Source organism: Streptomyces sp. NPDC093261 (assembly GCF_044753645.1).
Lineage (GTDB): Bacteria > Actinomycetota > Actinomycetes > Streptomycetales > Streptomycetaceae > Streptomyces.
The window spans coordinates 1,143,951-1,363,619 of the sequence record NZ_JBIVNO010000001.1 but is presented as its reverse complement, the minus strand read 5'-3'; the positions used below and the strand labels follow the sequence as shown (position 1 = coordinate 1,363,619).

Sequence of the window (219,669 nt, the reverse complement as noted above, 5' to 3'; positions counted from 1 at the left end):
CGGGGTGTGGGCCTGCGGTGCTCCGGGCCGTGGGGCCTGCGGTGCTCCGGCCGTGGGCCTGCGGTGCTCCGGGGTGTGGGCCTGCGGTGCTCCGGGCCGTGGGGCCTGCGGTGCTCCGGCCGTGGGGCCTCCGACCCTCCGGGCCGGATTACAGCAGGGAGGGCACCTCCGTGGCCGACACCGAGCGGGCCGCCCGCTCCAGCGCGCTGGCGAGCAGTGCCAAGTCCGTGGGCCCGTTGCCGAGTTCGCGGACCGGGCGGCGGGCGGGCGGGTCGCCCATGCGGTGCCACTCCAGGGGGACGACCGTGGGGCGCAGGGTCGCCGTGCGGGGGATGCGCCCGGTGATCCGGCCCCCCTGGAAGGGCGTCACTTTGCCGTCCGCACCCGTCAACCGGCCACGCCCCGGCGCCGGTTCATCGGGTCCGGGCGTCACCGCGTCCAGGGCCACCCGCGGCGAGGTCAAGCGCATCGGCTCCCACTCCGCCGTCCGCCCGCCGGGGCCCGCGGCCGCGACGAGATGCACCCCGAGCCGCTCCCCGTCCCGGGCCACCGCCTCCAGGGCCCGTACGACCGAACCGGCCGCCGGGCGGCCCGGTGCGCCCAGCGCGGGGCACAGCAGCGCGTCAAGGTCGTCCACCAGCACGGCGAGACGGACCAGCGGCGGCCCGGGCTCCGGCCGCTGCCGTGTCGCCGCCGGCCGCAGGCGCAGGGTCGTGCTCGGCGGGGAGTCGAGGTCGCCCGAGGCCGAACTCCCCGTGCGCTGCGGGCCGATTCGCTGCGACACCTGCCGCTGGGTGTGCCACTCGGCGAAGTCGAGCCGCCCCAGCAGCTCGGCCCGCCGCTTCAGCTCGGCGCTCAGCGACTGCGCGAACTCGCGCATGCGGACCGGGTCGTTGGCCGTCAGGTGGGTGGTGACATGCGGCAGGTCCGTGCCGACCCGCAGGCTCTCGCCGTCGGTGGCGCCGTTCGGCCCGCAGCCGCCACCCTCGACGAGCACGATCCCCAGCCGGTCCGGACGCTCGGCCGCCGCGAGCGACGCGGCGATCGAGCGCAGCAGTTCCGTACGCCCGCTGCCGGGCGGCCCCGTCACCAGCATGTGCGGTCCGTCGGCGGTGAGATCCACCGTCACCGGACCGCGCGGCCCCGCGCCGAGCACCGCCCAGGCGCGCCCGCCCGGTGACCTCGTGTCGTCCGCCGCGTCGGCCCAGCGCGCCATCAGGGACGCAGGGGTGGCCCGCGCCAGGCCCAACTCGTCCAGCAGCCGCGCCGCCTGGGGCAAGGGCGCCGACACACGCGGGTACCGGTCCCCGCCGCCGTCCGTGCGCAGCGGGGCGAGCGCCCGCGCGAACCGCTCCGCCCACGCCGGGGACACCGCGTCCACGGAGCCGACCGTTCCGTGCCCGACGGGGACACGGGGCGCCCGCGAGGAGTCCGCGCCCCCTCCCGGAGCGACCCGCAGCAGCCGCAGTGCCGTCGCCACGTCGCCGCACAGCAGCGCGACGGCCCCGCACTCCCGGAACGCGGGCGAGGCCGCGCACGCCGCCTCGTAGGTCTCCGTCACCGGGGAGGCGGGTGAGGCGGACGGCGCCTCGGCCAGGCACAGGACATGGATGCCGGCCCGCGCCCCGTCCTGCGCCAGCCGGGCCACGGCCTCGCGCACATCGGCGCCGCCCGGGTCGCCGTCGACGACCACCACCGTGTACGGCCCGGGGAAGGCGTCGCCCTGCTCGCTCTCGTCCCGGGCCCAGGAGGGGCGACGGAGGGCACCGCGCACCCCGGCGGCCGGGTCCTCGGGATGTCCGGGGCGGTCGCCTGGGGGAGTGCGGTACGCGCCCGTCGCGACGGGGGCGCCGGTTGTGACGGGGCCCCTCATGCCGTCGTGGTCGGTCAGGTGGTCGTCGAGGCGGCGCAGCAGTTCGTCGGTGCGGGCCTGGGCCTGCTCGCGGTCGTACGCCAGCAGCAGCCGGCAGTCCTGACCGTGGGCCGGGCGCAGATGCGGCAGCCAGCCGAGCCAGGCCCAGTCGGCGGTGCGTTCCTCCAGCGGGCGGGAACGGTCGGCGCTGATCAGGACCAGCTCCAGCGTGTCGGGGGAGTGCAGCCCGGCGAGCTGCGCCACCACCGCGCGCGCCAGCCCCGCGAGCCGCGCCCGGGGCCCGGCCAGGCCGAGCGCGCCCACCTCGCGCAGCCCGGCGGTCACCGGCACCGCGGGCAGCAGCCCCCCGCCGTCCGGCGCCGCCCGGTCGGCCGTGCCCAGCCGCACGGTGAGCGTCTCCGGGTGGCCGGGTCCGCGCTCCCACAGACGGGGCCCGGGGCCGAGCGCGCTCAGCAGCAGCGTCGCGAGGTCCGGCCACTTCTCGGGGGCCGGGGCGGCGAAGGACGGGGGCGCCGATGTGGTCTCGGCCTCGTCGAAGCCCTCTCGCGCGGTGCCGGCCTGTTCGCCACGGCTCCCGGCCAGACGCCGCGCCCACGCGGTGAGCCCGCGCCTGCGCGCTCCCGGCGGCATGTCCATGCCCTGCTGCCCGATCCCCGGGGCTCCGCCCCGCCCGGCCACGGTGGGCGCCGTCGGGACGCCTTCCGGGAGCGGGAGAGGCGAGGCCTGGAGCCGGGGGGAGGGCGGCTCCACCGGGGCGTGTTCCTGTGCCCCTGGGGCGGCCCCGCCGGAGGCGCCCCACTCGGTGACGCCGAAGCCGTGATGGGTGTCTGCGGAGGCGACGCCGCGTCCGTCCCGGCCCTGGATTCCTGTGGTGCCGTCCCGGCCGGGAATCCCCGTGGAGCCGTCCCGGCCTGCGATACCCATGGCGCCGGAGTCCGCGTCCGCGGCGCTCCCGTCGCGCGCGTGCGGCACGGTCGCCGGGCGCGGGGATTCCGCCGGGTCCGGGGCCTCCTCGCCGAGGACCCGCACCTGGCCTTCGCCGTCCGGCGCCGTCCGCATGCGCCGCGCCGCGCCGGGTGGGGCCAGCCGCAGGGCCGATTCACCGAGGCGCAGCAGCGCCCCGGGGGCCAGCCGCACCGGACGGTCGGTCAGCTGCCTGCCGTCGAGCACTGTGCCGTTCGTGGACCCCAGGTCGGCGACCGAGACACGGCCGTCGGCGGCGACCGTGACCGCGCAGTGCAGCCGGGAGACGTCGGGGTCGTCCAGTGGGACGTCCGCGTCGGCGGAGCGGCCGATGCGGACCACGCCGCCGTGCAGCAGATGGACGCCGCCCGCGTCCGGGCCCGCCACCACATGGAGCTGGGCCGCGTCCTCGTCGGGCTCGGGGCCCGGCTCGGCGGGCGCGCCCAGGGTCAGCACCGCCCCGTCCAGCAGCGGCGGCTCGCCCAGTGTGCAGCGCTGTGGGTCCAGCCGCTCGGGGCCCGCGTAGAGCACCAGTGAGCCCGCCCCGGGCTCCCGGCCGCGCTCGGGCGCGGAGGCGCCCCCGGCCGCGCCGACCGCCGAGGCCAGGCCCGACGCCACCGCGGCCAGTGCCGTACCGGCGGGTGCGGTGACCAGCACGTCGCAGCTCGCGGCGCGCCCCCGGGACTCCGGGGGCGGGCCCAGCGGGTCTACGACGGTCAGCCGGATCTGCATCGCCGTCAGCGGTCCCTTCTGCGCGGGCGCCCGCGGACGGGGAGGAGCCGCGCCGCGGTCCCCCACCGCGAACTCCCCCCACCGCACACGAGCACAGCGGCCAGTACGGAATGCATCCTCGCACCTGCCACCGACAACATGCCCGCCGCCCAACACCAAGTGATCTTGATTGGTCGGCTCTGCCCGCAAAAGTGCCTGACCAGTGTGCGGCCGGTGTCCGCTTGAGATCGGTCACGTCCGGCTGCGGCAACCAACGGACCAAGGGGAGCGTCTTTTCTTCGAACATGCACGAGAAGCGGAACGTAAGACGGACTGGACGACAGGGAGTGCCGCCGACCGCGGCACTACAGTGGATCGGAACACGCTCGGCACGCCGGGAGCGGTGACCGGAGCCGGCGACCGGACCAGGCAAGCAATCAGCAGGGAGCGCATGACGTGCGGCCGGTAGGCAGCAAGTACCTGCTCGAGGAGCCGCTCGGACGCGGCGCCACGGGCACCGTCTGGCGAGCCCGCATGGGGGTACCCCCTGCTCCGGAGCTCGTCGCAGGAGCTTGGGGGAGGCAGACCGGGGGCGCCGAGGCGGCCGTGCCCGGCCGGCCCGGTGAGACCGTCGCGATCAAGGTCCTCAAGGAGGAGCTCGCGAGCGACCCGGACATCGTGATGCGGTTTCTGCGGGAGCGCTCCGTCCTGCTCCGGCTGACCCACCCGAACATCGTCCGGGTGCGCGACCTGGTCGTCGAGGGCGATCTGCTGGCGCTGGTCATGGACCTCGTCGACGGCCCCGACCTGCACCGCTACCTCCGCGAGAACGGCCCCTTCACGCCGGTCGCCGCGGCCCTGCTGACCGCGCAGATCGCCGACGCGCTGGCCGTGAGCCACGCCGACGGCGTCGTCCACCGCGACCTGAAGCCCGCGAACGTGCTGCTGAAGCAGCACGACGGCCAGATGCACCCGATGCTGACCGACTTCGGCATCGCCCGCCTGGCCGACTCGCCCGGCCTCACGCGCACCCACGAATTCGTGGGCACGCCCGCGTACGTCGCCCCCGAGTCGGCCGAGGGCCGCCCGCAGACCTCCGCTGTCGACATCTACGGCGCCGGCATCCTGCTGTACGAGCTGGTCACGGGCCGTCCGCCGTTCGCCGGCGGGACCGCCCTGGAGGTCCTCCACCAGCATCTGAGCGCCGAACCGCGCCGCCCCTCCACGGTGCCCGACCCGCTGTGGACGGTGATAGAGCGCTGTCTGCGCAAGAACCCGGATGAACGGCCGAGCGCCGAGAACCTGGCGCGGGCGCTGCGGGTGGTCGCCGAGGGCGTCGGCGTGCACGCCAACGCCGCCCAGATCGCCGCCGCGGAGGGCGTGGCCGCGCTGCTCGCGCCGGACCCGTCCCCGGCGCCCGTGCCCGGCTCCGCCGACCCCACGCAGGTGCTGCCGCAGGGCACGGCCGGCGCGTACGACCCGAACGCGGCGACCACTTTCCTGCCGCACACCCCAGGCGCCGCGGACCCCACGGCCGTCCTGCCGCGCGGCGGAGCCGCCGATCCGACGGCCGTGATGCCGCCGGTGCCGCAGCACGGGCCCGGCGGGGAGGGGCCCCAGGAGCCGCACCCCTGGCAGAGCCAGCTGCGCGCGGCCCGCGACCGCAACGAGCAGACGCAGGTCCAGGCCTACCTCGACCCGGGTGAGGACCCGCTGCGCCGCCGTCCGCAGCGCCAGGTGGCGCGCCCCCAGCAGCCCCAGCGGCAGCAGTCGGCCCCGCCGGGATACGGCTATCAGCAGCCCCAGCAGTACGCACCCCAGCGGCAGCAGTACGCCCCCGCGCCCCAGCAGCAGCCGCAGCGCTACGCACCGGCGCCGCAGCAGCAGCCCCAGCGGCCGGAGCCGCGTCCGGCGCGCGAGCCGCGCCCGCCGCGTCAGCGCAGCGCCAACCCGATGAGGATCCCGGGGCTCGGCTGCCTGAAGGGATGCCTGTTCATCATCGTCATCCTGTTCGTCGCCGGATGGCTGGTGTGGGAGTTCAGCCCGTTGCAGCACTGGATCGGCACGACGAAGTCGTACTGGCAGCTCCTGAGCGGCTGGTTCGACAAGGTGACCGGGTGGATCGGCGACCTGAACTCCAAGTAGGCGACCTGAACCGCAAGTAGGCGACCTGAACCGCAAGTAGGCGATCCGAACCGGGAGTAGGCGATCCGAACCGGGAGTAGGCGATCCGAACCGGGAGTAGGCGACCCGAACCGGGAGTAGGCGACCCGAACCGGGAGTAGGCGATCCGAACCGCGAGTAGGTGACCCGAGCGCCGAAGAGCGGCCTGTGGGCCCACGTGCCGTGGGACTGGGTATTTGTCGACATCTGAGGGGTGATTTCCGCCTCGGCGGTGAAGGTTGCCCCTCCGGACGCGTAGTTTTGTCGATCGGGGCCGGGCAGGCGCGGCGTCAGCCGCCTGTGCCGTGCCGCGGCCCCGCAACGGCGCAGCGTCGGCAACAGGCGTCCCCAGTAGGAGCAGTCTTGGCACGGAAGATCGGCAGCCGGTACACCGCGAACCAGATCCTGGGACGGGGGAGCGCCGGCACGGTGTGGCTGGGCGAGGGGCCGGACGGTCCCGTCGCCATCAAGCTTCTGCGGGAGGACCTCGCGGCCGACCAGGAGCTCGTGGGCCGCTTCGTCCAGGAGCGCACCGCGCTGCTGGGGCTGGACCACCCGAACGTGGTGTCGGTACGGGACCTGGTGGTCGACGGCACCGATCTGGCGCTGGTCATGGACCTGGTCCGGGGCACCGACCTGCGCACCCGGCTGGAGCGGGAGCGCCGCCTCGCGCCCGAGGCGGCGGTGGCGATCGCGGCGGACGTGGCGGACGGGCTGGCGGCGGCGCACGCGGCGGGCATCGTGCACCGGGACGTCAAGCCGGAGAACGTGCTGCTGGACATGCAGGGGCCGCTCGGCCCCGGCGGCGCGCACCCGGCGCTGCTGACCGATTTCGGCGTGGCCAAGCTGATCGACTCGCCCCGCCGGACCAAGGCGACCAAGATCATCGGAACCCCGGACTATCTGGCACCGGAGATCGTCGAGGGGCTGCCGCCGCGCGCGGCGGTCGACATCTACGCGCTCGCCACGGTCCTGTACGAGCTGCTGGCGGGCTTCACACCGTTCGGCGGCGGCCACCCGGGGGCGGTGCTCCGCCGCCATGTCACCGAGACCGTGGTCCCGCTCCCGGGCATTCCCGAGGAGCTGTGGCAGCTGATCGTCCAGTGTCTGGCCAAGGCCCCCGCGTCCCGGCTGCGGGCTTCGGAGCTGGCGTCGCGGCTGCGGGAGCAGTTGCCGATGCTGGCGGGGATGCCGCCCCTGGACGTCGACGAGCCGGACACCGAGCCGGCGGAGGAGCCGGCCGAGGCGGCCGGGCCCGGGGAGCCCGCGGCGGCGCGGGTGCGGCGCGGGGCGGTGCCGCTGGTGCCGGGGGCGAAGCCCGACTCCAACCGTGACACCCACACATCGATGCGGGTGCCGGGCCCGGACGAGCTGGCGGGCGGCGCCCGCGGCACGGCCCGTGCGCCCCGGGCGGCGGGAGCCCCCCGCCCCGGCTCGGCCCGCCACCGCGCCCAGGCCCGCCGGCGCCGGATCGTGCTGGGCGTGGCGACGGCGGCACTGCTGGCGGCGGTCGGAGTCGGCACCTGGCTGGCCACCTCCGGAGACGACGGCGCGGGCCCCTCGGACACCAAGAACTCGGCCCCGGCATCCCCCTGAGCAAGGCCCGGTCACGATGGGCCACTCCCGGGTGACTTCGCGTCCCGCCCTGTGGCACGGCGGGGCCTCCCGGGAGCAGGCCGCCCGGGGTCGGGGCCTCACCGCGGGCTGTCCCCGTGAACCGGTGGTCACTCGGCACTGGCTTGTCGGCGGAGCCGTTACGCTGGATGCGTGGCAGTCGTCGATGTATCCGAAGAGCTCAAGTCCCTCTCCTCGACCATGGAGTCGATCGAGGCCGTTCTGGACCTCGCCAGGATGAGGGCAGACATCGCCGTGCTCGAGGAGCAGGCGGCCGAGCCGTCCCTCTGGGACAACCCGGACGAGGCGCAGAAGATCACCAGCAAGCTCTCCCACCTCCAGGCCGAGGTGCGGAAGGCCGAGGCCCTGCGCGGCCGCATCGACGACCTCGGGGTGCTCTTCGAGCTCGCCGAGGCCGAGGCCGACGCGGACGCCCGGGCCGAGGCCGAGGCCGAGCTCGCGGAGGTCAGGAAGGCGCTGGACGAGATGGAGGTCCGGACGCTCCTGAGCGGCGAGTACGACGCCCGGGAGGCGCTCGTCAACATCCGTGCCGAGGCCGGCGGCGTCGACGCGGCGGACTTCGCCGAGCGGCTCCAGCGGATGTACCTGCGCTGGGCGGAGCGGCACGGGTACAAGACGGAGATCTACGAGACGTCGTACGCGGAAGAGGCGGGGATCAAGTCCACGACCCTCGCCGTCCAGGCGCCGTACGCCTACGGCACCCTCTCCGTCGAGCAGGGCACCCACCGGCTGGTCCGGATCTCGCCCTTCGACAACCAGGGGCGTCGGCAGACCTCCTTCGCCGGGGTCGAGGTCCTTCCCGTCGTCGAGCAGTCCGACCACGTCGAGATCGACGAGTCCGACCTCCGGGTCGACGTGTTCCGCTCCTCCGGTCCCGGCGGCCAGGGCGTCAACACGACCGACTCCGCGGTGCGCATCACGCACCTGCCCACCGGCATCGTGGTCACCTGCCAGAACGAGCGCTCCCAGATCCAGAACCGCGCCTCCGCGATGAACGTCCTTCAGGCCAAGCTCCTCGAGCGACGTCGGCAGGAGGAGCAGGCCAAGATGGACGCCCTCAAGGGCGACGGCGGCAACTCCTGGGGAAACCAGATGCGTTCGTACGTCCTGCACCCGTACCAGATGGTCAAGGACCTGCGGACCAACTACGAGATGGGCAACCCCGAGGCCGTGTTCAACGGTGAGATCGACGGGTTCATCGAGGCCGGTATTCGCTGGCGCAAGCAGCAGGAGAAGTAACACCGGCACCGCGCGGTGACATCGCCGCCGGAAACAGTGTTTTGTCGACAAGGCAACTGCCCCAGATCGCGGGGCAGTTGCCTTTTCTGTCGCTCGATGTCTGGGTTTTGCGTCACACTTACAGCTCGACCTCTCTCGCAAAAGGCGCCTTACTGGACATCGCGTGCGCAACGACCTTGACGTTGCTTTGAAAAATCGGAAGGGTGAAGCGTGGCACGCGTAACTATGGGGCGCATGTGAACCGGGGGGCTTGAGCACAGTCGTCCCCGACGCCGTGGCCCCCGTGCGCTGCTCCATTGACGATCAGCTACTGGGGGTAGCAGCGAGATGACCAAGAAGACGCGGATCCGCCTGGCGCGGATAGCCGCAGGCGCCGTGATCGCCGCGGGTGCGTCGCTGACCGCTGCGGGTGCCGCCTCGGCATCCGGCGGCTTCGGCGTGAACGTCGGCGTCTCCGTCGACGACCCGACGCCCACCGACACCGGGATCCCGACGGACCCGGGGACGCCGACCGACCCCGGCACCCCGACCGACCCCGGGACGCCGACGGACCCGGGGACGCCGACCGACCCCGGCACCCCGACCGACCCGGGGACGCCGACGGACGACCCGACCCAGCCCACCGACAACCCGACCGAGCCGACGGACGACCCGACCGGCGGCACGGGCGGCCACGGCCACGGCGGCGGCAACGGCGGCGGCAACGACACCAACCCGGACGGCGGCAACAACCCGGTCCAGCAGGGCAAGGGTTCCTCGGGCCTGACCGACACCGGCGCGGACACCGCGAAGTCCGACACCTCCGCCCAGGGCGGCGGCAAGCAGCTGGCGGAGACGGGTGCGGGGCAGACCGCGTTCCTGCTGATCGGCGCCGCCACGATGATCGCCGGAGGCATCGGCTTCCGTGTGCTGCCGCGCCTGATGGAGGGCCGCGGCCAGGCCGCCGCCTGACGCACGCCGTGACGCGCCGTGACGCGCCATGACGGGACCGGGGACCCGGTCGTCGGGCATCCGATCCGCGGATGCCCGATTCGCGGGCTCCCGGCTCCTGAGGTGCCCGCCCGCCTCCCTCCGGCAGCGTGAGCACGGTGAGAACGGCGAGAAACACGTGAGAAGGGCCCGGGACGTCATCCGTCCCGGGCCCTTCTCCGTACGTCCGTCGCCTCCCGGACCGCCGTGACGCCTGTCCGGCGCACCCCGCGCGCCTCACGCCTTCGCCTCACGCCTTCCGGTCCGCCGTGCGGCCCCCCGGGCCGCCGTGCGCCTTACGCCGTCTGGTGCGCCAGCAGCGCCACGGCCGCGATCAGCACGGCCAGGAGCGCGATCAGTGCCGCCGGATTCAGTCCTGACCAGGGGCTTTCCTGCTGGAGCCGCTCACGGCTCGCACGGCAGACGGGGCAGCGGCCCTCACTCACGGGCGCCGCGCAGTTCGCGCACACCAATCGGTCGTACGTCATGCGCCTCGCCCTCCTTGTGCCGCTTCCACGTACACAACGTCTCCGGGAACGCAACCGTTCCCCACTCCACTGTGCCAGGTTCCGCGAGTCGCTGCGCGGGCTCGGCCGGCCAAGCACCCGGCGGCAGGGACGGCCGGGCACTCAGCGACGGGGACAAAACGCGCAACTCCCGTACAACCCCTCCCGGCGCCTGCGCTTGCGTACCCGGTTCGCGTATGGTCACGCTCACCTACCCCAACGGCCCGTGGTGCATCCGTGATCCGATTCGACAACGTCTCCAAGGTCTACCCCAAGCAGAACCGCCCTGCCCTCCGGGATGTCTCCCTGGAGGTGGAGAAGGGCGAGTTCGTCTTCCTCGTGGGGTCCTCCGGCTCCGGAAAGTCCACCTTCCTGCGGCTGATCCTCCGCGAGGAGCGGTGCAGCACCGGACAGGTGCACGTCCTGGGCAAGGACCTCGCTCGCCTCTCCAACTGGAAGGTGCCGCAGATGCGCCGCCAGCTGGGGACGGTGTTCCAGGACTTCCGCCTTCTGCCGAACAAGACGGTCGCCGAGAACGTGGCCTTCGCGCAGGAGGTCATCGGCAAGTCACGCGGCGAGATCCGCAAGTCCGTGCCCCAGGTGCTCGACCTCGTCGGGCTCGGCGGCAAGGAGGACCGGATGCCCGGCGAGCTGTCCGGTGGTGAGCAGCAGCGCGTCGCCATCGCGCGGGCCTTCGTCAACCGGCCCAAGCTGCTGATCGCCGACGAGCCCACCGGCAACCTCGACCCGCAGACCTCCGTCGGCATCATGAAGCTGCTCGACCGGATCAACCGGACGGGCACGACCGTGGTGATGGCGACCCACGACCAGAACATCGTGGACCAGATGCGCAAGCGCGTCATCGAGCTGGAGAAGGGCCGCCTCGTCCGCGACCAGGCGCGCGGCGTCTACGGCTACCAGCACTGAGTTCCACGGAAAGGCTTGAGCAGACGCCATGCGCGCCCAGTTCGTTCTGTCGGAGATCGGTGTCGGTCTCCGCCGCAATCTGACGATGACCTTCGCGGTGATCGTCTCGGTGGCCCTCTCCCTGGCCCTCTTCGGCGGCTCGCTCCTGATGAGCGACCAGGTCAACCAGATGAAGGGCTACTGGTACGACAAGGTCAACGTCTCGATCTTCCTGTGCAACAAGAGTGACGCGGAGTCCGACCCCAACTGCGCCAAGGGCGCGGTCACCGAGGAGCAGAAGAAGCAGATCCTCGGCGATCTCGGCAAGATGACGTCCGTCGTCCAGAAGGTGACCTACGAGTCCCAGGACGAGGCCTACAAGCACTACAAGGAGCAGTTCGGCGACTCCCCGCTGGCCAGCTCGCTGACCCCGGATCAGATGCAGGAGTCGTACCGCATCAAGCTGAAGAACCCGGAGCAGTACCAGGTCATCGCGAGCGCCTTCAACGGCCGCGACGGCGTGCAGTCGGTGCAGGACCAGAAGGGCATCCTCGACAACCTCTTCGGCCTGCTGAACGGCATGAACTGGGCCGCCCGCGCGGTGATGGCGATGATGCTGATCGTCGCGCTGATGCTGATCGTCAACACGGTGCGCGTCTCCGCGTTCAGCCGTCGTCGTGAGACCGGCATCATGCGCCTGGTCGGCGCCTCCGGTTTCTACATCCAGGCCCCGTTCATCATGGAGGCCGCGGTCGCCGGACTCATCGGCGGCACGCTGGCGTGCGGGTTCCTCTTCATCGCGCGCTACTTCATCATCGACCACGGCCTGGACCTGTCCCACAAGCTGAACCTCATCAACTTCATCGGCTGGGACGCCGTCCTGACGAAGCTCCCCCTGATACTCGCGACGAGCCTTCTGATGCCGGCGCTGGCGGCGTTCTTCGCGTTGCGCAAGTACCTGAAGGTGTGACGCACGCCAACAGGGCCGTACGGGCAACCGTCCGTGCGGCCCTGTGCGTTGTCCTAGACTCACCCGCATGTCCGCCCGTGACCTGTTCTGTCAGCCCCGCCGCGCGCGCCACGGGGCGGCTCTGACGTTGGTCTTCGCGAGCGTGCTCGTGGCCGGCGCCGCGACGGGCTGGTTCGGCGAGACCGTCCGGAGGACCCCCGACGCCGGGGCCGCGACCCCCGCGGGGCACAGTGAGGCCGTCACCGAGGCGGCCGAGCGGGCCATGGCCGACGGCAAATCGCCCATGGAGGCGGCCGAGCGCGCCGTCAGCCGCAGCGGCGACCGCTGGAGCGCCGTCTACTCCCAGGGCGAGTACCAGGAGTTCCAGGAGGCCCTCGACGGCCGGTACACCGGCGTCGGACTGTCGGCCCGGCGCGAGCGCGACGGCCGGATCGAGGTGACCCAGGTGCAGCCCGGCTCGCCCGCGGCCGCCGCCGGGATCCGCGGCGGCGACCGGCTGCGCAGCGTCGACGGGAAGGACGTCGACGGCAGGCCCGTCACCGAGGTCGTCTCCTTACTCCGCGGCGACTCCGACGGCGCGGCCGCCGGCACCCGGGTCAGGCTCGGCCTGGAGCGCGGCACGCACCTTTGGAGCGAGGAACTGCGCCGGGCCCGGCTGTCCACGGACTCGGTGACCGTGCGCCGGCTGGCCGGCGGCGTCACCCTGATCAGGATCGCGGCCTTCACCAAGGGCTCCGGCGACCTCGTACGGGACGCCGTCGACCACGCCCCCGGGCGCGGCGGGATCGTCCTCGACCTGCGCGGCAACTCCGGCGGCCTGGTCACCGAGGCCGTCACCGCCGCCTCCGCCTTCCTCGACGGCGGGCTCGTGGCGACGTACGACGTCGACGGCGCCCAGCGCGCCCTGCACGCCGACCCGGGCGGAGACACCTCCAGACCCCTGGTCGCGCTCGTCGACGGTGGCACGATGAGCGCGGCCGAGCTGCTCACCGGTGCCCTCCAGGACCGCGGCCGGGCGGTCGTCGTGGGCACCCGCACCTTCGGCAAGGGCTCGATCCAGATGCCGAGCCGCCTGCCCGACGGCTCGGTGGCGGAGCTGACCGTCGGGCACTACCGCACCCCCTCCGGCCACGGCGTCGACGGCCGGGGCATCACCCCCGACCTGGAGGCCGGGGACGAGGTGCTCGAGCGGGCCGAGACGGTGCTCAGCGGCCTGGGCGACGCTTCGTAGCGACGCGTCACACGCCCGGTGACCGACGCATCGCACTTCCGGAGCCCGACCCCGCTGTACTCTCCGTAATCGGGTTCCCCCGGAACCCCCCTGTAGTGCGAAAATGGACGGCACTATGGCAAAGGAAAAAGGGCGCAAGCTGATCGCGCAGAACAAGAAGGCGCGGCACGACTACCACATCCTCGACACGTACGAGGCCGGTCTCGTGCTGACCGGGACCGAGGTCAAGTCGCTGCGCCAGGGGCGGGCCTCGCTGGTCGACGGCTTTGTGCAACTGGACGCACACGAGGCGTGGCTGCACAACGTGCACGTACCGGAGTACAGCCAGGGCACCTGGACCAACCACAGCGCGCGCCGCAAGCGGAAGCTGCTGCTGCACCGCGTCGAGATCGACAAACTGGAGTCCAAGTCCCAGGAGACGGGTCACACGATCGTGCCCCTTGCCCTGTACTTCAAGGACGGCCGGGCCAAGGTCGAGATCGCGCTGGCGAAGGGCAAGAAGGAGTACGACAAGCGGCAGACGCTCCGCGAGAAGCAGGACCGCCGCGAGGCCGACCGGGCGGTGGCGGCGGCACGGCGCCGGGAGCGGGCCTGAGCCGCCCCGGCGGGAATGATCCGGCGCCCGGCACCGTTGAACCGGGTACCACGACGGGATGACCGCCGGGAATACGCTGGCATCGAGGTGCGTTGGTCACGTACGATGCTGCCTGCACCGCTTGCCGGTGTGAGCATTGAAAAATCAACATGGGGATGATCGGTTTCGACAGCGGCTGTCGAAGCAGGGGAAGCGTGTCGAGGAAGCGGCCATGATCTCGTAAACCACAGGCCGAAAACAATAATCGCCAACACCAAGCGCGATTCCTTCGCCCTCGCTGCCTAAGTAGCGACTTGCGAAGTGTCAGCCCGGGGCTGTTCCCGACCCGGATCCTGGCATCAGCTAGGGAACTAAACCTTGATCCCGGTCACGGGGTGAAGAGGGAAACCAAACAGTGACTGAGCCCGTCGGAGACTTGTCCGCGTGATCTCCGGGGCCGAGAAAAGCGAAGCGGACTGCACACGGAGAAGCCCTGATTCCGCACCGTTGGACGCGGGTTCGATTCCCGCCATCTCCACTTACCCCATGTGGGCAAGGCCCTGTCGCTTTCGAGCGGCGGGGCCTTTGTCGTGCGCGGAGGCGGCCGATTGGGCGCGCAGGCGGCCGACGGGCCAGGCCGGTGAGGGTGACCGGAGCACGGCGGCCCTGTGCTGCACGCCACCATCGGCGTGCCCATTATGGTGCGAAGCTCCATATCGGCGGTCGGCGAGCGGGCCTACCGTCCCTCCGCATGACACACACCAGAGCCGCAGCCCGAAGCCGTATCGCCGTCCTCGCGACACTTCTCGTAGCCCTCCTCGCCGCCTTCCTCGCGCCGGGCCGAGCCGCTGCCGCCTCTCTCCAGGAGGTGACCGGTTTCGGCACCAACCCCGGGGCCCTGCGCATGTTCCGCTATGTCCCGGCCGGGCTCCCCGCCGGGCGCCCCGTGGTCGTCGCGTTGCACGGGTGCACCCAGGACGCCGCCGGGTACGGCACCGGCAGCGGATGGACCCAGCTCGCCGATCGCTGGGGCTTCTCCGTCGTGCTGCCGCAGCAGCAGAGTGCCAACAACCTCTCCGACTGCTTCGACTGGTTCCAGAGCGGTGACATCGAGCGCGGCCAGGGCGAGGCCGCCAGCATCGCCCAGATGGTCGACCGCCAGCTCGCCGACGTGTCGGGTGACCCGGCGCGGGTTTACGTCACCGGGCTGTCGGCCGGGGGCGGGATGACCGCCGTGATGATGGCCGCCTATCCCGAGAAGTTCGCGGCCGGCGGGATAGCGGCCGGGCTACCCTACGGCTGCGCGCAGGCCGCCGGATCGCCGTACGTCTGTATGTACGTCGGCGCCACCCAGACCCCGAAGCAGTGGGGCGACCGGGTGCGGGCGGCCCGGCCCGGGTACGGCGGGCCCTGGCCCACGCTCACCGTCTTCCAGGGCACGGCCGACTACACCGTCAAGCCCGTCAACATGACCGACCTGATGAAGCAGTGGACCGATGTGCACGGGGCGGACCAGACCGCCGACGTCAGCGACACCGTCGCCGGGTATCCCCACCAGGTCTTCAAGGACGCGGGCGGGAACCCCGTCGTGGAGACGTACTCCATCACCGGCATGGGACACGGTCAGCCCGTGGACCCGGGCAGCGGCACCGAGCAGTGCGGGACGGCCGGCGCCTATCTCCTCGACGTGAACCTGTGCGCCGCGTACCGGCTCGGCCGGGCCTGGGGGCTCGGATAAGCCGGTCCGCCGGTAGGGGGACTACTTACTTGTCGCTACGGCGCAGCAGCCCTCAACTCGAACCAGACCGTCTTGCCGACGCCGCAGGGGCGAGGTTCGGCGCCCCACGTGTCCCCCAGTGCCGCCACGAGGGCCAGGCCCCGGCCCGACTCGTCGTCCGGCGAGGCCTGCCGGGGCGTCGGCAGCGTGTCGTTCGCGTCCGTCACGGAGACGCGGAGGCGGCCGGCCTCCAGAACGCAACGGACCCACATCTCACGGCCCGGGGAGACCCTGGCGTGGCGGTAGGCGTTCGTCATCAGCTCGCTGAGCAGGAGGACCGCCGTTGTCGTCACCTCGTCGGGGACCTTCCAGGACGTGGCCTGTTCGCGGAGGAGAGTGCGGGCCCGGCCCACGCTGCGGGCGTGGCGGGGGAGGCGCCACTCGATGTCCTTGGGGAGCGCGGAGGGCGAGGGGCGGGAAGCGGGGCCTGCGGGAGGCGTCGGCATGCGTGCTGGGTTCCTTGCGTGTGATTCTCCGTCGTTTGCCGTGATCAGGCTGGTGGCTGCCGCCTAGCCTCGGGAGTGGCGGAACGGGTACGCGGCGTGGCTGTACCCGGCGGGGCAGCGGGAGGCGGTGGGTGCGCGTGGCTTCGGGGGAGTCCCAGCAGGCGCAGCAGAACTGGCGGTACTGCGGTGGGCAGGTCAAGCTGTGGCGGGAGGAGGCGGGGGTCAGCCGCCAGGCACTGGCCGACGAGGCCGGCTACGACTACGAGTACGTCAAGTCGATGGAGTGCGGGAGGCGACGCCCGACGCTGAGGCTGTTACAGGTCGCGGATCAGATGTGCGGGGCGCGGGGCAAGTTGACGGCGGCGCACGAGTTCTTGAAGCCGGAGCCGTTTCCGCAGCGTACGCAGCAGTACGTGCTGGTGGAGGCCGAGGCGATCACCGTGCAGTGGTACGAGCCGTTGCTGATCCCCGGCCTGTTGCAGACTCCGGAATACGCACGAGCGCTGATCAGCAGCAACTGTCCTCCCCTCGACGAGGAGACGGTGGAGGAGCGGGTGGCCGCGCGACTGAAGCGGCAGGAGAAGCTGACGAACAAGCCTCCGACGCACTTCAGCTTCGTGGTCCATGAGGCGTCGCTGCGCTCGGTGGTCGGCAGCCAGGACGTGATGCACAGGCAGTGCGATCACCTGTTGGAGATGGGGAGGCAGCGACACCTGTCGATCCAGGTGCTTCCCTTCGTAACTGCTCCCACGGCGGCGCTCAGTGGCCCAATGGTGCTTGTGGAGACCGCCGATCACGAGCGGTACGCCTTCGTGGACGGGCAGTCGACTGGGGCCCTGTACTCCGACGGCGACAAGCTGAGTACGTTGACGCAGCGCTATGGCATGATCCGGATGCAGGCGCTTAGCGTTGAGGAGTCGGCCCGGTTCATCAGGAAGGTGGCGGGGGAGCTGTGAGCGACGAACTGTCATGGTTCAAGTCCAGCTATAGCGACTCCGAGGGGAGCGCCTGCCTCGAAGTCGCCCACGCCGCACACGAGTCCAGCCACGGCACCAACCGCACCGTCCACGTCCGCGACTCGAAGCTCGGCGCTCGAAGCCCCCGCTTCGCCGTCCCCGCGGACGCCTGGACCGCGTTCCTCGCGTACGCCGGCCTCGGCGCTTGATCTCCCGACTCAACCCGCCCATCTGCCCTCCCTCCCCGCTGCGAGTGTGTCACTGGGGAGCGCGTGCGCCGGTGGACATGCGTGCAGTACGGCTGTGGCCGACGGCGATCAGCAGGGCGAGGAAAGCCGCGACGGCGGGCACGGTGAAGCCGTTCGTCGGTGACAGGTGCTCCGCCGCCCAGCCCCCCGTGGCGGAGCCGCAGGCCACGCCGCCCAGCAGGGCCGTCACCGCGAGAGTCATGCCCTCGTTCAGGCGGCCCTTCGGTGTGCGGCGTTGGACCAGGGTCATCGCCGTGACCATCGTGGGCGCGGTGGCCATGCCCGCGAGGAGCAGGGCGGGGGCCAGCGAGGCGAGGGAGCCGGTGGTGCGCGCCGCGAGCAGGGGGAGCGTCATCAGGGCCGTCATGGCGGCCAGGCACCACACATAGCGGCGCCCGACCGGCCCGGCCGGCTTCAGCACGCCGTAGAGCAGACCGGCCGCGCACGATCCGGCGGCCTGGAGCGCGAGGACCGGGCCCGCGAGGGCCTTGTGGCCGTGCGCGTCCGCGAACGCGATGGTCACCACCTCCATCGAGCCGAACACCGCCCCCGTGGCGAGCAGGCCGAGCAGCAGCGGGGGCATGCCGGGCGCGCGGAACGGGGCCGTCGCACGGACGCCCCGGCTCGGCGGCGGTTCCGTGGCGCGCTGTGCCGTGAACATCAGCATGCCCATGAGCAGCACGACGCCGCCGATCAGAGTCCCGGCCTCCGGGAAGAGCCGGGTGCAGAGGAAGACGGCGAGTACCGGGCCGAGCATGAAGCACAGCTCGTCCGCGGCCTGTTCGAAGGAGTTCGCTGTGTGCAGGGCGTCCGGGTCGTCGCGGAGGAGATGGGCCCAGCGGGCGCGGGACAGGCCGCCGATGTTGGGGGTCGTGGCGGTGGTGGCGTAGGCGGCGCACAGGGTCCAGTCGGGGGCGTCGTAGTGCACGCAGAGCGACAGGGCCAGACCGCCGAGCAGGGCGACTGCTGTCGCGGGCACCGCGATCCGCGCCTGGCCGTGGCGGTCGATCAGCCGTGCGACCCAGGGGCCGGCCACGGCCGTCGCCGCCAGGCCGGTTGCGGTGACGGCACCGGCGAGGGCGTACGAGCCCCGGGCACCCGCGATCATGATGACCGCGCTCACGCTGAACATGCCGATGGGAAGACGGGCGACAAGGTTCCCGATCGTGAAGGCGCGAGCGCCTGGCACAGTGAACAGACGGCCATAGGGGTTGCGGGACCGGGAGGCGGGGGCGGGCGACGGTTGCGGCATGCAATAACCGTCGCCCGGCCCCTGACCTGCGGTCCAACACTTACTCCGTGGTCATTGACGCACCCGGGTTGTAGGTTCTGCGGATGCCCGCCGCCACCGTCGACCCCCGTCTGCTGCGCGCCTTCCTCGCCGTCGCCGAGGAACTGCACTTCACCCGCGCCGCGATGCGTCTGTACGTCGCCCAGCAGGCACTCAGCCGCGACATCCGCCGGCTGGAACGGGAGCTGGGCGCCGAGCTGTTCGTCCGCACCACCCGTCAGGTTTCCCTGACACCGGACGGCGCGCGCCTGCTGCCGTACGCCCGCCGGGTACTGGAGGCGCACGGCGCGCTGCTGGCCGCGTTCGGGCGGGACGGCGAGCCCGACCGGCCGCTCCTGGTGGACGTCAACAGCCCGGGGCTGATCGGCTGCCGTGTTCTCGACCGAGCGCGTGAACTCCTCCCGGACGCCGAACTGATGGCGCGCTACGAGAGCGGTCTGACCGGGGCCGCCGCGGAGATCCTCGCCGGGCGGCTCGACGCGTCGTTCGGGCGGTTCGCCGGGCTGGACCCGGCGGTCCGGGCGCGGCTCGCACAGCAGCCGGTGCGCTACGAGCGGATGGCGATCATCCTCCCCGAGGGCCACCGCCTGGCGCCTTGGACCGAGGTGCCGCTGTCCGCCCTGGCCGGCGAGACCGTGTACGCGGGCGCCGGGAACCCCCGTACACCGGAGTGGACCGATCTTGCCCGACGCCTGTTCGAGAACCGGGACATCGACATCGCACCGCCCGCGCCGCTGGCCGTCGGAACGGAGGAGTTCCAGCGGATCATGGCGAAGAAGGGGCACCCGATCCTGGCGGTGACGGACTTCCCGCCCATGCCGCGCACGGTCCTGCGACCGCTGGTCGGCCCGGTGCCGCTGTCCCCCGTGTCGCTGGTGTGGCGCAAGGGCGCGGTCCACCCCGGGATCGACGCGCTGCGACGGGCGGCGGCCGAGACCGGTGCCGCCGAGGGGTGGCTGCGGCGGCCCCCCGGGGCATGGATCCCCGCCGTCGACGCGGAGGTCATGGAGACCCGTCCGGGGCGGGCCGCGCGGGAGACCGCCCCGGGCTCGCCGGCGGCCGGCCGGGACGGCCGGCGCTGAGGGCGCGCGGCAGGCCCACCGCGCCCCTCACCGCGCCCCTCACCGCCCCGTGAGAGCAACGTTCCCTCGCGGTCACCCGCGGGCACAGCGCGGAAACGCGTTCTTCCTACCTTCGGGACTCCGGACACCCGGGCACCGCAGAACCGTGGAGGCGTCATGACAGCCCCGAGCACAGCCCCCGCACCGAGCGGGAAAGGCCGCTGGATCGAGCACTGGGATCCGGAGGACGAGACCTTCTGGCAGACCACCGGGCAGCGGGTGGCCCGCCGCAACCTCGCCTTCTCCGTCCTCTCCGAGCACATCGGGTTCTCGGTCTGGACCCTGTGGTCCGTGCTCGTCCTGTTCATGGGTCCGGTGTACGGGCTCACCCCCGCCGACAAGTTCCTGCTCACCTCGGTGGTCACCCTCGTCGGGGCGGTCGTCCGTGTGCCCTACACCTTCGCGGTCGCCGTCTTCGGCGGGCGGAACTGGACGATCATCTCCGCCTGCCTGCTGCTCGTCCCGACGATCGCCGCCTTCGTGGTCATGGAGCCCGGCACATCCTTCTCCACCTTCCTGTGGGTCGGACTGCTCGCCGGTGTCGGCGGCGGCAACTTCGCCTCCTCCATGACCAACATCAACGCCTTCTTCCCGCTGCGGAGGAAGGGATGGGCCCTCGGGATCAACGCCGGCGGCGGCAACATCGGCGTGCCCGTCATCCAGCTCGCGGCCCTCGCCGTCATCGGGGCGAACGGCGGGCCGCGTGTGCTGCTCGCCCTCTACATCCCGCTCATCGTGGTCGCCGCCGTCCTCGCCGCCCTCTTCATGGACAACCTCGCGTCCGTCAGGAACGACACCGGTGCCGCGAGGGATGCCGCCAGGGACGCCCACACCTGGATCATGTCCTTCCTCTACGTCGGCACCTTCGGCTCCTTCATCGGCTACAGCTTCGCCTTCGGGCAGGTGCTCCAGAACCAGTTCGGGCGGACCCCGCTCCAGGCGGCGTACCTCACCTTCATCGGCCCGCTCCTCGGCTCCCTCGTCCGTCCCGTCGGCGGGTGGCTGGCCGACCGCTACGGCGGGGCGCGGATCACCCTGGGGAACTTCGTCGCCATGGCCGGCGCGACCGCGGTGCTGGTCGTCGCCGGCACGCAGAAGTCGCTGCCGCTGTTCGTGACCGCGTTCGTGGTGCTGTTCGTGCTCAGCGGGCTCGGCAACGGATCGACGTACAAGATGATCCCGGGGATCTTCCAGGCCAAGGCCGTCGCGAAGGGGCTGAGGGGCGAGGAGGCCGCTGCGTACGGGCGGCGGCTGTCCGGGGCCGCCATGGGGCTGATCGGCGCGGTGGGCGCGCTCGGCGGCGTCGGCATCAACCTCGCCTTCCGGCAGTCCTTCCTCTCCTACGGCTCCGGCACGGGCGCCTTCGTCGCCTTCCTCGCCTTCTACGCCGTGGCCTTCGTGGTCACCTGGGCCGTATACCTTCGTCGCGCGGCGGGCGCGGCCGAGGCCACGGCCGCCGCGTCGGAGGCGGAGCGCCGGCTCGGCTATGCGGAAGTGTGACGTAACGCCCGCGACATCAAGCGGAACCGAGCCTGTCATGCGCCGTTGACAGGCTCGATCGGCACACAGGTACGGCGCGTACGACCGGTATGCCGACTCGAGTGCGGGACGAGAGCGATGTACGACGAACAGCAGCGACCAGAGCACGGACCGCTCGCGGGATTCACCGTGGGCGTGACGGCCGCGCGGCGGGCCGACGAGCTGGGCGCCCTGCTCCAGCGGCGCGGCGCGGCCGTGCTGTACGGGCCCGCCCTGCGCATCGTGCCGCTCTCCGACGACGGTGAACTGCTCGCCACGACCAAGGAGTTGATCGACAAGCCGCCGGACGTCGTGGTCGCCACCACCGCGATCGGCTTTCGCGGCTGGATCGAGGCCGCCGACGGCTGGGGACTCGGCGAGGACCTGGTCACCCGGCTGCGCGGGGTGCGGCTGCTCGCGCGCGGGCCCAAGGTGAAGGGCGCGATCAGGGCGGCCGGGCTGACCGAGGAGTGGTCGCCCACCTCCGAGTCCATGGCCGAGGTGCTCGACCGGCTCCTGGCGGAGGGTGTCGACGGCCGGCGGGTCGTCGTCCAGCTGCACGGCGAGCCGCTGCCCGGCTTCGTGGAGGCGCTGCGCGTCGGGGGCGCCGAGGTCGTCGGGGTGCCCGTGTACCGGTGGATGCCGCCGGAGGACAGCGCGCCCCTGGACCGGCTGCTGGACGCGGCCGTCGCCCGCGGGCTGGACGCGCTCACCTTCACCAGCGCGCCCGCCGCGGCGTCCGTGATCTCCCGCGCCGAGGAGCGGGGACTGCTGCCCGGACTGCTGGCCGCGCTTCACCACGATGTGCTGCCCGCCTGTGTCGGACCCGTCACCGGCCTGCCGCTCCAGGCCCACGGCGTGGACACGGTCCAGCCCGAGCGCTTCCGGCTCGGCCCGCTCGCGCAGTTGGTGTGCCGGGAACTGCCCGCCCGGGCCCGGACGTTGCCCGTCGCCGGCCACCAGATGGAGATCCGCGGCCACGCCGTGATCGTGGACGGCACGCTGCGGCCCGTACCCCCCGCCGGGATGTCCCTGCTGCGCGCGCTGTCCCGGCGTCCCGGCTGGGTGGTCACCCGGGCCGAACTGCTGCGGGCCCTGCCGGGCTCCGGACGCGACGAGCACGCGGTGGAGACGGCGATGGCCCGTCTGCGCACGGCCCTTGGCTCCCCCAAACTGATCCAGACGGTGGTCAAACGCGGCTACCGCCTGGCACTCGACCCGGCGGCGGAATCCAAGTACGCCGAGTGGTGAGCGCGTCCGAGGAAGGAGCGCGGTAAGGCCGACCGCTCACCCGGGCCTGAGCCGCCTCGACGCCGGCGCCTTCTCGGGGGAGGTGCGGGCGGGCACTGTAGAGGGTACGAACTCGGGTACGAACTCGGGTGTGAACCATGGCCGCTCCCGCGTGGCGCGCACCCTGGCGGACCTCGGCGGCCGTCGCTCGCGGCGGCAACTCCAAGGCGGTGACAGGCACATGGCATCGGACACGGCCACGGCCTCGTACGAGCTGCGGTTCGACTCCGGGCGGGTCTGCCTGGACCTGCTGACGACGACGCATCCCGAGGAACGGCTCGACTCCGTGGAGCGGTTGCGGGCCTGGATCACCGGCGCCGGGCTGGTGCCCGCGGGCACCCCGCTCGCGGGGGTGGACGCGGGGTGGCTGAGGGCCTTCCGGGAACTGCGGCTGCACCTCGAGGCGTTGGTGCGCGGGGAGCTCGACGGGCAGCCCGCCGAAGGGGCGTTGGCGCGGGTGAACGCGGTGGCCCGGCAGTCGCCGCCCGTGCCGTGCGCGGTCCGCGCCGAGGGCGGGGTGCTGGTGCGGCGACTGCGCGCGCTGCCGGGCCTGGAGGAGCTGCTGGCCGTGGTGGCCCGGGAGGCGATCGAGCTGCTGACGGACCCGGGCACCCGGGCGAGCCTGCGGCAGTGCGAGGGCGACAACTGTCCCATCGTCTATCTGGACACCTCCCGTGGCCGCCGCCGCCGCTGGTGCTCCAGCGAGGTCTGCGGCAACCGGGAACGGGTGGCCCGCCACCGCCGCCGGGCCGCTCTCGCGCGGGCGTAGCGGGCGGAGTGGCACGGCCGGGGAGCGCGATGCCGAAAGCGGGCCTCCGGGCCGAAAAAGGGGGATTCGCAGAACTCACGGAAAACGGGCGACTCACCGCAAAAGCAGACTGAAAGCAAACGTTGAATCGGCCGACTTCGACAATTCCTCCATCAAAGTCAAGCCAAAATTTCACACAGCGGGCCGGCCTCGTCCGGGAGTGAAGTCTACGACCGCTGTGACCTGGGTCTCTCCGGTGTGGCAACCGTATGTCCCGTTGAGGGAGAAATGAGTGCCCACAAACGGACCCGCTCACACCACGTCCGAGAAAATTCCGCTGTCACTTTGAACACGGAGGCCTCCGTCTGCGTACCCGGATACGAGCGACCGACTGGGGGAACCCCCGGACACCGGAGGTAGGCGTGCGCAAGGATTCCGCCGTGGCTGATGAACGAAGGCCAAGGGCCCGACATCGCATGACCTCGTCCTCGGCGTCTTCTTCGACCGAGCCCGACGAGGAGTTGATGCGTGCCCTGTACAGGGAACACGCGGGACCCCTGCTCGCCTATGTGCTGCGCCTGGTCGCGGGCGACCGGCAGCGCGCCGAGGACGTCGTGCAGGAGACACTCATCCGTGCCTGGAAGAACGCCGGCCAGCTCAATCGAGCGACCGGTTCGGTACGCCCCTGGCTGGTGACGGTCGCTCGGCGCATCGTCATCGACGGCCACCGCAGCCGGCAGGCCCGGCCGCAGGAGGTCGACCCGTCGCCGCTGGAGGTCATCCCCGCGGAGGACGAGATCGACAAGGCGTTGTGGCTGATGACACTGTCGGACGCGCTGGACGACCTGACCCCTGCACACAGGGAGGTCCTGGTCGAAACGTACTTCAAAGGGCGTACGGTCAACGAGGCGGCCGAAACGCTCGGCATCCCCAGCGGAACGGTGCGCTCAAGGGTGTTCTACGCCCTGCGGTCCATGAAGCTGGCACTGGAGGAGCGGGGGGTGACGGCATGAGCAACCTGTACGGGGGGTTCGGCACTGGCGGCCCCGGGGCCGTGAGAGGTCCCCAGGGTGCACAGGGACAGGGCGACATCCACGAGACCGTCGGCGCCTACGCCCTCGGCATCCTGGACGACGCCGAGGCGACGGCCTTCGAAGCCCACCTCGCCACCTGCGACTGGTGCGCCCAGCAACTGGACGAGCTCGCGGGCATGGAGCCGATACTGGCCGCGCTCGCGGACCTGCCCGGCAGCCAGGGCAGCCCGGCCATCGGCGAGTCCCTGTCCGCGAAGCCCAGTCCACGGCTGGTGGAACGGCTCGTCGACGAGGTGGCCGAGCGGCGCGCCCAGAAGCGCCGCCGCGGTCTCTACCTCGTGGCGGCCGCGGCCGCGCTGATCATCGGCGGCCCGCTCACCGTGATGGCGGTGAACGGCGGAAGCAGCGGCACCCCCCAGGACCCGATGGCCATGGGCCCCGCCCAGCAGGCCTTCCAGGTCATGAAGGACAAGCACGCCGCGACCGACCCGGGCACCAAGGTCAACGCCGTGGTCGCCCTGGAGCCCAGGGACTGGGGCACCCACGCCGTGCTCCAGCTGAAGAACGTCAAGGGGCCGCTCAAGTGCTCCCTGATCGCGGTCGGCAAGAACGGCGAGCGCGAGACGGTCACCTCCTGGTCCGTCCCGGAGCGGGGCTACGGCATCGCGAACGCCAAGACCGAGGAGGCGATGAAGCCGCTGTACGTGCACGGCGGTGCCGCCTTCACGCCGAACCAGATCGACCACTTCGAGGTGATGACGTTCGACGGAAAACGGCTGGTGGAGGTGAACGCGTAGGCGTTCGCGCACCTGCCTGAGCATCTCCCGCGGCGTACCGACGAGCACGCCGCGGGCCGACGTGCGCAGGGGCCTGTCGTGGGACTCCCGCCCGCAGGGCGGCGGGAGTCACACGACCCGGCCTGGGTGGGTCCGTCGCAGGTCCGTAGCCTCTTCGGGCCCCTTTCGCGTACGGTGGACGGCTGCCCAGCACGTCAGAAGGGGGCCCGGTGGCCGCTCAGGTTCAACAGGAAACGGCGCTCGGTCCGGTCGGCAAGTCCGCGCACGACTCGCTCCGCGACCGGGAGATCAGTGCCGAACAGGAACACCTGGACCGGGTGTACCGGCGCCTCGAGGAGAAGATCCACGAGGCGGAGTTCCTGATGAACGACGCCGCCAAGCGCGGCCAGGTCGGCACGCCCGGGGCGCTCGCCGAGCGGGACGCGCAGGTGTTCCGGGCGGGCATCCACCTCAACCGGCTCAACAACGAGTTCGAGGACTTCCTCTTCGGCCGGATCGACCTGCTGCTCGGCAAGGACGGCAAGAAGGGACCGGACGGCGCGTACACGGCGGTCGAGCCCGCCGAGGGCGCGGTGCGCCCCGACAACACCGCCGACATCGCCGAGACCCTGCACATCGGCCGCATCGGCGTCCTCGACGAGGAGTACGCGCCCCTGGTCATCGACTGGCGGGCACCGGCCGCCGCCCCCTTCTACCGGTCCACCCCGGTCGACCCCGGGCGGGTCGTCCGCCGCCGGGTCATCCGCTCCAAGGGCCGCCGGGTGCTCGGCGTCGAGGACGACCTGATGCGCCCCGAGCTCAAGGCGACCCTCGACGGCCACGAGCTGCCGGTGATCGGCGACGGCGCCCTGATGGCGGCACTCGGCCGGGCCCGTACCCACACCATGCGGGACATCGTGGCGTCCATCCAGGCCGAGCAGGACCTGGTCATCCGTGCCCCCGCCGCCTCCGTGACCTACGTCGAGGGCGGCCCCGGCACCGGCAAGACGGCCGTCGCCCTGCACCGGGCCGCCTACCTGCTCTACCAGGACCGGCGCAGATACGCGGGCGGCATCCTGATCGTTTCGCCCACCCCGCTGCTGGTCGCGTACACCGAGGGCGTGCTGCCCTCGCTCGGCGAGGAGGGCCAGGTCGCCATCCGCGCCATCGGCTCCCTCGTCGACGGCGTGGAGGCCACGCTGTACGACTCCCCGTCCGTGGCCCGCGCCAAGGGTTCGTACCGCATGCTCAAGGTGCTCAGGAAGGCCGCGCGCGGCGCCCTGGAACGGAACGGCGCCCCGACCCGGCTGCGCGTCGTCGCCTTCGGCCGCCGCCTCGAACTGGAGGCCGAGGAGCTGGAGCGCATCCGGCGCAACGCCCTGGGCGGCACCGCCCCGGTGAACCTGCTGCGGCCGCGTGCCCGCAAGCTGCTGCTGGACGCCCTGTGGGCACAGTCCGGCGCCGCGTCCCGGCACGCCGACCCGGAGCTGGCGGCCGAGCTGCGCTCCTCCTTCGACGACGACGTCTCCTGCGAGGACTCCTTCCTGGAGTTCCTGGCCGCCTGGTGGCCCGAGCTGACCCCGCGGGCCGTGCTGGACGCGATGGCCGACGAGAGGCGGCTGGGGCGCTGGGCCCGGCGCATCCTCAACCCCGGCGAGGTACGCAGGGTCGCGCGCTCTCTGAGGCGGGACGGTCTGTCCGTGCACGATGTGGCGATGCTGGATGAGCTCGAGGCCGTACTCGGCCTGCCGGCCCGCCCGAGGAAGAAGCGCGAGCTGGACCCGCTCGACCAGCTGACCGGGCTCGAGGAGCTGATGCCCGTACGCGAGGAGTCCCAGCGTGAGCGCGCCGAGCGGCTCGCCCGGGAGCGGACCGAGTACGCGCATGTGATCGTCGACGAGGCGCAGGACCTCACACCGATGCAGTGGCGGATGGTCGGGCGGCGCGGCCGGCACGCCACCTGGACCGTGGTCGGCGACCCGGCCCAGTCCTCCTGGTCCGACCCGGACGAGGCGGCCGAGGCCCGGGACGAGACCCTCGGCACCCGGCCCCGCCGCCGCTTCACGCTCACGGTCAACTACCGCAACCCCGCGGAGATCGCCGAGCTGGCGTCCAAGGTGCTCGCGCTGGCGATGCCGGGCTCGACGGCGCCGTCGGCGGTCCGCTCCACGGGTGTCGAGCCGCGCTTCGCGGTCGTCCGCGACTCCCTGGCGCAGACCGTCCGCGCGGAGGCGGAGCGCCTGCTCGGCCTCGTCGACGGCACGGTGGGCGTGGTCGTCGCCATGAACCGGCGCCAGGAGGCGGCCCGCTGGCTGGACGGGCTCGGCGACCGGGTGGTGGCGCTGGGCAGCCTGGAGGCCAAGGGTCTGGAGTACGACGCGACCATCGTCGTCTCCCCCGCGGAGATCGCCGACGAGAGCCCCGCGGGCCTGCGGGTGCTGTACGTGGCGCTGACCCGGGCGACCCAGCAGCTGACGGTGGTTTCGGGCGAACGGGACGAGCCGAACGCGGTCGGGGTGCCGGATCTGCTCCGCGACTGAGGCGTGCTGGGGCCGCGCTTGAGCCCGTCCGGGAGCGCGGCCCACCCGTACGGAAGATGAACTCTCGGCACGGGAATGGCCTTGCGGGATCCGTTTGTTAGCCTTGGTGTGGCACCGGCCCGATCCAAGCCCCCGGGCCCAACCTTAGTCGCTTCGAGCGACCACTTGCCGCGAGGCGAGCATGGCGGGTCGGTGTCACTGAACGCAGGGGAGGCCCACGTCACCACGTGACGTGGGCCTCTTTCCGCGCCCGCCCCCTTCTCGTATCGTGTCTCGTATCGTGGAAACTGCTTTCCGGAGTCGCGCCACTTCGTGGGAACAAAACGTTCGCAATCCATGGCGACTACCACGTACTCGGGGGTAGGTGCGACGATCGGACGGCACATCTCAGCGACACGGTGAAAGCAGAGGAAGTCGGCCATGGCAACGGCGCCCAGCGTCTCCTACTCGATGACGATCCGGCTGGAGGTGCCCGCGAGCGGAACGGCAGTCTCGCAGCTCACCACCGCCGTGGAGTCCTCCGGAGGCTCGGTCACCGGCCTCGACGTCACCGCGTCCGGCCACGAGAAGCTCCGTATCGACGTGACCATCGCGGCCACCTCGACCTCGCACGCCGAGGAGATCGTCGGGAAGCTGCGCGGCATCGAGGGCGTGACCCTGGGCAAGGTCTCCGACCGTACGTTCCTCATGCACCTCGGCGGCAAGATCGAGATGGCGTCGAAGCACCCCATCCGCAACCGTGACGACCTCTCCATGATCTACACCCCGGGCGTGGCCCGCGTGTGCATGGCGATCGCGGAGAACCCCGAGGACGCCCGCCGTCTCACCATCAAGCGCAACTCCGTTGCGGTCGTGACGGACGGATCGGCCGTCCTGGGCCTCGGCAACATCGGCCCCAAGGCCGCGCTGCCCGTCATGGAGGGCAAGGCGGCCCTCTTCAAGCGGTTCGCCGGCATCGACGCCTGGCCGATCTGCCTCGACACCCAGGACACCGACGCGATCGTGGAGATCGTCAAGGCGATCGCCCCCGGCTTCGCCGGCATCAACCTGGAGGACATCTCGGCGCCCCGTTGCTTCGAGATCGAGGCCCGGTTGCGCGAGGCCCTCGACATCCCCGTCTTCCACGACGACCAGCACGGCACCGCGATCGTCGTGCTCGCCGCGCTGACCAACGCACTTCGCGTGGTGGGCAAGGCAATCGAGCAGGTGCGTGTCGTGATGTCGGGCGCCGGCGCGGCCGGCACGGCCATCCTCAAGCTGCTGCTCGCGGCGGGTGTGAAGAGCGCCGTCGTCGCCGACATCCACGGCGTTGTGCACGCCGGCCGCGAGGACCTGGTGAGCGCCGCCCCGGACTCCCCGCTGCGCTGGATCGCCGACAACACCAACCACGAGGGCCTGACCGGCACCCTCAAGGAGGCCGTCCGCGGCGCCGACGTCTTCATCGGCGTCTCCGCGCCGAACGTCCTCGACGGCGAGGACGTGGCGGCCATGGCCGAGGGCGCGATCGTGTTCGCGCTCGCGAACCCCGACCCCGAGGTCGACCCCGCAATCGCCCGTCAGACGGCGGCAGTTGTGGCCACCGGCCGCTCCGACTTCCCCAATCAGATCAACAACGTCCTGGTGTTCCCCGGCGTCTTCCGCGGCCTGCTGGACGCGCAGTCCCGCACGGTCAGCACGGACATGATGCTGGCCGCCGCGACCGCCCTCGCGGACGTGGTCACCGAGGACGAGCTCAACCCGAACTACATCGTTCCGAGCGTGTTCAACGACAAGGTCGCGGGCGCCGTCGCCGGAGCAGTGCGGGACGCCGTCAAGGCGGCGGGGGAGTCGGCGACCGCGTAGGCGCACCCGTCGACGCTCCGAGCGCCGGATGTGGTCGCCACGGCCGGTCGACCGCGTCCGGCGGTGCGGCGGCTGTGACCATCGCCACGGTGTCCCCGTCCGGCGCGTCGTTGAAGCCGCCGATCCCGGCCGCCCTCTAGGGTTGCGGCCAGGCTCAGGCCCCCCGAGACCCTGCGAAGCGTTGCCGGGAGTGGACCGAACGTCACCACGGTGAGACGGTGGCGCTTTTCGTGTGACTCCCAAGGGTGTTCTCACGACTCCCACGGGTGCCGGATTGGCTTTCCCGCCGCAGGTGGGGGCAGGATGCGTCTTCGGGCGCGAGGGTCTGACGAAGGACCCGGGTCCGGGGACTCACCGAGGACCCTGGCAGCATCGACTTCGCTGTGCCCATCATGCGGCTCCGCCGCGTGGCACGCCTCAACGGCAAGAAGAACACGGGAGTAACAACATGAACCGCAGTGAGCTGGTGGCCGCGCTGGCCGACCGCGCCGAGGTGACCCGCAAGGACGCCGACGCCGTGCTGGCCGCGTTCGCCGAGACCGTCGGCGAGGTCGTTGCCAAGGGCGACGAGAAGGTCACCATCCCTGGCTTCCTGACCTTCGAGCGCACCCACCGTGCCGCTCGCACCGCGCGCAACCCGCAGACCGGCGACCCCATCCAGATCCCGGCCGGCTACAGCGTGAAGGTCTCGGCGGGCTCCAAGCTCAAGGAAGCCGCGAAGGGCAAGTGATCTTGCCGTCGTACGCCACGGGACGGCGTACGAGGCCGTGCCTGAAGGGGACGGCATCCTCGGCCCGGTAACGCCTCCAGGGACGGCGTACGGGCCCGGAAAGGCCCAAGGGGCGGTCACCCGATGCGGGTGACCGCCCCTCGCGCGTGTGCGGGTGCGTATGCGGGGCCCGGCGTCCAGGACCGCGGACACGCGGCCGGGAACCGCCCGGCCGCGGGCCTCCGGTCCCCCGGAGGCCCGTACGGGAGGGCCTCAGGCGAGGGCCTTGCCCGGGAGTTCGACCTTCGCGCCCAACTCGATGAGCTTCTCCATGAAGTTCTCGTAGCCTCGGTTGATCAGGTCGATGCCGTGGACCCGGGAGGTGCCCTGGGCCGCCAGGGCCGCGATCAGGTACGAGAAGCCGCCGCGCAGGTCGGGGATGACCAGGTCGGCGCCCTGGAGCCGGGTCGGGCCGGAAACCACCGCGGAGTGCAGGAAGTTGCGCTGTCCGAAGCGGCAGTCGGAGCTGCCGAGGCACTCGCGGTAGAGCTGGATGTGCGCGCCCATCTGGTTGAGCGCGGAGGTGAAGCCGAGCCGGGACTCGTAGACCGTCTCGTGGATGATCGACAGGCCCGTGGCCTGTGTCAGCGCGACCACCAGCGGCTGCTGCCAGTCCGTCTGGAAGCCCGGGTGCACGTCCGTCTCCAGCGCGATGGACTTCAGCTGGCCGCCCGGGTGCCAGAAGCGGATGCCCTCGTCGTCGATCTCGAAGGCGCCGCCCACCTTCCGGTAGGTGTTCAGGAACGTCATCATCGAGCGCTGCTGGGCGCCGCGGACGTAGATGTCGCCCTCGGTCGCCAGCGCCGCCGACGCCCACGACGCGGCCTCCAGGCGGTCCGGGAGGGCGCGGTGCGCGTAGCCGCCGAGCTTGTCCACACCGGTGATGCGGATCGTGCGGTCGGTGTCCATCGCGATGATCGCGCCCATCTTCTGCAGCACGCAGATGAGGTCCTCGATCTCCGGCTCGACGGCCGCGTTGGACAGCTCGGTGACACCCTCGGCGAGCACCGCGGTCAGCAGCACTTGCTCGGTGGCGCCGACGGAGGGGTACGGCAGCCGGATCTTGGTGCCGCGCAGCCCCTTGGGCGCCTCCAGGTACTGGCCGTCCGCGCGCTTCTCGATGACCGCGCCGAACTGCCGCAGCACGTCGAAGTGGAAGTCGATGGGCCGGCCGCCGATGTCGCAGCCGCCGAGGCCCGGGATGAACGCGTGGCCGAGACGGTGCAGCAGCGGGCCGCAGAAGAGGATCGGGATGCGCGACGAGCCCGCGTGGGCATCGATGTCAGCGACGTTCGCGCTCTCGACGTGCGTCGGGTCGAGCACCAGCTCAGCCGGTTCCTCGCCCGGACGGACCGTCACGCCGTGCAGTTGCAGCAGCCCGCGCACCACACGCACATCGCGGATGTCGGGGACATTGCGCAGCCTGCTCGGCGCACTGCCCAGAAGAGCGGCGACCATGGCCTTCGGTACGAGGTTCTTCGCACCGCGGACACGGATTTCGCCCTCCAGCGGGGTGCCGCCGTGGACAAGGAGGACATCGTCGTTGACGGTCATGGATCTCGCGTTCCGTGGAGTGGGGCAGGGGCCGAAGACGTAAGAGTAATGGCCGTCCACCCCCCTTCAGTAAGCCCGAGTACCTCCTGGCAAGGTCATAGCTTTGCCACAACACGAGCCGTGCGTGGGCGGACGCACGCGGTGACCGCCCGGCGTGCGCCGGTGCCGCATCCGTGAGCCCGGTGCGGCATTCACCCGCGTACCCGGATTGCCTCCCCATCCCGGGGCAAGATGCGGGATCATGTCTGGCATGACCGAGGTGTCCTCGCTCACAGGGCGGCTGCTCGTGGCCACGCCCGCCCTGGCGGACCCGAACTTCGACCGCGCTGTGGTGCTCCTCCTCGACCACGACGAGGAGGGCTCGCTCGGTGTGGTCCTCAACCGCCCCACACCCGTGGACGTGGGCGACATCCTGGAGGGCTGGGCGGATCTGGCGGGGGAGCCCGGGGTCGTCTTCCAGGGCGGACCGGTGTCGCTGGACTCGGCGCTCGGCGTCGCCGTCATCCCGGGCGGCGCCTCCGGGGAGCGGGCCCCGCTGGGCTGGCGGCGGGTGCACGGGGCGATCGGCCTGGTCGACCTGGAGGCCCCGCCCGAACTGCTCGCCAAGGCACTGGGCTCGCTGCGGATCTTCGCCGGGTACGCGGGCTGGGGGCCGGGCCAGCTGGAGGACGAGCTGGTCGAAGGGGCCTGGTACGTCGTCGAGTCGGAGCCCGGCGATGTGTCGTCCCCGGCGCCGGAGCGGCTGTGGCGGGAGGTGCTGCGGCGTCAGCGCAGCGAGCTGGCGATGGTGGCCACCTATCCGGACGACCCTACGCTCAACTGATGCGTGCGGGCTTCAGTACCCTTGCCGTATGAGCACTCTCGAGCCCGAGCGCGGTACCGGTACGGGGACCCTCGTAGAGCCGACGCCGCAGGTGTCGCACGGCGACGGTGACCACGAGCGCTTCGCCCACTACGTCCAGAAGGACAAGATCATGGCGAGCGCCCTCGACGGCACGCCCGTCGTGGCGCTGTGCGGCAAGGTGTGGGTACCGGGCCGCGACCCCAAGAAGTACCCGGTCTGCCCCATGTGCAAGGAGATCTACGAGTCCATGGGCAGCGGCGGCGACGAGGGCAAGGGCGGCGACAAGAAGTAGCCGGCCGGCTCCTCGTTCGACGACGACCGAAGGGCCCCCGGGACGCGTGACGGCGCGTTCCGGGGATCTTCGTTTCCGTGTCCCTTTCCGTGTCCCTTTCCGCGTCCCTTCGCATGTCCCGTCCCGTGTCCATCCTCCTGTCCGCACGCGGGACCGCGCCCGGTACAGGCGTGGGCGGGCGCCGGTCTACGGGTCGGCGTCCAGCGCTCTGCTCGCTTCATCCGTGAACCGGTTGACCGAGTGAGAGAACTCCGCCGCCTTCACGGTGTGGCGCTCGATGTGCCCGGCGAGAGCCTCAGGGGCCGATCCACGCGCGAGACTCCAGGTCGCCAGGTTGTTGTCGACCACGTGCAACGCGCCGAGCACAGCGTCCGCAGCCGCCGCCACTTCTTTCGGGCCTTCCAGGGACAAACGGGCACATGAGGCCCGAATCGCGTGGATCAATTCGTCGAGCCGGCCCAGCAGTCTCTCCACATCGGTTTCCGCGTCCCCCCGGACGAGGGCGCGGGACGCCCGCCGTGCGACCTCACGTGCCTCAGTGATCGGAACGAGCGTCGCCGCGTAGGCGTCGCGGCGTACCTCGCGTCGCCAACGTGCGTGGTCGGTGCGGGCCTGGTCGCGTGACTGCCGTCGTGTGTGCCGGCCGGTGAGCACCGCAGTCGTGGTGGCGCCGACGACTCCGACGAAGGCTCCGAGCACGGCGGCAAGTCCTTGGTCCACGCGAAGGATTATCGCCGTCCTGCCGTCCTGCCGTCCTGCCGTCCTGCCGTCCTGCTGTCTTGCCGTCCCGCTGTCGGTCGTCCCGCTTCCGTTCACGCTGCCTCGTCGATCAGGCTTTCCTCACCCGGACGGTGTGGATGCCCGGGGTTCCGTGAAGGCCGCAAGGACGGGAAGGGCTGGACGCGATGGGCTTCGAGGATCTGATCCCGGCACCCCGCAAGGGCTGGTGGGTCCCCCCGCGGGGGCCGTTCGTGCTCGACGAGGAGACGGTGCTGTGCGCGGAGCCCGGCACCGAGCGCGTCGCACACTGGATGCGCGACGTCCTGGGCGCGGCCACCGGGCTGCCCTTCCGGGAGGGAAGCGCGGGCAACGGCATCGTGCTGCGCATCGACCCGGGGATGGAGCCCGAGGCGTACCGCATCGTCATCGACGGGTACGCCGTCCGTCTCGACGGCGGCAGCGCGGCCGGTGTCTTCTGGGGGGCGCAGACCTTCCGCCAGTTGCTGGGGCCTGAGGCCTTCCGGCGGGCGCCGGTCGACCCGGACCGCCGCGAGTGGGACGTGCCCGGCGTGGTCGTCGAGGACGCGCCCCGCTTCCCCTGGCGCGGCCTCCTGCTCGACGTGGCCCGGCACTTCACGCCCAAGGACGGCGTTCTGCGCCGGCTGGACCTGATGGCCGCCCACAAGCTGAACGTCCTGCATCTGCACCTCACCGACGACCAGGGCTGGCGGCTGGAGATCAGGCGCCACCCGAGACTCACGGAGGTGGGCTCCTGGCGGTCCCGGACGCGACGCGGTCACCGTGCCTCCCCACTGTGGGAGGAGAAGCCGCACGGCGGTTTCTACACGCAGGAGGACATCCGCGAGATCGTCGCGTACGCGGCCGCGCGGCATATAACCGTCGTCCCCGAGATCGACATCCCCGGACACAGCCAGGCGGCCATCGCCGCGTATCCCGAACTCGGCAACACGGACGTCGTCGACACGGCCTCCCTCTCGGTCTGGGACGACTGGGGTATCTCGGCCAACGTACTCGCCCCCACCGACACCACCCTGCGGTTCTACGAAGGAGTGTTCGAGGAGGTTCTGGAACTCTTCCCCTCGACGTTCGTTCACATCGGCGGCGACGAGTGCCCCAAGGACCAGTGGCGGCGCTCCCCGGCAGCTCAGGCGCGCATCAAGGAACTCGGGCTCGCCGACGAGGACGGACTCCAGGCGTGGTTCATCCGGCACTTCGACACCTGGCTGACCGCCCGGGGCCGCCGGCTCATCGGCTGGGACGAGATCCTGGAGGGCGGCCTGGCGGACGGTGCCGCCGTGTCCTCCTGGCGCGGATACGCCGGCGGTGTCACCGCCGCGCGGGCCGGCCACGATGTCGTGATGTGCCCGGAGCAGCAGGTGTATCTCGACCACCGTCAGGACGGCGGCGCGGACGAGCCGGTGCCCATCGGATATGTGCGCACCCTGGAGGATGTCTACCGCTTCGAGCCGGTCCCGCCGCAGCTCACCGGGGAGCATGCGCGCCATGTGCTCGGCACCCAGGCCAACGTCTGGACCGAGGTGATGGAGGATCAGGCCCGGGTGGACTACCAGACGTTCCCGAGGCTCGCGGCCTTCGCCGAGGTCGCCTGGAGTGCTCTGCCCGCACCCATGGAACGCGACTTCGGGGACTTCGGGCGGCGGATGGCCGTCCACTACCGCCGCCTCGACGCCCTGGGGGTCGCCTATCGGCCGCCCACGGGGCCCCAGCCGTGGCAGCGGCGCCCCGGGGTGCTCGGACGCCCGATCGAGGGTGCGCCCCCGAACGTGTGAGGCCACCGCGGAGGGGCAGCGAAGGGCCGGGCGCCCTGGAAACGTGACCTCGCGTGGGAGAAGTCGCACCAGGGCCGCCGTGGAGCGGCAATCGACACTCATCGGGGATGTCATGGCAAAACGGGCCATCTCCCTGGTGAGGGGGCGAATGCCTCCTAGCGGACCCCCGCGTCGGGGGCGGGGAAAGATGTGCCAGAGTTGCCACGTCCGGCCTGTCAGCACGTACCGTACGGCAACACAGGTGGGACCAGGTGGGGCAGCGGGAAGGGGCAGCCGGTTTGACCACGCACGCACCGCAGGCGGCACAGGCCGTGACGCTGCCCGCCTCGCTGGACGAGGCCGTGGCGGCCCTTGCCGCCATGCCGGCCGCCGTCCCCGTGGCGGGTGGCACCGATCTGATGAGCGCGGTGAACTCCGGGCAGCTGCGGCCCGCCGCGCTGGTCGGTCTGGGCCGGATCAGCGAGATCCGCGGCTGGCAGTACCAGGACGGCCACGCGCTGCTCGGCGCCGGCCTCACCCACGCGCGCATGGGCCGCCCCGACTTCGCGGCCCTCATCCCCGCCCTCGCGGCGGCCTCGCGCGCCGCCGGACCACCGCACATCCGCAACGCGGGCACCCTGGGCGGCAACATCGCCTCCGCCTCCCCCACGGGGGACGCGCTCCCGGTGCTGGCCGCCCTGGAGGCCACGCTGATCATCGCGGGCCCGGGCGGAGTCCGCCGCGAGATCCCGGTCTCGCACCTGCTCGCCGGTGTGGAGCCGCTGCGCGCGGGTGAACTCATCGGCTACGTGCGCGTACCGCTGCTGCACGCCCCCCAGGTCTTCCTGAAGGCGACCGGGCGCACCGGCCCCGGGCGGGCCGTCGCGTCCGTGGCGCTCGTCCTCGACCCGGCACGGCGCGGTGTGCGCTGCGCCGTCGGCGCCATAGCGCCCGTGCCGCTGCGCCCCCTGGAGGCCGAGCACTGGGTCGCCCAGCTCATCGACTGGGACAACAACCGCGCGATCGTCCCGGAGGCGCTCGCCGCCTTCGGGGAGTACGTCGCCGCGGCCTGCATCCCCGACCCCGCCCCGGCGGAGGACGGCACCGTGCAGCAGCTTCCGCCCGCCGTACTGCATCTGCGGCGCACCGTCGCCGCGTTGGCCCGACGAGCACTGGGGAGGGCACTTTCGTGACCGACGACCGGCACCCGGAGGAGACCCCGCAGGGGGGCACCCAGGGTTCCTGGGAGCGACTGCCGCAGGGGGACTACGACGACGGGGCCACCGCCTTCGTCCACCTTCCCGAGGGAGGGATCGACGCCCTCCTCGCCGCTCACAGCCCGCTGGCCGCGCCGGGCCACGGTTATGTGCCGCCGACCTTCGACCCGGCCGCCGGCGAGGGCGCCGGCCCGGCGGCCGCGGGCGCCTGGGCCGCGCCCGCGCAGGGCGCCCACTGGCCCGACCCGAACCAGGCCCCCCAGGGGGGCGCGGGAGACCGGTTCCAGGAGGGCGCGGGAGACCGGTTCACGCACCATCCGGGAGCCACCGGGCAGTGGAACTTCGAGGAGGCCGCGGCCGCCCAGGAGCGGCCCGCGCCCGGACACGACGTCACCGGTGAGTGGTCGATCCCGGTGGCCGGCGGCGATCTGCCGGACGAGTCGGGCGAGTTCAGCACGTCGGCCCTCGTCGAGCAGTGGGGCGGCACCCCGCCCCCGACGCTGCCGGGCGGCGCGCCCGCGCCCTGGGCGACGGGGACGGCCGGGCCCGCCTGGCCCGGCGCGACGCAGCAGGGCTCCGGCGAGCCGGCCGCGCAGGCGCCCGGCGAGACCCCTGGAGAGCCGTCCGGCGGGCCGTACGAGGACACGGGGCCCGGCGGTGCCCCCGGGGCACCCGAGGCCGCCCAGGAGCCGTCAGCGCCCGCCGGCGAGCCCGCCGCCGCTCAGGCCCACGCCTCGGACGCCACGACGGCAGCCCCGGACGCCGTACCGGCAGAGGATCCCGCCGCGGCCGTGGCCGGACCGGCCCCCGACGCCGAGGCCGGGGAACAGGACCCCGAACCTCCGCCGCCCCCGCACGACGAGCACCCCCTCGCCTCGTACGTCCTGCGGGTGAACGGCTCCGACCGGCCCGTCACCGACGCGTGGATCGGGGAGTCGCTGCTGTACGTGCTGCGCGAGCGGCTCGGTCTCGCCGGCGCCAAGGACGGCTGCTCGCAGGGCGAGTGCGGCGCCTGCAACGTCCAGGTCGACGGACGGCTCGTCGCCTCCTGCCTGGTGCCCGCCGTCACCGCCGCGGGCAGCGAGGTCCGTACGGTCGAGGGCCTCGCCGCCGACGGACAGCCCTCGGACGTGCAGCGGGCGCTCGCCCGGTGCGGGGCCGTGCAGTGCGGCTTCTGCATCCCGGGCATGGCGATGACCGTGCACGACCTGCTGGAGGGCAACCCCGCGCCGACCGAACTGGAGGCCCGCCAGGCCCTGTGCGGCAATCTGTGCCGCTGCTCCGGCTACCGGGGCGTCCTGGAGGCTGTCAAGGAGGTCGTCGCGGAACGCCGGGCGCACGCCGAGGCCGATCCGGCACCGGACGCGGACGAGCCCCGCATCCCGCACCAGGCGGGTCCCGGAGCGGGCGGAGTCCACCCCTCCGCGTTCGACGGCGGGGGCCTGCACGACCACCCGTACGGCCAGGACGGAGGCCAGGCGTGAGCAACGAAGCCGCCACCGCGACCACCGCGGCGGCCGTACCCGCCGCCGAGCCGCTGCCGCACGGCCTGGGCGCCTCCCTGCCGTCGGCCGACGCCGGTGCCAAGACCGAGGGCACCTTCCCGTACGCCGCCGACCTCTGGGCCGAGGGCCTGCTGTGGGCCGCCGTGCTGCGCTCGCCGCACCCGCACGCGCGCATCCTGTCCATCGACGTGAGCCACGCGCGCGAGATGCCGGGTGTGCGGGCTGTCGTCACCCACGAGGACGTGCCCGGCAGCGCGTTCCACGGCCGGGGCACCGCCGACCGCCCCGTGTTCGCCTCCGAGGTCGTGCGCCACCACGGGGAGCCCATCGCGGCCGTGGCCGCCGACCACCCCGACACCGCGCGCATGGCCGCCGCGGCGGTCATCGTCGAGTACGAGGTGCTCGACCCGGTGACCGACCCGGAACAGGCCTTCGAGGCGGAGCCGCTGCACCCCGAGGGCAACCTCATCCGGCACATCCCGCTGCGCCACGGCGACCCGGAGGCGGTGGGCGAGATCGTCGTCGAGGGCCTGTACCGCATCGGCCGCCAGGACCCCGCCCCGATCGGCGCGGAGGCCGGTCTCGCCGTGCCCCGGCCCGACGGCGGGGTCGAGCTGTACATCGCCTCCACCGACCCGCACGCCGACCGGGACCGGGCCGCTGCGGTCTACGGCCTGGAGCCCGAGCGGGTCAAGGTCGTCGTCACCGGGGTGCCCGGCGCCACCGGCGACCGCGAGGACCAGAGCTTCCAGCTCCCGCTCGGCCTGCTTGCCCTGAGAACCGGCTGCCCGGTGAAGCTGACCGCGACGCGCGAAGAGTCGTTCCTGGGCCACGCCCACCGCCATCCCACCCTTCTGCGCTACCGCCACCACGCGGATGCCGACGGCAGGCTGGTGAAGGTCGAGGCGCAGATCCTGCTGGACGCGGGCGCCTACGCGGACACCTCCTCGGAGGCGCTGGCCGCCGCCGTGTCCTTCGCCTGCGGCCCCTACGTCGTCCCGAACGCCTTCATCGAGGGCTGGGCCGTGCGCACCAACAACCCGCCGTCGGGCCATGTGCGGGGCGAGGGCGCGATGCAGGTGTGCGCGGCCTACGAGGCCCAGATGGACAAGCTCGCCAAGAAGCTCGGCGCCGACCCGGCGGAGCTGCGGTTGCGCAATGTCATGGCGACGGGCGACGTCCTGCCGACGGGCCAGACCGTGACCTGCCCGGCGCCGGTGGCCGAACTGCTGGAGGCCGTACGGGACCACCCGCTGCCGCCGCTCCCCAAGGACACCCCCGAGGAGGACTGGCTGCTGCCGGGCGGCCCCGAGGGCGCGGGCGAACCCGGCGCGGTGCGCCGCGGTGTCGGCTACGGCCTCGGCATGGTGCACATGCTCGGAGCGGAGGGCGCCGACGAGGTGTCCACGGCGACGGTGAAGGTCCACGACGGCGTCGCGACGGTGCTGTGCTCGGCCGTCGAGACCGGTCAGGGCTTCACGACGCTGGCCCGGCAGATCGTCCAGGAGACCCTGGGCATCGACGAGGTCCATGTGGCCCCGGTCGACACGGACCAGCCGCCGGCCGGAGCGGGCTGCCGCGGCCGCCACACCTGGGTGTCGGGCGGAGCGGTGGAACGTGCCGCCAAGATGGTCCGCACCCAGGTGCTGCAACCCCTGGCGCACAAGTTCGGCATGTCCACCGAACTGCTCCAGATCACCGACGGCAAGATCACCTCGTACGACGGTGTGCTGTCGACCACGGTCACCGAGGCGATGGACGGCAAGGAGCTGTGGGCCACGGCGCAGTGCCGCCCGCACCCGACGGAGCCGCTGGACGAGACGGGCCAGGGTGACGCCTTCGTGGGGCTCGCGTTCTGCGCGATCCGCGCCGTGGTGGACGTGGACATCGAGATCGGCTCGGTACGGGTGGTGGAACTGGCGCTCGCCCAGGACGTGGGCCGGGTGCTGAACCCGGCGCAGCTCGCCGCGCGCGTGGAGGCCGGCGTCACCCAGGGCGTCGGCATCGCGCTCACCGAGAACCTGCGTACGGCCCGCGGCCTGATCCGCCACCCCGACCTGACGGGCTACTCCCTTCCCACGGCCCTGGACGCCCCCGACATCCGGATCGTCAAGCTGGTCGAGGAACGCGACGTGGTCGCGCCCTTCGGCGCCAAGGCCGTCAGCGCGGTGCCCGTGGTGACGTCCCCGGCCGCGATCGCCGCCGCGGTGCGCGCGGCGACCGGCCGCCCGGTCAACCGTCTGCCGATACGGCCGCAGGCGGCGGTGGTGACGACGCCTCAGTGAACCGCGGCGGTCGCCGCCGGGCCCGGCGGTGCGTCGCCTGACGTCCCCCTGCGTTCCGGGCGTTGTCAGTGGGGCGGCGTAGGGTTTTCGCCGTGGGGGGAAGCCGCCCGGCGGGAGCATGAGTCCTGCTCGCGGACGCCCTGGGGACGACGCACGCGGGGGAAGCAATGGGCACGACCGACGCCGGTGGCGTGATCACGCTGACCGAGGCGGACCTGGATCCGTATGTGACGCACACGGGGACGCGTCACCTGCCGACCGGAGCCGGACTGCCGTGCGACAGCGGCCGGTTCGGGTTCGGGGCACCGCGCGGGCGGCCCGTGCCGCGCCGGGTCGCCGACCTGGTCGACGACGCGGAGAAGCCGGCCGCGGAGCTGCGCGACCAGCTCGTCACAGGGGCGCTGCGCACCCTGGACCGCGATCTGGAGTGCCTGCTGCTGGACGGCGCCACGGGCCGGGTCTCCACGACGGGTGTCCTGCCGGCCCGCCTCGGCCTGACGGATCTCTCGTCGCTCACCCCCTCCCTGGAGGCGCTGTTGCGGTTCGCGGCGACGATGGGCGAACTCGCCGCGTTCCGGGGCCGGTTGGCACCGCGGGAACACGACGCGAAGGCGGTGGCGGACGCGGCCGGGCGGCTCGCGTCGGTGTTCGCCGAGGCCACCGGGGAGGAGCGCGCCCTCTACCGGCGGATGGCCGCGCTGATCCGCCCCCTGTCCCGGATCGCGCGCCCCGGCACGGGACTTCGGCTGGACCTTCCCCGGCGTCTCCTCGACGAGGAGTTCGGCTTCTCGTCGATCGTGCGCTTCGAGGACATCGACTTCCCCGGCGTGCTCACGCACGAGCCGACGCGCCGCTTCCTGAGCGAGACGGGCCTGCCGGAGCACGGCTACTGGTACGAGCTGGACACGGACGTTCCCCTGCCGGCCCTGGCCGAGTACTGCGCGGAGGAGGGCATCCCCGTGGATCAACTCCCCGAGGAGGCGGGCCGCCTGATACGCCTCGGCTCTCCGCTCGGGGGCACGAGCCTGGTCGTCGACGGCGCCACCGGCGCGGTGCTGTGCTGGAGCGAGCCCGAGGTGACCCTGCGCCCGCTGAACGCGGACGTCTCCACGCTGGCGTTCACGGTCTGGCTGGTGCACCGCGAGAAGGCGCTCGACGAGGAGCACGACCTGACCGACGCGTACGGGCAACGGGCCGCGGCGATGGCCGAGACGCTCGCCTGCGACCCGACCCCGCGCATCCCCGAGGACGACGGCCGGCGCTCATGGCCGGAGTCCTTCGAGGACCAGGCGGGCGGCGGCCCGTACGCGTAGCCGGCCCCGGAGGCGCTCACGGGAGCCTCCCGACCGGGGACGGATCGTAGTCACCCGGACGGACCAGAAGGGGGCGGCATCCCCCGGAGGAGGAAGCCGCCCCTTTGTCCGTCAGGCCAGGACACTCGAGACCGCGGCGGGAATCGAACCCGCGTAACTCGCTTTGCAGGCGAGTCCCTGAACCACTCGGGCACGCGGTCGGGGTCACGTGCGGAACGGGTTGTGTGCGTTCCGGAGCGATAGAGGGACCGTAGGGTTCGGGGGCCGGTGGGCTCAAGGGGGACGCGGGGGCCGCAACGGGACTGCCATACACCGTCATACGCCGTTCATGAACCGGGCCCGAGCCCTAGGACCAAGGTCCCAGGCGATCACCGGCTCCGGACAGGGGTCAATCCGCTCCAAGCCCCTTACTCTGACCGCATGGCAGCCCTGGAACCCCGCGACACCGATGTCGCACCTACCGTCCCGCCGGTCGACCGCGTCGGTGTGCTGAGCCGGCCGTACCGGGCGCTCAGTATCGGCATCGTCTCGGTCATCGTGCTCATCGCCTTCGAGGCGACGGCCGTCAGCACCGCGATGCCGGTCGCGGCACGGGAGCTGGACGGGCTGTCCCTGTACGCCTTCGCGTTCTCCGGGTACTTCACCACCAGCCTGTTCGGCATGGTGCTCGCGGGCCAGTGGTCGGACCGCAGCGGCCCCCTCGCCTCGCTGACCTGCGGTATCGCCGCGTTCGCCACCGGGTTGCTGCTGTCCGGCACGGCCGGGGCGATGTGGCTGTTCATCGTGGGCAGGGCGGTGCAGGGGCTCGGCGGCGGCCTGGTCATCGTCGCTCTGTACGTGGTGGTCGGCCGCGCCTATCCCGAGCGCCTGCGACCGGCGATCATGGCCGCGTTCGCGGCGGGCTGGGTGGTCCCCTCGGTGGTCGGCCCGCTGGCCGCGGGCACGGTGACCGAACAGCTCGGCTGGCGCTGGGTGTTCATCGGCATCCCGGTGCTGGTGGTCTTCCCGCTGGCCCTCGCGCTGCCGCAGATACGCCGCCGGGCCGGCGGCCCCGCCGAGGAGGCCGTCGTCGCCCCCTTCGACGCCCGCCGTATCCGGCTCGCACTCGGTATCTCGCTCGGCGCCGGGCTCCTCCAGTACGCCGCCCAGGACCTGCGCTGGGTCTCGCTCGTCCCCGGCGTCGTGGGTGCCGCGCTGCTCGTCCCGGCGGTCCTCCGGCTGCTCCCCCGCGGCACCTACCGGGCGGCACGCGGACTGCCGTCCGTGGTACTGCTGAGGGGACTGGCGGCGGGTGCCTTCGTCTCGGCGGAGAGCTTCGTGCCGCTCATGCTGGTCACCCAGCGGGGGCTGTCGCCGACGCTGGCCGGGCTCTCCCTCGCGGCGGGCGGCGGAAGCTGGGCACTCGGGTCGTACCTCCAGTCGAGACCGCGCCTCGAACCGTACCGGGACCGGCTGATGACCCTCGGCATGATCGTGGTCGCTGCCTCGATCGCGACGGCGCCGAGTGTGCTGGTGCACGCCGTGCCGGTGTGGATCGTCGCCGTCGCCTGGGGCTTCGGCTGCTTCGGCATGGGCCTTGTGATCTCCTCGACCAGCGTCCTGCTGCTGAAGCTGTCGCCCCCCGAGGAGGCGGGCGCCAACTCGGCCGCCCTCCAGATCTCCGACGGTCTGTCCAACGTCGTCCTGCTCGCGGCGGGCGGTGCCGCGTTCGCCGCGCTCGGCGGAGGCACGGTCGCCCCCACGGCCGCCGAGTCGGCCGTGGGCGGCTCCCACCCGGCCGCCTTCGCCGCCGTGTTCCTGCCGATGGCGGTGGTCGCCCTGGTGGGGGCGTGGGTGACGACCCGGCTGCACGAGCGGTGACCCTCGGGGGCCGTACTCCGTGATCTGTGACCCCTGTCGCACCCTGGCCCTGTGCGGTGCCGTCGGCCCATGGGGCGGGTGAGCGCACCGGTAGGGTGGCCCGGTTGTCATACGTAGCCGAGCCGCCCAGACCCCCACTGAACCGGAGACCGTGACTACCTCCCGCCCGACAGCCGCCACCACCCTCGACGGCGAGCCCTCCAGGTCCGCCACCGCTCCCGTCGGCAGTTCCTCCCACCACCTCTCTCCCGCCTTCCCCGGCCGCGCCCCCTGGGGCACGGCCAGCAAGCTGCGTGCCTGGCAGCAGGGGGCGATGGAGAAGTACGTCCGGGAGCAGCCGCGTGACTTCCTCGCCGTCGCCACGCCGGGCGCCGGCAAGACGACCTTCGCGCTGACGCTCGCGTCCTGGCTGCTGCACCACCATGTCGTGCAGCAGGTGACCGTGGTCGCGCCGACCGAGCACCTGAAGAAGCAGTGGGCGGAGGCGGCCGCGCGGATCGGGATCAAGCTCGACCCCGAGTACAGCGCGGGACCGCTCGGCCGGGAGTACCACGGAGTGGCCGTCACCTACGCGGGCGTCGGCGTACGGCCCATGCTGCACCGCAATCGCGTCGAGCAGCGCAAGACGCTCGTCATCCTCGACGAGATCCACCATGCCGGCGACTCCAAGTCCTGGGGCGAGGCGTGTCTGGAGGCGTTCGAGCCCGCGACCCGCCGGCTCGCCCTCACCGGTACACCGTTCCGGTCCGACACCAACCCCATCCCGTTCGTGACGTACGAGGAGGGCAACGACGGCATCCGGCGGTCCGCCGCCGACTACACCTACGGATACGGGTCCGCGCTCGCCGACGGGGTCGTGCGGCCGGTCATCTTCCTCTCCTACAGCGGCAATATGCGCTGGCGCACCAAGGCGGGCGACGAGATCGCCGCCCGGCTCGGCGAGCCCATGACCAAGGACGCGGTCAGCCAGGCCTGGCGCACCGCCCTCGATCCGCGCGGCGACTGGATGCCGAGCGTGCTGCGCGCCGCCGACCAGCGGCTCACCGAGGTCCGCAAGGCCATCCCGGACGCGGGGGCCCTCGTCATCGCCTCCGACCAGGAGTCGGCCCGCGCCTACGCGAAGCTCATCCGCGACATCACCGGGCACAAGGCGACCCTTGTGCTGTCCGATGACGCGGGCGCCTCCGACCGCATCGACGAGTTCAGCGGCAACGACGACCGCTGGATGGTCGCCGTCCGTATGGTGTCCGAGGGTGTCGACGTGCCGCGGCTCGCCGTCGGGGTGTACGCCACCACCATCTCCACCCCGCTCTTCTTCGCCCAGGCCGTCGGCCGTTTCGTACGGTCCCGGCGCCGCGGCGAGACCGCCTCCGTCTTCCTCCCCACGGTCCCCGACCTGCTCACCTTCGCCAATGAGATGGAGCGGGAACGCGACCACGTCCTGGACAAGCCGAAGAAGGACGGCGAGGAGGACCCGTACGCCGAGTCCGAGAAGGAGATGGAGGAGGCCAACCGGGAGCAGGACGAGGACACCGGCGAACAGGACATGCTGCCGTTCGAGGCGCTGGAGTCCGACGCGGTCTTCGACCGGGTCATGTACAACGGTGCCGAGTTCGGCATGCAGGCCCACCCGGGCAGCGAGGAGGAGCAGGACTACCTCGGGATCCCGGGCCTCCTGGAACCGGAGCAGGTGCAGCTGCTGCTGCAGAAGCGGCAGGCACGGCAGATCGCGCACAGCCGCAAGAAGCCGGACGCGGACGCCGATCTGCTCGAACTGCCCGCCGAGCGGCGCCCGGTGGTCACCCACAAGGAGCTGCTGGAACTGCGCAAGCAGCTCAACACGATGGTCGGCGCGTACGCCCACCAGAGCGGCAAACCGCACGGCGTGATCCACACCGAGCTGCGCCGGGTGTGCGGCGGCCCGCCGAGCGCCGAGTGCACCGCGGGCCAGTTGCGGCAGCGGATCGCCAAGGTTCAGGAGTGGGCCACGCGGATGCGGTAGCCGGCGCGGCGCCGGGTGCGGGGGCCGGCCGCTGGTTGCCGGCGCTCGTCCCGCCCTTCGCGTACGTCCCGCCGTGGGCCGATGACGTCCGTGGCCGTGCACGTCCCGCCATAGGACGTGCACGTCCGCAGGCCGCGCACGTCCTGACGGAAGCCGATCACATCCCGCCGCGAGCCGCGCATATATCGCCGTAAAAGGAACCGATGCGTACCGGCCATCGACCGGATTCTGGACGGAGCCTTCCGCTCAGCGAACCGTATCGCTACTGTCCCGCTACGCACACGCCCCGTGGCAGCGCCGCCGCGGAGCGCAGCCGTGAAGCGACTGAGCTCGGGAGCCGCCCGGGCCGCCGGCCGATCGGCGGCCTCTGAAGCGCGTCGCCGACGGGACTCGGTGACGCATCCGCCGCGAGGGGCCGCCGTCCTCACCACTAAGGAGTGGGCGTCGTGACCGCGGAGACCTCCCAGACGCTTGACCGGGGCCTCAGAGTCCTCAAGCTGCTCGCCGACACGGACCACGGACTGACGGTCACCGAGCTGGCCACCCGACTGGGCGTCAACCGGACCGTGGTGTACCGGTTGCTGGCCACGCTGGAGCAGCACTCCCTGGTCCGCCGCGATCTGGGGGGCCGCGCCCGGGTGGGGCTCGGGGTGCTGCGCCTCGGCCGCCAGGTGCACCCCCTGGTGCGGGAGGCCGCGCTGCCCGCACTGCGGGCGCTCGCCGAGGACATCGGCGCGACCGCGCACCTCACCCTGGTCGACGGCGCGGAGGCGCTGGCCGTCGCGGTGGTCGAGCCGTCGTGGACCGACTACCACGTGGCGTACCGGCCCGGTTTCCGTCATCCGCTCGACCGGGGAGCCGCCGGCCGCGCCATACTCGCCGCCCGCCGGCAGCCGGTCCCCGAGCCCGGCTACACGCTGACGCACGGGGAGCTGGAGACGGGTGCGAGTGGGGCGGCGGCGCCGTTGCTCGGGGTGAACGGGGTCGAGGGCAGCGTGGGAGTCGTCATGCTGTCGGACTCGGTGCCGGAGCGGGTGGGGCCGCGCGTGGTGGACGCGGCGCGGGAGGTGGCGGAGGCGCTGCGCTGACGGGCCCCCGGATCAGCCCCCCAGCACTCTCAACTGGAGCCACAGCACCAGCCGTTCGTCCGGATCGTGCACATCGACACCGAGCTGCCGCCCAACCTGCCGGAGGCGGTAGCGGCAGGTGTTGGGGTGCACCCCCAGCCGCTCGGCAGCGCCCGCCATATCGCACCCGGCCTCGAACCACGCCAGCAGGGTCTGCGCATGGGCGGTGCCGTGCGTCGCGTCGTGGTCCAGGACCGCTCGCCACGCTCCCGCGCTCAACTCCCTGCTGTCCCGCATCACTTCGGCCAGCCGCAGCAGGGTGATCCGGGGTCGCACCTCGGTCACGCACGCCACGGGCAGCTCCGGTCCGAGCACACGCAGCACGAGGTCCGCGTCCGCGCGGGAGGTCGGCGCGCCGACGAGCGAGGTCACCACCTCGCCGAGCCCGGCCCGTATCGGCACCCGCAGCGCCTGTCCGGCCCGCCGCACGATGTCCTCGGCCAGATGCCGGTGCCGCTGTCCGCGTTCGCCGGACGCGGGCAACAGCGCGTACACCACTCCGTCGACGAGCACACACGCGTGCCGCCCGTAGCGGGCCTCACAGTGCAGGCGTACGAGGTCCAGCAGCCGGAGCGCGGTCTGTTCGCCGTCCGGCGCGGAGGCCGCGGAGTCCGGTACGAACGCGGCCACCCGTACCGCGTCGAGACCGAGCCGGTGCCCGGCCGCGGCCGGGTCGGTGGTGCCGTCGAGGAGCCGGCGCAGCAGATCGCCGTCCTGGTGCCGGGCCAGATCCCGCGCGGCGCGCGCCCGCAGCAGAAGCAGCGCCGCCGTGGACGCGCCCCGCGCCAGCGCCTCCTCGGCGTCGGGCGCGAGCCGGCCGTCGTCCACCACCCAGAGCGAGCCGAGGGTCTCGCCCCCGGCGCGGACGGCGACGGCGAGCCGGGGCAGCGCGCCCGCGAGCGCCGGCAGCCGAACCGGGCCCGGCGTGGCGAAGACCGTCCGGTACTGCTCGGTGTTCTCCGGGCTCCCCGGTACCCGGAGCCCGAGGATGCCCTGGCGGCGGTCCTCGTCCGTGGCCTGTCCCGGCACTGTGGAGTAGGCGAGGATCCGCTGCCCCGGATCCTCGATCGTCGTGGCTCCGCCGACCGCCGCGGCCACCGCGTCGGCCAGCGCGAACAACTCCCCGCGGGTGTCGCCGCCGGCCGCCGGGCGGGCCCCGATCGCCGACGCGAGCAGTAGGTGCACCTGGTGCCAGGCCGTGTCCTGATCGACGGAGAGCAGGGCGATCCCCGCCGCCTCGGCCTCGGCGACCGGCCCGTCCGCGCCGCGTACGACGACACCGGTCATCCCCGCCGCCGCGGCGGCCCGGGCCAGCGGCCCCGCGTCCGCGCCCGGGACGCCCACCGCGAGCAGCAGGGCGCCGGGCGCCTGGGGGAGCGGGGCATGGGCGTCGTAGAGCAGCGCCTCGGTGACCGGCGCCGACAGCCCGGCGGGGGCGGTGCGCAGCCGCACGGAGGGTTCGCCCACCACATCCAGGAGGTCGCCGAGGGTAGCGACGCCCAAGGCGCCACCTCCTTCGTCCGTCGGCCGTCCCGTGTTGGCCGATCCCCTCACGAACGTACGCACTCTTTGGCGTCCCGTACAACGCGAGGGCGCGTCACGGGCTCCGAGACTCGATCCATGACAGCAGAGACGGACCTGACGGACCTGACCACGGCCCGGGAACAGGCGGCCCGGCTCGCGGAGGAGTCCGCCCGTGCGGCGGGTGTCCACCTCCGTACCGTTGAGGGCGTGGCCCCGCTCGCCGCCGTGGCCGACTACTTCAGCGACGTCTGGCGCACGCCCCGCAGCTCTCCGCCGCTGCCGGCCGAGGTGCTGCACAGCGTGGTGCACGCGGGCGGGGCCGTGCACGCCGCGTACACCGTCGCCGGTGCCCGGCTCGCCGGGGCCTGCGCCGCGGTCTTCGGGCCGCCGGCCGGGGCGGACGCGTACTCCCTCCTGGCGGCGGCCGACGCGGGCCTCGGCCCTGTGGTGAAGCAGGCGCAGCGCGCCTGGCTGCTGGAGCGCGGCGCCCGCACCCTGCGCTGGACCTTCGACCCGCTGGTCGCCCGCAACGCCCGCTTCAACCTGGTGAAACTGGGCGCGACCGGCACGGAGTACCTGGTCGACTTCTACGGTCCGATGGCCGACGGGGTGAACGACGGCGACGAGAGCGACCGGCTCACGGTGACCTGGGACCTGGTGTCCCCCCGCCGGCCGCCCGCGCCTGCCGCCGTCCCCCCTGCTCTCGACTCCGCCCGTGCAGCGGGGAGTGACCTGGCCCCCGACGGAGGCCCGCTCGCCCGCCGCTCCCCCGACGACCGGACCCTGTGGTGCCGCGTCCCCCACGACGTGGTCGCCCTGCGCGTCACCGACCCCGCGCTCGCGCTGCGCTGGCGCCACGCCGTCCGCGAGGTGTTCACCAAAGCCTTCGCCGAGGGGTTCACGGCCACGGGCATGTCCCGGGACGGCTGGTACACGCTCGCCCGAAAGGAGGGGTCCCCGGCATGAGACTGGAACGCGCCGAGATCGTCCATGTGGCGATCCCGCTCGTCACCCCGTTCCGCACCTCCTTCGGGACCATGACCACGAAGGACACCTTCCTGCTCCATGTCGTCACCGACGCCGCCGAGGGGTGGTCGGAGTTCGCGGCCGATCCCGAACCGCGGTACTGCTCCGAGTTCGTGGCCGGCGCGGAGATCGTCCTGCGGGAGTTCCTGCTGCCGCGCGCCGCCGGGCTGCGGCGCCTCACCACGGCCGCCCTCACCCCGGCCATGGCGGGGATCAAGGGGCACGAGCTGGCGAAGGCGGCCCTGGAGACGGCGGTCCTGGACGCGGAGCTGCGCGCGTACGGCATGCCGCTCGCGATCTATCTGGGCGCGGTACGGGACCGGGTGCCGGCCGGGGTGTCGGTCGGCATCAAGGACTCGGTACCCGCGCTGCTGGACGACGTCGAGCGGTATCTGGCCGAGGGATATGTGCGGATCAAGCTGAAGATCGAACCGGGCTGGGACGTGGAGCCCGTACGGGCCGTACGGGAGCGCTTCGGGGAGACGCTGCCCCTCCAGGTCGACGCGAACACGGCGTACACCCTTGCCGACGCCGAACACCTCCGGAGGCTGGACGAGTTCGGGCTGCTGCTGATCGAGGAGCCGCTGGAGGAGAACAACCTCCACGCCCACGCCCTGCTCCAGCGGCGGATCACCACACCCGTCTGCCTGGACGAGTCCCTGCACAGCGCCCGCGACACCGCCTCCGCGATCGCCCTGGACGCCTGCCGGGTCGTGAACGTGAAGCCCGCGCGGGTCGGCGGCTACCTGGAGGCCCGCCGTGTGCACGATGTGGCGCGGGCGCACGGGGTGCCGGTGTGGTGCGGCGGCATGCTGGAGACAGGCATCGGGCGCGCACCCAATGTGGCCCTGGCCGCCCTGCCCGGTTTCACCCTCCCCGGCGACACCTCGGCGTCGGCCCGCTATTTCGCCGAGGACATCACCGAACCGTTCGTGCTCCTGGACGGCCATCTGCCGGTGCCCACCGCACCCGGGATCGGCGTCGCACCCCTCCCGGAGGCCCTACGGCGCTTCACCACGGCCCGGAGGGACCTCTACCGCATCTGACGTGTGCTGGTCCGCGCGTGACCGGCGCCCGGTGCGCTTGCGGCGGGTGTTCGCTCGGGCGTGTGTGCCTGGTCCGCCCGCCGTCGGGCGTGTGTGTGTCTGGTCCGCCCGCCGTCGGGCGTGTGTGTGCCTGGTCCGCCCGCCGTCGGGCGTGTGTGTGTCTGGTCCGCCCGCCGTCGGGCGTGGTCTGTGCCTGGTCCGCCTGTCGTCGGGCGTGGTCCGCGCCCCGTCCGACCGGCACGGTGGCCGGAACCCGTCCTCGCGTTAGATTGATCCCGTGCTCTCTCGCCTCTCCCGCCCCAAGGCCGTCGCCCTCTGCGCCCTGCCCGTCGTGGCCCTGCTCGCGACGGCGGCGTTCGCGCCGCTGCCGTTCTCCGTGGCGCAGCCCGGGATGACGGCGAACGTCCTCGGCGAGAACAAGGGCGCCCCCGTGATCACGATCAGCGGGGCGCCCATGCGCAGGACGACCGGCCAGTTGCGGATGACGACGATCGAGGCCACCGGCCCTGACGCGGATGTCTCGCTCGGCGATGTGATCGACGGGTGGTTCCGCACGGACCGCGCGGTGCTGCCGCGCGACGCGGTGTACCCGAGCGGCAACACCGTCAAGGAGATCGAGCGGCACAACGCTGAGCAGATGCGGCAGTCCCAGGACGCGGCCAGCCGGGCGGCGCTGAGATACCTGCACGTCAGCGACAAGGACGTCAAGGTCACGCTGAGGCTCGCGGACGTCGGCGGCCCCAGCGCGGGCCTGTTGTTCAGCCTCGGGATCGTCGACAAGCTGGAGGGGGACGGCGCCGGCGGCGACCTCACGGGCGGCCGCACGATCGCCGGCACGGGCACGATCGACGACACCGGCACCGTGGGCGCGGTCGGCGGGGTCGGCCTCAAGGTGCAGGCCGCCCGCCGCGACGGCGCCACAGTCTTCCTGGTCCCGAAGGAGGAGTGCCCCGACGCGCGGGCGGAGCTGCCGAAGGGCCTGCGCCTGGTCCCGGTGACCACCCTGAACGGGGCGGTCGAGGCACTGGTGGCCCTGGAGAAGGGCAAGGGCTCGGTACCGGGCTGCTAGTGCCCGTGTGGTGGCGGTGGCTGTCCACGGGTTGCGTGCGACTTCTCCACAGGTTCCGTCGGTGAGTTCCGGGATCGGTCGCGGAGCCATGCTCTTTGTGTGTCCCGTGGTGCTCCCGGGGCTCTTCAGGACGGCCCCGTTCCGCTATGTTGTTACCGCTCCGTAGTTCACGTCTCAACGAGGTATACGGCCCCGTTCGTGGCATGTGCATGCCCGAAAGGCCCGGGACGCCGCTCGCGCCCCTTTCGCGCCCCCGCTCACCGAAAGCCCCCCACTCCGTGACCGTCTCCCTTTACGAGGTCCGACCGGCCGGTCGGCATGCGGCAGTGCCCACGGGCAGTCTGTTCCGGCGGGTCTACGCACCGCGCGCCTGCGACGCGCTCGCCTACTCCATGGCGACCTACGCCATGCCGCTCGTGGTGCTGGCGACCACCGGTTCCGCGTCCCTTACCGGCCTGGCGTTCGCGCTGGAGTGGATCCCCCGGGTGGCCGCGTTCAGCTTCGCCGGCCGCCTGGTGGACCGGAGCGGCGCGGCCATCGTGTGCTTCCTCGCCTGCCTCGTACGGGCCCTGCTGGTGGCGGGCGCCGGTGCCGTACTGATCCTGCTGCCCCGGGGAACGGCCGAGACCGTGGCCGTCATGGCGCTGGCCGCCGTGACCGGTGCCCTGACCCAGTTCAGCTTCATCGCCAACGAGGCGGTCGGCGCCATCGTCAGCCGCCGGAGCGAAGGGCAGTCGCACCAGGTGCAGTCGGTGCTGATCGGCATCGACCAGACGGCCACCCTCGTCGGCCCGGCCCTGGGCGGCGTTCTGCTGCTGACCGGACCGACCCGCATGCTCGCCTGCCTGAGCGTGCTGTCCTTCCTGTCGGCGGGGCTCGCCCTCCAGACCCCGCCCACGCCCCTGCGCGCCGGGCGGGGCGAGGGACAGGGAACGGGCGGAGGCATGCGGGAAGGGTGGGAGACCCTGCGCTCCCTGCCCTCCCTGCGGCGGCTCGTGGTCGGACTGGCCTGTTCCAATCTCGTGCTCGGCCTGCTGCAGTCGGCGAGCCCCGTCCTCGTGGAGGGCCGCTTCGGCCGGTCCCCGGCCGCCGTCGGCACGCTCTGGTCGGTCGCCGCGGCCGCCACCCTGGTCGTGGTCACCCTCTGCCGGTTCGCGCTCAACCGGGCGGGCCTGTGGGGGGTCGGCGTCATCAGCGCGACGGTCGCGTCCGCCGCCTGCCTCGCCGTGCCCTGGGCCTCTTCCTACGCCGGCTACACGGCCCTCGTGGCCCTCTTCATGGCCGCCGACGGAGGGCTGACCGTCGTGCTGCGGACCTTGCGCTCGCTGAGCATCCCGCCCGCGGTCTTCGGCACGACCCTGTCCCTGACCATCCTGATTCTGCTGCTGCCGTTCCCCGTGGCGGGCGTCGTGCTCGCCGTCACCCCGCCGCGGTATCTGACCGACGTCATGGGCACGTGCGCCGTGGTGCAGGGGCTGACCCTGCTCGTCACCTTCGTACGGCTGCGCCACGACCGTGTGCTCCGCGCCACGGCGGACCCGGCCTCCCAAGAGGCCTGACCCGTCGCCGAGAGGCCTGACCCGGGTCCTCGCGCGGTCCGGCTCCGCCTACGCCCTCTCCCGGTCCTGCGCCGCCTGCTCCACCAGGGGGATGATCCGCAGCGGGACCGGGTTCTCCATGACGATCGCGGTCGAGGCGCGGACGATGCCCTCGAAGCCGACCACCCGGTCGATCACCCGCTGGAGGTCGGCGTTCGAGCGGGCCACCAGCCGGCACAGCATGTCACCGCTGCCGGTGGTGGTGTGCAGTTCCAGGACCTCGGGCACCGTCGCCAGATGGGCGCGCACATCCGGGCCCTGGCCCTGGCGGATCTGGAGCGTCGCGAACGCCGTGACGGGGTAGCCGAGCGCGGCCGGATCCACCTCGGGCCCGAAGCCGCGGATCACCCCCTGGGACTGAAGCCGGTCCAGGCGCGCCTGGACCGTGCCGCGGGCGACCCCGAGCCGCCGGGACATCTCCAGCACCCCGATACGCGGCTCGCGCGCCAGCAACACGATGAGCCGGGCGTCCAGATGATCGATCGCCACACCGCACTCCCCGATGGTCATCCTGTACAGAACGCCCGGCGATCCGGGCCTTCCGCTGGGCAGAATGCCCAGCCGATACGCAAACTATTGCGCACCTTGCGGAGAGGGGTGAGGCTGCCGACATGACGCAGACCACACACCACACCCCGGACACCGCGCGTGAGGCAGACCCCTTCCCGGTCAAGGGAATGGACGCGGTCGTCTTCGCCGTGGGCAACGCCAAGCAGGCCGCGCACTACTACTCGACCGCCTTCGGGATGCGGCTCGTGGCCTACTCCGGACCGGAGACGGGCAGCCGCGAGACCGCCTCGTACGTTCTGGAGAACGGCTCCGCCCGTTTCGTCCTCACCTCGGTCGTCAAGCCCGCCACCGACTGGGGCCGCTTCCTCGCCGGGCATGTGGCCGAGCACGGCGACGGTGTGGTCGACCTCGCCATCGAGGTCCCGGACGCCCGCGCGGCCTACGCGTACGCGATCGAGCACGGCGCCCACTCGGTCGCCGAGCCGTACGAGGTGAAGGACGAGCACGGCACGGTCGTCCTGGCCGCGATCGCCACCTACGGCGAGACCCGCCACACGCTGGTCGAGCGCACCGGCTACGACGGCCCCTACCTCCCCGGTTACGTCGCCGCCGACCCGATCGTCGAGCCGCCCGCGCACCGCACCTTCCAGGCGATCGACCACTGCGTCGGCAACGTCGAACTCGGTCACATGAACGAGTGGGTGGAGTTCTACAACAAGGTCATGGGCTTCACGAACATGAAGGAGTTCGTGGGCGACGACATCGCGACCGAGTACAGCGCGCTGATGTCGAAGGTCGTGGCCGACGGGACGCTCAAGGTCAAGTTCCCGATCAACGAGCCCGCGATCGCCAAGAAGAAGTCCCAGATCGACGAGTACCTGGAGTTCTACGGCGGCCCCGGCGTCCAGCACATCGCGCTCAACACCAACGACATCGTGCGCACGGTCCGCACGATGCGCGCGGCCGGTGTGCAGTTCCTCGACACCCCGGACTCGTACTACGACACCCTCGGCGAGTGGGTCGGTGACACGCGGGTCCCCATCGAGACCCTGCGCGAGCTGAAGATCCTCGCCGACCGTGACGAGGACGGCTATCTGCTCCAGATCTTCACCAAGCCGGTCCAGGACCGCCCGACGGTGTTCTTCGAGATCATCGAGCGGCACGGCTCCATGGGCTTCGGCAAGGGCAACTTCAAGGCGCTGTTCGAGGCGATCGAGCGCGAGCAGGCCAAGCGCGGAAACCTCTGACAGCCGCGCGCGGCACGCTCGGCGGCGCACCGCGCCGGGCCCCGTCCACCGGCCGGGACCCTGACACCCGGGCCTCCGGGACCCTGACACCCGGGCCTCCGGGACCCTGACATCGGGGTCCCGGAGGGGTCAGCGCATCCGTGACGGCTTCCCCTCCGGCCCGACCTGCGCCGACGGCTCGCCGCATACGCCGCCTGCTCCACCGGCCCGGTCGTCAGCGCCGTCGCGTCCGCCGGCGAGGCCGCCGGGTCCTCGCGCAGGCCCTGGTCCCACTACACCCGCGCGGCCACGGCCATCGCCGCGGGCCCCCGGTTCAGCCTGAGCAGCCCGTCCAGCGCCCGGCGCGCGGCCTGGTGGTCGCCCATCCCCTCGTAGGCCTCGATCAGCGGGGGATACGGCGTCCAGGTGCCCGGCGCCGAGCGCACGGCCCGCTCGCCCCACCGCCTGGCCGCCCGGTTGGTCCCCGCGCGCGTTCGCCGGCGCGGCCAGCCCGCACAGCGCCTCGGTGTTGCGCCGTCCGCGCACCTTCAGCGAGGTCCGCAGCGCCTTCTCCGCCCTCGGGAAGCTGCGGGCGTCGGCCGTCCGCGTGCCCTGGTCCACGTACGCGGCCCCGAGCAGCGCCCACGCCCGTGCGTCGCGCGGACGGGTGCGCAGACAGGCCCGCCGGTCGGCGACGAGCGCCGTCAGTTCGGGCAGCGTGGCCGGCACCCCGGCCCCCGCCGCGGCCCGGGCCACCGTGCCCGGCGCGGGCACCGCCCGCTCCTGCCCGGACAGCGGCACCGCCGGCGCGCCGCAGAGAACGGCACTGCTCACGACCGAGCCGAGCAGCACCCGCCGGAGCGCGGGGAAGCGCCGGGACCGGCCCGCGTCCCGCTGGGCGATCTCCATGCCGCACACCATGCGCCTGTACGAGGATCACACCTCGACAGCCGAGCTCCGCGCCGAGCGGTTTCACACCGATGGGCCCACCTCCCTTGAGGCGCCTGGCGTCCGGCGTCCGGCACCGGCGCCCGTCGGCGTCCGGCACCGGCGCCCGGCGCCCGCCGCCCGTCCCGGCGGGTGGGAGGCCCCGCGCACGGGGTTCCCCCCGCCGCGCCCGAGTGCGACGCTGTGATCATGAGCCGTATCGAAGCCCCGCGCGACGAAGTCACCGGCAACCTCCTCGACCGCCTCCGAGCGGCCCTGCCCGCCGAGGCCGTCCTGGCCGACCCCGATGTCACGGCCTCCTACGGACACGACATGGCGAGCTTCTGCGCGGCCGGCACCCCGGCCGTGGTCGTACTGCCGCGCACCGTCGAGCAGGTCCAGCACATCATGCGGATCGCCACCGAACTGCGGATCCCGGTCGTCCCGCAGGGCGCCCGCACCGGCCTGTCGGGCGGCGCCAATGCCTCCGACGGCTGCATCGCGCTCTCGCTCACGAAGATGGACCGGATCCTGGAGATCAATCCGGTCGACCGCATCGCCGTCGTCGAGCCCGGCGTCATCAACGCCACGCTCTCCCGCGCGGTGGACGAGCACGGCCTCTTCTACCCGCCGGATCCCTCCAGTTGGGAGATGTGCACGATCGGCGGCAACATCGGCACGGCCTCCGGCGGCCTGTGCTGCGTCAAGTACGGGGTCACGGCCGAGTACGTCCTCGGCCTCGACGTCGTCCTCGCCGACGGGCGCCTGCTGTCCACCGGCCGCCGGACCGCCAAGGGGGTCGCCGGATACGACCTCACCCGGCTCTTCGTCGGCTCCGAGGGCTCGCTCGGCGTCGTGGTCCGCGCGGTCCTCGCCCTGAAGCCGAAGCCGCCGCAGCAACTGGTGCTGGCCGCCGAGTTCGCGTCCGCGGCCGACGCCTGCGACGCCGTCTGCCGGATCATGACGGGAGGGCATGTGCCGTCCCTGCTCGAACTGATGGACCGTACGACCGTCAAGGCCGTCAACGACCTCGCGCACATGGGCCTGCCGGAGACCACCGAGGCGCTGCTGCTCGCCGCCTTCGACACCCCCGACCCGGCCGCCGACCTCGCCGCGGTCGGCGCGCTGTGCGAGGCCGCGGGCGCGACCCAGGTCGTCCCGGCCGACGACGCGGCCGAGTCCGAACTCCTCCTCAAGGCCCGCCGGTTGTCGCTCACCGCGCTGGAGGCGGTCAAGGGCACGACGATGATCGACGATGTGTGCGTGCCGCGTTCCCGGCTCGGCGACATGCTCGAAGGGGTCGAGCGGATCGCCGGGAAGTACGGGCTCACCATCGGGGTGTGCGCGCACGCGGGAGACGGCAACACGCACCCGACCGTCTGCTTCGACGCACAGGACCCCGACGAGTCGCGGCGCGCCCGGGAGTCCTTCGAGGAGATCATGCAACTCGGCCTGGAACTCGGCGGAACGATCACCGGTGAGCACGGTGTGGGCGTGCTGAAGAAGGAGTGGCTGGCACGCGAGATCGGCCCGGTGGGCGTGGAGACGCACCAGGCGATCAAGCAGGTCTTCGACCCTCTGGGCATCCTGAACCCCGGCAAGGTCTTCTGAGGGGCGCCCGCGGGAGGAACGCGCGTTTGGGAGAACTTTCTTTCGGTATGGGGTCCGGGTATGTGAAGGGCGTGCGCGCTATCGCCCGGAAAGGGGTGGGTACGGGCGGAGGGGCCCTGCTCGCTGCCCGCTTCTGATAGATGTGTATGCCCACACAGAGCTGTGGAAGCCCACCCAGCCCCCCGAGCAGATACGGGACGACGGACATGAGCGCCCCCACCCCGGCACCCGGTGACGACAGGCCCCGCGAAGGGTACTACCCGGATCCGTCCATTCCCGGATACGTCCGGTACTGGAACGGGGTCGCGTGGGTGCCCGGCACAAGTCGGCCGGCCCCCGCCGACGGCAGTCCGCCGACCCCGCCCGGTGCGGCCCCCGCGGAGCCCTCCGTGGAGGAGACGGGCCCGCACTTCTTCGACGAGGACCCGGTCGGCGAGCCCGGACCGGCGAGCCCGGCCGGGGACCCACAGGACGGCCGCTCCGAGCCCGCCCCGGCCTGGGGCGCCGACCGCTCCCGGCAGTCCGGGTTCGGCGGCGACCAGGACCGCCGCGTGTCATGGGGCGCGGCCGGGGCCGCCGACCCGCGGCTGCCGCACGCGGGCGCGCCCGACGGCAGGGCGGTCCGTATGGACGGCACCGCCACCATCCCGCCCGCCGCGACCGGCTCCGCGCCGGGCGCCGCCCCGGCCGCGGGCTCCGAGGACGCCCCCTCCGAGAGCACCATGACGTTCCGTGCGCTCTCCCCGCGCACGGGGGAGCAGGGCGGTAGCGCGGGGGCGACCGGTTCCGCCGCGGGCCGGTCCGCCGCGCGTACGCCGGACGCCCAGGCCGCGGCCCGCCAGGCGCTCGGCCTGGACCCGGAGGCGCCGAAGGCCACCCCGTCGCGGACCGCCCCGGCCTCCCGGGCACAGGCGCCCCAGGTGCCCGCGGCGGGCGCGCCCGGCCGCCAGCCGGGCGGCTCGCTCTCCCAGCAGCCGGCGGCGAGCCTCCAGCAGCAACAGGCGGCGAGCCCGCCGCAGCAGCCCATGGGCCCCGCCACGCCCCCGGCCACGGGACCCGCCACGCCCCCGGCCACGGGACCCGCCACGCCCATGACCACGGGCCCCGGCGGCGGCCAGCCCTCTTGGGCGCAGCAGGTGCACCAGCTCGCGAGCGCGGACACCGGCGGAGACCGGCCGCCCGCCCCGTGGAAGCCGCCGGTGGAGGACCCGTTCCTGGCGGCCGCCCGGGCACAGGCGGCGGCCCGGCCCGCCGGCGTCGGCAGGCGGCTGGCCGCCCGGCTGCTGGACACCCTGGTCCTGGCGGCGGTCACGGGCGCGGCCGCGGTACCGCTGGCCGGCAAGGCGATCGACCACATCAACGGCAAGATCGACGCGGCCCGGCTGTCCGGGCGGACCGTCACGGTCTGGCTGCTCGACGGCACGACCTCGGTCTATCTCGCCATCGTGCTCGCCGTGCTGCTCGGCTTCGGCGTGCTCTACGAGGTGCTGCCCACCGCCCGGTGGGGCCGCACGCTCGGCAAGAAGGTGTGCGGACTTCAGGTGCGGGACATCGAGGGCCATGAGCCGCCGGCCTTCGGTCCGGCCCTGCGCCGCTGGCTGGTCTACAGCGTTCCGGGCCTGCTGGGCGTCGGGGTCGTCGGCGTTCTGTGGTGTCTGTTCGACCGTCCCTGGCACCAGTGCTGGCACGACAAGGCGGCGCACACGTTCGTGGCGGGCTGACACGGACGGACCTGTACGGATGCGGAGCGGCGGGGTTCGCGGTCGACTCGGGCCATGAGCACCGAACCGCCGCCCCCCGGCCCCGGGGAGTCTCCGGAGGACGACCCGTTCAGGAAGAAGCAGCCTCCGTCGTCCGAGGGCGGCGGCCCGGGCCCGCACTGGGGCCCGGAGCACGGCGGCGGTCCCCCGTACGGCGGAGAGCCCCCGTCCGGCGGCAGTCCCCCGCCCGGCGGAGAGCCCCCGTACGGCGGCGGCCCCTACGGCACACCCCCGCCCCCCGGAGGCGGTCCCTACGGTGCGGGAGGCCCGTACGGCGGCGAAGGACCCTATGGCGCCGGAGGACCCGGGGGACCGTATGGCGGCGGGGGACCGTATGGTCCCGGAGGCCCCTACGGCGGCACGGACCCCCTTGCCGGAATGCCTCCGCTGGCCGACAGCGGCAAACGCGTGCTCGCCCGGATCATCGACATGATCATCGTGGGGATCGTCGTCTGGCTGCTGTCCTGGCTGACCCACACCGCCGAGTACAACGTGGAGGCGAGCAGGGCCGAGTACGGCAAGTCCGTCGGCCAGTCCGTGATCGCAGCCGTGCTCTACGTCGCGTACGACACCGTCATGATCTACCGGTCGGGCCAGACGCTCGGCAAGAGGCTGCTGAACCTGCGGGTGGCCAACCTGGAGGACGGCTCCAACCCTTCCGTGCAGGCCTCGCTGATCCGCGCGGCCGTGCTGTGGCTGCCGTTCGCGTTCTGCTGTGCCTGCATCTGGACCGCGATCTGCGGCGGCTGGAGCTTCTTCGACCGGCCCTACAAGCAGGGGCTGCACGACAAGGCGGCCAGGACCGTGGAGGTCAGCACGGTCTGACCGGTTCCGGGGGACGAGCGCGACGGCGGCGGCGTACGTATGAACCGGCGGGCCCGTGGTGCGGGGCCGCCGGTTCAGGCCGCTCGACGAGAGGGTGCGTCATGCTGCGCAGGGTGCCCGCGGTGCGCGGGGCGCGACGCCGGGTTCAGGACTTCGCCGGCTCGTGTGCGGACTCGGCGGCCGCGGCGGAGCCGACCGACGCCGTGGGGCGTCGGACCGGAGCGGACTGCCGGTCGGCGGAGCGGCCGGCGGCCGACGCGGACCTCGGCAGGGGGACCGTCACGGCGACGAGGAGTCCGAGGGCGAGGGCCGCGAGGGCGATCACGGTGATCCCCAGGCCCGAACTCGTCTGGGACAGCAACAGCATGGCGAGGGTCGAGAAGATCACGGTGCAGGAACCGTAGGCGAGCTGTGCGGTGTTCGGACGAGGCATGGCCATTCCTCGGGGGTGGAGGCCTCCCCCCGTGCCTCTCGCGATGGGGGAGGATGCGGACAACTGGGAACAACTGCGGACGACTGTGGAGCACTTGGGGCGTAGCCAGGAATCGTGGGGTGACAACGGTGTCGACAGGGCAATCCGTCGCCGTTCCGACGTTCCGCCTGCCGACTCTATTCGGCTGCATGCCCGAGGGGAACGGCCGGTAAGCGTGACCTAACCCACGGTGCCGATGCATGGGGGGCGCACGGAGTCATCCAGTCCGCCAACTGGACGGTCGCGCGCGCCGGTTGACGGATGACTATGCCGTCTGCAAGCCGTGCGCATGTCGTCCGTGCGCCGTCCGTATGGCGTTCGTATGCCGACCGCCTCGTTCTCCACCCTCCCGGTGACCGCCGCGGCCCAGGGGGGCGCCAAAGGCCCGCGGCGCACGTCGAGCGGCATCACCAGCAGCCGGTCGAGAGCGGGGAGCACAACCTGTGTGAAGGTGCCGGACACCCACATGAAGATCAGGCCGCTGCGGCAGACCGAGAACGGCAGCGTACTGACGGTGGCGGTGCGCCCGTCCCGGTGACGGTCTCGGGATGATCTTCTCCGGAGTGGAACCGCTCACAGGCTGACGTACGTTTCCGCAGGTCAGCTCATGATCGGCCGCGACCCCCTGGCGGGTCGCGGCCGATCGTGTTTAGGTGCGTCCTGTGGCTCTCTTATTGACATCAGGTCTCACGGGGGTGTGACAAGGCATGGCCGCAGGAGGTTTCTGCAAGCTGCCGAGCGGCAGCGTGGTGGTGGCGCTGAACCTGCCCAGCCCGGGGTTGGCGGGCGGCTTCGTCCGCGTGCTCGTGCTCGCCCAGAACCGCGCCCGGGCGCTGACGCGCCTGCGCAATCTGGGACTGCGGGCGGTGTATCTGCGCGGCAACGCGGCCCCGCCGACGCCCGACGAGATCACGGCGGTCCTGCACCACCCCGACGGCCTGATATGGCGCACGGCCCCGAAGAGCGCCGGCCAGGAGCTGTCGCAGGAGCTGTGGCACCCCATCCGGGCCCTGCTGCGGCAGACGGCGCAGGCGTGAGCCGCGGCTACACCACGGGCTTGCCGGACAGCTCCACCCCCGCCTCCCGGAGCTCCTCGAGCGCCCGCTCGGTGGTCTCCTCGGACACCCCGGCGGTCAGGTCCAGCAGCACCTGGGTGCGGAAGCCGTGCCGCACGGCGTCCAGGGCGGTGGCGCGCACACAGTGGTCCGTGGCGATGCCCACCACGTCCACCTCGTCGATCTCCCGGGCCCGCAGCCAGTCCGCCAGCGACTGCCCGTTCTCGTCGACCCCCTCGAACCCGCTGTATGCCGCCGCGTACGCGCCCTTGTCGAAGACGGCGTCGATCGCGCCGGAGGCGACCACCGGGGCGAAGTTGGGGTGGAAGCCGACGCCCTCGGTGCCGGCCACACAGTGCGCGGGCCAGGAGTGCACATAGTCGGGGTTGTCGGCGAAGTGCCCGCCCGGGGCGATGTGGTGGTCCCGGGTGGCGACCACATGGCGGTACCCGGCGGGGGCCTGGCCGATCAGCTCGGTGATCGCGGCGGCCACATCGGCCCCTCCGGCCACCGCGAGGCTGCCGCCTTCACAGAAGTCGTTCTGCACGTCTACGACGATCAAGGCGCGGCGCATGGTCGGTGTCCTTCGGGTCGGCGGCGGTTCGACAGCGGAGGCGCCAAGGGCCCGGCCGTCTGTACGAACTACCGAGCCTAGAGACTTCGCGGGGCGGACGGGAGGGGGCACGAGAGGGTCCGTCGGGTGCGTGGGGGCGCTGCCTCTGCATTCCCCCCGGCCGCCTGATCATGCGCCCGGGGGCCGGGCGGCCCCGGCCACACCGCGCCCTTACCCCCGGGTTCCCCGTGACGCGTCAACCCGGCGTGTCACACGTACGTCATCCGTGGCCCTGACGCAGTGTTCGGACTCCCCCCCGGGCGGGGCCTCACACGTACTCGGTCGGCAGCACCGGCTCCCCGCGCGAGAGCTGGGTCGCCGACAGCGGCAGACGGGCGCGCGCGGCGATATGCCGGTCGCGTACGACGTCCAGCGGCTCCCGGGCGACGACCTGGCCGCCCTTGACCAGCTCGACCAGCAGCTGCCGGTCGACGAGTTCCTCCGGCACCGGCCCGGTGCCGACGACCTCGGCCTCCGCCACTCCGTGCTCGTCGAGCCGCCGCGCCGCCCACTTGCGCCCGCCTATGGACGTCTTGCCGCCGGTCGACTTCTTCGCGACCGGCACCAGCGGCGCCTTCGGGTCGGCCGACTCCGCCCGCGCGACCAGTTTGTAGACCATCGAGCAGGTGGGGTGCCCGGAGCCCGTCACCACCTGGGTGCCGACGCCGTACGCGTCCACGGGGGCCGCCCGCAGCGAGGCGATCGCGTACTCGTCCAGGTCGGAGGTCACGATGATCTTCGTCTTGGTCGCGCCCAGCTTGTCGAGCTGCTGCCGGACCCGGTGCGCGACCAGCAGCAGATCGCCGGAGTCGATACGGACGGCGCCCAGCTCGGGCCCGGCGACCTCCACGGCCACCCGCACGGCCTCGGCGACGTCGTAGGTGTCCACCAGCAGGGTGGTGTCCCGGCCCAGCGACTGCACCTGGGCCTCGAAGGCGTCCCGCTCCCGGTCGTGCAGCAGTGTGAAGGCGTGCGCGGACGTCCCGACCGTCGGGATCCCGTACCGGAAGCCGGCCGCCAGGTCGGAGGTGGTGGTGAAGCCGCCGACGTAGGCGGCCCGCGCTGCGGCCACGGCGGCCAGCTCATGGGTGCGGCGGGCGCCCATCTCGATCAGCGGCCGCCCGTCGGCGGCGGAGGACATACGGGAGGCGGCGGCCGCCACGGCGGAGTCGTGGTTGAGGATGGAGAGGATCACCGTCTCCAGGAGCACGCACTCGGCGAAGGAACCCTCGACCCGCAAGATCGGCGAGCCCGGGAAGTACACCTCGCCCTCCGGGTAGCCCCAGATGTCCCCGCCGAAGCGGTACGCGGCGAGCCACCGGAGCGTCTCCTCGTCGACGATCCCGCGCTCGCGCAGGAATCCGAGGACACCCGCGTCGAAGCGGAAGTTCTCGACCGCGTCCAGGACACGGCCGGTACCGGCCACCACGCCATAGCGGCGGCCCTCGGGCAGCCGCCGGGTGAAGACCTCGAAGACGGAGCGCCGCTCGGCCGTACCCGCCGCGAGGGCGGCCTGCAGCATCGTCAGTTCGTAGTGGTCGGTGAAGAGCGCCGTCGACGGTACGTCCACCGGCAGTCCGAGATCCGCTACGCCCACCAGGCTCTCCTCGTACGTCACTGTGTCGGCACCCCCAGTGTGTGCCGGGGGCTCGGGGATTGTCCCCAGGTCTCCGACAACACGACGGCTGATCGTACTCCCATTTCGTCAGTCTGACGATTTGCGTGGACGGCGCGGGTGTCCGTTTGTGCGAGGCCGCCCTTGAGATGGCAGCATGGGCCGTGTGACGGCTCCCGCACCTCTTGAGATCGAAAAGACCGAGTCGGCGGAGGAACAGTTCGCCGTCCCGGAACCGGACGTCCCCTGGGTGACGATCGTCCACAACGACCCGGTCAACCTCATGAGCTATGTGACCTACGTCTTCCAGTCGTACTTCGGCTACTCCAAGGACAAGGCCACCAAGCTCATGCTCGACGTCCACCACAAGGGCCGGGCGGTGGTCTCCAGCGGGACGCGTGAGGAGATGGAGCGCGACGTCCAGGCCATGCACGGCTACGGTCTGTGGGCCACCCTTCAGCAGGACCGCAAGTAGCCCGAGCCGCAGACCCGTCAAGCAGCGAAAAGACCCCATGCCAGGACACTTCGAACCGCTCCCCGGCGGCGGCGCGGCCGTCGCGCTCGACGATGTCGAGATCTCCATCATCCGGTCGCTGTCCGTGCAGCTACTGGAGCTCATCGGGCCGGGCCCGGCGGAGGACGCCCCCGACGACCCGCTCGCCGAACTGTTCGCGGAGGGCCCGAGCGAACCGCCCTCCGACCCGGTGCTGCGCCGGCTGTTCCCGGACGCCTACGGCGGCCCCGGCGGCGAGCCCGTCTCGCCCGAGGAGGCCGACGAGCGGCGGGCGCACTCCGCCGAGTTCCGCCGCTTCACCGAGAACGACCTGCGCGCGCGCAAGCGCGAGAACGCCCTCGCGGTGATCCGCTCACTGGACGGCCTGACCTCGGTGAGCGGGGAGGGCGGGGTCCTGAAGCTGACGCGCGGTGACTCCGAGCAGTGGCTCGGCGCCCTCAACGACCTGCGCCTGGCGATCGGTTCCCGGCTGGAGATCGTCGACGAGGAAGACACCGACCACCTCTACGAACTGCCGGACGACGACCCGCGCAAGCCGATGGTGATGGCCTATCTGTGGCTCGGCGGCCTCCAGGAAACCCTGGTCACGACCCTTATGTCCTGAGGCGCGGACTTCGTTCCGCGCCCGGCCGTCGTTCGGTGTTCGCTCAGAGGACGCTCAGATCCGGATAACGATCCCGTTACCGTTGCGGCCATATTTGCCCACTTCGGCGGCCATTTGTCCACTTCTTCCAGTGTGGTGCGTCACACGTCACATCGCCGATCAATGTTGCGGCCGTGATAAATCTTCACGACCGCCCGGGGGACACCACCCATGTCCGCCCGGGTGCGCCACCGAGCCGGCGGATCGCCGGCCAGGCACAGCTCCATCACATCCGGGGGGATCGGAACCCGATCCGAAGCCAAGGGACTGGCTCGGATCGGCGTGGAGAAAGGCGCACCAACATGACCTCATCGCAGGTCGACAAGCAGTACGACGGCAGTGAGGCCGTGGGCGGCGATGCCCCCGAGGAGGGGTACGAGCGTGGGCTCGGCAGCCGTCAGGTCCAGATGATCGCGATCGGCGGCGCCATCGGCGTCGGTCTCTTCCTGGGTGCCGGGGCGAACATCGCCAAGGCCGGGCCCAGCCTCATCCTCATGTACGCCCTCGCGGGCGTCATCATCTTCTTCATCATGCGGGCGCTCGGCGAACTGCTCCTCTACCGCCCGGTCTCGGGCTCCTTCGCGGAGTACTCCCGTGAGTTCCTCGGCCCGTTCTTCGGCTACTTCACCGGCTGGACGTACTGGCTGATGTGGGTGGTGACCGGCATGGCCGAGCTGACGGCCGCCGCGATCTACGTCAACTACTGGTTCCCGTCGATCCCCCGATGGGTGACGGCACTGGTCTTCCTGGTCGTCCTGTTCGTCGCCAACCTGATCTCGGTGAAGCTGTTCGGCGAGATCGAGTTCTGGTTCTCGATGGTCAAGGTCACCGCCCTGGTCGGCATGATCGTGATCGGTCTCGGCGTGCTGACCTTCGGCTTCAGCGCGGCCGGGGACACCGCGTCCGTCTCCAACCTCTGGCAGTTCGACGGCTTCTTCCCCAAGGGCGTCGGCTCCTCCCTGATGACCCTCCAGGGCGTGATGTTCGCCTACCTCGCCGTCGAGCTGGTCGGTGTGACGGCGGGTGAGTCCGAGAACCCGGAGAAGACCCTCCCGAAGGCGATCAACACCCTGCCCTGGCGTATCGCGCTCTTCTACGTCGGTGCCCTCACCGTGATCCTGTGCGTGGTGAAGTGGACCGAGTTCGCGGCGGGCGTCAGCCCCTTCGTGAAGGCCTTCGCGGTCATCGGCATCCCGGCCGGCGCCGGCATCGTCAACTTCGTGGTGCTCACCGCGGCCCTGTCGTCCTGCAACTCCGGCATGTACTCCACGGGCCGCATGCTGCGCACCCTCGCGGACAACGGCGAGGCCCCCAAGGCCTTCAGCAGGCTGTCCGCGTCCAAGACCCCGGCGCTCGGCATCACGGTCTCCGTCGCCTTCATGGGCATCGGCGTGATCCTGAACTACATCGTCCCGGAGAAGGCCTTCGGCTACGTCACCTCGGTGGCGACCGCGGCCGGCATCTGGACCTGGCTGATGATCCTGATCAGCCACGTCCTGTACCGCCGCGCGGTCGACGCGGGCCGGCTGCCCGCCTCCTCCTTCCCGGCGCCGGGCGGCGCGGTGTGCAGCTGGATCGCGATCGCGTTCCTGCTCTTCGTCACCTGCCTGATCGCCTACGACCACGACTCCCGCACCTGCCTGTATGTGATGGCGGGCTGGGCGATCGCCCTCGGGATCGGCTGGGCCGTGCTGAAGACCCGCAACCCCGAGGTCACCCAGCGCCGCGAGCCGCAGCCGGAGAAGGTCGGCTGAGCCTCGTAGCCCACCATGTGGGCCGTTCCGTACCACCTCTCGGTACGGAACGGCCCTTCTCTTATCCTGGCCGTCATGCTGACCATCACCCAGGCCCTGTACGACCGGATCGTCGCCCACGCCCGTGAGGACCACCCCGACGAGGCATGCGGCGTGGTCGCGGGCCCGGTGGGCTCCGGCCGCCCCGAGCGCTTCATCCCGATGCTGAACGCGGCCCGGTCGCCCACGTTCTACGAGTTCGACTCCGGTGATCTGCTCAAGCTGTACCGGGAGATGGACGACCGAGACGAGGAGCCGGTGGTCATCTACCACTCCCACACCGCGACCGAGGCCTACCCCTCCCGCACGGACATCGGCTACGCCAACGAGCCGGGCGCCCACTACGTCCTGGTCTCCACCGCCGACACCGACGGCGCGGGCCCCTTCCAGTTCCGCTCGTTCCGGATCGTGGAGGGCGAGGTGACGGAGGAGGAGGTCACCGTGGTGGAGAGCTACTGATCCCGTGATGCGGGCAGAATTCATCCACCATGCGAGATCACACTCCGGACGGCGGGGCGGGAATCGATACGATGACCCCATGGTTTTCCACGACGTGAGCAAGAAGACGCCGGGCACGCTGCTCGTGGCGCGGCTGCACGTCGACCTGTGCAGGCTGAACAGCGCCATCTGTTGACTCCGCCCTGCCGCCGTACGGCCGTGAGCCGATGGGGGCACCCCCCGCGCCGGCGCAGCCGAGGGCGTGGGGAGCCGCACCCGGCGTAGCCCTCGGTCTTCGCGCTGCCGCGCCCACCGACCTCACTTCTCCCGACAGGAGCCCCAAGCCATGGCCATCGAGGTCCGCATCCCCACCATCCTTCGCCAGTACACCGACGGCCAGAAGGCCGTCGCGGGCAACGGGGAGACCCTCGCCGAGCTGTTCGCCGACCTCGAGACCCGTCACACGGGCATCCAGGCCCGTATCGTCGACGAGGCCGCCGGCGGAGAGCTGCGGCGCTTCGTGAACGTCTATCTGAACGACGAGGACGTCCGCTTCCTGGACGGCATCAACACCAAGGTCGCCGACGGTGACAATGTGACGATCCTGCCGGCGGTCGCCGGTGGCATGGCCTGACGGTCGCTGATCACCGATGCGCTACGACTCCCCGCTGGCTGCGGTGGGCAACACCCCCCTGGTGTGCCTGCCGCGGCTGTCGCCGTCCCGCGACGTCCGTATCTGGGCCAAGCTGGAGGACCGCAACCCGACCGGCTCGGTCAAGGACCGGCCGGCGCTGCACATGATCGAGCAGGCGGAGAAGGACGGCCGGCTCACTCCCGGCTGCACGATCCTGGAGCCCACCTCGGGCAACACGGGCATCTCCCTGGCCATGGCGGCCAAGCTCAAGGGCTACCGCATGGTGTGCGTGATGCCGCAGAACACCTCGCAGGAGCGCCGGGACCTGCTGGGCATGTGGGGCGCCGAGATCATCTCCAGCCCGGCCGCCGGCGGGTCCAACACCGCGGTGCGCGTCGCCAAGGAGCTGGCGGCCGAGCACCCGGACTGGGTGATGCTCTACCAGTACGGCAACCCGGACAACGCGGGCGCGCACTACGCGACCACCGGCCCCGAGATCCTCGCCGACCTGCCCTCCCTCACCCACTTCGTGGCCGGCCTCGGCACGACGGGCACGCTGATGGGCGTGGGCCGCTATCTGCGCGAGCACAAGCCGGATGTGAGGATCGTCGCGGCGGAGCCCCGCTATGACGACCTGGTGTACGGGCTGCGCAACCTCGACGAGGGCTTCGTACCGGAGCTGTACGACGCGTCCGTGCTGACCACCCGCTTCTCGGTCGGCTCGGCGGACGCGGTGACCCGCACCCGTGAACTCCTGCAGCAGGAGGGCATCTTCGCGGGCATCTCCACGGGGGCCGCCCTGCACGCCGCCATCGGCGTCGGGAAGAAGGCCGTCAAGGCGGGCGAGAGCGCCGACATCGTCTTCGTCGTGGCCGACGGCGGCTGGAAGTACCTCTCGACAGGCGTCTACACGGCGGCTACCACGGAAGAGGCGATCGAGAGGCTCCAGGGACAGCTCTGGGCCTAGAGCACCTGTCGCCGAACTCGCTCGTCGCCCGGAGGGCGGCCCTGGGGTGAGGGTGCGTGCGTGGCGTCGCGGGGTGGGCGGGAGTGTGACGACAGGTCCCAGGGCGTCGCGGGGCGGGCGGCACTTTGGGCGGGCGGGACTTTGGCCGGGGCGAGACTTTGGGCGGGCGGGACGTTGGCCGGGGCGGGACTTTCGCAACCCGCCCCCGCCCCCTCTCCGTAGGAGCCGCCCCCTCATCAATGGGCCCCGCGAGGGGCCCGGGCCCGCCCTCATTGCGCCGACCCCTCCTATGAGGGCGAGCCAAGCGCTGCTCATGGAGCGGCAAAGATCACGCTGAGGTTCAGCGGGGCCGAGGACTCCTCCCTCCAGGCCAGTTTCGTCGTCGACGACACCGCGTTGACGACCGGCTGACCCCTGCAACGCACCTCGATGCGACGGGCCCCGGCCGCTCCTGCGGCCGGGGCCCGGTGGCCGTGGGGCCGGGGCCCGGTGGCCGTGGGGCCGGGGCCCGGTGGCCGTGGGGCCGGGTGGCGGTTGCGCGGGGATGCTGGTGCGCTGGAGACAAGACCCTGACGTGCCGCAGGCAGGGATCCCGACGCGCCGGAGGCAGTGCCGGAGACAGGGATCCCGATGCGCCGGAGAAACGTCACAGCAGCGCAAGGGCCAGAACACAGGGCACGGGCTTGAGGAAAGGCGGCCGCCCCATGCGCCGTAGGACCCCGCACGGGATCATCACCACCACCCTCGCCGCCGCCGCGGCGCTGCTCCTCGCGGGCTGCGGCGGCCAGGGCTCAGGGGCGGCAGGCGCCGGGGGATCCCCGTCGCGGCCCACGGCCACGCCCTCGGGCCCGCCGTCGGCCTCCCCGTCCGCGTCGCCCTCCGCAGCACCTTCGGGATCCGCGCCGGTTTCGCCGTCCCCCACGGCGACCGGCCGGGGCTGCGCGCCCGAGGTCCGGATCACCGCCGCCGACCGGGGCCATGCCGTCTGCCTGACCACGGGCGGGCACCTCCGCCTCACCCTGGACGGCACCAAGGACCGACCCTGGAGCCCCGTCACCGCCACGGGCGGCGCCCTGAAGGCCACCAACGCGGGCATCGGCAGCGCACCCGGCACCACCATCGCCGCCTTCGAGGCCGTCTCACCCGGCACGGCACAGCTCACCGCGACCCGCCCCCTGTGCACCAGGCGCCCCGGTCAGGCATCGTGCCTGGGCATCGAGCGGTGGACGGTCACGGTCACGGTGGCGACGCCATGAAACCGCCCGCCCCGCACCGCCGACTCACCCCGCCAGGTAGCGCACCTGGTCCCACAGCGCGGGGTCCACCACCCCGACCCGCCGCCGGAAGTCCCACAGCGGCACGTCCCGCAGCTCGTCCGTCTCCAGGAAGCTCGGCCGGCCCTGGGCATCGGCCACGGTGCCCGGCGGCAGCGGGATCACACCGGCGCGCTCGTCGTGGAACCTGCTGGTGATCCCCGCCACCGTCGCGCTCTCCCCGTGCACCGTCAGCACCAGACACGGCCGCTCCCGGCCGGCGGCCCGGCCCTGGGAGGGCACCTTCGCCCACCAGATCTCGGCCGGGCGCGGATGCACCCTGGTGCGTCCCGCCGGACGCGTGGCCGCACGGCGGCGGCGCCCCCCGCGCCCCCACCCGTCCACCAGCGTCGCGACCAGCGCGAGCAGCACCACCGCCGCCAGCGCGAGCCACCAGGACGTGTCCATACGGACGACGGTACCGGCGCGTCTCCGGGGATGCCCGCCCTCCCCAACTCCCGTGCGCCCTCTCATAAGCCTCATGCGCCCCCGTTCCAGCCGAACCGGTGACACCGCAGGTGAGTTCCCCCACAACGGCCCCTGGCGGAGGAGCGACCCGACCTTCCGCGCCTTACGCTCGACGGACCGCACGACCCCCGTCACCGCACCCGTCCCTGCCTTCTGCACTTATCGCCACGCGGAGGTTCCAGCTCTATGAAGCTCACCGTCGTCGGCTGCTCGGGGTCGTTCCCGTCCGCGGAATCGGCCTGCTCGAGCTACCTCGTCGAGGCCGACGGCTTCCGGCTGCTCCTCGACATGGGCAACGGCGCCCTTGGCGAGTTGCAGCGCCACTGCGGTCTCTACGACCTCGACGCCATCTTCCTCAGTCACCTGCACGCCGACCACTGCATCGACATGCTCGGGTACTTCGTCGCGCGCTACTACCGTCACGACGGCGGCCGCGCGGAACCGGTCCCGGTCTACGGCCCCGAAGGCACCGAGCAGCGCCTGACCACCGCCTACGCCGACACCCCCTCGGCCTCCTCGATGAGCGAGGTCTTCGACTTCCACACGGTCAAGCCGGGCACGTTCGAGATCGGCCCCTTCACCGTCCACACGGAACGTATGCGCCACCCCGTGGAGGCGTACGCGATCCGCCTCGAGCACGGCGGCAGGTCTCTCACCTACTCCGGGGACACGGGCGTGAGCGACGCCCTGGACTCCCTCGCCCGCGACACGGACCTCTTTCTGTGCGAGGCCGCGTTCACCTACGGCAAGGAGGACATCCCGGACCTCCACCTCAACGGCCGCGAGGCGGGCGAGTCGGCCGCCCGCGCCGGCGCCCACCGCCTGGTCCTCACCCACATCCCGCCGTGGACCGACCCCGAGAGCAACCTGGCGGACGCCCGGGCGGTCTACTCGGGCCCGGTGGAGCTGGCGGCGCCGCGGGTGTCGTACGAGGTCTAGCCCGCCGTCAGGGAACCCGCCCCCCGGAACGCCCGAAGGCCCCGGAACCCAAGCACGATCGGCGGATACTAGGGATCGTGCAACACATGATCGGTTGTGTCAGACGGCGAGCAGTTTATGCAGACGCTCGGTTGGGGTTTCCCAGCCGAGCGTTTTGCGTGGGCGGCCGTTGAGCTGGGCGGCGACGGCGTCGAGGTGTTCGCGGCTGTGGACGGACAGGTCGGTGCCCTTCGGGAAGTACTGCCGCAGCAGGCCGTTGGTGTTTTCGTTGGAGCCGCGCTGCCAGGGGCTTGCCGGGTCGCAGAAGTAGACCGGACGTCCGTGGCGACGGTGAAGCTGCGATGGGCGGCCATTTCAGAGCCCTGGTCCCAGGTCAGGGAGCGCTTGAGGTGCGGTGGCAGCCTGTGCGCGGCTTCCGTCAGGGCGTCTGGGACACTGGCCGCGGTGGGGTCGGTGGGCAGGTGGAGGAGCATCACGTAGCGGGTGCTGCGTTCGACGAGGGTGCCGATCGCCGAGCCGCTGTTCTTGCCGATGATGAGGTCGCCTTCCCAGTGGCCGGGCACGGCCCGGTCGTCCGCTTCGGCCGGGCGGTCGCTGATCATGACCATGGGGTCGCTGAAGCGCGGCTGGCGGCAGTTGGCCTGGCGGTGGGGCTTGCGGCGGGCGCGTCCGGTGCGCAGAGCGCCGGCCAGCTCCGGCGCAGGGCTCCGCGTCCTTGCACGTAGAGGGCCTGGTAGACGGTTTCGTGGACCACGTGCATCTCCGGCCGGTCGGGGAACTGTCTGCGCAGAGCGTGACAGATCTGTTCCGGGCTCCACCGCTCGTCCAGTCCTGCCTGGACGGCGGCCTGCAGCTCGGGGTTCTGGCTGATTTTCCGGGGCTTGGGGCGGGGACGGCGGTCGTCCGCCCGGGCCTGGGCGGCGAAGGGGCGGTACTGGCCGTTGACGGGGTGCCGGTTGCGGCGGATCTCCCGGCTGACGGTGGAGGGACTGCGGCCCAGTTCGGTAGCGATCGCGCGGATTGTCGCCTTCTCCAGGAGCCGGTCGGCGATGCAGATCCGGTCGGCTTCGCTTAGGTACCGGGACGCTCCAGAAGGCGGCACCACCGGTCTGGCCGGTGGTGCCGCCTTCTGTCGGCTGGAAGGGTTCCGGCCGTTACGCCATCGCTTTCCCGTGCGGAGGTTGATGCCGACGGCCTTGGCGGCCTCCGCGTAACTCACGCCTTGCTGCACGAGCCGGAAGTACTCCTCCCGCTCACGGGTCAGCTTCCTGCGGCCCCGAGCCACCGTCCGGAACTTGCGGATCTCGAACACCGCACCCCTTGAGCTGGGGTGTTGCGACGATCGCCAGAACTCAAGGATCAGGTTCCGGGGCCTTCGTCTCGCTCACATCGTGCTCACGCCTTGGTGAGGTCCTCGACCTCCTCCTCGGGCTCGCGGCCCGGGGTGGGGAGGTTGAACCTGGTGATCGCGAAGCGGAAGACGAAGTAGTAGATCGCCGCGAACACCAGGCCGATCGGGATGATCAGCCAGGGCTTGGTGGCCAGGTTCCAGTTGAGCAGGTAGTCGATGGCGCCTGCGGAGAAGGTGAAGCCCGCATGGACTCCGAGCGCCCAGGTGACGGCCATGGACAGGGCGGTGAGGACCGCGTGGATCGCGTACAGCACCGGGGCGATGAACATGAACGAGAACTCGATCGGCTCGGTCACACCGGTCACGAAGGAGGTCAGCGCCAGAGAGATCATCATGCCCAGCACGGCCTTGCGGCGCTCGGGGCGCGCGGCGTGCGCGATGGCGAGCGCGGCGGCAGGCAGGCCGAACATCATGATCGGGAAGAAGCCCGACATGAACTGTCCGGCGGTCGGGTCACCGGCGAAGAACCGGTTGAGGTCACCGTGGACGACCTGGCCCGCCGCGTTCTTGAAGTCACCGATCTGGAACCAGGAGACGGTGTTCACGAACTGGTGCATGCCCACGGGGATCAGCGCACGGTTGATCAGACCGAACAGACCCGCGCCAAGAGCGCCGAGACCGGTGATCCACTCGCCGAAGTTGGAGATGCCCTTGCCGATCGGCTCCCAGACGAGGCCGAAGAAGACGCCGGCGAGCGTGCCGACGAACGCCATGATGATCGGGACCAGGCGCCGGCCGTTGAAGAAGCCGAGCCAGTCGACCAGCTTGGTCCGGTGGAAGCGCTGCCACAGCACCGCCGCCAGCAGACCCATCAGGATGCCGCCGAGAACGCCCGGGTTGTTGTAAGTGGCGGCTATGTCCGCGCCGGGCTGGACCTTGGCCTCGGTGACCGGGAAGGCCTTGAGCACATTGCTGTAGACCAGGAAGCCGACCAGGCCGGCCAGAGCCGTGGAGCCGTCGGCCTTCTTGGCGAAGCCGATCGCCACACCGATGCAGAACAGCATCGGCAGGTTGTCGAAGATCGCCCCACCGGCTGTGGCGAACACCGCCGTGACCTTGTCGGGCAGGTTCAGCTTGTCGTGGACGTCCTGCTGGCCGAGTCGCAAGAGGATGCCCGCCGCCGGCAGCACGGCGATCGGGAGCTGAAGACTGCGGCCGATCTTCTGCAGGCCCTGGAACAGACCGGATCCCCGCTTCTTTGCGGGGGCCGCCGTCGTTGCGGTGGCGGTGCTCATAGATCCTCCATGTGGTCGGGTGCTGTCGGGGACTGGAAGGGGGATGAAACAGCACCCGCGTGGTCTACACCACTGGTGTAGACCTGTTGTAGCACGGTCAAGGCGGGATAAGGAACCCATGAATTCTCTGGCCGCACGCATAACGGGGGCAATGCCCATAGGGGGAGAAATGCGACACATCCGGAGATGGCCGCCGTTCGCATGGAAACCGCGCTTGGCGACCGCCGCCCCAGTGGTGTAGACCAGCTTTTCGGACGGCCGCACTGTCGTGAACGCGCCCTTGGCCGCCGACGACATGGCCGCTCGCGAAGTTGGGCCAACTGTGGGTTACTGCGACAAAGCGGTTCGGATCAGGGAGAGAAGACATGGCCAGCAAGGCTGAGAAGATCGTTGCCGGGCTCGGCGGCATCGACAACATCGAAGAGGTCGAGGGCTGCATCACCCGCCTCCGCACCGAGGTCAACGACCCCTCGCTGGTCGACGAGGCCGCCCTCAAGGCCGCCGGCGCCCACGGCGTCGTCAAGATGGGCAGCGCCATCCAGGTCGTCATCGGCACCGACGCCGACCCGATCGCCGCGGAGATCGAAGACATGATGTGAGCCGCCCGGGACCGAAACAGGTCCGGCACTCACCCGGAAGGGGCCCATTCCACCGCGGGAGGGGCCCCTTCCCCGTCTGCGGATAGGCTCGGACCCATGTCTCGAATCGACGGCCGCACCCCCGACCAACTCCGCCCCATCACCATCGAGCGCGGCTGGAGCAAGCATGCCGAGGGCTCCGTCCTCGTCTCCTTCGGCGACACGAAGGTCCTCTGCACCGCCTCCCTCACCGAGGGCGTGCCGCGCTGGCGCAAGGGCAGCGGCGAGGGCTGGGTCACCGCCGAGTACGCCATGCTCCCCCGCTCCACCAACACCCGGGGCGACCGCGAGTCCGTCAAGGGCAAGATCGGCGGTCGCACGCACGAGATCAGCCGCCTCATCGGCCGCTCCCTGCGCGCCGTCGTCGACTACAAGGCGCTCGGCGAGAACACCATCGTCCTCGACTGCGACGTCCTCCAGGCGGACGGCGGCACCCGCACCGCCGCCATCACCGGCGCCTATGTGGCCCTGGCCGACGCCGTCGCCTTCGCCCGGCGCAAGAAGCTGGTCAAGGCCGGCCGGCAGCCGCTGACCGGCACCGTCTCCGCCGTCTCCGTGGGCATCGTGGGCGGCGTCCCCCTCCTCGACCTCTGCTACGAGGAGGACGTCAAGGCCGAGACCGACATGAACATCGTCTGCACCGGCGACGGCCGCTTCGTCGAGGTCCAGGGCACGGCCGAGGCGACGCCGTTCGACCGCGAGGAACTCAACGCCCTGCTCGACCTCGCCGCCGCGGGCTGCGGCCGGCTCACGGCGATCCAGCGCGAGGCCCTCGAGGCAACCGAGTAGCGCCGTCCGGCGTTTTCAGGGGTAGCCGCACAGCCGGCGCGGCGCGGCACGGGGAGAACCCGCGCCCCGCCGCGCCGGCCCCCTACGCCCGGCCCGGCGTCGGACGCGCCGGGCCGGCCGGTGCCTCCACGGGAGAGCGCGGCACCGTCAACGGGGAGGAACCGCTCCATGGCCGCGCGCCACCACCGTCGCCGCACCGCCACCGCCGCGTTCGCCGCCGTCGCCGTACTCTCCGCCGTGGGCGCGAGCGCCGGGTGCGACGCCGTCGGCAAGGCGATCGACTGTGTGCAGACCGCCGACGCGATAGCCGACAGCGTCACCGACCTCCAGCAGGCCGTCGAGAACGCGGCGAACGACCCGAGCCAAGCGGACGCCTCCCTGAACTCCATCGAGAACGACCTCGACAGGATCGGCGACAAGACGGACGACGTCGACGTCAACAAGGCGGTCGACGGCCTGCGCAAGGCCGTCGCCAACGTCCGCGGCGCCCTCAGGAACGGCGACACGACCCCGGACGTCGGCCCGGTCACGGACGCGGCCGGCGAGCTGACGAAGGTCTGCACCTCGTCCTGAGAAGCCGGGGGCATGTCCAAGAGGCGCCGCCGTCCCACGGATACTGGACGACATGACCCGCCTGATCCTCGCCACCCGCAACGCCGGAAAGATCACCGAACTCAGGGCGATCCTCGCCGAAGCGGGCCTCCCGCACGACCTCGTCGGCGCGGACGCCTACCCCGACATCCCCGACGTCAAGGAAACGGGCGTCACCTTCGCCGAGAACGCCCTTCTCAAGGCCCACGCCCTGGCCCAGGCCACGGGCCTGCCGGCCGTGGCCGACGACTCCGGCCTCTGCGTGGACGTCCTCGGCGGCGCCCCCGGCATCTTCTCGGCCCGCTGGGCGGGCCGGCACGGCGACGACAAGGCGAACCTGGAGCTGCTCCTGGCCCAGCTCGCCGACATCGACGCCCCCCACCGGGCCGCCCACTTCGCCTGCGCGGCCGCCCTGGCCCTGCCGGACGGGACCGAACGCGTGGTCGAGGGCCAGCTCAGAGGCACGCTCCGGCACGCCCCGTCCGGCACTAACGGCTTCGGCTACGACCCGATCCTCCAGCCCGAGGGCGAGAGGCGCACCTGCGCGGAACTGACCCCGGCCGAGAAGAACGCGATCAGCCACCGCGGCAAGGCGTTCCGGGCCCTGGTGCCGGTGGTGGGGGAGCTGCTGGGCTGAGTGCGGGCATCGCATGACGGAAGGCCCGGCCGGAGCGTCCGGACCGGGCCTTCGTCCTGTCGCTGTGCGGTCGGTGGGACTCGAACCCACACGGGATTTCTCCCACGGGCACCTAAAACCCGCGCGTATCGCCTATTTCGCCACGACCGCCACAAAACGGACATTTCATCTTCCTGTGCCGCTTCGTGTCGTTCAGTGTACGGGGGAGTCCGGACGCCTCGCGGCGCGCCCGCGTTTCCGGCGGCACCATGTTGCCGTCAGTGCATGGCAGTTCGGGCACAGGTACCTCAGGTTCTCGATGCGGTTGTCCAGCCAGTCACCGTTGATGTGGTCGATCTGGAGGGTGATGGGCTGCCCCAGCCACTGTCCGTGGTTTCCGCATGACACGCACCGGTAGGGGACGCCCGCCTCCTGGAGGGCCACGTGCAACCGGGTGCGGTTGGGGCGTGCGGAGCCGGCGGGGAGGACCGTCAGCACCGGCTCCGGTGCGGGCGAGCGCCGGCCCGTCTGCGAGGCGGCCCAGGGGCGCCGTACGAAGTGGCTTGTGTCCAAGCCGAGTTGGGTGGCCCTGCGGCGGACGCGCCGGTGGTTCGTGTGGTTCACCTCGAGCTCGAGTACGCGCATGACGTCGGCGTAGCTCGTGGCCCCGGCCACGGCCGAGCGCAGCGCGTCCTCGGGGATCGCCAGGCGGGAATGGCGGAAGTGGGAGGTGTCGACGTTCCACTCCCGGAACATCCGCCCCAGTGCGGCACGCGACCGGCTGTCGTCGGGGACTTCGAGGATCCTCGCCGCCCCGCGCACACTCCGGGCGGAGGCGGCCGCGCTCCGCAGCTCGTCCTCGGTGAACGGGAGGTCCAGGTGGGGGCGGTCGATGCCGGGGAAGTGGCTGATGTCGATACCGGCCGCCGTGATACGGCGCCGGATGTGCGCGAGGGTGCCGGTCGCGGGCGTGGCACCGAGTTTCAGCGCGACCTCCCGTAACGTCGTGGACGATGCTGCCGCCGCGGCGATCGCGGCGTCGGGGTATCTGCGCCAGGGGCTGCGCCGCTTGAAATGGCCGGTGTCGATCCCGTGGGCGGCGACCCGTTGCTGGAGAACGCGCCGCTGTCCGCCGCTCGGTTTGAGGCCCAGGTGGCGCATGAGGTCGTTCCAGGTATGACAGCGGGCCACGGCCGCCGCCAGCGTGTCTCGGTCATACGGCCCCGTGGCCGTCATGTTCCCTCCGTATCCGGCCGCGCGTTCGCCGCCTCGTACGGAGTAACGAACCGTTTATCGGACAGTCACGCCCTGTGTGCGCAACGGCCCGTACCGGAATCGCCGGTACGGGCCGCTCCGCTCCAGCGGAGGGCGAGGTCCCTAGACCCCCAGATCCTTGATGACCTTCGCCACGTGCCCCGTCGCCTTCACGTTGTACAGGGCGCGCTCGACCTTGCCCTCCTCGTCCACGATCACCGTGGAGCGGATGACGCCGACGACCGTCTTGCCGTACAGCTTCTTCTCGCCGAACGCGCCGTAGGCCTCCAGGACCTTCTTGTCCGGGTCGGCGAGCAGGGTGACCTTCAGGTCCTCCTTCTCGCGGAACTTCGCGAGCTTCTCCGGCTTGTCGGGCGAGATGCCGATGACGTCGTAGCCGGCGCCCGCCAGCAGTTCGAGGTTGTCCGTGAAGTCGCACGCCTGCTTGGTGCAGCCGGGGGTGAGCGCGGCGGGGTAGAAGTACACGATGACCTTGCGGCCCTTGTGGCCGGCCAGGGAGACCTCGTTGCCGTCGGCGTCCGGGAGGGTGAAGGCGGGTGCGGTGTCGCCGGGCTGGAGTCGCTCGCTCATCGTCGTTACCTCACAAGCAGGGGGCGGTTACCCGACGAGCCTAATCCGCCTCCGGCCACTCCCGAGGGGTGCCGATGGGTACGTTCGGCGAGGAGCTGACAGACTGTCGACCACAGATACAGGAATTGCACGGAACACGTCGCAAACGACCACGGAGGAAGCGCGGTGGCGGACACGTCGAGCACACCGGACACCAGAACTCCGGCAGAGATCGAGGCGGACATCAAGCGCCGCCGCGAAACGCTGGCCGAGACGCTCGACGAGATCGGCGTCCGGGTGCACCCGAAGACGATCGTCGGGGACGCCAAGGCCAAGGTCGTCTCCCATATCGACAACACGCTCGGGCGGGCCTACGTGAGCGCGAACCGGGTCGTCGGCGAGGTGAAGGGGCAGCTTGTCACGGAGGAGGGCGCGCCGCGCCTGGAGCGCATCGTGCCCGTGGCTCTGGTCGTGGTCGGGGTCGTGGGCCTGCTCGCCCTCGGTGCCCGGCGGCGCAAGGGCTGACCCGGCCGCGCACGAAGCCGTCGGAGACAGGTAGGTTCGGGGCGTGAGCGAGAAGACCCACCACGACAAATTGCCCATCCGGATGCTGCACGACCGCGTGCTGGTGCGGCAGGACGCCGCCGAGGGCGAGCGCCGCTCGGGCGGCGGCATCCTGATCCCCGCGACCGCGGCCGTCGGCCGGCGCCTCGCCTGGGCCGAGGTCGTCGCGGTCGGGCAGAACGTACGGACCGTGGAGCCCGGCGACCGGGTTCTGTTCGACCCGGAGGACCGGGCCGAGGTCGAGGTGCGCGGCACCGCGTATGTGCTGATGCGTGAACGCGATCTGCACGCCGTGGCCGCGGACCGCTTCGAGGGGTCGGAGGACTCCACGGGGCTGTACCTGTAGGCCCCTGGCCTGGCGGCCCCCCGGCCCGCGCGAGCGGCGGGCGAAAGGGGCTGGTGACCCTTGTCATCAGCCCCTTTCGCCTGTTCTTCGCTACGGTGGGCGGACCCGCGAGGGACCCGACGAGACGCGCCGTACCGGGATCGCAAAGACGACGCACCCCCTGTTGATCACCGGAACACGAGGTGCCCCCATGGCGTGGGTCCTGCTCGTCCTCGCCGGCCTGCTCGAGGTCGTCTGGTCGGTCGGTATGAAGTACACCGACGGATTCACCCGCCTCTGGCCGAGCCTGGCCACCGGCGCGGGCATCGTCGCCAGCATGCTGCTGCTGTCGTACGCCGCCAGGTCCCTGCCCATCGGTACGGCGTACGGCGTCTGGGTGGGCATCGGCGCGGCCGGCGCGGCGGTCCTGGGCATGACCGTGCTCGGCGAGCCCGCGACCGCCGCGAGGATCTTTTTCGTGGTGCTGCTGCTGGTGGCCGTGGTGGGGCTGAAGGTGACCTCGGGTCGCTGACCCCACCCGTCGGCGGCGACGACCGCCCGGCTGCCCCGCTCAGAACCCCATGCCGCCCGTTGTGCCGCCCGGCCCGGAGGCTCCGCCGTCGCCGGTCGTCCCGCCGGCCCCGGTCGTGCCCCCGTCGCCGGTCGTACCGCCCGTGCCCGTGGTGCCGCCGGTGCCGGTCGTCCCGCCGTCCCCGGTGGCGCCGGTGTCCGTGGTGCCGCCCGTGCCGGTGGTGCCACCGGTGTCCGTGGTGCCGCCGGTCCCGCTGGGGCCGCCGGGACCGGTCGGGCCGCCGGGGCCGGTGCCGCCGCCAGTCTGCCCCCGGGTCTGGCCCTGGTTTTGCCCCTGGTCGCTCTGGCCGCCCGTCGTGCCGCCGTTGCCCTGGTCGCCGGTGGTGCCGGAGGGCTGGTCCGTGGGGCCCGTGGAGGGTTCCAGGGTCTGGTCGGCGCCGGCCTGGAGCCGGAGGTCGAAGTCGTTGGCCGGCTTGCCCTTCAGCGCCTCCTTGGTGAACTGGGCCCAGATCTGCGCGGGCGCGCCGCCGCCGTTGATGCGAGGCAGGCCCATGGCGCCGTACAGGGGCTTGTGGGCGGCCGTGACCGGGTCCTGGCCCATCACGGAGACCACTGTGGCGAGGTCGGGGGTGTAGCCCGCGAACCAGGCCGCCGTGTCCTCCTCCGCGGTGCCGGTCTTGCCGGCGGCGGGGCGGCCCGCGGCGAGGGCGTTGGTCGCCGTGCCGTTCTGGACGACGCTCTGCAGGACCGAGGTCGTGGTGTCGGCGGCCTCGCGGCTGACGGCCTGGCCGGTCTTGCGTTCGGGCAGCGGGACCACGTCCTGACCGTCCTTGGTGATCTTGTCGATCAGGGTGTACGCGCCGTGCTCGCCGTGGTTGGCGAGCGTCGCGTACGCCTCCGCCATGTCCAGGACGCTGGCGGTGGCCGTGCCGAGCGCGATGGACGGGTAGGGGTTCAGGTCCTTGGTGCCGGAGGGGATGCCGAGGTCGACCGCGGTCTGCCTGACCTTCGCCGGGCCGACGTCCACGGCCATCTGCGCGTACACCGAGTTGACCGACTTGTCGGTGGCGCTGCGCACGGTGATGTCGCCGTAGGAGTGGCTGTCCTCGTTCTCGGGGGCGTACACGCCGCCGGTCCAGCCCTGGACGGGGCGCTGGTTGGTCCCGTCGTAGACGGTGTTGGGCGTGATGGGGCGGCCGTCCTGGGTGCGGGAGCCGTTCTCCACGGCGGAGGTGAAGACGAACGGCTTGAAGGTGGAGCCGACCTGGAAGTCGCCGCGTGTGGCGTTGTTCGTGTACTGCTTCACGTAGTCGATGCCGCCGTACATGGCGAGGACCTTGCCGGTGTGCGGGTCGACGGCGGCGCCGCCCGCGCGGACGTAGGTGTCGACCTTGCGGTTCTTCGTGTCCAGCTTGGACATGAGCTGGTCGTCGACCGCGCTGACGAAGGCGTCCTGCTTGCTCTTCTGCAGGGTGGTGGTGATGCGGTAGCCGCCGGCGGCGAGCTGGTCCGAGTCGACGATCTTGTTCTCGAGCAGATAGTCCCTGATCGCGTCGAGGAGGTAGCCGCGCTGGCCGGACAGGCCGGTGGAGGCGGTGGCCTCCTTCGGCATGGGGAACTTCATGCCGGCGCGCTGGGAGCCGCTGAGCCAGCCCTTCTTGACCATGCCGTCGAGGACGTAGTTCCAGCGGGCCTCGGCCGCGCCCTTGTTCTCCGGGTGCGCGACGACGTCGTACTCGCTGGGCGCGTTGAGCAGCGCGGCGAGGTAGGCGCCCCTGGCCGGGTCGAGGGCCACGGCGTCGACGCCGTAGTAGGCCCGGGCGGCGGCCTGGATGCCGTAGGCGTTGCGGCCGAAGAAGCTGGTGTTGAGGTAGCCCTCGAGGATGTCGTTCTTGCTCTTCTCGCGGTCCAGCTTGATCGAGATGAAGAACTCCTTCACCTTGCGGGTGATGGTCTGTTCCTGGCCCAGGTAGTAGTTCTTGACGTACTGCTGGGTGATCGTGGAGCCGGACTGCTTGCCCTTGCCGGTGGCGGTGTTCCAGCCGGCGCGGACCATCGCCTTGGGGTCGACGGCGGACTCGCTGTAGAAGTCGCGGTCCTCGGCGGCGAGCACGGCGTGCTGGGCGTCCTTGGAGATCTGTGCGAGGCCGACGTTCTCACGGTTGACCTTGCCGTCGCGGGCGATCTCGGTGCCGTCCGCGTACAGGTAGACGTTGCTCTGCTTGGTCGCCAGCGCGTTGGCCGGTGGGATCCTGACCATGGAGTAGCCGAGGGCGAACAGGCCGAGGAGCAGCAGGATCCCGACCACGCAGGTGCCGAGCACCATCCGCCAGGTGGGCAGCAGCCGGCGCCATCCGGTGCGCCCGGGCCGCTTCGGCCTGTCGCCGGACCCGGGCTGCGGACCCGTGGCCGCGGGCCGCGGGTCCAAGGCCGCGGGCCGTGGCGGCTGTGTGGTCGCCACGCCCTTGCTGCTCTGCTGCGGCTGCGGCTCGTCGCTCATTGTGGTGCCGGACTCCCGTTTCGCGTCGTACGTTCCCGTACGCCCTCATACGCCATGTGCGCCCCCTGATGAAGACTGTCGCACCAACTGTTCCGTTCCCGGTACGCCGGAGCTGCCGCAGCGGAAAAACGTGTGGTACGCCACTCCCTCCGCGCGCTAGGCTCCTGCGCTTCGCTCCGGCACGCGTCGAAGGAGGTTCTGCCGTGGGGACAGGGCGGCTGTACGCCGCTGTCGCCGCCGGTGGTTTCCGGCGGTACGCGACCTACCGGACCGCGACCGCGGCGGGGGTGTTCACCAACACAGTCTTCGGATTGATCTTGGCATACACCTACCTTGCCCTGTGGCACGAACGGCCCCATCTCGGGGGGTACGACGAGGCGCAGGCGTTGACGTATGTATGGGTCGGGCAGGCGCTGCTGATGACCGTCTCGGTGATGGGCGGCGGCTTCGAGGACGAGCTGATCGAACGCATCCGCACCGGCGACGTCGCGATCGATCTGTACCGGCCCGCCGACCTCCAGCTGTGGTGGCTGGCCGGGGACCTGGGCCGGGCTTCGTTCCATCTGCTGGCACGGGGCGTGCTGCCGATGGCTGCCGGCGCGCTCCTCTTCCCGCTGGCCCTGCCCTCCCGCCCGCTGGTCTGGGTGGCCTTTCTGGTCGCCGTCCTGCTGGGCGCGGTGGTCAGCTTCGCGATCCGCTTCCTGGTCGCGCTGAGTGCGTTCTGGCTGATGGACGGGGCGGGTGTGGCGCAGATCTCCTGGATCACGGCCCTGTTCTGCTCGGGGATGATGCTGCCGCTGAACGTCTTCCCGGGCGCGCTCGGCGAGATCGTGCGCGCCCTGCCGTGGGCGTCGCTGATCCAGGCGCCGACGGACGTCCTGCTGGGCACGGCGGACCCGGCGGCCGTCTACGTCCGCCAGCTCGCCTGGGCCGTGGTGCTGCTGACGGCCGGGCGGATGCTCCAGTCCGCGGCGACGCGCCGGGTGGTGGTGCAGGGTGGCTGAGGAGACGGACGAGGGGACGTACGAGGGGACGTACGAGAGGGCGCGCGGGGGGACGTACGAGGTGACGTACGAGAGGGCGCGCGGGGGGACGTACGAGGGGACGTACGGGGACATGCGCGGGCAGACGTACGAGGGCGTGGACGCGGGGGTGAAGGTGGGAGCGGACGTCGCCGTGGGCGCGTACGCCGACGGGGCCGGTGGAGGCCGGGGTCCCCGGCCCCTCCGGCGGGGCGGGGAGACGTACGGCCGGGTGCGCGAGGGACTGCGCGCCTACCGGCTGATCACCGCGATGTGGATCCGCTCCACGATGGCCTACCGGGCCTCGTTCGTGATGACCACGCTTGCCAACCTCGTGGCGACCGCGCTGGACTTCGTCGCGATCCTGCTGATGTTCTCGCGGGTCGACGTCCTCGGCGGGTACCGGCTGCCCGAAGTCGCCTTCCTGTACGGCCTGTCGGCGACCGCGTTCGGGCTCGCGGACCTCGCGATCGGCTCCATGGACCGGCTGGGGCGGCGGGTGCGCGACGGCACGCTGGACACCCTGCTGGTGCGTCCCGCGCCCGTGCTGGCGCAGGTCGCCGCGGACCGCTTCGGGCTGCGCCGGCTCGGCCGGGTCACCCAGGGGGCGGGCGTCCTCGGGTACGCGCTCACCGCGCTCGACGTCGACTGGACCCCGCTCAAGGTGGCGATGATCCCGCTCATGCTGCTCAGCGGCGGCCTGATCTTCGGCGCGCTGTTCGTGGCGGGCGCGGCCTTCCAGTTCGTCGCGCAGGACGCCGCCGAGGTGCAGAACTCCTTCACCTACGGCGGCCAGACGCTGTTGCAGTACCCGCCCGGCGTCTTCGCGAAGGAACTGGTGCGCGGGGTGACCTTCGTGCTGCCGCTCGCCTTCGTCAACTGGCTGCCCGCGCTGTACGTCCTGGGGCGGCCCTATCCGCTCGACCTGCCCGCCTGGGTCGCCTTCGCCCCGCCCCTGGTGGCGGCGGGCTGCTGCGCGGCGGCGGGACTGGCCTGGCGCGCGGGACTGCGTTCGTACCGGAGTACGGGGAGCTGAGGAACTCATGGACGGTGGCCTGACGGAGGGCGGCGGCTTGGCGCGGGACGGCGGCTTCATCGAACTGGACCGCGTGGAGAAGGTCTTCCAGGTGCGCAAGCGGACCGGTTTCCTCAGCAGCGAGCGACGGCAGGTACGGGCCGTCGACGGGCTCTCCTTCACGGTGGGGCGCGGCGAGATGGTCGGCTACATCGGGCCGAACGGCGCCGGGAAGTCCACCACCATCAAGATGCTGACCGGGATCCTCACTCCGAGCGCCGGCCGGCTGCGGGTCGCCGGGATCGACCCCGCCCGTGAACGGCTGCGGCTCGCCCGGCGCATCGGGGTGGTGTTCGGGCAGCGGACGACCCTGTGGTGGGACCTGCCGCTGATCGACTCCTACCGGCTGATGCACCGGATGTACCGCATCCCGGACGCGCGGTACCGCGAGAGGCTGGACCGGCTCGTCGGACTACTGGATCTGGAGAGCCTGTTGGACGTTCCGGTGCGGCAGCTCTCACTGGGGCAGCGGATGCGCGGGGACATCGCGGCGGCGCTGCTGCACGACCCGGAGGTGCTCTATCTCGACGAGCCGACGATCGGCCTCGACGTGGTCTCCAAGGCCAAGGTCCGCGCGTTCCTGCGGGAGTTGAACGCCGAGCGCGGCACAACGGTGCTGCTGACCACGCACGACCTCCAGGACATCGAGCGGCTCTGTTCGCGGGTCATGGTCATCGACCATGGGCGCCTGGTGTACGACGGTGCGCCGGCCGCCCTGCACGAGGTGGGCGACAGCGAGCGCACCCTCGTGGTCGACCTGGAGCGGGAACTGCCGCCGATCGAGGCGCCGCCCGCACGCGTGGTGCGCGTCGAGGGGCCGCGGCAGTGGCTCGCCTTCCCCGCGTCCCGGTCGGCTGCCCCGCTGGTGGCGTGGATCGCGGCGGAGTATCCGCTGGTGGACCTGTCGGTGCGGGAGCCGGACATCGAGGAGGTCATCGCGCGGATGTATGCCGAGAGGACTTCGGCGTAGTCCGGCGTGCGGGGACCTCGTAGGCTGAGGCCCATGACCGACGCTGTGTCTTCCGGGGGACGTGACGATCAGCGGCTGACGCCGCGGGTTTCCGGGGCCCCCGCACCGGATCTCCGTGCTTCCGACGCCGACCGTGAACGGGTCGCCGAGGTCCTGCGGGACGCCCTGGCGGAGGGCCGTCTCGACATGGGGGAGTTCGAGGAGCGGCTGGAGGCGACCTACCGGGCGCGGACGTACCGCGAACTGGAGCCGATCACTCGCGACCTGCCGGCCGCGGGCGTCGTCGCCCCGCCGGTGTCCCTGGTCAAGGAGCCCGTAGTGAGCGGGAGTTGGCGGGATCGGGTCGTCGGCGGCGAGGGGTCGTCCTCGTGGGCGGTCGCCGTCATGTCCGGGTTCCAGCGCAAGGGGCGCTGGACGGTGCCCCGGCGGTTCAACTGCTTCGCCTTCTGGGGCGGCGGCGAGATCGATCTGCGCGAGGCGAACTTCGCGGACCGCGAGGTGGAGATCAACTGCGTGGCGATCATGGGCGGGATGAATGTGATCGTGCCGCCGGGTGTCGAGGTGGTCGTCCGCGGTATCGGGATCATGGGCGGCTTCGACCACCGTGAGGAGGGCGCGCCCGGCGATCCCGGCGCGCCGCGCGTGATCGTCACCGGGTTCGCCTTCTGGGGCGGGGTCGGTGTCGAACGCAAGCTGACCCGGGCCGAGCGGCAGCGGCTGAGGGAGGAGCGGCGTCGGGAGAAGCTGGACCGCAAGGCCGCGCGCAAGGAGCTGAACGTCTCCCGTCACGGGGGCCCGAAGGGTCTGGAGGGGCTGCTCGACGCTCGTGAGGCCCTGGAGGAGCACCTCGACCTGCTGCGCGAGCACCGCGAGGAGCGCCGCGAGCGGCACGAGGAGCGCCGGGAGATGAACCGGGAGCGGCGGGAGACGTACCGCGAGCGCCGGGAGGCCCGCCGCGAGGAACGCGACCGCGGCCGTTACCGGGACTACTGAGCGGGGCCCTGGCCCACGGGGGAGGGCCGGGCCGGCCGCCGTCACAGCCGCGCCGGTGCCGCGCCCTTCAGCGAGGTCAGGTCGAAGACCTCCGCCATCCTGGCGAAGCCCCGGTCGCTGGGGTGGAGATGGTCGCCGGAGTCGTAGTCGGGGCGCAGCCGGCGCGGGTCGTACGGGTCGCGCAGCGCCTCGTCGAAGTCGACGACCGCGTCGTACACCGTGCCCGACCGGATCCGCGCGTTGACGGCCTGCCGCACGCGCTCGCGGTCGGCGCGGTAGCCGCGGTGGCCCTCGAACGGCATCAGGGTCGCCCCGACGACCTTCAGCCCGTGTGCGTGCGCCCGGCGGACCAGGGTGCGCAGGCCCGCCGTAATCCGGTCGGGGTCGGCCCGGCCGGGATCGCGCAGGATGTCGTTGACGCCGAGGTCGACGACGACGGCCCTCACGTTCGTACGGGCCAGGACATCGCGGTCGAAGCGGCCGAGGGCGCTCGGGTTGTCGGCGGACCGGCCCGGGCCGCCGTCGGCCAGGACCCGGTTGTCGCTGATCCCCTGGTTGACCACGCTGTAGCGGGGCACGTCGTCGGATCCGGCCGCGCGGCGCAGCCGCTCGGCGAGGACGTCCGTCCAGCGGCGGTCGGCGCCCTCGGTGGAGGTGATGCCGTCGGTGATCGAGTCGCCGAGTGCGACCACGGTCCCGGCCGCCTCCTCGCTGAGCACGTCGAGCGCGGCCAGATAGCGCCAGGACGGGCTCTGCCCGGTGTACGCGGTGCCGCTCGTGTCCTCCGTGCGGTCGCCCCGTGCGGCGTACGAGATCTGGCGGGCGTGCCGATGGTGGGTGACCGGGCCCGACGGGGTGGGGGAGTACGTGGTCACGAGCACGTCCGAGTCGTGCGGGACGGCGATGGGCACGGCGTCGCCGACCGCCTGCCGGCCGGCGGGTATGACGACCGAGACGGCGCCGCCGAAGGTGAGCCGGCGCATGGTGCCGGCCACGGCCGCCGGGCCGCCCGTCCAGGCGAGGGCGATCGAGGCGTGGGTGACGGCCAGCGGCTGCCGTCCGTAGAGATTGGACAGCGTGATACGGGCACTCGTACCGCCGACGTCGGTGTGCACGACGTTGCGTACGGAACGTCCCGCCATCCCGTCCGTCACGGTGCCGGGTTCGGCGCCGGAGGGCGAGGCCGACCAGGTGCTCACCCAGGCGCCGACGGAGGCGGGGGCGGCGGGGCCCGGCGGGGCCGGACGGCCGGTGGCGAGGGTGCCGCGGCTGTCGCCGGCATCGGCCGCGGCGCCGATGTATATGGCGGCGGACAGGGCCACGATCACGGTGACGATGGCGGACAGCAGGGCATAACCGTGACGCCTGGTCATGCGGCGCGTGTCTCCTCGGGCGACGGGAGCCCGAGGCTCCGATGTTGATCACCTCATGATGCGTCACGAGGCGGGAGGGGGGGCGGAGGGGCCCTGACCGATCCCCGAGGGGAAACCCTGACGAGACCCTGAAAGGCCCCCGAGACTTCTCCAAGCGGACAGACGCCGGGAACTCTCGTTCCGTTCCAGGAGTCGGTCAGGAAGGGACAATGTGTAACGGAGGACACGATCGGGTGGAGCGGATGGAACGCACGAAACCGGATGGATCGGCGAGCTCCGGGCGGTCCGCGGGCGCCGGACCGTCCGCCGACGCGGGACCGGCCGTCGGCAGGGACGCCGCGAGGGGCGCCGCGGCCGCCGCGGGCCCGGCCGCCGTCCCGAGCCGGGCGATGACCGCCTTCAGCGCCGCCGACGAGGACAAGCGCCGGGGCGTGCGCCGGATGAAGAGCACGGCGACCGGCATGCTGCTGCTCGTGGCGCTCGTGTACACGCTCGCCACCTGGGCGCGGCACTCCGGCGCGGGCCCCTGGGCCGCATATGTGGCGGCGGCCGCCGAGGCGGGCATGGTCGGCGCGCTCGCCGACTGGTTCGCGGTCACCGCGCTCTTCCGGCACCCGCTCGGCCTGCCCATCCCGCACACGGCGATCATCCCGAGCAAGAAGGACCAGCTCGGTGTCTCGCTGGGCGAGTTCGTCGGGGAGAACTTCCTCTCCCAGGAGGTCGTACGGCAGCGGCTACGCGCCGTCGGCATCAGCAGCCGCCTGGGCGCCTGGCTCGCCCGCCCGGAGAACGCCGACCGGGTGACGGCCGAGCTGGCGACGGCTCTGCGCGGAGCCCTGACCGTCCTGCGCGACTCCGATGTCCAGGCGGTGGTCGGCGAGGCCATCACCCGCCGTGCCGATGCCCAGGAGATCGCGCCCGGCCTCGGCAAGATGCTGGAGCGGGTGGTCGCGGACGGCGGCCACAGACGGTTCGTCGACCTGATATGCGTCCGCGCCCACGACTGGCTCGTGCTGCACGACGACCAGGTCATGTCCGCCGTCCAGGGCGGCGCCCCGGGCTGGACCCCCCGGTTCGTGGACAAGAAGGTCGGCGAGCGCGTCTACAAGGAGCTGCTGCGGTTCGTCACCGAGACACGCGACTCGCCCACGCACCCGGCGCGCGGCGCCCTCGACCGGTTCCTCGCCGACTTCGCCACCGATCTTCAGTCCGACACCGATACCCGTGCGCGCGTGGAGCGGCTCAAGGGCGAGGTGCTGGGCCGCGGTGAGGTCCAGGATCTGATCGCCTCCGCCTGGACCGCGGTCCGCTCCATGATCGTCTCTGCCGCGCAGGACGAGCGGAGCGAGTTGCGGGTACGGGTGCGGGCGTCCCTGCTGTCGCTGGGCGGCCGCATGGCGAACGACCCGAGCACCCAGACCAAGGTCGACCGCTGGGTGGAGGGCGCGGCGGTGCATGTCGTGACGACGTACCGCAAGGAGATCACCTCGCTCATCACGGACACGGTCGCAAGCTGGGACGCCGGGCACACCACGCGGAAGATCGAGGCGCATATCGGCCGGGACCTGCAGTTCATCCGGATCAACGGCACGGTGGTGGGCTCGCTCGCGGGACTGCTGATCTACACGGTGTCGCGGGTGCTCGGGGGGTGAGCCGAGGGGCGGTGTCGCGGGTGCTCGGGGGGTGAGCCGAGGGGCGGTGTCGCGGGTGCTCGGGGGGTGAGCCGTGGGCCGGTGCCGCGCGGGCCCCGGGCGTAAGGCGCTGGTGAGCGGGCACTCGGGCCTCGTGCGGCGTCAGCCGGCGTCACAAGGAGGCAACCATGTCCGTCACCGCGCCACAGCCCGGCACGGTCACCACCGCGATTCCCGCCCGACTCGATCGCCTGCCCTGGTCGCGCTGGCACTGGACGATCGTCATAGGACTCGGCACGGTATGGATCCTCGACGGCCTGGAGGTCACGGTCGTCGGCAATATCGCCAGCCGGCTGTCGGAGCCCGGCAGCGGACTGGCGATCAGCTCCGGCCAGGTCACCGGCATGGCGGCGGCGCTGTATGTGGCGGGCGCCTGTTCCGGCGCCCTCTTCTGGGGCCGCCTCACCGACCGCTACGGCCGCAAGAAGCTGTTCATGATCACCCTCGCGGTCTATCTCGGCGCCACCGCCCTGACCGCGGTCTCCTTCCAGCCCTGGTGGTTCTTTCTCTTCCGCTTCCTCACCGGTTTCGGCATCGGCGGTGAGTACGCGGCCATCAACTCCGCGATCGACGAACTGATCCCGGCGTACTACCGCGGCCGCGTCGACCTCATCATCAACGGCAGCTTCTGGGTGGGCGCGGTCGGCGGCTCCCTGCTGTCGATCCTCGCGCTGAACACCGGCATCCTGGCGAAGGACGTGGGCTGGCGGCTGACCTTCGCCCTGGGCGTCGTTCTCGGCCTGGTCATCCTCCTGGTGCGGCGGCACGTGCCCGAGAGTCCCCGCTGGCTGCTGATCCACGGCAGGGAGCAGGAGGCGGAACAAGTCGTGTCCGCCATCGAACGGAAGGTCGAGGCGGAGAAGGGCGAACCGCTGCCCCGGCCCGCCGGCGAGATCACCATCCACCAGCGCAGGAGCATCGGCTTCCTCGACATCGCCCGCACGGTCCTCTCCCAGTACCGCAAGCGCGCCGCCCTCGGCTTCTCCCTGTTCATCGGCCAGGCGTTCCTCTACAACGCCATCACCTTCGGCTTCGGCGCGATCCTCACCAAGTTCTTCCACGTCCCGGCCGATCACACCGGCTACTACTTCGCCGTCATCGCGGTCGGCAACTTCTTCGGCCCGCTGCTGCTCGGCAAGCTCTTCGACACGGTCGGCCGCCGGGTGATGATCTCCTCGACGTATCTGCTGTCCGGGCTGCTGCTGTTCGGCACCGCCTGGCTCTTCGGCCGGGGCTCGCTGACCGCGGGCACACTGACGGCCTGCTGGTGCGTGGTGCTGTTCTTCGCCTCGGCGGGCGCCTCCAGCGCCTATCTGACGGTCTCCGAGGTGTTCCCGATGGAGACGCGGGCCATGTCCATCGCCTTCTTCTACGCCATCGGAACCGCGGCCGGCGGCATCAGCGGCCCCCTGCTGTTCGCGGACCTCACCAGCACCGGCAGGGTCGGCGACACGGTCCTCGCCTTTCAGATCGGCGCGGCCCTGATGTGCGCGGCGGGCCTGGTCGCGGCCCTGCTCGCGGTCCGCGCGGAACGCCGCTCGCTGGAGGACATCGCCTTGCCGCTGACGGCGGTGACACAGGGAGCGGCGAGCGCGAAGGCCACACCGTAGACGCCGCCCTCGCGCCTTCGCGCCTCGCGCCTTCGCGCCTCGCGCCTTCGCGCCTCGCGCCCCCGCGGGACCGTACGGCCCGGGAATTCGTACGCGCGCCGAGCCGAGAGAGTACGGGTACCTGAGTACCCGTACTCTGTCGGGCCCACCGCCCCGCCGGAATCCTCGTACGCATGACCGAGAAGCTGCTCCGCCCCATGCGAACGCGCGCCCTGCCCGCGCGCTGGCTGATCCGCCTGCTCGGCGCGGCCCTCGCCGCCGCGGCGTATCTGCTCTGCCTGCCCTGGGATCTGCGCAACCGGCCCACGACCCCCGGCGCCACCGAGGAGACGACCCCGGTGACAGCGGTCGGCGTTGTGTTCCTCGGGCTGGCCCTGCTGCTCCTCGCGGCCTACTTCGGCCACTGGGACCGGCTCGGCTGGGCCCTGCTGCTGGTGGCCGCGCCCCCGGCCGCCCTGATGCATGTCTCCTTCCGTGCCCACCCGGCGCCCGACGCCTCGATCTGGCCCCTCACCTGGGGCTTCTTCACCCTGCTGATCGCCGCCGGGGTACTGACGACGGCCGCGGTGGCGAGGGCCCTCAGGGGCGAGTGGGCCCGGGAGGACCTGAACCTCACCAACCCGCTGTGAGACCCCCGGCCCCGGCGGGCCGGCTAGACCCCCGTGGTGGATCCGGGACGCACGATCATCAGCACGGTGACGGCCGCCCACAGGAGGTTGAAGATCCCGGTCACCACGGCGAGTCGAACGGTCTCCCGCCCGGCGGCCGTCCCCCCGTCGACGCCCTCGAGGATCGCCTCCTGCCGAGGCAGCACCAGTGCCCCGAGGACGAGCGCGGCGAGCACGGTCAGCACGATCGACACGACCAGCCAGGTGTCACCCAGCACGCCCATGTTCCTCGCGGTGGCGAACCCGAACACGGGGACCACGACACCGACGACGGCGTAGACCCGGCATATGCGGTGGAGCAGCCCCAGGTGGCTACGGTGCTCCCCTGACTCGGCGAGCGCCTTGCGCGCGGTGGGCGGGAACAGACTCGCGGCGACGGTGACGGGCCCGACGGCGACGATCGCGGCAAGGACATGGACGGCGAGAAGGAACTTGGTCACGGGGCGAGGCTAGGGGCCGGAGCGATCTCGGCACAGTGGCGAAACTGCCACCGCCCAACGGATTCCCGCCACCTCCCACGGGCCGGTCCGGACGCCTGCCGAACACGCGCCGACCTGCGCACATCCCCCGGCCGGTCCCCGGAGAGCGGGTTGGCACGAACCCGTTGCACCCCTACCCTCTCGCCATGCACACCGTGGCGGTCCTGGCTCTGGACCAGGTGATCCCCTTCGACCTCTCGGCCCCGATCGAGGTCTTCTCGCGCACCCGGCTGCCCGATGGGCGCTCCGCGTACCGGGTGCGGATCTGCGCACCGCAGGAGGAGGTGGACGCGGGGGCGTTCCGGATCCGGGCGCCGTACGGGCTTCAGGCGCTGGCGGAGGCCGACACGATCATCCTGCCGGGCACGGCGACCCCGGCCCTGCCGCTGCCGGCGGGCGTCAAGGAGGCCCTGTGCGCGGCCGCGGCGGGCGGCACCCGCATCGCCTCCGTGTGTGCGGGCGCCTTCGTGCTCGCGGCGACGGGCCTGCTGGACGGGCGGCGGGCGACCACGCACTGGGTCGCGGCACCGCTGCTCGCCGAGCGCCACCCGGAGGTGACCGTCGACCCGGATGTGCTCTACGTCGACGAGGGCCAGTTCCTCACCTCGGCGGGCGCGGCGGCGGCGCTCGACCTGTGTCTGCACATGATCCGCAAGGACCATGGCTCGGCGGTCGCGGCGGACGCGGCCCGGCTGTCGGTGATGCCGCTCGAACGGGAAGGCGGCCAGGCCCAGTTCATCGTCCACGCCCGGCCGCCGGCCCCCGCCGGGAACACCCTGGAGCCGCTGCTGCGCTGGCTGGAGGAGAACGCCGACCGGGACCTCACCCTGGACGACATCGCGGCCCGCGCAGGCATGAGCGCCCGCACCCTGAACCGCCGCTTTCGCGAACAGGCCGGCACCACGCCCCTGCAATGGCTGCACCGGGCGCGCATCCGGCGCGCCCAGTACCTCCTGGAGACCACGTCGTACCCCGTCGAACGCATCGCGACCCAGGCCGGCTTCGGCTCCCCGACGGCCTTCCGGGACCGTTTCAAACGGGTGGTCGGCACGAGCCCGTACGCCTACCGGAGGGCCTTTCGGGGAGCGCGGGGGCCGGACGGCAGCGCGGCGGCCCGACGGCCCGACGGCGTCCTGCCGTAGCGCCGCCGGTCCAGGGACTGGCTTCGCCGGTCCAGGGACTGGCTTCGCCGGTCCAGGGACTGGCTTCGCCGGTCCAGGGACTGGCTTCGCCGGTCCAGGGATTAGCTCCGCCGGTCCAGGGACTGGCTCCGCCGGTCCGCCACGGCCCACGACGCCAGGGCCACGGCACCCGCCACCCCGAACACCGCGGGCCAGGCGCCCACCTTCTTGGCCAGCGGATGCGACCCGGCGAACGCGGCGACATACGCGGCCGTCAGCGCCCCGGCCGCCGGGCCCCCGGCCTGCCGCCGCCACCGCTGCGCGGCCGTGGCCCCCGCGACCGCCAGCACGGCCCCGCCGAGCTGCCGCTTCTTGCTCCAGCGGGCGACTCCGTACCCGCCGACGAGCCCACTCGCGGCCACCAGGGCCGTAGGAACCTCCGCCATCGCTGTCTGCCGCCTTCCGCCGTACGTTCTCGGACCGGACCCGCGGCCACGCTCAGTGCCGCGCGCCCGGCGTCATGAGGCTAACTCCGCGGACAGGCGCCACCGACACCAGGTCCCGGTGGTGAACTTGAGCCGAAGCTTGTCAACTTTCTGCCTCCGCGCTATATAAGAAGCCGTAGGGCATCGCACCCAGTGCCTCAGGAAGGGAGTGACCCGTGATGCTCATGCGTACCGACCCGTTCCGTGAACTCGACCGACTCACGCAGCAGGTCTTCGGTTCCGCGACCCGCCCCGCGGCGATGCAGATGGACGCCTACCGTGTCGGTGACGAGTTCGTCGTCCACTTCGACCTCCCCGGCATCGACCCGGAGACGATCGAACTGGACGTCGAACGCCACGTCCTCAACGTCCGCGCCGAACGCCGGTCCCCGGCCCCCGAAGGCGCCGAGATGGTCGTGGCCGAGCGCCCCGCCGGAACCTTCACCCGCCAGCTGTTCCTGGGCGACACCCTGGACACGGAGCGCATCGACGCCTCGTACAACGCCGGCGTCCTGACCCTCCGCATCCCCGTCGCCGAGGAGGCCAAGCCGCGCCGCATCGAGATCACGGGCGGCGACCGGCCCCAGCAGATCACCGGCTGACAGCCGCCGAGACGCGCCCGTCCCACACGTGCGAAATCTCATGGGACGGGCGCGGCATTCGGGGTACCCGGAGCTGGACCGGGTGGGGAATGGAAAAACGGAGGAGTACCCGCACGATGAGTACGATCACGACGAGCGCGGCGGCGACGAGCACGATCGGCGGCACGGGGGCGACCGGTGACCTGGCCACGACCAGGGAACCGACCGCGCACGACGAGTTCCAGGCGGCGGCAGACGAACTGACGACGGCCGCGAAGGGCCTGCTGCCGCCCGCCGACGAGCCGGCCACGAGCGCGCCCCGCGCGGACTGGCCCCGTCTGATCGAGGCGGTCAGAGAGTCCGGCCAGTACACGACCACGGACGAAGCCGAGCGCATCACACGCCTCGTGCTCTGCGCCCTCGGCGGCCATGTGGTCGGAGACGAGCGCGTGGAACTGGCCCGTCGGCTGCCCGAGGAGGCGGCGCGTCTGATCGCGTCGCAGATCCCGGTGACGCGCCCGCTGACCGCCCCCGAGTTCGTGGACGCGGTCGCGACCCACATCCAGGGAGCCACCCGTGCGACGGCGCGCTGGGATGTGAGCGCGGTCCTCACCACCCTGCCCGCACTGGTGGGCGACGACCTCACCACGCGCCTCCTCGCCCAACTCCCCACCGGCTACGCCCTGCTGTTCGGCAAGGCGGAACTCCTGACGCGGGCGGCCTGACCCCGGGAACGAGGGGCCGGACCCCGCCGGGGACCGGCCCCTCGCCCCCTGAAGACTGGGCCCTCGCCTTGGACGGCCCCTGACCCGTCACGCCCAACTGCCTGCCCTGACTGTCACATCCCGCCGTTCCACTCCGTCAGTGCTGGGCAACGGTCACCACGGCCACAACCCGGTGACCTTCTTCCCACGGGCCGGGAGGACCGTCGTCACCTGGCGGCGATAGCCGAGTACGTCCATACATCGGCCGGAAGCTCATGCTGGAGCTCCCAGGTGATCGCCATCGGCTTGCTGCCGGTGTGGGACTTGTAGGTGGCCGGTCCCAGGAGCATCCAAGGTTCGGACTTGCCGATGCTGTTGTTCTTGTAGCGGCGCAGGAAGAGCAGAACGTGGCTGCCCTCGTCCGCATGGTGCTGATAGCGCAGGCCCGTCGGGGAGTTCTCGGGCGTCGTGCCTTGCGACTCCCAGTGGAACCGGGTTTGGGTGAGCGCGTAGTCCTTGTAGCGGACAGTGGGTGAGAAGTCCCGCTCGTTCTTCTCCAGGGTGATGAGAAGAGCGTCGGTCTTGATTTCCTCGACCCAGGTCACTCCTTGACTGAAGACTCCGGGCATCTGGCCGCCCAGTCGCGCCACTCCGAGGGCCGCGAGGATCTCGGAGCGGTTGTAAGTGCTGTGGATCTTAAGCGGGAGGTGGCTCAGAGGTCCGTCCAGCGGGATGGGGAAGTGGTCGGTCCGATCAAGAACATACGACAGGACCTGCTGCAACTCATCGCGGAAGACGTGGTGGGCGCGCAGCGACTCCAGGCCTTCGCGGTAGCTGGAAAAGCCACCAGCCTTGTCCCACAGGTTGAAGAACAGCATGCGCCCGTATACCTGGCCGGTGGGCGAGAGCGCGTCGTAATCGGGGGCGTCGTCTGCGAGGAGGCGCAGATAAGCGTGAGCCCGCTCGGGATCGTCCACGTGAAGGAAGGCATGAACACGCTTGAGGAGGTCCTCCTCGCCCGGCACCTCTGCTTCCGTGACAAGCCCGGCTCTGCGCAAAACCGCGGTCCAGGAGTTCTTGTTCTTGTAGAGCTCCTTGATCTCCCGTCTGCTCTCGTGGAGGTACGCGGCCAGCCTGGGCGTGGTGTAGTCCCTGACCTCCTTCGCCAGTGTGTTGATCGTGGCGTTGAGCTGCGTACGGATGTTGTCGAGTACGAGGTCCTTGGACTTGCCCTCCAGGAGGATCTGGCAGCCGGAGGGCAGGTGGGGAAAGTCGTGCTCGATGCTGTCGACTAGGCGGTTGCGGGAAAGGTTGGTCAGGGCCCGGAACTGTTCCTCGAAGCGGAACTCCGCCCGGTGCTGGCCAATGAAGTCCAGCACGGTCAGTACTGGCTTGTTCGGTGTACGGCGCAGCCCGCGTCCCAACTGCTGGAGGAAGACGGTCGCACTGTTCGTGGGGCGCAGCAGGAGCAGGGTGTCGACGTCCGGGATGTCCAGGCCCTCGTTGAACAGGTCAACGGAGAAGATCACCTGGATCCGGCCGGCCTTGAGGTCGTTCAGCGTGCGTTCGCGCTCGGCGGGAGTCGAGTCGCTGTCGAGTGCGGTGGCCTGGAATCCCACCTCGCGGAAGCGTTCCGCCATGAAGTGGGCGTGCTTCTTGGACACACAGAAACCCAAGGCGCGCATCGCCGCGGGGTTGGAGATCTTGTCCCTGACTTGCTTGATGACGATGAGAGCCCGGGCGTGGCTGGCCGTGTAGAGGTTGGCCAGCTCGTCTCGGTCGTAGGAACCCGCTCGCCAGTCGAGCTGGGAGAGGTCAGTCCCGTCTGGGATGCCGAAGTAGTGGAAAGGGCACAGCAGATCGTTCTCGAGGGCTTCCCAGAGCCGCATCTCGGCGGCGATCCGGCCGCCGAAGAACTCGTCCTGCACATTGCGCCCGTCCATCCTCTCCGGCGTCGCCGTGAGACCGAGCAACTCGGCCGGAGTGAAGTGCTCCAGGACTCGGCGGTATGTGTTCGCCGTGGCGTGGTGGAACTCGTCGATGACGATGACGTCGAAGTGACCCGGATCGAGCTGATCCAGCCTCTGGAGGTTGAGAGATTGGACGCTGGCGAAGACATGCGTCCATTCGCGGGGTTCTTGCCCGTTGTAGAGCAGCTCACCAAAGGAGGCGTCGCCGAGTACCTCCTGATATGTGCGCAGGGACTGCCTCAGGATCTCTTTGCGGTGAGCGACGAAGAGCAGCCGGGGCAGCTCTCCACCGCGCTGGTCACGCAGAGTGCGGTAGTCCAGGGCCGCCATGACGGTCTTGCCCGTTCCGGTCGCCGCGACAAGGAGATTCTCGTGATGGCCCCGGATCTCACGCTCGACTCGTAGGCGCTCCAGCATGTCCCGCTGGTGCGGGAAGGGCCGCACTTCGAGCCCAGAGATATTGATCTTTAGCTCGTCGCCCGATCCCTTGCCGCCCGCCTGGGCCAACGCGTCAGCGAGGCGCGCCCCGTCGTTGTCGGGGTCGTACGCTTCGAAGGCGGGATCGTCCCAGTATGCGTCGAATGTTGCCTCGAACTTATCGACAACCCTGGGGGTGGCGACGGACGACAGCCGTACGTTCCACTCCAGACCGTCGAGCAGCGCGGCCTTCGACAGGTTGGAGCTGCCCACGTACGCCGTGTCGAAGCCGGTTTTCCGGCGGAAGAGCCAGGCCTTCGCATGGAGACGCGTCGACCGGATCTCGTAGTTGATCTTTACCGTGGCGTTGAACTCCCGGACCAGGCGGTCCAGTGCATACCGATCGGTGGCGCCGATGTACGTGGTCGTAATAACGCGGATGGGGACGTTTCGTTCCTTCGCCGCGCGCAGTGCGTCCTCAAGCACCCGTATCCCATGCCACTTCACGAACGCGCACAGCAGGTCGATGTGGTCGGCCGTGGCGAGTTCGGCACGCAGTTCGGCACCCAGGTTGGGGTCGTCCGGCGCATTGGTGATCAACGCCGTTTCCGACAGTGGCGTCAGAGGGCGGATCGCGTAGGCACCGGGCGCCTCTTGCTGGGCGAGAGCGAGCAGTTGCCGTGGTCCCTCGACGATGGAGCCGAGGGCCTCCGCATCCAGGTCGGGGGCACTGGCAGCCAGCGACCGCATGATCTGGTTGGCGGCCGCCACCTGGTCCTTGTGCGGCATCAGACTCAGCCGGTGCCCCACGGCAGCACCGATGTATCTGGCCAGCACATGAGGGGTCGACTCCTCGCTGACCTCGGCGTCGATCGCCTTCCAGCCCGCCGCTTCCAGCCCCTCTATGTGCTGCCGTAGGTTCTCGGTCAAGAGCTGCTCATAGACGCCCGCGACGGGTTGCGTCACGTCCCCCGGCTCCATCACGACTGCTCCTTCGCCCCCTCGTAGACCCTCGCACGCGATCTCTCGCGCCGATTCGGATCTGTTCTAGCAGCAGGCACTGACCATCGAGTGCCCTGTGAGGGAGGTTGGTCGGGGGCTTACGCCTCTAGGCCGTGACACCCCTCGTAAACCCGCTCCGACCCGCACCAACACACCCCGCCCCGCTCCGGCGGCCAAGCCGCCGCCCGGCCGCGGGCTGCCAGGGTCGTCGCGTACTGGGGGAGGAGGGCCGTGTCCTCCGGGGTGGTGCCCTCCGATGCCGCGAAGGCCTCGTAGGACGGGACCGTGCCCGTCACGATGCCCAGGTTCGGGGTGCCCGAGGCGGCCAGTTCCCTCAGGGAGCGCTCTATTGTCGCCTGGTGCTCCGTGAGGGAGGAGTACTCGGTGGCCAGCGACGGGTAGGCCGACACCAGCTCCTGGAGCTCGGGGGCCGGCCAGTGCAGGACCGCGACCGGGAACGGGCGGGACAGGGCCTCCCGGTACGCGCCCAGCTCTGCCCGCAGGCGGCCGATCTCGGCCTGGAGCTCCGCCGGGTTGTCCGAGCCCAGGGACCAGATCCGCTTCGGGTCGTGGAGCTCGTCCAGGGACACCGGGGAGGAGTGGAGGGTGTCGGCCAGCGTGTCCCACTCGTCGTGGGCCGCGCCCAGCATGCGGCGAACCCGGTGGCGGCCGTAGAGGAGGGGGTGCGTGGACTGCGGGGGCTCCGCCGTGTCACCGAGCAGGAGCCGCAGCCCCTGCGTGAACGTCGCCTCCGCCGCCTCCAACTCGTCGTGCGCCTCCAGCGACTCCGCGACGATCACCCAGGGCGCCGGGTTGCGGGGGGCGGACGCGCGGATTCCGTCGATGATCGCCCGGGCCTCCGCCTCGTGGTCGTACTCCCACAGGTTCGACGCCTTCAGGGCACGGACCAGGTGGGGGTTCTCCAGGGGCGCCGACGACGACAGCAGGCGGTCGTACAGCGCGGTCGCGGCGGGGCGGTCACCGCCCAGTTCCCGGTGGGCCGCGGCCTGGAGCAGCAGGTGCTCCGCGTCCTCGGGGTACAGGCCGGCACTCCGCTCCAGGCGTGCTGCTTCGGCGTTGTGGTCGACGTTCTCGGCAGGCGTGTCGGGGCGCATGGGGAACACCGTACTGCCGACGACCGACAATGGAGAGAGATTCCCAGGCCAGGGGTGGTCAAGGGTTTTCCTAAGGCCGCGCTCGCCGGGTTACCCCACCACTCCGTCCGCCTGGAGCGTCTGCACCGCCCCCGCCGCTTGCGGTATGGCCGACTGCACGGACGCGGCAATGGCAACCCTCCTGGGCGCCGGTCGCGGTCCACCAGGCGGAGGACGGTTCGTCGAACGCCTCCACCGTCACGAAGTTCACTCCCCGGTTGTTCCTGGCGTAGAGGGCCCCTGTTCCTGGCGTAGAGGGCCCCGGAGGGGCTTTCGCTTCGGCAGGTCGTTTGCCGTACGGGATGTCGAACAGTCGAGGTGGGCGTTCGTTCGTGGTGCTCCGCGCGGGAACCTCACGTCTTGCTCAGAAGGGCCGGCGGCAACGACGGCCGGCAGTACGGTTCCCGGGACTCCGGACGCACCGGACGCATGGGGGAACCGGTCATGGGTTCTACGAGGACGACCACTGCGCGCCCGCGGGCCTGGATCGCCGGAGGTGCCGTGACGGCGTCGGCGCTTCTGCTCGTCTCGTGCACGGCATCCGAGGGTCGTGAGGCCGCCGGGTCCGGCGCGGCGTCGCCGAGTGCCGGTGCCCATCGGGCGGCTGCCCGGCCACCCGGGCAGAAGCTCGGTGAGGACCAGGAGGACCAGGAGGACCAGGAGGACCAGGAGGGGCAGGAGGAGCAGGGGCAGAAGCAGCCCGGTGAGCAGGCTCAGGCCGTCCTGGGCGGCTTCGGTGGCGGGGCGATGGTCGAGGCCGGGACGGAGCGTGTCGCCGACGGCATCCACCGAGCCGTTGCTCCGGCGGGGCAGGGCCTACCGGCTCGACCTGGTATGCGTCGGACGGGGCAGTGCGCGGGTGGTGTTCACACCGGCGGGCGCCGGTACGGAGGCCGGTGTGCCCTGTGACCGGTCGGTGGTGTGGCAACGGTTCACTCCGCACGGGCCCGTTCGTATCGACGTCGACGGCGTCAAGGGCTCGACCGGGGCGATCGCCTGGGTCCTCAGGGAGGTCGGACATGTCTCGTAGCGCTCGTGGAGTCGGCGTGTTGCGCGGCGTTCCCTTGGGGCTGGGCCTTGTCTCTGCGGCGGTGCTGCTTCCGCTTGTCGCCTGCGCGCACGGTCTCTCCGACGCCGGACGGGGACCGGCACCGACCGGGCAGCGGCCTGTTCCGGTCCGGCAACTCCCCAGCCGGCCGGGGCCCTCCACGAGTTCGCCCGAGCGCGGTGAGGTGAGGGTGACCGTGACCGACCGCACCGAACGGTCCGTGCTCACGGCGCCGCGGCTGGACGGCGGGGACACCGTCGCGGGCCGCCAGGGCCCGACCAACGGCAGCGCGAGCATCGGGTTCGGCAAGGGCGGAAAGGGCGACGCACTCGTCGTCGCCGTACGGTGTGAGGGCCGGGGGAGCCTCTACGTCGCGGTGCGGTCCGTGGGGGCCTCCTTCCCCCTGGAGTGCCGGGCCGGCCGGGTCAACAGCATCTGCAACGAGATGGCGCTGAGGGGCGCGGACCGCGGCGGCACGGTGTCCGTCGAGGCGCCCTCGGCCGTGCGCTGGTCTCTGACGGTCGGCCGGACCGGGCACCCGGCGGAGGACACGGCCGGGACCGGCCGCGGGGGCGAGTGACCACCGGTCAGGAGAGGTCCGGTGGAGCCGTGGCGGTGTCGCGGCCGGTGCCGGGGGCGCGTCGCCGTGGGCGTGGAGCGGGCAGTGGCCGGCGGTGGTCGCGGGCCGGACGGTGCGTCAGCCGGTGCCGTGCCGGGGTCTCCACCCGATCCGCCGGCGGGGGACGCGTTCGACAACGAACGCGCCCCTCGTTCCGCGGGTTCCTTTTCGGGTCGTTTCCCGTTTCTCAAGTGCCTTCCCGGGCCCCTTCCATCCCTCTCGGATCCCTTCTCAGGCGGTCCGCTCCCGCAGGGCCAGCACACCGGCCGCTCCCACCACGGCCAGGACAGCCGAGACGATCAAGGCGATGTTCGCGCCGTGCGCCGGTGCGCCGCCCGAGGTGACCAGGGCGATGGTGAGGGCCACGCCCGCGCAGGAGCCGATGTAGCGGAACGTCTGCTGGGCGCCCGAGCCCATCGCCGCCCGTGCGGCGGGGACCGATTCCACGGCGACCAGCGGAAGGGCGGCGTTGAGCAGTCCGCTGCCCACGCCACCGACGACCAGGCCGGGCAGCATGCGCAACCAGGTGTGGGCGCCTATCGCGCCGAGCATGGTCACGACGGCGACGGCGTGCAGGCCGAAGCCGAGGGCGAGTTGGTGGCGGGAGGAGACGCGGCCCGCCAGTCGCTTCGCCTGGAGGGCGACGAGGAAGGACAGCCCGGACCAGATCAGGAACAGCCAGGCCGTTTGCATCGGCGAGAGGCCGAGCGTCCGCTGGAGCAGGGCCGGCAGGAAGCTGAACAGGCCGATCACCGCGATGCCCGTGAAGAGTCCGGCCGCCGCGGAGCCGAGGAAGCGCGGGCGGCGCAGCAGGGTGAGGTCGATCATCGGGGTACGGGTGCGGTGCTCGATCAGGGCGAAGCCCAGGACCAGGACCACGGCCGCCGCGAACAGCAGAAGCACCGGGGTCCTCAGCCAGCCGTCCCGGCCCAGGGTCAGTGCGGCCACCAGGGAGACGAGGGCGAGGCTGAAGACGGCCGCCCCCGCGAGGTCCGGGCGGCCCTCGCGGGGTGCGCGGGACTCCGACAGGCCGCGTGTCGACAGGGCCGCGATCACCAGAGCCCCGGCGCCGAGGACGCCGTAGGTGGACCGCCAGGAGGGCATCGCCCCGGCGACCACGGGACCGACCGCGATGCCGCCGCTGACGAACGCGCCCCACACACCGGTCGCGTGCAGCCGGCCGCGCGCGCTCGGATAGGCGTGCACCAGCAGGCCGAGGCTGCTGGCGAGGACGGCCGCGCTGGCGGCGCCCTGGGCGACGCGGGACAGCGTGAACAGCCAGGTCGAGGTGGTGAGGGCGCCGAGAACGGTGGTGAGGCCGAGGGCGACCGTGCCGGCCACGAAGATCCGGCGGCGGCCGTAGTCGTCGGCGAGGCTGCCGGCCACCAGGAGCAGTGCCGCCAGGCCCAGCGGGGTGCCGTTGAGCAGCCAGGCCTGGGCGGAGACCGGGGTGTGCAGGGCGGTGACGGTGTCGGGGAGCGTGACCGAAGGGGCGGTGTAGATCATCAGCGCCATGGCCGTGGCCGCGCTGGTCAGGGCGAGGGTGAGGGCGGCCCGCGGGGTCTTCTCGACCACGAGGGCGGAGGCGGGGGCGGTGAGGGTCGTGGTGGTGCTTTCCAGCTGGGGCATGGTCTGCGCTTCCAGGTGAGGGCCGGTCGAGCGGTCGGTTCGGTCATTGAACCTTCCATCGTCCTGACCGTAGCAGCGCAGGTTCGGTCATTGAATCAAGGCCGGGCAAAGTCGATTCGGTCATTGAACTGACGAGGGAGGCGTGGCTACAGTGGAACCATGGCTCTCGGCAAGGACTACGCGACACAGGAGTGCTCGATCGCCCGGGCACTGGAGGTCGTGGGCGAGCGCTGGACGCTGCTCGTCGTGCGCGACGCGTTCTACGGCGTACGTCGTTACAACGACTTCCTTGTCCACCTCGGCATCCCGCGCGCCGTCCTCGCGGCCCGTCTTCAGACCCTCACCGCCGAGGGGGTCCTCGAGAAGCGCCGCTACCAGGAATCCCCGCCGAGGGACGAGTACGTCCTCACCGACCGCGGTCTTGGCCTGTGGCCCACCCTGCGCGCGCTCGGCCTGTGGGGGCGTGACCACTTCACCGCGGTCCAGCTGCGCCTCTTCCGGCACGCGACCTGCGGGACGGAACGCGAACTGGGTCCGTACGGGGAATGTCCCGACTGCGGAACCGTCGTGCCCGTCTCGGACGTCGTCATGGTGCCGGGACCCGGAGTCGACCCGAACCCGGCCGATCCGATCAGCCGGATGATGCTCAAGCCGAGGAGGCTGCTTCAGCCGATCGAGATCGAGGCGGAATAAGCAATAAGGCGGAGCAAGTAAGAGCCTGTGTAAGTCGAGTTTGCGCGGGTGGCGGGTGTGAGGGGAGGGGCGTTGATGATCCGCAGGTGGATGAACCCGTGCCCCGCCGCGGTGCTGCTCGTCCTGCTCCTCGAGGTCGCGGTGCTCGACACCGGGAGCCTGCCCGCCGCCGTCGCCTTCGCCGCGACCGCCGCGGCCGGCTCCGCGCTCGCCGCCTGCGCGCTGATCGCCGCCCGCAGCGTGCCCGCCGTGCCGCCGACGCGGGTGCGCACGGCCCTGCGTGACCGAGAGCACCGCACCGCCTTCCTGCCGCAACGGGACCCCGACGCCCCGGGCCGCAGCCGCCCGCGGGCACCGGGGCATGCCCTTGCGGCGACCGCCGCGTAGGGCCCACACTTCTTCGCTTCTCCTCGTTTCCATGCGCGCATGCGCGGATGTGTGACCCCGCGCGGGTCGTCATGCCGACACCTCCCTTCCGCCCGGCACGACGAGACCCCTGGAGGGCTCACCCATGTCCACGTTCACGTCCGTGTTCGCCGGCCTGGTCGAACGGCTCGCGGATCTGCTCCAGCCGCTCTTCCACGCCTCCGCGGCGGCCGCCGCGATCATCCTGTTCACCGCGCTCGTACGACTCCTCGTCCACCCCCTGTCCCGGGCCGCGGCGCACGGGCAGCAGGCCCGCGCCAAGCTGCAACCGGAGATCGCCGAGCTGCGCAGGAGGCACGCGAAGGATCCCGAGGGGCTCCAGCGGAGCGGTTCTCGCGCTGCATGAGCGGGAACGAGTGAGCCCGTTCTCGGGCCTGCTGCCGAGCCTGCTCCAACTGCCCGCCTTCTTCCTCCTCTACCACCTGTTCTCCAGCACCACGATCGGCGGCGAGGCGAACGACCTGCTCTCCCATACGCTGTTCGGCGCGCCGCTCGGCGACCGCTGGGCGGACGCGCTGGGCCACGGCGGGCTCTTCGGGCCGGCCGGACTCGTCTACCTCGGTCTGTTCGCGTGCGTCGCGGCCGTCGCCGCCTTCACCGTCCGGCGTACGAGGCGGACGAGGGCCCTGAGCGCGGTACCGGGTGGGGCGGGCGAGCAGGTGCCCGGGCTCGGCGCGGTCACCAAGGTCATGCCGTTCCTGTCCTTCTTCACCCTGGTCACCGTGGCGGTGGTGCCGCTGGCCGCCGCGCTGTACGTGGTCACCAGTACGACGTGGAGCGCGGTCGAGCGGGTGGTGCTGTACCGCTGAGCGCGGGCGGGCGGGTGGTGCTGTACCGCTGAGCGCGGGCGGGCGGGTGGTGCTGTACCGCTGAGCGCGGGCGGGCGGCGGGACTTCTGCCGAGCGCGGGCGGCGGGACCACCTCTGAGGGTGGTCGACCGGGCGGTCCAGTCCGTGAACGGGGTATTGCGGACTGCACGCGGAGCTTGGAGGATCAACCAGTCCTCCGATGGCTGCGCCCCCGGCCGCACTCAGGTCGCACCCATCGGCGGGGCTGCCGCGACCGAGGGAGAGGGTGACCGTGAAGCTGCTGCGAGTCGGTACGGCGGGAAGGGAGCGGCCCGCGCTGCTGGACGCCGGGGGGACCCTGCGGGATCTGTCGGGACTCGTCGCCGACATCGACGGGCCGCTGCTCGCCGACGACGCGGCACTCGCCCGCATCCGCGTGGCCGCCGAGTCGGGCGAGCTGCCGGCGATGGACGCGGACGGACTGCGCATCGGGCCGCCGCTCGCCCGCGTCGGCAAGGTCGTCTGCATCGGCCTGAACTACCACGACCACGCCCGCGAGACCGGGGCCGAACCGCCCGCCGAGCCGGTGATCTTCCTCAAGGCGCCGGACACGGTGGTCGGGCCCCATGACACCGTGCTCGTGCCGCGCGGGTCCACCCGGACCGACTGGGAGGTCGAACTCGCGGTCGTCATCGGGCGTACGGCCCGCTATCTGGCGTCGCGGGAGGAGGCGCTCGCGCACATCGCCGGGTACGCGGTGGCGCACGACGTCTCCGAGCGCGAGTTCCAGATCGAACGCGGCGGGACCTGGGACAAGGGCAAGAACTGCGAGACGTTCAACCCGCTCGGGCCATGGCTGGTGACCGCGGACGAGGTCCCCGATCCCCAGAACCTCGGCCTGAGGCTCTGGGTCAACGGGGAGCTGAAACAGGACGGGTCCACCGCGGAGCAGATCTTCCCCGTCGCCGAAGTGGTGCGGTACGTCAGCCGGTTCATGACGCTGTACCCGGGTGACGTCATCAACACCGGGACGCCGGCGGGGGTGGCCCTGGGGCGGCCGGAGCCCAAGCCGTATCTGCGGGCCGGGGACGTGGTGGAGCTGGAGATCGACGGACTGGGGCGGCAGCGACAGGAGTTGAAGGACGCGTAGAGGCAGCGCGGCAACCGCCGGGGAACCGCGGGAACGGGCGGCCGCCGCACGGGCGTTCGCGTCCACGCGGCGGGCCGCACGATGCCACCGTCCCGCGTCCTTAGCGGGACTCCTTGAACCTCTCCAGCGCCTCGACCACCAACGCGTGGTCCTCCAGCTGCGGCAGGCCCGACACCACCACCGTGCCGATCACGCCCGCGCCCTGCACCGCGATCGGGAACGCGCCGCCGTGCGCCGCGTACACGTCCGGGTCGAGGCGGGAGGACTCCTCGAACGTCGTGCCCTTGGCGCGGAAGCGGGTGCCGACCAGCAGGGAGGAGCAGCCGTAGCGCTCGACCACGCGGCGCTTGCGGTCGATCCAGGCGTCGTTGTCCGGCGTGGAGCCCGGCAGCGCCGCGTGGAAGAGCTGCTGGCCGCCCCGGCGGATGTCGATCGCGACGGGCGCGCTGCGGGCCCGTGCCAGCTCCACCAGCAGAGTGCCGAGCGCCCACGCTTCGTCGTAGGTGAAGTGAGGGAGCGTCAGACGCCGCTCCTGCGCTTCGAGTTCGGGAATTTCGGGAGCGGTCGTCGTCACAGCGTCACCGCCACACCCTCGCGGGCCGAACGCCCGGCCGCCTCCAGGACATCGAGGGCCGCGGCCGCCTCGTGCGCGGTGACCGGGTTGGGGCCGCCCTCGCGCAGTGCCCTCGCGACGGCCGCGTAGTACGCCGGATAGTCGCCGGGAAGGGTCGGTACGGGGCGGCCGCCGCCGGTCAGCGGAGACTCGCCGGCACCGATGCGGCCCCAGAGGGACTCGGGCTCCCGGCCCCACTCCGGGCCGGGGCGCAGGCCGTCGCGCAGGGCCGCCTCCTGCGGGTCCAGGCCGTACTTCACATAGCCCGCCTCGGAGCCGAGGACGCGGAAGCGGGGGCCGAGCTGGGCCGCCGTCGCGGAGACATACAGGTGGGAGCGGACACCGCTGGTGTGCGTCAGCGCGATGAACGTGTCGTCGTCCGTCTGCGCGCCCGGGCGGCGGATGTCCGCCTCGGCGTACACGGAGGCGGCGGGGCCGAAGAGGACGAGCGCCTGGTCGACGACGTGGCTGCCCAGGTCGTAGAGCAGACCTCCGATCTCTGTGGGGTCACCGGACTCGCGCCAGCCTCCCTTGGGCTGCGGGCGCCAGCGCTCGAAGCGGGACTCGAAGCGCCATACGTCGCCCAGTTCGCCCTCGGCCAGCAGCGCCCGGAGAGTCAGGAAGTCGTTGTCCCAGCGGCGGTTCTGGAAGACGGAGAGCAGCAGGCCGCGCTCCTCGGCGAGGGCCGCCAGCGCGCGTGCCTCGGCCGCCGTGCCCGCGATCGGCTTGTCGACCACGACCGGCAGGCCCGCCTTCAGGGCGGCCGTGGCGATCGGGACGTGCGTCTTGTTCGGGGAGGCGATGACGATCAGGTCCAGTTCCCCGGCCCGGGGCCACAGCTCGTCGGCGGAGGAGGCGATGCGCACGTCCGGGTACTCGGCGCGGGCCTCCTTCTGCCGCTCGGGGTTCGAGGTGACCACGGTGTCGAGGGCCAGGCCCTCGGTGGCGGCGATCAGCGGGGCGTGGAAGACGGAGCCCGCGAGGCCGAAGCCGACGAGGCCCACGCGGAGGGGGGTGTCAGTACCAGGGGCTGTGGCAGTCATGGCTCTACTTTCGCAACGCTGTTGCCAAAGTGCAAGCGCCAGGGAGAATGGGGAGGTGGACACGACGTATGCGGGATCGGGCGGAGGCAGGCATGGGGTCGGGGGAACCGTGGCGGGCGGAGTGAACCTGCTGGGGCTGCGCAGCCACAACGCGGCGCTCGTACTGGATCTGCTGCGCACCGCGGGGGAGGCCGGGATCAGCCGGCTGGAACTGGCGGAGCGGACCGGGCTGACCCCTCAGGCCGTCAGCAAGATCACTGCCCGGCTGCGCGCGGACGGCCTCGCGGTGGAGGCGGGCCGTCGCGCCTCCACCGGCGGCAAGCCGCGGACGGTGCTACGGCTGGTGCCGGACGCCGGACACGCGGTGGGCCTGCACCTGGACCGGGACGAACTGAGGGCCGTGCTCTGCGACCTGACGGGCACGGTGATCGCGGATCGGCGTACTCCGCTGGACTTGGGCGCCGGGCGGGAGGCCGTGGTGGAGGGGGCCGCCCGGGAGGTGGAGGCCCTGCTCGCCGGGGCCGTGCGGGCGCCGGGGGCGGACGGCGTCACGAAGGCTCCCGCCGGTGCGCCCGGCACCGCTCCGGCTCCCGCCCCCCTTCCCGTCCTCGGTGTCGGTGTGGCGCTCCCCGGCCCTCTCGACCATCGGCACGGTGTGCTGCACCGGGTCACCGGGTTCCCCGAGTGGGACGGATTCCCGCTGCGGGACGCGCTGGCGCGGCGGCTCGGGATCCCCGTCGTCGTCGACAAGGACACCAACGCCGCGGCGCTCGGGCTCGCCCTGGGCGGGGCGGCCGAGGCCGTGTCCGCGTCGTTCGCCTACCTGCACCTGGGGACCGGACTCGGGGCCGGGCTGGTCATCGGCGGGGTGGTGCACCGTGGCGCGCGGACCGGGGCCGGCGAGTTCGGGCACCAGGTCATCCGGTTGGACGGGCCGCCCTGCGACTGCGGTGACCGGGGCTGTATCGAGGCGCTGTGCCTGGCCGCCGTCGCGCGGGGCGATGTGGCCGAGGCGGCGCGGGTCCTCGGCGCGGGCGCGGCGAACCTGGCCAGGCTGCTCGACATCGACCTGGTGCTGCTCGGCGGCCGTACCGTCGCCGCGCACCCGGAGTCCTTCGTGGGCGGAGTGAGCGCCGTCCTCGACGCACGTGCCCGGCGCGAGGGCGCGACCGCGGGCGCCCCGGTGCGCCTCGCTCCCGGCGGGGCGCGCGGGGTGGCGGAGGGCGCGGCCCAACTGCTGCTCGCGCCGCTGTTCGGGCGCGCGGAGGGCTGACACGGGGCGGAAGGCACGGGTCGGCAATCGGGCGGGAGCGAGGGGAGACTCCCGGGCGGGGGCGGGGGACGGTTCTCGGCCGGGGAGCGCGGGGAGGGCACCCGGGCGGGGGCAGGCGCAGATTCGCGGGCGGGGAGGTGGGGACGGCCCCCGGCCGGGGAGCCGGGGGCACCGGGCCGGGGAGCCGGGGGCACCGGGGCGGGAAGCTGGGGACGGTTCCCGCCGGGAGGCCGGGGGAGAGACGCCCTGACGGGGAGTTGAGGGAGACGCAGGGGCGGGGAGCTGGGGACGGTTCCCGCCGGGAGGCCGGGGGAGAGACGCCCTGGCGGGGAGTTGAGGGAGACGCAGGGGCGGGGAGCCGGGGACGTCCCGTCCGGAGGCCGGGGACGGCCCCCGGACGGGGAGCTGGGGGAGACACCCTGGCGGGGAGCCGGGGACCACTCCGGCCCGGGTAGCGCGGGCGCGCCACCGGCTCGGAGAAGGGAGCGGGCCACACCCGTCGAAAAAGTGGGCCCACTGCGCTGATCGGGGGGACTTGCCCTCGCCGAGTGCCGCTCTCCAGGCGTGGCGCGCCCCGCAGGGCGCCCTCCATGGAAGCTCATATGTTCATGCGACTGTCTCCGTCTTCTCGACTGTCTCTGTTCCTGCCCTGCGCGCTCGCCGCCGTCCTCCTCCTCAGGCAGGCGCCCGCCGCCGCGCTCGTCGCCGAGGAGCAACTCGGCTGCTCCGGCAGGGCCGGCCACGCCTTCCCGATCACCACCCGCATCCATGGCGGCCCCGGCAGCTACAAGCCCGGGGGCGACGACCAGACCTGGTTCATCGACCTCGACAACACGACCGCGGAGTCCTGCAAGAACATCCACCCGGTGGTCGTCCTGGTCGACAGCCGGCGCACGCTGAGGAAAACCGAGCCCAAGCTGGAGTTCTACGGGGGCGACCGCTGGCACAAGGTGACCTTCACCCGTACCGACCGGCGGGAGTTGGTCGGCGCCTTCGACGACGGGTTCCGCGGTTTCACGGTGGCCCCGCGCCGGACGCTTGCCGTGAAGGTGCGGCTCGCGATCACCGACAAGGCCGAGCCGAACGATGTCGTGGCCAAGGCCGCGGTCGCGCAGAAGAAGGGCGACTACGGGGACTGGGCCGGCGAGTCGGACGACTACTGGTTCCAGATCGAGGCCGGGAGCAGCGCCGCCGCCGAACCCACGAGCCAGACGCCCGAGCCGACGGGCAAGGCGACCGACCCGACGGGGAAATCGCCCGAGCCGACGGCCAAATCGGCCGACCCGACGGGGAAATCGACCGATCCGTCGGGGAAGGAGAGCCGACACTCCGACTCGTCGAGCGCCCCGAAGGGCAAGGCGACCGGCGCCGGCGGCAAGGTGCCCCACCAGGGCGGCAAGGCGTCCGATCGCCCGGACGCCGCGGCCGGGCAGTCGGACAAGGGGCATTCGCCCCGGTCCGGGGCGAAGGGGCCGGAGGCCAAGTCCCCGGCTCCCCGGCTGACCGCTACCGCCAAGGCGCTCACCACCACCGCCGCGCCGACACCGCAGCGCGACCTCGTCAAGTTCGTCGGTGGACTGGCGATGGCCGCGGTCGGTCTGCTGGTCGCGGGCGGGTCCCTCGTGATGGCCCGCAGGCGCCGCTGACACCTGCCGCCCGCCGCCCGGGGCCGTAGGACCGGTCTGCGACGATCACCTTGTGGACTACCCGAACGACCAGGACCCCGGCGCCCCCGTCCGCTCCGGCATTCCCGAGCACGGCCGCATCCCCAAGTACTACGCGGTGAAGGCGCAGATCGCCGCGCTCGTGGCGGAGTTGGGCGAGGGCGGGCTGCTGCCCACCGAACGCGACCTCTCCGAGCGGTACGACGTGGCCCGCGAGACCGTACGGCAGGCACTGCGCGATCTGCTCCTCGAGGGCAGGCTGCGGCGGCAGGGGCGGGGTACGGTGGTCGCCGGGCCTAAACTGGAGCAGCCGCTGTCCCTGGCCAGCTACACCGAGGGGGTCCGCAGACAGGGCCGCACCCCGGGCCGTAGCCTCATCACCCTCGACCGCTTCCCCTGCAACGACACCCTGGCTGCCGAGACCGGTTTCACCAGCGGTGAACCGGTCTGGCACATGGAGCGTGTGCTCCTCGCCGACGACGAGCGGATGGGGCTGGAGAGCACCTATGTGGCGGTGGCGCGGGTCCCCCGGCTCGACACCGACTTCGACCCCGACTCCTCCTTCTACGGCTTCCTCCATGAGCAGGGCATCACCTTCGGCGACGCCGACGAGCGCATCGAGACCGTGCTCGCCGCCCCGCGCGAGGCCCTGCTCATCGGCACGCCGCCGGCCCTGCCGATGCTGCTGATCCACCGTGTCTCGCGGGACACCGAGGGGCGGCCGCTGGAGCGGGTGCGGACGCTGTACCGGGGGGACCGGTTCTCCTTCACGGCCCATCTGGGCGGCTGAGGCAAACGACCGACCGCCTGGGCCAAGCGACCCGGCGGCTGACTCGAGGGACCGGGCGGCCGGACAAGCGATCAGGCGGCTCACCGAGCGGCTGAAGGACCGGGCGGCCGGACAAGCGACCGCCTGGGACAAGGACCGGGCGGGAAGCGAGCGGCCTGGGCGGGCCTGCTGGCCCGCCCTTTCTCATAACGGAAAGATAACGGGTCTAGCCCAAACTTGTAGGGCGGTTCACCATTCGGTTGCCGACCGGACCTTTCCGGTTTCCCGACCCCGAGGAGCGTGGCCGTTGTGAGAGTGACAGTCGTAGGAGCCGGCGTGGTGGGCACCATGCACGCCTGGCAGGCAGTGAAGCGCGGCCACGAGGTCGTACAGATCGAGCGTGAGGCCGAGGCCCGCGGAGCCTCGTTGCGCAACTTCGGGCTCATCTGGGTGAGCGGCCGCGCGGGCGGCGAGGAACTGGAGACCGCCCTGCGGGCCCGGGAGCTGTGGGAGGAGATCGGGGGCCGCGTGCCCGCGCTCGGCTTCCGCGCCGCCGGCTCGCTGACCCTCCTGCGCACCGACCTCGAACGAGCCGTCGCCGAGGCCGCCCTGGCCCGCCCGGACGCGGTGGCACGCGGCTACAAGCTGCTCACCGCGGCCGAGGCGCGCACCGTGAACCCCGCCCTGCGCGGCAGCTTCGAGGCGGCCCTGTACTGCGAGCGCGACGCCGCCGTCGAACCCCGCACCGCCCAGGTCGCCCTGCGCGAGGAGCTGTCGAAGTCCCCGAACTACACCTTCCTGCCGGGCCGTGAGGTCCGCGAGGCCACCGGACCCGGGACGGTCCGCGACGACCACGGCGAGGTGCACCGCGCGGACGCCGTGGTGCTCTGCACCGGCGCCTGGCTCGGCGGGCTGGTGAAGGAGCTGGCCCCCGACCTGCCCGTGCGCCGCGTACGGCTCCAGATGATGCAGACCGACCCGCTGGGCGACGCCCTCCCCGCCCCGGTCGCCGACGCCGACAGTTTCCGCTACTACCCCGCCTACCGCGGCGAGGCCCTGGACCTTCTCGGCGCCGGGCAGCCCCAGGCGCCGACCGCCGCCGCCCACCGGATGCAGCTGCTGATGGTGCAGCGCGCGGACGGCGGGCTGACCATCGGCGACACCCATGAGTACGAGCACCCGTTCGCCTTCGACACGGTCGAGGACCCCTACGACCATCTGACGGAGGTCGTCGAGGGCTTCCTCGGCCGGCCGCTGCCGAGGATCCGCCGCCGCTGGGCGGGGGTGTACGCGCAGTGCGCCGACCCCGGGCGGGTCGTGCACCGGGAGCAGGTGCGCGAGGGGGTGTGGCTGGTCACCGGGCCCGGTGGGCGCGGCATGACCTGCTCTCCCGCGATCGCCGAGACCACCGCGAACGAACTGGGCTGGTGAACCACCTCATGGCAGACCACATGGCAGACCGCATGACAGACCGCATGACAGAGAACATGACGGACCGCACGACAGGCCCCGCGGCACAACCCACGACAGCCCCCACGGCACACCGCACGACAGCCCCCACGGCGCACCGCACGACAGACCTCAGGACCGACATACGTCTGGTCGTCCTCGACATGGCCGGGACCACCGTGGCCGACGGTGGACTCGTCGAGCGGGCCTTCGCCGAGGCCGCCGCCGAGCTGGGCGTGGAGCCCGGCTCCGCCGACCACGCCGAGAAGCTCGCCTATGTCCGGGCCACCATGGGCGAGTCCAAGATCTCCGTCTTCCGGCACCTGTTCGGTGAGGAGCACCTCGCCCAGCGCGCCAACGCCGCCTTCGAGAAGGCGTACGGCGAACTGGTCGACGACGGACATGTCTCCGAGATACCCGGGGCCCGCGCGGCCATCGAGGAACTCGAGGCCGACGGCCGGACCGTCGTCCTCACCACCGGCTTCGCCCGGGTCACCCAGGACGCGATCCTCGACGCCCTCGGCTGGCGGGACCTGGTCCCGCTCACCCTGTGCCCGGCGGACGCGCGGGGCCGGGGCCGACCCTACCCGGACATGGTGCTGACGGCCTTCCTGCGCACCGGCGCCGCCGACGACGTACGCCGGATCGCGGTAGCCGGTGACACCTCGTACGACATGCTCAGCGGGGTGCGCGCCGGGGCCGGTCTGGTGGCCGGAGTGCTCACCGGCGCCCACGACGGCACGGCGCTGCACCGGGCGGGAGCCACCCATGTGCTCGGCTCGGTGACCGAACTCCCCGCCCTGCTCAAGGGGGCGGGCCGGCGATGACCGGCATCCGCTTCGAGGGCATCTCGGTCGCCTACGACGGGACCACCGTCCTTGACGCGCTCGACCTCACCGTCGAGCCCGGCGAGGTCATGGCGCTGCTCGGCCCCTCCGGCTCGGGGAAGACGACCGCGCTGCGGGCCGTCGCCGGACTCGTACGGCCGTCCTCGGGGCGGGTGTTCCTCGGCGGCCAGGACGTCACCGCGCAGCCGCCCTACCGGCGCGGGATCGGAATGGTCGTCCAGAGCTACGCGCTCTTTCCGCACATGCGCGTCGCGGACAACGTGGCGTTCGGCCTCAAGGCGCGCAAGGTGCCCCGGCAGGAGATCCCCGCGCGGGTCGCCGAAGCGCTGGAGATGACCGGCATGGGGGAGTACGCGCGGCGGTATCCACGCGAGCTGTCCGGCGGGCAGCAGCAGCGGGTCGCGATCGCGCGGGCCCTCGCCGTACGCCCCGGCGTGCTCCTCCTCGACGAGCCCCTGTCCGCCCTCGACGCCCGGCTGCGCTCCGGCATGCTGGCCGAACTCGCCCGGCTCCACCGCGAGTTGCCCGACATGACGATGCTGTACGTCACACACGACCAGGTCGAGGCGCTGACGCTGGCGGACCGGATCGCGGTCATGGACCGGGCGCGGCTCCAGGACGTCGGTACACCCCGGGAGCTGTACCGCTCGCCGCGCACCGAGTTCACGGCGTCCTTCGTGGGCACCGCGAACCTGCTGCCGGTGACCGTGGGGGCGAAGGGGGTCGCGTTCGGCGGGGCCGAGCTGGAGGTGGACACACGGGGCGCCGCGCCGGGGGCGGCGGCGACCCTGTGCGTGCGCCCGCACCTCGTCGGACTCGGGCCCGGCCCGAACCGGCTCACCGGAGTCCTCGGCGAGATCCAGTGGCGGGGGGCCATCCACCGGCTGTACGTGGACGTGGCGGGCCACCGGGTCATGGCCGACGTACGGGAGCTGCGGCGCCCGCCGGCGCCGGGGGACGAGGTGGAGGTGCACTTCGCACCCGGGGACGCGGTGCTGCTGGCCGCAGGGGTGTCCCGTGACTAGACGCCTGACCTGGGCCCTCCCCCCGGCACTCCTGCTGGCCGCCGCCTTCCTCTACCCCCTCGTCCTGGTCGTCCGGCAGTCCCTCCAGCCGGACACCGGCGGCCCCTCCCTCAAGCCGTACACCGACGTCTTCGCCTCCGTGGCGTTCCGCGAGGCGCTGTGGACCACCGTGTGGCTGGCGCTCGCCGCCACCGCCTGCTGTCTCGTCCTCGGGTTCTTCCTCGCGCTCGTGATCGCCTTCGTGCCCTTCCCGGGCGCGAAGGCGGTCGCCCGGTTCGTCGACGTCTTCCTGTCCTTCCCCTCCTTCCTCATCACGCTCGCCCTGCTCTTCCTCTACGGCAACGTCGGGGTGGCCAACGGGCTGTGGAGCGAGGTGACCGGCGCGGCCTCGGGGCCGTTCCACTTCCTCACCACTGCCTGGGGCGTCCTGCTCGCCGAGGTCACCTACTTCACCCCCTTCGTGATGCGTCCCCTCCTCGCCGCGTTCTCGGGGCTCGACACCGCGCAGACGGAGGTCGCCGCTTCCCTCGGCGCGCGGCCCGGGCGGATCGTGCGTCGGGTGATCCTGCCCGAGGCGCTGCCCGCGCTCGCGGCCGGCGGCGGACTCGTCCTCGTCCTCGCCCTCAACGAGTTCGGCATCGTGCTGTTCACCGGCGCCAAGGACGTCACCACCCTGCCGACCCTCGTCTACGGCAAGGCGATCCTGGAGTCCGACTACCCGGGCGCCTGTGTCGTCGCCGTCGTCAACGTCCTCGTATCCGTGGGCCTGTACGCCCTCTACCGGGTGGTGAGCCGCCGTGCTGGTGCATAGCCGCACGGGGAGGTGGGTCCTGTGGGGCCTCTTCCTCGTCCTCTTCCTCCCCCTCTTCGCCCTGCCGCTGCTTGTGATCCTCGCCGCGTCGTTCGCCGGTCACTGGTCCGGTGTGCTCCCGTCCGGCTTCACGACCGCGCACTACACCGCCGCCACCCGCGGGGAATCCCTCCAGGCGCTCACCACGAGCCTGGTCACCGCGCTCGCCGCGAGTCTGCTCGCCCTCGCCGTCGGCACCTGGGGCGCGCTCGGCGCGCACGCCCTGCCGAAGCCGGTGCGGCGCGTGTTCGACGCGCTGTTCGTGCTGCCGGTCGCGGTGCCCTCCGTGGTGGTCGGACTCGCGATCCTCGTCGCCTTCTCACAGCCGCCCGTGCTGCTCAACGGCACACGGTGGATCGTGCTCCTCGCCCACACCGTTCTCGTCACGGCCTTCGCCTATCAGTCGGTCTCCGCGGCGCTGCTCCGGCTCGACCCCTCGTACGAGCAGGCCGCGGCATCGCTCGGCGCCCGGCCCGGATACGTCCTGTGGCGGGTGCGGCTGCCGCTGCTGCTGCCGTCTCTCACGGCCGCCGCGGGCCTGTGCTTCGCCCTGTCCATGGGGGAGCTGAGTGCCACGATGATGCTCTACCCGCCCGACTGGACCCCGCTGCCCGTCCGGATCTACGCGGCCACCGACCGCGGCTCGCTGTTCACCGGCTCCGCCCTCGCGGTCGTTCTCATGACCGCCACCCTGCTCGTCCTGTTCGCCGTCGCCCGCATCCGCACCCGGGCCGCGCACCGCTGACCACCCGACCCGCCTCTCCTCCACCACCCGTTCCCCGCAAGGAGTTCATCCCGTCATGCCTGAAACCTCCGCCATGCCCAGAATCCCCGTCCCCTCCGGCATCCCCGTCAAGCCGCTCGCCGCCGTCCTCGGCAGCCTCGTCCTCGCCGGTTCCCTCACCGCCTGCGGCGGCGACTCCGGCACCTCGGGCGCCGGCGCCAAGACCGTCACCGTCTACAGCGCGGACGGCCTCAAGGGCGAGAACGGGGACGGCTGGTACGACCGCGTCTTCAAGGACTTCGAGAAGCAGACGGGCATCAAGGTCCAATACGTCGAGGGCGGCTCCGGCGAGATGGTCCAGCGCGCCCTGCGCGAGCGGAGCAACCCGCAGGCCGATGTGCTGGTCACCCTGCCCCCGTTCATCCAGCAGGCCGACAGCAAGGGCCTGCTCGCGAAGTACGCGCCCCAGGGCTCCGCGGAGGTCGCCGACGGCGACAAGGCCGCCGACGGCACCTGGACCTCCGTCGTCAACAACTACTTCGGGTTCGTCTACAACAGGAAGGAGCTGAAGAAGGCGCCCACCACCTGGGAGGACCTGCTGGACGCCAAGTACAAGGACAAGCTCCAGTACTCCACCCCGGGTGTCGCCGGCGACGGAACCGCCGTGCTCGTCAAGGCGATGAACGACTTCGGCGGCAAGGAGGCGGCGCTCGCGTATCTGAAGAAGCTCCAGGCCAACAACGTCGGCCCGTCCGCCTCCACCGGCAAGCTCGCCCCCAAGGTGGACAAGGGCGAACTGCTCGTCGCCAACGGTGACGTCCAGATGAACTTCGCCCAGTCCAAGACCATGCCGAACCTGGGCATCTGGTTCCCGGCCCGGCAGGGCGGCAGGCCGACCACCTTCGCGCTGCCGTACGCCGCCGGCCTCGTCACCAGGGCCCCGCACTCCGAGAACGGCAGGAAGCTGCTGGACTACATGCTCAGCCGCACCGCACAGAAGGAGGTCAGCGAGATCGGCGGCGGATTCGCGGCCCGCAAGGACATCGGGGCCACGGACGCCAACGCCGCCGCGCTGACCGCGCTCCTGGACAACGTCCAGGTCTTCGAGCCGGACTGGAACGACATCGACAAGAACCTTCAGACGTACGTCGAAGACTGGAAATCCGCCACGAACAGCTGATCGCTAGGCTGGGGGACTCACGCGGCACCACGTACGGCAGGAGATCGCACATGGCAGAGCGCAGGCCCATCGAGTCGTGGCTCACCGACATGGACGGTGTGCTCATCCACGAGGGCGTTCCGATCCCCGGTGCCGATGCCTTCCTGAAGAGGCTGCGTGAGTCCGGCAAGCCCTTCCTCGTACTCACCAACAACTCCATCTACACCGCGCGCGATCTGCACGCCCGGCTGACCCGCATGGGCCTCGACGTGCCGGTGGAGAACATCTGGACCTCGGCGCTCGCGACCGCCCAGTTCCTGGACGACCAGCGGCCCGGCGGCTCGGCGTATGTCATCGGCGAGGCCGGGCTGACCACGGCCCTGCACGACATCGGCTACATCCTGACCGACCAGGAGCCCGACTACGTCGTCCTCGGCGAGACCCGCACCTACTCCTTCGAGGCCATGACCAAGGCGGTCCGGCTGATCAAGGCCGGGGCCCGGTTCATCTGCACCAACCCCGACGAGACCGGCCCGTCCCCCGAGGGGCCGCTGCCCGCCACGGGCGCGGTCGCCGCGCTGATCACCAAGGCGACCGGCAAGAAGCCGTACTTCGCGGGCAAGCCGAACCCGCTGATGATGCGGACCGGGCTGAACACCATCGGGGCGCACTCGGAGACCAGCGCGATGATCGGCGACCGGATGGACACCGACGTCCTGGCCGGCATGGAGGCCGGTATGCAGACGTTCCTGGTGCTCACCGGACTGACCACACGGGACCACATCGACCGCTACCCCTTCCGTCCCTCGCACGTCGTGAACTCCATCGCGGACCTCGTCGACCTCGTCTGACGCCGTCGGCCGGCCTCCGCGGCGGGCGGGTCCGGGGCCCGTACGGCCCTGGCTCGCCCCCCATACGGAGTAGCCGAGGGGCCCGTCCGGATGCGCCGGGGTGCCCGGGATGTGAGCCTCCTGATATCGGGAGGTTCACGATGGGTTCACTACGGATCACTCTGGGTGCGGGGGCCGTCGTCGCGGCCGTCCTCGCGCCCACCGCATCCGCGGCGGATGTGCAGGGTGTCTTCCTGACCCCCGCGTCCCCCACGCCCGGCACCGGCGTCCGGCTGGCCGTCCGGGGCTGCGCCGGAACGGCCGGCAGCGCGGCGTCGGACGCCTTCGCGGGCGACGCGCGGCTCGTGGGCAGGAACGGCATGCTGACCGGCGGCACCCGGGTCAGCGCCACGGCACATCCGGGCCTGTACTCCGTCACGGTCGGGTGCGACGGCCGAAAGGTCGAGGGCGTGCTCACCGTGAGCGAGCCTAAGGCGCCCGCGCCGTCCGCCACCCCGCACGGCCCGGCGTCCCCGACCGCCTCCGCCTTCTTTGGCGGCCCGGCGTCCCCGGCCGCCCGCGTCTCCTCCGGCGCCCCCGCCGCGCCCTCCTCGCCGGTCGCGCCCGTGCACGCGGGCGGCGGCGCCACCGCGCCTTTGTCGTCCTCCGACGCCCGCAGCGCCGGACCGGGCGTTCTCCAGGCGATCATCGGCCTCGTCCTCGCGAGCGTCGCCGCCGTCGTAGTCATCGCGCGGAGCATCCGCCGGGGCCGTGGCCGGGAGTGAACCGTGTCCAGATCCGAGCATTCCTCCGGTACCGGCCGTCTGCTGATGGGCGTCGCCTGGGTGGTCCTGCTGCTGGGACTGTGGATGTGGGGGCGCGGGATCAGCGATGTGCACACGGGGATCTCCGCGCCGACGACCGGGGACATGGCCGCCGCCGGGCGGCCCCCGGACACCCGACTGCCGCCCGCTTCCCAGCCGTTGGGCACGTCGGCGCCGCTGCGCGTCGACATCCCGTCCCTCGGGGTGCGGGCCCCGGTCGTCGGGCGTGGCCTGGACGCGCAGGGCGCGATCGAGCCGCCGCCCTTCGACCAGTCGGGCGTCGTCGGCTGGTACGGCAACGGCGTGACGCCCGGGGCCGCCGGAACGGCGCTGCTCGTGGGGCACGTCGACACCGACACCGGACCCGCCGTCTTCTACAAGCTGAGCAGCCTGCGGCAGGGCGCCAAGGTGCGAGTGGTGCGCCGTGACGGCCGGATCGCCGAGTTCACCGTCGAGGGCGTCCAGGTGCTCGACCGCGACCGGTTCGACGCCCGTGAGGCGTACGGGGCACGGCAGCCGGGCCGGGCGGAGCTGCGGCTGATCACCTGCGGCGGCACCTTCGACCGGGCGCGCGGTGCCTATACGGCGAATGTGGTGGTGTCGGCGTATCTGACGGGCGTGGCGCGGTGAGGACCCACGGCCGGTGACATCGTCTCCGCCTCCCACTCGCCCCAGGAGTCGATCGCGTACGGCGAGCGGCTGTCGGCGAAGGCGGGCGGCAGACACTTCGTGATCGACACCAGCCGCAACCCCCGGCGCGTCGCCGTTACTGCGGCGATCCCTGGTGGGCATCGCAGGTCGCGCATCGCCTCGGTCAGGGTCCGGAATCCGTCGGGCCCGAGACCGGTGAGCACTCGGGCGCGCAGGATCCGCGTCGCGGCCAGGAAGATCGCCTCTCAAGGCCTGGGTGGCGCGGATGTTCCCCGGGGCCCGGTGTGAAGGCCGGGCCGCCGAGGAGAGCGCGGGATCTCGGCGTGGGCCCAGCCGCGCTGGAGCTCGAGCAGCACCTGGATCCAGGTCACCGGCAGCGCACCGGCGCCGATCATGCGCCGGAGGGCGTGCTCGTGGGCCTGCGGGGTGACGCCTCCGGACGCGTCGGCGACGACGTGGACCTCGTAGCCCTGTCCGAGGGCGGACAGGACGGGAAGCACGACGCAGACCTCGGTCCGCAGGCCCGAGATGATGGCCCCCGCCCCCAACTTCCCTGCGCAGACAGGCCCTTGGAGCCCAAGGGGCATATGGGTCCGGCCTGATCGCAAGAGCGAAACACGGTGCCTACCGCTCAAACCCGGTCACGGGGAGGCTCCTTGTGGTCTTCCGGGGCGGTTGACATCACCCGTGTGCGGATGTTGAGGAAATGCTCCTTTATGGCCGCCTCCGCGCGTAGGGAGTCCCCTGACCGCACGGCGTCGAGAATGTCCCGGTGCTGTCGGCAGGTGATCCGCGGGTCCTGCGGTACGTCCGCCAGATCGGTGCGGACCCGGTGGAACGCGTCCCAGAAGGCCTCCAGCACCTCGCCCAGCAGGACGTTGCCGAGCCCTCGGTAGAGGGTGGCGTGAAAGGCGCGGTCGGTCTCGGCGAGACCGGTCCCCTGGGCGGCCTCCCGTTCCATGCGGTCGACGAGCGCGTCCAGCTCGGCCAGGTCCTGCTCCGGCACCCGGCCGGCCAGGCGGGAGACCAGTCCCGCCTCCAGGGCCTCGCGGAGTTCCAGCAGTTCCAGCAGGCTGTCCTCGCCCCGGTGGTGCCCGGCGACCGTACGGAAGGCGAGCCCCTCGATCATCGGGGCCAGCGACATCGGGCCGACGTAGGTGCCGAAGCCGTGGCGGATGTCGACGATGCCCATCGCCTGGAGCGCCTTGAGGGCCTCACGCACGGAGTTCCGGCCGGCGTCGAGCAGCGCCATCAGCTCGGGCTCGGTCGGCAGCGCGGCGCCCGGGGGCAGCCGGCGGTCGATGATGAGTTTCTTGATCCGCTCCTGGAGGTCGCGCGCCATGGCCAGAGGGTAACCGGCCAATCCGTACGTTCCCCCGGATGTGCGCGCATACCAGAAGGCCCCTCGCCATGGCGAGGGGCCTTCTCGGTCGTGCGCCGCCAGGGACTCGAACCCCGGACCCGCTGATTAAGAGTCAGCTGCTCTAACCAACTGAGCTAGCGGCGCCTGCTGACCTGGAGAACTCTACCCGATCCCGGGGCGTGTTCCCGACCGGGTCGCCCCGCCCGGGGCCTTCGTCCGGCCACCCGTACCCCCATGTGACGCCACGCGTGCACCTTTCGGGGCGTCAACAGGCGGTTCGAGTGGACAGTTGGAAAGCTGACACACTTACATAAATAGGACAAATACACCAGGGTGCGGACAGGGAGTGTGAGGGGAATCGCATGAAGACTCCGGCATTCGAGGAATTCGATACCACAAGCGACTGCGACTGCCCCGGATGCGCACGCGGACGCCGTACCGTCCACCGCACCCGCCCCTGCGGACCGGCCCTGCGGCCGGCGGCCCGCGGGGTCCTCGCGCTGGCCGCCGCAGCGAGCGCGGTGCTCGTCGCCCCGGGGCAGGCGGTGTCCGCCGTCGCGGTCGTCCACGACACCCCCTGGCCCATCGTTCCCCCAGGTGAGGAGCCGCCGGCCAGCCCGCAGGGCCACACCGCGCCGCTGCATGGCACGGGTGTCATGCCGAGCGGGGTGACGACTCCCACGACGACCCGGGCCGCGATCATCAACCGGGCCAAGCGGTGGGTCGCGGCCAAGGTGCCGTACAGCATGGACGACTACTGGTCGGACGGGTACCGGCAGGACTGCTCCGGCTTCGTCTCCATGGCCTGGAACCTCGGCAGCAACGAGTGGACGGGCAGCCTGGACAAGTTCGGCGACCGCATCACCAAGGACGAGCTGCAACCCGGCGACATTCTCCTCTTCCACAATGTCGACAACCCGGAGAAGGGGTCGCACGTCGTCATCTTCGGCGGCTGGACCGACTACACGCACCAGAACTACACCGCCTACGAGGAGACCCCGCCGCGCGCTCGCCGCAGGACCACCCCGTACGCCTACTGGTCCAACTCCGGCCGCTATGTGCCGTACCGCTACAAGGGCATCACGGACGGCAAGGCCGCCAAGGAGGGTGAGAACACTCCGGTTGCCGGCGGTGGGATGCCCATGCCGACGGTCGGCATCCCGGGTGTGGCCTCCGTCGGCAAGGGCGCAGACGACACCTATGGCGCCGAGCTCGGCGGTCTGCTCGCCCTGCGCGGCCGCTCCCGTCTCCCGGTGGCGGGAGCGGTTCCCCGGGCGGACGTCGGGGCCACGACTCGGGCGCTGGTTCCTCCCGGGACCGCCCCGGGCGGCCGCCCGCCGACCTCCGTGCAGGGCCCGGTGGGAGTACCCGCCTATCCGGGCCGGGGCACCTTCCGGCCGGGCGTCGCCAGTCCGGATGTCACCGTGCTGGGCCGGAAGCTGGTCGAGAAGGGGTTCGGCAGGTACTACTCCGGCGGGCCGGGGCCGCGCTGGAGCGAGGCCGACCGCCGCAATGTCGAGGCGTTCCAGCGCGCCCAGGGCTGGCGCGGCAGTGCGGCCGACGGCTACCCGGGGCCGGAGACCTGGCGACGGCTGTTCTCCTGACCCTGGCCGACGCGGGTCCCCGGGCCCTCCTGGGTCCCGCGGCCCCTCCCGTACCCCCGGGCCTTCGCGTATCGCCCGGCTCTTCCCGTACCCCCGGGCCTTCGCGTATCGCCCGGCTCTTCCCGTATTCCCTGACCCGCTGTCCGGTGCATCCCGGCACGAGACCTCCTGGCGCGGAGGGTGGAGGCACGCATGAACACGACGTCATCGCCGGCTCCGGAGCCCGAGGGGGCGCCGCTCGACTCCGGCGCCTCGTCCGCCCGGCTCATCCACGGCGAGTCGACCACCGAGATCCCGGTCCATCTGCTGTTCCGGGAGGCCCCCGAACCGGGGTCCCTGCCGGTCACCCCGACCGTGGTGGGGCGCCGGCTCGGCACCGGTGAACAGCCGTGCGTCCGTCCGCCCGCCGAGCCGGCGCGCCGGTCGCCGGTCGCCGATCCCGAGCTGGTCGAGCGGCCGGCCCGGGTGCTGCCCGGGTCGGTGGGCGTGCTGGCGGGGCTCGGCGGTCTGTGCGGCTGCGGGGTCGCCTCCTGGTGGGCCGGTGTTCTGTCGCCGGTCGCTACGCGGGTGCTGGAACTTCCGGCGAGCGCGGACGCGGGACTCGGGCCCGCCCAGTTGGCGGCATATGTGGGCGCGGGGGCGCTCGGGCTGCTGGGGTTCAGCGGGCTCATGCGCGGGCGCACGGGGTACGCCTGGGTGCTCGGGGTGTTCGGCCGCTACCGCGGCACGGCCCGCCGCACCGGTCTGATGTGGGTGAACCCGCTGGTGGTCCGCCAACAGGCCGATGTGCGGCTGCGGCACTGGCGCAGCGAGCCGATCCCCGCGGTCGACGCCAACGGGGCCGCGTTGCGGGTGGTCGTGTTGGTGACCTGGCGGGTCAAGGACACCGCGCGCGCCGTGCTCGGCATCGACGACCACCAGACCTATCTGCGGGAGTGCGTGGAGTCGGCGCTCGCGAGGGTGGTGCCGCAGGTGCCGGCCGAGGCGTCCGCCACCAAGGACGTGGTGAGCCTGCGCAATGTCGAGGCGATCGGTGAGGCGCTGACCCGGCTGGTGGTGGCGGACGCGGAGCCCGCCGGGCTGGAGGTGTTCGCGGCGCAGCCGACCCGCATCGAGTACGCGCCCGAGGTCGCCGAGCGGCTCCAGCGCCGCCGTATCGCCGCGCTCGACGCCGAGCATCGGGACACGGTACTCAGCACGGTCGTGGACTCGGTCGAGGACACGGTTACCCGGCTGACCACGCGGGGTCTGGTCGAACTCGACGACTACGAGCGCAAGGCGCTGGTGAAGGACCTGACGGTCGCGTTCTACACGGGACGCACGACCGACGGGGGATGAGGACCGGGCGCCGGAGAGGGGATGGACATGTACAACTCACAGCCATAGTCTGAGACTTGGTCTAGACCTGAAGACGCGCGCGCACGGCTCGAGGAACTCCCCACATCCTTCAGGAGCGACAGCATGCGCATCCGTACGACCAGAAAGGCGAAGTGGTACGCGGCCGTGGTCGGCCTCGCCACCGCGGGCACGTTCGTGCTCTCCACCGGTGGCGCCAGCGCTCACGGCTACACCGACCAGCCCCTCAGCCGGCAGAAGATGTGCGCCGCGAACGGCGGCATCGTCTCCGGCTGCGGCGACATCCAGTGGGAGCCGCAGAGCGTCGAGGGCCCGAAGGGCTTCCCGGCGGCGGGACCCGACGACGGCCGGATCTGTTCGGCGAACCACACCAACTTCGGCGCGCTCGACCAGCCCCGGACGCCCTCGGGCGCGGCGTGGCCGACGACCAGGGTGACCGGCGGGCAGAGCTACACCTTCCGCTGGCAGTTCACGGCCTCGCACGCGACGACCGACTTCAAGTACTACGTCACCAAACCGGGCTGGAATCAGAACCACGCCCTGACCAGGGCTGATCTGAACACCACCCCGTTCCTGACCGTCCCGTACAACGGTCAGCGGCCGCCGTCCACGCTCACCCACACCGGCACCCTGCCGACCGGGCTGAGCGGGCACCACATCATCCTCGGGGTGTGGACGATCGCGGACACGGGCAACGCGTTCTACTCGTGTGCGGATGTCACGTTCTGAGCGCCACCCCGTCCCGAGTCCGTTCGGGGTCCGATTTCTGAGCCTGGCTTGAGGAGCCCGGACGATCCGGTCGGGTACGTTCCACGCACGTCGACATGACCATGACGGCGTGCGTGGAGCCGTACCGGACTCGGGGGAACGATGGACTTCTTCTTCTACGCGGTGCCGGGCCTGATCATGGCCGTGGCGCTGACCAAGGCGGCGATCGTGGTCCGCCGCTCGCTCCAGCTGAGGAGCAACTGGAACAGCGGCCTGACCGCCGAGGCGCGCTGTGTGCGGACGTACACGACGACCAGCGGCGGCCGGGGCGACAGCTCCGTCACCACCACACTGCACCACGTCTACGAGTTCACGACCCGCGAGGGCCGCACCGTCCGCTTCGAGGAGGCGGACGGCCCCGGGACGACGGTCGAGGGTGACATCGTCCCCGTCCACTACACCCGGGCCCACCCCGAACGCGCCACCGCCCACTCCCCGGCCCGGGGCAAGACCCTGGCGGGCACGGTCGGCATCCTCGTCTTCCTCTCGGTGATCGTGGCGTTCTGCGTCGGCTTCATGGTCACGTACCACGCGGCCGCGATGGACGACCCGTTCGCGAGCATGCCGTAGGCCTGTCGGCGAAGACGGCAGAAGACCGGCGATGCGGGCCTGACCGCGCTGTCGGCGCACACGGTTCCCGGCTCGGGCTGGGGCGCGGCTGCTGAGGGTGGTTACGGGGACTCCGCCTCGCGTGGCGGGGCGGCGAGGGGTGCGGGCTGTGCCCCTCCGCGCGCGGCGGGGCCGCGCGGAAAAACGACGATGGCGAGCCCGTTCGCGCTGTACGCGAACACGGCTCGCCATCGTCATCGTGCGCCGCCAGGGACTCGAACCCCGGACCCGCTGATTAAGAGTCAGCTGCTCTAACCAACTGAGCTAGCGGCGCAGACTCTGTCGCTCTTCGCTCTCGCGTCCGGCGACAAAAGAAATACTACCTGGTCCCGAGGGGTGGTCGTGACCACCCTCAGATCGCGAGGGAGAGCAGCAGCGGGGCCGCCCCCTTGTTCAGCCGGTCAGCCGCCTGCCGCAGCCGGTGCGCGTGCTCCACCGGCAGGGACAACGCCAGACAGCCGACCGAGGAGCCCGCCGTGATCGGGACGGCCGCGCACACCGTGCCCACCGCGTACTCCTGGAGGTCGAGCACCGGGACCGTCGGCGGATGGGCGTCGAGGCGCGACAGCAGCAGCTTCTCGTTGGTGATCGTCCGCGAGGTGAGCCGGGCCATCTTGTGCCGGGCGAGGTGGTCCCGCCGGCCGTCGAGGTCGAGCTGCCCGAGCAGGCTCTTGCCGACCGCGCTCGCGTGCGCCGAGGAACGGAAGTCCACCCACTCGTGCACCGCGGGAGCGGCCGGGCTCTCGGCGCACTGGGTGAGCTGCACCTCTCCGTCGATGTAGCGGCTGATGTAGACCGCGGCGCCCACCGAGTCGCGCAGCCGGTCCAGGGTCTGCTGGAGCTTCTCCCGCAGCGCCTCCTCATGGGTCTGGGCCGAGCTCAGCCGGCTGAGGGCGGCGCCGGTGATGTACGCGCCGTCGGCGGTCTGCTCGACGTACCCCTCCCGGCGCAGCATCCGCAGCACGGGGGTCAGTCGCCGGCTGCCGAGGCGGGTCAGCCGGGCGAGTACGGCGTCGGTGACGCCGGTGGAGTGCCGCGCCACCGTCTCCAGGACGCGCAGCGCGTCCTGGGCCGAGTGGTACGGAGCGGTCGGCTCATGGGTCAGCGCCACGGTCTCCCCCTGCGCTTCTTGGGCCGTTCTCGGGACAGCTTGGCTGACTCCACGATAAGGCTCAAGGGCGCCCTCGGGGGCGGGTGTTGACGAACTCCGTGCCGGCTCCGGCCCGCTCAGCAGGAACGCGCCACTCTGGCATATGCCAGGGTCATGGCCGGATGGGTGGGGCCAGGCCGGACCGGTGTGTTCACCTCACGTAGTCACAGCACTGCGCTGAGGAACTCCCGCGTCCGGGTGTGCTCGGGAGCGCTGAAGATCTTCTCCGGCGCGCCCGTCTCGACGACCCGGCCGGAATCAAACATCAGGATGCGGTCCGATATGTCCCGCGCGAAGTTCATCTCGTGGGTCACGCAGAGCATGGTGATGTCGGTGGTGTGCGCGATGTCCCGCAGGACGTCGAGCACCCCGGCGACCAGCTCCGGATCCAGCGCCGACGTCACCTCGTCGAGCAGCAGCACCTGCGGGCGCATCGCCAGCGCCCGGGCGATCGCCACGCGCTGCTGCTGGCCGCCGGAGAGCTGGCTCGGGTACTTGTCGAGGTGGTCGCCGAGCCCCACCAGGTCCAGCAGCTCCCGCGCCCGCTGCTCCGCCTCGTCCTTCGACAGCCCGAGCACGGTGACCGGCGCCTCGGTGACATTGCGCAGGACCTTCATGTTCGGGAACAGGTTGAACTGCTGGAAGACCATCCCGATGTTCTTGCGGATCTCCCGGACCTGCTTCTCGCCCGCCGGGAACAGCGTCTGCCCGCCGACCGTGATCGTGCCCTCGTCGGGCTGGTCCAGGGTCATCAGCAGCCGCAGGATCGTGGTCTTCCCGGAGCCCGAGGGGCCGATCAGGGTGACGTGCCGGCCCGCCTCGACCGAGAAGTCGAGCCCGTCGAGGACCGTGTGGTCGCCGAAGCGCTTGGTGACCCCCTCGAAGCGGATCAGCTCGCCGGTGGCCGCCGGCGGATGGGCGTGGGCGTCGGGTTCGTTCATGAGGGGGGTGTCAGCGGACAAGACGTCGCTCCAGGGCTCGCAGGAGGAGAGAGGCGGGATAGGAGATCAGGACGAAGGCCACACCGATGACGGTCAGCGGCTCGGTGAACTGGAAGTGCTGCTGGGAGAAGAGCCGCGCCTGGCCGAGCATGTCGAGGACGGTGATCGTCATCAGCATCGGTGTGTCCTTGAGCATCGCGATCACGTAGTTGCCGAGCGCCGGCACGACCCGGCGGATGGCCTGCGGCAGGATCACCGCCGTCCAGGTCCGCCACGGCGACAGGCTCAGCGCGGTGGCGGCCTCCCACTGACCGGCGGGCACGGCGTCGATGCCGGCCCGGTAGACCTGCATCGTGTACGTCGAGTAGTGCAGGCCGATCGCGACGACGCCGGTGGTCAGCGCGGAGAAGGCGAGCCCCCACTCGGGCAGCACGTAGAAGAGGAAGAAGAGCTGCACCAGCAGCGGGGTGTCGCGGATGAACTCCGTCACGATCCCCACCGGCCACGTCACGTATCGGGCCGGCGCGCGCATCAGCAGCGCCCAGACCAGCCCCAGGGCGAACGCGATCAGTGAGCCGAGGGCGAGCGCCTCGAGGGTGACGAGCAAGCCGTCCCGGAAGTGCGGCATGAAGGCGCGGACGGCGCCCCAGTCCCAGGTCATGAGACACCACCTCCGACGAGCTGCGGAACAGAGACTTCCGGCTGTGGCGCCTTGCCCGCCCCGGCCTTGAGCCGGCGCTCCAGACTCCGCATCAGCCGGGTGAGCACGAAGGCGATCACGAAGTAGATGACCAGGACGTACGCGTAGATCTGCGCGCTCTCCTGGAGTGCGAGCCGCACCAGGTTTCCGCTGAACGCCAGGTCGCCCATGCCCATGACGGAGACCAGCGCGGTGCCCTTGAGCAGCTCCACCAGCAGGTTGCTGAACGGCGGGATCATCTCCGGCACCGCCTGCGGCAGCAGGATCTTGCGCATCCGCTGCCACGGGGTGAAGCTCAGCGCGATCCCGCCCTCCCGCTGCGCCGGATCGACGGAGTTCAGGGCACCGCGCACGATCTCGGCGCCGTAGGCCCCGTAGGTCAGGCCCAGGGCGAGCGTGCCCGCCCACATCGGCACCAGTTGCCAGCCGAAGGCGAGCGGCAGCACGAAGAACACCCAGAAGATCATGATCAGGGCGGAGGTGCCGCGGAACACCTCGGTGTAGAAGCCGGCGAGGAAGCGGACGATCCACCGGCGATGGGTGCGGGCGATGCCGACGGCGAAGGAGACGGCCGTCGCGAGCAGCGCGCTGAACACGAGGAGCTGGAGCGTGGTCCAGACGCCCTTCAGTACGAGTTCCCACAGGCCGGTGGTCATCCGCGGCACAACTCCTTCGCGGTCATGTCCGTCATCTCGGCCCGGGTGAAGCCGAACGGCCGCAGGATGCGGAAGAGTTCGCCGCTCGCCCGCATCTTCTTCAGCTCGGCGTTGAAGGCGTCCCGCAGCGCGGTCTCGGAGCGCCGGAAGGCGAACGCGCCGCCGTCGACATGCGGTTTGCCCTTCACCAGGGGCGCGAAGGGCCTGGTGGCCTCGGCCGTACGGGACTTCTTGACGACCTCGCGCGTGGTGAGGGCGGTTCCGGCGAACACGTCGACGCGGCCGGCCTCCACCGCGTTCAGACCCGCGACCTGGTCCGGGACGATGAGGAGGTCGCTCTCCTTGTAGCCCGCCTCGACGGCGTACTGGATCTCCGCGTATCCCGTCCCGGTGGCGAGTTTCGCCTTCTTCTCGACGACGTCCCGGTAGTCGTGCAAACCCTTCGGGTTGCCTTTGCGCACGATGAAGGAGTCGAGCATCTGGTAGTCGGGGTCGGCGAAGACGACCTGCTGGCAGCGGTCCGGAGTGATGTACATCCCGGCGGAGACGACGTCGAACTGCTGTGAGTTGAGGCCGGGGATGAGCGAGCCGAACTCGGTCGGCACGGGCTGGACCCGGTCGACCCCGAGACGCCGGAAGACGGCCCGTGCCAGCTCAGGGGCCTCGCCGGTGAGCTTGCCGTTCTTGTCGATGTAGCCGAAGGGGATCTCACCGGCGATGCCGAGGCGGACGACGCCCTGGGCCCTGAGCCGGCGGAGCAGATCCCCGCCGCGGCTGCCCGACGCCTCGGCCACACGGCTGCAGCCGACGGCGCCCAGTGCGCCGAACGCGGCGATGCCGCCGAGCAGCGACCGTCTGCTGGATACCCGTTTCCCTATGTGATGCGTCCGTGGTGCGGCCATGGGCGCGCGGCTACCCCGGACCAGGCGAGGTATTCAGGCCGATTCCCGGGGCGGGGGCCGGCCGGGCCGGGTCGGCGGCTGGGTGACTCAGTAGCCGGGAACGTAACCGCGTCGCTTGTCGACCACGTTCGCCAGCGGCTTGCGGGCTTCCCAGCGGGTGTACAACTCGACGAACTGCCGGGCGAGTTCATCGTGCAGGCCGACGGTGTTGCCGCTCATCCGCGGGGACAGCAGCAGGCCCGGGACCCGCCACAACGGGCTGTCCGGGGGGAGCGGTTCCCGCCGCAGGACGTCCAGGGCCGCCCCGGCGATCCACCGCTTGGACAGCGCGGTGACGAGCGCCTCCTCGTCCACCAGCGCGCCGTGGGCGACGTTGATGAAACGGGCCGAGGGCTGCATCACCCCGAAGCGGCGGGTGTCGAACATGCCGTAGGTCCGGTCGGTGAGCGGCGCCGCCGCGATCACCCAGTCGGAGCGGGCGATCAGCCGGTCGAGGTCGGCCGGACCGTGGATACCGGTCAGCGGGACGCGGCCCACGACCGATGTCGTGACGTCGAGCGCCTTCAGCGTACGGGCGATCGCGCGCCCGACCGGCCCGGAGCCGACCACGCACGCGCGCGTGCCGGCGACCCGTGTCACCGCGCGCTGCCGCCACTCGCGGTCGCGTTGCAGGTCCCAGGTGCGGGGCAGGTCCTTGGCCAGCGCGAGGACGAGTCCGGCCACGTACTCGGCGAGCGGCTGCTCGAAGACTCCGCGCGCGTTCGTCACCACGGTGCCGCTCGCGGCGAGTTCGGGACACATCAGATGGTCCACGGCCGTGCTCGCCGTGTGCACCCAGCGCGGCCGCGGCCCCTCGCCGGGCCAGGCGTGGCGCACCGCGTCCGTGGGGAAGTCCCAGACCAGCAGCACATCGGCGCCGGGCAGCCGTTCGGCGAGCGTGGAGGCGTCCGCGTGCTGGATCCGCGCCCGTCCGGTGAGCCGGCCGAGCCGGGGGAGCGGTTCGGCGTCCAGGACGAGCAGGGTGGGGCGGCCGGGCGGGGGAGCGGTCATACGGAACCATGTCTCCCTTCGGCGGCGGGCCGGCGCCCGACCGGGCGTCTGACATGCGCGGATTGACCACGGTCGCATCCGATCCCGGCGCCGTCAACACGGTCGGGACGCGCCGGACGGTACGGCCGTCCGGGGGACCCGGCCGGCACCCGGGGACCGCTCGCGACCCGGTGTCTCTCGGCCAACCAGGTGAGGGAGGGGACGGCCCCGCCTCACCTGGGTACCCGAGCCATGGGTCCGTCTCAGGCCCTGCCGAAGGAGGCGGCAGACCGGGACCCGCACTGCCGGAAGAACAGGAAGGTTGGGCATGACCGCACTCGGATTCCTCTACCCGGGCCACTACGCCGAGGACGACTACCCGCGCATGGAGCAGTTGCTGGGCAGCGACATCCGGACGGACGTCGTGCACACCGACGACGTCGAGGAAGCGCACCTGAGGGAGGCGCTGCGCAAGGGGGTTCTCCCGGAGACGGCCGAGCGCCCGGAGAGCGGCGTGCCGCGGCGGCTCGCGGCGGGTGTCGAGGAGCTGCGGCTCGCGGGCGCCGAGGCGGTGGTGTGGGCGTGTACCAGCGGCAGCTTCGCCCATGGCTGGGAGGGCGCCCACGAGCAGGTGCGCGCCCTGGCGCTTGCCGCCGGGATGCCGGCCTCCTGCACCTCTTTCGCGTTCGTGCACGCGGTGCGCGAGATCGGGGTCCGGCGGGTGGCGGTCGCGGCGACCTACCCGGACACCGTGGCGGAGCTGTTCGCCGGGTTCCTGCGGGCGGGGGGCGTGGAGGTGGTGTCGGTGCACGGCGTGGGCGCCTCCCCGGACGAGGTGAGCACCTGGGGTGCGGCTCAGGTGCTGGCGCTGGCCCGCGAGGGGGACCACGACGACGCCCACGCGGTGCTGCTTCCCGACACCGCCCTGCACACGGTCGCGTGTCTCACGGAGCTGGAGAAGGGGCTGATCAAGCCGGTCCTCACGGCGAACCAGGTCACGATGTGGGAGGGCCTGCGCCTGGTGGACCGCCGGGTGAACGCGCCGGCCCTGGGGTCGCTGTTCACCAAGGAGCCGATCGTCCAGGTGTGACGGGCAGGGTGTCCGGCCGGCGGACGTCGTGCGGGCGCGGCAGGCGGGCGCGCGGTCCGTCTGTCCGTCTATCCGTCTATCCGTCTATGTTCGGGTATGACCCCGCTTCCACGGCGGCCGGCCGGGAGCCTCCGCGACCGACGGGAATAACCGGGGACTGCCTCCTGTTCCCTCGGGAGACACCACGGACAACACAGGAGGCACCCCGGTGGACGAGATCCGAGGCACGGCACAGGGCACCGCCCCCGTCCCCCTCTCGGTACTGGACCTGGTCACGGTCGGAGCGGGCAACACCGCCTCCGACGCCCTGCGCACCAGCGTCGCCCTCTCCCGTCTCGCGGAGTCCCGCGGCTTCCACCGCTACTGGGTCGCCGAACACCACTCCATGCCGGGCGTCGCCTCCTCCTCGCCCGCCGTGATCCTCGCCCACCTCGCCGCCCACACCGACCGCATCCGGCTCGGTTCCGGCGGCGTGATGCTGCCCAACCACGCCCCACTGGCCATCGCGGAGCAGTTCGGCACGCTGGAGGCCATGGCCCCCGGCCGAGTCGACCTCGGTCTCGGCCGCGCCCCGGGCACCGACGGCGCCACCGCCGCCGCCCTGCGCCGCACCGAACGGCTGAACGAGGGCGCCGACGACTTCCCCCAGCAGCTCGCCGAGCTGACCCGCTTCCTCGACGACGACTTCCCGGACGGCCACCCCTACGCCCGCATCCACGCGGTCCCGGGCCCGGTGCAGGCCACCTCCCCGGGCGGCGTCCAGTCACCGCACCGCCCGCCGATCTGGCTGCTGGGCTCCTCGGGCTTCAGCGCCCGTCTGTCCGGCATGCTCGGACTGCCCTTCGCCTTCGCCCATCACTTCTCGGCGCAGAACACCATCCCGGCACTCGACCTGTACCGCGAGTCCTTCCGCCCCTCCGAGGTCCTCGACGCCCCGTACGCCCTGATCGGCGTCAGCGCGCTGGCCACCGACGAGGAGAAGGAGGCCCGCCGTCAGGTGCGGGCGGGGGCCCTGAACATGGTGCGGCTGCGTACCGGCCGGCCCGGTCTCTTCCCCGACCCGAAGGAGGCCGAGGGCACGCTCGGTGCGCTGGAGGAGGAGTTCATCCAGTCCTGGTCCGCCAATGTGGTCCACGGCACCGCGGACGAGGTGCGGGCCGGCCTCGACGACCTCCAGAAGCGCACCGGCGCGGACGAGTTGATGATCACATCCCACGCCCACCGGGGCGAGCTGCGCGTCCGCTCGTACGAACTGATCGCGGACGCCTACGGGTTGCCGGTTTCCTGAGCGTCTGCGCGCGGGGGAGCCGGCCTTTCGAGCGCGTACGAGCGTGAACGTGCCCGCATCGCCGCCTCCTGCCGCGTACGTCTGCGGGCCGACGCCTTCCTGAGCGCGTACGTCTGCGGGCCGACGCCTTTCTGAGCCCGTACGTCTTCGGGTTGCCGCCCCTCCTGAGCGCGTACGTCTTCGGGTTGCCGCCCCTCCTGAGCGCGTACGTCGACGGGGTGCCGTTCTTCTGAGCGCGGCGGGGTGTCGTCGCTCGGGGGACGGCACCCCGCCGGTCAGGGATGGCCGCAGGCCTCCGCCTCCACCAGCTCCGAGATGCGGTCCGGCGGTACGGGCCGCGAGTACAGCCAGCCCTGCCCGGTGTCACAGCCGATCCGGCGCAGCCGGGAGGCCTGCGCGGAGGTCTCCACGCACTCCGCGGTGACCGTCAGGCCCAGCCGGTGGGCCAGCCGGATCATGGCCTCGACGACCACCTCGTCGGCGGGGTTGGGGTGGGCGTCCGTGCCCTCGTACTGGAAACCGCGGACGAACGAGCCGTCGAGCTTCAACACGGACACCGGCAGCCTGCTGAGATAGGCGAGGTTCGAATAGCCGGTGCCGAAGTCGTCGATGGCGATGCGCACCCCCATGTCGCTGAGTGCCTGGAGCGCCTGGAGGGGCCGGCCGGCCGAGCCCATGACCGCTGACTCGGTCAGCTCCAACTGGAGCAGATGGGGTGCGAGTCCGGTCTCCGCGAGGGTGCCGGCCACGTCCGCCACCAGGTCGGAGTCCCAGACCTGACGCACCGCCACATTGACGCTGACGAAGATCGGCGGCTCGTCGGGGCGCTCGAGCTGCCAGCGGCGGGCCTGGCGGCAGGCGGTCTTCAGCACCCAGCGCCCAAGTTGCACGATGGAGCCGTCCTCCTCCGCCAGTCCGATGAACCGATTCGGCGTCAGCGTGCCGAACTGGGGGTGGTGCCAGCGCACCAGCGCCTCCACCCCGCGCACCCGTCCGTCCTCCATGCCCACGAGGGGCTGGTACTCCAAGGCGAACTCGCCCCGCTCGATGGCCGGGCGCAGACCGGAGGAGAGGGCCTGACGGGTCATGCGGTGGGCGTTGCGCTCGGGGTCGAAGAGGGTCCAGCGGGCCTTCCCGTCGGCCTTCGCCCAGTACAGCGTCGTATCGGCCGCCTGCATCAGTCCGGTCGCCGTCGTCCCGGCCGCGTGCCGTTCCACCACGCCGATGGACGCGGAGACCGACAACCGCTGCCCGGCCAGGTCGAACGGCGCCTGAAGTGCCTTGAGCACCGACTCGGCCAGCTCGGCGAGCTGGTCGGTGCCCGTCGAGTCCTCGACGAGCAGGGCGAACTCGTCGCCGCCGAGGCGGGCCACCAGGGGAGTGCTGGGCCGGGTGTGGCCCGCCTCGTCCGCGCAGTGCGTCAGACGCTCGGCGACGGCTGCGAGCAGGCGGTCGCCGACGCGGTGGCCGAGGGTGTCGTTGACCGCCTTGAAGCCGTCGAGATCCAGGTAGCACAGCCCGATCCGGCCGGTCCCGCTCTCCTCGTACGACTCCGCCTCCAGTGCGGCGGACAGACGTTCGAAGAACAGTGTTCGGTTGGGCAGCCGGGTCACCGGGTCGTGCATCTGCAAGTGGCGCAGCCGGGACTGGAGTTCACGGCGGGCGCTGATGTCGGCGACCGAGAGCAGGACGGCCCTCTCGGCCTCGGGCAGCGGGGTGACGGTCACCTGCACCCACAGGGAGTGCCCGTCGGGGTGCTTGACGCGGCGCGCGCAGCGCAGCCGGGCCTGGCGGCCGCGGAGCACCTCGCGGTACGCGTGCCAGGTGCGGGCGTCGGAGGACAGGTCGAGCAGATCGGCGGCGACCTTGCCGGCCAGCCCGTCGGTGCCGATGCCCAGCAGTTCGCCCAGGCTGTCGTTGGCGGTGACCACCAGGCCCTCCCGGTCGACGACCGCCATGGCGTGGGGCGCGGCGGCGAACACGGCGCCGAAGGAGGGGGGTTGCGGGGAGGGGGCGAGGGGCGGTTGCGGCAGCGCGTCCTCGGGGGGCGGATGCGGATACTCCCCGAGGAGGGGCGGTGGCTCAGGCGTACCGGATGACGTGCTGTCGTGACTTTCTGTGACGACCGGGCCGACGAGGTCTGCCGCGGGCGCCGGCCCTTCGGACATTCCGCTCACCGTTCGCTCCCGCAGTGCACTCGTTCTACGTACGGATCTCGTGGGTCTCGTCGGGGTCGACGGCCGCGGGGGGAGCGGCCGTACAAGCCGTGTTCGTGCAGGAAAGTGTGCCGATCATAGAGGCTGACCCAGGGGCCTTCCAGCCGCTGTCCAGTCTCCCGGAACGAGCACATGGTCTGACAGATCGTTTCTGCTCGCACCTTGCCCCGGTCCATCAGGCCGCCTTCGACTGTGACGTTCCGTGAGTATTCGGGGCGTCGGCCCACGTCGGCCGCCCCCTCGGTGCTCGTGCGCCGGTGTGTGCTCCCGCCCGCACTGCCCCTCCCCCGGCCGTCGCGGTGTCCCTTCTGGCCTTTCCCCCGACTGACGGCCTCTCACCCTTCTGGGGCAGACAAACAGGACGTAGTAATACAAGTAAGACAAGGCTGGGTGCGGAGTTGCCCAAATCGCACCCGGAGGTCGACGTGCCGCGTCCGCTCCCCCACAGGGGGTTCAGCCACGAGGCCCTGCGGTGCCGCGTCCGGGGCCGGGCGCCCTTCGTCCTGCGCCGCACTGTGGCCGCGGTCACGTCGATGACGGCGCTGGCGGCGACCTCACTCGTCGCGGGCCCCGCGCTGGTGGGCTCCCTCTACGCGCCCTGCGAACTCACCCGCAGCGAGGCACACCACTCCGAGGGTGTCGACACCTGGAACGCCGCCTATACGCGGCCCACCCGGCCACTGGACGCGGTCCTGGTCTTCCTGTCCTTCCCGGACTCCGTGCCGACGACCACGCCGGCCGAGCTGACCTCGGACTACTTCCCGGCCACGAGCCGCTTCTTCGACCGCGCCTCCTATGGCCGGTTCACGGTGCGCCCGCATCCGCTGGACCACTGGATCCCGATGCCCCACCCCTCCGTCTCGTACGCCGTACAGCGCGACTGGGACCCCGATCACCGGAGCGCGTATCTGCGCGACGCGCTTGCCGCGGCCGACAAGGAGGTCGACTTCTCGCGGTACGACGTCGTGTACTTCGTGGCCGACCCGGACGCGCCCGGCATCGACTCGGACGCCACGAAGGTGGTCAACCTGGAGACCCCGATGCAGGCGGACGGCACGGATGTCCGCCGGGTGGTCACGGTCTTCGAGAAGCACCCGCCGGACCGGCTGGTGCTCGCCCATGAGACCGGGCATGTCTTCGATCTGCCCGATCTCTACCACCGGCCGGCGGACGGCAAGGGCGACTGGGACACCTATGTCGGCGACTGGGACCTCATGGGCAGCCAGTTCGGCCTGGCCCCGGATCTCTTCGCCTGGCACAAGTGGAAGCTGGGCTGGCTGGACGACCGCCAGGTGGTGTGCGTACGGGGCAGGGGGAGCAAGCGGTTGACGCTGGAGCCTCTTGGGGCCGGAGCGCAGGGAGTGCCGCAGGTGGCGGTGTCGGCGGGCGCGCCCGCCAACACCGGGTCGGGGGGTACGGCGGGGGCGCGGCCCCTCGGGCCCGGTGTGCAGGCGTTCGGGTCCGGGCACGGCACCAAACTGGCGGTGGTGCGCACCGGACCCGACAGTGTGCTCGCCCTGGAGGCGCGCGACGCCACGGGGAACGACAGTGCGACCTGCACGCAGGGCGTCCTCGTCTACCGCGTGCACGGCGACACGGCGTCGGGCGGCGGCCCGATCGAGGTCCTCGACGCCCATCCGCACTCCTCGGCCTGCTGGAACACCTCGGTGTACCCGGCCCTCGCGGACGCCCCCGTGGATGTGGGGGAGAGCTTCACCGTGCCCGGCGACGGCGTGCGGGTCGAGGTGGAGGACCGCACGCCCACAGGGGCATGGATCGTGCGGATCACTCGGCTGTGAGCCGTGGTGGAAGGCGCGGCTTCGGGAGCGCGACCGGGAGCGCGGGTGTCGGGGCCTCCACCGGCCGCGGCGGGGCGCGGAAGGTGACGACGGGGGGCGCGGGCGGTTCGTGGGGGTGGTTTGGGGGTGTGGGTGGCGGAGCCCCCACCGCGCGTGGCGGAGCCGCGCGGAAGATCGACGATGGCGACCCGGTTCGTGGTTTCCGTGAGTGGGGGTGCGGCGAAGGCGGGCGGTTCGTGGGGGTGGTTTGGGGGTGTGGGTGGCGGAGCCCTCACCGCGCGTGGCGGGGCCGCGCGGAAGATGAGGATGGCGACCCGGTTCGTGCTTTCCGTGAGCGGGGGTGCGGCGAAGGCGGGCGGTTCGTGGGGGTGGTTTGGGGGTGTGGGTGGCGGAGCCCCCACCGCGCGTGGCGGAGCCGCGCAGAAAACGACGATGGCGACCCGGTTCGCGCTTTCCGCGAACACGACTCGCCATCGCCATCGTGCGCCGCCAGGGACTCGAACCCCGGACCCGCTGATTAAGAGTCAGCTGCTCTAACCAACTGAGCTAGCGGCGCCTGCTGACGTCGTAGACCTTAGCACCCTGGTCGGCGGGAGGAAAAATCGATATCCGTACGGCTGTGGAGGCGGTCGCCCGGGCCGCCCGGACCGCAGCCCACAGGACGACTTCCGGCCCGGGAAGCCATGGGTGACGGGTGTCGGGCGCGACGAGCCAGCGGGACTGGGGGCGGCTGCCGGCGTCGGCCGGAGGGGCGGTGGGGCTGCTCGCGGGCACGCTCACGGCGTCCCCGGGGCCATGGCACAGCAGCGGCGGCACCGCCGGGGCGCGGCCGCCCCACTCCTCCCACTCCAGCAGCGCCGGCAGCCGCCGGGCCGTGCCGGGCGCCGTGAACAGCAGCATGCGCCCCCGGTGCTCGGCGACCGGCCCGGAGCCCGGGCCCTCGCTCCAGAGCCGGTCGAGCATGCGCCGTCCGAAGATCGCGGGAACGTTCACGACGTCGAACGCGGCGCCGCAGGGCAGCACGACCGGGGCGGTGGGCCGCTCCGCCCAGTGTGCCGCCGTACTACGCGGATACGTTCCTGCGGAGGCGAGCCAGGCGGCGCCCTCCGCGGTGGGGCGGAAGGGCTCGGTGAACGGCATGCGACTGCTCATGACGGTCAGATGTACCGGGCGTGAGCGGTCCGTTCCCGAGTGTTGCGGAAAACCGGGACGGCGCAGCCCTGGGCGGGGTATCGTGCCGCCGCATATGCCAGAAGATCATTCCGTCGGGTGGCGCGGCGGACGCTCAGCCCAGGCTCTCCGGACCGCTGGTCTCAGTGCCCCGCAGCAGGTCCTGCCCGAACTCCACCATCTTCTTCGCGTAGTCCTCGGTCCACTCCGCCTGCTCGCCGATGGCCGCCGGGGTAAGCCGGTCGAAGCGGCGGGGATCCGCGAGCTGGGCTGCGGCTATCGCCTGGTACTCCACCGCACGGTCCGTGGCCGCACGGAAGGCCTGGGCCAGTTCGGTCGCACGCGCGAGCAGCGCCCGCGGGTCGTCGATCGACTCCAGGTCGAAGAAGTGTTCCGGGTCGGAGGCCGCCTCCTCGGGCTCGAAGAGCAGGGGCGCGGGGCGTAGCCGCGGCTCGTTCCGACGCGGCGTGGGCTCCGCCATGTCTTCTCCTCCTCGTACGGTTCGGGTGGCTCCCCTCGCGGGTGGGCCACCGTCCATTGTCGCGCGGCTGCGCAAGGGCGCGGGACCGAGCGGAAAGCGCCCGCCCGTGCTCCGCGCGCCGCACGGCTCCGGAGATCTCAAGGCCGCCGGGCCGGGCGATGTTCCCCGCCGGTCACAGGATCGCCCTCGCCCCGCCCGTCCCCTTTGGCTACCGGCCCGTCCTCGTGGATCACCACGGCAAGCAGCGCTGGGGGCCGGCCACCGGGGCGACGTCGCCGACCTTCGCAAGTTGAAGCGGCAGCCGCTCAGCCCGTAAACGCCCGCTCGGACTCCCTGGTGCGGACCTTGTCTGCGGTCCGGCCCGCGTGGTGGTGCTGCGGGCCGGACGACGGGGGAGTGGTCAGCTGATGGTGGCGATGCCGTCGGTGGTGACGGTGGGGCGGCCGGAGGTGCCGACCACGACGATCTTGAGTGTGTGCTTGGCGGAGCCGGACCAGGTCTTGGTCCAGATCGCCTGCCGGTAGAGGGTGGTGGAGGACTTCAGGTCCACCGTGGCGACCTTGGTGCCGTCGACGTAGATGTATGCCTGGCCGGACGTGGAGGCGCGCGAGACGATCCAGGCCACCGAGCGCCCCGTGAAGGTCCAGCTGATCGACGCCTTGGCGGACGAGGAGCTGTAGGAGTACCCGCCCAGGTAGCTGCTGCTGCTCTTGCGGGTCCAGGTGCCGGTCCGGGTGGTGGAGGTCTCCTGGATGATGTTCGGTGTCCGGTAGACGGAGGCGCCGGTGCTGTTGCCGACCACGTCGTACGCCTTCAGGGCGAACAGGTCCGAGGCGGCGGGCTTGGCGTTGGTGTTCCAGGAGGTCACGGTCGGGCCGAAGGTGGCCGAGGACGGCGAGGTCGCCAGGACCTTGGCCAGTGCCGTGTTGTCCGCGGCCTTCCAGCTCACCGTGACGGGGACGGCCGTGGAGTTCACGGTGCCGGTGTGCAGGGTCACGGCCGGGAGGGTCGGGAAGGTGGGCGCGGTGGTGTCGCCGACCAGGGTGACCCCGCCGGACAGCGTGGTCGAGCCGCGGACGTGGGTGGCGCGCACCTGGACGGTGTGGTTGCCGGCGGCGACCGACACGGAGGCGGAGCGGGCGGAGCCGGAGGTGTGCGCGAGGGCCTTGCCGTCGACCAGGACGTCGAATGCGGAGATCATCGCGGACGGCGTGGAGGTCGTCCAGCTCACCGTGGCCGAGCCCTTGGTGTAGTAGCTCGTCCCGGACTTGACCGCCCCGCCGGAGACCCCGGTGACGGTGACGCCGCTCACCGGGCCCGCCGCGTAGGAGCGGACCGTGGCCAGGGCGTTGTAGAGCTGGTTGCCGGGGCAGTCGGTGGCGAAACCGTTGCGGTGGCCGGAGACGACGTTGAACGTGTAGCCCGTGCCCAGGGTGAAGCCGGAACTGTTGGAGGCGCCCTCGGGCAGAGAGGCGGTACCGGTGGCGGGATTCACGCCGGTCATCCCGAACTTCCAGGCCGCGATCCGGGCGATGGAGGCCAGCATTGCCTGGCTTGGCGTGGCCCCGGCGAAGGTGCTGGCGGTGGAGTCGCCGCCGCTGAGGTCGGTGTAGGTGCCTATGGCGGCCACGCCCATGCTGTTGGTGTTGAACCCGTACGTCTGGGCGCCCACGACGGGCAGTGCCATCCCGCCGAAGCGGCCCTCGAAGATGGTGCCGCACTTGTCGACCAGGAAGTTGTAGCCCAGATCGCGCCAGCCCTGGCTGAGGTGTGCGGCGTAGAGGCTGCGCACGATCGCCGGCGAGTCCGAGCAGGAGTAGTCGTTGGTGGTGTCGGTGTGGTGGACGAACATCACCTTCACCGACGCCCCGTACGACGGGTAGCCCGCCTCCCGGGCGCATTCGTCTGCGCCCCAGCCGGCCCTGGTGACCACCGTCGGCGGTGCCACCGTCGAGGTGGTCGTGGCCGGCATCGGGTCCGGCGGGGCCGGCGACGCGGAGGGGGAGGAACTGCCCGAGGCGGCCGGGCAGTTCGGATACGCCTCGTCCATGCTCGGAAGCTGACTCGGCCACACGGTCGGCGAGGCGCTCGGCGAGGCGGAGTCGGACGCGGAGGTCGATGCGGACGGCAAGGCGGAGTCGGTGGCCGTCGGCGTGGCCGTGGTGTCTGTGGGGGACGCCGAGTCGGACGGGGTGGCCGATTCCGGTGCGGTCGCGCCGGCCGTGTCGGTCGCGGTGACGCTGTCCGTCGGGCTGGCGGTTGCGCCGTCCGTCGGCGTGGCACTGTCCGTGGCTGTCGCGTCCACCGCATAGCCCGCCAGGCCCATGCCGGCGCCCGGCTTCCCTCCGGTGCCGGCTGTGGCCTTGCCCGGATCGATCAGGTCCACCCGCAGCCCGGCGGGCAGCGCGGTCGTGCGGTGCTCGCCGGTCGCGCGGACCTGGATCCCGTTCGACGGACCCGACCACATCGGCGACATCCCACCGCGCACCCCAGGACGGTTCAGCTCGCCGGGGTCGGGGATGTCATCGGGCTGCTGCAGCTTGAGCCACGGCGTCCAGTGCCCGGTCGCGGCGGTACGGGTCCGTACCTCGACCGTGCCCCGCAACTGGGTGTGCGCCCCGCTCCAGGTGACGCCCACCATGCTGAACGGGGCCGTGGACCTCGCCCCCAGCGCCTTGAGCGACGCGCTCGCCCCGGTCAGGGGCAGGGAGCGCACCTGCGTCCTGATCGGGGCCGGCGCCGCCGATGCTCCGCCACCGCCCCCCGACCCGGTGGCCGCGACGGCCACCACCGCCACGCCGCCCCCCGCGACGACCGCCCCCAGCGCCACCCACGCGCGCCTTGTCAACCCAGGCCGGCGCGCACGCCCACCCCTGTGTTCAGTTCTCATGCCCCACCCTGAGAAAACGTGGCGTCACAGGCCACATGACGAACGGCGGGTTGGGCTGCCTACGCAGCCGCGGTCAACCCCCGTTCCTGCCATAGCTTGGACACACCCGTCGCACAGATGTCCCGAAAACAACCAGCGCCGTCAGACGCCCAAACGTCACAGGTGAGGGTTCAGAGGCAGGACAGGGCAGTTGTTCTGCCCCGCCCCCAGAATGCCCCGCCCCGCCAGGTGACCCCCAGGGGTACAAGGGGTACCGACCCGTCGGCCAACGAGGCCCGCGACGCCGGTAGCAGCCCTCGAAGCGGGTGCGTTGGTGTCCCTGGACTCTTCCTGCGCGTAATCGCAGCTCAGGGGCGCCAGGACACGCGGTGCTCCAGCAGGTGAAGGTATGTGGTGAACATTGCATCCCAGCCGTCCGGGAACTTCACCGTGACCCCCAGTTGCACCGGCTCGGTCGAGGGGTGGTCGTCCAGCAGTTCCGTCACTCCCGCCCGGCACACCACGATGCACGCGTGCCGGTGCCGGGACGCCAGCACACACAGCCGGCCGGTCTCCAGATGGAACGCCGTCGCGTCCGGTCGTCCCGACAGCGGGTGCAGCACCACGGTCACATCGAACTCCCGGCCCTGGAGCCGGTTGGCCGTGTCCACGGTCACCTCCGCCACCCCGAGGTCCGCCAGCGCGGAGCGCACCGCCGCCGCCTGGTCGCGGTGGGCGGTGCCGACGGCGATCCGGTCCGCGGTCAGCGGCACCGGCTCCGCCGTCCGCTCCGAGACCGCCGCCCCGCCCCGGTCCAGCAGCCGCCGTACGACCGTCGCGACCGCCCGCACCGCCTCCGGGTCCGTGCGCGGGGTGTGCCGGGCGGGCAGTTCGAGGAGCCCCCAGCCGGTCTCCGCCGCCTCATCGATCACCCGGTCGGGACCCGAGCCGTCCGAGGGCACCCCGAACGACAGCCTTCGGTCCCCGTGGCCCGTGCCGCTGCGGAACGGCGTGTACGGATAGAAGGCGTCCGACACCAGCGGCGCCGCCGACGCCGGCAGCCGCCATGACACCGGCAGCCGGTGCTGCGGCAGCTCGGGATTGTGGGCCAGCAGCGTGCTCACGGCCGACGCCGACGGGTCGTACGACAGACCGGCCCACTGTTCCGCACCCACGATCGCGAACGGATCGAGCTGGCCCGGGTCGCCCACGAACAGCGCCCGCTCGAACAGCCCCGCCACCGCGAGCAGAGCGTCCGAGCGCATCTGGTACGCCTCGTCGACGATCGCGTGCCGCCAGGGCTCGACGTCCTTGACATGCGCCCACTTGGCGGCGGTCGAGATGACGACATCCAGGCCCGCCAGATCCTTCGCCTTCGTCGACTTGCGGACGTTCGGCAGATCGTCGAGGGCCTTGTCGTAGGGGTCCGGATCGCTGCTGTGCAGCCGGCCGACCGGGAGGTCCGGGTCCTTCTCCGCCAGCCGCAGCACCAGGTCGTCGACCTGCGCGTTGGTCTGGGCGATGACCATCAACGGACGCCCGGCGGAGGCGAGTTCGAGCGCGGCCCGCACCACGAGCGTCGACTTCCCGGCACCCGGCGGCGAGTCGACGACGACCCCCCGGTGCGCGCCGTGCAGCGTGTCCCGCAGGATCGCCTCGGTGGCCCGGGTGGCCGCGGTCCCGGGGTCGAAGTCCCCGCCCGGCCGGGCGATCACGGTCACAGCACGTCCTCCTCGGTCACCGGGTCCGGCAGGGGCGGCGCGTCGGCCTCGCCCGGCGGCCCGCCATGGGTCCAGGGTGTGTCCTCCGGCTCGGGCAGCTTCGCGCCGCCGCGCTGCTCGTGCTCGAACAGCGTGAAGCAGACGCGGTCGCCCTTCTCCGGCACGGTTCCGGCCTCCGGCTCCCTGCCGCGGCCCATCCTGTCGACGATGCGCAGCACCACGAGGGCGCCTTCCGAGCCTTCCGCGCCGTCCGGGTAGTCCCCGTCGTGTCCCCGGCCGCCGTGGTCGCGGCCGTCGCGTTCCCGGCCGCCGTGACCCGTGTCCTCGAGTCCCTCGTATCCGACGAACTCGGCCGCCTGCGGCTTTCCGCCCAGCGACCGGTACACCTTCACGCGCTCCCCGAGGTGCGGCCGGTCCTCGGTCCGCACGGTCACCAGCGGGCGGGGGCTTTGCCGCTTGCCCTCGCTGTACGCCATCACGACATCGGTGACCTCGCCCGCGAACGCCTCCCCGGCCAGTCGCCGCCCGGCCATCACCAGCGGGTCGTCCAGCGCCTCCTGGGCGTCCAGCCGGGCCTGTTCGCGCTCGCGCGTGGCGAGCTTGTTCGCCGCGGTGACCGCGTCGTCGCGGCGCGGCTGGGGCGGCTCCCCGGCGGCGACCCGGTCCCGGTGGCCGGTGAACGACCAGCGGTCGCGGGTCCACCGCTCCTCGGCATGCGCGCCCTCCGGCAGCGCGCGCAGCAGATCGAGCCCGCGCCAGACGGCATCCCACGTCGGACGCGTACGGCTCTCCACCAGCGCCCGGATCTCGCCCTCGGCGGCGGAGATCTCACCGAACCGGTCGTCCGCCTCGACGCCGTCCGCGGCGGCGGCGAGCCGGGCCCGCGCGCGGTCGTAGCGCTCGATGGCGGGGGCGAGCAGCTTGTTGTCGAAGGCCGGGTCGGTGGCCGGTCCGGCCGGCGGGCACAGCAACTGGCCGTCCGCGTCCCGCGCCAGCTCGGCCCGCAGCGCCGCCTCCGCGCCCGAGGTGCCCTCGGGCGGGTCGATCCAGGCGAGCAGCGCGCCCAGATGCCGGTCCTCCAGGTTCGACTGCCCGGTTGTCCAGTGCCGCGCCAGCACCTCGGTGAGGGCGAGCAGCAGCGCGGAGCCGGGCACCCGGGCGCGCTCACCGAAATGGGTCAGCCAGCGGCCGAGGAGCGGCACCCGAGGAGGCGCCGGATGCGGGGTCTCCGGGTCCTGCTCGGCGGTGCGGCGGAACCGCATGGAGCGCCCCAGGAGCCGTACGAAGTCGATGCCCGCCCGACTCGGCACGATCAGCTGCGGGGCGTCCGCGCACAGCTCGACCTCGACCTTGACCCGCTTGCCGCTCTCGGGATCGGTCTCGGTGCGCTCGGCGGCCTCGACCGCGTCGGCGTACCCGTCGACGTAGGGCAGGACGATGTCGGCGAGGGCGGCCAGGAACGCGAACCTCAGGTCGCGGTCGCGCGGCTGGGGCACGACGAGCAGCCGGGGCGCCTCGCGGTCGGTGCCGACGAGCGCGCCGAGCGGTGCCCCCGCCTCGCCGGCGGTGGTCAGCGGAACGAGGACGAGGGGGCGCTCCGACAGATGCCGGTGCCGGACGGTGGCGGCGGGCTGGGCGCGCCCCGACCGCACGGCCTCAAGACGGGCGAGGGTGGCGATCAGCGACATACGGCGTCCTCCCGGGCCCCGAGCGTCTCGGCGCGCAGGCGTGCCGCCCGGCGCAGGGCCGCCACCACCGGGTCGTCCGGGTCCCCGGCGCTTCCGTGGGCGGCGGCCAGGACGTCGTCCACCGTCGCGAGTCCGCCCAGCTCGGCGCGCAGCGACCGCCCGTAGGACGTCACGGCGCCCTCCGCGCGGGACCGGGCGCGGCAGTGGAAGGCCATCTCGCAGGCGGCCAGGCACTCGGGCGCGTAGGCCGCCGGGACCGACTCGACGGCGGCCGTCAGCTTCTCCCGGGGCAGGTCGGGCGCGAAGCACGTGCCCTCGGGCAGGCCGTCCGCGATCTCCTCGATACGGGTGAGGCGGGCCAGCTGGCGGCGGGTGACCGCGCGCTGCTTGCGGATGTCGACCGGGGAGGCGGCGGGCAGGTTGGAGAAGTCCTTGGGGCAGACCAGCAGGATCCGGTGGCGCACCACGGGCGCGGGGGCGCCATCGGCCCCGCCGAGACGGGCGGCGACCTCCTCCAGCGCCAGCACATAGACCGCGGCCTGACGCGCGGCGGCTCCGACCTTCGCCGGGTCCGCCGAACCGTCGAGCAGCGGGAAGGACTTGATCTCCACGACGGTCCAGCTGCCGTCGGGGTGGACGACCACCGCGTCCGGCTCCAGGAAGGCGGGGGAGCCCGCCACGTCCAGCACGAGCATCGGGTGGTCGAGCAGCGCCCAGGTGCGCGCCTCGGCGGCCTCGCGCAGCGCCAGCGCCGTCCGGGCGGTGCGGCCCTGCGGGCCGACGGCGGCGAGATCGGGGACGAGGGCCCCGTCCGGCGCCGCGGCGGCCGGGTCCAGCTTCTCGTGCACCAGCCGGAGCAGCTCCGCGCCGCCGTCCGCCTTGACGCGGGCCTCGAAGGCGTTGCCCCGCATGAAGGCGAACTGCGACTGCCCGAACACCGACGGCGCGCCGAGCGCACCCGCCAGCGCCGCCTTGTCCACTCCTGCGCCGTCCAGGAGCGCGCGCCGTCTGCACCCGGGGTTCGCGGCGAGCGCGGCGAGGGCGCGCGCGTCGAGCGCCTTGGGCGGTACGGAAGCGCCGCGCAGGTCAGCGAGTTGCTGCCGGAGCGCCGTCCCCCGCGTCCGCGGGAGAGGCACCCGGCTCGGCTCCCGGCCCGGTGCGGGAGATGCGCTGTCGGGGAATTCGCTCACCCGTCGAAGTCTGGCATCCGGCACTGACAATCGAGGAACCCGAGGTCTGCGGGGCGGCCGTGACGGGGGCGGACCGCGGCAGCAGCCGGGCCCTGACCACGTCCACGGCCCGCGACAGCGGCCGGGAGAGCAGGAGACCGACGCCCATGACGGCGACGCCCGCGACCGCGTCGAGGAGGTAGTGGTTCGCCGTGCCCATCACGACGAGCGCGGTCAGCAGCGGATAGACGACGGCCGCCGCCTTCGCCCAGCGGGTGCGGCCGTGGCGCCACAGCATCACTCCGCACCACAGCGCCCAGCCGACGTGCAGGCTGGGCATGGCCGCGTACTGGTTGGTCATGCCGCCCAGGCCCCGCGGCGCGCTCGCGTCGCCGCCCCACCAGCCGTAGGAGCTGTAATGGGCCATGGTGTCGACGAATCCGTTCCCCGGGGAGAGCAGACGGGGCGGGCAGGTGGGCAGCAGCGTGAAGCCGATCAGACCGATGAACGTGGAGGTCATCAGCCAGGTGCGGGCAGCGCGGTAGCGCTCCGCGCGGCGCCTGAAGAGCCATATCAGGAGTGCCGGGGTCACCAGGTAGTGCAGTGAGGCGTACCAGAAGTCGGCGGGTATGCCGAGCCAGGCGTCACGGGTGAAGAGACGGTTCAGCGGATGTTCGGCGTCGATGTGGAGCAGCTTCTCCAGCCGCAGGATCGCCAGGCCGTGGTCGACGGCGTCGGAGACGTCACCCCGGGCGAGCAGCCGGCCGGCGGAGTACGAGCCGTACACCAGGAGGATCAGGGGCAGTTCGGTCCACCAGCGCAGCCGGGCCGTGCGGGCCTTGCCTGCGCCTGGTGTCTCCGCCTGCGGCATCCGATTCGCCCCTCCCCTTCTCCACGGCGGCCCCCGGCCGCGCGGCCTGCCACCTTACGGCGTCCCAGGGCGGCCCGGTCCGGCGCCCCGGCTCTCAAAGACGCAGGGATCGCCCCCCGGGTTGCCCGGGCCCGGCGTGGGAGATGATGGAGGGACCCCCTGCTGATTTCTCCCGGAAAGGCCCCTCATGGCACCGCGCATCCTGCTGGCCCGGCACGGACAGACGGAATGGTCGCTGTCCGGCAAGCACACCGGCAGGACGGATGTGCCGCTCCTGGAGGAGGGGCGACGGGGCGCCAAGCTCCTGGGCGAGCGGCTGCACCGGGCGCCGCTCGACGGCCTGCCCGGCGTCGAGGTGCGCACGAGTCCGCTGGCACGCGCGCGTGAGACATGCGAGCTGGCCGGGTTCGGCGAGCGGGCGAGTGCCTGGGACGCCCTGATGGAGTGGGACTACGGGGCGTACGAGGGGATGACGCCGGCCGAGATTCAGGCGGTCCGGCCGGGCTGGCTGATCTGGCGCGACGGCGTCCCCGAGGGGGAGAGCCTGTCCGAGGTCTCCGCGCGCGCGGACGAGGTCGTCGCCTGGGCCCGAGCGGAGGACCGTGACGTCCTGGTCTTCGCCCACGGCCACATCCTGCGGTCCATCGGAGCGCGCTGGCTGGGCCTGCCGCTGGACTTCGCCGCGCGGATCAGGCTCAACCCCACGTCGTTGTCGGTGCTGGGGTGGGCGTACGGGGAGCCGGCGATCGAGTCCTGGAACGACTGCGGCCACCTGACGGTCTAGGACCGCCGGGCGGCCGCGCCCGCCGCGCGGCGGCCCTTCGGCCCGTGTACGGCGGGCCTTCGGCCTGTGCGCGGCGGCCCTTCGGCCCGTGTACGGCGGGCCTTCGGCCCGTGTACGGCGGGCCTTCGGCCCGTGTACGGCGGGCCTTCGGCCCGTGTACGGCGGGCCTTCGGCCTGTGCGCGGCGGCCCTTCGGCCCCTACGCGGTGGCTCTTGAGACCGTGCGCGGTGGCTCCTCAGACCGTGCGCGGCAGGCTCGCGTGCCGGTCTAGGAACGCCGACACCCCAGATGCCCGCCGGTGCGGCAGCAGCACCCTCGCCGTGCCCGCCAGCATGGTCAGGATCCTGGACGACTGGACCTGGTCCAGCAGGTCCAGGACGCGCAGACCCGCGTGGGCCGCCTCGTCGGGGCGTCCGCCGCGGGCCAGGTCGTCGGCCAGCTCCGCGGTGTACAGGGCGATGTTCCGGGAGAAGTGCGGGTCCTGAAGGTGGGCGGCGCGGCGGGCGTGCCGGGCCGCGCGCGGCCAGTCGCCGAGTGCCGACCAGCACTGCGCCTCCAGGCCCTCCAGCTCGGCCTCTCCGTAGAAGCTCATCCACTCGGGGTCGGCGTCCGCCGCCCCCCGCTCGAACAGGGCCTGCGCCCGGGCCAGCGCCTGTTCGCAGCCCGCCCGGTCCGCGAGCCCCGCCCAGCCGCCCGCCTCCCGCAGCGCCAGCAGCGACATCAGGCGGTGCGAGCCGAGGGGCCGGGCGGCCCGCTGGGCCGCCTGCGCCGCCCGTACGGCCTCCCGTGGCCGGCCCGCGTCGCGGGCGAGGAACGCCGTGTTGCAGAAGGCGTGCGCCTCCAGGGCCGCGTCCCCGGACATCCGTGCGGTGGCCAGCGCTTCCGCGTAATGCGAGCGGGCGTCGTCGAAGCGCCCCGAGTCGTGCGCCAGCCAGCCCACCGAGATGGCCAGTTCACCCGCGCCCGCGCAGAGTCGCTCCGCGACCGCCTGCCGGGTCGTGCCCGCGTCGAGCAGCGCGTACGCGGTCCGCAGGGGAGCCGCCGCGCGTCGGTAGAGGCCGTCCGCGCCGTGCCGGTCGTCGAGCAGCCGGATTCTGCGTACGGCCTCCTCGAGCGCGCTCGCCTCGGACGTGCCCGCCCGGTGGACGGGGCCTTCGGCGGCCGCTGCCGGGCCGCCGAGCGTGAGCCCGAGCGGGCTCAGGGAGGCGGCCGCCACGGTGGCGGTGCCCCCGGTCATGAATGCGCGACGCTGCACGTCGCTCTCCTCGTGGTTCTGTTCGTCGTCCGGGCTTCTGCCGTACGACTCGTGCGTTCCGTGGATGGCTCGGGTGTCCCGCATGTCATACGTCTCACACGCCCTCGGGGTCTCACCGGGAGCATGGGGGGAGCTGCCGGGGCACACGGGGAGCGCCTCGTCCTCGGTGCGCGCCCCCCGGCCGCGTACCGAAGAGCGGGGGGCGAACCCCAGGTCCGCGAGCGTGTGACCGGGGAACATATGGAGGAACACCCGTTCGTAGGCGTAGTTGGGGCAGCGGATCTCGCCGGCCTCCACTCGGCCGATGTACCGAGCGTCACAGCTGACTCGCTCGCCGATCTCGCGGGCGGCGCGCCGTACCGCCGCGGCGAACTCGCCCGGCGAACGCTGTCCGCGCAGGTGCCGGAAGGCGAGGTTCGGCCGCGGTGGCCTGGGGGACTGGGACGAACTCATGGCCGGGCCCTCTCTTGCGAACCGTCGAACCATGCCGGATTCAGGATGGCTTGTCCGTGTGGTGCCAGTTGGCTCCCTGTGTCCGGCGGTGCAAGAAAGTACCCGCCTCGCGGGTGCCGTCATGCACGGTTTGGCTACAAACCGGATATCTCATGCGCGATCTGCCATGAACTGCCATCCTTAACGGCGGTGTTGTGCCGTTGCCGTTGACGTTCCACCGCGTTGAACCCGGTGGACCGGGAGCCGCCCGAACTCCCGACCCAACTCACCGTCGAGGAGGGGTTCCGTTGGAGGCCGGGATGCAGACCAGGCAGAGCAGCGAGTTCCATACGCAGTCGCCGACCGCGCGCCACGTGCCGACGCCGGAGTGCGGCGCACCGCCGCACCGGGCCCCCGACCTCGTGACCGTCCCGGCCCGGCAGGGCTTGGAGGCGGTCGACATCCTCCGCCGCGGCGCGGGCGACTGCGTCGGCCCCGTGCTGCACGACGGCGGCTGCGACACCCTCGGCTTCCTGGTCCCGCCGGGCACGGCGGACGGCTGGGACCTTCCGGGCAGCACCTGCACCCGGACGGACGGGAAGGGCCTGAGCCTCGTCGCGGAGCGGCCCCAGGCCGAGGGCGCCGGCTGGCTGCTCCCACCCGGCGACGCGGAACTGGCCACGGACCCGGCCGTGCTGCGCGAGGCCCTCGGAGAGGCGGCCCGGCTGATCGAAGCCGCGGACAACTGTCGGTAAGCGCTCGCGGACAGCACGGAACCCCCGATGCGGGGCCCGTGGCCCCCAAGCGGCCGGCCCCCGGGGTTCCCCCGATAATGGCGGGATGGGGAGGTCACGGAACGCGCGGCGCGGACAGGCCGCCGAAGCCGTCGTCGAGGCGGTCGACGGCGGGCTCGCCCAGCTCGTGCCCGACCGGGACCGCGCGCGTGCCTGGACCCTGCTCATCGATGGAGCCCCGCAGTCGCACGTCGACCTCGACGACCCCGCCCATCTCGTCTTCGAGTACCAGCGCCGCCTCGGCCACGTCATCGACCTGGCCGCCCCGCCCGGCCGTCCCGTGCAGGCCGTGCACCTCGGCGGCGGCGCGTTCACCCTCGCCCGGTACACCGCCGCCACCCGCCCCCGTTCCACCCAGCAGATCGTCGAGCGCGACGGGGCACTCGTCCAACTCGTGCGGCGCGCGCTTCCGCTGGATCCGAACGCCCGCATCCGGGTGCGTTCCACGGACGCCCGCGAAGGGCTCGCCAAGGTCCCGGACGGCTGGGCGGACCTGGTCATCGTGGATGTGTTCAGCGGGGCGCGCACCCCGGCGCACCTCACCTCGGTCGAGTTCCTCACCGAGATCCGCAGGGCACTGAAGGACGGCGGTGTGTACGCGGCCAACCTCGCCGACGGCCCTCCGCTGGCCCATCTGCGCGGCCAGATCTCGACAGCGGCGGCCGTGTTCCCCGAGCTGGCGCTGGTCGCCGACCCGGCCGTGCTGCGCGGCAGGCGCTTCGGCAACGCCGTCCTGATCGCCTCCGCCCATCCGCTGCCGGTCGCCGAACTGACCCGCCGCGCCGCCTCGGACCCGCACCCCGCGCGCGTGGAGCACGGCAGGGCACTGGCCGACTTCACCGGCGGCGCGGTTGCGGTCACGGACGCGGCGGCGGTGGCGTCACCGGCACCCCCGCCCTCGGTGTTCCGCTGACCACCGGCGGCCGGCCCGCCGGCCGTTCCCGCTCTGGAGTTCCGCTCAGTAGTTCCCGCTCAGTAGTTCCCGATCTCCACATGGGGCGGCCCGTCGTGCCAGGTGCAGAACACCGACACCCGGGCCGTACCCGAGGTGAACTCCACCCGGATCCACGACTCCGTCTTCCACACCTGCATCGACCAGCTCGCCCCGGGTGTGGCCGACACCAACGTCGCGGAGGTGTCGCCGAGGTCGAAGACCACGCGTCCGCCGTCGGTGTCGTAGCTCTTGACCCGGCCCGAGGAGGAGGCGGAGGGGGAGGGCGGCGGCGTGGTCGCGGTCGGGGAGGGGGCGGGGCGCGTGGAAGCCGTCTTCGAGGGGGACGGCTTCGGGCTCGGTGCCGGATTCCCGCGCGGACTCTCCGACGCCTCGGGCCGCTCGGTCGACGACGTCAGCGGTGCCGCCGCTCCCTGCGCCGTGGCGCCGCCCGCCGTGATGGGCAGGGCGCGGGGCGGGTCGTAGGCGGTCCCGGCCATCACCGTGTGGACGCCCCACCACGACAGCGTGACCGCCGCGCCCGTGGCGAGCGCCCATGCCAGTACGTGTACGAGTCCTCTGAGCATCCCGGCCATAGTGCCTCACGCGCCCCACGCGTGTCTCACGGGTCGCACACCGTTCCCTTTGTCCCGTTGGCGCACGGGAGTTGTCCACAGGCCCCGGTCAGGCTCCGCCGTATGGCGTACGGTGCGGCCCATGGCAAGTGTGCTCGTGGTGGAGGACGACCAGTTCGTGCGCTCCGCGCTCATCAGGCACCTGACCGATGCCGGGCACACCGTGCGCAGCGTCGGCACGGCACTGGAGGCGCTGCGCGAGGTCGCCCATCTCTCCTTCGACGTCGTGATCCTCGACCTCGGACTGCCCGATCTGGACGGGTCCGAGGCGCTGAAGATGCTGCGCGGCATCACCGATGTACCGGTGATCATCGCCACCGCGCGGGACGACGAGACGGAGATCGTCCGCCTGCTCAACGCGGGCGCGGACGACTATCTGACCAAGCCGTTCTCGGTCGAGCACCTGTCGGCACGGATCGCGGCGGTGCTGCGCCGTGCCCGCGCGGTCGCGGCGGAGTCCGCGCCGCCTTCGGTCATCCGGGTCGGCGGCCTCGCCATCGACCCCCTGCGCCGCCACGCCGAACTCGACGGCATCCGCCTCGACCTGACTCGCCGTGAGTTCGATTTGCTCGCCTTCCTCGCCGGCCGGCCCGGCGTGGTCGTCCCGCGCCGGGAGCTGCTCGCCGAGGTCTGGCAGCAGTCATACGGGGACGACCAGACCATCGACGTCCATCTCTCCTGGCTTAGGCGGAAACTGGGGGAGACCGCGGCCAGGCCCCGCTATCTGCACACCCTCAGGGGCGTCGGCGTGAAGCTGGAACCGCCGAGGACGGAGCCGGGACCATGAGGTGGGCTCTGGTCAAGGTGTGCGTGGCGGTCACCACGATGGTGGTGGTCGCCTTCGCGGTCCCGCTCGGGCTGGTCATCAAGGAGATGGCCCGCGACCGGGCCTTCTCGAACGCGGAGCGGGAGGCCGCCGCGATCGCGCCCGCCCTCTCCATCACCACCGACAGGGACCAGCTGGAGCGGGTCGTTGCCTCGGCGGGCTCCGACGACGGGATCGCGGTGCACATACCGGCGGGCGACGGCACGAAGGCGATCGACATCGGCCGTCGGCGCGCCGCCGACAAGGACATCGCGACCACCCGCCGGCTGGGCCGCGCCTCCACCACCGAGGTCCCGGGCGGCTCCACACTGCTCCAGCCCACCGCGATCAGCTCCGGTGCGATCGCCGTGGTCGAGGTGTATGTCCCCGAGTCCGAGGTCACCAACGGACTCGGCACGGCCTGGGCGGTACTCGCCGGGGTCGGCGTCGCACTGATCATCGGCTCGGTGGCGGTCGCCGACCGGCTCGGAGTGCGGATGGTGCAGCCGGCGCAGCGCCTGGTGGAGGGCGCGCACGAACTGGGGGAGGGCAAGCTCGGGGCGCGCGTTCCGGAGGAGGGCCCGACCGAACTGCGCCTCGCGGCCGTTGCGTTCAACTCGATGGCCGACCAGGTCGTCCAACTGCTGGCGAACGAAAGGGAGCTGGCGGCCGACCTGTCCCACCGGCTGCGCACCCCGCTGACCGTGCTGCGGCTGAACGCGGCCTCGCTCGGCGAGGGGCCGGCCGCCGAGCAGACGCGGACGGCCGTGGCACAGCTGGAGCGCGAGGTGGACACGATCATCCGCACGGCCCGGGAAGCCAAGCCGCAGACCGCGGCGGCGGGTGCGGGCGCCGGGTGCGACGCGGCCGAAGTGGTGCGTGAGCGGATGGAGTTCTGGTCGGCGCTCGCCGAGGACGAGGGCCGCAAGTGGCGGGTGGCCGGGGTGGGCCGGCCGGTGCGCATACCCGTCGCCCGTGCCGATCTCGCGGCCGCGCTCGACGCGCTCCTCGGCAACGTCTTCCGGCACACCGCGGAGGGCACGGCGTTCGCGGTGGATGTGCACAACGGCGAGGACGCGGTGATCGTGCTGGTCTCCGACGCCGGGCGGGGCATCGCCGACCCGGAGGCGGCGATGGCCCGCGGCCGCGGCTCGGGCAGTGACGGCTCGACGGGCCTCGGCCTGGACATCGTGCGCCGGCTCGCGGAGTCGACGGGCGGGGATGTGCGGATCGGCTCGTCGGTGCTCGGCGGCACGGAGGTGCGGATCTGGTTCCAGCTCGACGGGCGGGCCCCGGTGCGGCGAGGCCACCGGGGGTCGGTGCGGCGCCGCCGCCCCGGCAGATTGGTCTCTACCTTTAACCGTCCCCGATCCCTTCCTTAAGCGCACCCTAAGATCCTCAACGGCCGTCCGTAACAGGCGGTATGACCGATTCCGGCTCGCTAGCGTTCTGCCGCACCCACCCCCCGTGAGCAGTGAAGGCAGGCACGCGATGAGCAGTACGCACCGGCGCAGGATCAGCGGCCGGAACAAGGTGATCGGTGGTGTCGTCGCCGCCTCCGTCGTGGGCGGCGGGGCGATCCTGATCACCGGCACCGCACACGCCGCCGGCGTCGGCGCCGTATACACCAAGACCAGCGAGTGGTCGACGGGTTACACCGCGCAGTACGTCGTCACCAACGACAACGGTCAGGCCAAGGACGACTGGACGCTGCGGTTCGACCTGCCCTCCGGCGCGAAGCTCAGCTCCCTGTGGAACGGCACATCGACGGTGGACGGACAGCATGTCACCGTGCGCCCGCCGTCCTGGGACAAGGACGGGCTCAGGGCGGGCGAGTCGGTGACCGTGGGCTTCGTGGTGACCGGGTCCGGCGATCCGACCGGCTGTCTCATAGACGGCGCGAAGTGCTCGGCGGACGACGGCGCGACCCCCGAGCCGAGCGGCCGTCCCACGACGCCGACGCCGAGCCCGACGGCGACCACCAAGCCGACCCCCACCGCACCGGCCACCCCCACCGCCCCCGCCACCCCCACCCCCACGCAGACCGTGAGCAGCGGCACGACCGCCGGCGCCGGCTTCGCCCCGTACGTCGACACATCCCTCTACCCGGCCTTCGACCTGGTCGCCTCCGCGAACGCGACGGGGGTCGGGAACTACAACCTGGCCTTCGTCACCGACGGCGGCGGCTGCACGCCCAAGTGGGGCGGTGTCACGGCCATCGGCAGCGACGCGGTGGCCGCACAGATCGGCGATCTGCGCGCCAAGGGCGGTGACGTACGCGTCTCCTTCGGCGGCGCCTCCGGTTCGGAACTGGCGACCACGTGCTCTTCCGTGGACGCGCTCGCGGCGGCGTACGGAAAGGCCGTGGACGCGTACAAGCTCACCAAGGTCGACTTCGACGTCGAGGGCGGCGCGCTGCCGAACGCCGCCGCGAACACGCGCCGCGCGCAGGCCATCGCCAAGCTCCAGCAGCAGCACCCCGGCCTGGACGTCTCCTTCACCCTCCCGGTCATGCCCGAGGGCCTGACCCAGGACGGCGTAAACCTCCTGGCCGACGCCAAGTCGAATGGCGTGAAGATCTCCGCCGTCAACATCATGGCGATGGACTACGGCCCCGCGTACAGCGGCGACATGGGCACCTACGCCGTGCAGGCCGCCACCGCCACCCAGGCGCAGATCAAGAGCGTGCTCGCCCTCTCCGACAGCGCGGCCTGGAAGACGGTCGCGGTCACCCCGATGATCGGCGTCAACGACGTCTCGTCCGAGATCTTCAAGGTCGACGACGCCACCCAGCTGGTCGACTTCGCCAAGTCCAAGGGCCTCGGCGGACTGTCGATGTGGTCGGCCGCCCGCGACAAGGCCTGCGACGGCGGCCCCAAGCCCACCGCGGACGCGACCTGCAGTTCGATCAACCAGGAGAAGTTCGCCTTCTCCAAGGCGTTCGCCGCCTTCAAGTAACCCCAGGCGGCACCCGGGGCGCGGCACTCCCCTTCCCATGCCGCGCCCCGGACGGTCAGGCGGTCGCCGGCGGCAGCGTTCCCGTCCGGGCAGCCTGGCCGTACCAGTGCGCACTGGACTTCGGAGTGCGCTCCAGCGTCGTGTAGTCCACGTACACCGCCCCGAACCGCTTCCCGTAGCCGTACGCCCACTCGAAGTTGTCCATCAGGGACCACAGGTAGTAGCCGCGCACATCGGCACCGTCGTCCAGGGCCCGGCGGACCGCCGACAGATGCCCGTGCAGATACGCGATCCGCTCCGGGTCGTGGACACGGCCGTCCGGGTCCGGCTTGTCGTCGTACGCCGCGCCGTTCTCCGTCACATACAGCGGCAGCCCCGGCGCCTCCCGCGCATACCGCATGAGCAGGTCGTACAGGCCACTCGGATCGATGGCCCAGCCCATCTCCGTGCGCTCGCCCGGAGCCTGATGGAAGGTCACGTCGTCGGCGCCCGGCCAGGGCGAGTACGGGCTCGCGCCATGGCCGTCCGCCCGCGGACCGCTCGTCCTCGCCTCCCCGGCCGCGGAGACGAGCGCCGGGGTGTAGTAGTTCAGGCCGAGCGCGTTCAGCGGCTGGTTGATGATGGCCAGGTCCCCGTCCCGCACCTGCGACCAGTCCGTGACCGAGGACGTCGCCGCGAGCAGCGTCTCCGGGTACGCCCCATGCAGCATCGGGCCGTGGAAGACCCCGTTCGCCAGGTCGTCGATCTTCCGGCCCGCCGCCAGGTCGGCCGGGTCCTGCGACACCGTGCGCACCACCGACGAGTTCAGGCTCACCGCCACCGAGTTGCGGGCCGGCATCACGGAACGCAGCGCGGAGGTGCCGAGGCCGTGGGCCAGATTCAGATGGTGGGCCGCGCGCAGGGACGCCGCCGCGTCGGTACGGCCCGGGGCGTGCACTCCGGAGCCGTAGCCCAGGAAGGCGCTGCACCACGGCTCGTTCAGGGTGATCCACTGCTCGACGCGGTCGCCCAGCGCCTCGCCCACGATCCGCGCGTACTCGGCGAACCGGTACGCCACGTCGCGCTCCGGCCAGCCGCCCGCGTCCTCCAGCTCCTGCGGCAGGTCCCAGTGGTAGAGGGTGATCGCGGGCCGGATGCCGTGGTCGAGCAGTTCGTCGACCAGACGGCGGTAGAAGTCCAGGCCCCGCTGGACCGCGGGGCCCCGGCCGGTCGGCTGCACCCGCGACCACGAGACGGAGAAGCGGTACGCCGACAGGCCCAGCCCGGCCATCAGCGCGACGTCCTCCCGATAGCGGTGGTAGTGGTCGACAGCGATGTCACCGTTCTCGCCGCCGGCCGTCCGGCCCGGCGTATGGCTGAAGGTGTCCCAGATGGAGGGGGTGCGGCCGTCCTCCCGTACCGCGCCCTCGATCTGGTACGCGGAGGTCGCCGCGCCCCAGAGGAAGGCAGGGGGAAAGTTCACGGGCGTTGCGGACTCAGGCATGGAAGCGCTCCCATTGATGGTCGAGGAGACCGGTGGTGGTGGGGACCCGGAGGGACCCGCGGTGGTGGGGGAGGACAAGGGGGAAAGGGGCCGGGGCGGCGGTGACCCGGCCCCCGCACGGCGGACGGCCGGGACGGCGGTTGGCCGGCCCCGGACGGCCGGGGCGGCGAGGGAGGCCTCCCCGCACGAGCGGAGTCGTGCGCGGGAGAGGGTCAGCCCTTGATCGCCCCCTGCATGATCCCGCCCACGATCTGCTTCCCGAACAGCAGGAAGGCGATCAGCAGCGGCAGCGTGCCGAGCAGGGCGCCGGCCATGATGACCGCCTGGTCGGGGACATACCCGGTGCCCAGCGAGTTGAGCGCCACCTGCACGGTCGGGTTCTGCTGGTTGAGGGCGATGATCGGCCACAGGAAGTCGTTCCAGGCGAACACGAAGGTCAGCAGGCCGAGCACGGCCATGGCGGGCCGCGCCGCGGGAAAGACCACGTGCCACACGACCCGCAGACTGCTCGCGCCGTCCACGCGTGCCGCCTCGATCAGCTCGGTGGGCAGCGCCTGCACCAGGTACTGCCGCATGAAGAACGTGCCGAAGGCGGTCACCAGCGTCGGCAGGACGACGGTCTGCAACCGGTTGGACCAGCCGAGGTCGGACATCCACAGATACAGCGGTACGACGGCCAGCTGCGGCGGGATCATCATCGTGCCGATGGTGAGCAGCAGCAGCGCACCGGAGAACCGGAACCGCAGCTTGGCGAAGGCGAACCCGGCGAGCGTGGAGAACAGGACCGTGCTGACGGTGATGGTGCCCGCGACGAGCGTGGAGTTGAACATCGCGGTGCCGAGTCCGGCCTGGTCCCAGGCCGCCTGGAGGTTCTTGAACAGGTTCCCGCCGAACCACAGCGGCGGCGGTGTCTCGGCGAGCCGGCGGTCGGTGCGGGAGGCCGCGACCGCCGTCCACACCAGCGGCGCCAGCGAGATGAGCGCGAAAACGGTCAGGACGGCATAGGTGACCGGGCCCGCGTCCAGCTGCTTGCCCGCGCCCATCACCCGGGGCCGCCGGGGCCGCCGCTCACTCCGCGCCGTCTCCTTCGCCGCCGTCTGGGGCAGAGTCAGATCACGTGTGGTCATCGGGACGTCCTCAGCCTTCGGGAGAGCAGCATGTTGACCACGGCCACCACCAGCAGGATCAGGAACATCGACCAGGCGATCGCGGACGCCTTGCCGAGATTGCCGATGATCCAGCCCTGGTCGTACATGTACAGGCCGAGCGTCTGGTACTGGTGCTCGGAGCCGCCCTTGGAGCCGCTGACCCCGCCGAACAGCAGGGGCTCACCGAACAGCTGGGTCGCGCCGATCGTGGAGACGATCACCGTGAACAGGATGGTCGGCCGCAGCATCGGCACCGTCACATGGCGGAACTGCTGCCAGCGCCCCGCGCCGTCCAGCGCCGCCGACTCGTACAGATCGCTCGGGATCGCCTGCATCGCCGCGAGATAGATCAGCGCGTTGTAGCCGGTCCACCGCCAGATCACGATCGAGGACACCGCGACCTGCGAACCCCAGTCGGACTCCCGCCAGTTGACCGGGCCGACGCCGGCGAAGTGCAGCAGCCAGTTGACCATGCCGCCGTCCCAGGAGTACAGCAGCGTGAAGACCAGCGTCGCCGCGGCCACCGAGGTGGCGTACGGGGTGAGCATCACGACCCGCCAGACGGTCGAGCCGCGCAGCCGGTAGTTGAGCAGATGCGCGAGCCACAGCGCCGCGAGGAGCTGCGGCACCGTGGAGATCACACCGATGCTGAAGGTGTTCTCCAGCGCGTTCCAGAAGAACTCCGAGGAGAACAGGTTCCTGTAGTTCTCCAGCCCCGCCCACGTCTGGTGGTCCAGCGCGGACAACTGCACGTCGTGCAGCGAGTACCAGGCCGTGTAGAGCAGCGGGACCAGGGAGAAGGCCCCGAAGACGACGAAGAAGGGGGCGATGAACGCATACGGCGACGCCTTCATGTCCCAGCGGTACAGCCGGCTGCGCCGGGAGCCGGTGCTCGCCGGCGGCGTACCGCGACCGTGAGCGCCCCGGGCCGCGCCCGGCGGGCTGCCGGGCGCGGCCTCGGCGCTCGACGCGGGGTGCGCGAGAGCCTCTTGGGAGCGGGTCACTGGCCGAGCACGTCCTTGATCTCCTTGGTGGCCGCGTCCCAGCCCTGGGCCGGGGTCCTGCCCTTCTGCTCGACCTGGAGGATGCCGATGTCGGTGATCGCGCCGTCGATCGGCTTGTCCTTGGGGCCGAGGGGCTGCGTCGGGATGGTCTTGGCCGAGTCGGAGAAGATCTGTGTGAGCGGTGCGTTCGAGAAGTAGGCGGTGGTGTCGGCCTGCGGCGTCAGGTTCGCGTACGCCGACGGGGTCGAGGGGAAGCTGGCCTGCTTGGCGAAGACCTTCGCCTGCTGCTCGGGCGCGGTCAGCCACTTCGCCAGGGCGATGGCCTCCTTCTGGTGCTTGCCCGCCGTCGGCACGCCGAGGAAGGAGCCGCCCCAGTTCGACGCGGTCGGGGCCGCCGCCACGTCCCACTTGCCCTTGCCGGAGTCACCGGACTTCTGCTCGATATAGCCGATCATCCACGCGGGGCAGGCCACCGTGGCGAAGGTGCCGTTGGCGAAGCCTTGGTCCCAGGTCGGGTCGAACTGCTTCAGCTTCGCCGACATGTTGCTCGTCGCCGCGGTCATGGCGACGTCCCAGGCCTTCTTCACGCCCTCGGACTTGTCCCAGACGACGTTGCCGTCCTTGTCGTAGTTGCGCTCGCTCGCGCCGCCCAGCACCGCGTTGTAGACCGAGGCGGCCGAGTCCACGAACTTGGTGCCCTTCGGCGCCTTCTTCATGTACTGCTTGCCGAGGTCGACGTACTTGGCCCAGTCACCCTTCCACAGGGCGGCGAGCTTGGTGCGGTCCGTCTCCAGTCCGGCCTTCTGGAACAGGTCCTTGCGGTAGCAGATCGCCATCGGGCCGATGTCCGTACCGAGCCCGATCGTCTTGCCGTCCTTGGTGGTGGCCTGCGCCAGCTTCCAGTCCAGCCACTGGGACTTGTCGACCTCCTTGCCGAGGTCGACGAACTTGGCGGCCTGCGTCTGCACGGCCTCGGTGATGTTGCCGACCTCGATCGCCTGGATGTCGTCCGTGCCGGAACCGGCCTGAAGACGGGTGAGGACCTTCGGCCAGTAGACGTCGGTGCGGGTGGTGACGTTCTCCTTGATGGAGATGTCGGGGTGCAGCTTCATGTACTCGTCGTAGAGACCGGCCTGCTTGTAGCCGAAGACGCCGAACGTGCCGATCGTCAGGGTGGTCTTGCCCTTGCCGCCGCCACCGCCGCTCGCGTCCGACGAGCCGTCGTTCGAGTCGTTGGCGCAGCCGGCCAGCAGACCCGTGGCCAGCGCGGCGACGGCCGCGAAGGCCACCAGCCTGTGGGACCGGCGGGTACTCGTGCGCATTGCGTCCTCCTGTTGCCTGACGTGCCGACCCCCCGGCCAACTGCATCGGTTGGACCCGTTCGTACTCGCTGCGGCTCGGGCGGGGAACGTGCGGGACGTGTATGTGTCAGGTAGTGTGGGAGCGCTCCCACATGTGATGTGTTGAAGAGTCGTGGGTCGGGGCGGGGGTGTCAAGGGAGCGGACGCGCAGAACTGCCGTCAGTTATCGGGCCGTTAACTCGAGCCGGGGGAGGCCGCCCGGCCCGCGCTGAGCGGTCCGGCGCTCGCCGTGGACGATCACCGGGGCGGACGTGACTGTTAGATTCCAGGCCGGCGTGAGACGACAGCGGGAGGCGGAGCCCCATGGCAAGCCACGGAGCGAGGGGCCGGGGCGGCGGCCGGCCGACCCTCGAGGAGGTGGCCGCACGCGCCGGTGTCGGCCGCGGCACGGTGTCCCGGGTGATCAACGGCTCGCCCCGGGTCAGTGACACGACGCGCGCGGCGGTCGAGGCCGCGGTCGCGGAACTCGGTTATGTGCCGAACACGGCGGCGCGGGCGCTGGCCGCCAACCGCACCGACGCCATCGCCCTCGTCGTCCCCGAGCCGGAGACCCGCTTCTTCGCCGAGCCGTACTTCTCGGACATGCTCAGGGGCGTGGGCGCCCAGTTGTCGGACACGGAGATGCAGCTGCTGCTGATCTTCGCGGGCAACGACCGTGAGCGCCGCCGGCTGGCCCAGTACCTCGCGGCGCACCGCGTGGACGGGGTCCTGCTGGTGTCGGTGCACGCGGACGACCCGCTGCCCGACCTCCTGGCCCAGCTGGAGATCCCGGCGGTGATCAGCGGCCCCCGCTCGGAGCACGAGGCGCTGCCGTCGGTGGACTCGGACAACTACGGCGGCGGCCGCTCGGCGGTCGAGCATCTGATGGCCCGCGGTCGTTCGCACATCGCCACGATCACCGGACGCCTCGATGTCTACGGCGCCCAGCGACGCATCGACGGCTACCGGGACGCCCTGCGGGAGGCGGGCCGCGCGGTGGACGAGACCCTGATCGTCCCCGGTGACTTCACGGAGGAGGGCGGCCGCCGGGCCATGGCGGAACTGCTGGCGCGACGCCCCGGTCTGGACGCGGTGTTCGCGGAGTCGGACGTGATGGCGGCCGGGGCCCGCCGGGTCCTGCGCGAGGCGGGCCGCCGTATCCCCGACGACGTGGCACTCGTCGGCTTCGACGACTCGGCGATCGCCCGCCACATGGATCCGCCCCTGACGAGCGTGCGCCAGCCGATCGAGGAGATGGGCCGCGCGATGACCGACCTGCTGCTGGAGGAGATAGCGGACCGGCGCCCGGCGGCCTCCCGCCCCCAGGAACGCCGCCAGGTGGTCCTGCCGACGGAACTGGTGGAGAGGGACTCTTCCTGAGAGGGCGGTTCCGTGCGTCCCGCATGGAGGGGGTCCCGGGGGTGTCGCGACGCCGCAGGGCGGTCGGAATCGGGGCGTGCTGGGCATCGGATCCGTGGTTCTGGGTGTTGTCGGATGTGCGGCGGGCCGCCGCGTTCTGGACGGAGGCGCTGGGCTATGTGCCGCGCGACGGGATCGAGGAGGACTGGGTCGTGCTCGTGCCGCGGGGCGGGAGCGCCGGGCCCCGGCTCTCGCTGGGGCTGAGCGAGACGCCCGTACAGGAGCGGCCGCGCACGCACCTAAGTCGGCTGCACGGATGACCGGAGTCGCCTGCGCCCGCTGATGTGAATACGACGGGGCGGCACGAGTCTTGCCATGCGCCGATCAGCGCTGCGATGTTCCAGTCGGCCGCCGGGTTGTCGCGCGGCCCCTAGAACTCCGCCTCGTCGAAGCCCTTCTGCACGTCCACCACCAGCGCCGCGTTCCGTGTGATCTCCATGCCCTCGATCCTGCCGTCTTGGCCGGCCCGCTCCCAGCGTGCGGAAAGAACATGATCGCTGGTCTACTGGACTCGACCGACCCAGGAACGGCGTATCGCGCTGCTCGCCTTCCCGGCATCCGGGCCTTCCACGCTACCGTGATCAGCGAGGTGTGGGGCGTGGACCGCACCGACAGGGGGTGCCGGACTTCGAACTGCGTTGGGTGGCTGCCGGCCCCGGGCCAGTGCCGATGCGCAGCGGGCTCACGCACATCCCGGACCGCACCCTCGCCTGGCCCCCCAGGGCCCGACTGATCCTGATGCTGGGCCTGGACGACCTCACTCCGGCGCCACAGCCGGTGCTCGCGGTCCTGCGCCCCGCCCACGCCCGGGGTGCCTCCATCGCTGCGCTGCGCGGTGGCGCGTTCTCCCTCGCGCAGGCGGGGCTGCTCGACGGCCGCCGATCCCTGACCCACTGGGCGCTGACCGATGTGCTGCGGACCCGGCAGTCTTCCGGAATCTGCGGATGTCAGCCGCCGCTGTTCGGGTGAGACTTCCAGGATCGGGCCGCGCGGCGCCGGACGCACCACCATGGGGCTGCGCTCATGCGCTGCTGGTAGTCGACCGTGTGCCGGGAAGAGATCTGGTGCCGGTCACGGCATCCGCGACCTCATCGCTGACGCCTTACCGGATCACCAGAGCCGCCAGGGGCCCACTCAAGTGGGTTCAGCACCGCCCTTACCTCGTTGACGGCTACCTCGGCCGCGACCGGTCCGACTACGACGGCTGCCCGGTATCACCCGGTCGAGCGCAGCAGTCGCTTACACGCTGCGACAGAAGGACGAAAGACGCCGCGGCTAGCTTCTTGCATTGCCGGCCGCAGATGTGAAGGTGCGCGACGCGTCACGACGAGACAGGGAGGGAGACGTGGGGGCCACTGGTCTCTCACGGGAAGGGTTCCCGCGATGACGGTGATGACACACGGCTGTGCTCAGCGTCCAGAAGCACCCGCTCTTCCGGTCGACCGACCCCAGCCCGCTCCACCGCTGTGCCTGCCCAGAGGTGTTCCTCACGGATACCTCGGTGTGATCGATTCGAACGGAGCAAGTCGATGACCCAGGTGAATACGTCTTTGACCGCGGCCTCCGGCGCGGTCGTCGCTGAGCACCGGCTCCGCTTCGACGGGTCGGTGGAACGGTCGCTCGTCCACCGTCATGCGGCCAGTGAGGTCTTCCTCACCGATCACGTCGCGCTGGGTGGCGACTGTTTCGCAGTCGCGGCGCGACTGCCGTCCGCCCACCGGTACTTCAATGACGACCCGCTGTCCCCGGCGCCCGTCGACCCGATGCTGCTGCTGGAGTGCTCCCGGCAGGCGGGAACCCTGGTGGCGCACTGTCACCTCGGAGTCCCGATGGATGCGGCGTTCCTCATCACGGAGTGGGCCGTCGAACTCGACGACGAGTCGCTCCTGGTGCCGCCTGGCCCCGGCGAGCTGATGATGGTGATCGAGGCCCGGGACCTGAGGCAGCGCGGCGGGCGTCTGCTGGGGGCGACCCTGGTGAGCGAGCTGTACCTCGCCGGGCGCCGGGTGGGTACCAGCACAGTGATCACCGGATATCCGACCCGTTCCGGCTACGAGAGCTTCCGGACCAAGGGTCGTAACTCGCCGGCGCCGCTCTCCGACAGCATGCCGCCCCGTCGGCTCGGCGCGCGGCCGGAAAGCCGCACGGTGGGGCGCACGCTTGAGGAGAACGTCACCATATCGGCGGTGCGTCGCACCGATGGGCAGATCATCGCGGACCTCGATGTCCCGGTGGCGCATCCGGTGTTCTACGACCACCCGCTCGACCACGTTCCGGCGACGGCTCTGTTGGAAGCCGCCCGCCAGGCCGCCCTCCTGGCCCTGACCTCCAAGCCAGGGGCAGCAGGTGAGGAGGCCGCCCGGCCGCGGGTGAAAGCGCTGCGCGCCCGCTTCCAGCGCTTCGTCGAACTGGACAGTCCCACGGAGGTGTCCGCGCGCCCGGAACAGGCCGGGGACTCCGGCTCGGTGGCGGTGGCCTTCGAGCAGGGCGGAGCGACCGCCTGCACCTGCGAGGTCATCGTCTCCACGCCGTCAGCCTCTCCCGTCCCGCCTGCCGATGCCCTCGGAGGCCGCTGATGCGGCTGAGCAAGACTTACGGCCTGGTGTGCGCGGCCTGGTATCCGGCGGACCGGCAGACCGTCGAGGAGGCGTTGGCCGCCGGGGAGGTGGACAGGCGCAGTGCCGCCGATCTCGGTTACACGGCCCTGCCGGTCAGCGAGGACATCGCCCCTCCGGACATGGCCGTGGCCGCGGGACGCCAGGTGCTGGAGCGGGGTCACTGCCCGGCGGAGACACTGTCGATGGTGCTCCACGCAAGCGTGCACCATCAAGGACACGACGCCTGGTCGGCACCGCACTACATCGCCGACCGGCTCGAGGCGCGTGATGCGGTGCCGATCGGGCTGCTGCAGCAGTGCAACGGTGGAGCCATCGGGATCGAGCTGGCCGTCTCCCGGTTACAAGGAGACCCACAGGCCGGGCCGGCGTTGGTGACGACCGGCGACCGGTTCCTGATGCCGAGTTGGCACCGCTGGCGCACCGACTACGGCATGGCCGCGGGGGACGCGGGGACCGCAGTCCTGGTGCACCGGGATCAGGGACTTCACTCAGATCTCGTTCTCCACTCCATGGCCACCACCGTGGCGGCCGAGTTGGAGGTCATGCACCGTGGAGAGGACGAGCTGAACGCCGAGCCGCTGGGCCACAGCCCGATGATCGACGTGCGACGCACCAAGCGTCACTTCGTGCGGACCTTCGGTATCGAGCACTTCACCAAGCTTGCCCATGACCGGATCCGGAGTGCGGTCCGCGAGGCACTCGAATCCTGCGGCCTGGCTCCTGACGACCCGCGGCTGCGCCACGCGGTGCTGCCCAGGCTGGGCACGAAGGCCATGGCGGAGGCGTACGTGCCGCCGCTGACGGAGTGCGTCTCGGCATCGCTGTTGGATCTCGGGCGTGCCACCGGCCACCTCGGAGCCGGTGATCTGAACGCCTCACTGGCCGACCTGGCGAGCGGCAACTGGCTGGAACCAGGGCAATACGCCGTCGTGTTGAACGGCGGCGGTGGCTTCACCTTCACCGCTGTCGTGGTCAGCCGCCCGGACACCCATCACTGAACCAGCCGGAAGACCGAACCGGCCGAGTCGAAGAAACCGCCTTGGCGGCGAACCGCCCAGGCAACCTATTCACAGGAGAAACGATATGAGCAACACCCAGGAGCGCTTCTACTCCCTGCTGGGCGCGAAGCTCGGTGTGGAGACCGAATCGCTCACCGAAGACACCACTCTCGAATCCCTCGACCTCGATTCGCTCCTCATCGTCGAACTGAGCGTGGTGGTGGAGAAGGAGTTCGGTGTGGTGCTCGATGAGACCCAGCTCGCCCCCGAGCGCACCGTCGGCGACGTTCTCGGCTCTCTTGACCACGAGCTCAAGGCGGCTTCGTGACCGACGTGCGCAGCCGAAGGTTCGATGTGGCCGTTACCGGTCTGGGCCTAGTCACTCCAGCTGGAATCGGGGTCGAGGCCAATGTGGACCGGATCTGGGATGGCCGGTCCACGGCGAGCAGGAGCCCTGAACTGGCGGGACTGGCCGTCGACTTCTCCTGTCGCGTCGACGACTTCGACGCGGCTGCCGAACTCGGTCGGCGCACGATGCTGCGGATGGACCGGGTCAGCCAGCTCGGCGTGACCGCAGCACGGCAGGCTGTGGCGGACGCCGGTCTCGATCCGCAGTCGTGGGAGGGCGCCCGGGTCGCGGTGGTGATCGGCACCTCGTTCGGCGGCTCCGCGAGCTTCGAACGCGAGCATGAGACGTACCTGCAGAGTGGGCCAACAGTGGTCTCCCCGCAGCTCATGGTGACGGCGCCGGTCAACATGACGGCCGGTCACATCGCCATGGACTGCCAGGCGCTGGGCCCGAACCAGGTGGTCTCAACCGCCTGTGCCTCCGGTACCACCGCCATCGGTCTCGGCCGGATGCTGCTGGAGAGTGGGGTCTGTGACGTCGTGCTGGCCGGCGGCGCCGAGGCGGCGCTCACTCGCACCGGCATGGCCAGCCTGCACAAGATGGGCGCGCTTTCCCGGCGTACCGAGGACCCGGCAGCCGCTTCCCGCCCCTTCGACGCGGCTCGGGACGGCTTCGTCGCCGGTGAGGGCGCCGGTGTCCTGGTACTCGAGCGAGTGGCCGACGCACGCGCCAGGGGGGCCAGGATCCGCGCCAGGATCAGCGGCTTCGGAGCCTCGGCCGACGGTTTCCACGCCTCTGCCCCCCACCCGACAGGGGACGGTGCGGAGCGGGCGATGCGGGCAGCGCTGGCCGACGCCTGCCTCGACCCGGCAGATGTGGCTCACGTCAACGCGCACGGTACTTCGACCCCGAAGAACGACATCACTGAGGCGGCCGTCATCCGCAGGGTCATCGGCGATCACCCCCTGGTGACCTCCACCAAGGGAGTGGTCGGCCACCTGATCGGCGCGGCCGGAGCGGTCGAGGCCGCGTACACGGTGCTGGCGGTGGAGCAGGGGTCGGTACCGCCCACCGCGAACCTGGAGTGTGTCGAGCCCCAGGTGGAGGTGAACGTCGTCGCGGGCCGGCCCCGCACAGCGACCATCGGCGCGGCCATGTCGAACTCCTTCGGCTTCGGAGGACAGAACGCCGTCGTGGTGGTGACGGCGGCATGACGCGAACCGGCCGTTCCGTCCTGGTGACCGGGGGCAACCGCGGTATCGGCCTTGCCATCGCCCAGGACCTGGCTGCCCGGGGCGACCGCGTGGCGGTCACGTACCGCACCGCCGCGCCACCACCCGGTCTGTACGGGGTGGCCTGCGACATCACCGAGCCCGATGCGGTGGCGCGGCTGTTCGAGAAGGTGACCGTCGAGCAGGGCCCGGTAGAGGTGCTGGTGGCCAACGCGGGCATCGTCCGGGATGCGCTCCTGCTGTCCATGACCGATCAGGACGTGGACGAGGTGCTGGACACCAACCTCCGCGCGGTGATCCGTGTCGTCAAGCACGCGTCCCGGCAGATGCTCGCCGAGCGTTGGGGGCGTCTGATCCTGGTCTCCTCTTCCGCGGCGTTCACCGGATCTCCGGGACAGACCAACTACGCGGCAGCCAAAGCCGGCCTGGTCGGTCTGGCCCGTTCGCTGGCCTGGGAACTGGGTCCGCGTGGCATCACCGTCAACGTGGTGTCCCCGGGCCTGATCGACACCGACATGACGCGCGACCTGAGTAAGGCCCGGCGCGAGCAGTTCCTCAGCCGGACGCCACTGGGAAGGCCAGGCAGGGCGGAGGAAGTGGCCGCCGCCGTCCGGTTCCTGGCGAGTGCCGAGGCCGGTTACCTGACCGGCGCGGTGTTGCCGGTCAGCGGCGGGCTCGGCATGGGCATATGACCATCCTTCAGCTACAAGGGACAAGAGGCTGATACATGGCAATCGGCGTGATATCCATCGGCGCTCACCTTCCCGAACGTGTGGTGTCCAACCGCGAGATCGCTGCCTGGGCGAACACCACGGAGCAGTGGGTCGCCGAACGGACAGGCATTCTGGAGCGCCGTTACGCGGCGGATGACGAGGCGACGTCCGACCTGGCTCTCCCCGCCGCGCGCGCGGCGCTCCAGGCGGCCGGCCCGGAGGCCAAGGACAGGCTCGCCGCCCTGATCGTGGCCACCTGCACCCCCGACCACCCGCAGCCTTCGACGGCGGCGGTCGTCCAGGCCGGACTCGGCCTTCCGGCCCTGCCCGCCTTCGATGTCAACGCGGTGTGCAGCGGTTTCCTCTACGCGCTCACCATCGCCAAGGCCCTGCTCGACGGTCAGCCCGGCCAGAACGCACTGGTGGTCGGCGCGGACGTCTTCTCACGGATCATGGACCGCGGCGACCGCAAGACGGTCAGTCTCTTCGGCGACGGGGCGGGCGCGGTCGTGCTCGGCCCCGTGCCGGAGGGCTACGGAATCCATGGCAGCACCCTGCTCGCCAACGGCGAGCTGCACGACTACGTGAAGGTCGCGGCCGGCGGCAGCCGTACCCCGTTGGACGAGCGGGCCCGCGGCGCGGGCGAGCATCTCTTCCGGATGGACGGCAGGGCTGTGCGGGACTACGCGATGACCACCCTGCACAAGGTGGTCGGGCAGACTCTCGCGGAATGCGGCGCGCGGCTGGAAGACGTGGACCGGTTCGTTTTCCACCAGGCCAACACCCGGCTGCTGGAGTCCTTCGCGGTCGAGGCCGGGATCGGTCGGGACAAGGTCGCCCTCACCGCGCCCAGCCTGGGCAACACGGCGGGCGCCTCCGTACCGCTGACGCTGCACCACACCAACCGCACCCGCCCCCTGGAACGCGGAGAGCGTGTCCTGCTGGCCTCCATCGGCGGTGGGATGACGGCCGGGGCGACCCTCCTGACCTGGTACTGAGGAAGGAATACAGCACATGAGGCTTGACGGAATGTCCGCCATCATCACGGGTGGCACGCGGGGCCTCGGCCGCACTATCGCGGCAAGCTTCCTCGCCGAGGGCGCGAACGTCGTCTGCGCCGCCCGCAACGAGTACGACGTGAAAGAACTCATCGACCGATATCCGGGGAGAGCTCGCTACCAGTACGCCGATGTCACCGACGAGGACTCGGTGGCGGAGCTGATGGAGTCGGGGCTGACCGCCTTCGGCCGGATCGACGTGCTGGTCAACAACGCCGGGGTCAGTCGCGACGGCAGCATCAGCAGGCTCTCGGTGGCGGACTGGAACGCCACCGTCGCCACCAACCTCAACGGCGTCTTCCTGTGCACCCGCGCGGCGATCCGCCCGATGCAGGAGCAGGGCGGCGGCCGGATCATCAACCTCTCGTCCTGCGTGGCCAGCCGGGCCGTGGTCGGCGCGGCCGCCTACAGTGCCAGCAAGGCCGCCGTGGAGATGTTCACCCGGGCCTCGGCCCTTGAACTCGCTCCCAAGGGCATCACTGTCAACTGCCTGTCGCCCGGCTACATCGATGAGGGCATGGGCAGGAAGGTCGCAGCCGACGACCGGATCTGGGAGAGCTACCGCAAGCGGCTTCTCTCCGGGCGCCTGGGACGGCCGGAGGAGGTGGGAGCGGCCGCGGTCTTCCTCGCCGCCTCGGACAGCTCCTACGTGAACGGACATGTGCTGGAGGTCAACGGCGGCCTGATGTGGGCGGCCTGATGCCCTCTCCCGCTCCCGTGGTGGCCTTCTTCGATGTCGACGAGACACTGGTCGCGATGAAGAGCCCCTTCGCACTGCTGCGCCACCGGCTGCGCGAGCAGGGCGACCTGGACGGCTCGGCGTACCGCGCGAAGGTCGAGCCGATCCTCGGGTTCGCCGCTCAGGGCGGCGAACCCGCGGAGGTGAGTGCGATGTTCTACCGCGCCCTCGCCGGCGTCGCGTGGAGCGAACTGCTGAGCCAGGGGCGTGCCTGGTACGCGGAGCTGCGTGGCCAGGGGGTACCGTTCATCGAGGCCACGCTGCGGGAGCTGCGGCACCACCAGCGTCAGGGGCATTTCACCGTGGCGGTCTCCGGTGCCTGGCCCGCGAGCTTGTCGCCGATGGCCGAGGACCTGGGTGTCGACCAGGTGCTGTGCACCGAGCCCGAGGTGGACGAGGCCGGGCTGCTGACCGGACGGATCGCGCGAGCGATGTTCGGCCCGGCCAAGGGAGCCGCGGTGCGCACCGTCCTTGCGGCTCAAGGCGCTGTGGCAGGGCAGTGCTTCGCGTATGCCGACGACCCGAGTGATCTCGACATGCTCCGTCTGGTGGGCCGGCCCACCATCGTCGGGAACCACCCCGTGCTGGCCGCAGTGGCGGCCGAGCACGGGTGGCGGGTGCTGCCCAACGCGCTCGTACCCGGCACCGAGCGGATTCCCGTCTGACCGCCACGTCCGGTCGCCGAATTCAACCAACCTCCTTCCTTGAAGTAGTACTCGCCCTAATGTCAGGGTATTGATATAGGGTCGTATCCTGCGTCAACGGATCCGCCATCTGTCATACATGGAGGGATTGCAGCTCACATGAGCACAGCGACCTCGGGCCCCACCACGAAACGGCCCACGATCATCCTCGCCGCGGTGTGCGCGGCCGTCCTGATCCTCCCCGCATCGCTCACCGGCAGCTCGGTGGCTTTGCCTGACATCGCCTCCGGCCTGCACGCCGGCCTCGTTCCGCTGCAGTGGGTGGTGAACGCCTACAACCTCGCCTTCGCCTCCTTCATGCTGGCCTGCGGCTCACTGGCTGACATCGTCGGCCGCCGCCGGATGTTCACCGTCGGAACGGCCGTGTTCGCCCTCGCCTCGCTGGCCAGCGGCCTGTCGGGCAACGTGCTGTTGCTCGACGCGCTGCGCGGCGTGGCTGGTTTCGGCGCCGCCGCGGTGATGACCAGCGGCTGCGCGATCCTGGCCACCACCTTCCAGGGGGCCGCCCTCGGCCGGGCCTTCGCGATTCTCGGCTCTTCGGCGGGCGCGGGCCTGGCCCTCGGCCCCTCTGTGTCCGGTCTCCTGGTCGGCACGCTGGGTTGGCGGTGGGTGTTCTTCGCGCACGCCGTCGTCACGGCCGTGGTTCTCCTGGCTCTGCCCGCGATTCCTGAGTCCCGCAACAGCGAGGGCGCCAGGGTCGACTGGTGGGGCACCATCACCTTCACCGCCAGCCTCTTCCTGCTGATGCTGGGCGTGGTCCAGGGGCCGCAGATCGGCTGGGCCAGCGCCGAGGTGATCGCGATGTTCGCGGGCGCGGTACTGCTGATCGCTCTGTTCGTCGTCGCCGAGAGCCGCCAGGCGCATCCCATGTTCGACTTGGCACTTTTCCGGCAGTCCCGTTTCCTGGCCGTCTGCCTGCTCCCCGTGGCCATCGCCTTCGGCTTCGTCTGCCTGCTGGTGCTGCTGCCCTCGTGGTTCAGCGGGGCCAACGGGGACTCGGCGGACGCCGCCGGGGTGACCATGATGCTGCTCACCCTGCCGGTGCTGGTGGTGCCGCTCGGCGTCAACGTGCTGGTGAAGCGAGGCATGTCGACCCGCGCCGTGCTCAGCCTCAGCCTGCTCCTGGTCGCGCTCGGCGGCACATGGCTCACCGTGCTGCACCCGGGCATCTCCGCCTGGCAGTTGGCCGGCCCGCTGCTGCTGATCGGCATCGGAATGGGCTTCTCCGCGGGCATGATCGACGGCGTCGCGGTCACCTCGGTCGCTCCGGAACGCGCCGGTATGGCCGCGGGCATGTTCAACACCATGAGGCTCGCCGGTGAGGCGGTAGCCATCACGGTGATGAGCACCGTGTTGGTCTCACTCCTCCAGAGCCGTGTGTCGCAGGGCCTGCACGGCTACGGACGTCCTTCGTCCGACGCGGCCGGCCTGGCCAACCGGGTCGCCAGCGGTGACCTGGCGGGTGCCGCCCACAGCGCCACTCCCGAACTGCGCGACCGCTTCAGTGGCTTCCTCGCCGACAGCTACACCGGGGCCATGCACTCCGTTCTGTGGCTACTGGCCGCGATCTGCGCCGTCGCAACGGTCGTCGTGTACGTGATGTTGCGGGAGCCTCAGGACGCGACCACCGACTCGCCGACCGTCGAGGACTCCGCAACCCAGGAGACAACTGTCGTATGACAACTCATGACCAGCGTCCCGTCCTGGTGGTCGGTGCGGGGCCATCCGGCCTCACCGCCGCTGTCGAACTGACCCGCCGCGGCGTGCCGGTCCACTGTGTGGACCGCGCCGAAGGCCCGAGCATGTCGACGAAGGCACTCGGAGTCTGGCCCCGCACCCTGGAACTGCTGGGCAGGATGGGAGCCGACGAGCAGATACGGCGGCGGATCCTGCCGCAACGGGCCATGCGGTACTACTCCGACGGCCGGGTGATCGCCGACCTGCGCTTCCGGGACCCGAGTGTGCAACCGGTCTGCCTGCCGCAGCCAGATGTGGAGGCCATGCTGCGTGACGCCCTGGCCGCCGCGGGCGGAGAGGTGATGTGGGGCACCGAACTGGTCGGGTTCCAGCAGGACGGGCCGGCGGTCAAGGCGCTGCTGCGCGGCCCTGACGGGGTCGAGCGGACCGAGGAGTTCTCCTGGGTGGTGGGCGCCGACGGCGCGCGTAGCCGGGTCCGAGGCCAGTTGGACATCGGCTTTGAGGGCGCCACCCACGAACTGTCGTTCGTGGTGGCCGACATCGAGCTCGACGGCCCGCTGGAGCCGGACGTCACCCACTACTTCTGTTCGCCGCGCGGCATTCTGGTCACGTGCGGGCTGCCCTCTGGACGGTTCAGGGTCTTCACCTCGGCGCCGCCCGGACTCCGGCGCGACGAGGTGGACCTGGCAGCAGTCCAGCGGCTGGTCGACGAGCGAGGTCCTGGTGGCCTCCGGCTCCGCGACCCGGACTGGATCAGTGTGTTCTCGGTGCACTCCCGGCATGCGGAGCGCACCCGCGAGGGGCGGGCCTTCCTCCTGGGCGACGCCGCGCACATCCACAGTCCGGCAGGCGGTCAGGGGCTGAACACCGGCGTGGCCGATGCGCACAACCTGGCTTGGAAGCTCGCCCTGTGCTGGCACGGTCACTGCGATGCGACACTGCTGGACAGCTTCGAGAGCGAGCGCGGGCAGGTAGCCCGGACCGCCATCAAGCAGGCAGAGGTACAGACCCGGATCTGGCTGCTCAACAAGCCTCATCAGGTCGCTGTGCGGGACAACGCGCTACGGGTCGCCTCCGCGCTACGCCTCTTTCACCTCGACTACCTGCCCTGGCTGGCCGGGCAGCGGACGGTGTACACGCAGCCGGGTCCCCGGCGCCGGCGGCTCTCCCTCCCAGCGGGGCGTCCGTGGCCCGGCTCCGGGGGGTTCGTCGAGGGTGGCCTCGTCCCCCGGAAGCAGATCTGGGACACGGCCCGCTCCCGGCGGATGCCCCTGCGCGCAGCCCTCTCGGACCTCCGGCACACGCTCCTGCTCTATGGCAACGGGGCGTTCGGCGCGGAGGCCGCCCGGCTGGCGGCCTGGGTCGGCGACCATTGTGCCGAGGTGGTCGAGGTCCAGATACTGGAGACGCGTGCCGAGAGGCTGCGGCGGTGGGCCCCCGAACAGCACGGAGCGACCCGGGGCCCGGACACCACCCGGATCGCCCTGGTCCGACCGGACGGAATCGCGGACCTGGTGTGTTCCGCGCGCGAGTCGTGGCGCGTACGGCGGCGGTTGGAGGGGCTTTTCGCCCCGCTGCTCACGTCCGCCAGGACTCCGGCGCCCGCGTCGAAGCACCCTGACTCCTTGTCCGAAGTCCACTGAGGTCCACCGGAGAACACAATGTCGATCATTCCCGAAAGCCACCGCGACCTGCTGGAGCGCCCCCTTTTCGCGCACCTGGCCACCATCAGGCCGGACAACACGCCGCAGGTGAACCCCATGTGGTTCAGCTGGGACGGCGAGTACCTGTACTTCACCAACACCACGACCCGGTACAAGTACCGCAATGTCACCCACCATCCGGTTGTCTCCGTGTCCATCAACGACCCCGAGCAGCCGTATCGCTATCTGGAGATCCGCGGCGCCGTCGAGCGCATCGACCCGGATCCCGAGGGCGCCTTCTTCCTTCAGCTCGCCGACCGGTACAAGCTCGCGTTCGACGGGCCGCCTGCCGACGCGGAGCACCGGGTGGTGTACGTGATCCGCCCCACCGGGACGAGCAGGCAGTGAGGGGGAGCCCCGCCCGCCGGCCGGCACCGCCCACCGCGGACGCGCGTCAGGTGTCTTCGACGGTGGTGAGGTCGACGCCGTTCTTCCCCCGGTAGCGGAGGAAGAAGACGGTGCTGATCACACAGAGTCCCGAGATGTACCACGGAAACCAGGCGGCGTGGCCGTGCGTGGCGAGGTACTCGCTCAGGTAGGGCGCCGTACCGCCGCACAGCGCCACTGTCAGCGCGTACGGCAGCCCCACGCCGCTGGACCGGAGCGATGTCGGAAACATCTGCAGTGTCGCCGACGGCGCGGCTGTCGCGTAGCACCCGAACAGCAGCAGAGCCGCTGTCATCACCGCGAACAGCCGCACGGCCGATCCGGACACGGTCCCGAACAGGAGCGGGGTCAGGCAGGCGAACCCGCCGCCGAACGCCACCAGCAGGGGCCGCTGGCCGAATCGGTCGGCGGCCATCCCGAGCAGCGGGAGTGCGGCGATGAAGAGCACCTGCGCGGCGACGGCGGCCCACAGCGCGGCGTTCGCCGTCACGCCGTAGTGGGCCTGGGCGTACAGCGGCATGTAGGAGGCGAAGGTGTAGTAGACGACGGTCGCCCCCAGCGAAAAGCCGGCCACTCGGAGAACCTGGCGGGGGTGCGAGCGCAGCACCTGCCACGCCGGATTGCGCCGGCGTTCGCGCGCCGCGTCGAAGACGGGCGTCTCGGGCATGGCGCGGCGCATCCGCCAGCCGTACAGCGCGAGCAGGGCGCCGAGGGCGAAGGGGACGCGCCAGCCCCAGTCACCCAACTGGCCCGCCGTGAGGGTGTTGTGCAGCAACAGCGCGAGGAGCGTCGCCGCGAGCGTGCCGAGCGTGGTGCTGATGTAGATGGCACTGGAATACAACCCGCGTCGCCGGTTCGGTGCGATCTCGTTCACGTACGTGCTCATCGCTGTGCCCTCGCCACCCGCGGACAGTCCCTGCAGCGCCCTGGCCACCACCAGCAGCGTCGGGGACAGCACGCCGGCCGTCCGGTGGGGCGGGGTGAGTGCGATCAGGAGGCTGCCTCCCGCCATCATCAGCAGCGACAGCCGCAACGTCGAGCTGCGACCGCGACGGTCACAGTAGGCACCGATCAGCAGCCCGCCGATCGGCCGGAACAGGAAACCGACGGCGAACACCGACAAGGTCTGCAGGACGTTCGTGGTCGCGTTGCCCGAGGGGAAGAGCTGCGGGCCGAGTACCGCGGCGAACGTCACATAAGCGGTCCAGTCGAACCACTCCATGGCGTTGCCGAGGGAAGCGATCAGCGTCTGGCGCAGGCCGCCGCCCCACGTCGCGGTGCGCACTCCGGTTGCCGGAGCAGCGGTGGTCACGATGCCGTCCTCTCCTGGTCTGATGGCGTGCCCAGTCGTGACCGCAGACCGTCGTCCACGGTGACGCCGATGTCGGTGAAGGTCTCCAGAGCCCTGGCCCAGTGCACGCGCGCCCGCGCCTGGTCGCCGTCGAGGGCGGCGACCGTGCCGAGGACCTCCTCCGCTTTGGCGACGTTCAGGCGTTGCGCGTTCGGCTGCGACAGGCCGAGCGCCTGCTGGGCGCATTCCTCGGCCCGTCCCGGGTCGCTCAGGCTCAAGTAGAGCTGAGCCAGCTCCAGAAGGATCTTGCTGCGGGCCATCCTGTTCGCGCTGGAGTCGGCCAGCGAGCGAGCCGCCTCCGCCTTCCCAGTGGCGTCGTGGCGGCCCAGGAGTCCGTCGGCGACGGCGAGGCGCGCCAGGGCGTAGGCCTCGCCGTCGACGTAACCGATCTGCCGGGCCCCTTCGAGCGCCGTGGCCGCGTACTGAGCTGATTGCTGCGGTGAGCCCAGGCTCCCGCTGATGGCCGACAGCAGACACAGCGTCTCGACCTCGTAGGTGCGGTCACCGCATTCCTGGAAGGAACTCAGTGCCCGCTGTGCCGCGTCGTACGCGTTCTCGTACCGGCCGACGTCCAGGTCGATCAGGGCGAGCCCGTACAGCGAGATGCTCCGGTCATAGGAGGAGTCGATGGATTCGGACACCTCGAGCGCCTGCCTGAAATAGGACCGCGCCCGGGTCAGCTCCCCGGTGGCCTGATGCACCAGGCCCAGGTTTCGCAGGCTGTACGAGCTGATGTGGTGCAGGCCGAGTCCGCCGGCGGTGGCCAGCGAAGCCGTGAGGAACTCGGTCGCGCCGTCCATGTCACCCCGAGTCCAGTGGATGAAGCCCAGCACACCCTGGGCGGTGGCCTCCAGCCGTGGTGAAAGGATGGCGTGTGCGATGTCGAGTGCCTGCTGTGCGGCCTTGTGTGCCCGGCCTCCCCGGCCCAGGCTGAGGTGGGCGAGGCTCATGTTGTTGAGCGTGGCCGCGACCTCCTCGGCCATGCCCAGCCGGTTGTGCAGCGCGAGGCTCTTCTCCTGATGCGCGATGGCCCACTCGTAGTCGCCCAGCGTGTTGTAGAGGTTGGCGAGGCTTCGGTGCATCGCTGCGATGCCGCGCTCGTCGGCGAGGGACTCGGCGGCGGCCAGGGCGATGCGAGTCGTCTCGCGCCACTCGGTCCGGTACTTGCCCGTCCAGAAGAAACCCCGCAGTGCGTCGGCGAGGTGCCAGGAGAGATAGTGCGGTCCGTGCGTACCGAAGTAGCGTACGCAGGCCATCAGATTGCGCCGCTCGGCCAGCAGCCATGCCATCGAGTGGCTCTTGTCATAGTGTTGAGGCGCATCGAACGCTGGCTTGGGCGCCGCCGGTTCCGTGAGTCGCACGAACTCCGAATAGAGAACGTCGGCTGCGGCACAGGCGCCCGCGAGGTACCACCGGCCGAGCCGCTCCAGGGCCTCGGCCCGTTCCGGCTCGGGGTGCTCTTCGACGGCGCGGTCCTGGGCGTACTCGCGCAGCAGGTCATGGAACTGGTATCGGCCGGGGGCGGGTTGTTGCAGGAGACTCGCCATCTCCAGACGGCTCAGAGCGGCCCGTGCCTGCGCCTCGCTGATGTCGGCGAGGACCGCGACGGCGGCGGAGGTGAAGTCAGAGCCGGGGAAGAGTGCCGCGAGCCGGAAGATCAGCCGGTCGTCCGGTGCCAGGGCGTAGTAGGACAGGGCGATGGCGGTCGAGACGGCAGAGGCCGTGTCGCCGTCGACGGACAGGGCGGCGAGGCGGTTGCCGCGCCGCAGACTCTCGAGATAGGTCTCGACCTGCCCGCCTGGAGCACCGATGAGGTTGGCCGCGGCGATCCGTAGCGCCAGCGGCAGGCAGGAGCACAGTGCCGTCACTTCCCGTACGACGTCCGGATCAATCGTCACCGCGGCCTGCCGCATCATTCCGGCGACCAGGTCGATGGACTCGCGCTGGCTGAGCGTGTCGACCTTGATCAGTTGGGCTCCGTGCGTGACCACGAGGGAGCGCAACTGCCGTCTGCTGGTGATCAGTACGGAACAGCCCCCGTCACCTGGAATGAGCGGGACCACCTGTTCGACGCTGGAGGCATTGTCGAGCACCACCAGGGCCTTCTTCCCGGTCAGCTTCGACCGGTAGAGGTTGGCCTGTTCCACGGGGTCGACCGGTATGCGCTCCGCGGGCACCCCGAGTGCGCGGAGGAACTGCGAGAGCACCTGCTCGGTCGGCAGCGGCACACGCGCTCCGCCCCGCTCGTAGCCGCTCAGGTTCACATACAACTGCCCGTCCGAGAACGCCGGCCGTACTCGCCTGCCGATGCACACGGCGAGAGCTGTCTTCCCCACCCCGGGCGGTCCCGACAGGACGACGACGGGGACGCCGGTGCGCCCGGACACCGGCGGAAGTACGGTCGTGATGCGGTCGATGATGTCCTCGCGGCCCACGAAACCCATGGCCAGCGGAGGCAGTTGGGCAGGGACCGGGACTGCCTCGCTCCCGGCGGCGCCCGGACCGTCCGGAGCCGTCAGCGCCGGATCCGATTCGAGGATGCCGGTGTGCACGGCACGCAGCCTCTCGCCCGGCTCGATACCGAGCTGCTCGACCAGTTGCCGGCGCGCTTGCTGGTAGACGTCCAGAGCCTCCGCCTGCCGCCCCGAGCGGTAGAGGGCGAGCATCAGCATGCTCCAGAAGTTCTCCCGCAGCGGGTTGTCGATCGCCGCCGCGCGTAGCTCCCGCACCAGTTGCGCATGCCTGCCGAGCTGGAGATCGGTCTCGAAGTACGCCTCCAGCGCGGCCAGTCGCTCGTCCTCCAGAAAACGGCATTCGTCCTGGTGCAGGGAGCTTGACGGGATGTCCTCGAGTGCGTTGCCCCGCCAGGTGGCGAGCGCGTCGTTCAGCAGGCGGGCCCGTTCCTCCAGCCCCTCGGACTGTTGAGCCATCCGGACCAGGCCGCGGAAGCGCTGTAAGTCCAGCTCGCCTTCAGGGACATCGACCCGGTAGCCACCGGCTGCCGTCTCCAGTGCGAGGGCGTCGCCGAGCAGCAGCCGCAGGCGGCGTACGTATGTGTGCAACGTTCCGCGGGGATTGGACGGCTTTCGCTCGTCCCAGAGCCATTCCGCGAGGCGGTCGCTGCTCACGACCGTTCCGCTCCGTAGCAGCAGTGCGGCCAGTAGGACCCGGAGCTTGCCGGACTCCAATGCCAGTTCTTTGCCTGAAATTGATATCGAGAGCGGTCCCAGAACTCCGTAGTTGTTCTCGGAAACCGATGCCGTGGCGCCATACGACGAGACCGTTAACGTTTCTGCCACGCAGCTTGCCTTCCCCCTTGACCTGCTTGCGCACGACTTCGGCATACATTCGGCGCCATTGCCAGAAATACATGATATTATCCAAAGTCGTGTGCATGTCATGGTAGTGCATGCCATCGGCCGCCCGAGGATCGCTTTGGTGGGGACCCAGGTGATGTTTCTCACCGTCTCGGAATTCGCGGTTGTTCGCCGGTGGCTGGGCGTCAAGTCCGCCGCAGGTGGTCGATGATCAGCGCGCCGATCATCGAAGACCAGTGCGGCGGGAAGATGTGTCCCATGCCGGCGATCCGCCGAAGCCGTGCGCGCGGAATCGCCTGGTGCAGTGCCTCGCCGTGTTCCAGGGGGAAGACAGGGTCCTGCTCACCGTGCACGACCAGCGTCGGCACATCGAGTGCACTGATGCGGCTGGTGAATGGGGGCGTGCGATCCATCGCCGTCATGTGACGCCCGGAGGTGTCGGGCTCACAGCTGCGTGCCGCCACGCGCTCGACCAGGTCCTCCCAGTAGACCCGGTCGAACAGTGCGGCCGACCCGACCAGCGTCCGCCAGCCCTCGACCGCCATGGACCGGCGCTCGTTGGGCGTGGTCAGGGGTGATGACCCGTGTCGCGCGGTCTGCTCGAGTACCGGCTCGCGCGGGCCCTGCCGTCTGGTGCGCGGAAGCGTTCGTGTGTCGGCGTTCGTGTGGGGAGAACTGGACAGCAGCACCAGGGAACGGACGAGTTCGGGCCGGCCGAGGGCGAGCAGCAGGGAGACCATTCCTCCCGCAGACTGGCCCACCACGTGGGCCGAGCCCATGTGGAGCCCGGCGATCACCGCCGCGGCGTCCGCGGCCATCGTCGTCAGGTCGTACTCCCTGTCGGACTTGCCGGATCTCCCGGTGTCGCGGTGGTCGTAGCGCACGACGTAGTACCCGGCCGCCACGAGCAGTCGGCACAGTTCGTCCGGCCACACGATGCCCGGCGCGGTGGCGCCCATCACCAGCAACACCGCGGGATCACAGCGGTTGCCGAACGTCTCCGCCCACAGGATCAGACCGTCCTGCGTTGGGATTGACCTCTCCACTGACCCGATTTTTCCCTTGGTAGTGTGCGGCTGACGCTGTTCATCTGTCCCAGGGGGAACTCATCATGACCCGCGCGCGCACGGCACTCATCCTGATCGATCTGCAACGGTGGATCGTCGACAGGCCGTGGCAGCCGGTGAGCGGCGGCACGGTGGTCGACGCTTGCGCAAAGCTGCGCGAGCACTTCGCAACCGAGAACTCCTCGGCCGTCGTCCTCGTCCGGTACGTCCGCGCCGACGGCGCCGACGGCGGCGTGGGCGCGGCCCCCAATCACCTGGTCCCCGGGTTCGCCCCTCGTGCGGGGGAGCACGTGGTGACCAAGCACGGCCTCGATGCGTTCGAGGACACCGATCTCCACGACCATCTGCGCCAGGCGGGCGTCACCAAGATCGTCCTGGCCGGTCTGTCCACGGCCCACGGCGTCGCGTCCACCGCGGCGACCGCGCTGCGCCTCGGTTACGAGGTGGTCGTCGTCTCCGACGCCACCGCCAGCGAGAACGACGCGCAGCATCGCGAGGCACTCGACCGGCTGACCGCACTCGGTGCGCGCAGCGCCTTGGTCGGCGAACTCGTGACCGCGGCGGCCGCCGGAAGCTGAGGAGGCCGCCGCTGGACCGGTGTGCGACCGCCCGCCGTGGGCCGCATGCGGGCATGGGGCGATGCCCGATGTCCGCCGAAGGGGCCGTCCATCGAGGCGGCGCGCGGGTGTCACCTGGTGCGTCCGGGGCTGCGGACGCGGTGGCGCATGCGCCCATGTGCTCATGTGCTCAATATCTGCTGCCGACCGGGGCGGGCAGCGTGTCGAGGTCCGCGAAATCCTCCTCGGTCAGTGTGACTTCCGCAGCGGCCAGATTCTCCCGCAGATAGCGGGAGTTCTTCGTGCCGGGTATGGGCACGACCCGTTCTCCCTGGGCGAGGGTCCAGGCGATGGCCACCTGGGCGGGAGTGACCGACCGGCGGTCGGCTACTTCCCGGATCACATCGACGATGCGCTGGTTCGCCTCCATCGCGGCACGACCGAATCGCGGGTTGGCCGCCCGGAAATCGCTGCCCTCGAACTGGCCGGCGCGCAGGGTTCCGGAGAGAAAGCCGCGTCCCAGGGGCGCGAAGGGGATGAAGCTCGCCCCTACGCTCTCGCACCAGCCGACCATTCCACCCGACACGTCGTCCAGCGCGTCACGAGTCCACAGGGAGAGTTCGGACTGCACCGCGGTCACCGGGTGGATCGCGTGAGCCTCACGGGCCTGTGCGACAGTTGCCTCTGACAGGCCGATCCAGCGCACCGTGCCCCGTTCGACGAGTTCTGCCATGGCGCCCCACGTCTCCGCCAACGGCACCGCGGGGTCGATCCGGTGGACGTAGTACAGGTCGATGACATCGATGTTCAGGCGCCGCAGACTGGCCTCGACGGCCTTGCGCAGATAGGCCGGGGAGTTGTCGCGGTGGGCCGCCCGCAGCTGGAGGTCCTCCAGGACGATCCCGAACTTCGTCGCGACGACGGCCTCCTCCCGTCGCCCCGCGATGGCCCTACCCAGCAGTGTCTCGTTGTGTCCCGCGCCGTAGAGGTCGGCTGTGTCCAGCAGGTTCCCGCCGAGGTCCAAAGCCTCGTTGATGACCCGGACGGACCGCTCGTCGTCGCGGGAGGACTCCTGGTAGAGCCAGCTCATGCCCATACAGCCGAGGCCGATACTGCCGATCTTGATTCCCGTGTTGCCCAGACTCCTCAGGCGCACCTTTCTCCTTCTCCTTTTTCAGACAGCCGCTAGGACGAGTGCGGCGTTGCACGCCGAACCCTGGGTACGGACCGGCGGTGACCTTTCGAACGGCCTGAGTCGCCGAGCCGGTGGCGACGCCGAGGCCGCCGGTGGTGAACTCCATGACGCCGGTGGTGAACTCCGTTACGCCGGCGTCGGCACGACAACGTCCCGGCGCGGCACCGACGCCGTGAAGCCCACTTCGACGACGCCGGAGCCGGCGGGCGGGCGCCCGGTGACGTCGCGGTCGAGGCAGCCCGCGGCCGTTCGCGCGGACTCGGACCGCTCCTGTGCGAGGGATTCCGCTCGGCCGTGACCACGACGCAGCCGCGCCACGCCGAGAGGCCAGGACACGCGGCCGACTCGTCGCGTCGGCCTGTCTGCCCGTCAGCCGGCCCGACCGCGTCAGATCGGTGATCGCGTGCTCAGGGCGGCTCCGGCACCTCTGCGGGCGCCACCACCCCACGGGGCCGTCCCGAGGTGGGGATCCGCCCCGTACGTCACCGTCTGCCGCGGGTTCTCTCCCAGCCGCCGGCTGGAACACCGCCACGACACCATGAACACGATCACCGTCGGACACTGGATCTCTTTCCCCCCTGCAGTCGGCCCCCTGGCCTGCGGAGAACGCGTTGGCGTCTCCCCGGCGCCACCGCCACCTCCCGAAACCGCTCTAACCATCTGTCCGGTACCGCCCGTCGCTCGGCAGACTCGCCGTCTCCCGGGCAGTGAGCTGTCAAGCCGAAGAAGCAGCGCCTTGTCAGCACCGCGCCCGCCCTGCCGTTGTTCTCGCAGCGGCATCCGGATGGAGTCTCACGTCCGGAGTTGACGAAGAACAAAGGTAGCCGTGCGATCTTTCGTCCTGCTGTCAGAACCTGTAAGTGGCCGGCCGCCATGCTGCCGGGTGAAGCAAGGCCCGCGACCATCACGGGAGACGGCCGAGGCGGTCGACTGCCGCTCCACCGCCTGCTCGGCAATCCGTCCGCCGGCAATCCGCCCTTGACGATGTAGAACGGAGTGCGTTCAGTAACGCGTGCCGACAGCCGCCGGAATTTCCGCCAGCGCCGCCATCGAAGCCTCGTCGAGTTCTGCTCCGGCCGCACCGGCGTTCTCCTCGAGGTAGCGAATCTTCTTCGTACCCGGAATCACCACCACATTGCGGCCCTGAGCGAGCACCCAGGCCAGCGATACCTGGGCCGGAGTGAGGCTCAGGCGTTCGGCCACCTGCCGGATCCGGCCGACGATTGCCAGGTTAGCGACCAACGCCTGGGGCTGGAATCGCGGCAGCCTGTGGCGACCGTCCAACTCCGGGAGTTCGCCGGCCGAGTTGATCTGCCCGGAAAGGAAACCCCGCCCGAGAGGTGAGAAAGCGATGAGAGTGATGTCCTGCTCGCGGCAGTACTCCAAGACCCCTGATGTGATCGCGTCGCGGCTCCACAGGGACAGCTCGCTCTGCACGGACGCCACGGGGTGCACGGCCTGCGCCCGCCGGATGTCCTCGACCGACACCTCCGAGAGGCCGATGGCACGTACCTTGCCTTCCCGCACCAGGTCCGCCATGGCGCCCCAGCTCTCCTCGACGGGTATGGCTGGATCCACCCGGTGCAACTGGTAGAGGTCGACATGGTCGACGCCCAAGCGCCGGAGACTGGCCTCGCAGGCACTCCGCAGGTACTCCGGCCTCCCGTCACGGTGGCTGGCGTACGTCTTCGGATCGTCCACCACCAGACCACCCTTTGTCGCCAGGACGACCTCGTCCCGTCGGCCGCGCAGCGCCCGACCGACAAGGGCCTCATTGGTGAAAGGGCCGTACATGTCCGCGGTGTCGATCAGGGTGCAGCCCAAGTCGACAGCACGGTGGATGACGTCCACGGAGGCCGTGTCGTCCCGCCCCAGCTCGTCGTAAGCCCAGGACATCCCCATGCAGCCCAGACCCACGACGCCGACCTCGGGGCCTGAAGCCCCCACAATGGTGCCGCGCATCAGCGGTCTCCCCTCTCTCCGGCGAAGCCGTCACAGTACACATGCTCAATATCCGCCGCTACCATATGACAGGACACGTACACTCGCACTTCGACGATCATGGAGAGTCACATGACGCAGCCGGCGGCGTCCCTGGGGCCGGTCCCGGTCCTCCCCAACTACGTGGACGAACAGTTGGTGACGCGGATGGGGATCGAGATCCTCACCTGTCGCCCTGACCTCGTCGTGGGCACCATGCCGGTGAAGGGCAACCGGCAACCGATCGGGATCATGCACGGCGGCGCCAACGCGGTCCTCGCGGAGACTCTCGGCTCGCTCGCCGCGTGGGTACACGCCGGTCCGGACAGGATCATCGTCGGTCAGGAACTCTCCTGCACCCATCACCGCGCGGTGCGCTCCGGCCTGGTGAAGGGCGTCTGCCGTCCGCTGCACGTGGGTCGCGGTCTAGCCACTTACGAGATCGTCATCTGCGACGAGGAGGAACGGCGGGCCTGCACCGCCAGGCTCACCTGCGTTCTCCCTCCGCCGCGGACGCAGCAGCGCCGCCAAGGAGATTCGTAGGCTACTTTATGCGAGACTACTGATATGGCGGATACCAAAGCGACAAAGCATGCGTCGGACTCTCCTTCAGCCGTGACGGCAGTGGTCGCCAATAGGCTCGGGAACACCATCAAGCGGGCCGAACAGGCATTGATCTCACGCAAGACCCAGGTGCTGCGCCAGTTCGACCTGACCGTTCCCCGGTATTCCGTACTGCTGTTGCTCTCCCTCTTCCCAGGAGGAATGTCGGCCGCGCAGCTGGCCAGGGAGAGCATGGTGACACCGCAGACGATGTCGACGGTGCTCGCCAACTTGGAGAAGCGCGGCTGGATGGAGCGGGAACCTTCCCAGCTCCACCAGAAGGTCATTGTCAATAAGCTCACCAAGAGCGGCCGCGCCGTGCTGAAGAAGGCGGACAGGGAAGCGCTGCGAGTCGAGGACGAGCTACGCGCCGAATTCACCGCGGCGGAGCTGGAGCAGTTCGAGGACTACCTGGAGCGGGCCATCAGGACGCTGGGCGAGACGCACTGAACCGGGTGGCTCCCGCGGCGAGCCACCCGGTCCGGGGACACCTTGGTGCCTCTGCTGCTCAGGCGGCGCTCACCAGCAGACATGACCAGGTGAACCCGGCCCCCGCGCTCACCACCAAGGCGAACTCACCAGGCGCCAGCCGGCGCTCGGCGTACAGTTCGGCCAGGCTGGCAGCGGCGTCACCTGCGCCCAGGTGCCCCGTGTCCCCACCCAGCGTGAGGATGTCGGCCGTCAGCATCTTGCGAAGGGCGGGTGCATAGGCGAGGTCGATGGTTTTCGCGCCCAGTCGGGGAGGAACGACATACCGTAGCTGCGGACTGTCGGACGCCAGCCCCGCGGCGGCGAGGCAGCGCTCCACGACCACTGCCAGGCTTTCACCGCTGGCTTCGGTGAACGCCTCCATGCCTTCTCGTTCGAGGAAGGCCTTCTTCGTACGGCGCATGTCGACCCGATCGCTCACGGAGCGCGGCATCAGTCCGAATGGGTCGCGGCCGCGATGCATCCGTTCCAGTTGCGGCGCGGCGACGGTGGTGATCGCGTGCAGCAGCAGCTCCGCGGGACGCTCTTCGGAGGGATGCAGCAGCAGGGCGGTGGCGCCGTCCCCGTAGGCGATCCCGTAATCCCCGCGCCAGCGGTCGAAACCTGGTGCGGCGAAGCGGTCCGCTGTTGTGACCAGGGCGTACCGGAGGGCGGGGTCGGTCAGCAGCCGGGCGGCGCCCACTTCGATAGCCGCCGCGCCGCCGTTGCAGACCTGCTGGATACCCAGAGGTTCGGCCTGCCGAGCGCCCAACTGATCGGCGATGTAGTGGGGAGGTGACCAGAGATCGTGCCCCTGATAGTACATCCAGGCGTGCAGCACCATGCCCAACTCCGCCGGTGCGGTACCGGTGCTGTCCAGAGTCGCGCGTGCGGCCAGTACCGCCATCTCAGGAGCCGCCTCGCCGGATACCGGCAGTGCTGCATAGCCGAGTTCTTCGGCGGTCTCCGCCTCCACCAGACCTTGCTCGACGGCCTGCCGGGCGGTCTGACGTTCGCCCGGAATCCACGTGCTCAGGCCGGACAGGCCCATCGGTCTCGGTAGTCGCACAGCAATGCTCCGCTCATCAGCAGGGCCTTCATGATAAGCAGATCATTGAACGGAGTCAGTAAGCTGTCAATCGAGAGGTGAACCCCATGTCCAGCAGCACGGCGGGCATAGAGATAGAGACCAAGGGTCTGGTGCGGACGATCACCTTCGCCCGCCCCGAGCGCCGTAATGGCATGGATCTGTCCATGTTTGCTGCCTACTACGACGCTTTGGCCGAGGCCGAGGCCAACGACGAAGTCCGCGCCATCGTCGTCACGGGCGCTCGCAGCAGCTTTTGTTCGGGGGCGACCCCGGACCTCCTGGCCCACCTTGCGGGATCGGAGACGCAACAGAGCCACAACGGAGAGGGCTTGAGCTCGGTTCTGGGGCACCCGGCGCATCTTCCGCTGACCATGGGGACGCCGTTGATCGCGGCGATCAATGGCAGTGCGGCGGGCCTGGGCCTCGTCCACGCGTTGTTCGCCGATGTCCGGTTCATGGCACATGAGGCGCAGGTCTCCGCTGTGTTCAGCCGGTTCGGTCTGATAGCCGAGTACGGAGCGGCCTGGTTGCTGCCACGCATCGTCGGCGTGGGCAGCGCGATGGACATGCTGCTCTCCTCCAGGGCGGTGGGCGCGGAGGAGGCTCTGCGGATCGGCCTGGTACAGCACACCGCACCGCGCAGCGAGGTGCTGGGAGCCGCCCAGGAATATGCCCGCGAACTGGCTGAATCCTGTTCCCCGTCGTCCATGGCCATCATCAAGCGCCAGATCCTTGACGGTCTGCTCATGCCCGCGGCTGATGCTGTGGCCGAATCCGTTTCCCTTATGCAGGACTCCTTCGCACGTCCGGACTTCCCCGAGGCCATGGCCGCGTTGCGGGAGCGCCGAAAGCCGGCGTTTTCGTCGTCGACCACCAGCGCCGCTACGGCGTGAAGCGGCTGTGCACCATCCTCGGCATCGCCTGCTCCAGCTTTTACTACTGGCGCCGCACCGCCGCGGACCGGACCGCCCGGCAGGCGGTCGACGCCCGGCTGGCCGCCCGGACACGGGCCGTGCACCGCGAGTCGGACGGCACCTACGGCGTCTCCAGGATCATCGCCGAGCTCCGCGACGGCGGTGAGCAAATCAATCACCAACGGATCGCGCGCGTGATGCGGAGCATCGGCCTGGCGGGCGTGTGGCTGCGTCGTAGGCACCGCACCACGATCACAGACCCCCCGTCCCTCACCGGGGGCATACTGCCAGTCCAGGCGTGAGCCCAGGCGGGCATCGAGAAAGGCGAGATCACACACCGCGCGACGGGAATGGGCAGTTGCCGGCCGGCTTCGGCGTCAGTGCCGCGACGGTTTACGCCGCATCCGCAGCACCACTGCCCTCCTCGCGTCCTTTGTCCCCCATATGAAGGAGGCACTGGCGAGCGTCGACCGTCGTGGAGACCTGCCGATGGACGGGCCCATGGCTCTGATCAGGTCCCGTCGCTCAGTGGCGGATCGATGCACGGAGCTTACACAGTGTGTGAGTGGATGTGTACTTGAAGCGAGGTCCATGCGGACTTACGGCTATCGCTCATTCCCGGACGACTCGAATCGCGGGTGGATGGGCTGTGGTTCGGCCGTGACCAAACGGCAGACAGGCCCCTGACCCGCCTTTGCGCAGGTCAGGGGCCTGTCTCGTGGGGTGAGTGACGGGACTCGAACCCGCGGCATCCTGGACCACAACCAGGTGCTCTACCAGCTGAGCTACACCCACCATGACCGGTGTTTTCGGTTTCCCGCACCGGCCGAGAAAAAGTGTACAGGGTCCGAAGGGGTGCTCGCGCCAGCATTTCCGCGGGGCCCGTCCGGGCCCCGTCGACGACGCTACTGCGCGGGCAGCACGTGCCGGGCCGCGATCGCGCGCGCCGTGTCCGAGTCGGGGCCCGGCTGCGGCACGAAGATCGACTCCCGGTAGTAGCGCAACTCCGCGATGGACTCGCGGATGTCGGCCAGTGCCCGGTGGTTGCCGTTCTTCTCGGGGCTGTTGAAGTACGCCCTCGGGTACCAGCGCCGGGCCAGTTCCTTGATCGAGCTGACGTCCACGATCCGGTAGTGGAGATAGTCCTCCAGCGTCGGCATGTCGCGGGCCAGGAAGCCGCGGTCCGTGCCGACGGAGTTGCCGCACAGCGGCGCCTTGCCCGGTTCCTTGACATGCTCCCGGACGTAGGAGAGGACCTGTTCCTCGGCGTCGGCGAGCGTCGTGCCGGCCGCCAGCTCGTCGAGCAGTCCCGAGGTGGTGTGCATCTGACGCACCACCTCCGGCATCGTCTCCAGCGCCGCGTCCGGCGGCCGGATCACGATGTCCACACCCTCGCCGAGTACGTTCAGCTCGGAGTCGGTGACCAGCGCGGCCACCTCGATGAGCGCGTCGTCGGACAGCGAGAGTCCGGTCATCTCGCAGTCGATCCACACCATGCGATCGTTCATGTGTCCCACCTTATGGCCCGCCCGGGTCATGCGGACCGCCCGTGCGGGGGAGGAAGGCCCGGGACCGCCCCCGGCGGGGCCCCGGGCACGCCGAAGTGGCGGGGGGCCGGCCCCGGGGGGCGCCAACCCCGGCCCCGCCCCCCCCGGCCACGGCGCCCCCCCCGGCGGGGCGCCGCCCCGGGGCCGGGCCGGGGGGGGAGTCGGCCCGGGGCCGCCCCCGGGGGGGGCCCGGGCCCGCCGGTGGGGGGGGGCCCGCCGTGGGTACGTACCCACGCGGAGCCCGCCACTTCCCGGCTCCGGCCCGGCGGCGCTAGTGCGCGCTGCGCTGCCCCGGCAGGCTCGGCCGGCCCGCCGCGTACAGCTCCGGGACATGCCTGACCGGGTGGTCGACGTGCTTGCCGTGGTGGTCCGTGGGCAGGGGCGCCGTGGGGCCGAGCGCGCTCGCGGCGGCCGTGCGCCGGGTCTGCATCGGGACCGGGGCGGCCTCCTGCACCACCTGTGGCGCCGCCGGTCCGCCGGACACGTCAGGATCCCCCGGCCGTTCGCCCTGCGGCCGGCGCGCCCGGTAGGCCGCCCGGTACGCCGCCGGCGACGAGCCGAGCTGGCGCCGGAAGTGCCCGCGCAGCGCGACCGGGGAGCGGAAGCCGCAACGCCCGGCCACCTCGTCGACCGAGTAGTCGGAGGTCTCCAGCAGCCGCTGTGCCTGGAGCACCCGCTGGGTGATCAGCCACTGCAGCGGCGCGCTGCCGGTCAGCGAACGGAAGCGCCGGTCGAACGTCCGCCTGCTCATGTACGCGCGCGCGGCCAGGGTCTCCACGTCGAACTGCTCGTGGAGGTGCTCCAGCGCCCAGGCGACGACCTCCGCGAGGGGGTCGGCGCCGATCTCCTCTGGTAAAGACCTGTCGAGGTAGCGCTCCTGGCCGCCACTGCGGCGCGGCGGGACCACCAGGCGCCGGGCGAGCGCGCCCGCCGCCTCGTTGCCGTGGTCCGTGCGCACGATATGGAGGCAGAGGTCGATACCGGCCGCCGTGCCGGCCGACGTCAGGACGTCGCCGTCGTCCACGAACAGCTCGCGTGGATCGACGTGCACCGACGGATAGCGCTTGGCCAGCGTCGGCGCGTACATCCAGTGGGTGGTGGCCGGTCGCCCGTCCAGCAGTCCGGCGGCGGCCAGCACGAAGGCGCCGGTGCACAGCCCGACGATGCGGGCGCCCTCTTCGTGCGCTCGGCGCAGTGCGTCGAGCGCCTCCTCCGGCGGCGGCGAGGTGATCGACCGCCAGGCCGGCACCACGACGGTGCCCGCCCGCGAGATCGCCTCCAGGCCGTACGGCGCGGTCAGTTCCAGGCCCCCTGTGGTCCGCAGCGGGCCTTCCTCTCCGGCGGCCACCAGCAGTCGGTAGCGCGGAACTCCGGCGTCCTGGCGGTCAATCCCGAACACCGAAAGCGGTATGGAACTCTCGAAGATGGGGCCGCCGCTGAACAGCAGCACCGCGACGATCTCCTTGCGGCGCCGCCCGGACAGCTTCCGGGCCGCGGCATCCGCCGTGGCAGTGGAGTCGTGGCTCATCCTGCTAAGCCCCCCTCGGTGGTCGCGGCTCCTCGGTTGTGTCGCTCCTGCACGTTTCCCCTCGGTCCTGCACGAGTCCCCCGCCGTAAGACATCATGATCGAATTTACTGCGTCCCGCGGTGCCGGCGTGACCAGTTCACCATCCGGCACATTGTCGACATGGCAACTTGGCGTGAAGCATTCGATCACGAAGGGTTGCACTCGTGGGCCGTGCAGGGAAGTGCGCCTCGTCCCAGTGGCCAATCCCCATAGGGTCCGGGAGGCCTCCAGGACCCTTTCGGCGCAGGTCGAACGGGGGGTGGGGGGCCATTCGGCCCCCTGATGCACGGGTGTGAGAAGTTGGCTGAAAAGAGGCGGGGGCGTGCGCGGAAACCGGTCAGTCGACCGGAGTGTTTGCTCCCCCGTTCCGCCCGCCCCCGCACGCCCCCGTTCCGGGCCCGCCGCACCGGGCGGGGCGAGGGGCGGAATGCCGGATGCCGCAGGGCGCGCACTCCTCGTCCGCGACCCGCGCCGCGCCCCGTTCGGACTGCCGCAGCAGCGCGCGGCATGCCCAGGTGACCGCCGTGAGGCCCAGCGTGGCGCTGATCGCACCGGCGACCGATGTGCCGCTCCAGACGAGGACCACGGGGACCAGGGCGCAGGTGAACCAGGCCCAGCGGACGACGACGGCCGCCGTCTCCGGAGCGGGACGGTTCCGGGGTGCGGGGCGGGGTGCGGACACGGCGGGCTCCCTACGGCGGCGGCTCACCGGAATCAACGCGTGCCCGGCCGCTCGGTCACTGGTGCCGACGGGTGTCCCGGTTCCACGGTGTGACCGTCCCGTCGCTCCCTGTCCGAACCCGGATCGCGGAAGCCGGACCGCCGCCCTGGTCGCAGAGTGAACCCTGAGCGAACCACCTGTACGAGGCAGCAACCATTGCGTTACAGGCGTCCCTCGTGCATGCTCTCTGAAACCCCGTGACGGGGGCTCTCTTGTCCGGGCGAAGCCGGGACCTCGGGGGTCGCGCGGGATCTGGGCGAAGGAGGCGTGCCGCCGTACCCTTGCGGGTAGGGGGTTGGGAAGATGATTCCCGGACACCGCTCCGCCGCACAGTGTCGTCCCACCCACGAGGATCACAACGCCGAGACACTCATGGCCGGTCACGAATTCTCCGAACCCGCGGACCGCAAGCGCCGCGTCGCCGATCCCACGGCGGCCGAGCCCTTGGCGGCGGAAGAGTCACGCCCGTCCTGCGACCCCGCCTTCAAGCACGGTGTGGTGGTCGGCTTCGACGGCTCCACCTCCAGCGAGCGCGCGCTCGCCTATGCGATCGGCATGGCCCACCGTTCCCGTTCGGGCCTGATCATCGTGCATGTCGCCAACCGGCTGCCCACCACGGTGTGGGCGGGCTGTGAGCCGCCGGTCTTCGTCGATGTGCCGGACCACCGAACAGAGGTCCTCGGGCTGGAGCTGGCCTGCGCGGAGCATCTCGCCGAGGTGCCCTGGATCCTGGTCGAGCGCGGCGGCGACATCTGCCACGAACTCGAAGAGGTGGGGCGGGAGTACGAGGCGGACGCGATCGTCGTCGGCTCCACCCAGGGCATTGTCGGCCGTATCTTCGGCTCGGTCGCCGGCCGTCTCGCCAAGCGCGCCCGGCGCCCCGTCGTCGTCATTCCCTGAGCCCCCGATACCGGCTCCGGGCGTCCCGAGGCGCCCGTGGCTGGTTTCGCGTGCCTGCGACCGCCCGGACGTGTCCGTGGCCTGGTTTCGCGCGCGTACGACCGCCCGGACGTGTCCGTGGCCGGTTTCGCGCGCCTGCGACCGCACGTCCCCAGCGCCTTCGGCCCGCGACTCCGCCGCAACCTCCCCGCCGCCCATTCGTAACTCCTCGTCGGCTCAGGCGAGATGGGGAACGACCGCCTCCAACTTCACTGCGCGGACGCGTGAACCTACTCGCGCGTAGAGGTGTTTGTGCCCTTGTGAAGGGCATATATCGGTCACCGCACGACCGTACGTGCAGGACAAGAAGGGAGCCCGCCGTGGACAACGACGTCTCTGCGGGAAGCACCACATCGATCGTCGGCCGACTCGCGCTGGGTATCACGCTGTTGGCCTTCGGTCTCGGAACGACCAAAGTGATCGACGGTGTGACGACGGCCGACGCCGTGTCACTGGCCCACTATGTGGGCGGTGTTGCCCTGTTCCTCGCCGGCCTGCTCGCTTTCCGCGACGGTGACACCGCCACGGGTACGGCCTTCTCGGCGCTCGGCGCCCTGTGGTTCACCTGGGCCGTCACGGCCGGCGGCGGGATGTCCGCCAACGCCGCTGGACTCTTCCTGCTGTTGTTCGCCCTCGTCGTCCTGAGCCTGGCACTCGGAGCGGCCGGCGACGTCCTCGGCCAGGGCACCTACGGCCTGCTCTGTGTCTCGCTGGTGCTGCTCGCCGTCGCGCGTTTCGCCGGCAACGACGCGCTGGGCAAGGCCGGCGGCTGGTGCGCGGTCGCCGCGGGCGCGGTCGCCTGGTATGCGGCGACGGCCGTCCTGGCCAAGTGGCCGACCTCCCTGCCGCGACGCGCTGCCGGCCGGGGGGTGACGGCCGCCGGCTGAGGCAGCGCCGGGCCGGGGAAGGGCGGCCCCGGCCCCCTGAGGGAACGACCCCCTGTGCTGGTGGCACACAGGGGGTCGTTCACGTCGTGCGAGGTGCTCCGGGGCGGAGGGGAACCGCTACTCCACCGTCACCGACTTGGCCAGGTTCCGCGGCTTGTCGATGTCCCGGCCCAGCGCCAGCGCCGTGTGGTACGCGAGCAGTTGCAGCGGGATGCCCATCAGGATCGGGTCGAGCTCGTCCTCGTTCTTCGGGACCACGATCGTGTGGTCGGCCTTCTCCTGCTCCCGGTGGGCGACCGCGAGGATCCGCCCGCTGCGGGCCTTGATCTCCTCCATGGCCGCGCGGTTCTTCTCCAGCAGGTCGTCGTCCGGCACGATCGCGACGGTCGGCAGGGCCGGCTCGATCAGCGCCAGCGGGCCGTGCTTCAGCTCGGAGGCCGGATAGGCCTCGGCGTGGATGTACGAGACCTCCTTCAGCTTCAGCGAGGCCTCGCGAGCCACCGGGTAGCCGCGCACACGGCCGATGAAGAGCATCGAGCGGGCGTCGGCGAACTGGTCGGCCAGCGCCTTGATCTCCTCCTCCTGCTTGAGGATCTCGGAGATCTGCTGGGGCAGCTTCCGCAGGCCCTCGATGATCCGCTTGCCGTCACGCACCGACAGGTCCCGCGTGCGGCCGAGGTGCAGCGCGAGCAACGCGAAGGCGACGGTGGTGTTGGTGAAGCACTTGGTGGAGACCACGCAGACCTCGGGGCCGGCGTGCACGTACATGCCACCGTCCGCCTCACGCGCGATCGCCGAGCCGACGACGTTGACGATGCCCAGCACCCGGGCGCCCTTGCGCTTCAGCTCCTGGACGGCCGCGAGGACGTCGTAGGTCTCACCGGACTGCGAGACCGCGACATACAGCGTGTCGGGGTCCACGACCGCGTTGCGGTAACGGAATTCGGAGGCGGGCTCGGCGTCCGCGGGGATACGGGCCAGCTCCTCGATCATCTGGGCGCCGATCATGCCGGCGTGGTACGAGGTGCCGCAGCCGAGGATCTTCACCCGGCGCACCGCGCGCGCCTCGCGGGCGTCCAGGTTGAGGCCGCCCAGGTGGACGGTGGAGAACCGGTCGTCGATGCGGCCGCGCAGCACCCGGTCCACGGCGTCGGCCTGCTCGTGGATCTCCTTGTGCATGTACGTGTCGTGGCCGCCCATGTCGTAGGACTCGGCCTCCCACTCCACGGTGGTCGGCTCGGCCGTCGTACGGGTGCCCTCGGTGGTGTACGTGCGGAAGTCGTCGGCCTTGAGGGTGGCCATCTCGCCGTCGTCGAGGGTGACTATCTGACGGGTGTGGGCGACCAGCGCGGCGACGTCGGAGGCGACGAACATCTCCTTCTCGCCGATGCCGAGCACGACGGGGGAGCCGTTGCGGGCGACCACGATGCGGTCGGCGAAGTCGGCGTGCATCACCGCGATGCCGTAGGTTCCCTCGACGACGCGCAGCGCCTGGCGGACCTTCTCCTCCAGGGTCTCGGCCGGGGAGCGGGCGATGAGGTGGGTGAGGACCTCGGTGTCGGTCTCGGAGAGGAACTCGACGCCGTCCGCCTCCAGCTTCTTCCTGAGGTCGGAGGCGTTGTCGATGATGCCGTTGTGGACGACGGCGACCTTGTGGTCGGCCGACATGTGCGGGTGGGCGTTCACGTCGGACGGGGCGCCATGGGTGGCCCAGCGAGTGTGGGCGATACCGGTGGTGCCCTTGAAGCGCGCGGGGACCTTGGCCTCCAGGTCGCGGACCCGGCCCTTGGCCTTGACCATCTTCAGGCCGGACGTCCTGGGGGACGTGACGACGATGCCCGCCGAGTCGTAGCCGCGGTACTCCAGCCGCTGGAGACCCTCCAGCAGCAGCGGGGCCACATCGCGCTTACCGATGTATCCAACGATTCCGCACATATATATCCTTAAGTCCCTTTTGTCCCCGTTGTGGTGAAGTGGCCTCTGAGGGGTCTCCGGCGCCTCAGCCGTAGACGATGCGGCGCAACTGCCGGAGCGTAAGCTCGGGCGGTGCGACCGTGCGGTACCTCAGATCGGCCTCGATCCGCTCGAAGATCGTCGCGTTCACCAGGCCCTGGGCCTGCAGCTCGCGGTGGCGGCGGCGGACGAACTCCTCGGTCGTTTCGTCGAAATAGGCGAGCACGTCCTGGACCACACGCAGCGCCTCGCCCCGGCTCAGGGTCGTGGACCGCGTCAGATGATCAACAAGTTCGTCGTGCACCCGGTAGATCCTGCGGTACGCGCGCCAGAATCGCAAGAATCGTGCCCGATTCCGGGCAGACGTCTTGTGATGTCCTCATCGGCCCCTGTTCGGCGGCTGTCCATTCTGTGTCTTGCGCCACGTTGCTTACGCGTGGTGTACGTGACGGCGGGCGCGGCGGGCCGCAGCCTCTACGCGTTCAGCGCCCCGCTGTCGTACGAGGGCCACGAGAACGAGGTCGAGTCCGTCGCCTCGTTCATCAACGTCAGGGAAGGCAAGCAGAACGAGACGGTCACCTGGTCGCGCGTGCGCTACCTCGACTACTCGTTCCTGCGCGTCGACGTCACCCCCGCAGCCAAGGGCCGCTACGCCACGCTGAAGGTGCGCGGCATCGCCGAGTCCGGTGAGCGGGTCGACCACTTCACGGTGGCGCGCCGGGCGAAGTGACACCACTTCGAAAGGCCACTCCCGTGCCCGGAAGGCAGGGCGCAGGGACGGCGGGCGGTCCTCGTCTCCGGACGAGGGCCGCCCGCTTGGGGTCGGTGCCTTTCCCGGCCGCCGGACGGCCCGTCGCGGCCCCTCGCCCGGCCCGTCCGCCGGGATGAATTCACGCCAGGGGAGGGGTTCGCCGGGTCCGTTCTGCGGGAGAGTGGTCTATACCCCTCTCGTCCAGTCCGGGCGAGCCCCTGGGGTCTCGTGGAAGGGAGCGCATGTGTCACAGCACCACAGAACGCCCCGCATCCTCGGTACGCTTCTGCTCGTCGCGACGGCCGGGCTCACCGTCGGCGTCGGCGCCCAGCCCGCAGCGGCCGCCCGCGACGCCGGCGCCTTCGCCCGGGTGGTCCCGGCGCCCGCCTCGGCCGAGGCGGGCGGGTCCCCGTACGAGATCACCCGGAGCACGCGCATCCGGGTGGACGGCACCGGCGAGACCCGCCGCGTCGGCGAGTACCTCGCGGACGTCCTGCGGCCCTCGACAGGCTACCGACTGCCGATCACCACGACCGGCGCCGGAGGCATCCGGCTGACCCTCGGCAGCGGCCCGTTCGGCGCCGAGGGCTACCGGCTCGCCGGCGACGCCCGGGGCGTGACCATCACCGCCCGCCGCCCCGCCGGGCTTTTCCACGGAGTGCAGACCCTGCGCCAGCTCCTGCCCCCGGCCGTCGAGAAGAGGACCGTGCAGCCCGGCCCCTGGCCGGTAGCGGGGGGCACCGTCACCGACTCCCCGCGCTACGCCTACCGCGGCGCGATGCTCGACGTCTCCCGCCACTTCTTCAGCGTCGCCCAAGTCGAGCGCTATATCGACGCCTTGGCGCTCTACAAGATCAACACCCTCCATCTGCATCTGAGCGACGACCAGGGCTGGCGCATCGCCGTCGACTCCTGGCCGCGCCTGGCCACCTACGGCGGCTCGACGCAGGTAGGCGGCGGCAGGGGCGGCTTCTACACCAAGGCGCAGTACCAGGAGATCGTCCGCCACGCCGCGTCCCGCTATGTCGAGATCGTCCCCGAGATCGACATGCCCGGCCACACCAACGCCGCTCTCGCCTCGTACGCCCGACTGAACTGCGACGGCGTCGCACCCCCGCTCTACACCGGCACCGACGTCGGCTTCAGCTCGCTGTGCGTGTCCAAGCCGGTGACCTACGACTTCGTGGACGACGTCGTGCGGGAGCTGGCCGCCCTCACCCCCGGCCGCTACCTCCACATCGGCGGCGACGAGGCGCACTCCACCAGCCACGCGGACTATGTGACGTTCATGGACCGGGTGCAGCCCATCGTCGCCAGGTACGGCAAGACCGTGATCGGCTGGCACCAGCTGACCGGGGCGCACCCGGCGAAGGGCGCGCTCGCCCAGTACTGGGGCCTCGACGACACCGCCGCCGAGGAGAAGGCTCAGGTTGTCCAGGCCGCGCGGAACGGCACCGGGCTGATCCTGTCCCCGGCCGACCGGGTCTACCTCGACATGAAGTACACCAAGGACACGCCGCTCGGACAGGACTGGGCGGGACTGGTGGAGGTCAGGCGGTCCTACGACTGGGATCCGGGCACCTATCTGCCCGGTGCGCCGGCCTCGGCGATCGCCGGTGTCGAGGCGCCGCTGTGGTCCGAGACGATCGTCACCGACGCCGACATCGACTACATGGCCTTCCCGCGGCTGCCGGGCGTGGCCGAGCTGGGCTGGTCGCCGGCCGCCACGCACGACTGGGACGCCTACCGGGTGCGGCTCGCGGCGCAGGGGCCCCGCTGGGAGGCGCTGGGGATCGGGTACTACCGCTCGCCCCAGGTGCCCTGGCCCACGCGATAGCTCCGCGAGACGACGACGGGCACCCCGGTGGACCGTACACCGGGGTGCCCGCCCGTACGCTGGGGCCTACCGGCCCGCGATCGGGTTCCTCAGGGTCCCGACCAGCTGGAGCGCCCCCGTCGGGTCCGCGAGGTCCACCATCTGCCGGTTGTCGCGCAGCTGGAGCCGGTTGAGGCAGGACAGGGGGAACTCCGGGGCGAACATGTCGTACTGCCGGAACCGGTCGGCGAGGTGCGGATGCGCGTCCTGGTACGCGTGGACGACCTCGGCGACCGTGCGCCAGAAGTCCTCCTCCGCCAGGACGCCCTCGGCGGCGAGATGCGCCGCGACGAAGCGGAAGAAGCAGTCGAAGACGTCCGTGAAGACCGACAGGAGTTTCCGGTCGTCGGGCACCTCCACCCGGATCCGGGTGACCTCCGGCGGCAGCACCGCGTCCGGGTCCATCACCGCGATCTCCTCGGCGATGTCCTTGAAGACCGCGCGCCGCACCACACCGTCCTCCAGGACGAGGATGACGTTCTCGCCGTGCGGCATGAAGACCAGGTCGTAGGCGTAGAAGCAGTGCAGCAGCGGGGTGAGGTAGGCCCGCAGATAGTGGCGCAGCCACTCGGCGGGAGCGAGCCCCGACCGCTCGATCAGCGCCCCCGCGAAGGAGGCGCCCTCGTGGTCGACATGGGCGAGGGAGGCCATCGTCGCCAGGGTCTCGCCCTCCTGGAGCGAGCCGGCCGGGCTCTCGCGCCACAGGGCGGCCAGCATCTTGCGGTACGGGGAGGTGCGGTCGGTGGCCGCCTCGTATTCCGGATGGCGGTAGCCGACGGCCGCCCGCTCGCGCAGGATCGTCAGGCCGGTCGACTTCAGCACCGGATCGCTCTCGATCAGCCCGTGCAGCCAGTCGTTGATCGCCGGGGTCGCTTCCATGTAGGCGGCCGAGAGGCCGCGCATGAATCCCATGTTGAGGACGGACAGGGCCGTCTTCACATAGTGCTTCTCGGGGTTGTCGGCGTTGAAGAAGGTCCGTACGGACTGCTGGGCCAGATACGCGTCGTCGCCTTCGCCGAGGCAGACGAGATGCCGTCGGGCGACCTCCGCGGCGAAGGTGACGGTGAGCTTGTTCCACCACTGCCAGGGGTGGACGGGGATCAGGAGGTAGTCCTCCGGGTCCAGGCCCTGGCCGGTGAGGCACCGGTGGAAGCGTTCCAGAGCCGCGTCCCCGAGCTCCTGCCGTACGAAGGACTCGTACCCGATGCCCGTGCCCGCCGTGAACGCGGCCCGTGAGCGGTGCGCCGCCAGCCACACCAGCCGCAGGGGGTTCGCGGTCTCGGGAGCGTACGACAGGTACTCGTGGAGGCCGAAGCCGAGCCGCCCGTTGTTGGCGACGAAGCAGGGGTGGCCCTCGGTCATCCCGGTCTCTATGTCCTGGAACCCGCTCCGGGCGAGTTCGGCGGAGGTGACCCGCGGCTTGGTGAGCTTGTAGCAGGTGCCCGAGAGGGTGGAGGAGATCTCCTCCAGGTAGACGGGCAGAATCTCGTCGCTCAGGCCCAGGGACGTCCTGAACTCCAGGAAGAAGTCCAACGCCGCGAGGGGCAGTTCGGCGCCGTCACGGTGGCGGGTGATCGACTCGGGGCCGATCTGCCAGTGGTCGAGGGCGCGCAGGGTGGCGCGGAACCGGTAGCGGGTGAGCCGGTCGTCGCTGTGGACGACGTAGTGGCCGTCCTCCCCGGGTTCGGGGGTGATCAGCCGCTCGTGCGCGAACTCGGCCAGCGCCTTGCGTAGGAGGAGCCGGTTGGCCTGCTCCCAGCGCTCGGGGGAGAGATGGGAGACGGCGTCGGTGAGGCTCATGCCGCCACTGCCCGCTCGAACCGGTCGCGGGTGCAGAAGCTGAGCAGTGCCCTCTTCTCCGGCTTGATGATCTCGCGCTCGGGCACGAACCCGACGGCCGTGTTCAGCGCGTGGACGGCCGTGTTGCGCACATCGGGCTCGACCACGATCCGCTCGGTGGCCGGGTCCTCGAACAGACGCCGCATGACGGCGGTGATGACGGCCCGGGTGAACCCGCGCACGGGCCGGTCGGTGGGGGCGACGAGGAAGTGCATGCCGACGTCACCGGGCTCCGGCTCGTACAGGCCGGCGAGTTCGCGGTGGGCGGGGTCGTACTGCTCCATCAGAAACGCGGGCTCGCCGTCGTGCAGCCCGAGGAACGCGTGGTGGTGCCGGTCGGCCGCGATCTCCAGGTACGCCCGCTCGACGTCCTCGAGCCGGGCCTCCTGCATCATCCAGAAGGCCGCCTTGGGGTGGGTGACCCAGCCGTGGAGGAGTTCGGCGTCCTCGAGGGGGTCGAGCGGGCGGAGGGCGAGGGTGCCGACCAGCGGGGTGGTGCTCATCGATGGCTCCTTGGGGCGTGTCCTTGAACGGCAGTGTGGAAGGTCACGCACTTCGTCGGTTCGGGTGGAATTCCTCCGGACGGACAGTCGGCGATGAAGCCGGAAAGCCCAGAGCGTGAGCTACGGGAGTCCCGCCCCTGTGGGGCGGGGAGATGTCACACGGCGAACTCCTGGAAGGCGATGGCCTTCTCGACGGGGTAGTACTCGGCGCCCAGCAGCTCCCGGATGATGTACGCGTTCCGGTAGGGGCCCATGCCCAGGTCGGGGCTGGTGATGCTGTGCGCGTGGACGCCGGCGTTCTGGAGGAACACGCCCCGGCCGGTCACGTCGACGGCGTAGTTGCGGGCCACGTCGAAGTTGCCGTGCCCGTCGTAGCGCAAACGGTCGCGGACGGGCTTCAGGAACTCCGGTTCGGCGTACCGGTAGCCGGTCGCGAGGATCAGACCCTGGGAGCGCAGCTCGTAGTCCTTCTCCTGCTCCTCCTGGCGGAAGCCGAGGGTGAACGTGCCGTCCTCATGACGGGCGCTGATGAGCGCGGAGTTGGTGAGCAGACGGGTGGGCACCGGCCCGTCGAGGTTCTTCTGGTACAGCAGATCGAAGATCCCGTCGATCAGGTCTCCGTCGATTCCCTTGAACAGCCCTTTCTGCCGCTCGCAGAGGCGGTAGCGGGTCCGCTCGGGCAGGGCGTGGAAGTAGTCGATGTACTCCGGGGAGGTCATCTCCAGGGTGAGCTTGGTGTACTCCAGCGGGAAGAAGCGCGGGGAGCGGGTCACCCAGTCCAGCCGGTAGCCGTGGACATCGATCTCGCTCAACAGGTCGTAGTAGATCTCGGCGGCGGACTGGCCGCTGCCGACCAGGGCGATCGACTCCTTCGTCTGGAGCTGGTGCTTGTGGTCCAGATAGCGGGAGTTGTGGATGACATCGCCTTCCAGGCCCCGGCAGGCCTCGGGGATGTGGGGCGGGGTGCCGGTGCCGAGGACCAGGGCGCGGGCCCGGTGGACGACCCCCTCCCGCGTCCGTACGACGTACACCTCGTCCTGCTCCTCGTACGTCACCTCCGTGACCGTGGTGCCGAAGCGGACGCAGCTCAGCTTCGAGGCCGCCCAGCGGCAGTAGTCGTCGTACTCGACGCGCAGCGGATGGAAGTTCTCGCGGATGTAGAACGAGTACAGCCGCCCGCGCTCCTTGAGGTAGTTGAGGAACGAGTACGGGGAGGTGGGGTCGGCCAGAGTGACCAGGTCGGACATGAACGGGGTCTGGAGGTGGGCGCCCTCCAGGAACATCCCGGAGTGCCACTCGAAGGTGGGCTTCGACTCCAGGAAGACGCCGTCGAGTCCGCCGATCGGCTCGGTGAGGCAGGCGAGGCCGAGGTTGAAGGGGCCGAGTCCGATCCCCACGAAGTCGTGGGTGGTGTCGTGGGCGTCAGGATGCGCGGTCAAGGGACGCTCCCAGGTACTGCTCGGCGTGGCCGGCGATCAGATCGAGTACGGCGGTGATGTCGTCCGTCGTCGTCTCGGGGTTGAGCAGGGTGAACTTCAGATAGTGGCGGCCGGCGACCTTGGTGCCCGCGACCACGGCGTCGCCGGAGGCGAACAGGGACGTGCGGGCGTACAGGTTGGCGCGGTCGATGCCGGCGGGGTCGGTGACGGCCGCCGGGATGTAACGGAAGACCAGGGTGGACAGCTGCGGCTCGACGACCACGTCGAAGCGTGGGTCGGCGGCCAGCAGCCGCCAGGCCTCCCGCGCCAGGTCGCAGACCTCGTCGAAGAGGGCGCCGACGCCGTCCGCGCCCATCACGCGCAGCGTCATCCACAGCTTGAGGGCGTCGAAGCGGCGGGTGGTCTGCAGGGACTTGTCGACCTGGTTGGGGATGCGCTCGGTGACCATGCGGCGCGGGTTGAGATAGTCCGCGTGGTAGGTCGCATGGCGCAGCGTGGAGGCGTCCCGGACCAGCACGGCGGACGAACTCACCGGCTGGAAGAAGGACTTGTGGTAGTCCACGGTGACCGAGTCGGCGCGCTCGATGCCGTCGAGGAGAAGGCGGCGCGCGGATGAGACGAGCAGCCCGCAGCCGTAGGCCGCGTCCACGTGCAGCCAGGTGTCGTACCGGGCGCACAGCTCGGCGATCTCCGGCAGCGGGTCGATGGAGCCGAAGTCGGTGGTTCCGGCGGTGGCGACGACCGCCATCGGGGTGAGGCCGTCCGCGACGCAGCGCTCCAGTTCACGGGCGAGGGTGACGGCCTGCATGCGCTTGTCGGCGCCCACGGTGACCGGGACGACGGCCTCGCCGCTCAGACCGAGCAGTTTCGCCGACTTCTGCACGCTGAAGTGGCCGGCCTCGGAGGCGAAGATCCGCAGTTTGGCGAGGGTGTCGGAGGTGTCGGAGGCGACCTGCCCGGCCCGCCCCGGCTTGGCCTCCTCGCGGGCCAGCAGCAGCGCCTGGAGGTTGGACTGGCTGCCGCCGGAGGTGAACACGCCGTCGGCGGCGGGCCCGAAGCCGATGCGCCCGGCGGTCCAGTCGATGAGTCTGCGCTCGATGAGGGTGCCGCCGGCCGACTGGTCCCATGTGTCGAGGGAGGAGTTGACGGCGGACAGGACGGCCTCGCCGAGCACGGCCGGGATGACGACCGGGCAGTTGAGATGGGCGAGGTAGCGCGGGTGGTGGAAGTAGACGGCGTCGCGGAGGTACAGCTCCTCCAGTTCGTCCAGGGCCGCCGTGGTGTCGTGCAGCGGGCGGTCCAGGTCGATCGCCTGGATACGGGGGGCGAGGGCGTCCACCGGGACGCCGGTGAACGGACGGTCGGTGGCGGCGAGTCTGGCGGCCACCCGCTCTACTGCTTCGGTCACGGAACGGCGGTAGTGCTCCGCGGTGAGGTCATTGAGCAGGTGCGAGCGCATGTGGGGTCCTCCGGTGGGGACAGTCCGTGCGGGAGCGGGGAGGGGCGAAGCCGGCGGCGAACTTAGGTTAGCCTAACCTGAGTTTGATCTCGGCCCCGGTGAGCGCCCGTCACTCCTCTGCGCGCAGTTGCTCCTCGCTCAGCCCCTGCCGCCAGTAGCCGACGAAGGTGACGCGCCGGCGGTTGATACCGCGTTCCCCGACGAAGTGCCGGCGCAGCTCCTTGACCCGGCCGGACTCGCCCGCGATCCAGACGTACGGGGCCTGCGCGCCGGGGAGTTCGGCGTCTTTGAGCGCCGCCAGCGCGGTGCGGGATCCCGTGCCGCACACAAGCCAGGTGACCTCGGCGTCGGCCTCGGTCGCCAGGTCCTGGATGTCACCGGCCTGCCCGGCCTCCAGCCAGACCCGGGCGCGCGTGCCCGCGGGCAGCGATGCGAGGATCGCGGAGGCGGCGGGCACGGCGGTCTCGTCGGCCCAGATCACCACCAGATCGGTGTCCTCGGGCGGACGGAAGCGGATCGCCCGGTTGTCCTCGACCGCCGGGCCGATCAGGACGACACGGTCACCGGAGGTGGCACGGGAGGCCCAGCGCGAGGCGGGGCCCACCGGGGCGCGGGCACCCGGCTCCACGCCGTGCAGCACGAAGTCGATGTCGATCTCGTCGGGGTCGCGGCGCAGGGCCCGCAGGGTGTACGAGCGCATCACCGCCCGTACGTGGTCGGGCAGTTCGCGCCGGCCCTGCCACCACAGGTCGCCCAGCTCGATCGGGACGGCGGGCTCGCTCTGGCCCGGATGCGGAAGGAAGAGGGACAGGCTCTGGTCGCGTCCGTCGGAGCGGAACGCGCGCAGGTCGTCTCCCGCGAAGGTGATCCGGACGACGGACGGGCCGAGCCGCCTCGTCCGTACGACCTGGAGGGAGAAGAAACGGAACGGGGCGGCTACGGCCGTCGTCATCGGTGCTCCTGAGGGGGCAGGGCTCCCGAGGGACAGGGCTCCTCGGGGCGGGGCTCCTGGGGGGTGAGGCGGTCAGCTGACCTTCCTGGCCGACTCGATGGCCTTGGCGAGGTCCTCGAGCAGCGGGGCGCACCTGTCGTACGACAGGATCGGCTCGGGGGTACGGGCGATGACCTGGCCCGCCTTGACCGCGGGGAGCTTCTTCCAGGTCGCCTCGGTGATGTCGGCCGGCTGGATGGCCGAGGTGCGGTTGTCCATCATGATGATGTCCGCCGGGTACTTGTCGACGTTCTCCCAGCTCAGGTTCTCGAACCAGCCGCCGCTCGCCTTCAGGGCGGAGGCGGGCGGCTCCACGAGGTTCACGCCGAGGGTCTTGACGTACTCCAGGTCGATGGAGAGGCCGGAGCCGGAGACGTAGAAGACGTCCTGGCTCGCGGAGCCCGCCAGCACCTTGATGCCGGGCTTGGCCTTGGTGGCGGCACGCAACCGGGCGGTCGCGTCCTCGAACCGCTTCCTCGCCTGGGTGACGGCCGTCGAGGTGGTGTCGGCGCCGAGCGACCTCGCGAGCTCCAGCATCCGCTGCAGCGGCTCGGTCATCCGGCGGTCGTAGACGGAGATGCCGACGCTGGGGGCGCCGACGGCGAGGACCTTCTTCGTCGACTCCTCCGGGACGTACCAGAGTGTTCCGGCACTGTCGAACATCGTGGTGACGAGCAGATCGGGGCTGAGCGCCGCGTACTTCTCGATGTTGAACTGGCCCCACTCGTCGCCGAGGATCGTCACCTTGTCGACGTCGAGGCCGCCGGCCTGGACATCTGCCCTGCCGTCCTTGGTCTTCGTCGGGCCGAAGACGCCCTTCACGCCGACCCCGTAATCGTGCAGCGCGGCGGCGACACCGACGAACGCGACAACGCTTGTGGGGACCTTGTCCGCCTTCGCGGTCTGCCCGCGGTCGTCCTTGAACGACCAGGGGCCGGTCTTGGCCGCGGCCTTTCCGCTGTCCGAGCCGGTGTCTTTCCCCTTGCCGTCCCCGCAGGCCGCGAGGGCGACGCCGAGGCCGAGGGCGCCGCCGGCGGCGAGGAGGCCGCGACGGGTGAGACGGGGGGCACGGGCATGGGACATGAGTGTGCTGCCTTCGAACGGGGCGGAGCGTCCGCCGGACGAGTCGAAGCTAGGTTAGCCTAACCTAACTTCCTGTCCAGGGGTGGGCGGCCGTCCGGCCCGAGTGGGCCTCCTGCGCGAAGGAGGCCGGCCGGTACGCGAAGAGGGGCCCGCGCCGTGCGGCGCGAGCCCCTCTTCCCGGATGTCGCTTCCGCGGGCTCAGCCCGTCAGTCCCAGCTCCCGGGCGATCAGCATGCGCTGGACCTCGCTCGTGCCCTCGCCGATCTCCAGGATCTTGGAGTCGCGCCACATGCGGGCGACCGGATACTCGTTCATAAAGCCATAGCCGCCGTGGATCTGGGTGGCGTCACGGGCGTTGTCGACGGCTACCGTGGACGTGTAGAGCTTCGCCAGGGCCGCCTCCTTCTTGAAGGGCTCGCCGGAGACCAGGCGGGACGCCGCGTCGCGCCAGGACAGCCGGGCCGTGTGGGCCTTCATCTCCATGTCCGCGATCTTGAACTGGATCGCCTGGTACGCGCCGATCGAGCGGCCGAACGCATGGCGCTCCCGGGCGTACTTCAGCGACTCGTCCACACAGCCCTGCGCGAGGCCCGTCGCCAGCGCCGAGATCGCGATCCGGCCCTCGTCCAGGATGCGCAGGAACTGGGCGTAGCCGCGGCCCTCCTCGCCCAGCAGATTCGCGGCCGGGACCCGCACGTCCACGAAGGACAGCTCACGGGTGTCCGACGCGTTCCAGCCGACCTTGGAGTAGGGAGCCGCCACGGTGAAGCCGGGCGTGCCGGACGGGACGATGATGGAGGAGATCTGCGGACGGCCGTCCGGCGTACGGCCCGTCACGGCGGTGACCGTCACCAGGCCGGTGATGTCCGTGCCCGAGTTGGTGATGAAGCACTTCGTGCCGTTGATCACCCACTCGTTCGTCTCCGTGTCGAGCCGCGCCGTGGTCCGGGTGGCGCCCGCGTCCGAGCCACCGTCCGGCTCCGTCAGGCCGAAGGCGCCCAGGATCTCGCCGGAGCACAGCCGCGGGAGCCACTCCCGCTTCTGGGCCTCCGTGCCGAAGCGGTGGATCGGCATGGCGCCGAGCGACACGCCCGCCTCGAGAGTGATGGCGACGGACGAGTCCACCCGGGCGAGTTCCTCGAGCGCGATGCCGAGGGCCAGGTAGTCGCCGCCCATGCCGCCGTACTCCTCGGGGAAGGGCAGCCCGAACAGGCCCATCCGGCCCATCTCGCGGACGATCTCGTACGGGAACTCGTGGCGCTCGTAGAAGTCACCGATCTTGGGCGCCACGACATCGTGCGCGAACTCCTCGACCGTGCGCCGGAGTTCCTCCAGCTCGGGAGAGAGGCGGTGGTCCATGGGGGGTCACTCCTTGTGGGAGAGGGCTCGGACGGTACGGGGCGGGCTGGGCCGGTCCAGGTGGGCGGCCATCCACACGCTCGTGGCGGTGAGCCGGCCGAGGTCGACCCCGGTGTCGATGCCGAGGCCGTGAAGCATCCAGACGAGGTCCTCGGTGGCGAGGTTGCCGGTGGCGGACCTGGCGTACGGGCAGCCGCCGAGGCCGCCCGCGGAGGCGTCGACCGTCGTCACCCCGTGCTGAAGCGCGGCCAGGGTGTTGGCGAGCGCCTGGCCGTAGGTGTCGTGGAAGTGCACCCCGATCGCACTGGTCGGCACGCCCTCCTCGTTCAGCTCGGACAGCAGGTCCTGGACGTGGCCCGGCGTCGCCACACCGATCGTGTCGCCCAGGCTCAGCTCGTCGCAGCCCATGTCCATCAGCGCCTTGCTGACGCGCACGACCTGGTGGATGGGGACGGGGCCCTCCCACGGGTCGCCGAAGCACATGGACAGGTAGCCGCGGACATGCACGTGGTGCGCCTTGGCCCGCTCCACCACCGGCTGGAACATCGCGAGGGCCTCGTCCACCGTGCGGTTGAGGTTGGCCTTGGCGAAGGACTCGGTGGCGCTGGCGAAGACGGCGATCCGGCGAGCGCCGAGCGCGAGCGCGCGGTCGAGTCCGCGTTCGTTCGGGACGAGGACCGGAAGCGCCACCGGCAGATCGCCGACGAGCGGGTACAACTGCTCGGCGTCCGCGAGCTGGGGCACCCACTTGGGGTGCACGAAGCTGGTCGCCTCGATGGTGGTCAGGCCCGCGTCCGCGAGCCGGCGGATGAACTCCGCCTTCACCTCCGTCGGGACCGTGCGCTTCTCATTCTGCAGGCCGTCGCGCGCGCCGACCTCATGGATCCTGACCCGTGGGGGCAGGTCCTCGGACGGCACGACCATCGGCAGTCCCTGAACGGTCATTTCTCCGTCTCCGTGTCCTCGCGTCCGGCCTCGCGGTTCTCGTGGCTCCGGGGGTCCGCGGGGTCGTCCTCGTGCGGTGCGATCACGGCCAGCACCTGGTCCATGGCGACCGTGGTGCCGGGGGAGACATCGAGTTCGGCGACGGTCCCGGCGTGCGGGGCGGAGATGACGTGCTCCATCTTCATCGCCTCGACCACCAGCAGGCTCTGACCGGCCGCCACCTCGTCCCCGACGGCCACCTTGACCACGGTCACCGTGCCGGGCATGGGCGCGGTCAGCGACTCGGTGCCGGAGTGCGCCGCCCGGGTGAGCGAGGCGGCGACCGGGTCGTGGTCGCGCACATGCCAGGCGTCGCCGTCGCGGCCCAGCCAGTCCCCGGCCCGCTGGAAGGTGTGGCGCACACCGTCCAGGAGGACGGTTACCGAGTCCTCGGTCACGGTGTGGGTGCCCCGCGGGACGTACTCCACGGGGTCGGACACCCGCAGGGGGAAGGCCACCGGCCTGGGCTCGCCGCCCAGCCGCCAGCCGCTCGGCACGGAGAACGGGTCGGTCCAGCCCGCGCCGCGCGGCTTCAGCGCCTCCAGACGCACGGCCGCCGCGGCCTCGTAGACCTCCTGGGGCACCTCCGTGGTGACGAGCGTGTCCACCACCCGCTCCACCAGCCCCGTGTCCAGATCGCCCGCCACGACGGCGGGATGGGCCAGCAGACGACGCAGGAAACCGGCGTTGGTCTGCACGCCCAGCGTGACCGTCCGGGCGAGGGCCGCGCGCAGCCTGCGCAGGGCGGTCGCGCGGTCGGGGCCGTAGGCGATGACCTTCGACAGCATCGGGTCGTACAGGCTGCCGACCTCGGTGCCCTCGGTCAGGCCCGAGTCCGTGCGCACCCCGTCCCCCTGCGGCTCGCGCAGCGCCAGCACGGTGCCTCCGGAGGGGAGGAAGCCGCGGGCCGGGTCCTCGGCGCAGATACGGGCCTCGACCGCGTGTCCGGTGAGCGTGACGTCCTTCTGCTCGAAGGACAGCGGCTCGCCCGCCGTCACCCGCAGCTGCCACTCCACCAGGTCGAGTCCCGTGACCAGTTCGGTGACCGGGTGCTCCACCTGGAGGCGGGTGTTCATCTCCATGAAGTAGTACGACGAGGGATCGCCACCCGGCACGATGAACTCCACCGTGCCCGCGCCCTCGTACCCGCAGGAGCGGGCGGCCTGGGCCGCCGCCTCGCCCATCGCGGCGCGGGTGGCCTCGTCGAGGAGCACACTGGGCGCCTCCTCGATGATCTTCTGGTGGCGGCGCTGGAGGGAGCACTCGCGCTCCCCCAGGTGCACCACGTTGCCGTGGCCGTCGGCCAGGACCTGGATCTCGATATGGCGGGGGCGGTCGATCCAGCGCTCGACCAGGAGCGTGTCGTCGCCGAAGGAGGCACGGGCCTCACGGCGGGCGGCGGCGATCTCGTCCGCCAGGGCGGCCGGGTCGCGCACGAGCCGCATGCCCTTGCCGCCGCCGCCCGCGCTCGGCTTCAAGAGCACCGGCACGCCGATCTCATGGGCCGCCGCGGCCAGTTCCTCGTCTGTGAGGCCGCTGCCGCTCGACCCGGGCACGACCGGGACACCGGCCGTGCGCACCGTCTCCTTGGCGCGGATCTTGTCGCCCATCAGGGAGATCGCCGGCGCGGGAGGGCCGATGAAGACCAGGCCTGCCTCGGCGCACGCCCGCGCGAACGCTGCGTTCTCCGCGAGGAAGCCGTACCCGGGGTGCACCGCCTGGGCCCCGGTCCGGGCGGCGGCCTCCAGCAGACGCTCCACCGAGAGATAGCTCTCGGCCGCGGGCGCCGGACCGATCCTTACCGCCGTGTCGGCCTCCCGGACATGGCGGGCGTCGGCGTCGGCGTCGGAGAAGACCGCCACCGAGCGCACGCCCATCGACCGCAGCGTGCGGATGACGCGTACGGCGATCTCGCCCCGGTTGGCCACAAGCACCGTGTCGAACATGGTCCCCCTCACATCCTGAAGACGCCGAACTGGGGCTCACCCAGGGGCGCGTTGGCGCATGCCGTCAGGGCCAGGCCCAGCACCTGCCGGGTCTCCAGCGGGTCGATCACACCGTCGTCCCACAGCCGGGCCGTCGCGTAGTACGCGTTGCCCTGGCGCTCGTACTGGGCGCGGATCGGGGCCTTGAAGGTCTCCTCCTCCTCGGCGGGCCAGCTCTCTCCGCGCGCCTCGAACTGGTCGCGCTTGACGGTCGCGAGGACCGACGCGGCCTGCTCGCCGCCCATCACCGAGATCTTGGCGTTCGGCCACATCCACAGGAAGCGCGGCGAATAGGCCCGTCCGCACATCGAGTAGTTGCCCGCGCCGAAGGAGCCGCCGATGACGACCGTGAGCTTCGGCACGCGGGTGCAGGCGACGGCCGTGACCATCTTGGCGCCGTGCTTGGCGATGCCGCCCGCCTCGTAGTCCCGCCCGACCATGAAGCCGGAGATGTTCTGAAGGAACACCAGCGGGATGCCGCGCTGGTCGCACAGCTCGATGAAGTGGGCGCCCTTCTGGGCGGACTCGGAGAACAGGATGCCGTTGTTGGCGACGATCCCGACCGGGTGGCCGTGGATACGGGCGAAGCCGGTGACGAGGGTCTGGCCGAACTCCGCCTTGAACTCGGCGAAACGCGAGCCGTCCACCACGCGCGCGATGACCTCGCGCACGTCGTACGGCGTGCGGGAGTCGACCGGGACCGCGCCGTACAGCCCGAAGGGGTCGACCTTCGGCTCGACGGACGGGACGACCTCCCAGGGCAGCTTTCCGCGCGCGGGGAGCGTGGAGACGATGGTCCGCACGATCCGCAGCGCGTGGGCGTCGTCCTCCGCCAGGTGGTCGGTCACGCCCGACACCCGCGAGTGGACCTCGCCGCCGCCCAGCTCCTCGGCGGTGACCACCTCCCCGGTGGCCGCCTTCACCAGGGGCGGGCCGCCCAGGAAGATCGTGCCCTGGTCGCGCACGATCACGGCCTCGTCGCTCATCGCCGGGACATAGGCCCCGCCGGCCGTGCAGGATCCGAGCACGGCGGCGATCTGGGGAATCCCGGCGCCCGACATCCGCGCCTGGTTGTAGAAGATCCGCCCGAAGTGCTCGCGGTCGGGGAACACCTCGTCCTGCATGGGCAGGAAGGCGCCGCCTGAGTCGACCAGATACACGCAGGGGAGGCGGTTCTCGAGCGCCACCTCCTGGGCCCTGAGGTGCTTCTTCACCGTCATCGGGTAGTACGTGCCGCCCTTGACCGTGGCGTCGTTGGCGACGATCACGCACTCGCGGCCGCTGACCCGCCCGATCCCGGCGATCACCCCGGCGGCCGGGGCCTGCCCGTCGTACATCCCGTCGGCCGCGAGGGGCGCCAGCTCCAGGAAGGGCGACCCCGCATCCAGCAGGGTGTCCACACGGTCACGCGGCAGCAGCTTGCCGCGCGCGGTGTGGCGCGCGCGGGCCTTCTCGCCGCCGCCCAGCCGGGCCGCGGCGAGCTTGGCGCGCAGCTCCTCGCCCAGCTCGCGGTGCGCCTCCTCATTGGCCCGCCAGGCCTCCGACGCGGGGTCGGCCGCGCTCGTCAGCTCCGGTGCCTCCAGCATCCTGCGGTCCCCTCACCTTGTTAATGAGCGTTAACGCATTTCCTTCAGGTTAACGACCGCTAACCTCCCTGTCTAGAATTGATTTCATGGCCACCAGAACCGACGCCCCCACCCGTCGCGAGCAGATCCTCAAGGAGGCCGCGCGGCTGTTCGCCGAGCGCGGCTTCCACGGTGTCGGCGTCGACGAGATAGGCGCCGCCGTCGGCATCAGCGGACCGGGGCTGTACCGCCACTTCGCGGGCAAGGACGCCATGCTCGCGGAGCTGCTGGTCGGGATCAGCGGCCAGTTGCTGACCGGGGCGAAGCGGCGCCTGGCGGAGGCCGACGGGGCGGCCGCTCCCGAGGCGGTCCTCGACTCGCTCATCGAGGGGCACATCGACTTCGCGCTCGACGACCGTCCCCTGATCACCTTGCACGACCGCGAGCTGGACCGCCTCCGGGACAGCGACCGCAAACTCGTACGGCAGCTCCAGCGGCAGTACGTCGAGCTGTGGGTGGAGGTCCTCCGCGAGGTCTACCCCGAGCTGGCCGAACCGGCGGCCCGCTCGGCGGTCCACTCGGTCTTCGGCCTGCTGAACTCGACCCCGCACCTGGGCCGCCGGGCCCCCCTCCCGAGCCGGGGGGCCACGGCGGAGCTGCTGCACCGGATGGCCCGGGGCGCCTTCGCGGCGGCCGGGGGGCAGTGACGGCGGCCGGGGGCAGTGACGGCGGCAGGCGCCTGGCAGTGACGGCGGCCGGGGGGTGGTAGTGACGGCGGCAGGCGGCGGACAGAACAAGGGGGGAGACCCGGATGGCGGGACGGGACCGGACGGCCGGGGAGAGCCGGATGGCGGGACGGGACCGGGCGGCCGGGGAGGGCCGGGTGGCCGGCGGTGCGCCCGTCACCGGGGTGCGGCCCTGGTATGCCGCGAACGAGTCCCTGGCGTTCCTGATCGAGCTCGCGGCCCTGGTGTGCCTGGGCTGGTGGGGATTCGGCGCGGGCCATGAAGGCGCGCTGCGGATCCTGCTCGGGGTGGGTACGCCGGCGCTCGCCGTCGTGGTGTGGGGGCTGTTCGCCGCGCCCCGGGCCCGGCTGCGGCCGGGGCTGCCGCTCGTCCTCGGGGTGAAGGCGGTGGTGCTCGGCGGTGGTGCCGCCGCCTTGTACGAGGTCGGTCACCCCGTCGCGGCCGGAGTCATGGCCGCCGTCACCCTCGTCAACACCGCTCTCGCCGAGATCTTCCGGCCCCGAACCGCCGCGGAAGCGTGACGAGCGTTACCAGGGCGGCTCTGGACGTCCGGCCGTACTCGCCGGTACGTTGACATGAGCAAGCGCTTAGAAAGCCAAGGTACGCGGAGGTGGCGGCGTGCGCCGTACGGTGTTCAACGAGGATCACGAGGCGTTCCGGGAGACCCTGCGCGCCTTCATCGAGGCCGAGGTCGTCCCCGTCTACGACGAGTGGCTCGCCGCCGGCCAGGCGCCGCGCGACTTCTACTACAAGCTCGCCGAGCTGGGCATATTCGGCATCCGCGTCGACGAGGAGTACGGCGGCGCGGGCATCGACTCGTACAAGTTCGAGGCGGTCCTGTACGAGGAGACCGCCCGCGCGGGCGTCACCTTCGGCGGCTCCGGCGTGCATGTGCTGCTCGGCCTGCCGTACATCAAGCTGCTCGCCACCGACGAGCAGAAGAAGCGCTACCTGCCCAAGTTCGTCTCCGGCGAGGAGATGTGGGCCATCGCGATGACCGAGCCGGGCACCGGCTCCGACCTCGCGGGCATGAAGACCACCGCCAAGCTCTCCGAGGACGGCACGCACTACGTCCTCAACGGCGCCAAGACCTTCATCACCGGTGGCGTGCACGCCGACCGCATGATCGTCTGCGCGCGCACCTCCGCGCCCACCGCCGAGGACCGCCGCCACGGCATCTCCCTCTTCGTCGTGGACACCAAGGCCGAGGGCTACTCGGTCGGCCGCAAGCTGGACAAGCTGGGCCTGAAGACCTCCGACACCGCCGAGCTGGCGTTCGTCGACGTCAAGGTGCCCGTCGAGGACCTCCTCGGCGAGGAGAACAAGGGCTTCTACTACCTCGGCCACAACCTGGCCTCCGAGCGCTGGGGCATCGCCTACGGCGCCTACGCGCAGGCCAAGGCCGCCATCCGGTTCGCCAAGGAGTACGTCCGGCAGCGCACCGTCTTCGGCCAGCCCGTCGCCGCCTTCCAGAACACCAAGTTCGAGCTGGCCGCCTGCCAGGCCGAGGTGGACGCCGCCGAGGCCGTCGTCGACCGCGCCACGGAGGCCCTCGACGCCGGTGAGCTGACCCCGGCCGAGGCCGCCTCCGCCAAGCTCTTCTGCACCGAGGTCGCCCACCGCGTGATCGACCGCTGCCTCCAGCTGCACGGCGGCTACGGCTTCATGAACGAGTACCCGATCGCCCGCCTGTACGCGGACAACCGCGTCAACCGCATCTACGGCGGCACCAGCGAGATCATGAAGACGATCATCGCCAAGGACATGGGCCTGTAAGCCCCGCGCAACGACCGGCGGATACGACTGACCTCATGAGTCAGGCACTACAGGATCTCCTCGATCTGCTCGACCTGGAGCAGATCGAGGAGGACATCTACCGCGGCCGGTCCCGGTCCGCCGTCGTCCCCCGTGTCTTCGGGGGACAGGTGGCGGCCCAGGCACTGGTCGCCGCCGGGCGCACGGTCCCCGCGGACCGGTTCGCCCACTCCCTCCACGCGTACTTCCTGCGCATGGGCGACCCGGGCGCGCCCATCGTCTACAACGTCGACCGTCTCCGCGACGGCCGCTCCTTCACCACCCGCCGGGTCGTCGCCGTACAGCACGGCAAGCCGATCTTCATGCTGTCCGCGTCGTTCCAGGCGGAGGAGGAGGGCCTCGACCACCAGGCCCCGATGCCGCCCGCCCCCGACCCGGCCACCCTGCCCACCTCCGAGGAACGGCTGCGCTCTTACGACCACCTCGATGCCCAGGTGGTGGAGCGGTTGCTGGAGGCCCGCCAGGCGATCGACCTGCGCTATGTCGACGAGCCGCCCTACGGCAAGTTCGGCGAGCCGCGCGAGCCGCACTCCCAGGTGTGGTTCCGCACCAACGGCAAGCTCGCGGACGACCCCCTGCTGCACGTGGTCCTCGCGACCTATGTCTCCGACATGACGCTCCTCGACTCGGTGCTGCTCGCGCACGGGCGCGGCGGCTGGGCCGTCGGCGATGTCGTCGGAGCCTCCCTGGACCACGCCATGTGGTTCCACCGCCCGTTCCGGGCCGACGAGTGGCTCCTCTACGACCAGGAGTCCCCCTCGGCGCACGGCGGCCGGGGCCTCGGCCAGGCCCGCATCTACACCCAGGACGGCCGCCTGGCGATATCGGTGATCCAGGAGGGCGTGGTCCGCGTTCCGTGGTGATGCCACGGGAGGCGGACCACTCCCCGTCCCCGGGACGGGTTCAGCCGCGGCGGATCAGTTCCGGGAACCCGGGTGCGCACCCGGGCTCCGCTCAGGCCAGCCCCGCCGCGTTCAGCAGGTAGGCCGTCAGCGGGTCGTAGTGGCGGGGGCTGGTGACGTGGTCGTCGAGGGGGACCGTCACCTGGACGGTCCCCTCTGCCTCCGCCAGGAAGAGGGCCGGGTCGTTGCAGTCGGCGTAGCCGACGGAGTCGATGCCGAGCTGACCCGCACAGCCCGCCCAGCCGTGGTCGGCGACGACCAGGTCGGGCAGGGGACGGCCCGCCGCCTTCAGGCCCTTCAGGGTCGCGCGCATCGGTTCGCCGGAGTGCGTGTGCCAGAGGGTGGCGCCGTGCTCCAGCATGGCCACGTCGGCGAACTGCATGACGTACCCCTCGTCCGTCTGCAGCCCGTCCGGGATGACCACGATCTCGCACCCGGCGGCGCGCAGGGCGGCCGCGGTGGCGCGGTGGACGTCGAGGAGGCCGCCGGGGTGGCCGGTGGCCAGGAGCACGCGCTGTCTGCCGTCGGCGGCCTTGCGCAGGCGGGCCGCCAGACGCTCCAGGGCGTCGACGGTCAGCTCCGGATCGATGGTGTCCTGGCCGTAGCGGTACTCGGGATCGTCGTTGACGCCGCAGCGCTCCGCCATGACCGCGAGCACGTCCTGCTCGTCGGTCCACCGGTCGCCCAGTTCCAGGCCGAGCCAGAAGTTGCGGTCACCGTTCGCGAGTTTGCGGTAGTGGGAGAGGTTGTTCTCACGGGGCGTGGTGACGTCGCCCGCGACACGGGTCCGTACGAGGTGGTCGACGAGCTCGGCGCGGCTGGGGATCCCGGGTATCGGCATGGCCCCCATTGTGCCGTCGCGCCCCGCCGGACCGGCCGTTGTTCCGCAGCGTGGGACGTGCGTCACTCGGGGCGGGCGGGCGCCGCTCGCCCCTGTCCCGTCTGCCGCAACGCGAACCACAGTTCCATCCTCGCGTCCGGGTCGTCCAGGTTCGCGTCCAGCAGCGCCGTGCAGCGGGCGATGCGCTGTCGCACCGTGTTGCGGTGAACCGCCAGGGCGACCGCCGTGCGGTCCCAGCTGCCGTGCAGGGAGAGCCAGGTGCGCAGGGTCTCGACGAGGGCGGGCGTTCCGGCGATCGGCGCGAGCAGCGTGCGCGCGTGCTGCTCGGCCTGCCCGGCCGGGACCAGGTCGGCCAGGCCCGTGCGCTCGCCGTGGCGCACCAGCGGCGCGCGGGTCGCGCGGGCGCGGGCCAGGGCCCGGGCCGCCTGGGTGTCGGCCGCGGGAAGGTCGCCGGGGACGACCGCGGCGCTCACGCCGAGGGTCCAGCCGGGGAGCGGGGCCGGTTCCCGGCCGGCGGGGACGAGGACACGTACGATCCCGTGCCCGAGGTCGACCAGCGGCGACCCGAGCGCGGCGCCGAGCGCGGAGGCGGCCACGGCGTCCTGCGGACCGGTGCCGCCCGGACCCTCGGGCCCCCCGGCCGCGGCAGCCCGGGTGTCCGGGCGGCCGTGCACGACGATCCAGCGGTCGTCCCCGAGCAGCGGCGCGACCGCCTCCGGTGCGGCGCCCAGCAGCAGCCGTACGAGCGCCGACGAACGTGCCGCGCCCGCGCCGCTGTGATGCTCTCCGGTCAGCAGGGAGAGAAGGACCGCGGCGACCGAGGCGATGGTGTGGTCCCCGGTGTCGCGTCCGGGGGCGGCGACCCCGAGGACGAAGCCCTGGACCGGGCCGAGCGCGTAGGCGGCCAGATGCGTCCCGGCGACGGTCTCGGCGGCGGCGGACGGAGCGGGACGGGCGCGCCCCGGCGCCGCGGGCGCCCCCGGCTGTGATGCGCCGGCCGGGGCCCGGGGCGCGCTGCCGGGGGGCCGCAGGACACCGGCCAGCCGCGCCATCGCCTCCCGCGCCTCGCTCTCCGGTGCCCGCCCCGCCGCCGCGATCTGCGTCCCGTCCGGGCCGTAGAGCACCGCCCAGCCCGCCACCCGCTGGGCAAGCTGCCGCAGCACCGAGGGCACCGGGTCCGGGCGGGCCGCCGCCGTGGCCAGGCTCTGCTGGGCCTCCGTGACACGGCGCAGCTCCGCGAGGCGGGCCTGCGCCATCAGCTGCCACACCGCCCGGGCCACGCCCGAGAACGTCGTCTGCGGCGGGACCTCCAGCAGCGGCAGTCCGTAGCGGTCGCAGGCCGCCACCAGCGCCCGCGGCACCGTGTCGTGTACCGGCGCCAGGCCGAAACCGAGCGCCGCGCCGCCCGCCGCCACGATCCGGGAGACGTAGTCGTCGAAATATGCCCCTGAGCCGGCTGCCTCGGGGATGTGCACGCCCGCCGTCAGCAGCAGCTCGCCGCCCAGCAGATACGGATAGGGGTCCGCCATCTCCGAGGTGTGCGCCCAGTGGATCACGATGTCGGGATCGGCCGGCCCGGCGATCTGCCGCAGGGCCAGGTCCTCCCGGGCGAGCAGGGCCGTCAGCGCCACCGGTGGCGTGGGGGGTACCGCCGGCGCGGCCGGGTGTGTCGGATCCGGCATGATGGACGGTTCCTCCATTCCACTCGGGTCGAATGGATGAAACGTACACTTCAGAGTCGCTTTCCGGCCACCTAATGTCTCTCCAGACCGGCAGCCGCGGGTACGGGCGGATGTCCCCGCGATCCGCTGCCGACGTCCCTGTTCCCGGGAACTCCTGCCTGGTTCCCAGGGAACCCCTGCGTATCTGCACGACACGCCACCGGAGTGCGCGAAGGAGGGCCCCACATGGCCGTCGACTACACAGTGATCGTCGTCTATCTGGCCGGCATGCTGGCCATGGGCTGGTGGGGCATGCGCCGCGCCAAGTCCAAGAGCGAATTCCTGGTCGCGGGCCGCCGCCTCGGGCCCGTCATGTACTCCGGCACCATGGCCGCGATCGTCCTCGGCGGCGCGTCCACCATCGGCGGCGTCGGCCTCGGCTACCGGTACGGGCTCTCCGGCGCCTGGATGGTGTTCACCATCGGCCTCGGGCTGCTCGCCCTGTCCGTCTTCTTCTCCGCGCGCATCGCCCGGCTGAAGGTCTACACCGTCTCCGAGATGCTCGACCTCCGCTACGGCGGCCGGGCCGGTGTGATCTCGGGCGTGGTCATGTGGGCGTACACGCTGATGCTCGCGGTCACCTCGACCATCGCCTACGCCACCATCTTCGACGTCCTCTTCGACATGAACCGGACCGTCGCGATCATCCTGGGCGGCTCCATCGTCGTCGCGTACTCGACGCTCGGCGGCATGTGGTCCATCACGCTGACCGACATGGTGCAGTTCGTGGTGAAGACCATCGGCGTACTGCTCCTGCTGCTGCCCCTCGCGGTGATCCGGGCGGGCGGCTTCAGCGAGATGAAGGCCAAGCTGCCGACCTCGTACTTCGACCCGCTGGGCATCGGCGGCGAGACGATCTTCACCTACGTTCTCATCTACACCTTCGGCATGCTGATCGGGCAGGACATCTGGCAGCGCGTGTTCACCGCCCGCAGCGACACGACGGCCAAGTGGGGCGGCACGGTGGCCGGCACCTACTGTCTGGCGTACGCGCTCGCCGGCGCCGTCATCGGCACCGCCGCCAAGGTGCTGTTCCCGAAGCTGGGCAGCCCGGACGACGCCTTCGCGACGATCGTCAAGCAGGAACTCCCCGTCGGTGTGCGCGGGCTGGTGCTCGCCGCCGCCCTCGCCGCGGTGATGTCGACCTCGTCCGGCGCGCTCATCGCCTGTGCGACCGTCGCCAACAACGACATCTGGTCGCGGCTGCGCGGTGTCGTGCGCCGTTCCGGGGACGAGCCGCACGACGAGGTCAGGGGCAACCGCGTCTTCATCCTCATCATGGGGATCGCGGTGATCGGTACGGCCATCGCGCTGAACAACGTGGTCGAGGCGCTGACCGTCGCGTACAACCTGCTCGTCGGCGGCCTGCTGGTGCCGATCCTCGGCGGACTGCTGTGGAAGCGCGGCACCGCGCAGGGCGCGCTCGCCTCGGTCGCCGTCGGCGGCCTCTCCGTCATCGCCCTGATGGCGTCCTACGGCATCCTCGCCAACGAGCCGGTCTACTACGGACTGCTGGCTTCGCTGGCGGCCTACGTCGTGGTCTCGCTGGCGACGAAGCCCACCGAGGAACACGTACTGGCCGCCTGGCGCGAGCGGCTCGCGGGCCGCGGCGCACCGGCCGCGGAGGAGCCCGCGACGGTGAGCGCCTAGACCCCGATGCTTCGGTCCGGCCGCCGCCCGGCGGCCGGACCGTGCGGGCCCCGCCCCGGGGTCCGCGACACTGGAAGAAACCCGCATGACCCGCATGACCGGAGGAGTCCGACGATGAGCAGCACCGAGAACCCCGCAGCAGGCGCCGGCCGACCCCGCGGACCCGTCGACTCGTCCCGCATCCCGCGGTACGCGGGCCCCGCGACCTTCGCCCGGCTGCCCCGCCTCGACGAGGTCGGCACCGCGGATGTCGCGGTGGTCGGTGTGCCCTTCGACTCGGGCGTCTCCTACCGCCCCGGCGCCCGCTTCGGCGGCAACGCCATCCGTGAGGCCTCCCGTCTGCTGCGCCCGTACAACCCGGCGCAGGACGCCTCCCCCTTCGCGCTCGCGCAGGTCGCGGACGGCGGCGACATCGCCGTGAACCCGTTCAACATCAACGAGGCCGTGGAGACCATCGAGGCCGCCGCCGACGAACTGCTCGGCACGGGCGCCCGGCTGATGACCCTCGGTGGCGACCACACCATCGCCCTGCCGCTGCTGCGGTCCGTCGCCAGGAAGCACGGCCCGGTGGCCCTGCTCCACTTCGACGCCCACCTCGACACCTGGGACACCTACTTCGGCGCCGAGTACACCCACGGCACCCCGTTCCGCCGCGCCGTCGAGGAGGGCATCCTCGACACCTCCGCGCTCTCCCACGTCGGCACCCGCGGCCCGCTGTACGGCAAGCAGGACCTCACCGACGACGAGAAGATGGGCTTCGGCATCGTCACCTCCGCCGACGTCTACCGGCGCGGCGCGGACGAGGTCGCCGACCAGCTCCGCCAGCGCATCGGCGACCGCCCGCTGTACATCTCCATCGACATCGACTGCCTCGACCCCGCGCACGCCCCCGGCACCGGCACCCCCGAGGCCGGCGGCATGACCTCGCGCGAGCTTCTGGAGATCCTGCGCGGCCTCGCCTCCTGCAACCTGGTCTCGGCGGACGTCGTCGAGGTGGCGCCCGCGTACGACCACGCGGAGATCACGTCGGTGGCCGCCTCGCACACCGCCTACGAGCTGACGACCATCATGACCCGGCAGATCGCGGCCGTCCGCGCCGGTGAGGAGACCGAGACCAAGTGACCCACGACCACGACCTGGTCCTCCGTCCGACGGCGGCGCAGACGGAGGCCGCGTTGAATGCTCCCCCCGGCCGTAACGGCGGAGACCTGGTCGTGGAGACCCTGGCCGGACTGGGCGCGACGACCGTCTTCGGTCTGCCCGGCCAGCACGCGCTCGGCATGTTCGACGCGCTGCGCCGCTCGACGCTGCGGTATGTCGGTCTGCGGGTGGAGAACAACGCGGGCTTCGCGGCGGACGCGTACGGCCGGATCACCGGGGAGGCCGCGCCGCTCCTCCTCTCGACGGGCCCGGGCGCGCTCACGTCCCTGGCCGCGCTCCAGGAGGCGGCGGCCGCCTCGGCCCCGGTCCTGGCGATCAGCAGCCAGATCCCGACCGCGGGGCTGGGCGGCGGCCGCCACGGCTATCTGCATGAACTCCCCGACCAGGCGGCCTCGTTCCGGGGCGTGGTCAAGTCGGTCCACACGGCCCGTACGCAGTCGCAGATCCCGTCGGCGATCGCGGCGGCGTGGAAGTCGGCCCTGGCGGCCCCGCACGGGCCGGTGTGGGTGGAGATCCCCCAGGACGTGCTGCTCGCTGAGACGAGCCTGCCGGCGGTGACGGCGATGGACGCGACGCCGGAGGATCTGGCCCCGCGCCCCGAACTGACCGC

Annotated in this window: 194 protein-coding genes, 6 tRNA genes, 1 other RNA gene, 5 pseudogenes and 1 riboswitch (1 of these 207 cut by a window edge); of the genes and pseudogenes, 129 read left to right on the top strand and 77 right to left on the bottom strand. The window is 71.5% G+C overall.

Annotated elements, in window-relative coordinates; translation table 11 throughout:
- Positions 1–148: 148 nt before the first annotated feature.
- Entirely contained in the window at positions 149–3,568 is a 3,420-nt protein-coding gene (locus ACIP94_RS06155; RefSeq protein ID WP_402420409.1) for an FHA domain-containing protein, read from the bottom strand.
- A gap of 435 nt (positions 3,569–4,003) precedes the next feature.
- Between ACIP94_RS06155 and ACIP94_RS06150 the strand changes: the two genes are divergently transcribed.
- The 4 genes from ACIP94_RS06150 to ACIP94_RS06135 all read left to right on the top strand — a co-directional run bounded on the left by ACIP94_RS06150 (position 4,004) and on the right by ACIP94_RS06135 (position 9,535).
- A complete protein-coding gene (locus ACIP94_RS06150) occupies positions 4,004–5,692 on the top strand; it encodes a serine/threonine-protein kinase (RefSeq protein ID WP_402420162.1) in 1,689 nt (562 codons plus the stop codon).
- Between the two features lie 381 nt (positions 5,693–6,073).
- On the top strand, positions 6,074–7,306 hold the full coding sequence (locus ACIP94_RS06145; RefSeq protein WP_402420159.1) for a serine/threonine-protein kinase: 1,233 nt from the start codon (positions 6,074–6,076) through the stop codon (positions 7,304–7,306).
- Positions 7,307–7,477: 171 nt separating this feature from the next.
- The gene (gene prfB / locus ACIP94_RS06140) at positions 7,478–8,584 is read left to right on the top strand and encodes a peptide chain release factor 2 (protein WP_402420157.1); all 1,107 of its coding nucleotides are present in this window, start codon (positions 7,478–7,480) and stop codon (positions 8,582–8,584) included.
- Positions 8,585–8,911: 327 nt separating this feature from the next.
- On the top strand, positions 8,912–9,535 hold the full coding sequence (locus ACIP94_RS06135) for a hypothetical protein (protein WP_402420154.1): 624 nt from the start codon (positions 8,912–8,914) through the stop codon (positions 9,533–9,535).
- Positions 9,536–9,849: 314 nt separating this feature from the next.
- Here ACIP94_RS06135 and ACIP94_RS06130 read toward each other — a convergent pair whose 3' ends face one another.
- Positions 9,850–10,041 carry a hypothetical protein gene (locus ACIP94_RS06130; RefSeq protein WP_402420152.1) on the bottom strand — a complete coding sequence of 64 codons (192 nt, stop codon included), beginning with the start codon at positions 10,039–10,041 and terminating at the stop codon, positions 9,850–9,852.
- A gap of 255 nt (positions 10,042–10,296) precedes the next feature.
- On the opposite strand from ACIP94_RS06130, the gene ftsE reads away from it, so the two are divergent.
- The 6 genes from ftsE to ACIP94_RS06100 all read left to right on the top strand — a co-directional run bounded on the left by ftsE (position 10,297) and on the right by ACIP94_RS06100 (position 15,478).
- Positions 10,297–10,986, top strand: a complete 690-nt coding sequence (gene ftsE / locus ACIP94_RS06125; RefSeq protein WP_359396975.1) for a cell division ATP-binding protein FtsE — start codon at positions 10,297–10,299, stop codon at positions 10,984–10,986.
- Between the two features lie 28 nt (positions 10,987–11,014).
- Entirely contained in the window at positions 11,015–11,935 is a 921-nt protein-coding gene (gene ftsX / locus ACIP94_RS06120; protein ID WP_402420149.1) for a permease-like cell division protein FtsX, read from the top strand.
- 67 nt (positions 11,936–12,002) lie between these two features.
- Positions 12,003–13,166, top strand: coding sequence for a S41 family peptidase (locus ACIP94_RS06115; RefSeq protein ID WP_402420147.1), 1,164 nt, complete (start codon positions 12,003–12,005; stop codon positions 13,164–13,166).
- A gap of 115 nt (positions 13,167–13,281) precedes the next feature.
- Complete coding sequence (smpB, locus tag ACIP94_RS06110; protein WP_402420144.1) at positions 13,282–13,761, top strand: SsrA-binding protein SmpB; 480 nt, start codon at positions 13,282–13,284, stop codon at positions 13,759–13,761.
- A 151-nt stretch (positions 13,762–13,912) separates the two neighbouring features.
- Positions 13,913–14,281: a transfer-messenger RNA gene (gene ssrA, locus ACIP94_RS06105) on the top strand.
- 210 nt (positions 14,282–14,491) lie between these two features.
- On the top strand, positions 14,492–15,478 hold the full coding sequence (locus ACIP94_RS06100) for a PHB depolymerase family esterase (RefSeq protein WP_402420141.1): 987 nt from the start codon (positions 14,492–14,494) through the stop codon (positions 15,476–15,478).
- Between the two features lie 35 nt (positions 15,479–15,513).
- On the opposite strand, the gene ACIP94_RS06095 is transcribed toward ACIP94_RS06100, so the two are convergent.
- Complete coding sequence (locus ACIP94_RS06095; RefSeq protein ID WP_402420139.1) at positions 15,514–15,963, bottom strand: ATP-binding protein; 450 nt, start codon at positions 15,961–15,963, stop codon at positions 15,514–15,516.
- Positions 15,964–16,094: 131 nt separating this feature from the next.
- On the opposite strand from ACIP94_RS06095, the gene ACIP94_RS06090 reads away from it, so the two are divergent.
- The gene (locus tag ACIP94_RS06090; RefSeq protein ID WP_402420136.1) at positions 16,095–16,919 is read left to right on the top strand and encodes a helix-turn-helix domain-containing protein; all 825 of its coding nucleotides are present in this window, start codon (positions 16,095–16,097) and stop codon (positions 16,917–16,919) included.
- Positions 16,916–17,128, top strand: coding sequence for a DUF397 domain-containing protein (locus ACIP94_RS06085; RefSeq protein ID WP_402420133.1), 213 nt, complete (start codon positions 16,916–16,918; stop codon positions 17,126–17,128). The genes ACIP94_RS06090 and ACIP94_RS06085 overlap by 4 nt, the downstream gene beginning before the upstream one ends.
- Before the next feature lie 49 nt (positions 17,129–17,177).
- Here ACIP94_RS06085 and ACIP94_RS06080 read toward each other — a convergent pair whose 3' ends face one another.
- A complete protein-coding gene (locus ACIP94_RS06080; RefSeq protein WP_402420131.1) occupies positions 17,178–18,419 on the bottom strand; it encodes an MFS transporter in 1,242 nt (413 codons plus the stop codon).
- Positions 18,420–18,502: 83 nt separating this feature from the next.
- On the opposite strand from ACIP94_RS06080, the gene ACIP94_RS06075 reads away from it, so the two are divergent.
- From ACIP94_RS06075 to ACIP94_RS06035, 9 genes are all read left to right on the top strand, one after another.
- Complete coding sequence (locus tag ACIP94_RS06075; RefSeq protein ID WP_402420128.1) at positions 18,503–19,540, top strand: LysR family transcriptional regulator; 1,038 nt, start codon at positions 18,503–18,505, stop codon at positions 19,538–19,540.
- A 156-nt stretch (positions 19,541–19,696) separates the two neighbouring features.
- Complete coding sequence (locus tag ACIP94_RS06070; protein WP_402420126.1) at positions 19,697–21,079, top strand: nitrate/nitrite transporter; 1,383 nt, start codon at positions 19,697–19,699, stop codon at positions 21,077–21,079.
- 117 nt (positions 21,080–21,196) lie between these two features.
- Positions 21,197–22,348 carry a uroporphyrinogen-III synthase gene (locus tag ACIP94_RS06065; RefSeq protein ID WP_402420124.1) on the top strand — a complete coding sequence of 384 codons (1,152 nt, stop codon included), beginning with the start codon at positions 21,197–21,199 and terminating at the stop codon, positions 22,346–22,348.
- A gap of 220 nt (positions 22,349–22,568) precedes the next feature.
- A complete protein-coding gene (locus ACIP94_RS06060) occupies positions 22,569–23,156 on the top strand; it encodes a CGNR zinc finger domain-containing protein (RefSeq protein ID WP_402420121.1) in 588 nt (195 codons plus the stop codon).
- 455 nt (positions 23,157–23,611) lie between these two features.
- Positions 23,612–24,148: a sigma-70 family RNA polymerase sigma factor gene (locus tag ACIP94_RS06055; protein WP_234517176.1), complete on the top strand. Its 537-nt coding sequence runs from the start codon at positions 23,612–23,614 to the stop codon at positions 24,146–24,148.
- Positions 24,145–24,966 (top strand): zf-HC2 domain-containing protein, encoded by an 822-nt coding sequence (locus ACIP94_RS06050; RefSeq protein WP_402420118.1) that lies wholly within the window; start codon positions 24,145–24,147, stop codon positions 24,964–24,966. Before ACIP94_RS06055 ends, ACIP94_RS06050 begins: the two co-directional genes overlap by 4 nt.
- 209 nt (positions 24,967–25,175) lie before the next feature.
- Entirely contained in the window at positions 25,176–27,485 is a 2,310-nt protein-coding gene (locus ACIP94_RS06045; RefSeq protein ID WP_402420115.1) for a HelD family protein, read from the top strand.
- A 420-nt stretch (positions 27,486–27,905) separates the two neighbouring features.
- Entirely contained in the window at positions 27,906–29,327 is a 1,422-nt protein-coding gene (locus ACIP94_RS06040) for an NAD-dependent malic enzyme (protein ID WP_402420112.1), read from the top strand.
- Positions 29,328–29,775: 448 nt separating this feature from the next.
- Positions 29,776–30,057 carry an HU family DNA-binding protein gene (locus tag ACIP94_RS06035; RefSeq protein WP_007498188.1) on the top strand — a complete coding sequence of 94 codons (282 nt, stop codon included), beginning with the start codon at positions 29,776–29,778 and terminating at the stop codon, positions 30,055–30,057.
- 252 nt (positions 30,058–30,309) lie between these two features.
- On the opposite strand, the gene murA is transcribed toward ACIP94_RS06035, so the two are convergent.
- Entirely contained in the window at positions 30,310–31,650 is a 1,341-nt protein-coding gene (murA, locus tag ACIP94_RS06030) for a UDP-N-acetylglucosamine 1-carboxyvinyltransferase (protein WP_402420109.1), read from the bottom strand.
- Between the two features lie 250 nt (positions 31,651–31,900).
- Here murA and ACIP94_RS06025 point away from each other — a divergent pair, with 250 nt between their 5' ends.
- Together ACIP94_RS06025 and ACIP94_RS06020 are read left to right on the top strand one after the other, a co-directional pair.
- A complete protein-coding gene (locus tag ACIP94_RS06025; RefSeq protein WP_311692304.1) occupies positions 31,901–32,473 on the top strand; it encodes a YqgE/AlgH family protein in 573 nt (190 codons plus the stop codon).
- A gap of 28 nt (positions 32,474–32,501) precedes the next feature.
- Positions 32,502–32,786, top strand: a complete 285-nt coding sequence (locus ACIP94_RS06020; RefSeq protein ID WP_208032514.1) for a DUF3039 domain-containing protein — start codon at positions 32,502–32,504, stop codon at positions 32,784–32,786.
- Between the two features lie 186 nt (positions 32,787–32,972).
- Here ACIP94_RS06020 and ACIP94_RS06015 read toward each other — a convergent pair whose 3' ends face one another.
- A complete protein-coding gene (locus ACIP94_RS06015; RefSeq protein ID WP_402420105.1) occupies positions 32,973–33,506 on the bottom strand; it encodes a hypothetical protein in 534 nt (177 codons plus the stop codon).
- Between the two features lie 185 nt (positions 33,507–33,691).
- Here ACIP94_RS06015 and ACIP94_RS06010 point away from each other — a divergent pair, with 185 nt between their 5' ends.
- The 5 genes from ACIP94_RS06010 (at position 33,692) to ACIP94_RS05990 (ending at position 41,616) form a co-directional block, all read left to right on the top strand.
- Complete coding sequence (locus tag ACIP94_RS06010) at positions 33,692–35,317, top strand: beta-N-acetylhexosaminidase (protein ID WP_402420103.1); 1,626 nt, start codon at positions 33,692–33,694, stop codon at positions 35,315–35,317.
- A gap of 278 nt (positions 35,318–35,595) precedes the next feature.
- Positions 35,596–36,489 carry an FAD binding domain-containing protein gene (locus ACIP94_RS06005; protein WP_402420100.1) on the top strand — a complete coding sequence of 298 codons (894 nt, stop codon included), beginning with the start codon at positions 35,596–35,598 and terminating at the stop codon, positions 36,487–36,489.
- Positions 36,486–37,997: a 2Fe-2S iron-sulfur cluster-binding protein gene (locus ACIP94_RS06000; RefSeq protein ID WP_402420097.1), complete on the top strand. Its 1,512-nt coding sequence runs from the start codon at positions 36,486–36,488 to the stop codon at positions 37,995–37,997. Before ACIP94_RS06005 ends, ACIP94_RS06000 begins: the two co-directional genes overlap by 4 nt.
- Positions 37,994–40,303, top strand: coding sequence for a xanthine dehydrogenase family protein molybdopterin-binding subunit (locus tag ACIP94_RS05995; RefSeq protein ID WP_402420094.1), 2,310 nt, complete (start codon positions 37,994–37,996; stop codon positions 40,301–40,303). The genes ACIP94_RS06000 and ACIP94_RS05995 overlap by 4 nt, the downstream gene beginning before the upstream one ends.
- Positions 40,304–40,470: 167 nt before the next feature.
- Positions 40,471–41,616 (top strand): SUKH-4 family immunity protein, encoded by a 1,146-nt coding sequence (locus ACIP94_RS05990; protein ID WP_402420091.1) that lies wholly within the window; start codon positions 40,471–40,473, stop codon positions 41,614–41,616.
- 128 nt (positions 41,617–41,744) lie between these two features.
- Here ACIP94_RS05990 and ACIP94_RS05985 read toward each other — a convergent pair.
- A tRNA-Cys gene (locus ACIP94_RS05985) sits at positions 41,745–41,816 on the bottom strand.
- 220 nt (positions 41,817–42,036) lie between these two features.
- Here ACIP94_RS05985 and ACIP94_RS05980 point away from each other — a divergent pair.
- From ACIP94_RS05980 to ACIP94_RS05970, 3 genes are all read left to right on the top strand, one after another.
- Positions 42,037–43,476, top strand: coding sequence for an MFS transporter (locus tag ACIP94_RS05980; protein ID WP_402420088.1), 1,440 nt, complete (start codon positions 42,037–42,039; stop codon positions 43,474–43,476).
- 151 nt (positions 43,477–43,627) lie between these two features.
- Positions 43,628–45,478, top strand: coding sequence for a DEAD/DEAH box helicase (locus ACIP94_RS05975; RefSeq protein WP_402420086.1), 1,851 nt, complete (start codon positions 43,628–43,630; stop codon positions 45,476–45,478).
- 446 nt (positions 45,479–45,924) lie between these two features.
- Entirely contained in the window at positions 45,925–46,566 is a 642-nt protein-coding gene (locus tag ACIP94_RS05970; protein ID WP_402420084.1) for an IclR family transcriptional regulator, read from the top strand.
- A gap of 12 nt (positions 46,567–46,578) precedes the next feature.
- On the opposite strand, the gene ACIP94_RS05965 is transcribed toward ACIP94_RS05970, so the two are convergent.
- Complete coding sequence (locus tag ACIP94_RS05965) at positions 46,579–48,108, bottom strand: PucR family transcriptional regulator (RefSeq protein ID WP_402420082.1); 1,530 nt, start codon at positions 48,106–48,108, stop codon at positions 46,579–46,581.
- Between the two features lie 117 nt (positions 48,109–48,225).
- Between ACIP94_RS05965 and ACIP94_RS05960 the strand changes: the two genes are divergently transcribed.
- From ACIP94_RS05960 to ACIP94_RS05945, 4 genes are all read left to right on the top strand, one after another.
- Positions 48,226–49,095 (top strand): chorismate synthase, encoded by an 870-nt coding sequence (locus ACIP94_RS05960; protein ID WP_402420079.1) that lies wholly within the window; start codon positions 48,226–48,228, stop codon positions 49,093–49,095.
- Positions 49,092–50,201, top strand: coding sequence for an o-succinylbenzoate synthase (gene menC / locus ACIP94_RS05955; RefSeq protein WP_402420076.1), 1,110 nt, complete (start codon positions 49,092–49,094; stop codon positions 50,199–50,201). The genes ACIP94_RS05960 and menC overlap by 4 nt, the downstream gene beginning before the upstream one ends.
- 277 nt (positions 50,202–50,478) lie before the next feature.
- Complete coding sequence (locus ACIP94_RS05950; protein ID WP_402420073.1) at positions 50,479–51,270, top strand: S16 family serine protease; 792 nt, start codon at positions 50,479–50,481, stop codon at positions 51,268–51,270.
- Positions 51,271–51,548: 278 nt separating this feature from the next.
- A complete protein-coding gene (locus tag ACIP94_RS05945; protein ID WP_402420070.1) occupies positions 51,549–52,829 on the top strand; it encodes an MFS transporter in 1,281 nt (426 codons plus the stop codon).
- A gap of 48 nt (positions 52,830–52,877) precedes the next feature.
- Here ACIP94_RS05945 and ACIP94_RS05940 read toward each other — a convergent pair whose 3' ends face one another.
- Positions 52,878–53,357, bottom strand: a complete 480-nt coding sequence (locus ACIP94_RS05940; protein WP_402420067.1) for an Lrp/AsnC family transcriptional regulator — start codon at positions 53,355–53,357, stop codon at positions 52,878–52,880.
- Positions 53,358–53,479: 122 nt separating this feature from the next.
- On the opposite strand from ACIP94_RS05940, the gene hppD reads away from it, so the two are divergent.
- Entirely contained in the window at positions 53,480–54,625 is a 1,146-nt protein-coding gene (gene hppD / locus ACIP94_RS05935; RefSeq protein ID WP_402420065.1) for a 4-hydroxyphenylpyruvate dioxygenase, read from the top strand.
- 272 nt (positions 54,626–54,897) lie between these two features.
- Here the strand turns inward: hppD and ACIP94_RS05930 are convergent, their stop codons facing one another.
- Positions 54,898–55,050: a hypothetical protein gene (locus ACIP94_RS05930; protein ID WP_402420062.1), complete on the bottom strand. Its 153-nt coding sequence runs from the start codon at positions 55,048–55,050 to the stop codon at positions 54,898–54,900.
- 80 nt (positions 55,051–55,130) lie between these two features.
- On the opposite strand from ACIP94_RS05930, the gene ACIP94_RS05925 reads away from it, so the two are divergent.
- From ACIP94_RS05925 to ACIP94_RS05910, 4 genes are all read left to right on the top strand, one after another.
- Entirely contained in the window at positions 55,131–55,739 is a 609-nt protein-coding gene (locus ACIP94_RS05925; protein WP_402420059.1) for a hypothetical protein, read from the top strand.
- A complete protein-coding gene (locus tag ACIP94_RS05920) occupies positions 55,736–57,142 on the top strand; it encodes an FAD-binding oxidoreductase (protein ID WP_402420057.1) in 1,407 nt (468 codons plus the stop codon). Before ACIP94_RS05925 ends, ACIP94_RS05920 begins: the two co-directional genes overlap by 4 nt.
- A gap of 206 nt (positions 57,143–57,348) precedes the next feature.
- Complete coding sequence (locus tag ACIP94_RS05915; RefSeq protein ID WP_402420054.1) at positions 57,349–58,863, top strand: RDD family protein; 1,515 nt, start codon at positions 57,349–57,351, stop codon at positions 58,861–58,863.
- A 54-nt stretch (positions 58,864–58,917) separates the two neighbouring features.
- A complete protein-coding gene (locus ACIP94_RS05910; protein ID WP_402420052.1) occupies positions 58,918–59,727 on the top strand; it encodes an RDD family protein in 810 nt (269 codons plus the stop codon).
- A 145-nt stretch (positions 59,728–59,872) separates the two neighbouring features.
- Here the strand turns inward: ACIP94_RS05910 and ACIP94_RS05905 are convergent, their stop codons facing one another.
- Positions 59,873–60,160 (bottom strand): hypothetical protein, encoded by a 288-nt coding sequence (locus ACIP94_RS05905; RefSeq protein ID WP_402420049.1) that lies wholly within the window; start codon positions 60,158–60,160, stop codon positions 59,873–59,875.
- A gap of 361 nt (positions 60,161–60,521) precedes the next feature.
- Between ACIP94_RS05905 and ACIP94_RS05900 the strand changes: the two genes are divergently transcribed.
- Together ACIP94_RS05900 and ACIP94_RS05895 are read left to right on the top strand one after the other, a co-directional pair.
- Complete coding sequence (locus ACIP94_RS05900; protein ID WP_402420046.1) at positions 60,522–60,737, top strand: hypothetical protein; 216 nt, start codon at positions 60,522–60,524, stop codon at positions 60,735–60,737.
- A gap of 169 nt (positions 60,738–60,906) precedes the next feature.
- The gene (locus ACIP94_RS05895; RefSeq protein WP_402420044.1) at positions 60,907–61,236 is read left to right on the top strand and encodes a hypothetical protein; all 330 of its coding nucleotides are present in this window, start codon (positions 60,907–60,909) and stop codon (positions 61,234–61,236) included.
- Between the two features lie 7 nt (positions 61,237–61,243).
- Here ACIP94_RS05895 and ACIP94_RS05890 read toward each other — a convergent pair whose 3' ends face one another.
- Positions 61,244–61,828 carry a nicotinamidase gene (locus ACIP94_RS05890; RefSeq protein ID WP_402420041.1) on the bottom strand — a complete coding sequence of 195 codons (585 nt, stop codon included), beginning with the start codon at positions 61,826–61,828 and terminating at the stop codon, positions 61,244–61,246.
- Positions 61,829–62,135: 307 nt separating this feature from the next.
- On the bottom strand, positions 62,136–63,464 hold the full coding sequence (locus ACIP94_RS05885; RefSeq protein WP_402420038.1) for a nicotinate phosphoribosyltransferase: 1,329 nt from the start codon (positions 63,462–63,464) through the stop codon (positions 62,136–62,138).
- A gap of 175 nt (positions 63,465–63,639) precedes the next feature.
- On the opposite strand from ACIP94_RS05885, the gene clpS reads away from it, so the two are divergent.
- From clpS to ACIP94_RS05845, 8 genes are all read left to right on the top strand, one after another.
- Positions 63,640–63,957, top strand: a complete 318-nt coding sequence (clpS, locus tag ACIP94_RS05880) for an ATP-dependent Clp protease adapter ClpS (RefSeq protein WP_402420035.1) — start codon at positions 63,640–63,642, stop codon at positions 63,955–63,957.
- Positions 63,958–63,994: 37 nt separating this feature from the next.
- Entirely contained in the window at positions 63,995–64,600 is a 606-nt protein-coding gene (locus ACIP94_RS05875; RefSeq protein ID WP_402420033.1) for a DUF2017 domain-containing protein, read from the top strand.
- Between the two features lie 341 nt (positions 64,601–64,941).
- Positions 64,942–66,393 carry an amino acid permease gene (locus tag ACIP94_RS05870; protein WP_402420031.1) on the top strand — a complete coding sequence of 484 codons (1,452 nt, stop codon included), beginning with the start codon at positions 64,942–64,944 and terminating at the stop codon, positions 66,391–66,393.
- 75 nt (positions 66,394–66,468) lie between these two features.
- On the top strand, positions 66,469–66,891 hold the full coding sequence (locus tag ACIP94_RS05865; RefSeq protein ID WP_402420029.1) for a Mov34/MPN/PAD-1 family protein: 423 nt from the start codon (positions 66,469–66,471) through the stop codon (positions 66,889–66,891).
- A 79-nt stretch (positions 66,892–66,970) separates the two neighbouring features.
- The gene (locus tag ACIP94_RS05860) at positions 66,971–67,066 is read left to right on the top strand and encodes a putative leader peptide (RefSeq protein WP_344415113.1); all 96 of its coding nucleotides are present in this window, start codon (positions 66,971–66,973) and stop codon (positions 67,064–67,066) included.
- 150 nt (positions 67,067–67,216) lie between these two features.
- Positions 67,217–67,504 (top strand): MoaD/ThiS family protein, encoded by a 288-nt coding sequence (locus ACIP94_RS05855; protein ID WP_402420026.1) that lies wholly within the window; start codon positions 67,217–67,219, stop codon positions 67,502–67,504.
- A gap of 16 nt (positions 67,505–67,520) precedes the next feature.
- The gene (locus ACIP94_RS05850) at positions 67,521–68,471 is read left to right on the top strand and encodes a PLP-dependent cysteine synthase family protein (protein WP_402420023.1); all 951 of its coding nucleotides are present in this window, start codon (positions 67,521–67,523) and stop codon (positions 68,469–68,471) included.
- A gap of 704 nt (positions 68,472–69,175) precedes the next feature.
- A complete protein-coding gene (locus ACIP94_RS05845; RefSeq protein WP_402420020.1) occupies positions 69,176–69,727 on the top strand; it encodes a hypothetical protein in 552 nt (183 codons plus the stop codon).
- A gap of 24 nt (positions 69,728–69,751) precedes the next feature.
- Here the strand turns inward: ACIP94_RS05845 and ACIP94_RS05840 are convergent, their stop codons facing one another.
- Complete coding sequence (locus ACIP94_RS05840) at positions 69,752–70,192, bottom strand: type II toxin-antitoxin system PemK/MazF family toxin (RefSeq protein ID WP_402420017.1); 441 nt, start codon at positions 70,190–70,192, stop codon at positions 69,752–69,754.
- A gap of 246 nt (positions 70,193–70,438) precedes the next feature.
- On the opposite strand from ACIP94_RS05840, the gene ACIP94_RS05835 reads away from it, so the two are divergent.
- Entirely contained in the window at positions 70,439–71,191 is a 753-nt protein-coding gene (locus ACIP94_RS05835; protein WP_402420015.1) for an MBL fold metallo-hydrolase, read from the top strand.
- Positions 71,192–71,290: 99 nt separating this feature from the next.
- Here the strand turns inward: ACIP94_RS05835 and ACIP94_RS05830 are convergent.
- Both ACIP94_RS05830 and ACIP94_RS05825 read right to left on the bottom strand, forming a co-directional pair.
- Positions 71,291–72,503: pseudogene (locus ACIP94_RS05830) on the bottom strand (IS30 family transposase).
- Positions 72,504–72,586: 83 nt separating this feature from the next.
- Positions 72,587–73,837, bottom strand: coding sequence for a PTS transporter subunit EIIC (locus tag ACIP94_RS05825; RefSeq protein WP_402420012.1), 1,251 nt, complete (start codon positions 73,835–73,837; stop codon positions 72,587–72,589).
- 365 nt (positions 73,838–74,202) lie between these two features.
- Between ACIP94_RS05825 and ACIP94_RS05820 the strand changes: the two genes are divergently transcribed.
- The 4 genes from ACIP94_RS05820 to rdgB all read left to right on the top strand — a co-directional run bounded on the left by ACIP94_RS05820 (position 74,203) and on the right by rdgB (position 76,492).
- Entirely contained in the window at positions 74,203–74,436 is a 234-nt protein-coding gene (locus ACIP94_RS05820) for a glucose PTS transporter subunit EIIB (RefSeq protein ID WP_234518547.1), read from the top strand.
- Positions 74,437–74,532: 96 nt separating this feature from the next.
- Positions 74,533–75,264: a ribonuclease PH gene (gene rph / locus ACIP94_RS05815; protein WP_402420009.1), complete on the top strand. Its 732-nt coding sequence runs from the start codon at positions 74,533–74,535 to the stop codon at positions 75,262–75,264.
- A gap of 168 nt (positions 75,265–75,432) precedes the next feature.
- Positions 75,433–75,837, top strand: coding sequence for a hypothetical protein (locus ACIP94_RS05810; protein WP_402420007.1), 405 nt, complete (start codon positions 75,433–75,435; stop codon positions 75,835–75,837).
- 52 nt (positions 75,838–75,889) lie between these two features.
- Positions 75,890–76,492: an RdgB/HAM1 family non-canonical purine NTP pyrophosphatase gene (rdgB, locus tag ACIP94_RS05805; protein ID WP_402420005.1), complete on the top strand. Its 603-nt coding sequence runs from the start codon at positions 75,890–75,892 to the stop codon at positions 76,490–76,492.
- A 65-nt stretch (positions 76,493–76,557) separates the two neighbouring features.
- On the opposite strand, the gene ACIP94_RS05800 is transcribed toward rdgB, so the two are convergent.
- The 3 genes from ACIP94_RS05800 to bcp all read right to left on the bottom strand — a co-directional run bounded on the left by ACIP94_RS05800 (position 76,558) and on the right by bcp (position 78,316).
- Positions 76,558–76,642: transfer RNA gene (locus tag ACIP94_RS05800), tRNA-Leu, on the bottom strand.
- Positions 76,643–76,684: 42 nt separating this feature from the next.
- Entirely contained in the window at positions 76,685–77,707 is a 1,023-nt protein-coding gene (locus tag ACIP94_RS05795) for an HNH endonuclease signature motif containing protein (protein WP_402420002.1), read from the bottom strand.
- Between the two features lie 141 nt (positions 77,708–77,848).
- Complete coding sequence (gene bcp, locus ACIP94_RS05790; RefSeq protein WP_402419999.1) at positions 77,849–78,316, bottom strand: thioredoxin-dependent thiol peroxidase; 468 nt, start codon at positions 78,314–78,316, stop codon at positions 77,849–77,851.
- Between the two features lie 165 nt (positions 78,317–78,481).
- Between bcp and ACIP94_RS05785 the strand changes: the two genes are divergently transcribed.
- From ACIP94_RS05785 to ACIP94_RS05775, 3 genes are all read left to right on the top strand, one after another.
- Positions 78,482–78,820: a DUF3618 domain-containing protein gene (locus ACIP94_RS05785; protein WP_402419996.1), complete on the top strand. Its 339-nt coding sequence runs from the start codon at positions 78,482–78,484 to the stop codon at positions 78,818–78,820.
- Positions 78,821–78,863: 43 nt separating this feature from the next.
- Positions 78,864–79,205, top strand: a complete 342-nt coding sequence (locus ACIP94_RS05780; protein WP_055495260.1) for a co-chaperone GroES — start codon at positions 78,864–78,866, stop codon at positions 79,203–79,205.
- Between the two features lie 99 nt (positions 79,206–79,304).
- A riboswitch (guanidine-III (ykkC-III) riboswitch) is annotated at positions 79,305–79,363 on the top strand.
- 32 nt (positions 79,364–79,395) lie between these two features.
- Positions 79,396–79,716, top strand: coding sequence for a DMT family transporter (locus ACIP94_RS05775; RefSeq protein WP_402419992.1), 321 nt, complete (start codon positions 79,396–79,398; stop codon positions 79,714–79,716).
- Between the two features lie 39 nt (positions 79,717–79,755).
- Here the strand turns inward: ACIP94_RS05775 and ACIP94_RS05770 are convergent, their stop codons facing one another.
- A complete protein-coding gene (locus ACIP94_RS05770) occupies positions 79,756–82,215 on the bottom strand; it encodes a transglycosylase domain-containing protein (protein WP_402419989.1) in 2,460 nt (819 codons plus the stop codon).
- Between the two features lie 203 nt (positions 82,216–82,418).
- On the opposite strand from ACIP94_RS05770, the gene ACIP94_RS05765 reads away from it, so the two are divergent.
- The 4 genes from ACIP94_RS05765 (at position 82,419) to ACIP94_RS05750 (ending at position 86,275) form a co-directional block, all read left to right on the top strand.
- Entirely contained in the window at positions 82,419–83,219 is an 801-nt protein-coding gene (locus ACIP94_RS05765; protein WP_402419986.1) for an ABC transporter permease, read from the top strand.
- Positions 83,220–83,331: 112 nt separating this feature from the next.
- Positions 83,332–84,273 (top strand): ABC transporter permease, encoded by a 942-nt coding sequence (locus ACIP94_RS05760; protein WP_402420406.1) that lies wholly within the window; start codon positions 83,332–83,334, stop codon positions 84,271–84,273.
- Between the two features lie 7 nt (positions 84,274–84,280).
- On the top strand, positions 84,281–85,282 hold the full coding sequence (locus tag ACIP94_RS05755; RefSeq protein WP_402419983.1) for an ATP-binding cassette domain-containing protein: 1,002 nt from the start codon (positions 84,281–84,283) through the stop codon (positions 85,280–85,282).
- Positions 85,283–85,357: 75 nt separating this feature from the next.
- Positions 85,358–86,275, top strand: coding sequence for a DUF1707 domain-containing protein (locus ACIP94_RS05750; protein WP_402420403.1), 918 nt, complete (start codon positions 85,358–85,360; stop codon positions 86,273–86,275).
- A gap of 41 nt (positions 86,276–86,316) precedes the next feature.
- On the opposite strand, the gene ACIP94_RS05745 is transcribed toward ACIP94_RS05750, so the two are convergent.
- Positions 86,317–87,648, bottom strand: coding sequence for an SGNH/GDSL hydrolase family protein (locus ACIP94_RS05745; protein WP_402419981.1), 1,332 nt, complete (start codon positions 87,646–87,648; stop codon positions 86,317–86,319).
- A gap of 242 nt (positions 87,649–87,890) precedes the next feature.
- On the opposite strand from ACIP94_RS05745, the gene ACIP94_RS05740 reads away from it, so the two are divergent.
- The 3 genes from ACIP94_RS05740 to ACIP94_RS05730 all read left to right on the top strand — a co-directional run bounded on the left by ACIP94_RS05740 (position 87,891) and on the right by ACIP94_RS05730 (position 91,578).
- Complete coding sequence (locus ACIP94_RS05740) at positions 87,891–89,300, top strand: DUF445 domain-containing protein (RefSeq protein WP_402419978.1); 1,410 nt, start codon at positions 87,891–87,893, stop codon at positions 89,298–89,300.
- Between the two features lie 167 nt (positions 89,301–89,467).
- Positions 89,468–90,949, top strand: a complete 1,482-nt coding sequence (locus ACIP94_RS05735) for an MFS transporter (RefSeq protein ID WP_402419975.1) — start codon at positions 89,468–89,470, stop codon at positions 90,947–90,949.
- Positions 90,950–91,122: 173 nt separating this feature from the next.
- Positions 91,123–91,578: a hypothetical protein gene (locus ACIP94_RS05730; protein ID WP_402419972.1), complete on the top strand. Its 456-nt coding sequence runs from the start codon at positions 91,123–91,125 to the stop codon at positions 91,576–91,578.
- A gap of 23 nt (positions 91,579–91,601) precedes the next feature.
- Here the strand turns inward: ACIP94_RS05730 and ACIP94_RS05725 are convergent, their stop codons facing one another.
- Positions 91,602–92,057, bottom strand: a complete 456-nt coding sequence (locus ACIP94_RS05725; RefSeq protein WP_402419969.1) for a DUF2269 family protein — start codon at positions 92,055–92,057, stop codon at positions 91,602–91,604.
- A gap of 185 nt (positions 92,058–92,242) precedes the next feature.
- On the opposite strand from ACIP94_RS05725, the gene ACIP94_RS05720 reads away from it, so the two are divergent.
- The gene (locus ACIP94_RS05720) at positions 92,243–93,238 is read left to right on the top strand and encodes a GlxA family transcriptional regulator (protein WP_402419967.1); all 996 of its coding nucleotides are present in this window, start codon (positions 92,243–92,245) and stop codon (positions 93,236–93,238) included.
- Positions 93,239–93,339: 101 nt separating this feature from the next.
- On the opposite strand, the gene ACIP94_RS05715 is transcribed toward ACIP94_RS05720, so the two are convergent.
- Positions 93,340–93,663, bottom strand: a complete 324-nt coding sequence (locus ACIP94_RS05715; protein WP_402419964.1) for a hypothetical protein — start codon at positions 93,661–93,663, stop codon at positions 93,340–93,342.
- Between the two features lie 218 nt (positions 93,664–93,881).
- Between ACIP94_RS05715 and ACIP94_RS05710 the strand changes: the two genes are divergently transcribed.
- The gene (locus ACIP94_RS05710) at positions 93,882–94,304 is read left to right on the top strand and encodes an Hsp20/alpha crystallin family protein (protein WP_402420401.1); all 423 of its coding nucleotides are present in this window, start codon (positions 93,882–93,884) and stop codon (positions 94,302–94,304) included.
- A gap of 116 nt (positions 94,305–94,420) precedes the next feature.
- Positions 94,421–95,008 (top strand): DUF2267 domain-containing protein, encoded by a 588-nt coding sequence (locus tag ACIP94_RS05705; protein ID WP_402419962.1) that lies wholly within the window; start codon positions 94,421–94,423, stop codon positions 95,006–95,008.
- Between the two features lie 206 nt (positions 95,009–95,214).
- On the opposite strand, the gene ACIP94_RS05700 is transcribed toward ACIP94_RS05705, so the two are convergent.
- Together ACIP94_RS05700 and ACIP94_RS05695 are read right to left on the bottom strand one after the other, a co-directional pair.
- Positions 95,215–98,355, bottom strand: coding sequence for a DUF3427 domain-containing protein (locus tag ACIP94_RS05700; protein ID WP_402420398.1), 3,141 nt, complete (start codon positions 98,353–98,355; stop codon positions 95,215–95,217).
- Positions 98,356–98,474: 119 nt separating this feature from the next.
- Positions 98,475–99,491: a hypothetical protein gene (locus ACIP94_RS05695; protein WP_402419959.1), complete on the bottom strand. Its 1,017-nt coding sequence runs from the start codon at positions 99,489–99,491 to the stop codon at positions 98,475–98,477.
- A gap of 808 nt (positions 99,492–100,299) precedes the next feature.
- Between ACIP94_RS05695 and ACIP94_RS05690 the strand changes: the two genes are divergently transcribed.
- Positions 100,300–100,560, top strand: coding sequence for a hypothetical protein (locus tag ACIP94_RS05690; RefSeq protein ID WP_402419956.1), 261 nt, complete (start codon positions 100,300–100,302; stop codon positions 100,558–100,560).
- A 214-nt stretch (positions 100,561–100,774) separates the two neighbouring features.
- Positions 100,775–101,158 carry a hypothetical protein gene (locus ACIP94_RS05685; RefSeq protein ID WP_402419954.1) on the top strand — a complete coding sequence of 128 codons (384 nt, stop codon included), beginning with the start codon at positions 100,775–100,777 and terminating at the stop codon, positions 101,156–101,158.
- Positions 101,159–101,428: 270 nt separating this feature from the next.
- On the opposite strand, the gene ACIP94_RS05680 is transcribed toward ACIP94_RS05685, so the two are convergent.
- Positions 101,429–102,826, bottom strand: coding sequence for an MFS transporter (locus ACIP94_RS05680; RefSeq protein WP_402419951.1), 1,398 nt, complete (start codon positions 102,824–102,826; stop codon positions 101,429–101,431).
- Positions 102,827–102,985: 159 nt separating this feature from the next.
- Between ACIP94_RS05680 and ACIP94_RS05675 the strand changes: the two genes are divergently transcribed.
- From ACIP94_RS05675 to ACIP94_RS05660, 4 genes and pseudogenes are all read left to right on the top strand, one after another.
- A complete protein-coding gene (locus ACIP94_RS05675) occupies positions 102,986–103,519 on the top strand; it encodes a winged helix-turn-helix transcriptional regulator (protein WP_402419949.1) in 534 nt (177 codons plus the stop codon).
- A 75-nt stretch (positions 103,520–103,594) separates the two neighbouring features.
- Positions 103,595–103,906: a DUF6412 domain-containing protein gene (locus tag ACIP94_RS05670; RefSeq protein WP_402419946.1), complete on the top strand. Its 312-nt coding sequence runs from the start codon at positions 103,595–103,597 to the stop codon at positions 103,904–103,906.
- Positions 103,907–104,030: 124 nt separating this feature from the next.
- Positions 104,031–104,754 (top strand): annotated as a pseudogene (locus ACIP94_RS05665) (YidC/Oxa1 family membrane protein insertase).
- A gap of 271 nt (positions 104,755–105,025) precedes the next feature.
- Complete coding sequence (locus ACIP94_RS05660; protein WP_402419943.1) at positions 105,026–105,883, top strand: fumarylacetoacetate hydrolase family protein; 858 nt, start codon at positions 105,026–105,028, stop codon at positions 105,881–105,883.
- Between the two features lie 100 nt (positions 105,884–105,983).
- On the opposite strand, the gene ACIP94_RS05655 is transcribed toward ACIP94_RS05660, so the two are convergent.
- Together ACIP94_RS05655 and ACIP94_RS05650 are read right to left on the bottom strand one after the other, a co-directional pair.
- Entirely contained in the window at positions 105,984–106,457 is a 474-nt protein-coding gene (locus ACIP94_RS05655) for a heme-degrading domain-containing protein (RefSeq protein WP_402419940.1), read from the bottom strand.
- Entirely contained in the window at positions 106,454–107,539 is a 1,086-nt protein-coding gene (locus ACIP94_RS05650; RefSeq protein ID WP_402419937.1) for a Gfo/Idh/MocA family oxidoreductase, read from the bottom strand. The genes ACIP94_RS05655 and ACIP94_RS05650 overlap by 4 nt, the downstream gene beginning before the upstream one ends.
- A 55-nt stretch (positions 107,540–107,594) precedes the next feature.
- Here ACIP94_RS05650 and ACIP94_RS05645 point away from each other — a divergent pair, with 55 nt between their 5' ends.
- From ACIP94_RS05645 to ACIP94_RS05590, 12 genes are all read left to right on the top strand, one after another.
- Entirely contained in the window at positions 107,595–108,812 is a 1,218-nt protein-coding gene (locus tag ACIP94_RS05645; protein ID WP_402419935.1) for an ROK family protein, read from the top strand.
- A 602-nt stretch (positions 108,813–109,414) separates the two neighbouring features.
- On the top strand, positions 109,415–110,458 hold the full coding sequence (locus ACIP94_RS05640; protein ID WP_402419933.1) for a hypothetical protein: 1,044 nt from the start codon (positions 109,415–109,417) through the stop codon (positions 110,456–110,458).
- A 52-nt stretch (positions 110,459–110,510) separates the two neighbouring features.
- Positions 110,511–111,266 (top strand): GntR family transcriptional regulator, encoded by a 756-nt coding sequence (locus tag ACIP94_RS05635; protein ID WP_402419930.1) that lies wholly within the window; start codon positions 110,511–110,513, stop codon positions 111,264–111,266.
- Between the two features lie 288 nt (positions 111,267–111,554).
- The gene (locus tag ACIP94_RS05630) at positions 111,555–112,676 is read left to right on the top strand and encodes a TIGR03364 family FAD-dependent oxidoreductase (RefSeq protein WP_402419927.1); all 1,122 of its coding nucleotides are present in this window, start codon (positions 111,555–111,557) and stop codon (positions 112,674–112,676) included.
- Between the two features lie 44 nt (positions 112,677–112,720).
- Positions 112,721–113,521 (top strand): phosphonatase-like hydrolase, encoded by an 801-nt coding sequence (locus ACIP94_RS05625; RefSeq protein WP_402419925.1) that lies wholly within the window; start codon positions 112,721–112,723, stop codon positions 113,519–113,521.
- Positions 113,518–114,567, top strand: coding sequence for an ABC transporter ATP-binding protein (locus tag ACIP94_RS05620; RefSeq protein WP_402419923.1), 1,050 nt, complete (start codon positions 113,518–113,520; stop codon positions 114,565–114,567). The genes ACIP94_RS05625 and ACIP94_RS05620 overlap by 4 nt, the downstream gene beginning before the upstream one ends.
- Positions 114,560–115,378, top strand: coding sequence for a 2-aminoethylphosphonate ABC transporter permease subunit (locus ACIP94_RS05615; RefSeq protein ID WP_402419920.1), 819 nt, complete (start codon positions 114,560–114,562; stop codon positions 115,376–115,378). The genes ACIP94_RS05620 and ACIP94_RS05615 overlap by 8 nt, the downstream gene beginning before the upstream one ends.
- The gene (locus tag ACIP94_RS05610; RefSeq protein WP_402419917.1) at positions 115,365–116,162 is read left to right on the top strand and encodes an ABC transporter permease; all 798 of its coding nucleotides are present in this window, start codon (positions 115,365–115,367) and stop codon (positions 116,160–116,162) included. The genes ACIP94_RS05615 and ACIP94_RS05610 overlap by 14 nt, the downstream gene beginning before the upstream one ends.
- A gap of 55 nt (positions 116,163–116,217) precedes the next feature.
- Positions 116,218–117,321 carry a 2-aminoethylphosphonate ABC transporter substrate-binding protein gene (locus ACIP94_RS05605; protein ID WP_402419915.1) on the top strand — a complete coding sequence of 368 codons (1,104 nt, stop codon included), beginning with the start codon at positions 116,218–116,220 and terminating at the stop codon, positions 117,319–117,321.
- Between the two features lie 50 nt (positions 117,322–117,371).
- Positions 117,372–118,151, top strand: a complete 780-nt coding sequence (locus ACIP94_RS05600) for an HAD-IIA family hydrolase (RefSeq protein ID WP_402419912.1) — start codon at positions 117,372–117,374, stop codon at positions 118,149–118,151.
- A gap of 140 nt (positions 118,152–118,291) precedes the next feature.
- Entirely contained in the window at positions 118,292–118,915 is a 624-nt protein-coding gene (locus ACIP94_RS05595) for a hypothetical protein (RefSeq protein ID WP_402419910.1), read from the top strand.
- Between the two features lie 45 nt (positions 118,916–118,960).
- The gene (locus tag ACIP94_RS05590) at positions 118,961–119,584 is read left to right on the top strand and encodes a class F sortase (protein ID WP_402420396.1); all 624 of its coding nucleotides are present in this window, start codon (positions 118,961–118,963) and stop codon (positions 119,582–119,584) included.
- A gap of 338 nt (positions 119,585–119,922) precedes the next feature.
- Here the strand turns inward: ACIP94_RS05590 and ACIP94_RS05585 are convergent.
- The 3 genes and pseudogenes from ACIP94_RS05585 to ACIP94_RS05575 all read right to left on the bottom strand — a co-directional run.
- A pseudogene (locus tag ACIP94_RS05585) lies at positions 119,923–120,138 on the bottom strand (isochorismatase family protein); the annotation flags it as partial.
- A 98-nt stretch (positions 120,139–120,236) separates the two neighbouring features.
- The gene (locus ACIP94_RS05580) at positions 120,237–120,947 is read right to left on the bottom strand and encodes a FadR/GntR family transcriptional regulator (RefSeq protein ID WP_402419907.1); all 711 of its coding nucleotides are present in this window, start codon (positions 120,945–120,947) and stop codon (positions 120,237–120,239) included.
- 91 nt (positions 120,948–121,038) lie between these two features.
- Positions 121,039–121,112 (bottom strand) — tRNA-Lys (locus ACIP94_RS05575).
- A gap of 218 nt (positions 121,113–121,330) precedes the next feature.
- Here ACIP94_RS05575 and ACIP94_RS05570 point away from each other — a divergent pair.
- From ACIP94_RS05570 to ACIP94_RS05555, 4 genes are all read left to right on the top strand, one after another.
- Positions 121,331–122,572 (top strand): peptidoglycan-binding protein, encoded by a 1,242-nt coding sequence (locus ACIP94_RS05570; RefSeq protein ID WP_402419905.1) that lies wholly within the window; start codon positions 121,331–121,333, stop codon positions 122,570–122,572.
- Between the two features lie 192 nt (positions 122,573–122,764).
- Positions 122,765–123,910 carry an SPFH domain-containing protein gene (locus tag ACIP94_RS05565; RefSeq protein WP_402419902.1) on the top strand — a complete coding sequence of 382 codons (1,146 nt, stop codon included), beginning with the start codon at positions 122,765–122,767 and terminating at the stop codon, positions 123,908–123,910.
- A gap of 123 nt (positions 123,911–124,033) precedes the next feature.
- The gene (locus ACIP94_RS05560) at positions 124,034–124,657 is read left to right on the top strand and encodes a lytic polysaccharide monooxygenase (protein ID WP_402419900.1); all 624 of its coding nucleotides are present in this window, start codon (positions 124,034–124,036) and stop codon (positions 124,655–124,657) included.
- Positions 124,658–124,798: 141 nt separating this feature from the next.
- Entirely contained in the window at positions 124,799–125,266 is a 468-nt protein-coding gene (locus tag ACIP94_RS05555; protein WP_402419897.1) for a DUF3592 domain-containing protein, read from the top strand.
- 239 nt (positions 125,267–125,505) lie between these two features.
- On the opposite strand, the gene ACIP94_RS05550 is transcribed toward ACIP94_RS05555, so the two are convergent.
- The 7 genes from ACIP94_RS05550 to ACIP94_RS05520 all read right to left on the bottom strand — a co-directional run bounded on the left by ACIP94_RS05550 (position 125,506) and on the right by ACIP94_RS05520 (position 130,704).
- Positions 125,506–125,579 (bottom strand) — tRNA-Lys (locus ACIP94_RS05550).
- A 78-nt stretch (positions 125,580–125,657) separates the two neighbouring features.
- On the bottom strand, positions 125,658–126,416 hold the full coding sequence (locus ACIP94_RS05545) for an IclR family transcriptional regulator (protein WP_402419895.1): 759 nt from the start codon (positions 126,414–126,416) through the stop codon (positions 125,658–125,660).
- A gap of 203 nt (positions 126,417–126,619) precedes the next feature.
- Positions 126,620–127,396: an ectoine/hydroxyectoine ABC transporter ATP-binding protein EhuA gene (gene ehuA, locus ACIP94_RS05540; RefSeq protein ID WP_402419892.1), complete on the bottom strand. Its 777-nt coding sequence runs from the start codon at positions 127,394–127,396 to the stop codon at positions 126,620–126,622.
- Positions 127,397–127,406: 10 nt separating this feature from the next.
- Entirely contained in the window at positions 127,407–128,057 is a 651-nt protein-coding gene (ehuD, locus tag ACIP94_RS05535) for an ectoine/hydroxyectoine ABC transporter permease subunit EhuD (protein WP_402419889.1), read from the bottom strand.
- Complete coding sequence (ehuC, locus tag ACIP94_RS05530) at positions 128,054–128,752, bottom strand: ectoine/hydroxyectoine ABC transporter permease subunit EhuC (RefSeq protein WP_402419886.1); 699 nt, start codon at positions 128,750–128,752, stop codon at positions 128,054–128,056. Before ehuC ends, ehuD begins: the two co-directional genes overlap by 4 nt.
- Entirely contained in the window at positions 128,749–129,654 is a 906-nt protein-coding gene (ehuB, locus tag ACIP94_RS05525; RefSeq protein WP_402419883.1) for an ectoine/hydroxyectoine ABC transporter substrate-binding protein EhuB, read from the bottom strand. Before ehuB ends, ehuC begins: the two co-directional genes overlap by 4 nt.
- Before the next feature lie 87 nt (positions 129,655–129,741).
- On the bottom strand, positions 129,742–130,704 hold the full coding sequence (locus tag ACIP94_RS05520; protein WP_402419880.1) for a D-2-hydroxyacid dehydrogenase: 963 nt from the start codon (positions 130,702–130,704) through the stop codon (positions 129,742–129,744).
- Positions 130,705–131,011: 307 nt separating this feature from the next.
- On the opposite strand from ACIP94_RS05520, the gene ACIP94_RS05515 reads away from it, so the two are divergent.
- Positions 131,012–131,773: a decarboxylase gene (locus tag ACIP94_RS05515; RefSeq protein WP_402419878.1), complete on the top strand. Its 762-nt coding sequence runs from the start codon at positions 131,012–131,014 to the stop codon at positions 131,771–131,773.
- 208 nt (positions 131,774–131,981) lie between these two features.
- Positions 131,982–133,061, top strand: coding sequence for an LLM class flavin-dependent oxidoreductase (locus ACIP94_RS05510; RefSeq protein WP_402419876.1), 1,080 nt, complete (start codon positions 131,982–131,984; stop codon positions 133,059–133,061).
- A gap of 275 nt (positions 133,062–133,336) precedes the next feature.
- On the opposite strand, the gene ACIP94_RS05505 is transcribed toward ACIP94_RS05510, so the two are convergent.
- Positions 133,337–135,229: a putative bifunctional diguanylate cyclase/phosphodiesterase gene (locus tag ACIP94_RS05505; protein WP_402419873.1), complete on the bottom strand. Its 1,893-nt coding sequence runs from the start codon at positions 135,227–135,229 to the stop codon at positions 133,337–133,339.
- A gap of 473 nt (positions 135,230–135,702) precedes the next feature.
- On the opposite strand from ACIP94_RS05505, the gene ACIP94_RS05500 reads away from it, so the two are divergent.
- Positions 135,703–137,076: a M6 family metalloprotease domain-containing protein gene (locus tag ACIP94_RS05500; RefSeq protein ID WP_402419871.1), complete on the top strand. Its 1,374-nt coding sequence runs from the start codon at positions 135,703–135,705 to the stop codon at positions 137,074–137,076.
- Positions 137,077–137,558: 482 nt separating this feature from the next.
- On the opposite strand, the gene ACIP94_RS05495 is transcribed toward ACIP94_RS05500, so the two are convergent.
- The 8 genes from ACIP94_RS05495 to ACIP94_RS05460 form a co-directional block, all read right to left on the bottom strand.
- Positions 137,559–137,632, bottom strand: a tRNA-Lys gene (locus ACIP94_RS05495).
- A complete protein-coding gene (locus tag ACIP94_RS05490) occupies positions 137,623–138,228 on the bottom strand; it encodes a bifunctional DNA primase/polymerase (protein WP_402419868.1) in 606 nt (201 codons plus the stop codon). Before ACIP94_RS05490 ends, ACIP94_RS05495 begins: the two co-directional genes overlap by 10 nt.
- Before the next feature lie 133 nt (positions 138,229–138,361).
- Positions 138,362–138,727, bottom strand: a complete 366-nt coding sequence (locus ACIP94_RS05485) for a hypothetical protein (RefSeq protein ID WP_402419866.1) — start codon at positions 138,725–138,727, stop codon at positions 138,362–138,364.
- Between the two features lie 400 nt (positions 138,728–139,127).
- A complete protein-coding gene (locus tag ACIP94_RS05480) occupies positions 139,128–141,557 on the bottom strand; it encodes a peptidoglycan recognition protein (RefSeq protein ID WP_402419863.1) in 2,430 nt (809 codons plus the stop codon).
- A 407-nt stretch (positions 141,558–141,964) separates the two neighbouring features.
- On the bottom strand, positions 141,965–143,308 hold the full coding sequence (locus ACIP94_RS05475) for an AAA domain-containing protein (protein ID WP_402420393.1): 1,344 nt from the start codon (positions 143,306–143,308) through the stop codon (positions 141,965–141,967).
- Positions 143,309–143,313: 5 nt separating this feature from the next.
- Positions 143,314–145,005 (bottom strand): hypothetical protein, encoded by a 1,692-nt coding sequence (locus ACIP94_RS05470; RefSeq protein ID WP_402419860.1) that lies wholly within the window; start codon positions 145,003–145,005, stop codon positions 143,314–143,316.
- Positions 144,996–146,141, bottom strand: coding sequence for a hypothetical protein (locus ACIP94_RS05465; protein WP_402419857.1), 1,146 nt, complete (start codon positions 146,139–146,141; stop codon positions 144,996–144,998). The genes ACIP94_RS05470 and ACIP94_RS05465 overlap by 10 nt, the downstream gene beginning before the upstream one ends.
- Positions 146,092–147,045, bottom strand: a complete 954-nt coding sequence (locus ACIP94_RS05460) for a phosphatase PAP2 family protein (protein WP_402419854.1) — start codon at positions 147,043–147,045, stop codon at positions 146,092–146,094. Before ACIP94_RS05460 ends, ACIP94_RS05465 begins: the two co-directional genes overlap by 50 nt.
- A gap of 187 nt (positions 147,046–147,232) precedes the next feature.
- Here ACIP94_RS05460 and ACIP94_RS05455 point away from each other — a divergent pair, with 187 nt between their 5' ends.
- Positions 147,233–147,829: a histidine phosphatase family protein gene (locus ACIP94_RS05455; protein WP_402419851.1), complete on the top strand. Its 597-nt coding sequence runs from the start codon at positions 147,233–147,235 to the stop codon at positions 147,827–147,829.
- Between the two features lie 235 nt (positions 147,830–148,064).
- Here ACIP94_RS05455 and ACIP94_RS05450 read toward each other — a convergent pair whose 3' ends face one another.
- Complete coding sequence (locus tag ACIP94_RS05450) at positions 148,065–149,537, bottom strand: hypothetical protein (RefSeq protein ID WP_402419848.1); 1,473 nt, start codon at positions 149,535–149,537, stop codon at positions 148,065–148,067.
- A 299-nt stretch (positions 149,538–149,836) separates the two neighbouring features.
- Here ACIP94_RS05450 and ACIP94_RS05445 point away from each other — a divergent pair, with 299 nt between their 5' ends.
- Together ACIP94_RS05445 and ACIP94_RS05440 are read left to right on the top strand one after the other, a co-directional pair.
- Positions 149,837–150,271: a hypothetical protein gene (locus tag ACIP94_RS05445; protein WP_402419846.1), complete on the top strand. Its 435-nt coding sequence runs from the start codon at positions 149,837–149,839 to the stop codon at positions 150,269–150,271.
- Positions 150,272–150,356: 85 nt separating this feature from the next.
- On the top strand, positions 150,357–151,223 hold the full coding sequence (locus ACIP94_RS05440) for a spermidine synthase (RefSeq protein ID WP_402419843.1): 867 nt from the start codon (positions 150,357–150,359) through the stop codon (positions 151,221–151,223).
- Positions 151,224–151,282: 59 nt separating this feature from the next.
- Here ACIP94_RS05440 and ACIP94_RS05435 read toward each other — a convergent pair whose 3' ends face one another.
- On the bottom strand, positions 151,283–151,828 hold the full coding sequence (locus ACIP94_RS05435) for a hypothetical protein (RefSeq protein WP_402419840.1): 546 nt from the start codon (positions 151,826–151,828) through the stop codon (positions 151,283–151,285).
- A gap of 130 nt (positions 151,829–151,958) precedes the next feature.
- On the opposite strand from ACIP94_RS05435, the gene ACIP94_RS05430 reads away from it, so the two are divergent.
- The 3 genes from ACIP94_RS05430 (at position 151,959) to ACIP94_RS05420 (ending at position 155,639) form a co-directional block, all read left to right on the top strand.
- Entirely contained in the window at positions 151,959–152,663 is a 705-nt protein-coding gene (locus tag ACIP94_RS05430) for a response regulator transcription factor (protein ID WP_402419837.1), read from the top strand.
- Positions 152,660–154,063, top strand: a complete 1,404-nt coding sequence (locus ACIP94_RS05425) for a sensor histidine kinase (RefSeq protein WP_402419834.1) — start codon at positions 152,660–152,662, stop codon at positions 154,061–154,063. Before ACIP94_RS05430 ends, ACIP94_RS05425 begins: the two co-directional genes overlap by 4 nt.
- Positions 154,064–154,172: 109 nt before the next feature.
- A complete protein-coding gene (locus ACIP94_RS05420; RefSeq protein WP_402419831.1) occupies positions 154,173–155,639 on the top strand; it encodes a cellulose binding domain-containing protein in 1,467 nt (488 codons plus the stop codon).
- Positions 155,640–155,694: 55 nt separating this feature from the next.
- Here the strand turns inward: ACIP94_RS05420 and ACIP94_RS05415 are convergent, their stop codons facing one another.
- The 4 genes from ACIP94_RS05415 to ACIP94_RS05400 form a co-directional block, all read right to left on the bottom strand.
- A complete protein-coding gene (locus ACIP94_RS05415) occupies positions 155,695–157,122 on the bottom strand; it encodes a GH1 family beta-glucosidase (protein WP_402419828.1) in 1,428 nt (475 codons plus the stop codon).
- A 212-nt stretch (positions 157,123–157,334) separates the two neighbouring features.
- A complete protein-coding gene (locus ACIP94_RS05410; RefSeq protein WP_402419825.1) occupies positions 157,335–158,249 on the bottom strand; it encodes a carbohydrate ABC transporter permease in 915 nt (304 codons plus the stop codon).
- Positions 158,246–159,274, bottom strand: coding sequence for a carbohydrate ABC transporter permease (locus ACIP94_RS05405; protein WP_402419822.1), 1,029 nt, complete (start codon positions 159,272–159,274; stop codon positions 158,246–158,248). Before ACIP94_RS05405 ends, ACIP94_RS05410 begins: the two co-directional genes overlap by 4 nt.
- Positions 159,271–160,596 (bottom strand): ABC transporter substrate-binding protein, encoded by a 1,326-nt coding sequence (locus ACIP94_RS05400; RefSeq protein ID WP_402419819.1) that lies wholly within the window; start codon positions 160,594–160,596, stop codon positions 159,271–159,273. The genes ACIP94_RS05405 and ACIP94_RS05400 overlap by 4 nt, the downstream gene beginning before the upstream one ends.
- Positions 160,597–160,938: 342 nt before the next feature.
- Here ACIP94_RS05400 and ACIP94_RS05395 point away from each other — a divergent pair, with 342 nt between their 5' ends.
- The 14 genes and pseudogenes from ACIP94_RS05395 to ACIP94_RS05330 all read left to right on the top strand — a co-directional run bounded on the left by ACIP94_RS05395 (position 160,939) and on the right by ACIP94_RS05330 (position 174,193).
- On the top strand, positions 160,939–161,994 hold the full coding sequence (locus ACIP94_RS05395) for a LacI family DNA-binding transcriptional regulator (RefSeq protein WP_402419817.1): 1,056 nt from the start codon (positions 160,939–160,941) through the stop codon (positions 161,992–161,994).
- 76 nt (positions 161,995–162,070) lie between these two features.
- A pseudogene (locus ACIP94_RS05390) lies at positions 162,071–162,290 on the top strand (VOC family protein); the annotation flags it as partial.
- A 412-nt stretch (positions 162,291–162,702) separates the two neighbouring features.
- Complete coding sequence (locus tag ACIP94_RS05385) at positions 162,703–163,002, top strand: hypothetical protein (protein ID WP_402419814.1); 300 nt, start codon at positions 162,703–162,705, stop codon at positions 163,000–163,002.
- A gap of 560 nt (positions 163,003–163,562) precedes the next feature.
- Positions 163,563–164,609: a ScbA/BarX family gamma-butyrolactone biosynthesis protein gene (locus tag ACIP94_RS05380; RefSeq protein ID WP_402419812.1), complete on the top strand. Its 1,047-nt coding sequence runs from the start codon at positions 163,563–163,565 to the stop codon at positions 164,607–164,609.
- The gene (locus tag ACIP94_RS05375; RefSeq protein ID WP_402419811.1) at positions 164,609–165,649 is read left to right on the top strand and encodes a 3-oxoacyl-ACP synthase; all 1,041 of its coding nucleotides are present in this window, start codon (positions 164,609–164,611) and stop codon (positions 165,647–165,649) included. The genes ACIP94_RS05380 and ACIP94_RS05375 overlap by 1 nt, the downstream gene beginning before the upstream one ends.
- An 85-nt stretch (positions 165,650–165,734) precedes the next feature.
- Positions 165,735–165,977 carry a phosphopantetheine-binding protein gene (locus ACIP94_RS05370; protein WP_402419810.1) on the top strand — a complete coding sequence of 81 codons (243 nt, stop codon included), beginning with the start codon at positions 165,735–165,737 and terminating at the stop codon, positions 165,975–165,977.
- A complete protein-coding gene (locus ACIP94_RS05365; RefSeq protein WP_402419807.1) occupies positions 165,974–167,212 on the top strand; it encodes a beta-ketoacyl-[acyl-carrier-protein] synthase family protein in 1,239 nt (412 codons plus the stop codon). The genes ACIP94_RS05370 and ACIP94_RS05365 overlap by 4 nt, the downstream gene beginning before the upstream one ends.
- Positions 167,209–167,922 carry a 3-oxoacyl-ACP reductase FabG gene (gene fabG, locus ACIP94_RS05360; protein WP_402419804.1) on the top strand — a complete coding sequence of 238 codons (714 nt, stop codon included), beginning with the start codon at positions 167,209–167,211 and terminating at the stop codon, positions 167,920–167,922. Before ACIP94_RS05365 ends, fabG begins: the two co-directional genes overlap by 4 nt.
- Before the next feature lie 35 nt (positions 167,923–167,957).
- Positions 167,958–168,941: a 3-oxoacyl-ACP synthase III family protein gene (locus ACIP94_RS05355; RefSeq protein ID WP_402419801.1), complete on the top strand. Its 984-nt coding sequence runs from the start codon at positions 167,958–167,960 to the stop codon at positions 168,939–168,941.
- Positions 168,942–168,957: 16 nt separating this feature from the next.
- Positions 168,958–169,701: an SDR family NAD(P)-dependent oxidoreductase gene (locus ACIP94_RS05350; RefSeq protein ID WP_402419799.1), complete on the top strand. Its 744-nt coding sequence runs from the start codon at positions 168,958–168,960 to the stop codon at positions 169,699–169,701.
- The gene (locus ACIP94_RS05345; RefSeq protein WP_402419796.1) at positions 169,701–170,405 is read left to right on the top strand and encodes an HAD family hydrolase; all 705 of its coding nucleotides are present in this window, start codon (positions 169,701–169,703) and stop codon (positions 170,403–170,405) included. The genes ACIP94_RS05350 and ACIP94_RS05345 overlap by 1 nt, the downstream gene beginning before the upstream one ends.
- 138 nt (positions 170,406–170,543) lie before the next feature.
- Complete coding sequence (locus ACIP94_RS05340) at positions 170,544–172,124, top strand: MFS transporter (protein ID WP_402419793.1); 1,581 nt, start codon at positions 170,544–170,546, stop codon at positions 172,122–172,124.
- Positions 172,121–173,785, top strand: coding sequence for an FAD-dependent monooxygenase (locus ACIP94_RS05335; protein WP_402419790.1), 1,665 nt, complete (start codon positions 172,121–172,123; stop codon positions 173,783–173,785). Before ACIP94_RS05340 ends, ACIP94_RS05335 begins: the two co-directional genes overlap by 4 nt.
- A gap of 18 nt (positions 173,786–173,803) precedes the next feature.
- Positions 173,804–174,193 carry a PPOX class F420-dependent oxidoreductase gene (locus ACIP94_RS05330; protein ID WP_402419788.1) on the top strand — a complete coding sequence of 130 codons (390 nt, stop codon included), beginning with the start codon at positions 173,804–173,806 and terminating at the stop codon, positions 174,191–174,193.
- Positions 174,194–174,239: 46 nt separating this feature from the next.
- Here ACIP94_RS05330 and ACIP94_RS05325 read toward each other — a convergent pair whose 3' ends face one another.
- The 3 genes from ACIP94_RS05325 to ACIP94_RS05315 form a co-directional block, all read right to left on the bottom strand.
- Positions 174,240–175,544, bottom strand: coding sequence for an MFS transporter (locus tag ACIP94_RS05325; RefSeq protein ID WP_402419785.1), 1,305 nt, complete (start codon positions 175,542–175,544; stop codon positions 174,240–174,242).
- Positions 175,541–178,927, bottom strand: coding sequence for an AfsR/SARP family transcriptional regulator (locus ACIP94_RS05320; protein ID WP_402419782.1), 3,387 nt, complete (start codon positions 178,925–178,927; stop codon positions 175,541–175,543). The genes ACIP94_RS05325 and ACIP94_RS05320 overlap by 4 nt, the downstream gene beginning before the upstream one ends.
- Positions 178,928–179,085: 158 nt before the next feature.
- The gene (locus tag ACIP94_RS05315; protein WP_402419779.1) at positions 179,086–179,946 is read right to left on the bottom strand and encodes an alpha/beta fold hydrolase; all 861 of its coding nucleotides are present in this window, start codon (positions 179,944–179,946) and stop codon (positions 179,086–179,088) included.
- 65 nt (positions 179,947–180,011) lie between these two features.
- On the opposite strand from ACIP94_RS05315, the gene ACIP94_RS05310 reads away from it, so the two are divergent.
- Positions 180,012–180,545, top strand: coding sequence for a cysteine hydrolase family protein (locus ACIP94_RS05310; RefSeq protein ID WP_265567568.1), 534 nt, complete (start codon positions 180,012–180,014; stop codon positions 180,543–180,545).
- A 169-nt stretch (positions 180,546–180,714) separates the two neighbouring features.
- Here the strand turns inward: ACIP94_RS05310 and ACIP94_RS05305 are convergent, their stop codons facing one another.
- On the bottom strand, positions 180,715–181,680 hold the full coding sequence (locus ACIP94_RS05305; protein ID WP_402419776.1) for an aldo/keto reductase: 966 nt from the start codon (positions 181,678–181,680) through the stop codon (positions 180,715–180,717).
- 1,041 nt (positions 181,681–182,721) lie between these two features.
- On the bottom strand, positions 182,722–183,681 hold the full coding sequence (locus ACIP94_RS05300) for an aldo/keto reductase (RefSeq protein ID WP_402419774.1): 960 nt from the start codon (positions 183,679–183,681) through the stop codon (positions 182,722–182,724).
- A gap of 111 nt (positions 183,682–183,792) precedes the next feature.
- Here ACIP94_RS05300 and ACIP94_RS05295 point away from each other — a divergent pair, with 111 nt between their 5' ends.
- Both ACIP94_RS05295 and ACIP94_RS05290 read left to right on the top strand, forming a co-directional pair.
- The gene (locus ACIP94_RS05295; RefSeq protein WP_402419771.1) at positions 183,793–184,242 is read left to right on the top strand and encodes a hotdog fold thioesterase; all 450 of its coding nucleotides are present in this window, start codon (positions 183,793–183,795) and stop codon (positions 184,240–184,242) included.
- Positions 184,243–184,266: 24 nt separating this feature from the next.
- Positions 184,267–184,752, top strand: coding sequence for a MarR family winged helix-turn-helix transcriptional regulator (locus tag ACIP94_RS05290; RefSeq protein ID WP_402419769.1), 486 nt, complete (start codon positions 184,267–184,269; stop codon positions 184,750–184,752).
- Between the two features lie 58 nt (positions 184,753–184,810).
- Here the strand turns inward: ACIP94_RS05290 and ACIP94_RS05285 are convergent, their stop codons facing one another.
- Positions 184,811–185,821 (bottom strand): ketoacyl-ACP synthase III family protein, encoded by a 1,011-nt coding sequence (locus ACIP94_RS05285; RefSeq protein WP_402419766.1) that lies wholly within the window; start codon positions 185,819–185,821, stop codon positions 184,811–184,813.
- A 104-nt stretch (positions 185,822–185,925) separates the two neighbouring features.
- On the opposite strand from ACIP94_RS05285, the gene ACIP94_RS05280 reads away from it, so the two are divergent.
- The gene (locus ACIP94_RS05280; RefSeq protein ID WP_402419764.1) at positions 185,926–186,753 is read left to right on the top strand and encodes an enoyl-CoA hydratase-related protein; all 828 of its coding nucleotides are present in this window, start codon (positions 185,926–185,928) and stop codon (positions 186,751–186,753) included.
- Positions 186,750–187,076: an IS3 family transposase gene (locus ACIP94_RS05275; RefSeq protein WP_402419761.1), complete on the top strand. Its 327-nt coding sequence runs from the start codon at positions 186,750–186,752 to the stop codon at positions 187,074–187,076. Before ACIP94_RS05280 ends, ACIP94_RS05275 begins: the two co-directional genes overlap by 4 nt.
- A gap of 417 nt (positions 187,077–187,493) precedes the next feature.
- Here the strand turns inward: ACIP94_RS05275 and ACIP94_RS05270 are convergent.
- From ACIP94_RS05270 to ACIP94_RS05255, 4 genes are all read right to left on the bottom strand, one after another.
- A tRNA-His gene (locus tag ACIP94_RS05270) sits at positions 187,494–187,569 on the bottom strand.
- A 110-nt stretch (positions 187,570–187,679) separates the two neighbouring features.
- Complete coding sequence (gene orn / locus ACIP94_RS05265; protein WP_402419758.1) at positions 187,680–188,282, bottom strand: oligoribonuclease; 603 nt, start codon at positions 188,280–188,282, stop codon at positions 187,680–187,682.
- 310 nt (positions 188,283–188,592) lie between these two features.
- Positions 188,593–189,849, bottom strand: coding sequence for a helix-turn-helix domain-containing protein (locus tag ACIP94_RS05260; RefSeq protein ID WP_402419755.1), 1,257 nt, complete (start codon positions 189,847–189,849; stop codon positions 188,593–188,595).
- 377 nt (positions 189,850–190,226) lie between these two features.
- Positions 190,227–190,571, bottom strand: coding sequence for a hypothetical protein (locus ACIP94_RS05255; RefSeq protein WP_402419752.1), 345 nt, complete (start codon positions 190,569–190,571; stop codon positions 190,227–190,229).
- 411 nt (positions 190,572–190,982) lie between these two features.
- On the opposite strand from ACIP94_RS05255, the gene ACIP94_RS05250 reads away from it, so the two are divergent.
- Both ACIP94_RS05250 and ACIP94_RS05245 read left to right on the top strand, forming a co-directional pair.
- A complete protein-coding gene (locus tag ACIP94_RS05250; RefSeq protein WP_402419750.1) occupies positions 190,983–191,510 on the top strand; it encodes a universal stress protein in 528 nt (175 codons plus the stop codon).
- A gap of 359 nt (positions 191,511–191,869) precedes the next feature.
- Positions 191,870–192,436 carry a GPR1/FUN34/YaaH family transporter gene (locus tag ACIP94_RS05245; protein WP_402419746.1) on the top strand — a complete coding sequence of 189 codons (567 nt, stop codon included), beginning with the start codon at positions 191,870–191,872 and terminating at the stop codon, positions 192,434–192,436.
- A 117-nt stretch (positions 192,437–192,553) separates the two neighbouring features.
- Here ACIP94_RS05245 and glmS read toward each other — a convergent pair whose 3' ends face one another.
- Both glmS and ACIP94_RS05235 read right to left on the bottom strand, forming a co-directional pair.
- A complete protein-coding gene (glmS, locus tag ACIP94_RS05240; RefSeq protein WP_402419743.1) occupies positions 192,554–194,371 on the bottom strand; it encodes a glutamine--fructose-6-phosphate transaminase (isomerizing) in 1,818 nt (605 codons plus the stop codon).
- Between the two features lie 64 nt (positions 194,372–194,435).
- Positions 194,436–194,693: a hypothetical protein gene (locus tag ACIP94_RS05235; protein ID WP_365161572.1), complete on the bottom strand. Its 258-nt coding sequence runs from the start codon at positions 194,691–194,693 to the stop codon at positions 194,436–194,438.
- Positions 194,694–194,819: 126 nt separating this feature from the next.
- Here ACIP94_RS05235 and ACIP94_RS05230 point away from each other — a divergent pair.
- A pseudogene (locus tag ACIP94_RS05230) lies at positions 194,820–195,119 on the top strand (phosphoesterase); the annotation flags it as partial.
- Positions 195,120–195,384: 265 nt separating this feature from the next.
- Positions 195,385–196,977 (top strand): beta-N-acetylhexosaminidase, encoded by a 1,593-nt coding sequence (locus ACIP94_RS05225; RefSeq protein ID WP_402419739.1) that lies wholly within the window; start codon positions 195,385–195,387, stop codon positions 196,975–196,977.
- A 66-nt stretch (positions 196,978–197,043) separates the two neighbouring features.
- Here the strand turns inward: ACIP94_RS05225 and ACIP94_RS05220 are convergent, their stop codons facing one another.
- The 10 genes from ACIP94_RS05220 to ACIP94_RS05175 form a co-directional block, all read right to left on the bottom strand.
- A complete protein-coding gene (locus tag ACIP94_RS05220) occupies positions 197,044–198,816 on the bottom strand; it encodes an IucA/IucC family protein (protein WP_402419737.1) in 1,773 nt (590 codons plus the stop codon).
- Positions 198,813–199,358, bottom strand: a complete 546-nt coding sequence (locus ACIP94_RS05215) for a GNAT family N-acetyltransferase (protein WP_402419734.1) — start codon at positions 199,356–199,358, stop codon at positions 198,813–198,815. Before ACIP94_RS05215 ends, ACIP94_RS05220 begins: the two co-directional genes overlap by 4 nt.
- Positions 199,359–199,513: 155 nt before the next feature.
- Positions 199,514–200,797, bottom strand: a complete 1,284-nt coding sequence (locus ACIP94_RS05210) for a lysine N(6)-hydroxylase/L-ornithine N(5)-oxygenase family protein (protein WP_402419731.1) — start codon at positions 200,795–200,797, stop codon at positions 199,514–199,516.
- A complete protein-coding gene (gene desA / locus ACIP94_RS05205) occupies positions 200,781–202,256 on the bottom strand; it encodes a lysine decarboxylase DesA (protein WP_402419728.1) in 1,476 nt (491 codons plus the stop codon). Before desA ends, ACIP94_RS05210 begins: the two co-directional genes overlap by 17 nt.
- Before the next feature lie 109 nt (positions 202,257–202,365).
- Positions 202,366–203,208: a siderophore-interacting protein gene (locus ACIP94_RS05200; protein WP_402419725.1), complete on the bottom strand. Its 843-nt coding sequence runs from the start codon at positions 203,206–203,208 to the stop codon at positions 202,366–202,368.
- A gap of 72 nt (positions 203,209–203,280) precedes the next feature.
- Complete coding sequence (locus ACIP94_RS05195) at positions 203,281–204,330, bottom strand: ABC transporter substrate-binding protein (RefSeq protein WP_402419723.1); 1,050 nt, start codon at positions 204,328–204,330, stop codon at positions 203,281–203,283.
- Positions 204,331–204,528: 198 nt separating this feature from the next.
- Positions 204,529–205,689 (bottom strand): acyl-CoA dehydrogenase family protein, encoded by a 1,161-nt coding sequence (locus ACIP94_RS05190; RefSeq protein ID WP_402419720.1) that lies wholly within the window; start codon positions 205,687–205,689, stop codon positions 204,529–204,531.
- Between the two features lie 6 nt (positions 205,690–205,695).
- On the bottom strand, positions 205,696–206,634 hold the full coding sequence (locus ACIP94_RS05185; RefSeq protein WP_402419717.1) for a hydroxymethylglutaryl-CoA lyase: 939 nt from the start codon (positions 206,632–206,634) through the stop codon (positions 205,696–205,698).
- Positions 206,631–208,619 carry an acetyl-CoA carboxylase biotin carboxylase subunit gene (locus ACIP94_RS05180; protein ID WP_402419714.1) on the bottom strand — a complete coding sequence of 663 codons (1,989 nt, stop codon included), beginning with the start codon at positions 208,617–208,619 and terminating at the stop codon, positions 206,631–206,633. The genes ACIP94_RS05185 and ACIP94_RS05180 overlap by 4 nt, the downstream gene beginning before the upstream one ends.
- Positions 208,620–208,627: 8 nt before the next feature.
- Positions 208,628–210,244 (bottom strand): carboxyl transferase domain-containing protein, encoded by a 1,617-nt coding sequence (locus ACIP94_RS05175; protein ID WP_402419711.1) that lies wholly within the window; start codon positions 210,242–210,244, stop codon positions 208,628–208,630.
- 86 nt (positions 210,245–210,330) lie between these two features.
- On the opposite strand from ACIP94_RS05175, the gene ACIP94_RS05170 reads away from it, so the two are divergent.
- From ACIP94_RS05170 to tesB, 4 genes are all read left to right on the top strand, one after another.
- Positions 210,331–210,930: a TetR/AcrR family transcriptional regulator gene (locus tag ACIP94_RS05170; RefSeq protein WP_402419708.1), complete on the top strand. Its 600-nt coding sequence runs from the start codon at positions 210,331–210,333 to the stop codon at positions 210,928–210,930.
- A 104-nt stretch (positions 210,931–211,034) separates the two neighbouring features.
- Entirely contained in the window at positions 211,035–211,490 is a 456-nt protein-coding gene (locus ACIP94_RS05165; protein WP_402419705.1) for a YrdB family protein, read from the top strand.
- 97 nt (positions 211,491–211,587) lie between these two features.
- Complete coding sequence (locus ACIP94_RS05160) at positions 211,588–212,745, top strand: acyl-CoA dehydrogenase family protein (protein ID WP_402419702.1); 1,158 nt, start codon at positions 211,588–211,590, stop codon at positions 212,743–212,745.
- A 35-nt stretch (positions 212,746–212,780) separates the two neighbouring features.
- Positions 212,781–213,647 carry an acyl-CoA thioesterase II gene (gene tesB / locus ACIP94_RS05155; protein ID WP_402419700.1) on the top strand — a complete coding sequence of 289 codons (867 nt, stop codon included), beginning with the start codon at positions 212,781–212,783 and terminating at the stop codon, positions 213,645–213,647.
- Between the two features lie 91 nt (positions 213,648–213,738).
- Here the strand turns inward: tesB and ACIP94_RS05150 are convergent, their stop codons facing one another.
- The gene (locus tag ACIP94_RS05150; protein ID WP_402419697.1) at positions 213,739–214,527 is read right to left on the bottom strand and encodes a phosphatase; all 789 of its coding nucleotides are present in this window, start codon (positions 214,525–214,527) and stop codon (positions 213,739–213,741) included.
- A gap of 62 nt (positions 214,528–214,589) precedes the next feature.
- The gene (locus tag ACIP94_RS05145; protein WP_402419694.1) at positions 214,590–216,209 is read right to left on the bottom strand and encodes a PucR family transcriptional regulator ligand-binding domain-containing protein; all 1,620 of its coding nucleotides are present in this window, start codon (positions 216,207–216,209) and stop codon (positions 214,590–214,592) included.
- 225 nt (positions 216,210–216,434) lie between these two features.
- Between ACIP94_RS05145 and ACIP94_RS05140 the strand changes: the two genes are divergently transcribed.
- From ACIP94_RS05140 to ACIP94_RS05130, 3 genes are all read left to right on the top strand, one after another.
- Complete coding sequence (locus ACIP94_RS05140) at positions 216,435–217,898, top strand: sodium:solute symporter (RefSeq protein ID WP_402419691.1); 1,464 nt, start codon at positions 216,435–216,437, stop codon at positions 217,896–217,898.
- Between the two features lie 114 nt (positions 217,899–218,012).
- On the top strand, positions 218,013–219,020 hold the full coding sequence (speB, locus tag ACIP94_RS05135; protein ID WP_402419689.1) for an agmatinase: 1,008 nt from the start codon (positions 218,013–218,015) through the stop codon (positions 219,018–219,020).
- Positions 219,017–219,669 carry the 5' end (the start) of a thiamine pyrophosphate-binding protein gene (locus ACIP94_RS05130; RefSeq protein ID WP_402419686.1) on the top strand. The gene runs 1,033 nt beyond the window's last position, so only the first 653 of its 1,686 coding nucleotides appear in the window; the start codon lies at positions 219,017–219,019; its stop codon lies beyond the right edge, outside the window. The genes speB and ACIP94_RS05130 overlap by 4 nt, the downstream gene beginning before the upstream one ends.

Bases quoted from the DNA above. Each gene is read 5' to 3' on its own strand.
- ACIP94_RS05845 (WP_402420020.1), top strand. From the start codon at position 69,176: ATGCGCCGTAGGACCCCGCACGGGATCATCACCACCACCCTCGCCGCC.
- ACIP94_RS05960 (WP_402420079.1), top strand. From the start codon at position 48,226: ATGACAGCAGAGACGGACCTGACGGACCTGACCACGGCCCGGGAACAG.
- ACIP94_RS05310 (WP_265567568.1), top strand. From the start codon at position 180,012: ATGACCCGCGCGCGCACGGCACTCATCCTGATCGATCTGCAACGGTGG.
- ACIP94_RS05355 (WP_402419801.1), top strand. From the start codon at position 167,958: ATGGCAATCGGCGTGATATCCATCGGCGCTCACCTTCCCGAACGTGTG.
- ACIP94_RS06095 (WP_402420139.1), bottom strand. From the start codon at position 15,963: ATGCCGACGCCTCCCGCAGGCCCCGCTTCCCGCCCCTCGCCCTCCGCG.
- ACIP94_RS05850 (WP_402420023.1), top strand. From the start codon at position 67,521: ATGCGCTACGACTCCCCGCTGGCTGCGGTGGGCAACACCCCCCTGGTG.
- ACIP94_RS05855 (WP_402420026.1), top strand. From the start codon at position 67,217: ATGGCCATCGAGGTCCGCATCCCCACCATCCTTCGCCAGTACACCGAC.
- ACIP94_RS06080 (WP_402420131.1), bottom strand. From the start codon at position 18,419: ATGCCGCAACCGTCGCCCGCCCCCGCCTCCCGGTCCCGCAACCCCTAT.
- ACIP94_RS05415 (WP_402419828.1), bottom strand. From the start codon at position 157,122: ATGCCTGAGTCCGCAACGCCCGTGAACTTTCCCCCTGCCTTCCTCTGG.
- ACIP94_RS05675 (WP_402419949.1), top strand. From the start codon at position 102,986: ATGGCTCTCGGCAAGGACTACGCGACACAGGAGTGCTCGATCGCCCGG.
- ACIP94_RS06060 (WP_402420121.1), top strand. From the start codon at position 22,569: ATGGCATCGGACACGGCCACGGCCTCGTACGAGCTGCGGTTCGACTCC.
- ACIP94_RS05580 (WP_402419907.1), bottom strand. From the start codon at position 120,947: ATGGCGCGCGACCTCCAGGAGCGGATCAAGAAACTCATCATCGACCGC.
- ACIP94_RS05695 (WP_402419959.1), bottom strand. From the start codon at position 99,491: ATGCGCCCCGACACGCCTGCCGAGAACGTCGACCACAACGCCGAAGCA.
- ACIP94_RS06065 (WP_402420124.1), top strand. From the start codon at position 21,197: ATGTACGACGAACAGCAGCGACCAGAGCACGGACCGCTCGCGGGATTC.
- ACIP94_RS05740 (WP_402419978.1), top strand. From the start codon at position 87,891: ATGGAACGCACGAAACCGGATGGATCGGCGAGCTCCGGGCGGTCCGCG.
- ACIP94_RS05470 (WP_402419860.1), bottom strand. From the start codon at position 145,005: ATGTCGCTGATCGCCACCCTCGCCCGTCTTGAGGCCGTGCGGTCGGGG.
- ACIP94_RS06025 (WP_311692304.1), top strand. From the start codon at position 31,901: ATGACCGAGGTGTCCTCGCTCACAGGGCGGCTGCTCGTGGCCACGCCC.
- ACIP94_RS05370 (WP_402419810.1), top strand. From the start codon at position 165,735: ATGAGCAACACCCAGGAGCGCTTCTACTCCCTGCTGGGCGCGAAGCTC.
- ACIP94_RS06020 (WP_208032514.1), top strand. From the start codon at position 32,502: ATGAGCACTCTCGAGCCCGAGCGCGGTACCGGTACGGGGACCCTCGTA.
- ACIP94_RS05560 (WP_402419900.1), top strand. From the start codon at position 124,034: ATGCGCATCCGTACGACCAGAAAGGCGAAGTGGTACGCGGCCGTGGTC.
- rph (WP_402420009.1), top strand. From the start codon at position 74,533: ATGTCTCGAATCGACGGCCGCACCCCCGACCAACTCCGCCCCATCACC.
- ACIP94_RS05195 (WP_402419723.1), bottom strand. From the start codon at position 204,330: ATGTCCCATGCCCGTGCCCCCCGTCTCACCCGTCGCGGCCTCCTCGCC.
- ACIP94_RS05825 (WP_402420012.1), bottom strand. From the start codon at position 73,837: ATGAGCACCGCCACCGCAACGACGGCGGCCCCCGCAAAGAAGCGGGGA.
- ACIP94_RS05980 (WP_402420088.1), top strand. From the start codon at position 42,037: ATGGCAGCCCTGGAACCCCGCGACACCGATGTCGCACCTACCGTCCCG.
- ACIP94_RS05990 (WP_402420091.1), top strand. From the start codon at position 40,471: ATGGGCACGACCGACGCCGGTGGCGTGATCACGCTGACCGAGGCGGAC.
- ACIP94_RS05455 (WP_402419851.1), top strand. From the start codon at position 147,233: ATGGCACCGCGCATCCTGCTGGCCCGGCACGGACAGACGGAATGGTCG.
- ACIP94_RS05650 (WP_402419937.1), bottom strand. From the start codon at position 107,539: ATGACTGCCACAGCCCCTGGTACTGACACCCCCCTCCGCGTGGGCCTC.
- rdgB (WP_402420005.1), top strand. From the start codon at position 75,890: ATGACCCGCCTGATCCTCGCCACCCGCAACGCCGGAAAGATCACCGAA.
- ACIP94_RS05440 (WP_402419843.1), top strand. From the start codon at position 150,357: ATGGGGAGGTCACGGAACGCGCGGCGCGGACAGGCCGCCGAAGCCGTC.
- ehuD (WP_402419889.1), bottom strand. From the start codon at position 128,057: ATGACCTGGGACTGGGGCGCCGTCCGCGCCTTCATGCCGCACTTCCGG.
- murA (WP_402420109.1), bottom strand. From the start codon at position 31,650: ATGACCGTCAACGACGATGTCCTCCTTGTCCACGGCGGCACCCCGCTG.
- fabG (WP_402419804.1), top strand. From the start codon at position 167,209: ATGACGCGAACCGGCCGTTCCGTCCTGGTGACCGGGGGCAACCGCGGT.
- ACIP94_RS05865 (WP_402420029.1), top strand. From the start codon at position 66,469: ATGCTGACCATCACCCAGGCCCTGTACGACCGGATCGTCGCCCACGCC.
- ACIP94_RS05460 (WP_402419854.1), bottom strand. From the start codon at position 147,045: ATGCCGCAGGCGGAGACACCAGGCGCAGGCAAGGCCCGCACGGCCCGG.
- ACIP94_RS05505 (WP_402419873.1), bottom strand. From the start codon at position 135,229: ATGTCCGAAGGGCCGGCGCCCGCGGCAGACCTCGTCGGCCCGGTCGTC.
- ftsX (WP_402420149.1), top strand. From the start codon at position 11,015: ATGCGCGCCCAGTTCGTTCTGTCGGAGATCGGTGTCGGTCTCCGCCGC.
- menC (WP_402420076.1), top strand. From the start codon at position 49,092: ATGAGACTGGAACGCGCCGAGATCGTCCATGTGGCGATCCCGCTCGTC.
- ACIP94_RS06035 (WP_007498188.1), top strand. From the start codon at position 29,776: ATGAACCGCAGTGAGCTGGTGGCCGCGCTGGCCGACCGCGCCGAGGTG.
- ACIP94_RS05795 (WP_402420002.1), bottom strand. From the start codon at position 77,707: ATGACGGCCACGGGGCCGTATGACCGAGACACGCTGGCGGCGGCCGTG.
- ACIP94_RS05755 (WP_402419983.1), top strand. From the start codon at position 84,281: ATGGACGGTGGCCTGACGGAGGGCGGCGGCTTGGCGCGGGACGGCGGC.
- ACIP94_RS05340 (WP_402419793.1), top strand. From the start codon at position 170,544: ATGAGCACAGCGACCTCGGGCCCCACCACGAAACGGCCCACGATCATC.
- ACIP94_RS06040 (WP_402420112.1), top strand. From the start codon at position 27,906: ATGGCAACGGCGCCCAGCGTCTCCTACTCGATGACGATCCGGCTGGAG.
- ACIP94_RS05170 (WP_402419708.1), top strand. From the start codon at position 210,331: ATGGCCACCAGAACCGACGCCCCCACCCGTCGCGAGCAGATCCTCAAG.
- ACIP94_RS05445 (WP_402419846.1), top strand. From the start codon at position 149,837: ATGCAGACCAGGCAGAGCAGCGAGTTCCATACGCAGTCGCCGACCGCG.
- ACIP94_RS06135 (WP_402420154.1), top strand. From the start codon at position 8,912: ATGACCAAGAAGACGCGGATCCGCCTGGCGCGGATAGCCGCAGGCGCC.
- ACIP94_RS05290 (WP_402419769.1), top strand. From the start codon at position 184,267: ATGGCGGATACCAAAGCGACAAAGCATGCGTCGGACTCTCCTTCAGCC.
- ACIP94_RS05485 (WP_402419866.1), bottom strand. From the start codon at position 138,727: ATGGCGGAGCCCACGCCGCGTCGGAACGAGCCGCGGCTACGCCCCGCG.
- clpS (WP_402420035.1), top strand. From the start codon at position 63,640: ATGGGCCGTGTGACGGCTCCCGCACCTCTTGAGATCGAAAAGACCGAG.
- ACIP94_RS05280 (WP_402419764.1), top strand. From the start codon at position 185,926: ATGTCCAGCAGCACGGCGGGCATAGAGATAGAGACCAAGGGTCTGGTG.
- ACIP94_RS05145 (WP_402419694.1), bottom strand. From the start codon at position 216,209: ATGCCGGATCCGACACACCCGGCCGCGCCGGCGGTACCCCCCACGCCA.
- ACIP94_RS05330 (WP_402419788.1), top strand. From the start codon at position 173,804: ATGTCGATCATTCCCGAAAGCCACCGCGACCTGCTGGAGCGCCCCCTT.
- ACIP94_RS05625 (WP_402419925.1), top strand. From the start codon at position 112,721: ATGACAGAGAACATGACGGACCGCACGACAGGCCCCGCGGCACAACCC.
- ACIP94_RS05220 (WP_402419737.1), bottom strand. From the start codon at position 198,816: ATGAGCCTCACCGACGCCGTCTCCCATCTCTCCCCCGAGCGCTGGGAG.
- ACIP94_RS06055 (WP_234517176.1), top strand. From the start codon at position 23,612: ATGACCTCGTCCTCGGCGTCTTCTTCGACCGAGCCCGACGAGGAGTTG.
- ACIP94_RS05250 (WP_402419750.1), top strand. From the start codon at position 190,983: ATGGCCGGTCACGAATTCTCCGAACCCGCGGACCGCAAGCGCCGCGTC.
- ACIP94_RS05910 (WP_402420052.1), top strand. From the start codon at position 58,918: ATGAGCACCGAACCGCCGCCCCCCGGCCCCGGGGAGTCTCCGGAGGAC.
- smpB (WP_402420144.1), top strand. From the start codon at position 13,282: ATGGCAAAGGAAAAAGGGCGCAAGCTGATCGCGCAGAACAAGAAGGCG.
- ACIP94_RS05810 (WP_402420007.1), top strand. From the start codon at position 75,433: ATGGCCGCGCGCCACCACCGTCGCCGCACCGCCACCGCCGCGTTCGCC.
- ACIP94_RS05640 (WP_402419933.1), top strand. From the start codon at position 109,415: ATGTTCATGCGACTGTCTCCGTCTTCTCGACTGTCTCTGTTCCTGCCC.
- ACIP94_RS05890 (WP_402420041.1), bottom strand. From the start codon at position 61,828: ATGCGCCGCGCCTTGATCGTCGTAGACGTGCAGAACGACTTCTGTGAA.
- ACIP94_RS05140 (WP_402419691.1), top strand. From the start codon at position 216,435: ATGGCCGTCGACTACACAGTGATCGTCGTCTATCTGGCCGGCATGCTG.
- ACIP94_RS05320 (WP_402419782.1), bottom strand. From the start codon at position 178,927: ATGCCGAAGTCGTGCGCAAGCAGGTCAAGGGGGAAGGCAAGCTGCGTG.
- ehuC (WP_402419886.1), bottom strand. From the start codon at position 128,752: ATGACCACCGGCCTGTGGGAACTCGTACTGAAGGGCGTCTGGACCACG.
- ACIP94_RS05700 (WP_402420398.1), bottom strand. From the start codon at position 98,355: ATGGAGCCGGGGGACGTGACGCAACCCGTCGCGGGCGTCTATGAGCAG.
- ACIP94_RS05335 (WP_402419790.1), top strand. From the start codon at position 172,121: ATGACAACTCATGACCAGCGTCCCGTCCTGGTGGTCGGTGCGGGGCCA.
- ACIP94_RS05875 (WP_402420033.1), top strand. From the start codon at position 63,995: ATGCCAGGACACTTCGAACCGCTCCCCGGCGGCGGCGCGGCCGTCGCG.
- ACIP94_RS05895 (WP_402420044.1), top strand. From the start codon at position 60,907: ATGGCCGCAGGAGGTTTCTGCAAGCTGCCGAGCGGCAGCGTGGTGGTG.
- ACIP94_RS05300 (WP_402419774.1), bottom strand. From the start codon at position 183,681: ATGCGCGGCACCATTGTGGGGGCTTCAGGCCCCGAGGTCGGCGTCGTG.
- ACIP94_RS05520 (WP_402419880.1), bottom strand. From the start codon at position 130,704: ATGACCGCTCCCCCGCCCGGCCGCCCCACCCTGCTCGTCCTGGACGCC.
- ACIP94_RS06050 (WP_402420118.1), top strand. From the start codon at position 24,145: ATGAGCAACCTGTACGGGGGGTTCGGCACTGGCGGCCCCGGGGCCGTG.
- ACIP94_RS05150 (WP_402419697.1), bottom strand. From the start codon at position 214,527: ATGCCGATACCCGGGATCCCCAGCCGCGCCGAGCTCGTCGACCACCTC.
- ACIP94_RS06155 (WP_402420409.1), bottom strand. From the start codon at position 3,568: ATGCAGATCCGGCTGACCGTCGTAGACCCGCTGGGCCCGCCCCCGGAG.
- ACIP94_RS05600 (WP_402419912.1), top strand. From the start codon at position 117,372: ATGGCAGAGCGCAGGCCCATCGAGTCGTGGCTCACCGACATGGACGGT.
- ACIP94_RS05860 (WP_344415113.1), top strand. From the start codon at position 66,971: ATGGTTTTCCACGACGTGAGCAAGAAGACGCCGGGCACGCTGCTCGTG.
- ACIP94_RS05870 (WP_402420031.1), top strand. From the start codon at position 64,942: ATGACCTCATCGCAGGTCGACAAGCAGTACGACGGCAGTGAGGCCGTG.
- ACIP94_RS05570 (WP_402419905.1), top strand. From the start codon at position 121,331: ATGAAGACTCCGGCATTCGAGGAATTCGATACCACAAGCGACTGCGAC.
- ACIP94_RS06115 (WP_402420147.1), top strand. From the start codon at position 12,003: ATGTCCGCCCGTGACCTGTTCTGTCAGCCCCGCCGCGCGCGCCACGGG.
- ACIP94_RS05915 (WP_402420054.1), top strand. From the start codon at position 57,349: ATGAGCGCCCCCACCCCGGCACCCGGTGACGACAGGCCCCGCGAAGGG.
- ACIP94_RS06100 (WP_402420141.1), top strand. From the start codon at position 14,492: ATGACACACACCAGAGCCGCAGCCCGAAGCCGTATCGCCGTCCTCGCG.
- ACIP94_RS06010 (WP_402420103.1), top strand. From the start codon at position 33,692: ATGGGCTTCGAGGATCTGATCCCGGCACCCCGCAAGGGCTGGTGGGTC.
- ACIP94_RS05820 (WP_234518547.1), top strand. From the start codon at position 74,203: ATGGCCAGCAAGGCTGAGAAGATCGTTGCCGGGCTCGGCGGCATCGAC.
- ACIP94_RS05425 (WP_402419834.1), top strand. From the start codon at position 152,660: ATGAGGTGGGCTCTGGTCAAGGTGTGCGTGGCGGTCACCACGATGGTG.
- ACIP94_RS05490 (WP_402419868.1), bottom strand. From the start codon at position 138,228: ATGAGCAGTCGCATGCCGTTCACCGAGCCCTTCCGCCCCACCGCGGAG.
- ACIP94_RS05720 (WP_402419967.1), top strand. From the start codon at position 92,243: ATGCACACCGTGGCGGTCCTGGCTCTGGACCAGGTGATCCCCTTCGAC.
- ACIP94_RS05555 (WP_402419897.1), top strand. From the start codon at position 124,799: ATGGACTTCTTCTTCTACGCGGTGCCGGGCCTGATCATGGCCGTGGCG.
- ACIP94_RS05260 (WP_402419755.1), bottom strand. From the start codon at position 189,849: ATGAGCCACGACTCCACTGCCACGGCGGATGCCGCGGCCCGGAAGCTG.
- ACIP94_RS05375 (WP_402419811.1), top strand. From the start codon at position 164,609: ATGCGGCTGAGCAAGACTTACGGCCTGGTGTGCGCGGCCTGGTATCCG.
- glmS (WP_402419743.1), bottom strand. From the start codon at position 194,371: ATGTGCGGAATCGTTGGATACATCGGTAAGCGCGATGTGGCCCCGCTG.
- tesB (WP_402419700.1), top strand. From the start codon at position 212,781: ATGAGTCAGGCACTACAGGATCTCCTCGATCTGCTCGACCTGGAGCAG.
- ACIP94_RS05380 (WP_402419812.1), top strand. From the start codon at position 163,563: ATGACCCAGGTGAATACGTCTTTGACCGCGGCCTCCGGCGCGGTCGTC.
- ACIP94_RS05770 (WP_402419989.1), bottom strand. From the start codon at position 82,215: ATGAGCGACGAGCCGCAGCCGCAGCAGAGCAGCAAGGGCGTGGCGACC.
- ACIP94_RS05175 (WP_402419711.1), bottom strand. From the start codon at position 210,244: ATGCTGGAGGCACCGGAGCTGACGAGCGCGGCCGACCCCGCGTCGGAG.
- ACIP94_RS05705 (WP_402419962.1), top strand. From the start codon at position 94,421: ATGAGTACGATCACGACGAGCGCGGCGGCGACGAGCACGATCGGCGGC.
- ACIP94_RS05400 (WP_402419819.1), bottom strand. From the start codon at position 160,596: ATGCGCACGAGTACCCGCCGGTCCCACAGGCTGGTGGCCTTCGCGGCC.
- ACIP94_RS05515 (WP_402419878.1), top strand. From the start codon at position 131,012: ATGACCGCACTCGGATTCCTCTACCCGGGCCACTACGCCGAGGACGAC.
- ACIP94_RS05680 (WP_402419951.1), bottom strand. From the start codon at position 102,826: ATGCCCCAGCTGGAAAGCACCACCACGACCCTCACCGCCCCCGCCTCC.
- ACIP94_RS05350 (WP_402419799.1), top strand. From the start codon at position 168,958: ATGAGGCTTGACGGAATGTCCGCCATCATCACGGGTGGCACGCGGGGC.
- ACIP94_RS05345 (WP_402419796.1), top strand. From the start codon at position 169,701: ATGCCCTCTCCCGCTCCCGTGGTGGCCTTCTTCGATGTCGACGAGACA.
- ACIP94_RS05190 (WP_402419720.1), bottom strand. From the start codon at position 205,689: ATGGACCACCGCCTCTCTCCCGAGCTGGAGGAACTCCGGCGCACGGTC.
- ACIP94_RS05420 (WP_402419831.1), top strand. From the start codon at position 154,173: ATGAGCAGTACGCACCGGCGCAGGATCAGCGGCCGGAACAAGGTGATC.
- ACIP94_RS05835 (WP_402420015.1), top strand. From the start codon at position 70,439: ATGAAGCTCACCGTCGTCGGCTGCTCGGGGTCGTTCCCGTCCGCGGAA.
- hppD (WP_402420065.1), top strand. From the start codon at position 53,480: ATGACGCAGACCACACACCACACCCCGGACACCGCGCGTGAGGCAGAC.
- ACIP94_RS05735 (WP_402419975.1), top strand. From the start codon at position 89,468: ATGTCCGTCACCGCGCCACAGCCCGGCACGGTCACCACCGCGATTCCC.
- ACIP94_RS05905 (WP_402420049.1), bottom strand. From the start codon at position 60,160: ATGCCTCGTCCGAACACCGCACAGCTCGCCTACGGTTCCTGCACCGTG.
- ACIP94_RS05430 (WP_402419837.1), top strand. From the start codon at position 151,959: ATGGCAAGTGTGCTCGTGGTGGAGGACGACCAGTTCGTGCGCTCCGCG.
- ACIP94_RS05200 (WP_402419725.1), bottom strand. From the start codon at position 203,208: ATGACGACGGCCGTAGCCGCCCCGTTCCGTTTCTTCTCCCTCCAGGTC.
- ACIP94_RS05450 (WP_402419848.1), bottom strand. From the start codon at position 149,537: ATGAGTTCGTCCCAGTCCCCCAGGCCACCGCGGCCGAACCTCGCCTTC.
- ACIP94_RS05395 (WP_402419817.1), top strand. From the start codon at position 160,939: ATGGCAAGCCACGGAGCGAGGGGCCGGGGCGGCGGCCGGCCGACCCTC.
- ACIP94_RS05760 (WP_402420406.1), top strand. From the start codon at position 83,332: ATGCGCGGGCAGACGTACGAGGGCGTGGACGCGGGGGTGAAGGTGGGA.
- ACIP94_RS05590 (WP_402420396.1), top strand. From the start codon at position 118,961: ATGGGCGTCGCCTGGGTGGTCCTGCTGCTGGGACTGTGGATGTGGGGG.
- ACIP94_RS05745 (WP_402419981.1), bottom strand. From the start codon at position 87,648: ATGACCAGGCGTCACGGTTATGCCCTGCTGTCCGCCATCGTCACCGTG.
- ACIP94_RS05710 (WP_402420401.1), top strand. From the start codon at position 93,882: ATGCTCATGCGTACCGACCCGTTCCGTGAACTCGACCGACTCACGCAG.
- ACIP94_RS05180 (WP_402419714.1), bottom strand. From the start codon at position 208,619: ATGTTCGACACGGTGCTTGTGGCCAACCGGGGCGAGATCGCCGTACGC.
- ACIP94_RS05595 (WP_402419910.1), top strand. From the start codon at position 118,292: ATGGGTTCACTACGGATCACTCTGGGTGCGGGGGCCGTCGTCGCGGCC.
- ehuA (WP_402419892.1), bottom strand. From the start codon at position 127,396: ATGAACGAACCCGACGCCCACGCCCATCCGCCGGCGGCCACCGGCGAG.
- ACIP94_RS05605 (WP_402419915.1), top strand. From the start codon at position 116,218: ATGCCTGAAACCTCCGCCATGCCCAGAATCCCCGTCCCCTCCGGCATC.
- ACIP94_RS05295 (WP_402419771.1), top strand. From the start codon at position 183,793: ATGACGCAGCCGGCGGCGTCCCTGGGGCCGGTCCCGGTCCTCCCCAAC.
- ACIP94_RS05435 (WP_402419840.1), bottom strand. From the start codon at position 151,828: ATGCTCAGAGGACTCGTACACGTACTGGCATGGGCGCTCGCCACGGGC.
- bcp (WP_402419999.1), bottom strand. From the start codon at position 78,316: ATGAGCGAGCGACTCCAGCCCGGCGACACCGCACCCGCCTTCACCCTC.
- desA (WP_402419728.1), bottom strand. From the start codon at position 202,256: ATGCGCTCGCACCTGCTCAATGACCTCACCGCGGAGCACTACCGCCGT.
- speB (WP_402419689.1), top strand. From the start codon at position 218,013: ATGAGCAGCACCGAGAACCCCGCAGCAGGCGCCGGCCGACCCCGCGGA.
- ACIP94_RS05620 (WP_402419923.1), top strand. From the start codon at position 113,518: ATGACCGGCATCCGCTTCGAGGGCATCTCGGTCGCCTACGACGGGACC.
- ACIP94_RS06075 (WP_402420128.1), top strand. From the start codon at position 18,503: ATGCCCGCCGCCACCGTCGACCCCCGTCTGCTGCGCGCCTTCCTCGCC.
- ACIP94_RS05715 (WP_402419964.1), bottom strand. From the start codon at position 93,663: ATGGCGGAGGTTCCTACGGCCCTGGTGGCCGCGAGTGGGCTCGTCGGC.
- ACIP94_RS05410 (WP_402419825.1), bottom strand. From the start codon at position 158,249: ATGACCACACGTGATCTGACTCTGCCCCAGACGGCGGCGAAGGAGACG.
- ACIP94_RS05385 (WP_402419814.1), top strand. From the start codon at position 162,703: ATGCGCAGCGGGCTCACGCACATCCCGGACCGCACCCTCGCCTGGCCC.
- ACIP94_RS05840 (WP_402420017.1), bottom strand. From the start codon at position 70,192: ATGGACACGTCCTGGTGGCTCGCGCTGGCGGCGGTGGTGCTGCTCGCG.
- ACIP94_RS05775 (WP_402419992.1), top strand. From the start codon at position 79,396: ATGGCGTGGGTCCTGCTCGTCCTCGCCGGCCTGCTCGAGGTCGTCTGG.
- ACIP94_RS05185 (WP_402419717.1), bottom strand. From the start codon at position 206,634: ATGACCGTTCAGGGACTGCCGATGGTCGTGCCGTCCGAGGACCTGCCC.
- ACIP94_RS05670 (WP_402419946.1), top strand. From the start codon at position 103,595: ATGATCCGCAGGTGGATGAACCCGTGCCCCGCCGCGGTGCTGCTCGTC.
- orn (WP_402419758.1), bottom strand. From the start codon at position 188,282: ATGAACGATCGCATGGTGTGGATCGACTGCGAGATGACCGGACTCTCG.
- ACIP94_RS05285 (WP_402419766.1), bottom strand. From the start codon at position 185,821: ATGGGCCTGTCCGGCCTGAGCACGTGGATTCCGGGCGAACGTCAGACC.
- ehuB (WP_402419883.1), bottom strand. From the start codon at position 129,654: ATGGCCGCACCACGGACGCATCACATAGGGAAACGGGTATCCAGCAGA.
- ACIP94_RS05215 (WP_402419734.1), bottom strand. From the start codon at position 199,358: ATGAGCACCACCCCGCTGGTCGGCACCCTCGCCCTCCGCCCGCTCGAC.
- ACIP94_RS06070 (WP_402420126.1), top strand. From the start codon at position 19,697: ATGACAGCCCCGAGCACAGCCCCCGCACCGAGCGGGAAAGGCCGCTGG.
- ACIP94_RS05900 (WP_402420046.1), top strand. From the start codon at position 60,522: ATGCCGACCGCCTCGTTCTCCACCCTCCCGGTGACCGCCGCGGCCCAG.
- ACIP94_RS06130 (WP_402420152.1), bottom strand. From the start codon at position 10,041: ATGACGTACGACCGATTGGTGTGCGCGAACTGCGCGGCGCCCGTGAGT.
- ACIP94_RS05165 (WP_402419705.1), top strand. From the start codon at position 211,035: ATGGCGGGACGGGACCGGACGGCCGGGGAGAGCCGGATGGCGGGACGG.
- ACIP94_RS05565 (WP_402419902.1), top strand. From the start codon at position 122,765: ATGAACACGACGTCATCGCCGGCTCCGGAGCCCGAGGGGGCGCCGCTC.
- ACIP94_RS05730 (WP_402419972.1), top strand. From the start codon at position 91,123: ATGACCGAGAAGCTGCTCCGCCCCATGCGAACGCGCGCCCTGCCCGCG.